Annotated in this window: 200 protein-coding genes, 1 tRNA gene, 4 pseudogenes and 3 riboswitches (2 of these 208 cut by a window edge); of the genes and pseudogenes, 101 read left to right on the top strand and 104 right to left on the bottom strand. The window is 59.6% G+C overall.

Features of this window, described 5'->3' with window-relative positions; all coding sequences use genetic code 11:
• From JOE29_RS10395 to JOE29_RS10385, 3 genes are all read left to right on the top strand, one after another.
• On the top strand, positions 1–745 hold the 3' portion of the coding sequence (locus tag JOE29_RS10395) for an alkene reductase (protein ID WP_074955432.1). The gene continues 359 nt to the left of window position 1, outside the view; only the last 745 of its 1,104 coding nucleotides appear in the window; the start codon falls outside the window, past its left edge; the stop codon is at positions 743–745.
• A 199-nt stretch (positions 746–944) separates the two neighbouring features.
• On the top strand, positions 945–1,331 hold the full coding sequence (locus JOE29_RS10390; protein ID WP_004404979.1) for a nuclear transport factor 2 family protein: 387 nt from the start codon (positions 945–947) through the stop codon (positions 1,329–1,331).
• 60 nt (positions 1,332–1,391) lie between these two features.
• A complete protein-coding gene (locus JOE29_RS10385; protein WP_046265585.1) occupies positions 1,392–2,048 on the top strand; it encodes an NAD(P)H-binding protein in 657 nt (218 codons plus the stop codon).
• Positions 2,049–2,064: 16 nt separating this feature from the next.
• Here JOE29_RS10385 and JOE29_RS10380 read toward each other — a convergent pair whose 3' ends face one another.
• Positions 2,065–3,162, bottom strand: coding sequence for an NADH:flavin oxidoreductase (locus JOE29_RS10380; RefSeq protein ID WP_210079465.1), 1,098 nt, complete (start codon positions 3,160–3,162; stop codon positions 2,065–2,067).
• Between the two features lie 139 nt (positions 3,163–3,301).
• Here JOE29_RS10380 and JOE29_RS10375 point away from each other — a divergent pair, with 139 nt between their 5' ends.
• Positions 3,302–4,204 (top strand): LysR family transcriptional regulator, encoded by a 903-nt coding sequence (locus JOE29_RS10375; protein ID WP_003422861.1) that lies wholly within the window; start codon positions 3,302–3,304, stop codon positions 4,202–4,204.
• 59 nt (positions 4,205–4,263) lie between these two features.
• Here JOE29_RS10375 and JOE29_RS10370 read toward each other — a convergent pair whose 3' ends face one another.
• Genes JOE29_RS10370 through JOE29_RS10355 form a run of 4 tightly spaced genes read right to left on the bottom strand, consistent with a single transcriptional unit; the run spans position 4,264 to position 7,196 of the window.
• Positions 4,264–5,088: a transporter substrate-binding domain-containing protein gene (locus JOE29_RS10370; RefSeq protein ID WP_044313164.1), complete on the bottom strand. Its 825-nt coding sequence runs from the start codon at positions 5,086–5,088 to the stop codon at positions 4,264–4,266.
• Positions 5,089–5,132: 44 nt separating this feature from the next.
• On the bottom strand, positions 5,133–5,894 hold the full coding sequence (locus JOE29_RS10365) for an amino acid ABC transporter ATP-binding protein (protein ID WP_003349498.1): 762 nt from the start codon (positions 5,892–5,894) through the stop codon (positions 5,133–5,135).
• Entirely contained in the window at positions 5,891–6,550 is a 660-nt protein-coding gene (locus tag JOE29_RS10360) for an amino acid ABC transporter permease (RefSeq protein WP_003318929.1), read from the bottom strand. The genes JOE29_RS10365 and JOE29_RS10360 overlap by 4 nt, the downstream gene beginning before the upstream one ends.
• On the bottom strand, positions 6,531–7,196 hold the full coding sequence (locus JOE29_RS10355) for an amino acid ABC transporter permease (protein ID WP_044313018.1): 666 nt from the start codon (positions 7,194–7,196) through the stop codon (positions 6,531–6,533). Before JOE29_RS10355 ends, JOE29_RS10360 begins: the two co-directional genes overlap by 20 nt.
• Before the next feature lie 542 nt (positions 7,197–7,738).
• Here JOE29_RS10355 and JOE29_RS10350 point away from each other — a divergent pair.
• From JOE29_RS10350 to JOE29_RS10315, 8 genes are all read left to right on the top strand, one after another.
• Positions 7,739–9,370, top strand: coding sequence for an ABC transporter substrate-binding protein (locus tag JOE29_RS10350; RefSeq protein WP_103693159.1), 1,632 nt, complete (start codon positions 7,739–7,741; stop codon positions 9,368–9,370).
• The gene (locus tag JOE29_RS10345; RefSeq protein ID WP_137983374.1) at positions 9,367–10,317 is read left to right on the top strand and encodes an ABC transporter permease; all 951 of its coding nucleotides are present in this window, start codon (positions 9,367–9,369) and stop codon (positions 10,315–10,317) included. Before JOE29_RS10350 ends, JOE29_RS10345 begins: the two co-directional genes overlap by 4 nt.
• A gap of 4 nt (positions 10,318–10,321) precedes the next feature.
• Entirely contained in the window at positions 10,322–11,254 is a 933-nt protein-coding gene (locus JOE29_RS10340; RefSeq protein ID WP_080391997.1) for an ABC transporter permease, read from the top strand.
• Entirely contained in the window at positions 11,251–12,894 is a 1,644-nt protein-coding gene (locus JOE29_RS10335; RefSeq protein WP_137983373.1) for an ABC transporter ATP-binding protein, read from the top strand. The genes JOE29_RS10340 and JOE29_RS10335 overlap by 4 nt, the downstream gene beginning before the upstream one ends.
• 248 nt (positions 12,895–13,142) lie before the next feature.
• Complete coding sequence (gene ehuB, locus JOE29_RS10330) at positions 13,143–14,015, top strand: ectoine/hydroxyectoine ABC transporter substrate-binding protein EhuB (protein ID WP_210079464.1); 873 nt, start codon at positions 13,143–13,145, stop codon at positions 14,013–14,015.
• A gap of 57 nt (positions 14,016–14,072) precedes the next feature.
• Positions 14,073–14,750, top strand: a complete 678-nt coding sequence (gene ehuC, locus JOE29_RS10325; protein ID WP_003383635.1) for an ectoine/hydroxyectoine ABC transporter permease subunit EhuC — start codon at positions 14,073–14,075, stop codon at positions 14,748–14,750.
• Positions 14,751–14,753: 3 nt separating this feature from the next.
• Entirely contained in the window at positions 14,754–15,404 is a 651-nt protein-coding gene (gene ehuD, locus JOE29_RS10320) for an ectoine/hydroxyectoine ABC transporter permease subunit EhuD (RefSeq protein ID WP_046265591.1), read from the top strand.
• The gene (locus JOE29_RS10315; protein WP_046265592.1) at positions 15,397–16,194 is read left to right on the top strand and encodes an amino acid ABC transporter ATP-binding protein; all 798 of its coding nucleotides are present in this window, start codon (positions 15,397–15,399) and stop codon (positions 16,192–16,194) included. Before ehuD ends, JOE29_RS10315 begins: the two co-directional genes overlap by 8 nt.
• A gap of 67 nt (positions 16,195–16,261) precedes the next feature.
• Here the strand turns inward: JOE29_RS10315 and JOE29_RS10310 are convergent, their stop codons facing one another.
• On the bottom strand, positions 16,262–18,190 hold the full coding sequence (locus JOE29_RS10310; RefSeq protein ID WP_210079463.1) for a methyl-accepting chemotaxis protein: 1,929 nt from the start codon (positions 18,188–18,190) through the stop codon (positions 16,262–16,264).
• 317 nt (positions 18,191–18,507) lie between these two features.
• Between JOE29_RS10310 and mexE the strand changes: the two genes are divergently transcribed.
• From mexE to JOE29_RS10285, 5 genes are all read left to right on the top strand, one after another.
• Positions 18,508–19,749: a multidrug efflux RND transporter periplasmic adaptor subunit MexE gene (gene mexE, locus JOE29_RS10305; protein WP_024684064.1), complete on the top strand. Its 1,242-nt coding sequence runs from the start codon at positions 18,508–18,510 to the stop codon at positions 19,747–19,749.
• A 12-nt stretch (positions 19,750–19,761) separates the two neighbouring features.
• On the top strand, positions 19,762–22,953 hold the full coding sequence (locus JOE29_RS10300; RefSeq protein WP_024665043.1) for an efflux RND transporter permease subunit: 3,192 nt from the start codon (positions 19,762–19,764) through the stop codon (positions 22,951–22,953).
• Positions 22,953–24,350 carry a TolC family protein gene (locus tag JOE29_RS10295; protein WP_057406930.1) on the top strand — a complete coding sequence of 466 codons (1,398 nt, stop codon included), beginning with the start codon at positions 22,953–22,955 and terminating at the stop codon, positions 24,348–24,350. Before JOE29_RS10300 ends, JOE29_RS10295 begins: the two co-directional genes overlap by 1 nt.
• 142 nt (positions 24,351–24,492) lie before the next feature.
• Entirely contained in the window at positions 24,493–25,587 is a 1,095-nt protein-coding gene (locus JOE29_RS10290) for a tetratricopeptide repeat protein (protein WP_003411233.1), read from the top strand.
• Positions 25,588–26,073: 486 nt separating this feature from the next.
• Entirely contained in the window at positions 26,074–26,436 is a 363-nt protein-coding gene (locus JOE29_RS10285; protein WP_002553302.1) for a histone-like nucleoid-structuring protein, MvaT/MvaU family, read from the top strand.
• A 473-nt stretch (positions 26,437–26,909) separates the two neighbouring features.
• Here JOE29_RS10285 and JOE29_RS10280 read toward each other — a convergent pair whose 3' ends face one another.
• Positions 26,910–27,518 carry a DUF4946 domain-containing protein gene (locus JOE29_RS10280; RefSeq protein ID WP_003422894.1) on the bottom strand — a complete coding sequence of 203 codons (609 nt, stop codon included), beginning with the start codon at positions 27,516–27,518 and terminating at the stop codon, positions 26,910–26,912.
• Between the two features lie 100 nt (positions 27,519–27,618).
• Between JOE29_RS10280 and gloA the strand changes: the two genes are divergently transcribed.
• Positions 27,619–28,140: a lactoylglutathione lyase gene (gene gloA, locus JOE29_RS10275; RefSeq protein ID WP_003315308.1), complete on the top strand. Its 522-nt coding sequence runs from the start codon at positions 27,619–27,621 to the stop codon at positions 28,138–28,140.
• A 92-nt stretch (positions 28,141–28,232) separates the two neighbouring features.
• On the opposite strand, the gene ahpF is transcribed toward gloA, so the two are convergent.
• The 3 genes from ahpF to JOE29_RS10260 all read right to left on the bottom strand — a co-directional run bounded on the left by ahpF (position 28,233) and on the right by JOE29_RS10260 (position 31,553).
• The gene (gene ahpF, locus JOE29_RS10270) at positions 28,233–29,795 is read right to left on the bottom strand and encodes an alkyl hydroperoxide reductase subunit F (protein ID WP_003315309.1); all 1,563 of its coding nucleotides are present in this window, start codon (positions 29,793–29,795) and stop codon (positions 28,233–28,235) included.
• A gap of 124 nt (positions 29,796–29,919) precedes the next feature.
• Complete coding sequence (ahpC, locus tag JOE29_RS10265; RefSeq protein WP_002553298.1) at positions 29,920–30,483, bottom strand: alkyl hydroperoxide reductase subunit C; 564 nt, start codon at positions 30,481–30,483, stop codon at positions 29,920–29,922.
• A 110-nt stretch (positions 30,484–30,593) separates the two neighbouring features.
• Positions 30,594–31,553, bottom strand: a complete 960-nt coding sequence (locus tag JOE29_RS10260) for a site-specific integrase (RefSeq protein ID WP_137983296.1) — start codon at positions 31,551–31,553, stop codon at positions 30,594–30,596.
• A gap of 176 nt (positions 31,554–31,729) precedes the next feature.
• Between JOE29_RS10260 and JOE29_RS10255 the strand changes: the two genes are divergently transcribed.
• The gene (locus tag JOE29_RS10255) at positions 31,730–32,740 is read left to right on the top strand and encodes a DNA-binding protein (protein ID WP_137983297.1); all 1,011 of its coding nucleotides are present in this window, start codon (positions 31,730–31,732) and stop codon (positions 32,738–32,740) included.
• Between the two features lie 9 nt (positions 32,741–32,749).
• On the opposite strand, the gene JOE29_RS10250 is transcribed toward JOE29_RS10255, so the two are convergent.
• From JOE29_RS10250 to galU, 3 genes are all read right to left on the bottom strand, one after another.
• Complete coding sequence (locus tag JOE29_RS10250; RefSeq protein ID WP_137983303.1) at positions 32,750–34,024, bottom strand: PAS domain-containing hybrid sensor histidine kinase/response regulator; 1,275 nt, start codon at positions 34,022–34,024, stop codon at positions 32,750–32,752.
• A gap of 92 nt (positions 34,025–34,116) precedes the next feature.
• Positions 34,117–35,475 (bottom strand): glutathione-disulfide reductase, encoded by a 1,359-nt coding sequence (gorA, locus tag JOE29_RS10245; RefSeq protein ID WP_046265999.1) that lies wholly within the window; start codon positions 35,473–35,475, stop codon positions 34,117–34,119.
• 101 nt (positions 35,476–35,576) lie between these two features.
• Positions 35,577–36,416 (bottom strand): UTP--glucose-1-phosphate uridylyltransferase GalU, encoded by an 840-nt coding sequence (gene galU / locus JOE29_RS10240; RefSeq protein ID WP_003315315.1) that lies wholly within the window; start codon positions 36,414–36,416, stop codon positions 35,577–35,579.
• A 373-nt stretch (positions 36,417–36,789) separates the two neighbouring features.
• Here galU and JOE29_RS10235 point away from each other — a divergent pair, with 373 nt between their 5' ends.
• On the top strand, positions 36,790–37,071 hold the full coding sequence (locus JOE29_RS10235) for a hypothetical protein (RefSeq protein WP_003400694.1): 282 nt from the start codon (positions 36,790–36,792) through the stop codon (positions 37,069–37,071).
• A 55-nt stretch (positions 37,072–37,126) separates the two neighbouring features.
• On the opposite strand, the gene JOE29_RS10230 is transcribed toward JOE29_RS10235, so the two are convergent.
• The gene (locus JOE29_RS10230; protein WP_003315317.1) at positions 37,127–37,480 is read right to left on the bottom strand and encodes a hypothetical protein; all 354 of its coding nucleotides are present in this window, start codon (positions 37,478–37,480) and stop codon (positions 37,127–37,129) included.
• A gap of 167 nt (positions 37,481–37,647) precedes the next feature.
• On the opposite strand from JOE29_RS10230, the gene JOE29_RS10225 reads away from it, so the two are divergent.
• Genes JOE29_RS10225 through alkB form a run of 3 tightly spaced genes read left to right on the top strand, consistent with a single transcriptional unit; the run spans position 37,648 to position 38,861 of the window.
• The gene (locus tag JOE29_RS10225; protein WP_003315318.1) at positions 37,648–37,953 is read left to right on the top strand and encodes a DUF1883 domain-containing protein; all 306 of its coding nucleotides are present in this window, start codon (positions 37,648–37,650) and stop codon (positions 37,951–37,953) included.
• 14 nt (positions 37,954–37,967) lie between these two features.
• Positions 37,968–38,150, top strand: coding sequence for a hypothetical protein (locus JOE29_RS10220; protein WP_074997298.1), 183 nt, complete (start codon positions 37,968–37,970; stop codon positions 38,148–38,150).
• 24 nt (positions 38,151–38,174) lie between these two features.
• Positions 38,175–38,861 carry a DNA oxidative demethylase AlkB gene (gene alkB / locus JOE29_RS10215; protein ID WP_003394795.1) on the top strand — a complete coding sequence of 229 codons (687 nt, stop codon included), beginning with the start codon at positions 38,175–38,177 and terminating at the stop codon, positions 38,859–38,861.
• On the opposite strand, the gene JOE29_RS10210 is transcribed toward alkB, so the two are convergent.
• From JOE29_RS10210 to gnd, 4 genes are read right to left on the bottom strand one after another with little or no spacing between them, the layout of a single operon-like run.
• Positions 38,862–40,679 carry a glycoside hydrolase family 15 protein gene (locus JOE29_RS10210; RefSeq protein WP_137983299.1) on the bottom strand — a complete coding sequence of 606 codons (1,818 nt, stop codon included), beginning with the start codon at positions 40,677–40,679 and terminating at the stop codon, positions 38,862–38,864.
• Between the two features lie 51 nt (positions 40,680–40,730).
• Positions 40,731–41,540 (bottom strand): HAD family hydrolase, encoded by an 810-nt coding sequence (locus JOE29_RS10205; protein WP_096134185.1) that lies wholly within the window; start codon positions 41,538–41,540, stop codon positions 40,731–40,733.
• A complete protein-coding gene (gene zwf / locus JOE29_RS10200) occupies positions 41,533–43,065 on the bottom strand; it encodes a glucose-6-phosphate dehydrogenase (protein WP_210079462.1) in 1,533 nt (510 codons plus the stop codon). Before zwf ends, JOE29_RS10205 begins: the two co-directional genes overlap by 8 nt.
• Positions 43,065–44,090, bottom strand: coding sequence for a phosphogluconate dehydrogenase (NAD(+)-dependent, decarboxylating) (gene gnd / locus JOE29_RS10195; RefSeq protein ID WP_074908386.1), 1,026 nt, complete (start codon positions 44,088–44,090; stop codon positions 43,065–43,067). The genes zwf and gnd overlap by 1 nt, the downstream gene beginning before the upstream one ends.
• Before the next feature lie 263 nt (positions 44,091–44,353).
• On the opposite strand from gnd, the gene JOE29_RS10190 reads away from it, so the two are divergent.
• Positions 44,354–44,527 carry a DUF6026 family protein gene (locus JOE29_RS10190; RefSeq protein WP_003342104.1) on the top strand — a complete coding sequence of 58 codons (174 nt, stop codon included), beginning with the start codon at positions 44,354–44,356 and terminating at the stop codon, positions 44,525–44,527.
• A 161-nt stretch (positions 44,528–44,688) separates the two neighbouring features.
• Here JOE29_RS10190 and JOE29_RS10185 read toward each other — a convergent pair whose 3' ends face one another.
• Positions 44,689–45,180 (bottom strand): GNAT family N-acetyltransferase, encoded by a 492-nt coding sequence (locus JOE29_RS10185; RefSeq protein ID WP_003315325.1) that lies wholly within the window; start codon positions 45,178–45,180, stop codon positions 44,689–44,691.
• A 615-nt stretch (positions 45,181–45,795) separates the two neighbouring features.
• Here JOE29_RS10185 and glgA point away from each other — a divergent pair.
• From glgA to JOE29_RS10135, 10 genes are all read left to right on the top strand, one after another.
• Entirely contained in the window at positions 45,796–47,394 is a 1,599-nt protein-coding gene (gene glgA / locus JOE29_RS10180; RefSeq protein ID WP_210079461.1) for a glycogen synthase GlgA, read from the top strand.
• Positions 47,395–47,410: 16 nt separating this feature from the next.
• On the top strand, positions 47,411–49,225 hold the full coding sequence (gene treZ / locus JOE29_RS10175; protein WP_057406936.1) for a malto-oligosyltrehalose trehalohydrolase: 1,815 nt from the start codon (positions 47,411–47,413) through the stop codon (positions 49,223–49,225).
• A complete protein-coding gene (malQ, locus tag JOE29_RS10170; protein WP_210079460.1) occupies positions 49,215–51,293 on the top strand; it encodes a 4-alpha-glucanotransferase in 2,079 nt (692 codons plus the stop codon). Before treZ ends, malQ begins: the two co-directional genes overlap by 11 nt.
• A complete protein-coding gene (locus tag JOE29_RS10165; RefSeq protein ID WP_210079459.1) occupies positions 51,290–54,073 on the top strand; it encodes a malto-oligosyltrehalose synthase in 2,784 nt (927 codons plus the stop codon). The genes malQ and JOE29_RS10165 overlap by 4 nt, the downstream gene beginning before the upstream one ends.
• Positions 54,074–54,090: 17 nt before the next feature.
• On the top strand, positions 54,091–54,477 hold the full coding sequence (locus JOE29_RS10160; protein WP_003342088.1) for a DUF2934 domain-containing protein: 387 nt from the start codon (positions 54,091–54,093) through the stop codon (positions 54,475–54,477).
• Positions 54,478–54,633: 156 nt separating this feature from the next.
• On the top strand, positions 54,634–56,817 hold the full coding sequence (glgX, locus tag JOE29_RS10155; RefSeq protein ID WP_004417444.1) for a glycogen debranching protein GlgX: 2,184 nt from the start codon (positions 54,634–54,636) through the stop codon (positions 56,815–56,817).
• Positions 56,814–57,827, top strand: coding sequence for an acyl-CoA dehydrogenase family protein (locus JOE29_RS10150; protein WP_044312998.1), 1,014 nt, complete (start codon positions 56,814–56,816; stop codon positions 57,825–57,827). Before glgX ends, JOE29_RS10150 begins: the two co-directional genes overlap by 4 nt.
• 13 nt (positions 57,828–57,840) lie before the next feature.
• Complete coding sequence (locus JOE29_RS10145) at positions 57,841–58,614, top strand: PIG-L family deacetylase (protein ID WP_198713584.1); 774 nt, start codon at positions 57,841–57,843, stop codon at positions 58,612–58,614.
• Entirely contained in the window at positions 58,611–59,237 is a 627-nt protein-coding gene (locus JOE29_RS10140; protein WP_122219913.1) for an SAM-dependent methyltransferase, read from the top strand. The genes JOE29_RS10145 and JOE29_RS10140 overlap by 4 nt, the downstream gene beginning before the upstream one ends.
• Positions 59,206–59,859: a glycosyltransferase family A protein gene (locus tag JOE29_RS10135; protein WP_058446485.1), complete on the top strand. Its 654-nt coding sequence runs from the start codon at positions 59,206–59,208 to the stop codon at positions 59,857–59,859. Before JOE29_RS10140 ends, JOE29_RS10135 begins: the two co-directional genes overlap by 32 nt.
• A 9-nt stretch (positions 59,860–59,868) precedes the next feature.
• Here the strand turns inward: JOE29_RS10135 and JOE29_RS10130 are convergent, their stop codons facing one another.
• From JOE29_RS10130 to pcaD, 4 genes are all read right to left on the bottom strand, one after another.
• A complete protein-coding gene (locus JOE29_RS10130) occupies positions 59,869–60,909 on the bottom strand; it encodes a dienelactone hydrolase (RefSeq protein ID WP_096113431.1) in 1,041 nt (346 codons plus the stop codon).
• A gap of 376 nt (positions 60,910–61,285) precedes the next feature.
• On the bottom strand, positions 61,286–61,894 hold the full coding sequence (locus tag JOE29_RS10125; RefSeq protein ID WP_017278542.1) for an FMN-dependent NADH-azoreductase: 609 nt from the start codon (positions 61,892–61,894) through the stop codon (positions 61,286–61,288).
• Between the two features lie 74 nt (positions 61,895–61,968).
• Entirely contained in the window at positions 61,969–62,928 is a 960-nt protein-coding gene (locus JOE29_RS10120; protein WP_010409175.1) for a LysR substrate-binding domain-containing protein, read from the bottom strand.
• An 80-nt stretch (positions 62,929–63,008) separates the two neighbouring features.
• Complete coding sequence (pcaD, locus tag JOE29_RS10115) at positions 63,009–63,800, bottom strand: 3-oxoadipate enol-lactonase (RefSeq protein ID WP_024650378.1); 792 nt, start codon at positions 63,798–63,800, stop codon at positions 63,009–63,011.
• 126 nt (positions 63,801–63,926) lie between these two features.
• Between pcaD and JOE29_RS10110 the strand changes: the two genes are divergently transcribed.
• A complete protein-coding gene (locus JOE29_RS10110) occupies positions 63,927–64,295 on the top strand; it encodes an MmcQ/YjbR family DNA-binding protein (protein ID WP_003342070.1) in 369 nt (122 codons plus the stop codon).
• Here the strand turns inward: JOE29_RS10110 and JOE29_RS10105 are convergent.
• Together JOE29_RS10105 and JOE29_RS10100 are read right to left on the bottom strand one after the other, a co-directional pair.
• The gene (locus tag JOE29_RS10105; RefSeq protein ID WP_210079458.1) at positions 64,290–64,724 is read right to left on the bottom strand and encodes a DUF1294 domain-containing protein; all 435 of its coding nucleotides are present in this window, start codon (positions 64,722–64,724) and stop codon (positions 64,290–64,292) included. The genes JOE29_RS10110 and JOE29_RS10105 overlap by 6 nt on opposite strands.
• Complete coding sequence (locus JOE29_RS10100) at positions 64,721–65,551, bottom strand: undecaprenyl-diphosphate phosphatase (protein ID WP_003394753.1); 831 nt, start codon at positions 65,549–65,551, stop codon at positions 64,721–64,723. The genes JOE29_RS10105 and JOE29_RS10100 overlap by 4 nt, the downstream gene beginning before the upstream one ends.
• Positions 65,552–65,802: 251 nt before the next feature.
• Here JOE29_RS10100 and pnuC point away from each other — a divergent pair, with 251 nt between their 5' ends.
• Together pnuC and JOE29_RS10090 are read left to right on the top strand one after the other, a co-directional pair.
• Positions 65,803–66,366, top strand: a complete 564-nt coding sequence (gene pnuC / locus JOE29_RS10095; RefSeq protein ID WP_003315346.1) for a nicotinamide riboside transporter PnuC — start codon at positions 65,803–65,805, stop codon at positions 66,364–66,366.
• Positions 66,363–66,908: an AAA family ATPase gene (locus JOE29_RS10090; RefSeq protein WP_057406944.1), complete on the top strand. Its 546-nt coding sequence runs from the start codon at positions 66,363–66,365 to the stop codon at positions 66,906–66,908. Before pnuC ends, JOE29_RS10090 begins: the two co-directional genes overlap by 4 nt.
• Here the strand turns inward: JOE29_RS10090 and JOE29_RS10085 are convergent.
• A complete protein-coding gene (locus JOE29_RS10085; protein ID WP_057406945.1) occupies positions 66,885–68,210 on the bottom strand; it encodes a sigma-54 dependent transcriptional regulator in 1,326 nt (441 codons plus the stop codon). The two genes, JOE29_RS10090 and JOE29_RS10085, sit on opposite strands and share 24 nt — an antisense overlap.
• A 329-nt stretch (positions 68,211–68,539) precedes the next feature.
• On the opposite strand from JOE29_RS10085, the gene JOE29_RS10080 reads away from it, so the two are divergent.
• The gene (locus tag JOE29_RS10080; RefSeq protein WP_003315350.1) at positions 68,540–68,806 is read left to right on the top strand and encodes a hypothetical protein; all 267 of its coding nucleotides are present in this window, start codon (positions 68,540–68,542) and stop codon (positions 68,804–68,806) included.
• A 159-nt stretch (positions 68,807–68,965) separates the two neighbouring features.
• Here JOE29_RS10080 and JOE29_RS10075 read toward each other — a convergent pair whose 3' ends face one another.
• From JOE29_RS10075 to cobW, 4 genes are read right to left on the bottom strand one after another with little or no spacing between them, the layout of a single operon-like run.
• The gene (locus JOE29_RS10075) at positions 68,966–69,577 is read right to left on the bottom strand and encodes a VWA domain-containing protein (protein ID WP_026175243.1); all 612 of its coding nucleotides are present in this window, start codon (positions 69,575–69,577) and stop codon (positions 68,966–68,968) included.
• 53 nt (positions 69,578–69,630) lie between these two features.
• Positions 69,631–70,662 (bottom strand): AAA family ATPase, encoded by a 1,032-nt coding sequence (locus tag JOE29_RS10070; protein ID WP_210079457.1) that lies wholly within the window; start codon positions 70,660–70,662, stop codon positions 69,631–69,633.
• On the bottom strand, positions 70,662–74,426 hold the full coding sequence (cobN, locus tag JOE29_RS10065) for a cobaltochelatase subunit CobN (protein ID WP_210079456.1): 3,765 nt from the start codon (positions 74,424–74,426) through the stop codon (positions 70,662–70,664). Before cobN ends, JOE29_RS10070 begins: the two co-directional genes overlap by 1 nt.
• Before the next feature lie 3 nt (positions 74,427–74,429).
• Complete coding sequence (gene cobW / locus JOE29_RS10060) at positions 74,430–75,494, bottom strand: cobalamin biosynthesis protein CobW (protein ID WP_026175242.1); 1,065 nt, start codon at positions 75,492–75,494, stop codon at positions 74,430–74,432.
• 118 nt (positions 75,495–75,612) lie between these two features.
• Positions 75,613–75,837: riboswitch (cobalamin riboswitch) on the bottom strand.
• Positions 75,838–76,039: 202 nt separating this feature from the next.
• Positions 76,040–76,255: riboswitch (cobalamin riboswitch) on the top strand.
• A gap of 98 nt (positions 76,256–76,353) precedes the next feature.
• Between cobW and JOE29_RS10055 the strand changes: the two genes are divergently transcribed.
• The 4 genes from JOE29_RS10055 to cobM are packed head-to-tail and all read left to right on the top strand — an operon-like array spanning position 76,354 to position 78,478.
• On the top strand, positions 76,354–76,536 hold the full coding sequence (locus tag JOE29_RS10055) for a CbtB domain-containing protein (RefSeq protein WP_003342053.1): 183 nt from the start codon (positions 76,354–76,356) through the stop codon (positions 76,534–76,536).
• Positions 76,537–76,546: 10 nt separating this feature from the next.
• On the top strand, positions 76,547–77,269 hold the full coding sequence (locus JOE29_RS10050; protein WP_058446475.1) for a CbtA family protein: 723 nt from the start codon (positions 76,547–76,549) through the stop codon (positions 77,267–77,269).
• Positions 77,247–77,696, top strand: a complete 450-nt coding sequence (locus JOE29_RS10045; RefSeq protein ID WP_003394736.1) for a cobalamin biosynthesis protein — start codon at positions 77,247–77,249, stop codon at positions 77,694–77,696. The genes JOE29_RS10050 and JOE29_RS10045 overlap by 23 nt, the downstream gene beginning before the upstream one ends.
• Positions 77,697–77,728: 32 nt before the next feature.
• Positions 77,729–78,478: a precorrin-4 C(11)-methyltransferase gene (gene cobM, locus JOE29_RS10040; RefSeq protein ID WP_003422960.1), complete on the top strand. Its 750-nt coding sequence runs from the start codon at positions 77,729–77,731 to the stop codon at positions 78,476–78,478.
• 98 nt (positions 78,479–78,576) lie between these two features.
• Here cobM and JOE29_RS10035 read toward each other — a convergent pair whose 3' ends face one another.
• Entirely contained in the window at positions 78,577–82,059 is a 3,483-nt protein-coding gene (locus tag JOE29_RS10035) for an indolepyruvate ferredoxin oxidoreductase family protein (RefSeq protein WP_210079455.1), read from the bottom strand.
• 173 nt (positions 82,060–82,232) lie between these two features.
• On the opposite strand from JOE29_RS10035, the gene JOE29_RS10030 reads away from it, so the two are divergent.
• The 3 genes from JOE29_RS10030 (at position 82,233) to JOE29_RS10020 (ending at position 84,983) form a co-directional block, all read left to right on the top strand.
• Entirely contained in the window at positions 82,233–82,700 is a 468-nt protein-coding gene (locus JOE29_RS10030) for an Lrp/AsnC family transcriptional regulator (protein ID WP_002553253.1), read from the top strand.
• 494 nt (positions 82,701–83,194) lie between these two features.
• A complete protein-coding gene (locus JOE29_RS10025) occupies positions 83,195–83,746 on the top strand; it encodes a sigma-70 region 4 domain-containing protein (protein ID WP_057406950.1) in 552 nt (183 codons plus the stop codon).
• 100 nt (positions 83,747–83,846) lie between these two features.
• Positions 83,847–84,983, top strand: a complete 1,137-nt coding sequence (locus JOE29_RS10020) for a M14-type cytosolic carboxypeptidase (RefSeq protein ID WP_024693734.1) — start codon at positions 83,847–83,849, stop codon at positions 84,981–84,983.
• Positions 84,984–85,019: 36 nt separating this feature from the next.
• On the opposite strand, the gene JOE29_RS10015 is transcribed toward JOE29_RS10020, so the two are convergent.
• Complete coding sequence (locus JOE29_RS10015) at positions 85,020–86,249, bottom strand: MFS transporter (protein ID WP_017278534.1); 1,230 nt, start codon at positions 86,247–86,249, stop codon at positions 85,020–85,022.
• Between the two features lie 106 nt (positions 86,250–86,355).
• Here JOE29_RS10015 and JOE29_RS10010 point away from each other — a divergent pair, with 106 nt between their 5' ends.
• Positions 86,356–86,901, top strand: a complete 546-nt coding sequence (locus JOE29_RS10010; protein ID WP_210079454.1) for a TetR/AcrR family transcriptional regulator — start codon at positions 86,356–86,358, stop codon at positions 86,899–86,901.
• A 78-nt stretch (positions 86,902–86,979) separates the two neighbouring features.
• On the top strand, positions 86,980–88,284 hold the full coding sequence (locus JOE29_RS10005; protein WP_074955382.1) for a leucine-rich repeat-containing protein kinase family protein: 1,305 nt from the start codon (positions 86,980–86,982) through the stop codon (positions 88,282–88,284).
• A gap of 20 nt (positions 88,285–88,304) precedes the next feature.
• On the opposite strand, the gene JOE29_RS10000 is transcribed toward JOE29_RS10005, so the two are convergent.
• Positions 88,305–89,009: a YebC/PmpR family DNA-binding transcriptional regulator gene (locus tag JOE29_RS10000; RefSeq protein WP_003364547.1), complete on the bottom strand. Its 705-nt coding sequence runs from the start codon at positions 89,007–89,009 to the stop codon at positions 88,305–88,307.
• 326 nt (positions 89,010–89,335) lie between these two features.
• On the opposite strand from JOE29_RS10000, the gene tssI reads away from it, so the two are divergent.
• Positions 89,336–90,943 (top strand): type VI secretion system tip protein TssI/VgrG, encoded by a 1,608-nt coding sequence (gene tssI / locus JOE29_RS09995; protein WP_210079453.1) that lies wholly within the window; start codon positions 89,336–89,338, stop codon positions 90,941–90,943.
• On the opposite strand, the gene JOE29_RS09990 is transcribed toward tssI, so the two are convergent.
• Both JOE29_RS09990 and JOE29_RS09985 read right to left on the bottom strand, forming a co-directional pair.
• The gene (locus JOE29_RS09990) at positions 90,883–91,656 is read right to left on the bottom strand and encodes an enoyl-CoA hydratase (protein ID WP_003315368.1); all 774 of its coding nucleotides are present in this window, start codon (positions 91,654–91,656) and stop codon (positions 90,883–90,885) included. The two genes, tssI and JOE29_RS09990, sit on opposite strands and share 61 nt — an antisense overlap.
• A gap of 91 nt (positions 91,657–91,747) precedes the next feature.
• On the bottom strand, positions 91,748–92,956 hold the full coding sequence (locus tag JOE29_RS09985; RefSeq protein WP_057406955.1) for an acetyl-CoA C-acyltransferase: 1,209 nt from the start codon (positions 92,954–92,956) through the stop codon (positions 91,748–91,750).
• 174 nt (positions 92,957–93,130) lie between these two features.
• Between JOE29_RS09985 and JOE29_RS09980 the strand changes: the two genes are divergently transcribed.
• A complete protein-coding gene (locus JOE29_RS09980) occupies positions 93,131–93,610 on the top strand; it encodes an LEA type 2 family protein (RefSeq protein ID WP_003411342.1) in 480 nt (159 codons plus the stop codon).
• Positions 93,611–93,739: 129 nt separating this feature from the next.
• Positions 93,740–94,618, top strand: coding sequence for a glycoside hydrolase family protein (locus tag JOE29_RS09975; RefSeq protein ID WP_074955375.1), 879 nt, complete (start codon positions 93,740–93,742; stop codon positions 94,616–94,618).
• A gap of 37 nt (positions 94,619–94,655) precedes the next feature.
• Here the strand turns inward: JOE29_RS09975 and JOE29_RS25650 are convergent.
• Positions 94,656–94,979, bottom strand: a pseudogene (locus tag JOE29_RS25650) (hypothetical protein); the annotation flags it as partial.
• A 554-nt stretch (positions 94,980–95,533) separates the two neighbouring features.
• On the opposite strand from JOE29_RS25650, the gene JOE29_RS09965 reads away from it, so the two are divergent.
• Both JOE29_RS09965 and JOE29_RS09960 read left to right on the top strand, forming a co-directional pair.
• Positions 95,534–95,776, top strand: a complete 243-nt coding sequence (locus JOE29_RS09965) for a hypothetical protein (protein ID WP_057406958.1) — start codon at positions 95,534–95,536, stop codon at positions 95,774–95,776.
• On the top strand, positions 95,773–98,514 hold the full coding sequence (locus JOE29_RS09960; RefSeq protein ID WP_074955372.1) for a glycoside hydrolase family 3 C-terminal domain-containing protein: 2,742 nt from the start codon (positions 95,773–95,775) through the stop codon (positions 98,512–98,514). The genes JOE29_RS09965 and JOE29_RS09960 overlap by 4 nt, the downstream gene beginning before the upstream one ends.
• Before the next feature lie 16 nt (positions 98,515–98,530).
• Here JOE29_RS09960 and JOE29_RS09955 read toward each other — a convergent pair whose 3' ends face one another.
• The 3 genes from JOE29_RS09955 to JOE29_RS09945 form a co-directional block, all read right to left on the bottom strand.
• Positions 98,531–99,181 carry a TetR/AcrR family transcriptional regulator gene (locus tag JOE29_RS09955; protein ID WP_003394712.1) on the bottom strand — a complete coding sequence of 217 codons (651 nt, stop codon included), beginning with the start codon at positions 99,179–99,181 and terminating at the stop codon, positions 98,531–98,533.
• A 22-nt stretch (positions 99,182–99,203) separates the two neighbouring features.
• Complete coding sequence (locus JOE29_RS09950; protein WP_122243158.1) at positions 99,204–100,565, bottom strand: MATE family efflux transporter; 1,362 nt, start codon at positions 100,563–100,565, stop codon at positions 99,204–99,206.
• Positions 100,566–100,683: 118 nt separating this feature from the next.
• Positions 100,684–100,938: a hypothetical protein gene (locus JOE29_RS09945; protein ID WP_003315380.1), complete on the bottom strand. Its 255-nt coding sequence runs from the start codon at positions 100,936–100,938 to the stop codon at positions 100,684–100,686.
• Between the two features lie 153 nt (positions 100,939–101,091).
• Between JOE29_RS09945 and JOE29_RS09940 the strand changes: the two genes are divergently transcribed.
• Positions 101,092–101,409, top strand: a complete 318-nt coding sequence (locus JOE29_RS09940) for a DUF883 family protein (RefSeq protein WP_003384070.1) — start codon at positions 101,092–101,094, stop codon at positions 101,407–101,409.
• Positions 101,410–101,501: 92 nt separating this feature from the next.
• Here JOE29_RS09940 and JOE29_RS09935 read toward each other — a convergent pair whose 3' ends face one another.
• Complete coding sequence (locus tag JOE29_RS09935; protein WP_003319121.1) at positions 101,502–101,843, bottom strand: hypothetical protein; 342 nt, start codon at positions 101,841–101,843, stop codon at positions 101,502–101,504.
• A gap of 267 nt (positions 101,844–102,110) precedes the next feature.
• On the opposite strand from JOE29_RS09935, the gene JOE29_RS09930 reads away from it, so the two are divergent.
• From JOE29_RS09930 to JOE29_RS09900, 7 genes are all read left to right on the top strand, one after another.
• A complete protein-coding gene (locus tag JOE29_RS09930) occupies positions 102,111–103,181 on the top strand; it encodes a M4 family metallopeptidase (RefSeq protein ID WP_003394709.1) in 1,071 nt (356 codons plus the stop codon).
• A gap of 30 nt (positions 103,182–103,211) precedes the next feature.
• On the top strand, positions 103,212–103,511 hold the full coding sequence (locus JOE29_RS09925; protein WP_003342005.1) for a protealysin inhibitor emfourin: 300 nt from the start codon (positions 103,212–103,214) through the stop codon (positions 103,509–103,511).
• A 268-nt stretch (positions 103,512–103,779) separates the two neighbouring features.
• On the top strand, positions 103,780–104,409 hold the full coding sequence (locus JOE29_RS09920) for a paraquat-inducible protein A (protein ID WP_003315384.1): 630 nt from the start codon (positions 103,780–103,782) through the stop codon (positions 104,407–104,409).
• Entirely contained in the window at positions 104,406–105,020 is a 615-nt protein-coding gene (locus tag JOE29_RS09915; RefSeq protein WP_003315385.1) for a paraquat-inducible protein A, read from the top strand. Before JOE29_RS09920 ends, JOE29_RS09915 begins: the two co-directional genes overlap by 4 nt.
• Positions 105,013–106,692, top strand: a complete 1,680-nt coding sequence (locus JOE29_RS09910; protein WP_003394706.1) for an MlaD family protein — start codon at positions 105,013–105,015, stop codon at positions 106,690–106,692. Before JOE29_RS09915 ends, JOE29_RS09910 begins: the two co-directional genes overlap by 8 nt.
• A complete protein-coding gene (locus JOE29_RS09905) occupies positions 106,689–107,312 on the top strand; it encodes a PqiC family protein (protein ID WP_096113634.1) in 624 nt (207 codons plus the stop codon). The genes JOE29_RS09910 and JOE29_RS09905 overlap by 4 nt, the downstream gene beginning before the upstream one ends.
• Positions 107,313–107,595: 283 nt before the next feature.
• The gene (locus JOE29_RS09900; protein ID WP_210079452.1) at positions 107,596–108,045 is read left to right on the top strand and encodes a helix-turn-helix transcriptional regulator; all 450 of its coding nucleotides are present in this window, start codon (positions 107,596–107,598) and stop codon (positions 108,043–108,045) included.
• A gap of 30 nt (positions 108,046–108,075) precedes the next feature.
• On the opposite strand, the gene JOE29_RS09895 is transcribed toward JOE29_RS09900, so the two are convergent.
• Entirely contained in the window at positions 108,076–108,987 is a 912-nt protein-coding gene (locus tag JOE29_RS09895) for a LysR family transcriptional regulator (RefSeq protein WP_057406964.1), read from the bottom strand.
• 112 nt (positions 108,988–109,099) lie between these two features.
• Between JOE29_RS09895 and JOE29_RS09890 the strand changes: the two genes are divergently transcribed.
• Together JOE29_RS09890 and JOE29_RS25415 are read left to right on the top strand one after the other, a co-directional pair.
• Positions 109,100–109,936 (top strand): pirin family protein, encoded by an 837-nt coding sequence (locus tag JOE29_RS09890; protein ID WP_044312975.1) that lies wholly within the window; start codon positions 109,100–109,102, stop codon positions 109,934–109,936.
• 15 nt (positions 109,937–109,951) lie between these two features.
• Positions 109,952–110,122 (top strand): annotated as a pseudogene (locus JOE29_RS25415) (LysR family transcriptional regulator); the annotation flags it as partial.
• Between the two features lie 14 nt (positions 110,123–110,136).
• On the opposite strand, the gene JOE29_RS09885 reads toward JOE29_RS25415, so the two are convergent.
• From JOE29_RS09885 to JOE29_RS09850, 8 genes are all read right to left on the bottom strand, one after another.
• Complete coding sequence (locus JOE29_RS09885; protein ID WP_017278523.1) at positions 110,137–111,666, bottom strand: sodium:solute symporter family protein; 1,530 nt, start codon at positions 111,664–111,666, stop codon at positions 110,137–110,139.
• Positions 111,663–111,923, bottom strand: a complete 261-nt coding sequence (locus JOE29_RS09880; RefSeq protein ID WP_044312974.1) for a hypothetical protein — start codon at positions 111,921–111,923, stop codon at positions 111,663–111,665. Before JOE29_RS09880 ends, JOE29_RS09885 begins: the two co-directional genes overlap by 4 nt.
• 146 nt (positions 111,924–112,069) lie before the next feature.
• Positions 112,070–113,005, bottom strand: coding sequence for a choline kinase family protein (locus JOE29_RS09875; RefSeq protein ID WP_099314526.1), 936 nt, complete (start codon positions 113,003–113,005; stop codon positions 112,070–112,072).
• A complete protein-coding gene (locus JOE29_RS09870; protein WP_210079451.1) occupies positions 113,002–113,955 on the bottom strand; it encodes an aminoglycoside phosphotransferase family protein in 954 nt (317 codons plus the stop codon). The genes JOE29_RS09875 and JOE29_RS09870 overlap by 4 nt, the downstream gene beginning before the upstream one ends.
• Before the next feature lie 10 nt (positions 113,956–113,965).
• Positions 113,966–115,246, bottom strand: coding sequence for a Zn-dependent hydrolase (locus JOE29_RS09865; protein ID WP_210079450.1), 1,281 nt, complete (start codon positions 115,244–115,246; stop codon positions 113,966–113,968).
• Positions 115,224–115,982, bottom strand: a complete 759-nt coding sequence (locus tag JOE29_RS09860; protein ID WP_003315397.1) for a DeoR/GlpR family DNA-binding transcription regulator — start codon at positions 115,980–115,982, stop codon at positions 115,224–115,226. The genes JOE29_RS09865 and JOE29_RS09860 overlap by 23 nt, the downstream gene beginning before the upstream one ends.
• 80 nt (positions 115,983–116,062) lie before the next feature.
• Positions 116,063–117,466 (bottom strand): amidase family protein, encoded by a 1,404-nt coding sequence (locus JOE29_RS09855; RefSeq protein ID WP_210079449.1) that lies wholly within the window; start codon positions 117,464–117,466, stop codon positions 116,063–116,065.
• Between the two features lie 311 nt (positions 117,467–117,777).
• Positions 117,778–119,385, bottom strand: a complete 1,608-nt coding sequence (locus tag JOE29_RS09850) for a M10 family metallopeptidase (protein ID WP_096113639.1) — start codon at positions 119,383–119,385, stop codon at positions 117,778–117,780.
• Between the two features lie 464 nt (positions 119,386–119,849).
• Between JOE29_RS09850 and JOE29_RS09845 the strand changes: the two genes are divergently transcribed.
• Positions 119,850–121,178, top strand: coding sequence for an ATP-binding protein (locus JOE29_RS09845; protein ID WP_044313162.1), 1,329 nt, complete (start codon positions 119,850–119,852; stop codon positions 121,176–121,178).
• A 118-nt stretch (positions 121,179–121,296) separates the two neighbouring features.
• On the opposite strand, the gene JOE29_RS09840 is transcribed toward JOE29_RS09845, so the two are convergent.
• Entirely contained in the window at positions 121,297–121,923 is a 627-nt protein-coding gene (locus JOE29_RS09840; RefSeq protein WP_210079448.1) for a glutathione S-transferase, read from the bottom strand.
• A gap of 42 nt (positions 121,924–121,965) precedes the next feature.
• Positions 121,966–122,862 (bottom strand): LysR substrate-binding domain-containing protein, encoded by an 897-nt coding sequence (locus JOE29_RS09835; protein ID WP_046266026.1) that lies wholly within the window; start codon positions 122,860–122,862, stop codon positions 121,966–121,968.
• 158 nt (positions 122,863–123,020) lie between these two features.
• Here JOE29_RS09835 and JOE29_RS09830 point away from each other — a divergent pair, with 158 nt between their 5' ends.
• The 3 genes from JOE29_RS09830 to JOE29_RS09820 all read left to right on the top strand — a co-directional run bounded on the left by JOE29_RS09830 (position 123,021) and on the right by JOE29_RS09820 (position 126,821).
• Complete coding sequence (locus JOE29_RS09830; protein ID WP_210079447.1) at positions 123,021–124,586, top strand: MFS transporter; 1,566 nt, start codon at positions 123,021–123,023, stop codon at positions 124,584–124,586.
• A complete protein-coding gene (locus JOE29_RS09825) occupies positions 124,583–125,560 on the top strand; it encodes an LLM class oxidoreductase (RefSeq protein ID WP_099314520.1) in 978 nt (325 codons plus the stop codon). Before JOE29_RS09830 ends, JOE29_RS09825 begins: the two co-directional genes overlap by 4 nt.
• Before the next feature lie 82 nt (positions 125,561–125,642).
• Positions 125,643–126,821 (top strand): LLM class flavin-dependent oxidoreductase, encoded by a 1,179-nt coding sequence (locus tag JOE29_RS09820; protein ID WP_210079446.1) that lies wholly within the window; start codon positions 125,643–125,645, stop codon positions 126,819–126,821.
• A gap of 50 nt (positions 126,822–126,871) precedes the next feature.
• On the opposite strand, the gene JOE29_RS09815 is transcribed toward JOE29_RS09820, so the two are convergent.
• The 17 genes from JOE29_RS09815 to JOE29_RS09735 form a co-directional block, all read right to left on the bottom strand.
• Entirely contained in the window at positions 126,872–127,729 is an 858-nt protein-coding gene (locus JOE29_RS09815; protein WP_003315404.1) for a DUF6282 family protein, read from the bottom strand.
• Positions 127,726–128,505 carry a hypothetical protein gene (locus tag JOE29_RS09810; RefSeq protein ID WP_122255407.1) on the bottom strand — a complete coding sequence of 260 codons (780 nt, stop codon included), beginning with the start codon at positions 128,503–128,505 and terminating at the stop codon, positions 127,726–127,728. The genes JOE29_RS09815 and JOE29_RS09810 overlap by 4 nt, the downstream gene beginning before the upstream one ends.
• A gap of 86 nt (positions 128,506–128,591) precedes the next feature.
• Complete coding sequence (locus tag JOE29_RS09805) at positions 128,592–129,563, bottom strand: nitronate monooxygenase (protein WP_210079445.1); 972 nt, start codon at positions 129,561–129,563, stop codon at positions 128,592–128,594.
• A gap of 76 nt (positions 129,564–129,639) precedes the next feature.
• A complete protein-coding gene (locus JOE29_RS09800) occupies positions 129,640–130,002 on the bottom strand; it encodes an antibiotic biosynthesis monooxygenase (protein WP_210079444.1) in 363 nt (120 codons plus the stop codon).
• A 34-nt stretch (positions 130,003–130,036) separates the two neighbouring features.
• Positions 130,037–130,756, bottom strand: a complete 720-nt coding sequence (locus JOE29_RS09795; protein WP_074997277.1) for an RraA family protein — start codon at positions 130,754–130,756, stop codon at positions 130,037–130,039.
• Positions 130,740–131,930 (bottom strand): isocitrate/isopropylmalate family dehydrogenase, encoded by a 1,191-nt coding sequence (locus JOE29_RS09790; RefSeq protein WP_210079443.1) that lies wholly within the window; start codon positions 131,928–131,930, stop codon positions 130,740–130,742. Before JOE29_RS09790 ends, JOE29_RS09795 begins: the two co-directional genes overlap by 17 nt.
• A complete protein-coding gene (locus tag JOE29_RS09785; protein ID WP_024662326.1) occupies positions 131,927–132,955 on the bottom strand; it encodes a nucleoid-structuring protein H-NS in 1,029 nt (342 codons plus the stop codon). The genes JOE29_RS09790 and JOE29_RS09785 overlap by 4 nt, the downstream gene beginning before the upstream one ends.
• A gap of 278 nt (positions 132,956–133,233) precedes the next feature.
• Positions 133,234–134,145 (bottom strand): LysR family transcriptional regulator, encoded by a 912-nt coding sequence (locus JOE29_RS09780; RefSeq protein ID WP_210079442.1) that lies wholly within the window; start codon positions 134,143–134,145, stop codon positions 133,234–133,236.
• A 322-nt stretch (positions 134,146–134,467) separates the two neighbouring features.
• Positions 134,468–137,035, bottom strand: coding sequence for a calcium-binding protein (locus JOE29_RS09775; protein ID WP_058446434.1), 2,568 nt, complete (start codon positions 137,033–137,035; stop codon positions 134,468–134,470).
• A 47-nt stretch (positions 137,036–137,082) separates the two neighbouring features.
• Positions 137,083–138,504 carry an HlyD family type I secretion periplasmic adaptor subunit gene (locus JOE29_RS09770; protein ID WP_210079441.1) on the bottom strand — a complete coding sequence of 474 codons (1,422 nt, stop codon included), beginning with the start codon at positions 138,502–138,504 and terminating at the stop codon, positions 137,083–137,085.
• Positions 138,497–140,659, bottom strand: a complete 2,163-nt coding sequence (locus JOE29_RS09765) for a type I secretion system permease/ATPase (protein ID WP_096113649.1) — start codon at positions 140,657–140,659, stop codon at positions 138,497–138,499. Before JOE29_RS09765 ends, JOE29_RS09770 begins: the two co-directional genes overlap by 8 nt.
• A gap of 142 nt (positions 140,660–140,801) precedes the next feature.
• Positions 140,802–142,277 (bottom strand): TolC family outer membrane protein, encoded by a 1,476-nt coding sequence (locus JOE29_RS09760; RefSeq protein ID WP_210079440.1) that lies wholly within the window; start codon positions 142,275–142,277, stop codon positions 140,802–140,804.
• Between the two features lie 464 nt (positions 142,278–142,741).
• A complete protein-coding gene (locus tag JOE29_RS09755; protein ID WP_004417368.1) occupies positions 142,742–143,983 on the bottom strand; it encodes a M20/M25/M40 family metallo-hydrolase in 1,242 nt (413 codons plus the stop codon).
• 73 nt (positions 143,984–144,056) lie between these two features.
• The gene (locus tag JOE29_RS09750; RefSeq protein WP_210079439.1) at positions 144,057–147,110 is read right to left on the bottom strand and encodes an efflux RND transporter permease subunit; all 3,054 of its coding nucleotides are present in this window, start codon (positions 147,108–147,110) and stop codon (positions 144,057–144,059) included.
• Complete coding sequence (locus tag JOE29_RS09745; protein WP_210079438.1) at positions 147,107–148,240, bottom strand: efflux RND transporter periplasmic adaptor subunit; 1,134 nt, start codon at positions 148,238–148,240, stop codon at positions 147,107–147,109. The genes JOE29_RS09750 and JOE29_RS09745 overlap by 4 nt, the downstream gene beginning before the upstream one ends.
• Positions 148,241–148,256: 16 nt before the next feature.
• Positions 148,257–149,105, bottom strand: coding sequence for a MipA/OmpV family protein (locus tag JOE29_RS09740; RefSeq protein WP_210079437.1), 849 nt, complete (start codon positions 149,103–149,105; stop codon positions 148,257–148,259).
• Between the two features lie 19 nt (positions 149,106–149,124).
• Entirely contained in the window at positions 149,125–150,597 is a 1,473-nt protein-coding gene (locus tag JOE29_RS09735) for an efflux transporter outer membrane subunit (protein WP_210079436.1), read from the bottom strand.
• Between the two features lie 98 nt (positions 150,598–150,695).
• Here JOE29_RS09735 and JOE29_RS09730 point away from each other — a divergent pair, with 98 nt between their 5' ends.
• Both JOE29_RS09730 and JOE29_RS09725 read left to right on the top strand, forming a co-directional pair.
• On the top strand, positions 150,696–151,385 hold the full coding sequence (locus JOE29_RS09730; protein ID WP_003315433.1) for a response regulator: 690 nt from the start codon (positions 150,696–150,698) through the stop codon (positions 151,383–151,385).
• Positions 151,386–151,390: 5 nt separating this feature from the next.
• Positions 151,391–152,566, top strand: a complete 1,176-nt coding sequence (locus JOE29_RS09725) for an ATP-binding protein (RefSeq protein ID WP_210079435.1) — start codon at positions 151,391–151,393, stop codon at positions 152,564–152,566.
• Positions 152,567–152,589: 23 nt separating this feature from the next.
• On the opposite strand, the gene JOE29_RS09720 is transcribed toward JOE29_RS09725, so the two are convergent.
• Positions 152,590–154,077: a SulP family inorganic anion transporter gene (locus JOE29_RS09720; RefSeq protein WP_024663830.1), complete on the bottom strand. Its 1,488-nt coding sequence runs from the start codon at positions 154,075–154,077 to the stop codon at positions 152,590–152,592.
• 427 nt (positions 154,078–154,504) lie between these two features.
• Between JOE29_RS09720 and mapR the strand changes: the two genes are divergently transcribed.
• The gene (gene mapR, locus JOE29_RS09715) at positions 154,505–155,914 is read left to right on the top strand and encodes a GntR family transcriptional regulator MpaR (protein WP_210079434.1); all 1,410 of its coding nucleotides are present in this window, start codon (positions 154,505–154,507) and stop codon (positions 155,912–155,914) included.
• 372 nt (positions 155,915–156,286) lie between these two features.
• Here mapR and JOE29_RS09710 read toward each other — a convergent pair.
• A tRNA-Asn gene (locus JOE29_RS09710) sits at positions 156,287–156,362 on the bottom strand.
• Between the two features lie 131 nt (positions 156,363–156,493).
• Positions 156,494–156,604: pseudogene (locus tag JOE29_RS09705) on the bottom strand (energy transducer TonB); the annotation flags it as partial.
• A 301-nt stretch (positions 156,605–156,905) separates the two neighbouring features.
• Between JOE29_RS09705 and JOE29_RS09700 the strand changes: the two are divergent.
• A complete protein-coding gene (locus JOE29_RS09700) occupies positions 156,906–157,820 on the top strand; it encodes a GGDEF domain-containing protein (protein WP_210079433.1) in 915 nt (304 codons plus the stop codon).
• Between the two features lie 52 nt (positions 157,821–157,872).
• Positions 157,873–158,103 (top strand): annotated as a pseudogene (locus JOE29_RS09695) (AraC family transcriptional regulator); the annotation flags it as partial.
• Between the two features lie 7 nt (positions 158,104–158,110).
• Here the strand turns inward: JOE29_RS09695 and JOE29_RS09690 are convergent.
• The 3 genes from JOE29_RS09690 to JOE29_RS09680 are packed head-to-tail and all read right to left on the bottom strand — an operon-like array spanning position 158,111 to position 160,370.
• Positions 158,111–158,785, bottom strand: coding sequence for a response regulator transcription factor (locus JOE29_RS09690; protein WP_003315442.1), 675 nt, complete (start codon positions 158,783–158,785; stop codon positions 158,111–158,113).
• Positions 158,786–158,805: 20 nt separating this feature from the next.
• A complete protein-coding gene (locus JOE29_RS09685; protein WP_044313403.1) occupies positions 158,806–159,708 on the bottom strand; it encodes a phosphatase PAP2 family protein in 903 nt (300 codons plus the stop codon).
• Positions 159,675–160,370, bottom strand: a complete 696-nt coding sequence (locus JOE29_RS09680; protein ID WP_003343312.1) for a histidine phosphatase family protein — start codon at positions 160,368–160,370, stop codon at positions 159,675–159,677. The genes JOE29_RS09685 and JOE29_RS09680 overlap by 34 nt, the downstream gene beginning before the upstream one ends.
• A 314-nt stretch (positions 160,371–160,684) precedes the next feature.
• A riboswitch (cobalamin riboswitch) is annotated at positions 160,685–160,885 on the top strand.
• A 129-nt stretch (positions 160,886–161,014) separates the two neighbouring features.
• On the opposite strand from JOE29_RS09680, the gene JOE29_RS09675 reads away from it, so the two are divergent.
• From JOE29_RS09675 to JOE29_RS09660, 4 genes are all read left to right on the top strand, one after another.
• Positions 161,015–162,028 carry an ABC transporter substrate-binding protein gene (locus JOE29_RS09675; RefSeq protein WP_057406118.1) on the top strand — a complete coding sequence of 338 codons (1,014 nt, stop codon included), beginning with the start codon at positions 161,015–161,017 and terminating at the stop codon, positions 162,026–162,028.
• Positions 162,025–163,047 carry an iron chelate uptake ABC transporter family permease subunit gene (locus JOE29_RS09670; RefSeq protein ID WP_004417354.1) on the top strand — a complete coding sequence of 341 codons (1,023 nt, stop codon included), beginning with the start codon at positions 162,025–162,027 and terminating at the stop codon, positions 163,045–163,047. Before JOE29_RS09675 ends, JOE29_RS09670 begins: the two co-directional genes overlap by 4 nt.
• On the top strand, positions 163,044–163,835 hold the full coding sequence (locus JOE29_RS09665) for an ABC transporter ATP-binding protein (protein ID WP_003396475.1): 792 nt from the start codon (positions 163,044–163,046) through the stop codon (positions 163,833–163,835). Before JOE29_RS09670 ends, JOE29_RS09665 begins: the two co-directional genes overlap by 4 nt.
• Positions 163,836–163,941: 106 nt before the next feature.
• The gene (locus JOE29_RS09660) at positions 163,942–165,948 is read left to right on the top strand and encodes a U32 family peptidase (protein WP_017279356.1); all 2,007 of its coding nucleotides are present in this window, start codon (positions 163,942–163,944) and stop codon (positions 165,946–165,948) included.
• Positions 165,949–166,002: 54 nt separating this feature from the next.
• Here the strand turns inward: JOE29_RS09660 and JOE29_RS09655 are convergent, their stop codons facing one another.
• The gene (locus tag JOE29_RS09655) at positions 166,003–166,497 is read right to left on the bottom strand and encodes a GNAT family N-acetyltransferase (RefSeq protein ID WP_010406923.1); all 495 of its coding nucleotides are present in this window, start codon (positions 166,495–166,497) and stop codon (positions 166,003–166,005) included.
• 529 nt (positions 166,498–167,026) lie between these two features.
• Between JOE29_RS09655 and nirB the strand changes: the two genes are divergently transcribed.
• Together nirB and nirD are read left to right on the top strand one after the other, a co-directional pair.
• On the top strand, positions 167,027–169,588 hold the full coding sequence (gene nirB, locus JOE29_RS09650; RefSeq protein ID WP_210079432.1) for a nitrite reductase large subunit NirB: 2,562 nt from the start codon (positions 167,027–167,029) through the stop codon (positions 169,586–169,588).
• Positions 169,588–169,974 (top strand): nitrite reductase small subunit NirD, encoded by a 387-nt coding sequence (nirD, locus tag JOE29_RS09645; RefSeq protein WP_003315451.1) that lies wholly within the window; start codon positions 169,588–169,590, stop codon positions 169,972–169,974. The genes nirB and nirD overlap by 1 nt, the downstream gene beginning before the upstream one ends.
• 68 nt (positions 169,975–170,042) lie before the next feature.
• Here nirD and JOE29_RS09640 read toward each other — a convergent pair whose 3' ends face one another.
• On the bottom strand, positions 170,043–171,041 hold the full coding sequence (locus JOE29_RS09640) for an alpha/beta hydrolase (RefSeq protein ID WP_210079431.1): 999 nt from the start codon (positions 171,039–171,041) through the stop codon (positions 170,043–170,045).
• Positions 171,042–171,280: 239 nt separating this feature from the next.
• Here JOE29_RS09640 and JOE29_RS09635 point away from each other — a divergent pair, with 239 nt between their 5' ends.
• Positions 171,281–172,210 carry a LysR family transcriptional regulator gene (locus JOE29_RS09635; RefSeq protein WP_210079430.1) on the top strand — a complete coding sequence of 310 codons (930 nt, stop codon included), beginning with the start codon at positions 171,281–171,283 and terminating at the stop codon, positions 172,208–172,210.
• Here JOE29_RS09635 and pstB read toward each other — a convergent pair whose 3' ends face one another.
• The 4 genes from pstB to pstS all read right to left on the bottom strand — a co-directional run bounded on the left by pstB (position 172,211) and on the right by pstS (position 175,973).
• Positions 172,211–172,990, bottom strand: a complete 780-nt coding sequence (pstB, locus tag JOE29_RS09630) for a phosphate ABC transporter ATP-binding protein PstB (protein WP_002553918.1) — start codon at positions 172,988–172,990, stop codon at positions 172,211–172,213. It abuts the gene before it with no gap.
• A complete protein-coding gene (pstA, locus tag JOE29_RS09625; protein WP_003396464.1) occupies positions 172,990–173,874 on the bottom strand; it encodes a phosphate ABC transporter permease PstA in 885 nt (294 codons plus the stop codon). Before pstA ends, pstB begins: the two co-directional genes overlap by 1 nt.
• Positions 173,871–174,866, bottom strand: coding sequence for a phosphate ABC transporter permease subunit PstC (gene pstC, locus JOE29_RS09620; protein WP_210079429.1), 996 nt, complete (start codon positions 174,864–174,866; stop codon positions 173,871–173,873). The genes pstA and pstC overlap by 4 nt, the downstream gene beginning before the upstream one ends.
• 81 nt (positions 174,867–174,947) lie before the next feature.
• Positions 174,948–175,973 (bottom strand): phosphate ABC transporter substrate-binding protein PstS, encoded by a 1,026-nt coding sequence (gene pstS, locus JOE29_RS09615; protein WP_003315457.1) that lies wholly within the window; start codon positions 175,971–175,973, stop codon positions 174,948–174,950.
• Between the two features lie 519 nt (positions 175,974–176,492).
• On the opposite strand from pstS, the gene JOE29_RS09610 reads away from it, so the two are divergent.
• Both JOE29_RS09610 and JOE29_RS09605 read left to right on the top strand, forming a co-directional pair.
• On the top strand, positions 176,493–176,777 hold the full coding sequence (locus JOE29_RS09610) for a hypothetical protein (protein WP_003315458.1): 285 nt from the start codon (positions 176,493–176,495) through the stop codon (positions 176,775–176,777).
• 108 nt (positions 176,778–176,885) lie between these two features.
• Positions 176,886–177,188, top strand: coding sequence for a hypothetical protein (locus tag JOE29_RS09605; protein ID WP_210079428.1), 303 nt, complete (start codon positions 176,886–176,888; stop codon positions 177,186–177,188).
• Here JOE29_RS09605 and JOE29_RS09600 read toward each other — a convergent pair.
• Positions 177,164–178,867, bottom strand: a complete 1,704-nt coding sequence (locus tag JOE29_RS09600) for a VRR-NUC domain-containing protein (protein ID WP_074956308.1) — start codon at positions 178,865–178,867, stop codon at positions 177,164–177,166. The genes JOE29_RS09605 and JOE29_RS09600 overlap by 25 nt on opposite strands.
• Before the next feature lie 169 nt (positions 178,868–179,036).
• On the opposite strand from JOE29_RS09600, the gene JOE29_RS09595 reads away from it, so the two are divergent.
• A complete protein-coding gene (locus JOE29_RS09595; RefSeq protein WP_003396457.1) occupies positions 179,037–179,555 on the top strand; it encodes a nucleoside 2-deoxyribosyltransferase in 519 nt (172 codons plus the stop codon).
• 10 nt (positions 179,556–179,565) lie between these two features.
• Here the strand turns inward: JOE29_RS09595 and JOE29_RS09590 are convergent, their stop codons facing one another.
• The gene (locus tag JOE29_RS09590) at positions 179,566–180,468 is read right to left on the bottom strand and encodes a LysR family transcriptional regulator (RefSeq protein ID WP_003417523.1); all 903 of its coding nucleotides are present in this window, start codon (positions 180,466–180,468) and stop codon (positions 179,566–179,568) included.
• 106 nt (positions 180,469–180,574) lie between these two features.
• Here JOE29_RS09590 and JOE29_RS09585 point away from each other — a divergent pair, with 106 nt between their 5' ends.
• Positions 180,575–181,663: an AbrB family transcriptional regulator gene (locus tag JOE29_RS09585; protein WP_003426246.1), complete on the top strand. Its 1,089-nt coding sequence runs from the start codon at positions 180,575–180,577 to the stop codon at positions 181,661–181,663.
• A 48-nt stretch (positions 181,664–181,711) separates the two neighbouring features.
• Here the strand turns inward: JOE29_RS09585 and JOE29_RS09580 are convergent, their stop codons facing one another.
• The 4 genes from JOE29_RS09580 to JOE29_RS09565 form a co-directional block, all read right to left on the bottom strand.
• Positions 181,712–182,956, bottom strand: a complete 1,245-nt coding sequence (locus tag JOE29_RS09580) for an AGE family epimerase/isomerase (RefSeq protein WP_210079427.1) — start codon at positions 182,954–182,956, stop codon at positions 181,712–181,714.
• Positions 182,957–183,081: 125 nt separating this feature from the next.
• Positions 183,082–184,707 carry a methyl-accepting chemotaxis protein gene (locus JOE29_RS09575; RefSeq protein WP_210079426.1) on the bottom strand — a complete coding sequence of 542 codons (1,626 nt, stop codon included), beginning with the start codon at positions 184,705–184,707 and terminating at the stop codon, positions 183,082–183,084.
• Positions 184,708–184,880: 173 nt separating this feature from the next.
• Positions 184,881–186,020 (bottom strand): glycerate kinase, encoded by a 1,140-nt coding sequence (locus JOE29_RS09570; RefSeq protein ID WP_044313390.1) that lies wholly within the window; start codon positions 186,018–186,020, stop codon positions 184,881–184,883.
• Between the two features lie 111 nt (positions 186,021–186,131).
• The gene (locus tag JOE29_RS09565) at positions 186,132–187,223 is read right to left on the bottom strand and encodes a sugar diacid recognition domain-containing protein (RefSeq protein ID WP_003411518.1); all 1,092 of its coding nucleotides are present in this window, start codon (positions 187,221–187,223) and stop codon (positions 186,132–186,134) included.
• A gap of 229 nt (positions 187,224–187,452) precedes the next feature.
• On the opposite strand from JOE29_RS09565, the gene JOE29_RS09560 reads away from it, so the two are divergent.
• The 3 genes from JOE29_RS09560 (at position 187,453) to JOE29_RS09550 (ending at position 191,867) form a co-directional block, all read left to right on the top strand.
• Positions 187,453–188,544 (top strand): alpha/beta fold hydrolase, encoded by a 1,092-nt coding sequence (locus JOE29_RS09560; RefSeq protein WP_177205385.1) that lies wholly within the window; start codon positions 187,453–187,455, stop codon positions 188,542–188,544.
• Positions 188,545–189,126: 582 nt separating this feature from the next.
• On the top strand, positions 189,127–190,074 hold the full coding sequence (locus JOE29_RS09555) for an IS110 family transposase (protein WP_024648092.1): 948 nt from the start codon (positions 189,127–189,129) through the stop codon (positions 190,072–190,074).
• Positions 190,075–190,919: 845 nt separating this feature from the next.
• Positions 190,920–191,867: an IS110 family transposase gene (locus JOE29_RS09550; protein WP_024648092.1), complete on the top strand. Its 948-nt coding sequence runs from the start codon at positions 190,920–190,922 to the stop codon at positions 191,865–191,867.
• 210 nt (positions 191,868–192,077) lie between these two features.
• Here JOE29_RS09550 and JOE29_RS09545 read toward each other — a convergent pair whose 3' ends face one another.
• A complete protein-coding gene (locus JOE29_RS09545; protein WP_003411521.1) occupies positions 192,078–192,791 on the bottom strand; it encodes a FadR/GntR family transcriptional regulator in 714 nt (237 codons plus the stop codon).
• Between the two features lie 459 nt (positions 192,792–193,250).
• Between JOE29_RS09545 and JOE29_RS09540 the strand changes: the two genes are divergently transcribed.
• The 5 genes from JOE29_RS09540 (at position 193,251) to JOE29_RS09520 (ending at position 199,362) form a co-directional block, all read left to right on the top strand.
• Entirely contained in the window at positions 193,251–194,576 is a 1,326-nt protein-coding gene (locus tag JOE29_RS09540) for an MFS transporter (protein WP_024648621.1), read from the top strand.
• A 64-nt stretch (positions 194,577–194,640) separates the two neighbouring features.
• A complete protein-coding gene (gene gudD, locus JOE29_RS09535; protein WP_024665343.1) occupies positions 194,641–195,993 on the top strand; it encodes a glucarate dehydratase in 1,353 nt (450 codons plus the stop codon).
• Positions 195,994–196,145: 152 nt separating this feature from the next.
• On the top strand, positions 196,146–196,799 hold the full coding sequence (locus JOE29_RS09530; protein WP_074997770.1) for a DUF1345 domain-containing protein: 654 nt from the start codon (positions 196,146–196,148) through the stop codon (positions 196,797–196,799).
• A gap of 42 nt (positions 196,800–196,841) precedes the next feature.
• Positions 196,842–197,798 (top strand): D-2-hydroxyacid dehydrogenase family protein, encoded by a 957-nt coding sequence (locus JOE29_RS09525; protein ID WP_058445177.1) that lies wholly within the window; start codon positions 196,842–196,844, stop codon positions 197,796–197,798.
• A gap of 421 nt (positions 197,799–198,219) precedes the next feature.
• A complete protein-coding gene (locus JOE29_RS09520) occupies positions 198,220–199,362 on the top strand; it encodes a cellulase family glycosylhydrolase (protein WP_210079425.1) in 1,143 nt (380 codons plus the stop codon).
• A 110-nt stretch (positions 199,363–199,472) separates the two neighbouring features.
• Here JOE29_RS09520 and JOE29_RS09515 read toward each other — a convergent pair whose 3' ends face one another.
• Positions 199,473–201,599 carry a TonB-dependent siderophore receptor gene (locus JOE29_RS09515; protein WP_181017023.1) on the bottom strand — a complete coding sequence of 709 codons (2,127 nt, stop codon included), beginning with the start codon at positions 201,597–201,599 and terminating at the stop codon, positions 199,473–199,475.
• Between the two features lie 190 nt (positions 201,600–201,789).
• On the opposite strand from JOE29_RS09515, the gene pncA reads away from it, so the two are divergent.
• The 8 genes from pncA to JOE29_RS09475 all read left to right on the top strand — a co-directional run bounded on the left by pncA (position 201,790) and on the right by JOE29_RS09475 (position 212,429).
• Complete coding sequence (gene pncA / locus JOE29_RS09510; protein ID WP_103694761.1) at positions 201,790–202,434, top strand: bifunctional nicotinamidase/pyrazinamidase; 645 nt, start codon at positions 201,790–201,792, stop codon at positions 202,432–202,434.
• A gap of 141 nt (positions 202,435–202,575) precedes the next feature.
• A complete protein-coding gene (locus JOE29_RS09505; RefSeq protein WP_003396430.1) occupies positions 202,576–203,511 on the top strand; it encodes a formate/nitrite transporter family protein in 936 nt (311 codons plus the stop codon).
• 86 nt (positions 203,512–203,597) lie between these two features.
• On the top strand, positions 203,598–204,281 hold the full coding sequence (locus JOE29_RS09500) for a winged helix-turn-helix domain-containing protein (protein WP_003343378.1): 684 nt from the start codon (positions 203,598–203,600) through the stop codon (positions 204,279–204,281).
• On the top strand, positions 204,259–205,656 hold the full coding sequence (locus JOE29_RS09495; RefSeq protein ID WP_044313385.1) for a HAMP domain-containing sensor histidine kinase: 1,398 nt from the start codon (positions 204,259–204,261) through the stop codon (positions 205,654–205,656). The genes JOE29_RS09500 and JOE29_RS09495 overlap by 23 nt, the downstream gene beginning before the upstream one ends.
• 498 nt (positions 205,657–206,154) lie before the next feature.
• Positions 206,155–207,018 (top strand): alpha/beta fold hydrolase, encoded by an 864-nt coding sequence (locus tag JOE29_RS09490; RefSeq protein ID WP_003426198.1) that lies wholly within the window; start codon positions 206,155–206,157, stop codon positions 207,016–207,018.
• A 64-nt stretch (positions 207,019–207,082) separates the two neighbouring features.
• Positions 207,083–208,306, top strand: coding sequence for an efflux RND transporter periplasmic adaptor subunit (locus JOE29_RS09485; protein ID WP_057407119.1), 1,224 nt, complete (start codon positions 207,083–207,085; stop codon positions 208,304–208,306).
• Positions 208,303–209,394 carry an efflux RND transporter periplasmic adaptor subunit gene (locus JOE29_RS09480; RefSeq protein WP_210079424.1) on the top strand — a complete coding sequence of 364 codons (1,092 nt, stop codon included), beginning with the start codon at positions 208,303–208,305 and terminating at the stop codon, positions 209,392–209,394. The genes JOE29_RS09485 and JOE29_RS09480 overlap by 4 nt, the downstream gene beginning before the upstream one ends.
• Entirely contained in the window at positions 209,391–212,429 is a 3,039-nt protein-coding gene (locus JOE29_RS09475) for an efflux RND transporter permease subunit (RefSeq protein WP_210079423.1), read from the top strand. Before JOE29_RS09480 ends, JOE29_RS09475 begins: the two co-directional genes overlap by 4 nt.
• Positions 212,430–212,433: 4 nt before the next feature.
• Here the strand turns inward: JOE29_RS09475 and JOE29_RS09470 are convergent, their stop codons facing one another.
• From JOE29_RS09470 to JOE29_RS09460, 3 genes are read right to left on the bottom strand one after another with little or no spacing between them, the layout of a single operon-like run.
• Entirely contained in the window at positions 212,434–213,279 is an 846-nt protein-coding gene (locus tag JOE29_RS09470) for an amidohydrolase family protein (protein ID WP_004417319.1), read from the bottom strand.
• Positions 213,280–213,333: 54 nt separating this feature from the next.
• Entirely contained in the window at positions 213,334–214,620 is a 1,287-nt protein-coding gene (locus JOE29_RS09465; protein ID WP_210079422.1) for an MFS transporter, read from the bottom strand.
• 49 nt (positions 214,621–214,669) lie between these two features.
• Positions 214,670–215,401 (bottom strand): GntR family transcriptional regulator, encoded by a 732-nt coding sequence (locus tag JOE29_RS09460; protein ID WP_210079421.1) that lies wholly within the window; start codon positions 215,399–215,401, stop codon positions 214,670–214,672.
• Between the two features lie 263 nt (positions 215,402–215,664).
• On the opposite strand from JOE29_RS09460, the gene JOE29_RS09455 reads away from it, so the two are divergent.
• Both JOE29_RS09455 and JOE29_RS09450 read left to right on the top strand, forming a co-directional pair.
• Positions 215,665–216,861, top strand: a complete 1,197-nt coding sequence (locus JOE29_RS09455; protein ID WP_004417315.1) for an MFS transporter — start codon at positions 215,665–215,667, stop codon at positions 216,859–216,861.
• 227 nt (positions 216,862–217,088) lie between these two features.
• Positions 217,089–217,835 carry a hypothetical protein gene (locus JOE29_RS09450; RefSeq protein ID WP_210079420.1) on the top strand — a complete coding sequence of 249 codons (747 nt, stop codon included), beginning with the start codon at positions 217,089–217,091 and terminating at the stop codon, positions 217,833–217,835.
• Between the two features lie 43 nt (positions 217,836–217,878).
• Here the strand turns inward: JOE29_RS09450 and JOE29_RS09445 are convergent, their stop codons facing one another.
• The 13 genes from JOE29_RS09445 to JOE29_RS09385 all read right to left on the bottom strand — a co-directional run bounded on the left by JOE29_RS09445 (position 217,879) and on the right by JOE29_RS09385 (position 229,071).
• Entirely contained in the window at positions 217,879–218,601 is a 723-nt protein-coding gene (locus tag JOE29_RS09445) for a dienelactone hydrolase family protein (RefSeq protein ID WP_024683618.1), read from the bottom strand.
• A gap of 73 nt (positions 218,602–218,674) precedes the next feature.
• Positions 218,675–221,002 carry a type II secretion system secretin GspD gene (gene gspD, locus JOE29_RS09440; protein ID WP_003426187.1) on the bottom strand — a complete coding sequence of 776 codons (2,328 nt, stop codon included), beginning with the start codon at positions 221,000–221,002 and terminating at the stop codon, positions 218,675–218,677.
• Positions 221,002–221,532: a general secretion pathway protein GspN gene (locus JOE29_RS09435; protein WP_044313380.1), complete on the bottom strand. Its 531-nt coding sequence runs from the start codon at positions 221,530–221,532 to the stop codon at positions 221,002–221,004. The genes gspD and JOE29_RS09435 overlap by 1 nt, the downstream gene beginning before the upstream one ends.
• Positions 221,529–222,140 carry a type II secretion system protein GspM gene (gspM, locus tag JOE29_RS09430; RefSeq protein ID WP_003343405.1) on the bottom strand — a complete coding sequence of 204 codons (612 nt, stop codon included), beginning with the start codon at positions 222,138–222,140 and terminating at the stop codon, positions 221,529–221,531. The genes JOE29_RS09435 and gspM overlap by 4 nt, the downstream gene beginning before the upstream one ends.
• Positions 222,115–223,209, bottom strand: a complete 1,095-nt coding sequence (locus tag JOE29_RS09425; protein ID WP_024961203.1) for a type II secretion system protein GspL — start codon at positions 223,207–223,209, stop codon at positions 222,115–222,117. Before JOE29_RS09425 ends, gspM begins: the two co-directional genes overlap by 26 nt.
• Entirely contained in the window at positions 223,206–223,940 is a 735-nt protein-coding gene (locus JOE29_RS09420; RefSeq protein ID WP_198709496.1) for a type II secretion system protein GspK, read from the bottom strand. The genes JOE29_RS09425 and JOE29_RS09420 overlap by 4 nt, the downstream gene beginning before the upstream one ends.
• Entirely contained in the window at positions 223,937–224,569 is a 633-nt protein-coding gene (locus JOE29_RS09415; protein ID WP_003426183.1) for a prepilin-type N-terminal cleavage/methylation domain-containing protein, read from the bottom strand. Before JOE29_RS09415 ends, JOE29_RS09420 begins: the two co-directional genes overlap by 4 nt.
• The gene (locus JOE29_RS09410) at positions 224,566–224,937 is read right to left on the bottom strand and encodes a type II secretion system protein (RefSeq protein WP_003343408.1); all 372 of its coding nucleotides are present in this window, start codon (positions 224,935–224,937) and stop codon (positions 224,566–224,568) included. Before JOE29_RS09410 ends, JOE29_RS09415 begins: the two co-directional genes overlap by 4 nt.
• Positions 224,937–225,371, bottom strand: coding sequence for a prepilin-type N-terminal cleavage/methylation domain-containing protein (locus tag JOE29_RS09405; RefSeq protein WP_003411575.1), 435 nt, complete (start codon positions 225,369–225,371; stop codon positions 224,937–224,939). Before JOE29_RS09405 ends, JOE29_RS09410 begins: the two co-directional genes overlap by 1 nt.
• 8 nt (positions 225,372–225,379) lie before the next feature.
• A complete protein-coding gene (gspG, locus tag JOE29_RS09400) occupies positions 225,380–225,811 on the bottom strand; it encodes a type II secretion system major pseudopilin GspG (RefSeq protein WP_003317918.1) in 432 nt (143 codons plus the stop codon).
• 25 nt (positions 225,812–225,836) lie between these two features.
• Positions 225,837–227,039: a type II secretion system inner membrane protein GspF gene (gene gspF, locus JOE29_RS09395; RefSeq protein WP_058445156.1), complete on the bottom strand. Its 1,203-nt coding sequence runs from the start codon at positions 227,037–227,039 to the stop codon at positions 225,837–225,839.
• A complete protein-coding gene (gene gspE / locus JOE29_RS09390) occupies positions 227,036–228,760 on the bottom strand; it encodes a type II secretion system ATPase GspE (protein ID WP_046266438.1) in 1,725 nt (574 codons plus the stop codon). The genes gspF and gspE overlap by 4 nt, the downstream gene beginning before the upstream one ends.
• Positions 228,761–228,843: 83 nt before the next feature.
• On the bottom strand, positions 228,844–229,071 hold the full coding sequence (locus JOE29_RS09385) for a hypothetical protein (RefSeq protein ID WP_017278752.1): 228 nt from the start codon (positions 229,069–229,071) through the stop codon (positions 228,844–228,846).
• Between the two features lie 494 nt (positions 229,072–229,565).
• Here JOE29_RS09385 and JOE29_RS09380 point away from each other — a divergent pair, with 494 nt between their 5' ends.
• Positions 229,566–230,686: the 5' end (the start) of a glycoside hydrolase family 3 C-terminal domain-containing protein gene (locus JOE29_RS09380; RefSeq protein ID WP_210079419.1), read on the top strand. The gene runs 1,621 nt beyond the window's last position; the window shows 1,121 of its 2,742 coding nt (coding positions 1–1,121); its start codon is at positions 229,566–229,568; its stop codon lies beyond the right edge, outside the window.

Here is a 230,686-nt window from a genome sequence, read left to right as displayed (position 1 = left end):
CGAGGCACCGGTAGCCCCGTCCGCCATCAAGGCCGAGGGCAATACCTACACCGTCGACGGTTTTGTACCAGTCTCCATGCCGCGCGCACTGGAAACCGGCGAAATCCCCGACATCATCGAGCAATACAAACACGCCGCAGAGAACGCCAAAAGGGCCGGTTTTGATGGCGTTGAAGTCCATTCGGCCAACAGCTACCTGCTGGACCAGTTTCTGCGCGACTCGACCAATCAGCGCACCGACCAGTATGGCGGCTCGATAGAAAACCGCGCCCGCCTGACGCTGGAAGTCACCCAGGCCATCGTGGATATCTGGGGCAGTGACCGCGTGGGTATTCGTTTGTCTCCGGTAACGCCCGATGCCGGTAATACCCCGCCCGACAGCAACGTCATGGGCCTTCATGGCTACCTGATCCAGCAACTGAACACATTCAATCTGGCCTATCTGCACTTTGTCGAAGGCGCCACTGCCACCTCCCGTGAAGTGCCGGAAGGTGTCGACATGGATGCACTGAGCGCCCGGTTCAACGGTCCGTTCATTGGCAATAACAACTATGACCTGGAGATGGCGATCGAGCGCCGGGCGCAGGGCAAGATCGATGCGGTGGCTTTCGGTCGCTTGTTCATATCCAACCCCGATCTCGTCGCCCGTCTGCGCCATGGTGCCGAGCTGACCATTGCACCGCGTGAGTCGTACTACGGCGGCGGTGCGAAAGGCTATATCGACTGGCCAATGGGTAACTACTAAGCCAGAGCCGGCCTCCTCCCGTCATCAACTCCCGGATGCCGGAAATACCGCGATAAAGGAAAAACACGACATGAATTATCTCGACAAGAAAACCGTAATCGTCACCGGTGCAGCAACAGCCAAAGCGCTTAACGAGATGGCCATTGAACCTGAAGATATCAGCCGCGCAGTGGTCAGTTCCTAATCCAGGAGTAAACCCATGAGCAATAACATCAAAGCCGTCCCGACCAACGACTACAACGCAGTTATCGCAACGGCCAGCAAGTACGTAGAAGGCTTGCGTACAGGCAGCGTTGCCACTATCGAGGAAGCATTCCACAAAGATGCAGTGATGTATGGTTTCACCAATGGTCAACTGCTGGGTGGACCGATCAGCAACCTGTACACCTTCGTCGAAACCAATGGTACCGCTCCAGACATAACAACGCGTCTGGACGTCCTTGCCATTACGCCCACCACGGCAGTGGTCCGGGTCGATATGGAAAAGGATGCCATTGGTGCGGACTACAACGACTACCTGACGCTGATCAAAATCGACGACAGCTGGAAAGTGATTGCCAAGGTCTACCATCAATTTGAAGGCTAACACCGCTGAATGCGCCGATAGTGCTGAGCGTCGGCGCACGACCCACCAGAGGAAGATTTCATGTCAAAAGTTTTTGTCATCGGCGCAGCCGGAAAGGTCGGCCAGCGCCTTCTGAAAAACCTTGGCGGCGGCGGTCATGAAGTGATCGCACTGCACCGAAAAGAAGAACAGTCGGCGGCAATCAAAGCGACTGGCGCCATACCATTGCTCGGCAACCTCACCGAGCTGGACGCTTCTCGTTTGTCCGCTGCGATGACAGGCAGCGATGTCGTGGTTTTCACCGCCGGGGCTGGCGGCGCAGGCATTGAGCTGACCAACGCCATTGATGGCAAGGGCCTGGAAACCGCTGTTGAGGCCGCCGTGCTTGCCGGGGTCAGTCGCTTCCTGCTGGTGTCGGCATTTCCTGAAGCTGCACGCGGTACAGACACCTCCGCTGGATTCGAGAATTACATGCGGGTGAAAAAACAAGCCGATGTGTATCTGGCCTCTTCCGCACTGGACTGGGTGATTCTAAGGCCAGGCACCCTGGTCGACAGCGCGGGTACCGGTGAGGTCAGCGCAGGTCCGGCTGTCGCGTATGGCGAAATACCGCGCGATGACGTAGCCGCTTTCCTGGCTGCACTGGTCGACCGAATCGAGATATCCCGGCAGATCATCGAACTGACCCAGGGCGCAACGCCTGTCGAGGTGGCGTTACGCACGCTCAGCCGGCGCTGATGCTTGTCAGCAACGCCTACACCAACTCACTGTCCTTGATATTGGCAATCGGCCCGAGAATGGCTGGATCGAAGTCGCGGAGTGCCGCGCCCTGACGCAACAACTCTGGCAGGTCCGGATTGGCCAGCGCCCCCTTGCCCACCGCGATGATGTCGGCACCGTCGCGAAGCACCTGTTCGGCTTTTTGCGGATCGTGCAGGCCGCCATTGGCGATCAGCGTGACATCCGGCGCGTAGCGACGGGCCAGTTCGACCAGGCTGGCTTCACCCTGAGCAAATGCCGGCTGCCATGCTTCGTGTTCGGTCACATGGATGTAATCGACGCCGGCATCGGCCAGCGCAGCGAAAATGACTTCGGCATCGCGTTCGCCCCCTGCCCATTTGTGCTGAAAGTCGTTGACCTTGCCTTGTGAAAGACGCACGCCCACCGGTGCCTGCCCGGCGACTTTTTTCACTGCGGCGATGACCTCGAGCGTCAGTCGCAGACGCTGTCCGACCTCACCGCCCCATTGATCGGTGCGTTGATTGCTGTAATCGGTCAAAAACTGATCCAGCAGGTAGCCGTTCGCACCATGTATCTCGACACCGTCAAAGCCTGCAGTGCCGATAGCCAGTTGCGCCACGTGGGCGAACCCGTCAATGGCCTCGGCAATATCCTTGTCACTCATCGCCCGCGGAATCCGGTAGCTGCCCGCGCCGTAATAGAACGCCATCTGTTCGCCCTTGGGACGAATGGACGAAGGACCCATCGACTCGCTGACGAAGCGATTAGCCTGACTGAGCGCACCGGCGTGCATGAGCTGCGCAATCATGACACTGCCATGCCGGTGCACAGCATCGGTCGTGGCACGCCAGGCCTGAGCTTGCTCGTCATCGGTGAGCCCGGGCTGGAAGCGGTAGCCTTGGGAAGAACTGCGATCGGTGTAGTTGCCCTCGGTGATGATCAGGCCAAAACCGCCCTTGGCGAACCGCTCGTAGTAGCGCGCCATGGTCTGCGTTGCACTGCCCTGCTCGTCCGCGCTCACACGTGTCATGGGCGCCACCGCAAACCTGTTCTTCAGTTTCAGATGACCTCTATCGAACGGAGCTGTAACGTGTTTGTTTGTCTCGCTCATACTTCAAATCCTCACTGTGCAGACCGGCTGCGAATTGCCCGCAGTCATTGACAGAACCTGCAGCAACGTTAAGGGCTGGCGCAGCCCATTGGAACCCGGCCGTGCAGATAAGGCGCTTTAACGAAAATGGATAGAATCCGTGCAAATATCTGATATAGAGGTGTTCGCCGCCATTGCCTCCAGCAGGAGCCTGTCGGAAGCGGCGCGTCGACTCGGGTTGTCGCCGATGGCAATCTCCAGACGTCTGGCTGCGCTGGAAAACGACCTGGGCGTCAGGCTGGTTCACCGCACCACCCGCTCGGTATCACTGACGCCGGAAGGCGAAGTGTTTCTGCCGCATGCCAAAACCATGCTCCACGCCAGCGAAACCGCCCGTGCAACGCTGAAAGCCGATGCGGGTACGGCCAGTGGCGTATTGCGGGTCACTGCCCCCAGCGTGTTTGGTCAGACCGTCATCATGCCGCTGCTGCCTGCGTTGATGCAGGAGAACCCGGCACTGAGTATCGACCTGACGCTGTCGGACAGCATCGTGGACATCGCCGGGCTGGGCATCGATGTCGCCATTCGGATCGCCACGATACGTGACTCCGCGCTGGTGGCCAGATCGCTGGCGCCCAACCCCCGGGTCGTGTGTGCAAGCCCCGACTACCTGGCACGGCACGGCCAGCCATCAATCCTTGACGAACTTCGTCAACACCCGTGCATAACCTTGCATGCGATGCCTTACTGGCCGTTCATCAGAGAAGGCGAGCCGGTGGCCATTCGCGCTCAGGGGGCGTTCTCGGCCAATAGCGTTGAAGCGGTGCGCACGGCGTGCAAACAGGGCCTGGGGCTGGCCATGCTGACCTATTGGGATGTTCAGCAGGAAATCCGTGAAGGCAGCCTTCTGCAGATACACTTCGAGGACGTCATCCCCGAGCAGTTGTCTGTCACGGCGGTATTGCCAACCCGACAGCGCGTCCCTCACCGGGTACGCTTGTTCGTCGATCGCCTCGAAGCAGAGCTTGAGAGCAAGGCAGTTGCAGGCGGTGCCACGCTGTAGACAAACGAACCGGCCTCTCGCCGGTTCGCGCTCCATCCGCGGCAATCAGATCATAGCCATCAAGGCTTCCAGCTTCCGCCTTCGACGATGACCGCATTGGGGTCTGTGCCCTCGGCCAGCTCTGGACGTACATACTGATCATAGAGCTTGAGCAGGTATTTCTCTTCGCCCAGTCTGGCCAGTTCGGTGTTCACCCAGTCGCGCAGTTCGATATTGCCTTTTTTGACGGCAGGAGCGATTGGTGCTTCGTCACCGAGTTTCTGCTCCAGCACGCGATAGCCGGGGTTTTTCTTCGCCCAGCTGAACAGCACCAGATTGTCCTGCGCATAAGCGTCGCCACGACCATTGGCCAGCGCTTGCAGCGACTCGGAGTTTTTCTCGAACTTCAGCACTTTCCAGTCAGGATGATTTTTCGTCAGCCAGAGATCAGCCGTGGTGCCGGTGGTGACGATGGTGGTCTTGCTCGCCAGATCGTCCAGCGTCTTGACCGGACTGGCTTGCGGCACCAGCGCCTGAACTGCAACACGCAGATTCGGGTTGGTGAAATCCACTGCCTCTCGACGTTCCGGCGTAACCGTCATGTTGGCCAGAATCAAATCTACCTTGTCGCTCTGCAGAAACGGTATGCGGCTGGCAGGTTCGACCACTACGAACTCGATCTTCTTCTCGTCGCCCAACAGGTCCTTGGCGAAACGCTTGCCCAGGTCAGTGTCGAAACCGACGTACTGGCCCTGCTCGTTGACGAAGCCAAAAGGCGGTTTATCGCTGAACACGCCGACAATCAGCTTGTCGCGAGCCTTGATGGTTTCCAGGTAACTGCTGGACGGTGAAGGGGCAGCCTTGGCCACGGGCTTCTGCTCGGCAGGCTTGTCGCAACCCGCCATCAGGGTGAAGGCAATCAACGGTAATACGAGGGCAGTTTTGAAGCTCACGATGCTTTCCTTTTTGGCATGTTTTCCACGTAGGAGAACCTCTCCAGGAACTGCTGCGCGCGTGCGGTCTGCGGGGCGCTGAAGAAAGTTTCGGGGTCGTTCTGTTCCGCGATCCGGCCGCGGTCCATGAACAGGATTCGGTCGGCCACCGCGCGCGCGAAGGCCATTTCGTGGGTGACGATGAGCATGGTCATCCCGCCCTGGGCGAGGTCGAGGATCACTTCCAGTACTTCCTTGACCATTTCCGGATCAAGGGCTGCGGTCACCTCATCGAACAGCATGACTTTGGGGTTCATGCACAGCGCACGCACGATAGCGATACGCTGCTGCTGGCCGCCGGACAGCTCGCGCGGATAGGCATCACGTTTTTCCGTCAGGCCCACCCGCTGCAGTAATGCCTCGGCCTGCTGACGAGCCTCGGCTGCACTACGTTTTTGCACGCGCAACGGGCCGAGCAGAATATTGTCGAGTACGGTCATGTGCGGAAACAGGTGATAGCTCTGAAAGACCATGCCGATTTGCTGCCTGACCAGCCGCCAGTCGGCGTTGGCGGGCAGCGCCTTGCCGGCAAAGCGCAGGCTGCCGGCATGACCGAGTTCGAGGCCGTTGAGGCAGCGCAGCAATGTGCTCTTGCCGCACCCGCTGGGGCCAAGAATCACCACGACTTCGCCCTCTTTCACGCTCAGGTCGATGTCTCGGAGCACCGGAGTGTCACCGAAGTTTTTGCTGAAACCGGACAGTTCGATCAATGTGCTCATGCGTGATTCCAGCGCCGTTCAAGCACACGCGAGGCGGCCGACAGCGGATAACAAACGATAAAAAAGAATAGAAACAGGAAGCCGTAGATCAGCACCGATTCGTACGTGCGCTCGATGATCTGCTGGCCGACCTTGGTCACGTCCACGACTCCGATCAGGACGGCTAGCGAGCTGGTCTTGATGAGCCGCGTATAGACATTGATCACCGGCGGCGTCAGCCGCTTGAGTGCCTGTGGCAGCAGCACGCGACCATACAACTGGCCCAGACCAAGACCGATTGCCAAGCCTGCTTCGCGTTGCCCGCGTGGAATCGAACGCAGCCCGCCGCGCACTACCTCACCGACCTCGCTGGCCCCCCACAAAGAAAGCACCAGGACCGCGCACCAGAACGCCGGAATGCTCAGGCCAAGGAAAATCGGTAACCCAAAGAAGAACAAGTACAGCCAGACCAGTACCGGAATCGCCCGGAACAGCTCCAGATAGATCCGCAACGGCACCTCCAGCCAGCGTTTGCCAAGGCTGCGCAGCACGCCGTAACACAGGCCGCCAAGACTGCTGAAAACGATTGCCAACAGTGAAATCCCTAATGTGCGCCCTGCCCCCGTGATCAACTGCGGCGCAGACACCCACAACAACTCAAGACCCGAACTGGCCATGCTGGAGCCTCCTTTCCAGAAGACCGAGTAACAAAGACAACGGCAGGAACAGCAACACGCACAGGCCGGTCATCACCGCGAGCATCTCGTAGGTTTTGTAATACAGGGCAATGTAGCTTTTGGTGGTGTAGAGAATTTCCGGCACCGCGACAGCCGAGACCACGGTGGTTTCCTTGAGCAGAAAGACGAAATTGGCGAACAGTGCCGGCAGGCTGAGGATGCCCGCCTGCGGCAGAATCACGTGGCGCAGTAACTGCCAGCGGGACAGTCCAATGGACAACCCCGACTCGATCTGAGCCTTGGGCACGGCCTCTATGCCGGCGCGAAGAATCTCGGTCAGGTAAGCACCGCCGAGAAAGGTCATCGCAATCACTGCCGACGCGAAACCCGACACGCGAATCCCCAGCGTCGGCAAGGCAAAATAGATGAAGAACAGTTGAATCAGCAATGGCGTGTTGCGTGCCAGCTCAACATAAACCGGCACCAGACGGTGCAGGACCGGCACCTTGAACATGGCAATCGCAGCGTTAACGACCGCTACAGTAAGCGAGGTCAGGATTGCAATCAGCCCCACCTGAAGGGTGACACCAACGGCTTTGAGGAAGGCGGGCAAGGTGGAAATGGCAAATGCGTAATCGAAGGTCATTGCTGGCCATCCACATTGAAGTACATGTACAGAACACACATCAGGCGGGGCCTTGAACTTATGTATTGATATATAGCTTAACCTTCTGTTTTTTATAAATTTAATATCTTTTTAGAATAAGCATAGAGCGCGAAAAATCACACACGCCTGAATTGTCATCTGACTGCGCCAGGAAAGTCTGAATACAGCTGGAAGCACTTCCTGCTTCCTATGCCATGACCTATCCAGAGCGGATGGGCTGCACGGTGACAAAGACAGAAAGCCCCTCAAATAGGGGGCTTTTCCGTTTTCGCCAACGCTGTTCGGTGCCCGAAACAGCAAGCAGCTGCAAAAATACCAATTAAGCATAATAAACCATCTTATAAATCATAAAATCCTATATTAGCTTAGAAGAAAAAAGACTTTTACAGCGTCCCCCTCATAAGAATACGGTCTTAAGAAATCAGTGCTGAAGCACTGTGCTCGACTTGAAGAGGACCTTCCATGCGCCGTACACCGCCTTCGACTTTCTCAAATGGATTCGCGACCCGGAGCACAGTGCGATGACTGGGCGCCCTTTCCTCTCGCGCCTGCTGTTCGCCGCCGTCACAGCCATGACCCTGCTCGGCTGCTCACCTTCCGGCCAGGACGGCCAGGCAGCCAAAACCCTCAAGGTGGCGTTCTTCAGAGACAACACCACGCTGGTCAGCCTTGACCCCTTTCAGGTTTACTGGCTGGAGCATCGGGTGGTGCTGCGCAATATTGCAGAGTCCCTGACCGATCAGGACCCGCAGACCGGCAAGATCATTCCGTGGCTGGCGGAGCGCTGGGAAATCAGTGACAACGCGCTGGAGTACACCTTTCACTTGCGCAAGGACGTGACCTTCAGCAACGGCACACGTTTCGACGCTCAAGCGGTGAAGACGGCCTACGACGCGGACAAGTCGTTCGCCGCACAATTGCCAGCCACCTTCGGCGCCACTTACCTCAAAGGTTACGACCACGCAGAGGTGCTGGACGACTTCACCATCAAACTGGTGCTGGCCCAACCCAATGCAGGCTTTCTGCAAGCCACCTCCACCACCAATCTCGCCATTCTTGCTCCAGAGTCCTACGCGCTCAGCGCCAAGCAGCGCTCGCTGGGTGCAATCATCGGCACCGGGCCATTCGTGCTGGAGCGCTACACCCCTGAAAGTGGTTTGCGCCTGACCAAACGCAAGGGCTATGCCTGGCCATCGGCCAATGCGCAGAACAAGGGCGAGGCGCATCTGGACGCGGTCGAGGTCAGCTACGTGCCGGAAGAAAGCGTACGTAACGGCCAGTTCGTTCAGGGGCAGGTCGATATCCTCTGGCCGCGCAATCCGTTCTCCGAGGTGGACCTCAGCCTGTTCAAGTCCAGGGGCGCGACCATTCAGAGCCGGTCGCTGCCAGGACCGGCCCTGAACCTGTATCCCAATACCCGCGGCAATCGCATCCTCGCCGATCGAAGCGTGCGTCTGGCGTTGCAAAAGGCAATCGACCGCAAGACCTACGCAGCCACCGTTTATAACCCGCAATTCCCGGTGGTCTCCGGCATCTACGACGTCACCACGCCGTTTTATAAAAGCCAGGCCGACAAACTGGCCTACGACCCTCAAGGTGCAGAGCGCCTGCTCGACGCTGCGGGCTGGCAGAAAAACGCCGACGGCTATCGTTATAAAGAAGGCAAGCGACTGAAGCTGGCCTACAACCTTTCCCCCGCTGAAACCGCTGGTGATGTGCTGATTCAGGATCAACTGCGCAAGGTGGGTATCGAGCTCAAGCTCAACGTGGTGACCACCGCCGAATGGGCTGCGGCCAACGCGGCAGGCAACTATGATCTGACGTCCACCTACATGACCCGCGCCGACCCGATCATCCTGCAGACCATCATCGACCCGCGCAGCGCCAACAGTTCGACACTGGCGACCAACCTTTACGCGCCGGAAACATTGCCCAAAGCCCTTGCGCTGTTCGACGCCGGGCTGACCGCCACGCAAAGCGAACAGCGCGCCCGGGCTTATGGCGAGTTGCAGGACCTGCTGGTCGACGAAGGCTCGGCGTTCCCGGTCTACGAGCGGGTCTGGCAAGCCGCCACAGCGAAAAACGTACGCAATTTCCACTGGACGGCGGAAGGCTTTGCGCTGTTCAACGACATCGAGCTGGCAACGCCATGAGCCGCTATATCCTCAGTCGCATCGCGCAAGCGCTGCTGGTACTTTGGGGTGCCTACAGCGTCACCTATTTCATTCTGTACCTGCTGCCCGGCGACACCCTGTCGATCATGCTCAGCGCCTCGGGTGTCGAAATCGACTCACTTTCAGCGCAGGACCTCGCTCAGGCCAAGCTCTATTACGGGCTGGACCGAGGACTCTTCGAGCAATACGTCGATTTGCTATGGGGAGCCATGCACGGTGACTTCGGCAACTCGCTGACGCTCAATCGCCCGGTGTCAGAGTTGCTGATCGAACGCCTGCCTCAAACCCTGAGCCTCGCGGGGCTTGCCATTGTTCTGTCACTAATCGGCGGGATCGGTCTGGCGTATCTCACAGCCTACGTACGCTGGCAGCCCTTGAAGGTCGCCTTGTCACGACTGCCGTCGCTGGGCTTCTCGGTGCCGGTCTTCTGGATGGGCCTGCTGTTCATTCAACTGTTCGCGTTCACTCTTGGCTGGTTCCCGGCGACCGGCAATCAGGGTTTCTCAAGCCTGATATTGCCAGCCGTCACGCTGGCGATCCCTAGCGCCGCGGTGTACGCCCAGGTCCTGCAACGCGGCTTTCAGGGCGCCTGGAAAGAGCCCTACATCATCACCGCTTATGCCAAGGGCCTGACCCGCGCGCAGGTTCAGGCCCGCCATGCGTTCAAGAACGCTGCCCTGCCGCTGCTGACACTGATCGGCCTGCAGGTTGGCAACACAGTGTCCGGCGCGGTGCTGGTGGAGACCATTTTTGCCCGCTCCGGGGTCGGTCGACTTGCCCAGGAAGCCGTACTGCGTCAGGACGTCCCGGTGGTACTGGCCATCGTTGCGGTCTCCGCAGCTGCGTTCGTCGTGGTCAATCTGATCGTTGACCTGCTGTATCCCGCGCTGGATCCGCGCATCGCCCATATGCCAAAGGTCTCCTGAAGACATGACTATCTTCGACAACCGCCTTGCGCGCCTGGCTCGCCTGGTCGCTTCCGGTGAAACCATTCCAGGTAAAACCGCACCTGCAGCGCTGTGGCGACGGCGCAGCAGCCTGAGCCGGATCGTGGAAGCCGCGCGCCCCCTGTTGCGGCGGCCTGGTTTTCTGCTGGCCGTGGCAATCGTCGCCTTTGCGCTGCTGGCCGCGCTGGCACCCCATCTCCTGAGCAGCTACGCACCTTATGCCACCTCGCCTGCCGACAAGCTCACCGCCCCCAATACTGCGCACTGGTTTGGCACCGACGAGCTGGGCCGTGATCTTTATACCCGCGTGGTGCATGGCGCCAGCCTCTCGGTACAGGCCGCACTGCTGGCGGTTGGCATCGCCATGGCCGGCGGCTTGAGTCTGGGGGTGATTTCCGGTTTTGCAGGCGGGCGCATCGATGCGGTGATCATGCGCCTGATCGATGTATTGCTGGCCCTGCCCGGCTTGCTACTGGCGCTGGCGATTGTCACAGCCATCGGGTTCGGCACCCTTCCGGTAGCCATAGCAGTAGGCGTAGGGATCATTCCCGGTTTCGCTCGTACCACCCGCGCAGAAGTGCTGCGGGTCAAGACGTTGCCCTACGTGGAAGCAGCACGTCTGGGCGGCGCGAGCTGGACCCGTACCCTGCTGCGACACATTCTGCCCAACGCCTGGGGCCCGGTGGCGGTGCTAGCCACACTGGACTTCGGCGCGGCGATTCTGGCGACGGCCGGGCTGAGCTTCCTCGGCTTTGGTGCTGAACCGCCAGCCGCCGAATGGGGCACGCTGATCGCCAACGGTCGGCACTTTCTGATGACTGCGCCTTGGGTTTCGCTACTGCCTGGCTTGTTCGTGGTCGCTATCGTGTTCAGCTTTAACCACATCGCACGCACTCTGGAAGAGATTCAACGATGACCGACACCCCGCAACTGATCGACATCCGACACCTGGGCGTTGCCTATCGTTTCGACGGGCAGGTCAATCAGGCCGTGCGCGACGTATCCTTTCAGGTCGCCAGAGGTGAAACCGTGGCGATTGTCGGCGAGTCGGGTTCCGGCAAGTCGACGATGGCCAACGCAATCCTCGGCCTGCTACCGGATAACGCAACCATCACCAGTGGCGAACTGCAGATTGATGGTCACGATCTGAGCCATGCGTCCGAGCGCGAGAAACGTCGGATTCGCGGCAGCGTGATCGGCTTGGTGCCGCAGGACCCGATGGTCAGCCTGAACCCGACTCTGCGCATCGGTCGGCAAATTGCCGAAGCACTGCTGCAGGCGCATGGCGGGCGTTATCCGACAGTCGATGCCGATGTGCTGGAACTGCTGCAGCAAGTCGGCCTGGACAAGCCCTTGTTACGCGCTCGTCAGTACCCGCACGAACTGTCCGGCGGCATGCGCCAGCGCGTGTTGATTGCCATCGCCCTGGCAGGCAATCCGCGCCTGATCATCGCCGACGAGCCCACCAGCGCTCTGGACGTGACGGTACAACGCAAGATCCTCGATCATCTGCAACGTCTGGTGGCCGAGCGTGGCATCTCCTTGCTGATCATTACCCATGACCTCGGTGTGGCGGCCGACCGCGCTGACCGGGTGCTGGTCATGAACAACGGCGAGCTGGTCGAACATGGCACACCCGAGCAGATTCTCGTCAACCCAGGCCATGCCTACACCCGAGCACTGATCGCCGCCGCTCCAGCATTCGGCCAGCGCAAAAGCCCGGTCGCTCCACGCCGGGTCCTGGCCAATGACACACCATTGCTGAACCTGAGCAACATCAGCAAGACCTACCGTTTGCCCTACGTAAAAGGCGAAGAGGCAGAGTTTCAGGCGTTGCAGGATGTCAGTTTCAAGGTCTTTCCCGGTCAGACACTGGCCATCGTCGGCGAGTCCGGTTCTGGCAAAAGCACTGCACTGCGCATTGCGTTGGGCCTGGAGAAGCCCACCCACGGACGAGTTTTACTGGACGACCAGGATGTCACCGACCTGGGCTGGCGCGAATTCAGACCACTGCGACGGCGTATCCAACTGGTGCAGCAAAACCCGTTCGCGGCCCTTGACCCACGCTTCACGTTATTCGAAAGCATCGTCGAACCCCTGGTCTCGTTCGGCCTGCTCAAAGGCCGCGAACTGGAGCAGGCCGCACGCCGGTTGATAGAGCGAGTGCAGTTGCCCGTGGGCTATCTGGACCGCCTGCCGCGTGAGCTTTCCGGTGGCCAGCGTCAGCGGGTTGCCATTGCCAGAGCGCTGGCCCTGCAGCCCGATCTGCTGCTGCTCGATGAGCCGGTCTCGGCACTGGACGTGTCAGTACAGGCGCAGATTCTCGACCTGCTGGTCGAGCTGCAAGCCGAATCGGGCATCGCCTACGTGCTGGTCTCTCACGACCTTGCAGTGGTCGCCAGCGTTGCCCACCAAGTACTGGTGCTCAAGCATGGCAAGACCGTCGAGCAGGGTCTGGCCGAGGAAGTTTTTGCCAGACCTGAAGCGGCCTACACCCAGGAGTTGATTGCCGCGATACCTGGCCGGCGTCTGGAGTTGCAAACAGGGACGCACTGACAAATACCTGGTCTTGCATCAATAGGTCGCACGACGCTTGGCATCCATAACGGCGGCGACTGCGTATATGCATATTCCTTATCGATATTTAAATTATTTTTTTAATAGCTATAGAGTTGCGTCTTATGCACTAAACGTTGCCGAAGCAGGATGCAGGCAAGACCAAGCTACCTTGCGCTTGCGCACCTGACCTGCATGTTCAGGCCGCATCAGCAAGAAGCCCTATTCCCCTACTTCGAGCACCCGCAATGAAAGGCATCACCCCCCTGTCGTTCCCAGCCCTGATGGGTTCAGCGCTGCTGCTGAATGCCGTCATTTCATTCCCTGCCCTGGCCGGACTGCTGGAAAAAGGTCGCGCTGACGGCCTGACCGCTGGTATCGCCAATGAACAGCCCTATGCCTACATCGGCACCGACGGCAAAGCCACCGGGGCCAATGTCGAGATATTGCGGGCGATTCTAGAACCGCTGGGCATCAAGCAGATCGAGACGCCTATCACTGACTTCGGTTCGCTGGTGCCGGGTCTGGCAGCCGGTCGTTTCGACTTGATCGGTGCGGGCCTGTTCATCAATCCGAATCGCTGCAAGGTCATCGCGTTCTCCAACCCGGTGACACGATCCGGCGGTGCGTTCATTGTCAAAACCGGTAACCCGCTGAACCTGCACAGCCTCAAGGACGTCGCCAGCAACGCCAAGGTGCGCCTGGCCACGCAACCTGGCAGCAATCAGGTTCAGGAAGCCAAAGACAGCGGTATCGCCAACGGCAACGTGGTGTTGTTCGACAAGGACACCGAGGCATTGGCCGCCTTGCAGGCGGGGCGCGTGGACGTGGTGTACTTTCCGGACGCCGAAGTCATCAGTCTGGTCAAAAAAGCCAACAGTCCGGACATCGAGCGCGCCTTGCCTTTCGAGCAGATTCCGGACGCCAGTGGCAAACCGGGCTGGAATTACCACGCCTACGGCCTGCCAAAAAACGATCCGGCTTTTGAACAGGCTTTCAACGAACAACTGGCCAAACTCCGGGCGTCGGGCGATCTGCTGAAAATCCTGCAGAAGTACGGCTACACCGAAAACGAACTGGCTGACCCGGCCATCACCGCCGCCCAACGCTGCAACCCATGACCTGCCCCGCCCCGCAAGGGCGCGCAGTAAACGGCCCTGACCCACACGAGTACGGCCATGCCTGTTGATGCTGCAACACTGGAAACCGCAGGTTTCATTGCCAGACAACTGGCCCACGGCGCCTGGATCACCCTGCAGATCACTGTGCTTGCCGAACTGTTGGTACTGGTGCTCTCGTTTGTAATCGCCCTGATGCGCCTGTCGCCATTTCGGGCGTTACGCTGGTTCGCCACGGTGTATGTCGAGGTGCTGCGTGGCATCTCGGCATTGGTGCTGCTGTTTTATCTGTTCTTCATTCTGCCGCTGTTCGGCATCCGCCTGTCCCCCATGACCACCGGCGTGCTGGGGCTGGGCCTGACGTTTTCGGCGTATGGCGCGGAAATCATTCGCTCGGCACTGATCAACGTCAGCCAGGGTCAACGTGACGCTGTGCGTGCGCTGGACTTCGGGCCGATAAGCGCGTTTCGGCGAATCATTCTGCCGCAGGCCCTGCCGTTCATGATCCCGCCGATGGGCAATCAGTTGGTGGAGCTGCTGAAAACCACATCGCTGGTCTCGCTCATCACCCTCACCGACCTGACCTTTACCGGCAGTCAATTGATCACCACGCTGGGCCAGCAAACGCTGATCTGGAGCATCGTGCTGGTCTGCTATTTCGTGATGGCCTGGCCATTGAGCTGGCTGGTCAAGCGTTATGAGCAGCACGCCACCGCGTGGCGCACGGCCAGGGGATGAACGATGGAGTTTGATATCGCATTCGCCTGGTCGATTCTGCCGGAGCTGTTTCAGGGCTTGCTGGTGACCGTGCAGGTCGTGGTGCTGGGGTTCCTGCTCGCGGTGTTGCTCGGTCTGGTCCTGGCCCTGACACTGCGCTCGCAGATAACCATCGTGCATCGTCTGAGCAAAGGCTACCTGAGCTTTTTCCGTAATACGCCGTTGATGGTCCAGTTGTATGTGCTGTTCTTCGCGCTGCCGCTGGCGGGCATCACCTTCCCGGCGATCACCACCGGTGTGATAGGTCTTGGCTGCTATTACGCGGCCTATATTGCCGAAGCGTATCGCGGTGCCATTGACGACATCCCGGCCGGACAGTGGGAAGCCGCACGCGCCCTTGACTTCAATCGTGGCGACACCTGGCGGCGCATCATCCTGCCGCAGGCGTTGAAACCCATGCTGCCGGTGCTCGGCAATTACCTGATCGGCATGTTCAAGGAAACGCCGCTTCTGGCGGTGATTACCATCCCTGAACTGTTTCAGGCTGCCAAACAGATCGCCGGCATGACCTATCGTTACAACGAACCGTACACAGTGATGGCGCTGATGTTTCTGGCGATCAGTGTGCCGACCTCGTTGCTGTTCAAATACCTGGAAAGGCGCAGCCATGTCTGATCTCGCACACACCGCAATTCCGTCCGTCACCACTGCGCAGATACAGCTGAAACACGTGGTCAAGGACTTCGGCCGCAACCGGATCATCGACCATCTGGACCTGAGCATTCCTCAAGGTCAGAAAGTCGCCTTGATCGGCCCCAGTGGCTCGGGCAAATCAACGGTATTGCGCCTTATCAAGGGCCTGGAAAACTACCAGCAAGGCAGCATAGAAGTCGCAGGCGAAACAGTGCCCGCGCGCGCATCCGGATGGCGCTGGCCTGGCGCATGCAAGGCTCCGGTGGAGCATCGGGTAGGCATGGTGTTCCAGCAGTTCAACCTGTTCCCGCACCTCACCGTGCAGGAAAATGTCACCGAAGCGCCGTTACGGGTGCTCAGACTGACTCGCGAAGAGGCCCTTGCGCGCGCGCATCAATACCTCGGGCTGGTCGGGCTTGCTCACAAGGCCGATGCCTATCCGAGCCAGCTTTCCGGTGGTCAGCAACAACGCGTAGCGATTGCCAGAGCGCTGGCCATGCGTCCGCAGGTCATGTTGTTCGATGAAGTCACGTCGGCGCTCGACCCCGAGCTGGTCGGCGAGGTACTGGCGGTGATTCGCTCGATTGCCCACGAATTTCAGATGACCATGCTACTGGTGACCCACGAGATGAAATTCGCTCAGGACATCGCTGACCGGGTGCTGTTCATGGAGGGAGGCCGCATCGTGGCGGACGGCACCCCGAGCGAAATTCTGCTGAATCCGCAAAACGAACGGACTCGAAGATTTCTGCAGCGGGTGGAGCAGCGCTGATTGCCAGCGCCGCTCTTCTTGCATTGTGAGACGTTTGAACGTCGCGACTTTTTGAAAGTGGCGACCATCAGATCCGGAAGCGCGCAACCATGTCCTGCAGGTTGCTGCCCAGGCGCGCCAGTTCCACGGTAGACGCCGCGCTTTGCTCGGTAGCCGTGGCAGACTGGTCGGCAATATCGCGTACGCTGATGACACTGCGATTGATTTCGTCGGTAACGGCGCTCTGCTCTTCAGCGGCAGCAGAGATCTGTTGACTCATCTGTTCGATGGTCACGATCGAATGAGTGATTTCAAGCAGCGATTCTTCGGCCTGCCGCGCCAGCGCCACTGTGCCTTCAGTACGTTGACGGCTGGCATTCATCAGCTCCGATGCCGCGCCAGTGCCGTCCTGCAAGGACTTTATCAGCGACTCGATTTCAGTCGTCGATGACTGTGTACGCTGAGCCAGCGAGCGCACCTCATCGGCCACCACGGCAAAGCCACGGCCCTGCTCACCGGCACGTGCAGCTTCGATCGCGGCATTAAGGGCCAGCAGGTTGGTTTGTTCTGCCACCGCCTTGATCACATCGATGACGCCGCCAATCTTGTCACTGTCCTGAATCAGGCGCTGCATGGCCTCGCCCAGTTGCCCCACTTCACCGGCAAGCTGGCTGATTTCACGCGTGGCGTGTTGCACCACGCTGCTGCCATGGGCTGCACGATCACTGGCCTGTCTGGCGGCCTGCGATGCATCTTCAGTGTTCTGCGCCACTTCCTGAACGGTGGAAGCCATCTGGTTCATGGCGGTCGCCACCTGGTCGACTTCCAGTTTCTGCTGAGTGACACCCGCACTGGTCTGCTCACTGACGGCTGAAAGCTCCTCGGCCGCCGTGGCAATTTGTGTCACGCCATTGCTGATACCGCCAATCAGGGTCCGCAGCGATACGGTCATGTGTTGCATGGTGTTTTGCAGCAGGCCCAGTTCATCCTGGCGAGTGGTACTGAGGTCGTTGGTCAGATCGCCGTCGGCAATCCGACGCGCCGCGATCACTGTCGAATCGAGCGGACGGGTGATCTGACGGGTAATCAGGATCGCCGCGAAGATACCCAGCAGCAATACGATCACCGCCACAGTGAGCAACTGGGTTACTGCACTGTCTTTTTCTTTATTGGCACTGACCACCTGACCCGCCATCAGCTTTTCCGCACTGGTGACGATGTCCATTGACTGCTGGCGAAGGCTGTCGCGAATCTGATCGTTCTGTTGCATCAGTTGCGAGATGGAGACCATCAACGACTTGTACTGTTGCAGCGCCGCGAGCGCCTCATCCACCGCCGGGCCGGCCTTATTAGGCAGTTGATTGCGCGCGCTGCCCACCTGAGCGATCAGCGAATCGGCAGCGTCGAAAGTAGTCTGCCTGTTTTCGGCAGTCGGGATACTGATATAACGGCGAAACACCAGGCGAAAGTTGGTCATGCCATTGCGCAGGTCGCCGGCAATCTTCACCTGATCGATACCGCTCTGGTCCAGCGAACGGGAAACGTCGTCAAAGGTCTTTTGCAGCAGTGTTTCGAAACTTCCGCTGACCTGTTCGGAAATGGTGATCAGCGGCTGCATGGCCTGATCAATTTGCCGATTGTTATCGACCAACTGGCTGAACGTTTGCTTCAAGACACCTGCCTGGTCGCGAATCCCTCTGAGCATATCGGCGTTGACCGGAACGGTCAGAATCTTCAGGCCGTCCTCGATGGTCTTGCCCAGATTGTCCAGAACCGACGTATAGCCCTGCGAATTGCCCGCGTCAGGCTTGGCGGTGTAGGTCTGCGCAGCGATCCTGAGGCTCAGCGCATCGGCCTTCACCTCAGAAACCTTGGCTGCCTTACCCAGCCGTTCGATCAGCAGGTTGGTGCTGAGGTAACCGATCGCGGTGACCGTCAGCACGCCCAGCAGTATCAGACCGAAGCCTACACTCAGCTTTTTGCTGACCTTCAAATTGTCCAGCCATGTCGACTTCATCAAATCTTTCCTCGGGATTTATCGTGATATCCAAGGATCGACTGTTCGCGGAACAACTTAATAGCCGCGGCGATTGCAAAGATTGATCGACGAGATAGCAATATGACATGAGCTTTTTTGGCGCTCTTTCAGGGCAGCACTTTCACCCCCAAATACCTGGCGAAAGTCCGCCGTCAGGGTCACTCGGTCAGGAAGTTTCACAGACCTATAGGTACTCATCATTGTCGGTGATAGTAACCTTCGGTTTATTCGATTCGTTAATAACACCCCGTGCGCAACAGAATCCGCCCCATTCTTCACTATTGGCGGAACTTCCCATGCACCAGACAATCAGCCATCTGCGCTACCCTCTCACCGCCCTCGCCTTGATCGCCATCAGTGCCTGCGGCCGTGCGCCGGAAGCCACCAGTGCGCCTGGCGCAGCCAAGGTCAGTGTGGCCAAGGTACTGGAGCAGCCAGTCAACGAGTGGGATGAATTCACCGGTCGTCTCGAAGCACCTGAAACCGTCGAAGTGCGCCCGAGGGTCTCCGGTCAGATCGATCAGGTAGCCTTCACCGACGGCGCGCTGGTCAAGAAAGGCGACCTGCTGTTCCAGATCGATCCGCGCCCTTTCCAGTCGGAAGTCCGCCGTCTCGAAGCCCAGTTGCAACAGGCCCGCGCAGTCGCTTCGCGCAGTGACAGCGAAGCCCAGCGTGGTGAGCGTCTGCGCAGCAACAATGCGATTTCCGCCGAGCTGGCCGAATCGCGGACCACCTCGGCGCAGGAAGCCAAGGCCGGTGTCGCGGCCATTCAGGCGCAACTGGACCTGGCTCGACTGAACCTCAGTTTCACCCGTGTCACCGCACCGATTTCAGGTCGCGTGAGCCGTGCCGAAATCACCGCTGGCAACATTGTCACCGCCGATGTCACCGCCCTGACCAGCGTGGTCTCCACCGACAAGGTCTACGCCTACTTCGACGCAGACGAACGCGTGTTCCTCAAGTACACCGAGCTGGCCCGCAAAGGCCAGCGCGGGCAGACCACGCCGGTGTACCTGGGGCTGTCCAACGAACCTGGCAACCCGCACCTGGGCCAGATGAACTTTGTCGACAACCAGGTCAACCCGAGGACCGGCACCATTCGTGGCCGCGCCGTGTTCGATAACGCCGACGGTGCGTTTACCCCCGGCCTGTATGCGCGCCTGAAACTGGTGGGCAGCGGCACTTACTCGGCCGTGCTGATCAACGACGAAGCGGTGGGCACCGACTTGGGCAAGAAGTTCGTGCTGGTCATGGACAAGGACAACAAGCCCGCCTACCGGGCTGTCGAGCTGGGGCCGAAAATCGAAGGCCTGCGCATTGTGCGCAATGGTCTGGCCAAGGATGACACCATCGTCGTCAAAGGCTTGCAGCGCGTTCGTCCCGGCCAGCCTGTGGACCCTGAAGTCACTCCGATGGCCAGCGCCGACACCCTCGCCGCACTGCTCAAACAACGCCAGGCCCTCGAAGCCAGCAACCTGCCACAAGTGGCGCCCAAAGCGGCCGTCAAAATCGCCAGCGCTGCCGCGCCGCGCGGCTAAGGGACTCGTCCGATGAACTTCTCCAAATTCTTTATTTCACGGCCGATCTTCGCCGCAGTGCTGTCGCTGCTGATCCTGATCGCCGGTGCCATCTCGCTGTTCCAGCTACCGATCAGTGAATATCCGGAAGTCGTGCCGCCAACCGTGGTGGTACGCGCCAACTTCCCCGGCGCCAACCCCAAGGTGATCGGCGAAACCGTGGCCTCGCCACTGGAACAGGCGATTACCGGTGTCGAAGGCATGCTCTACATGTCCTCGCAGGCCACCGCCGATGGCAAGCTGACCCTCACCATCACCTTCGCACTGGGTACCGACCTGGACAACGCGCAGGTGCAGGTGCAGAACCGTGTAACCCGCAGCGAGCCGAAGCTGCCTGAAGAAGTGACACGCATCGGCATCACCGTGGACAAGGCCTCCCCCGACCTGACCATGGTTGTGCACTTGACCTCGCCGGACAAACGCTACGACATGCTGTACCTGTCCAACTACGCCGTGCTCAACATCAAGGATGAGCTGGCGCGACTGGGCGGCGTCGGTGACGTGCAATTGTTCGGCATGGGCGATTATTCGCTGCGGGTCTGGCTCGATCCGAACAAGACCGCCTCACGCAACCTGACCGCCACTGACGTGGTCAATGCGATTCGCGAACAGAACCGTCAGGTCGCCGCTGGCCAGCTGGGTTCTCCGCCATCGCCGAATGCCACCAGCTTTCAGATGTCGATCAACACTCAGGGCCGCCTGGTCAGTGAGGAAGAGTTCGAAAACGTGGTCGTGCGAGCCGGTGCCGACGGTGAAATCACTCGCCTCAAGGACATTGCACGCATCGAACTGGGCTCCAGCCAGTACGCGCTGCGCTCGTTGCTCAATAATCAGCCTGCGGTAGCGATCCCGATCTTCCAGCGTCCCGGCTCTAACGCCATCGACATCTCCAACGATGTACGCGCACGGATGGCCGAGCTCAAGAAAAGCTTCCCGGAAGGCATGGACTACAGCATCGTCTATGACCCGACGATCTTCGTCCGCGGCTCCATCGAGGCAGTGATTCACACGCTGTTCGAAGCACTGATCCTGGTGGTGCTGGTGGTGATCCTGTTCCTGCAGACCTGGCGCGCATCGATCATCCCGTTGGTGGCCGTACCGGTCTCGTTGATCGGCACCTTTGCGGTCATGCATATGTTCGGTTTCTCGCTGAACGCGCTGTCGTTGTTCGGCCTGGTGCTGGCGATCGGTATCGTGGTCGACGATGCCATCGTGGTGGTGGAGAACGTCGAGCGTAACATCGAGCTGGGCCTGGAGCCGGTCGCCGCCACGCACAAGGCCATGGCCGAAGTCACGGGGCCGATCATTGCGACGGCGCTGGTGCTGTGCGCCGTGTTCGTGCCTGCGGCATTCATTTCCGGGCTCAGCGGGCAGTTCTATAAGCAGTTCGCGCTGACCATCGCCATTTCGACGGTCATTTCCGCCTTCAACTCGCTGACCCTGTCGCCTGCACTGGCGGCGGTATTGCTCAAAGGTCATGACGCGCCCAAGGATCGCTTCTCACGCTTCCTCGACAGGATGCTCGGCAGCTGGCTGTTCCGCCCGTTCAACCGCTTTTTCGAGAAAGCCAGCCATGGCTATGTCGGTACGGTTGCCAGGGTTATTCGCAGCAGCGGCATTGCCTTGCTGGTCTATGCGGGCCTGATGGTTTTGACCTGGATGGGTTTCGCCAGCACACCGACCGGTTTCGTCCCGAGCCAGGACAAGCAATACCTGGTTGCATTTGCTCAACTGCCGGACGCCGCGAGCCTGGACCGTACCGAAGATGTCATCAAACGCATGTCGGAGCTGGCCCTCAAGCAGCCTGGCGTGCAAGACGCCATTGCCTTCCCGGGTCTGTCGATCAACGGCTTCACCAACAGCCCGAATAACGGCGTGGTGTTCGTGACCCTCAAGCCGTTCGACGAGCGCAAGGACCCGAGCCTCTCGGCCAATGCAATTGCCGGCGCGCTGAACGGTCAGTTTGCCTCGATTCAGGAAGCCTACATGGCGATCTTCCCGCCACCACCGGTACAAGGCCTGGGCACCATCGGCGGCTTCCGCCTGCAAATCGAGGACCGTGGCAACCTCGGCTATGACGAGCTGTACAAGGAAACCCAGAACATCATCGCCAAAAGCCGCAGCGTGCCGGAACTGGCCGGGTTGTTTACCAGCTACACGGTGAACGTACCGCAAGTCGATGCTGCGATTGACCGCGAGAAAGCCAAGACCCACGGCGTTGCAGTCAGTGATATTTTCGACACGCTGCAGGTGTATCTGGGTTCGCTGTATGCCAACGACTTCAACCGGTTTGGCCGCACCTATCAGGTCAATGTCCAGGCTGAGCAGCAGTTCCGTCAGGATGCCGACCAGATCGGTCAGCTCAAGGTACGCAATAACCTGGGCGAGATGATCCCGCTGGCAACCTTCGTCAAGGTCAGCGACACCGCCGGCCCCGACCGCGTCATGCACTACAACGGCTTCATCACTGCTGAAATCAACGGTGCAGCGGCACCGGGTTACAGCTCTGGCCAGGCTCAGGCAGCGGTCGAGAAACTGCTTCGCGAGGAACTGCCGACCGGCATGATCTACGAATGGACCGACCTGACCTATCAGCAGATCCTTTCGGGCAATACCGCGCTGTTCGTGTTCCCGCTCTGTGTGCTGCTGGCGTTTCTGGTACTGGCAGCCCAATACGAAAGCTGGAGCCTGCCGCTGGCGGTGATCCTGATCGTACCGATGACCCTGCTCTCGGCGATTGCCGGGGTGATGATCGCCGGCAGCGACAACAACATCTTCACCCAGATCGGCCTGATCGTACTGGTAGGCCTGGCGTGCAAGAACGCGATTCTGATCGTCGAGTTCGCCAAGGACAAACAGGCTGAAGGGATGAGCCCGCTGGATGCGGTACTGGAGGCATGCCGCCTGCGTCTACGGCCGATCCTGATGACCTCGTTCGCCTTCATCATGGGGGTCGTGCCTCTGGTGCTGTCCAGCGGTGCGGGTGCCGAGATGCGCCATGCGATGGGTGTCGCAGTGTTCTCCGGGATGCTGGGTGTCACGTTCTTCGGCCTGCTGCTGACGCCGGTGTTCTACGTGCTTATCCGTAATTACGTCGAACGCCAGGAGGCCCGCAAGGCCGCCAGGGTAAACAGCCAGCAAAACCTGCCTGCGGAGATGCATTGATGAGCGCGTACAAAGTCTTCATCCCGAGCCTGCTGGTCATGGCACTGGCGGCCTGCGCCGTGGGCCCCGACTACCGGGCACCGGTTACGGCGCCAGCGAAACTGGCGTCCGCCGCCCAGAGCAGCTATGACCGCAGCAAAGTGGACAGAGCCTGGTGGCAGCAGTTCGAGGACCCGACCCTCAATAAACTGGTAGCCAGGTCACTGGACGGCAACCGCGATCTGCGCGTCGCCTTCGCCCGGCTCAAGTCGGCGCGAGCCATTCGCGATGACGTCGCCAACGATGTGATGCCAGTGGTGACCAGCCGCGCCAGCAGTGACATCGGCAAGGGTCAGCAACCCGGCATCACCGAGCGCCGAGTCAACAGCGAGCGCTACGACCTGGGCCTGGACATGGCCTGGGAAGTGGACTTGTTCGGGCGCATCCAGCGCCAGCTGGAAGCCAGCGACGCCGATCAGGAAGCTGCAGAGGCCAACCTCTATCAGCTTCAGGTCACCCTGATTGCCGAGGTGGTCGACGCCTACGGCCAACTGCGCGGCGCACAGCTACGAGAAGCCATTGCCCGCGACAACCTGAAAAATCAGCAGAGTTCTCAGGACGTGACCACGCAACTGCGGGATGCGGGTGTGGGCAATGAGCTGGATGTAGTGCGTGCAGAGGCACGACTGGCCGCTGTCGAAGCGACCGTTCCGCAGTTGCAGGCCGAGCAGGCTCGCCAACGCAACCGTATCGCCACGTTATTGGGTGAGCGTCCGGAAAACCTCAGCGTCGACTTGAGCCCTAGCAAACTGCCGGCCATCGCCAAGGCCTTGCCGATTGGCGACCCTACGCAAGTGTTGCGCAATCGGCCGGACATCCGTGCAGCCGAGCGACAACTCGCTGCATCGACCGCACGTATCGGCGTTGCGACTGCCGATCTGTTCCCAAGGGTCAGCCTGAGCGGTTTTCTGGGCTTTACCGCCGGACGCGGCTCGCAGATCGGTTCGTCAGCGGCCAGAGCCTGGTCGCTGGGCCCGAGCATCACCTGGGCAGCCTTCGATCTGGGCAGTGTCCGGGCGCAGATTCGCAGTGCCGACGCTGACGCCGAGGGCGCACTGGCCAACTATGAGCAGCAAGTGCTGCTCGCCTTGGAAGAGTCGGAGAACGCGTTCAGCGATTACGACAAACGCCAGCAGCGGCTGGTCTCGCTGATGCGCCAAAGCGATGCGAGTCGCTCGGCGGCCAGACTGGCCTCGGTGCAGTATCGCGAAGGCACGGCGGACTTCCTGGTCCTGCTGGATGCCGAGCGCGAGCGTCTGGCGGCCGAGGACGCTCAGGCGCAGGCAGAAATCGAGCTGTACCATGGCATTGTGGCTATCTACAAGGCACTGGGTGGTGGCTGGCAACCTCAGGCCTGAACCTGAAAAGCCGGTAAACCCGCCCCGCGTCCGATCAGGCCGCGGGGCTTTTTTTGCCTGAAACCCGGCTGCATCATGATTGCCGTTTGACAGCTGCCAGCCACTCCCCGAAGCTGCAACCCGTCAAGCATTGGAAATCGATATGCCCAGACTTTCTACCACGGGGTTATCGCCTCAACCCACTTCTCGACGTCGCTGGCTGATCGGCGCAGCGGCTGCAGCGCTTTTGGTGCTTTCGCTGGTTTTCTGGTGGTGGCGCATGCCCATCCAGACCGCTCCCGTGAAGCTGAGTCATACCTATGCGCAGGCGTTGGAGCAGGCACATGACGGCAAACCGGGTGCCGCGCGCGTGCTGTATCAACAACTGGCTCGCACTGACCTGTCTGACACGCAACGCATCAGCCTGCTCGCCGAACTGAGCGATTATCCCAGCCCCCAGGCCCTCAAGTTGCTCGACGCTGCGCTGAGCAACCCGTCCGCTCAAGTGCGCGAAGCGGCGATCGATGTCAGCGTCAGGCTGGTCTCCAACAGCCAGCGAAGTCTGTTGCTCGGACCGTTGCTGGATGACGCCGAACAATCCGTCAGGTTTCGCGCCACCAGCGCCCTGCTCGGCCTATCACCTGATGAGCTGGGCCTGTACTTTGCCGTTCTGCAGCAAAGTGCCGAGGCGTTTCAGGAATCACTCAAGAGCCAGCCGCAAAGCGCACAAAACCAGCTGCAACTGGCCAGGCTGTATCTGCAGACTGGCGATCTGGAGCCCGCGCTCACGGCACTGCAGCGGGCAACCGCGCTGGACCCGGGCAATATCGAAGCAGCGCTGGCGCACATTGAATTACTGGACCGCAAGGGCCAGGCCGAGCAGGCGCGCGGCCTTTTCGCACAGTTGCTGGAGCACAACCCTGGCTCGTCCATGCTCCAGCACGCACTGGGCATGTGGCTGCTGAACCACGGCCAGGCGGAATTCGCCGTGCTCAGCCTGGCCAAGGCCACGGAACTGGCACCCGATAACAACGACTATCGCTATGACCTGGCGGTTGCACTGCACTCGTTGAACGAGCTCGAAGCGGCACAGCGCCAGTTGACCCAGATCGTTCAGAACCAGCCCGCAAATCGCAAGGCCAGGGTGCTGCTGATCCAGTACTGGAAAGAGAACGGTCAGTTGCAGAACGTGCAGATTCTGCTGGCCGAGCTCGAGCAGCAGAACCCAGATGACCCTGTGCTGCAACAGGGGTTGTAGGGTCAAAAACGCAACGTGGATACGGGCGAAAGGCCATCTTTGAGTGGTCCACGCGCCTTTCAGCACGTGGCCTTCAGACATTCCCTCCATTTCCTCATCCGACACTCCTTTTGCCTGTCGGATATTTCTTTTTCCAAGCCATTCACTCTCTCATGGCACGTTTTCCATCCGTGGCTAATATCGGAAATAACTTACAACCCCCCTCTGCCTACAACACGGACATCATCCCCTATATCCAACATCGTCTCCCTGCGCCATTTAACGAATTTGTGAAAGGCTATTTTCTAACTGAAAAAAAAAGTGCATCATTTGCGGGCGACTGAGTTATAAATACCCTCTATCTGCACAACGACAAGCCGCAAAGGCCAAGTTTCAGCATAGAAACCGCAGGTATCGGGCACCCTCGAGTGAGCGAATCGACCTATCAGTTTTGTCTCATCGCTTTATAGGGCTGACAACAGCCATTACATTGTTGGAGTATATTAATTGTCCAGACTTGCCGAGTTTCGAGCAGCAGAGAAAGCCCTTCAGGAACAGCTTGCACAGCTGGAATCGTTGAAGAATGACGCCGGATTGAAGAAGGAGATCGAATTCGAGCAAAAGCTCCAGGACCTGATGGGCACCTACGGTAAAAGCCTGCGTGACATCATCGCAATCCTTGACCCTTCGAGTGCAACCTCGCTGGTTGCACCCGCAGGGCCAAAGCGTCGCCGTGCACGCGTGGTCAAGGTTTACCAGAACCCGCATACCGGCGAGCTGATTGAAACCAAGGGCGGCAACCATCGCGGCCTCAAGGCATGGAAAGAGCAATACGGTGTAGACACTGTTGATTCATGGCTGCGTGCCTGATTGCAAGTTGTCACTTGAAGCCCTGCCCTTGCAGGGCTTTTTTATCTTCGTCACTGCAGCTCTTCACCTGTGTACTGCAGGGCTGTGCTCAGGCGTCATCACACAGTACCTGTCGATCCGCAGCGGAAATTCATATACATGATTAGGTGGACTGCCCGGTTCGTATACTTCAATGCAGCGTGTAAATGCCGCGAGAATAATGACGTCAATAAATCCGGATTATGCGATTCAGCACACAGTTACAAACCTGAACAGTTCCTGAAGTGCGTAGAGTAATTATTCAGTTTGACCGCGTGATGAGATACATCACTATTTGTTTCTCAATGATTCGTCGCGCTGAAACGCATCGATTGCGCAACACAGCGCAGCTTCACACTTTTTTCACATGGACTCTCGGATGATGAAGACCGCTAAAGGAATAGCGCCCCATGCCCGCCTCGGCGGGCTTCTTTTTGTCTGCAAAAAGGCAGATGTCACTGCGTAACGTCCAGACGCAGACTCTCACGAATACGCAGTGCCTCATCCTTGTTGCTCGCATAGCCGTCTGCCGATCCCGCGTAGGACAATGACCAGGCCAATTCCTTGCTGGCGGCCGCGACCAGTGTCTGGGTCAACACGTGCACACCATTCTGAGTAATGGTGCAGGTGGTTTCGAGCGCGGGCACCACGCTAAGCCGACTTTCACGGACATGCGTGCAGACGCTCTGCAACCCACTGCGGGCAAAATTGACCTGAACCGACTTACGCATTTCCAGCAGAACGCCCTGGACATTGACGTCATGTCCCGGCGCCAGCCGCGTTTGGGTGAGCTCCATGACCATCAGCGGATTTCCACTTTGATCGTTTTTCACCGCGCGCTGTCTGACCTGCACGGACGGTTGAACGGGCTCGCCCGACTCGGTCGGTATCGACTCGACCTCCCAGCCTGCGGGCCAGACGATCATTGCATCGGCGGCATGGACCTGAGCAGTGCCCAGCAGCAGGAACAGGCACAGGCTTGGCACGGAGCGTCGGTAGTGCGAAAGGATCATGATCGGGTCGCCAAAACGGTTGACCGGAAATTCTGAGCCTGTTGTCGGCATCGAGCAAGGCCGACGCGACGTTATACGCGCCGGGTTTGGCACTGCCTGCCCTGCCCCGTATCATTTGGCATTATTTGTACATTCTGTTGGAGACACATCGATGAGCTTGCACGAACTCAACACACTACCGGGCGTCACAGCCAATCCTGAAGCGGCCACCCGGCAGTTTGTGTTCAACCACACCATGCTGCGCGTCAAGGACATCACCAAATCGCTGGATTTCTATACCCGCGTACTGGGCTTCAGCCTGGTAGAGAAACGTGACTTCCCGGAAGCCGAATTCAGCCTGTACTTTCTGGCGCTGGTCGACAAGGCACAGATCCCGGAAGACGACGCTGCCCGCAACGAATGGATGAAGTCGATCCCCGGCATTCTGGAGCTGACCCACAACCACGGTACCGAAAGCGATGCCACCGCGTCGTACCACAACGGTAACAGCGACCCGCGCGGCTTTGGCCATATCTGCGTGTCGGTGCCGGACGTGAAGGTCGCCTGCGAGCGATTCGAAAGCCTGGGCGTCGACTTTCAGAAGCGCTTGTCCGATGGGCGCATGAACAGCCTGGCCTTTATCAAGGACCCGGACGGCTACTGGGTGGAGATCATCCAGCCAACGCCGCTCTGAGACCTCGGTGATCGCTCCGGCAAGGAGCGACCCGCATAGAAAGCAAAAAGCCCCGTGATCGCTCACGGGGCTTTTTGTTTACCGCTGTCCGATCAGGCCGGTGCGGAGGTACGGATCAGATGGTCAAAGGCGCTCAGGGAGGCCTTGGCACCTTCGCCCAGGGCAATGATGATCTGCTTGTACGGTGCGACCGTTACGTCACCAGCAGCGAAGATACCCGGCACCGAGGTTTCACCACGGGAATCGACCACGATCTCGCCACGCGGCGACAGCTCAATGGCACCTTTGAGCCATTCACTGTTAGGCAGCAGGCCGATCTGCACGAAGATACCTTCGAGCGGCACGGTGATCTCTTCGCCTGTAGTGCGGTTCTTGTAGCGCAGGCCGTTGACCTTCTGCTCATCACCGGTCACTTCAGTGGTTTGCGCACTGGTGATCACAGTCACGTTCGGCAGGCTGTGCAACTTGCGCTGCAGCACCGCGTCTGCACGCAACTGCACGTCGAACTCCAGCAGTGTCACGTGAGACACGATACCCGCCAGGTCGATTGCAGCCTCGACGCCCGAGTTACCACCACCGATGACAGCGACGCGCTTGCCTTTGAACAGCGGGCCGTCGCAGTGCGGGCAATAAGCCACACCCTTGTTACGGTACTGCTGCTCGCCCGGCACGTTCATCTCCCTCCAGCGTGCGCCAGTGGCGAGGATCAGCGTCTTGGCCTTGAGGCTGGCACCGCTGGCAAACTTCACTTCGTGCAACTCGCCGGCTGCGCCAGGGATCAGCTTGTCGGCACGTTGCAGATTCATGATGTCGACTTCGTACTGCTTGACGTGCTCTTCAAGCGCCACGGCCAGTTTCGGCCCCTCGGTATGCTGTACCGAGATGAAGTTCTCGATAGCCATAGTGTCCAGCACCTGACCGCCGAAACGCTCGGCGGCAACACCGGTGCGGATGCCTTTGCGGGCAGCGTAGACGGCCGCCGCAGAACCTGCGGGACCACCGCCTACGACCAGCACATCGAAGGCCTGCTTGGCGTTGAGTTTTTCCGCCTGACGCGCACCGGCGCCAGTGTCGATCTTGGCCAGAATCTCTTCCAGCCCCATGCGACCCTGACCGAACAACTCACCGTTCAGATAGATGCTCGGCACCGACATGATCTTGCGATCGGTCACTTCGTCCTGGAACAGCGCACCGTCGATAGCGACGTGCTTGATACCAGGGTTCAACACTGCCATCAGGTTCAATGCCTGGACGACGTCCGGGCAGTTCTGGCAGGACTGCGAGAAATAGGTTTCGAAATGGAATTCGCCCTCAAGCGCGCGAACCTGTTCGATGGTTTCCGCACTGACCTTGGGTGGATAGCCGCCGACTTGCAGCAGCGCCAGGACCAGCGAGGTGAATTCGTGACCCATGGGGATACCGGCAAAACGCAGGCTGATATCGTGGCCAGGGCTGCTCAGCGAGAACGACGGGGTACGTGCGTCGGTACCGCTGTCATTCAGGGTAACGTCCTTGGAAACGCTGATCACATCATTGAGCAGTGCAAGCATTTCCTGAGACTTCGCGCCGTCATCAAGGGACGCGACGATCTCGATGGGGCGAGTAACCCGCTCCAGATAGGATTTCAACTGGGCTTTAAGATTGGCGTCCAACATGTGGCGGCTTCCTGTTTACAAAGGGTAGAAATAACAACGCCCAGGCGATTACCGCCCGGGCGTTTTTTGGGGCGATGCGGTTTACTTGCTCAAGAGCTCAACGCCCCTAGCCGATTCATGCGACTCAGATCTTGCCAACCAGATCCAGGGACGGAGCCAGAGTAGCTTCGCCTTCCTTCCACTTGGCTGGGCAGACTTCGCCCGGGTGAGCGGCAACGTACTGGGCAGCCTTGATCTTGCGCAGCAGCTCGGAAGCGTCACGGCCAACACCGCCATCGTTCAGCTCGACGATTTTGATCTGACCTTCAGGGTTGATCACGAAAGTACCGCGATCTGCCAGACCGGCTTCTTCGATCAGCACGTCGAAGTTGCGGGAGATGGTCAGGGTCGGGTCACCGATCATGGTGTACTGGATCTTGCCGATCGCTGGCGAGGTGTTGTGCCATGCAGCGTGGGCGAAGTGGGTGTCAGTCGAAACGCTGTAGATTTCAACGCCCAGCTTCTTGAACTCTTCGTAGTTGTCAGCCAGGTCTTCCAGCTCGGTCGGGCATACGAAGGTGAAGTCGGCCGGGTAGAAGAATACGACAGACCACTTGCCTTTGAAGTCAGCGTCCGAGACGTCAACGAAAGCGCCGTTCTTGAATGCGGTAGCCTTGAACGGTTTTACCTGGCTGTTGATGATAGGCATCGGTATATCTCCTGATGGGTTGGATGGGTTGTGAATTCGATGGAGTGAAGCTTACGCATGATCGATGACAATCGCTCATTGGCAAACCTGATGTCACTGATTGCTTTTCACTATGAAGGCAGCTTATTGATAGAAGAAACCTTCGGACCGCTCCCCGCCTCCGGTGGACTCAGGAACGGAGCGGCATCAATGTAGCGCATCGCCGACTTGATGTCCCTCCAGCCTACGTAGGACATCAGTGACTTGAGGTCCCAGCCGTTACTGTGCGCCCAACTGGCGAAGCCCCGGCGCAGCGAGTGGCTGGTGTAGTGCTCTGCGGCGATGCCTGCACGCTGGAGCGCCTTACGCAGCAACGGGATGACGCTGTTGGCGTGCAGCCCCTCCTCTTTAAGGTTACCCCAACGATCTACTGCCCGAAAGACCGGACCGCGTACCAGCGCGGCACAGTTGATCCACTCTATATAGGCTTGCACCGGGCACAGCCGCTGCAAGGCCGGGGTCTGGTAGGTCCTGCCGAGGTTGTCGCGATCGCCTTTGCTGCGCGGCAGATAAAGGCTGATTCCCGAGTCGGCGATGGCCTTGACATCCTGTACTTGCAGGCGGCAAAGCTCGTCGCTGCGAAACCCGCGCCAGAATCCCAGCAGGATCAGCGCCGAATCACGTCGACCGCGCAACAGACGCGGCTGATCGTGTTGTGCGCTCGCTTCACGTATTTCAATCTCCAGCCAGGCGATGACTTTTTCCAGATCCTGCAACTGCAAAGGCTCGGCCTGCTTTTCCTGCGCCGGGTGCAGCGCGCGAATGCCCTTGATGACCTTGCGCACCATGGGTGCCTTGGTGGGATCGACAAAGCCCTGGCTGATATGCCACTGGGCCAGCGCTGACAAGCGTAACTTCAGGGTATTCACCGACAGCGTCCCGGCATGGCTCGCCAGGTAGCGCGCCACGCTTTCGCTGGTCGCCGGCAGAAACCCGCCCCATGTCACCTCGAAATGCTCGATTGCAGCCCGATAGCTGCGGCGCGTGTTGTCGCGGGTCGCCGCCTCGATATAGCGATCAACGTCGTTCATGGCTAAAACCTGCTGGGTGTACCGGTAAAGGTGCCGTAAAGGTAGCTGACAGCGCCTGACACGGGATAATACGCCAATATCCCGTGTTAATTAATTCAAAAAATAGCTAATTATTTCAAAACAGATAGTATGTAATTACAGAGTACATACCACAGTACGAAATCGTAGGAGACAGCATGGCTCGCGGCGGTGTAAACAAGGCTTTAGTACAGAAAGCAAGGGCGTCCCTGCTGTCCCGAGGCGAAAACCCCAGCATCGATGCGGTACGTATCGAAATGGGTAATACGGGGTCGAAAACCACCATTCACCGCTATCTGAAGGAGCTCGAATCCACGCAAGCCCCGGCACCGGATATCAACGAGGAGTTGAGCGATCTGGTGGCTCATCTCGTCCAGCGGCTTCAGGAGCAAGCACAGGAACGTATCGATCAGGCGCACGATCAGTATCAGGCCGAGCGCGACATTCTCCAGCGGCGGCTTGCGGCGACTCAGGAGCAGATCAGCCAACTGGAAAAACACGCACAGCAGCGCGCAGAGACACTGGAACAACAAGCTGCCGCCCTGCGCCACACGCAAGGCACACTGCAGGATGTGCAGACAGAACACGCCCGGTTGCTACAGGCCAATCAGGATCTGGAGGCCCGTCTGCACGACAAGGACGGGCAGATCCACTCTCTGGAAGAAAAGCACCAGCATGCCCGCGAGGCGCTGGAGCACTATCGCAACTCGATCAGAGAACAACGCGAACAGGAGCAACGACGCCACGAAAGCCAGGTTCAGCAGTTGCAAATGGAACTGCGACAGGCGCAGCAAGGCATGGCTATGCACCAGGAAAACATCACACAGCTCAATCGAGACAACGAAAGACTGCTGGCTGAAAATCGCACCACCCTGCGCGAACTGCACAGCCAGACCGACCAGTTGAAGCAAGCCAACACGCAGAATGTCGCCTTCGCAGAACAACAGCAGCACGCCCACACCCAATGCGCACTACTGGAAGAAAGGTTACGCAGCGCGCAGGACGAAAACGCCGCGCTCAAACAAGGCATGACCGATGCGCAGCAACAGAGCCGCATGCTGGAACTGTTGCTGACCAAGAAGGAAGCGGCACTGGAAAACCTGCAGATCAGGCTCGATCAGCCGGACAAACCCAAAGCCGCCAAGAAGAAGCCGTCAGACCAGACATGACCAGAAGATTCAGGCAAGCGCGACCTCGCCGCACGGCAGATGCAAATCAACCCGCGTCCCCTGACCTTCAGTGCTGTCTATATGCACGTGCCCACCAGTCTGCCGGGTAAAGCCATAGACCATCGACAAACCCAGCCCGGTCCCCTGACCTACCGGCTTGGTGGTGAAAAACGGATCGAACACCTGATCGATGACATCCTGAGCAATGCCGCAGCCGTTATCTTCGACACTCAGCAGTACATAGTCGCCAGGCAGCAGACCGTCTTTTTGCGTCGCAAGCGTTAGCGAGCGACTGCGCACGCACAGCTTCCCTCCGACAGGCACAGCGTCGCGAGCGTTGATGACCAGATTCAACAGGGCATTTTCCAGTTGATGCTCATCAGTGCGTATCGCACTCAGCCCCTCCTCCAGTTCGATCTGCAGATGCGCATGAGCGCCGACCGTACCTCGCAACAACTCTTCCATCGAGCGGACCATGCAATTGACATCCACCGCGGTGACGTTGAGCGACTGCCGGCGGGCAAATGTCAGCAGCCTGCGGGTCAGTGCAGCAGCCCGATTTGCCGAGCTTGCTGCGGCATCCAGGTAGCGCTCGACCTCACCGATCCGCCCGGCTTCCACACGCAGCCTGATCATGTCCAGTGCGCCAATCACGCCGGAAAGTACATTGTTGAAGTCATGGGCGATGCCCCCGGTCAACTGACCAATCGCATCCATTTTTTGCGCGTGACGCAGGACCTCTTCAGCCATCGCTCGCTCGGCAATTTCGGCCTGCAACAACTCATTGGTGGCTTTCAGCTCGCGCGTGCGCTCGGCAACGCGCAACTCAAGACTCTCGTTGAGTTCGCGTAACGCTTCTTCTGCATTGACCTGGGCGGTGATATCGGTGTGAGTACCCAGCCAGTGAGTGATGTGGCCCCGTGCATCGCGCAGGGGTAGCGCGCGTGACAGGAACCAGTTGAATGCGCCGTCCTTGCCACGTATCGGGAAGGTATCTTCCCAGATCGAGCCGGTGGAAAAGCAGTATTGCAAACGCGTCATCACGCGTTCGCGATGTTCGGGATGCAGGACCGAGCGCCAACCCAAGGCAGTCATGGCCTCGAGCGAGGCGCCGGTGTACGCATACCAACGCTCGTTGTACCAGTGGACCTGCCCTCGGGGGCTGGCAGTCCAGGCCAGTTGACTCATGTTGTCAGCCAATGTCCTGAACTGACGCTCGCTTTCACGCAAGGCATCGATGTACTGCGCGACTTCGCGGTCCTGCTCAGCCGAATGCAATGGCATTCTGGCCGGCGGTTGTTCTCTATTCACGTCGGGATCCATCCTCTTCAAGCTTTTACCCCGGAGCTCTTCCTGAACTCCGGGCGCTGCGTGACTTAACGTTTGACAGGCGTACGCATGGTGACGAACTCTTCTGCCGCAGTCGGGTGCACCCCAATAGTATCGTCGAATACCTGCTTGGTCGCGCCAGCCTTGATGGCAATGGCCAGGCTCTGGACGATTTCGCCAGCATCCGGCCCCACCATATGGCAGCCCAGCACGCGGTCGGTTTTAGCATCGACGACCAGCTTCATCAATGTGCGCTCCTGATCATCGGTCAAGGTCAGCTTCATCGGCCTGAAACGGCTTTCGAAAATCTGTACATCGTGACCGGCCTTGATTGCATCTTCTTCGGTCAGGCCGACCGTACCAATGTTAGGCAGACTGAAAACTGCCGTCGGGATGTGATTGTAGTCTACCGGGCGATACTGCTCGGGCTTGAAAAGTCGACGCGCGACCGCCATGCCTTCAGCCAGCGCGACAGGGGTCAGTTGCACACCCCCAATGACATCGCCGATGGCCAGGATGGAAGGCTCGCTGCTCTGGTAATGCTCATCGACTTTGATGTAACCGTGCTCATCCAGTTTGACGTCGACACTGTCCAGACCAAGATTGTCGAGCATCGGCCGACGCCCCGTCGCGTAGAACACGCAATCGGTCTCGAGTGTACCGCCGCCTTTCATGGACAACAGCAAACTGCCGTTGGCCTGCTTATCGATGCGCTCGATATCGCTGTTGAAGCGAATCGTCATGTCGCGCTTGAGCAGCTCTTCGTGGAGATGGGTACGAACACTGCCATCAAAACCACGCAGAAAAAGTTCGCGACGGTAGACCAGCGTGGTATCGGCGCCCAGGCCGTTGAAGATCGAAGCGAACTCCACGGCAATATAGCCACCGCCCACAACCACAACGCGCTTTGGCAGCGTCTTGAGGTGAAACGCCTCGTTGGACGTAATGGCATGCTCGCGCCCTGGCACGTCAGGCACCTGCGGCCAGCCGCCGGTAGCAATCAGAATACGCTCGACGCTATAAGTCTGGCCGTTGATTTCGACCTGCTGCGGCCCGACGATCTTTGCGTGGCCTTCGAGCAAGGTAACACCGCTGTCGACCAGCAATTTGCGATAGATGCCGTTGAGGCGACTGATCTCACTGTCCTTGTTGGCAATCAGCGTGGACCAGTCAAAACTGGCCTCACCCAATGACCAGCCAAACCCTTTGGCGTGGTCGAAATCTTCGGAAAAATGCGCCCCGTATACCAGCAGCTTCTTGGGTACGCAGCCCACGTTGACGCAGGTCCCACCCAGATAGCGGCTTTCGGCCACAGCGACCTTCGCACCAAAACCGGCAGCAAAACGTGCCGCCCGAACGCCGCCTGAACCGGCGCCAATTACAAAAAGATCAAAATCAAAAGCCATCGATATCTCCTGAGCAGGGTCACAGCATAACCGCCTGACGGTCATTCAGAAATGAAAAAGCCACCCGAAGGTGGCGTTCTCACAGCAGCGTCATTCAAAAATCAATGAGCTTTGCCGGCTTTGTAGAAATGCTCGAAGCAGAAGTTTGTCGCCTCGATATAGCCTTCAGCGCCACCGCAGTCGAAACGCGTGCCCTTGAATTTATAGGCAAGCACGTTGCCTTCTGCAGCCTGCTTCATCAAGGCGTCGGTAATCTGGATCTCACCACCCTTGCCTGGCTCGGTCTGCTCGATTTTCTCGAAAATGTCCGGCGTCAGAATGTAGCGGCCGATAATCGCCAGGTTGGACGGTGCATCTTCAGGCTTAGGTTTTTCAACCATGTCGGTCACGCGGAACAGACCAGGCTTGATCTCTTCACCCGCGATCACGCCATACTTGTTGGTTTCCGACGGATCAACTTCCTGAATGGCGATGATCGAGCAGCCGTAGTGCTTATGCAGCTTGACCATCTGCGCCAGCACGCCGTCGCCTTCGAGGTTGACGCACAAGTCATCCGCCAGAACCACGGCGAACGCTTCGTTGCCGATCAGCGGGCGACCGCTGAGAATGGCGTGACCCAAGCCTTTCATTTCGGTCTGACGGGTGTAGGAAAAACTGCACTCATCGATCAGCTTGCGGATGCCGACCAGGTATTTCTCTTTGTCGGTGCCCTTGATCTGGTGCTCCAGCTCGTAGCTGATGTCAAAATGGTCTTCGAGCGAGCGCTTGCCGCGGCCGGTCACGATGGAAATTTCAGTCAAGCCAGCCGCGAGTGCTTCTTCAACACCGTATTGGATCAGTGGCTTGTTGACCACCGGCAGCATTTCCTTGGGCATGGCCTTGGTCGCTGGCAGGAAGCGAGTGCCGTAACCGGCTGCTGGGAACAAGCATTTCTTGATCATAAAAGTCCTTGGTAAGGGCTGTTGGTGTTAACGGCGCAGTCTAATGATGGGGCAGTCACCTTACAATGCTGCCTTTGGCCGTCCGATGCCATCATAGAGGAATACTCGTACAGATAGTTCCGCAGTTTCTGGATATTGCCTGTACACAAATGCCGCGCAGTACACCCTCAAACTACCGTTAGACCCAGCGCAGCCCGCCTGGAATGGCCTTTGCCGACGGCTGCAGCCTTTACATCAGGGTTCGGGAATGGCCAGGCCGCGACAAACGAGAAGCCGGCAGTTTATGATGCAAAACATGGCGGAACGATGGCACCTGTTACCAGTCCAACGCTCGCATTTATTAATTCACTGGCCTTATCTCGAAGCGAAAAACATGATCAGAATTTTGTCCATTATTGCTGTGCTGGGCCTTACCGGCTGCGCGACCGCCTCCAATACTTACCTGAAAAACGGCAAACAGGGCTTGAGCATCGACTGCTCCGGCGAGGCAATGTCCTGGGCAAGCTGCTACGAAAAGGCGGACGCGTCCTGTGCAGGCACAGGCTATGAAATTGTCGGCACAGATGGTACCCCCCAGCCTGCCGAAAGCGACAAGACGCTGGGCGTGGACGTTGGCAACTACAAAAGTCGCAGCGTGCTGGTGGTCTGCAAATAATCGGGTCTGCCGCCCTGCCCACCATAGGCAGGGCCAGCTGACCGAGCCTGACCTATCAGCCTGAAATGCACGCTTCGGCAGCGTTCTGCACATCCCTGAAACGGATAGGCACATTGGAAAGTCGTTCGTAGACCTTGATCGTACTACCGCCCGAGCGGCTCTCGATATCGACCAATGCTGCGGGTGCCTTGCTGAGTTTCTGCGCGACGATGACCCGCAAGCCGTCATGACGAGGCTCGATCAAAGGCGGCTTGCGACTGCTGCTGATCTTGCCAGCGAAGCAATCAGCGTATTCCTGAGGATTCTTGCCCGACATCACGTTCATGGTGGGGGGTGTATGCTCAATGTCATTTACTGTGGCACAGCCAGTCATTGCCAGAGCCAGGACTACTACAGCAGCCAGTTTCATACAAAGCCTCCAAATAAAGGTCCTACGACAAGCCCTGGGGCAATTAAATCCCGGCTGAGGCATTTTTTCCTGGAAACACGGCAAATTAATGCTCACCGACGTCAAATTGCGGGCGTCGCATGCTATCGTTTTGATTTTTCAGAAAAACCCCCATTTCGGAGCCCGTCATGAAATTCGTACACCAGCGTGAGCATCTCAACGAGGACGACCTTGTCGTCATCGAGTGCTCTCAGACCTGCAATATTCGCCTGATGAACGATGCGAATTTTCGCAGCTTCAAAAATGGTGGTCGGCACACCTATCATGGCGGCGCGTTTGACAGATTTCCGGCCAAGATCGCCGCACCAAGCACCGGTTTCTGGAACATCACCATCGATACCGCAGGCCGCAAGGCAGATACCAACGCCGGACGCAAACTGCCCTTCACTCACAAGATCAAGATCGTCCGGCGCTCGACCACTCGCCTGGGATGATGCAAGGAGTCACCGTGAACAATCCAGTCCCGCGCAAGACCAAATTCGCTGTCAGCTACAAGCTCAATGGCGAACGCCGCTTTGAATTCGCTCAATTGCAATCGGCATCCACCGAGGAAGCCGAGGCCGCCTTGAAAAAAATGCACGGCGAGAGCGACGACCTTATTACCGACGTCAAGGTCAGCAAGGCTCTCTGATACTCACCGGAGCTCGATCCGATCATGCAACGCAAAGGTGACACTCCCGCCACTCTTGACCTGTTCGCAGACCAGACGGCCCAGCCTCGAAGCGATGAGCGGATCGGGCCTGGGTCATGGCTGTTCAGAGGCTTTGCGCTGAGCGCCATGCCGCAGCTGCTGTCCGCCCTTGAGGCAACACTGGGACTCTCCCCGTTCCGGCACATGCAGACCCCCAGCGGTCTGAGCATGTCGGCAGCGCTGAGCAGTTGCGGACAACTGGGCTGGATAACCGACCGTCACGGTTACCGATACAGCGCAACCGACCCACAAACAGGACAGGCCTGGCCGGCGATGCCGGACGTCTTCATGCAACTGGCGCAGGATGCCGCACTGGCAGCAGGCTATGCCGGGTTCGTCCCTGACGCCTGCTTGATCAATCGCTATATTCCGGGCGCCAGGATGTCCCTGCATCAGGACCGGAACGAACACGACCATCGCTGGCCAGTGGTGTCGGTATCACTGGGCATACCGGCCATCTTCCAGTTCGGAGGCCAGCTGCGCAGCGACAAGACCCAACGCATCTCCCTGTTTCATGGGGACGTTGTGGTTTGGGGTGACGAGGACAGGTTGCGCTTCCACGGCATTTTGCCAATCAAGCAGGCCGAGCATCCGCAACTGGGTGAGCAACGAATCAACCTGACCTTTCGCAAGGCTGGCCGCGACAGCTGATCAGGCCTCTTCAAGCGCGCCGGAAGTCCTGGCCAACGCCGGACATACCGCCCGGTGCAGGCTGAGTGCCGTATTGATGATGCCGATGTGGCTGAATGCCTGAGGGAAATTGCCCAGCATGCGCCCGCCCTTCGGATCGTACTGCTCGGCCAGCAGGCCGACGTCGTTGCACAGACCCACCAACCGTTCGAACAGCCGCGCGGCATCATCAGCCCGGCCCAGCAAGACATAGGCATCGGCCAGCCAGAACGAACAGACCAGAAACGTCCCTTCACGGCCGGCGACGCCATCGACACTGCGCTCGTTGTCGTAGCGCAGCAGCAGACCATCCTGCATCAGCGTGCGCTCGATCTGCGCGACAGTACCGATAACACGCGGATCTTCCGGCGCAAGAAAACCGGTCAGCACAATCTGCAGCAGGCTGGCGTCCACCTCTGTCGAGCCATAAGTCTGCACGAAGCTGCCAAGCTCGGCATCGAAACCGTGGCGACAGACATCGGCATGGATCTCGTCCGCCACCTTCCGATAATGCACTGCCAGCGCACGATCCTCATCGCTCTCGGCAGCCTGGGCAATCTGCGTGGCGTTACGGTCAAAGGCCACCCAGGCCATGACTTTCGAATGCGTAAAGTGGCGCGGCTCGGAGCGTATCTCCCAGATGCCCGCATCCGGCAGGTGCCAGATCTTCTCCAGATAAGGCATGACCACCTTGGAAATCGCCAGACTGCGCGGATGCTGCGTCATACCGCCGCGCAGTGCCTGAATCATCGCATCGGCCACTTCGCCGTAGACGTCCAGCTGAACCTGCGTTGCCGCACCGTTGCCTACACGCACCGGCAGCGAGTTCTCATAGCCACTCAGCCAGGGCAGCTCGTACTCCTGCAAACGTCGCTCGCCGCCTACGCCGTACATGATCTGGATCTGCTCCGGATTACCGGCAACCGAGCGCAACAGCCAGTCCCGCCAGGCCTGGGCTTCCTCGAAGTAACCCAGATTCATGAATGCCAGAAGGGTCATGGTGGCGTCACGCAACCAGCAATAGCGATAATCCCAATTGCGCTCGCCGCCCAACTGCTCGGGCAATGAGGTGGTCACGGCGGCAACGATGCCACCGGTGGGCGCATAAGTCATGGCTTTGAGCGTAATCAGCGAGCGCTTTACCTGCGCCGTCCACGGCCCGACGTCAGGGCAGCGATCAGAAAACTCGCGCCAATAGGCTGCGGTGGTCTCCAAGGCCCGATCGGCATCGATCTGGTCGAGCAAGGGTGCAAAGGATGCCTGATAGGCCAGTGTGAAAACCTTGCGCTCGCCTTCATCCACGTGAAAAAGGCTGGCGGTGTGATGATCCTGTGGGTGCAGGGCCACAGGGCTGCGCAAAACCAGCATTTCCGGCCCGGCGACTGCCGTCAGTGTATGAGCATCCTTTCGCTCGACCCAAGGGACGCTGCTGCCGTAATCGAAACGGATGGCGAGGTCCACAGCGAACTCGACCCGACCGGATAGCCCGACCACCATGCGCACCACGTGGCCGGAGGTCTTCATGGGCATGAAATCGATCAGCATCGCGCGACCGTCACGGGTTTCGAAAACCGTTTCGAGAATCAGGGTGCCGTCGCGATAACGGCGCTCGACAGCGATAACCTCGGCGGTTGGCGCGATCTTCCAGCGGCCATGCTCATCACCGCCCAGCAGTGCGGCGAAACAGGCCGTCGAGTCGAAGCGGGGGAAACACAACCAGTCCAGCGAACCATCACGGGCGACCAGCGCCGCCGTCTCGCAGTTGCCCAGCAATGCGTAGTCTTCGATCAGTGCAGCCATTCAGAAATGCCCGTCGTGATGATGATTCGTTAACGTGGGTATGCAGCTCGATCAGACGTTCAGGATGTAACGCTCGATGGCGTTGGCCACTCCGTCCTGCTCATTGCTATCAGTAACATGATCAGCCTGTCCCTTGACTGTCTGCTCGCCCTGCCCCATGGCGATCGACAAGCCGGCCTTGTGGAACATTGCCACGTCGTTACCGCCGTCGCCTATGGCCGCCGTACGCGACAGGTCGACGCCCAGATAGTCCGCCAGCGCGACCAGAGCGGAACCCTTGTTGGCCTCCAGCGCAGTCACATCCAGATAGTATTTTTGCGAACGGGCCGCCAGCGCAAGCCCTTCGATCTGAGGGTTGAGGCGCGCCTCAAGGGTCTTGAGCAACTCGAAATCACCGCTGGCCGCGACGATCTTGTCGACGCGATCCAGATACGGCTCGAAACTCTCGACCTGAACATAGTCATAGCCCAGCGCATCGAGCTCATGATCGACGTAAGCGGCGTCGGGATCGATCAGCAGCCACTGATCATCGGCAAACACCCAGATGGCAACGTTCTGCCCGGCAAACAGCTCCAGACAGATGCGAACGGCGCGCGGGTCAATGCGATGAGCCACCAGCAAGCTGCCATCGGGATGGGTGATGGTGCCGCCATTGAATGCCACGGTGGGCAGGTCGACATCCAGCGCCTCGATCACCTGGCGCATGGCCCTGGGCGGCCGACTGCTGGCCAGCGTGAAGTGAACGCCGGCAGTACGCAGGCGCTTGATGGCGTCGATATTGGCTTGGCTAAGGCTGTGATCACGGCGCAGTAACGTGCCGTCGATGTCAGATAACAGGAACTGTACAGGCAGTTCAGACATTCAATTCTCTCCATTCCCGACCATCACGACTCAGCAACTCTTCACCCGCTTGCGGGCCATCCTTGCCAGCTTCGTAAAGCTGCACTTGCGGCTGTGCGGCCCAGGCGTCGAGGAACGGCTGCACTGCACGCCAGCCGTTCTCGATATTGTCGGCACGCTGAAAGAGCGTCTGATCACCGGTCAGGCAGTCATAAATGAGGGTTTCGTACCCCGTAGAGGGCTGCATCTCGAAGAAGTCCTTGTAGGCGAAGCCCAGCGCAATATCCTCCATTTTCAATTCCGGGCCCGGACGCTTGGCAAACAGGTCGAACCACATGCCTTCGTTGGGCTGGATCTGGATCCGCAGGTAGTTGGGCTTGAGCCGGTCGACTTCGGTATCGCGGAACTGCGCATAAGGAGCAGGCTTGAAGCAGATGACGATTTCCGTGCTGCGAGCGCTCATGCGCTTGCCGGTACGCAGGTAGAAAGGCACACCCACCCAGCGCCAGTTGTCGACCATGACCTTGAGCGCAACGTAGGTCTCGGTGCTGCTGTCCGGCTCCACGCGATCTTCCTGACGATAGCCGACGACCTCCTTGTCGCCCATCACGCCCTTGGCGTACTGACCACGCACCGAATTGGCCAGGGCTTCCTCCTGACTCCAGGGCCGGATCGCGCCGACCACCTTGGCCTTTTCACCGCGAACGGCATCGGCACCGAAAGCGGCAGGTGGCTCCATCGCCACCATCGCCAGCAGTTGGAACAGGTGATTGGGCACCATGTCGCGCAAGGCACCGGTATGCTCGTAAAAGCTGCCACGGGTTTCCACGCCCACGGTTTCCGCAGCCGTGATCTGTACGTGATCGATATAATGATTGTTCCAGAACGACTCGAACAGGCCATTGGAGAAACGGCTGACCAGAATGTTCTGCACCGTCTCCTTGCCCAGGTAATGGTCGATCCGGTAAATCTGCTTCTCGCTCATGACCTTGAGCAGACAGCCATTGAGCTCCACCGCACTGGCCAGATCGGAGCCGAACGGCTTTTCGATCACGACGCGACGGAAGCCTTCTTCGGTTTCCTGCAGCAAACCTGACGAGCCCAGCCGCTGGGCAACCTCACTGAAAAATCGCGGCGCGGTGGCCAGATAGAACACCGCGTTCGCGGTACCGGTGCTCTCGATCTTGCTGGCGATGTCCTGATAGGTGGAATCATCGAGGAAGTCGCCCTGCACATAGCTGATGCGCTCGGCCAGCTTGCCCCAGAGCGCAGGATCGAGCGGATCCTTGCCGCCGCCGGCAACCTTGCCGGCGGCTTCATCACGAATGAAGTTCTCGAGCTTTTTCGCAAAGTCGGCATCGCTGATCGCATTGTGATCGACGCCGACGATATGCAGCCCTTCATCCACCAGACCGTCGCGTGACAGGTTGTAAAGCGCCGGCATCAACAGGCGCTTGACCAGGTCTCCATGGGCACCGAACAGAAACAGGGTCGTGGGTGGGGCTACCTCGGCTTTTTGCTCGGCACTGCCACGCGACAGGCCCATTACTTGGGTTCCTTGTGGCCACCAAATCCAAAGCGCATGGCGGACAGCATCTTGTCTGCATACGAGCTTGTCTGGCGGGAACGGAATCGCGCAAACAGAGCACTGGACAGCACAGGAACCGGAACCGCCTGCTCGATGGCCGCTTCGATGGTCCAGCGACCTTCGCCGCTGTCGGCAACCGAACCGGAGAACGCATCCAGGTGAGGGTCGGTGGCCAGGGCGTCGGCGGTCAGGTCCAGCAGCCAGGACGACACCACACTGCCACGACGCCAGACTTCGGCAATGTCAGCCGTGTTCAGGTCGAAACGCTGTTCAGGCGGCAGGAGTTCGGAGTTTTTCTGCTTGAGAAGATCAAAGCCCTCGGCGAAGGCCTGCATCATTCCGTATTCGATGCCGTTATGGATCATCTTCACGAAATGCCCGGAGCCCGCAGGGCCGGAGTGGATATAACCACGTTCGGCGCGATCATCGGTCGAGGTGCGGTCACGGGTGCGCTCGATCGAGCCAAGGCCCGGAGCCAGTGTCGCGAACAGCGGATCGAGGCGCTCGACAACGGCGGCCTCGCCTCCGATCATCATGCAGTAGCCGCGCTCGAGGCCCCAAACGCCGCCTGACGTGCCGACATCGACATAATGCAGGCCCTTCTCGGTCAGTTCCTGAGCGCGACGGATATCGTCCTTGTAGAACGTATTACCGCCGTCGATGATCACGTCATCGGCGTCAAGCAACTCGCTGAGGGTCTGGATGGTGTCTTCGGTCGGCGCACCAGCCGGGAGCATTACCCAGACAGCACGGGGTTTGGCGAGCGTGCCGACCAGTTCCTTCAGATCTGCGACCGCAGTCGAACCGTCATTGGCCAGGGCGTTGCGCGATGCTTCATCACGGTCGTACACCACAGTCGTATGACCATTCAGCATCAGACGGCGTGCGATGTTGCCGCCCATGCGGCCCAGTCCAATAATCCCAAGTTGCATGAAGGTGCTCCTTAAATCGTAAAAAGGTGCGTCGCTTGCCGTCCAGCGCATCGACAGATTGCGAGCATGCTGTTTAGTCAAGCGAGGCGGAACGTCGGTTCCCTTGCGAGAAGATGAAGACGCGAGCGCCCTCCTGTGGTGCATTTTGTCGCGATTAAGAGACATTCGCGACAATTAAAAATAAAAAAGTTCCAAAATCATGCAAAAGAAATCAAAATCGGTGCCGATAGAGAGGGTAAGCAGCGGCGCTCAGGGATTGAAAGTCATTGCCATGGACCTCTCTGAGGTTGAATCCGCCATTTGCGAGGTGAGCAATGGGCACTGTACTACCAGCAATTGCACCACAAACCCTGTATGTCACTATCCGTCGTGACGAACTGCGCACATTAAAAGAAGAGCGCGAGCAGTTGCAGAAAAAAGTGGCTCATTTGAGCTCGATGCTGCAGCAATCGCAGTTATCCGCCCCTGGCAAGATGCTTCAGGCCTGACCGCAACTGTATCATTCTCAAAACGCCTCAGGGCAAGCCCGATCATCTGGCTTGCCCACCTGACCTGCCCCCCCCCTGTTGATCCCCGCAGCCTGCTTAATCTTCCGAGCCGCCCGGTCTGCAACTGAACGATCAAAAAAGACCCTTGGCGAATAAGCTCTCTACAGCGCTTTCTGCCAGAACATGGCACGCCCCATTTCAGGGCTCAATTGATAATTGTCGAAACCGAGCTTTCTGTAAGCCCCTTGCGCAACCTCGTTGCCTTCCAGAACTTCAAGCGTCAGCTTGCAGCAGCCACGCTGGCGTGCAATTTCTTCGACCTTGAGCAACATTTTCTGACTGATACCGAGGCCACGATATTGTGAGAGCACCGCGACGTCATGAATATTGACCAACGGACGACAGGCAAAGGTTGAAAACCCTTCGAAGCAATTGACCAACCCCACCGGTTCACCCGATATGAATGCCAGCACGCTGAACGCATAGGGACGCTTTGCGAGTTCGATTGCCAACTGGCGACGGGTGTCGCTCGACAGAGGCCGCCCGGTCCCCATGGCATCCATCGCATATTCATTCAAAACGAACCCGATCGCATCCGCGTGCACAGGATTTGTATAGCTCGCTTGCAGTACCAGTACCTCGGGGGCTTCCATTTCCATCCTCGTCAATTCAATCAGAGTGATTCAGTGAAATCAGTCAAAGGGTGATGCCTCAGGCCATTGTCAAGGCCGGGGCTTGTGGCCCGATTCTATCCTGCCCTGCGCCAAAATGTTCCAACGTAGATGTAAGGATTTTCTCGTCGCGCCCGCAGATTGACCAATACACGCACCCGGAAAAGGCGTTACGCACCATTGCTGCTCATCACAGCCGGACCCCTACGGTATAAGTGATGAAAACCAAGTGCCTGGACGGGATTGTCCAACGATCCGACGACCGGTAACGGGCTCTCCGGACGCAGAAAAGAGCCTTGAAAAAGCGCAGCGACAACCCGGCTGCCACCTGCAGCCTGCCATCATGCGGGGCGTCGAAGCCTGTGCCAGACATTCGCAAATAAAAAAGTCGAAACTTCTCCAAAACCGCCGGGTCAGGTGATTAGAGCATCTATGCTATTGGCTGACATCCGGTAATGGCGACATCACACCGCTTTGTCACTATGCATGGTCAAAACGGGTATCGATCTTGCGTAGTGCACGTATGTGTACCCGGCCATAGGAAATGGCCAATAAAAATCAAGTGATGCACCAAGACTGTTTTAAGGGGAAAAATTGATGATTAGCGCCGCTGTGAAAACCCAGAAGGGAGAGAGTTTTAACCAGCCTGTCGGCGAGCTGACTCATCTGCCGGTGTTCTCTAACAAGAGCGTTCCTGTGTTGCAAATGCCAACGTCGACTGTTCAGCCTCAGCCGACCATGTCCCAGGTCAACAGACGCAAAGTGTTGTTCGTGACCTCCGAACTGGCCGATCTGGTGAAAACCGGTGGGCTGGGCGATGTGTCTGCCGCACTGCCGCGAGCCATGCGCCACCTGCATGACGTTCGCGTACTGATTCCAGGTTATCCGCAGGTCATCAACAGCGGTAATCCTATCCATATCATCAGCCAGTTGGGCGGGCATGCAGCGCTGCCGCCTTGCAAGGTCGGTCGTATGGACATGAAAGACGGTCTGGTGATCTACGTACTGATCTGCCCGGAGCTTTACGAGCGCGAAGGCACCCCTTACGCCGACAGCACTGGCCGCGACTGGTCCGATAACCATATTCGCTTCGCCCGTCTGGGCCTGGCAGCTGCCGAGTTCGCGGCTGGCGAAGTCAAGAGCCAGTGGTGCCCCGAGCTGGTTCATGCCCACGACTGGCCCGCCGGCCTGGCGCCTGCTTACATGCGCTGGCGCGGGCAGTCCACGCCAAGTATCTTCACTGTTCACAACCTCGCCTATCAAGGCACCGTAAGCACTGCCTCGAGCCGTGAGCTGGGCATCCCGGACTCCGCCATCACCCCTGAAGGCATGGAGTTTTACGGTCAGCTGTCGTTCATCAAGGCAGGCATGGCCTTCGCCAGCCACATCACCACCGTGAGCGCCACCTACGCACGGGAAATCACCACCCCGGAGTTCGGCTGCGGCCTTGAGGGCTTTCTGCAGAGCAAGGCCAACAAGGGCCAGCTCAGCGGCATTCCCAACGGTATCGACGAAAGCTGGGATGCCGCCACCGACGAGCATCTGATCTGCCACTTTGCGCCCAACGAATGGACGCGCAAGGAAATCAACGCTGACTACGTACGTGAACTGTTCGAGCTGGATGCCTCTACCGGGCCGCTGTTCGCCGTGGTGTCACGTCTCGTGTACCAGAAAGGCCTGGACCTGACGATCGGCGTTGCCGAACACATCGTCAATAATGGCGGGCAGATCGCAATCATCGGACGCGGTGAACCCGAAGAAGAAGATGCCATGCGCGAGTTGGCTGCACACTTCCCCGGGCGTGTTGGCGTGCGCATTGGCTTCAACGAAACCGACGCACGACGCATGTTCGCCGGCAGCGATTTCCTGCTGATGCCGTCCCGCTATGAGCCATGCGGGCTGAGCCAGATGTATGCGCAACGCTTCGGCTCGCTGCCTGTCGCACGCAATACAGGTGGCTTGGCCGATACGATCGAAGACGGTGTCACTGGCTTTCTGTTCAATGAATCGACAGTCGAAAGTTACACCGAGGCCCTGAATCGCGCCCTCCAGGTCTTCGCCCATCCGGAGCTGCTCAACGCCATGCGCTGCCGTGCCATGGCGGCTCCCTTCAACTGGCATCAGGCGGTAGAGCCCTACGCAGATCTCTATCGCGATCTGTTGAAGAAAAACGTGAGTATTTCCAGCAACTACTAGGTTAAGGATTGAATGGATGCCCCTGCGTACAGACGATAACTGGCGCCACGGCGCCGTTTTGTTGGACCCTGAACACACCCGGTTTGCCCTCTGGGCACCGGATGCCTCCTTCGTAAATGTCGAACTGCAGGATGGCCAGTCACTGGCCATGCTGCCTCAGTCAGACGGCTGGTTCGTCCTGGAGGCTCGCTGCAAGGCGGGTACTCGCTACCGCTTCAGGATTGACCACGAGCTGGACGTTCCTGACCCCGCCTCCCGCGCGCAGGTCGATGACGTTCATTCTGAAAGCCTCGTCGTTGACCCTGACGCCTATTCATGGCAAAACACTGCATGGAACGGGCGTCCCTGGCACGAAGCTGTCATCTATGAACTGCACGTGGGCACCATGGGTGGCTACGCTGGCGTGGAAAAGCACCTGCCACGACTTGCCAAACTGGGCGTTACCGCAATCGAACTGATGCCGCTTGCGCAGTTCCCCGGTGATCGCAACTGGGGCTATGACGGCGTTCTGCACTACGCTCCGCAGTCTTCTTATGGCACGCCGGAACAGCTCAAGCACCTGATCGACACCGCCCACGGTCTTGGCCTTATGGTGATTCTGGACGTGGTGTACAACCACTTCGGGCCGGATGGCAACTACCTGGGCAGCTACGCCAAAGAATTTTTCCGTACAGACCTGCACACCCCGTGGGGCGATGCGATCGATTTCAGACGCCCGCAGGTGCGCGACTTTTTCGTTGACAACGCCCTGATGTGGCTGCTCGAGTATCGCTTCGACGGACTGCGTATGGACGCTGTACACGCCATTCGCGACGAGACCTTCCTGCCCGAGTTCGCAGAGCGGGTTCGTGGCCGCATTGAACCAGGCCGCCACGTGTGGCTGAACCTTGAGAACGAGTTCAACCAGGCCGGTCTTCTGGAAAAGGGCTTCGATGCTCAATGGGACGACGACGGGCACAACACCCTCCACGTGCTGTTGACCGGTGAAACCGACGCTTATTATTCAGACTTCGCCAAAGAGCCCACGCAAAAGCTTGCGCGTCTGCTCAGCGAAGGGTTTGTCTACCAAGGCGAACCGACGCGTCACGGGCATACGCGAGGCGAGCCCAGTGCACACCTGTCGCCGTCGGCTTTTGTGTTGTTTCTGCAGAACCACGATCAGATCGGCAACCGCGCACTCGGTGAACGCCTGCCGCAGCTCTGCGCGCCTGCGGCATTGAAAGCCGCCACTGCCCTGCTGCTGCTTTCACCGATGATCCCGTTGATGTTCATGGGCGATGAATGGGCGGCCAGCGAACCGTTTCTGTTCTTCACCAGCCACCACGGCGAACTGGCCGATGCGGTACGTGAAGGACGTCGCAAGGAGTTCGCTGATTTCGCCGCGTTCGCCGATCCGGAAAAGCGCGAGCACATTCCTGATCCAAACGACATCAAGACATTCGAAGCGTCACGCCCGGCATTTTCCGCGGTCGATCTCGACACCGACATAGGCCTGGATCATCGCAGCTGGCTGGAGTTCTACACGCAGTTGCTGGCCTTGCGGCACCAGGAAATCATGCCCCGCCTGCAGGGCGCACGCTTCCTGAAGACCGATATTCTCGGTGACAAGGCGGTCAGTGCGCGCTGGACACTGGGTGATGGCAGCGAACTGCGTATTGACCTCAATCTCAGCGAGCACGCGGTTGACGCACCGCCACAAGCGGGAGCCCGCGAGATATTCTCCAGCGCAGAGAAATCGTCCGAACTTTCCCCACGCGGCATCCTCAATGCTTACACGGCCATTGTCAGCCTGAAAGCAAGTGATGTTCTGGAGGAACAGGATGAACAATGAGCAATTGGAGAGGCTTGCGACCGAGGCAGGATTGTCGGTGCATTGGGTCGATGCCAACGCTCGGCCGCAGACCGTCAGCCCGGATGTACTGCGCAAGGTTCTGGAAGCGCTGGGCTATCCTGCTGAAAGCGGCGAGGCTATCGATGCCAGCCTGCTGCGCCTGCAAAAAGCCAGTCACGGCACCAGCGCCCCGCCACTGCTGACGGTCGATGTGGAAAGCAATCTGGACCTGTCCCAGTGGTTCGCGCCACAAACGCCGTTCACGCTACACCTCGAGGACGGCTCTTCACTGGATGCCAGACTGACCTCGAACGCAGAGCTTCCGGCGCTGGCTCCGCCGGGCTACCAGCAGCTGGAAATTGCCGGCCAGTACCTGACCATCGCGGTCGCGCCGAAAACCTGCTTCAGCATGGCAATGGCCACCGAGACCTCGAAGCCGCACGGCTGGGGCCTGACCGCCCAGCTTTACAGCTTGCGGCGTGAAGGTGATGGCGGTTTTGGTGACACCGAGGCGCTGGAGAAAGTCTTGCGCTCTGCTGGCGAGCGAGGGGCCGATGCGCTGGGCATCAGCCCGATCCACGCCATGTTCGCCAACGACCCTCACCGTTACAGCCCTTATTCACCTTCCAGCAGGCTGTTCCTCAACAGCCTTTACGCGTCGCCGGGTGCGATTCTCGGTGAAAGTGCGTGGCGTCAGGCCATCGAAGACGCGCGCGTCGGCGACGAGATGAAGCGCCTTGAAACACAAACGCTGATCGACTGGCCAGCCGCGGCCAATGCCAAATGGAAAGCGCTGCACGCGCTTTATGAAGGCTTCAGTTCAGGTGATCACCCGCTGCACGAAGACTTCAACAGCTTCCGCCACAGCGGTGGCGAAGCGCTGGAAAATCACTGCCGCTTCGAAGCACTGTGTGCAGAGTCCGAAACGCTGAACATCAGTAATAACTGGCATGAATGGCCTGAGCAGTTCAAGGACCCTCGCGGCGACGCCGTCGCAGAATTTGCCAAAAGCCATAGCGAGCAAATCAGCTTTCATGCGTTCGCCCAATGGCTGATAGCCCGTGGTCTGGAGCGTGCACAGGTTGCAGCACGCAGCAGCGGCATGCGCGTCGGCCTGATCGCCGACCTGGCAGTGGGCGCGGATGGCGCAGGAAGCCAGGCGTGGAGCCGCCAGGACGAGCTGCTGTCGGCTCTGACCGTCGGCGCTCCCCCAGACATTCTCAACCGTGCCGGCCAGAGCTGGGGGATTTCCGCGTTTTCGCCGGACGGCCTCAAACGTAATGGCTTTCGCGCGTTCATCGAGATGCTGCGGGCCAACTTCGCCCATGCTGGCGGGTTGCGTATCGACCATGTCATGGGCTTGCAGCGCCTATGGGTCATCCCGCAAGGGGCGCCTCCCAGCGAAGGCGCGTATCTGAACTTCCCGCTGGACGACATGCTTCGCTTGCTGAGTCTGGAATCCTGGCGGCACAAGGCGATCGTGCTGGGTGAAGACCTCGGTACGGTGCCTGAAGGCCTGAGCGAAAAACTCAGTGCCAGGGCAATTCTTGGCATGCGTGTACTGCTGTTCGAACAGAACAATGGTCAGTTCAAGCCGATTCTCGACTGGTCGGATCAAGCATTGGCGACCACCAGTACCCACGACCTGCCGACCCTGGCAGGCTGGCTCAGCGAGTTGGATATCGAGTGGAACGCGCGCCTCGGTCATATTGACGATCAGCACGAATCGCAGTGGCGCGAAGAGCGCACGCGGGAATATGAAAGCCTGCGGCGTGCCTTGAGTCAGAACATCGACAGTATGCCCTCCGATACTGAAGATCCGGCCCAGATCATCGACGCGAGCATCAGCTACCTGGGTCATACACGTGCGCCATTGGTATTGCTGCCGATAGAAGACGCGCTGGGTGTCGAAGAGCAGGCCAACCTGCCCGGCACCATTGACAGCCACCCCAACTGGCGCAGGCGTCTTCCCGGCGATGCGGCCTCTCTGCTAGATAACCCGAATGCTGCTCGACGACTGGAATTGCTTTCCCGATCCCGGCTGCAGGCTACGGAGCGTGATCAATGACCCGTCCATTACAGCCTTTGCGCGCCACCCAGCGCCTGCAATTCCATAAGGATTTCACCCTCGACGACGCCGTGCCACTGGTGCCCTACTTCGCCAGCCTGGGTATCAGCCACATCTACGCATCGCCGCTGCTCAAAGCCCGTGCCGGCTCGATGCACGGCTATGACGTGGTCGACCCGACGGTCATCAATCCGGAACTGGGCGGCGAACCTGCCCTGCTGCGCCTGGTCGAGACCTTGCGCGAGCACGGTATGGGCCTGATTCTCGATATCGTGTCCAACCACATGGCGGTCGGCGGCGCCGACAACCCGTGGTGGCTGGACCTGCTGGAATGGGGCCGTCGCAGCCCGTATGCAGAGTTCTTCGACATTCAGTGGAATTCGCCGGACCCACTGCTGGAAGGCCAACTGTTGCTGCCGTTCCTGAGCAGCGATTACGGCACGGTATTGCAGGCCGGCGAAATCCCGCTGCGCTTCGACGCAGAGCATGGTGCGTTCTACATCGAGCACTATCAGCATCACTTTCCGATCTGCCCACTGACTTACGACTCGCTGTTGCAGGCCGTGGATCACCCCCAACTAAAGGAAATGGCCCAGCGTTTCACCGCACTGGCGCAGTTCCCGCAGGCCTATGAGCGTGCACGCCAGGCCAAGGCCGAGTTAGCCGAGCCGGCCAAGGACCCGCAGGTGCTCAAGGGTGTCGAGCAGATCCTCGCGCATTTCGATTCGAGCAAGCCTCAAGGCTTTCAGCGCCTGCACCAGTTGCTGGAGCGTCAGCACTACCGTCTGGCCAGTTGGCGCACCGCTGGCGATGACATCAACTGGCGGCGTTTCTTCGACATCAACGAGCTGGGCGGCCTGCGTGTCGAGCGGCCACAGGTGTTCGAAGCCACCCACGGCAAGATATTCCAGCTGATTGCCGATGGCCTGGTCGATGGGCTGCGTATCGACCACATCGATGGCTTGGCTGATCCGCGCGGCTACGGTCGCAAGCTGCATCGTCGGGTCAAAAGTCTGCTCAAACTGCGCCCCGAGCACGCGCAGATTGATCATCTGCCGATCTTCGTCGAGAAAATCCTCGGCCCCGACGAGCCGCTGCGTGAAGACTGGAGCGTTGACGGCACGACCGGTTACGAGTTCATGAACCAGGTGTCACTGCTGCAACACGACCCCAAGGGCGAAGAGCCTCTGGGTGAGCTGTGGAGCCGCCTGACAGAACGTACCGCTGACTTCGATCAGGAAGTACTGGTGGCCCGTGATCTGGTCCTGCATGGCACGCTGGCGGGCGATTTCGAGAACGTTGCTCAATCGTTGCTGCAGGTTGCACGCAGCGACCTGATGAGCCGTGACCTGACCCTGGGTGCGATTCGCCGTGCCCTGCTCGCGCTGATCGTCAATTTTCCGATTTATCGCACGTACATCTCGGTGTGCGGCCGCTCTGCGCAAGACGACAAGTATTTCCAGCAGGCCATGGAAGGCGCGCGTGCAACGCTGAACGAAGGCGACTGGCCGGTGCTGGATTACCTGGCACGCTGGCTGGGTGGCGAACCGTGGCGAAAACTGCCACGCGGCCCGCTGCGCAAGGCCTACAAGAATGCCTGTGTACGCTTCCAGCAGCTGACCTCCCCGGTTGCCGCCAAGTCGGTCGAAGACACCTCGTTCTACCGCTCTGCCGTGCTGCTCTCGCGCAACGATGTGGGTTTCCATCCGCAGCACTTCAGTGCGCCGGTAGAAGACTTCCATCAGGTTTGCCTGCAACGTCTGGAGAAGTTTCCAGACAATTTGCTGACCACTGCAACCCACGATCACAAGCGTGGCGAAGATACGCGTACACGCCTTGCGGTGCTGAGTGAATGCGCCCCGTGGTACGCCGAACAGGTGGAGCGCTGGAGACAGCTGGCGATGCCGCTCAAGGGTGACGAGCCGACGATCAGTGCCGGCGACGAGCTGATGCTTTATCAGGCCTTGCTGGGCAGCTGGCCGCTAAGCCTGGAGGGCGAAGAAGCTCACCAGGAATACGCGAAGCGCATGGTCCAGTGGCAGGAGAAAGCCCTGCGCGAAGCCAAGCTGCAAAGTAGCTGGAGTGCACCGAATCAGCCCTACGAAACCGCTTGCCGCGAATTTCTGGAGCGTTTGCTGCTGGCACCGGAAGCCTTGGCGTTGCGTCAATCCCTCAGTGCGACAGCCAACCGTATTGCCACCGCCGGCGCGCTCAACAGTCTGGCGCAAACCTTGCTACGCTTGAGCGTACCCGGTGTTCCCGATTTGTATCAGGGCACCGAGTTCTGGGATTTCAGCCTGGTGGACCCGGACAACCGCCGCCCGGTTGACTACGCTGCACGGAAACAGGCTCTGGCCGAAGACGCAAGCGTTACCGAGCTGCTGACTGACTGGAAGGACGGGCGCATCAAGCAGGCGCTGATCGCGAAGGTCTTGAACCTGCGTGCCGAACATCCGGGACTGTTCAGCGAGGGCAGTTATCAACCGCTGGAAGTAAAGGGCAGCCACGCCGAGCAGGTGATGGCCTTTGCCCGGGAGACGCAAGGAGTGCGCGCTGTCATCGTAGTACCACGCACATGCAGTGAACTATTGGGTACTGCGCAAACTCCATTGATTAATGCTGCCAATTGGGGCGACACACGGATCATGTTGCCGTTTGCCGACTCCGGTTCTGACTGGAAGGGACTCTTTTCTGACGTTGTCGTGACGAGTGATCGGGAAGTACCGCTCAGTGCAGCGCTTGAAAGATTTTCCGTCAATCTGCTTATTCAAACTATGTAATAGCTGGGAGTCTCAAGATGAGTGCCGACGAAAAAAGAATTCGCGACTTTGCTTACCAAATCTGGGAATCGGAGGGTAAACCTTCCGGTCACGACGAGCGTCACTGGGAAATGGCGCGCAAGCTGGCCGAGGCCGAAGCGCTGGCGCCGAACAAGTCCAGTGTGCGCAAATCGACCAAGCCCAAGCTGCCTGAGGTAGACAGCGCCAAGGCGCCTGCCAAGGGCGCGGCCAAGCCCGCCGCAAAATCGGCGCCTGCGCCAAAGCCTGCTGGCGAAGCCAAGCCCAAGCCTGCTCCCAAGGCGGCTGCCAAACCTGCTCCCAAGGCCAAGCCCCCTGCAGCTGCTGCAACCGACGCGCCTGCCAAACCTGCTCCGAAGAAGCCGCGCAAGCCGTCGAATTCTTGAAACTCTTCTGGCCGCGCACCGGTCAATTATTGCAGGTCTCGCTCTGACCAGAGATGAGGCCTGCTACACCCCCTTAGATTATCGTCAGTATCGAAGCCAGCGGCTTCGGTAGCGGCCTTGGCCGCTCAGAAAATCATTCGACGTCAGGAAGTCACCATGAATACGAAGTCCACTACACCGGCAGAAGATAATTCAGCCCCGCTAGACAACCCTGGCAGTACCCCGTCTCGCATTCGTGAAGGACTTCCCTTTCCTCTCGGTGCAAGCTGGGATGGCCTGGGCGTCAACTTCGCCCTGTTCTCGGCAAACGCCACCAAGGTAGAGCTTTGCCTGTTCGACTCCACTGGCGAAATCGAACTGGAACGCATCGAGCTTCCGGAATACACCGACGAGATTTACCATGGCTACCTGCCGGACGCTCACCCGGGCCAGATCTACGGCTATCGCGTGTACGGTCCGTACGATCCAAAGAATGGTCATCGTTTCAACCATAACAAGCTGCTGATCGACCCGTACGCCAAGCAATTGGTCGGCGAACTGAAATGGTCGGAAGCGCTGTTCGGTTACACCATCGGCCATCCTGACGGCGATCTGAGCTTCGACGAACGCGACAGCGCTCCTTTCGTACCGAAAAGCAAGGTGATCGACGAGGCCTACACATGGGGCCGTGATCAGCGCGTCGGTACGCCTTGGGACAAGACGATTTTCTACGAAACCCACGTACGCGGCATCACCATGCGTCACCCTGAGGTGGCCGAAGAGCTGCGCGGCACGTTCGCCGGTCTCGGATCAGCGCCGGTCGTCGAGCACATTCGCAAGCTGGGTGTGACCTCCGTCGAGCTGCTGCCGATTCATGCCTTCGTCAACGACCAGCATTTGCTGCAAAAGGGCATGACCAACTATTGGGGCTACAACAGCATCGCGTTCTTCGCCCCGGACCCGCGTTACCTGGCGAGTGGCAAGATTGCCGAATTCAAGGAAATGGTTGCGCACCTGCACCACGCCGGCCTCGAGGTCATCCTCGATGTGGTCTACAACCACACCGCCGAAGGCAACGAGCTGGGCCCTACCCTGTCGATGCGCGGTATCGACAACGCTTCGTACTACCGCCTGATGCCGGACGACAAGCGCTACTACATCAACGACTCGGGCACCGGCAACACCCTCGACCTGAGCCACCCTTGCGTATTGCAAATGGTCACCGACTCCCTGCGCTACTGGGCTTCGGAAATGCACGTCGACGGCTTCCGCTTCGACCTGGCGACCATTCTGGGCCGCTACCACGACGGTTTCGACGAGCGCCACAGTTTCCTGGTCGCCTGTCGTCAGGACCCGGTGCTGCGTCAGGTCAAACTGGTCGCCGAGCCATGGGACTGCGGCCCGGGCGGCTATCAGGTGGGCGGTTTCCCACCAGGCTGGATGGAATGGAACGACAAGTTCCGCGACACGGTTCGTGCCTTCTGGAAAGGCGACGAAGCTCAACTGGCTGACTTCGCTGCGCGCATGACCGCGTCCGGCAACATGTTCAACCAGCGCGGCCGTCGTCCACAGGCGTCCGTGAACTTCATCACCGCGCACGATGGTTTTACGCTGCATGACCTGGTGTCGTACAACGACAAGCACAACGAAGCCAACGACGAAAACAACCAGGACGGCAGCAACAATAATCTGTCCTGGAACCACGGCGTTGAAGGTCCGACCGAAGATCCGGAAATCAATACCCTGCGTCTGCGCCAGATGCGCAACTTGTTCGCCACCCTGCTGCTGGCACAAGGTACGCCGATGATTGTGGCGGGCGATGAATTCGCGCGTACTCAGCACGGCAACAACAATGCCTACTGCCAGGACAGCGAGATTGGCTGGATCAACTGGGATCTGGACGAAGATGGCGAAGCGCTGCTCAAGTTCGTCACCCGCGTGATCAAGCTGCGTCAAACCTACCCGATCCTGCGTCGCAGCCGCTTCCTGGTAGGCGACTATAACGAAGAGATCGGCGTCAAGGACGTCACCTGGCTTGCTCCGGATGGCAACGAGATGAGCGTCGAGCAGTGGCACGATGCCAATGGCCGTTGCCTGGGCATGCTGATGGACGGTCGCGCACAGGAAACCGGTATCCGCCGCGCGGGTGCCGACGCCACGCTGCTGCTGGTGGTCAATGCGCATCATGACGGCGTCAACTTCACCCTGCCGGAAGTGCCTGAAGGTACCCATTACGAGTGCCTGATCGACACCAATCAGGATGATGCACGCAGCAAGGAGCACTTCGCGTTCGGATCGCAATACACCGTAACGCCGCGTTCGCTGCTGCTGTTCGAACTGAAGCGTGAAGACCAGCAATGATTGATGCCTTGAGCGAGTTTCTCGACTGGCGCAAGCACGGTTATGCCGATACGCGTGCGCTGGGCGAGTGCTTGCAGGCATTGGTCAACGAAGGTCTGGATCAGCTTCCCCTGCCTGCCCGCGGTCAGACACTTGAGCGCTGGCGGGCGCTGGCCTGCGTTGCAGGCCACGACCTGGGGTTGTGCAAGTTGTACGAGGGGCACACAGACGCCTTGGCGATTATGGCGGAACTGGGTGCCCCGCCCCCCGAACAATTCAGCACCTGGGGCATGTGGGCGGCAGAGCCGCCGCAGGCACGGGTGAATATCAGCGGCGCAGGCGATGCACTTCGCCTGCACGGCCGCAAGGCATGGTGCTCAGGCGCTTCGGCGTTGAGCCATGCATTGATCACGGCATGGGATGCCGAACATCGGCAGCAGCTGGTCGCGGTACGCCTTGACCAGCCCGGCGTACACATGACCGGCGACGGCTGGCGCGCAGTGGGCATGGGTGCTACCGGCAGTATCGACGTGGTCTTCGACAACGCCATCGGTCAGGCGATCGGGAAGCCGGGCGGCTATCTCGACAGACCAGGCTTCTGGCAAGGCGGCATCGGCATTGCGGCCTGCTGGTACGGCGCATCACGCGCCATCGCGCAGCGCCTGCTGGCCCATGTCGGCAAGCGCGAAGAGCCGCACGCCCTTGCGCACCTTGGCGCTGCGGACGTAGCGCTGCATGCCGCAATCGATGTGCTGCGCGCTGCTGCCGCGCACCTCGATCAGGCGCCAGCCGACAATGCCGAGATGCTTGCCAGACGTTGCCGTGCTTATGTCGAACAAGCCGCTGACCTGGTGATTCAGCATGTGGGCCGTGCTGTCGGGGCTGGTCCCTATTGCAAGGACCCGCACTTCGCCCGGCTGATCACCGACCTGCCGGTTTTCCTGCGTCAGAGCCACGCCGAACAGGACCTTGCGGCATTGGGCCAGTTGTCCGGCAAGGCGTTGCCCGCTGCACGCACGTGGTCACTATGAGAGCGTATAGAGCATGAGTGAAGGGTTCGTAGTGAGTGATGACGAGTCCGGCCAGGGTACTTCCCTCGCCGCCTGGAACGCTTCGACCAAGCTGCACGGCCTGCCTGTGATTACCGCTGACTTGCTGGTGCCGACCAATTGCCGAGCCGTGATCATCGCCCCGCACCCGGATGATGAAATACTGGCCTGTGGCGGTCTGATGAGCCAACTGGCGCAACTGGAACGCAACCTGTTACTGATCTCGGTCACCGATGGTACGGCCAGCCATCCGGGCTCCACGCTCTGGCCCGTCGATCGTCTGTGCAAAGTCCGACCTGAGGAAAGTGCCGAAGCCTTGAATCGCCTCGTTATACCTGCCGAGCGCCTTGAGTGGTTGCGCTGCGGCCTTCAGGACGGCGCCGTGGCCGACGCGGAAGATCAACTGGTGGCCTTTCTTGAACAGCATCTGGGCCCTGCCGACGTGGTATTCGCCACCTGGGCAGAAGATGGCCACAGCGACCATGAGGCGGTCGGTAGAGCCAGTGCCAAGGCCTGCAAGACCACCGGAGCACAGTTCCACGAAGTGCCGGTCTGGGCCTGGCACTGGGCTGACCCGGAAGACCAACGCCTGCCATGGGACAGAGCGCGCAAGCTGCTGCTCGATCCGGTCACGCTGGCCCATAAACGCAATGCTGCCCAAGCGTTCACCAGCCAGTTGCAGGGTGATCCGGCCATCGGTCTTTCCCCGGTTTTGCCGGACGCAGTGCTGGAAAGGCTGCTGCAGCCCTTTGAAGTGGTGTTCACATGAGCGTCGAGGACAGTTATTTCAATGAGCTGTTTCTCAACAACGAGGACCCGTGGGCATTCAAGCAACGCTGGTACGAACGGCGTAAGCGCGCCCTGACCCTGGCCGCTCTGCCCCGCGAACGCTACCGCTCGATATTCGAGCCTGGCTGTGCCAACGGTGAACTCAGTGCCGATCTTGCCGGGCGCTGCGATTCGCTGGTGTGCTGCGACACCTCGAATCTGGCTGTGGATCTGGCACGCAAGCGTCTGGCCGGCCTGCCCCATGCCAAAGTGTTGCAGGCGCGTTTGCCGCAGCAATGGCCACAGGGCGAATTTGACCTGATCGTCTTCAGTGAGGTGGGTTATTACCTGGACGCCGACGACCTGCACGGCCTGATCGACCGTGCACTGGCGGCCCTCGCACCAGATGGCCAGTTGCTCGCCTGTCACTGGCGGCCCGATATCGAAGGCTGCCCGCTAAACGCCCAGGCTGTTCACGACATCCTTGCTGCACGCTTGTCCATGCACCGACTTTTCAGTCATCACGAACAGGATTTCCTGCTGGACCTGTGGAGTCGTGATGGAACCTCCGTAGCAGAACAGGAATTCTCCGATGATCGGCATACTGATCCCGGTGCACAATGAAGAGCAGTTACTCGACTTGTGTCTCGAAACGATAAAGCAAGCGGCTGCACACCCCGACCTCAAGGGCGAATGCGTAGAGGTGCTGGTGGTTCTCGACAGCTGCACTGATCGCTCGGCGGAGATCGCGCGTGCCCATGGCGTGATGATTCTCGAAGTGTCGGCGCGCAACGTGGGGCAGGCTCGAGCACAGGGCGCGGAGTTTCTTCTCGACCGGGGTGCACGCTGGCTGGCGTGTACCGATGGCGACAGCACCGTGGCCAATGACTGGCTTGCCGAACAGCTGGCGCTGGATGCCGACGCGGTGTGCGGAACGGTCACGCCCGGCGACTGGAGCAAGGACATCTCGGCGGCCGCGCAAGCCGCTTACCTGCAGCATTACCAGCACCGTGAAGGTCACAGACACATTCATGGTGCCAATCTGGGCGTCAGCTCGATTGCGTACATCAGCGCAGGTGGTTTTCCGGCACTGCCCTGCCACGAAGACGTGCACCTGATTCAGCAGCTGGAGTTGATCGGTGCGCGTATCGCCTGGAGTTGCCGCCCCAAGGTCACAACCAGCACCCGCCTCGACTCGAAAGCCAGGGGCGGGTTTGGTGATTTTCTAAGTTCGCTGAATGCCTGAACGGCGTGCTTACTGATGATGCGCCGTTTGCATGCCTGAACGGTCATCGTCGGCGGAATTGAGCGCCGCACTGAAAAACCGCACCGCTTCGGCACTCAGGTTGCGGTGAATATCCTCGCGGTCCACGCCGTCAGGGTCGTTGCACAGCAACGGCGCACTGGCGCGTTGCTCATCACTGCACGGTGCCATGAAGACAAAATGCCCTGCCCCGGCCAGTAGCTTGTAGTCGGGCGGCTGCGGCAGCTTGCGCGCCAGTGCCTCTGCGTTTCGGTCGATCGCCAGCAACTGATCGTCATCTCCCGCGTACATCAAAACCGGCACGTGCACATCACCCAACGTGTGACGGCCGAACATCAGGCTCAATGGTGCCATCAACATCAACGCGCCAACCCGCGGGTCAGCTTGAGCATGAAGGTCATCACGGTCCGCGACCAGTTCGCCCTGCGTCTTGCAGGCGTCGCGGTCTGTCGGACGTTCGACGCAGTACTGACGCAGACGCTGCAGATCAGGCTGCGCGCCAGCGAGAATCAGCGCGGTTTCGCCACCGGCCGAATAACCGATCACGCCCACTTGCCGGGCATTGAGATAGGGGGCCAGCAAGGGGTCGAGCAAGGCCGTACTGATCGCTTCGGAAATCTGCAGCGGCCGACCGTACAGGTTGCTCAGGCTGCCGAGACGGCTGTGATCGCGATCATTGTCGCCAGGATGGACCACGGCAACCACCACAAACCCCTGCCGCGCCAGCGAAGTGGCCAGGTCATGCAGCGCCAGCGGGGTGCCGGTATTGCCGTGCGACAGCAACAGCAAGGGGAAACGGCCCATTGCGATAGGCGCCTCTTCACCGGCCTCGACGCGATAGCCATGCAGGATGCTCACTTGCTCGGCGGCGGTCGAGGGGTAAAAGGCGATGGCCTCGACCGGCTGGGAATCCAGTGGATCAGGGAAACTCAACGCGTGATAGCCCGCGCTCCAGGACTCGTCCGCCAGAACGTGCACCGAAACAAGGCTATCGAGCAGGAAAACCAGCATCACTGCACAAAGACGTACCATGGCAAGGCCCAACCTTTGCAAATCCGGAACCTCGTCCGGACAATCCATCAAGCGCTTGTGTCGAGCATCATGCTCCAGCGCGCCGTTCCCACCCAGATATGAGTGTTGAAAACAGAAATAGTGCACAAGCCGGGCCATAAACTGCCCGTTGTTTTTTCGCGAGGGCGACTATTTTCGCCAGCCTGACAAGGCATTGCTCGAAAAGGCTAGTCTAGTCCCGAAAGATCGCCATTACCTGTAAGGAAGCTGTCAAGGTTGTCTCCCGTCAACGAGCAGCTTACCGGCAACCCATCGCCGTGCATCAGAAACAAAAAAACTCCACAACCCGGCAGGAACCCCTGCGCAGGTTGTAGAGTTTCGTGTACAGCGCTCTGGATCAGGCCGCGAACAACTCGTTCTGAATGTATTGCTGAGCAGCGCTCATGGCGCTGGCACGCGGCTCTTCGCCATACGCCAGGCCGTGGGCGCGAACGAATTGCAGGTCGGTGATACCGATGAAGGCGAACAGCGTCTTGAGCAGCTCTTCGTGACCGGTGCCCGTGGGTTGCCCGGCGTGCAGCCCGCCCGAGGTGGAAACGATAATGACTTTCTTGCCGCCACACAGGCCTTCAGGGCCCGCTTCGGAATAACGGAACGTGCGACCCGCGATCAGAATCCGGTCAAACCAGGCTTTCAGCTGGGTCGGGATGGTGAAGTTGTACATGGGTGCGCCGATGACCAGCACGTCCGAATCGAGAAACTGCTGCAAGGTGGCTTCGTTGCCTGCCACTTCTTGCTGCTGGGCGGCGTCACGAACGTCTACAGGCGTGCCCGCTGCGGCGAGGCTGGCGGCAGAGAAATGCCCAAGCGCATCGCTGGCCAGATCTCGGTAGGTGACCTGGCTGTCGGCGTGCGCATTCAGGTAGGCGTGGACAACCTCACGGGTCAGCTGACGCGAAGCAGAGTGATCGCCGAGGATGCTGGAGTCGAGGTGCAATAGATTCATAACGTAGCTCCCATAAGAAAATCGCCACAGGGCGATGAAGTGGCGAGCATCCTATCCTTGATCGCAATAGCTGATTAGTGGTCTTGAATGCGACTGTTCGTTCTATTAAGAGAACAATAAAGCGAATCAGGACTCAGGCTGAGCTCTTTGAACGAGGTCTCGAACACATCCAGCAGGCCCCTGACCGCTGGAAGCAGGCCTCGGCGCGAGGCGAACACGGCATGCACGATGCCGCACTTGGGTCGGTGCTCGCTGAACAGCTCGATCAGACGTCCGTCCTGCAACGCTTCCCTGACAATCAGCTCGGGAAGCTGGGCCACACCGACACCCTGCAAGGCGGCCTGCAGCATCATGTCCAGGTCCGAGCTGATGAGCCGCGGCGTATGGCGTATTTCGGCATACTGGCCGGGCTGCGTCTCCAGCAACCAGCGGTGCTCGTGATTCGAGGAAGGCATGTCGAGGCTGGGCAGTGTCGACAGCGCGTCGAGAGAAGGCGTCGCCGATAGCCTGGCCGCCAGGTCCGCGCGCGCCACCAGACGCTGGGCACTGTGCCCGAGTTTCTTGACCACCAGGCCGTCGTCCTCCAGCGGTGGAAAGCGCACACGCAGCGCAATGTCGATGTTCTCGGTCAGCGGGTCGACGCGTCGGTTGGTACTTTCGACCTGGATCTGAACCTTGGGGTGTTCGGCCGCGAAACGGGCGATGGTCTCGTTGAAGCCCATCGCTGCCAACGCCGGAGGACAACTGATCACCACCCTGCCCTGCGGTTCGGATTTGGAACGCAGGATGGCCTCTTCGGCCGCCTCGGCCTCGACCAGCATGGCCACGCAGTGCGCGTAATAGTCACGCCCGCTTTCGGTCACCGCGAAGGTGCGGGTCGAGCGGTGAATCAGGCGCACACCCAGACGCTCCTCAAGCCCGGCAATGCGCCGGCTGAGCTTGGACTTGGGGATCCCCAGCTTGCGACTTGCCGGCGCAAAGCCGAGGCACTCGACCACCTGGACGAAATAAAACAGATCGTTGAGATCAAACACCCGGCCACCTCGTTTTCAGAGCCGGGAGTATGCAGCGCCGTGCCCCGTGCCTCAAGGCCGCGACTGAGGATCGCGCCGGGTCATTCGGCAGTCAGAAATGCCAGCACAGGGCCGGTAAATGCCTCACCCGCCTCGACGCTGGACAGGTGGGCCGCGTGCAGCTCGATGATCTGCGAACCCTGAATCCGTTCGACCATGAAACGCCCGTCCGCCGGGGTTGTTACAGCGTCCTCCGTGCCACAGACCACCAGCACCGGCAGTTCGATGGACGCGATCTGCTCACGGAAATCCGCATCGCGCACAGCCGCGCAATTGGCTGCGTAGCCCTGTGGCGAGGTACGTGCCAGCATGCCGACGACCGTGTCGACCGCAGCGGGCTCGGCGTGCGCGAAGGAAGGCGTGAACCAGCGTGCGATCGAGGCATCGCGCAACGCGACCATGGCCGACTGGCCGTCACGCAGAACGGTTTCGATACGAGGATTCCAGACATCAGGGTTGCCGATTTTGGCGGCCGTATTGCACAGCACGACCTTGTGCAGGCGCTGCGGCGCATTGATTGCCAGCCATTGGCCGATCAGCCCGCCCATGGACAGACCGCAGAAAAAAGCCTTGTCGATGTCCAGCGCATCGAGCAGCGCCAACACATCGCGACCGTTTTGCTCGATGCTGTAACTGCCCTCAGTGACCAGCGATTTGCCATGGCCGCGCGTGTCGTAACGCAATACCTGAAAGTGGCGTGTGAACGCAGGCACCTGGTTGTCCCACATGTGCAGATCAGTGCCCAGGGAATTGGACAACACCAGCACGGGCGCGCCCGCCGGACCTTCGAGCAGGTAGTTCAGTTGACCATCAGCGAGTTGCACGGCAGACATTCGAAACTCCGGAGAAAGGCAAAGCTGCACACTAATCAGTGTCGCAGCAGCATACAATCGGCGGATCGAATATCCGTGCGGCTATCGAACAGCTTACCGTGCGCCGTCAGAACCCAGGGAGCATCCATGCCAAAGAGCCCGCAAAAGACCCTGCACAAGGAAGACATCGCCAGATTCTGTCTCGACCTGCCAGGCGCGCGTGAAGACTACAAGTGGGGCGGCATACGGGTTTTTTCCGTCGCCGAAAAGAAAATGTTCGCGGTCATGGATCTGGTCGGCGAGGACCTTGCGTTCAAGGTCCACCCGGAATTGTTTCTGGGTTACGTGGATCGACCCGGCATACGACCTGCACCCTACCTGGCGCGTGCGCACTGGATCAGCGTGGCCGACCTGAAGACGCTGAGCGCCGATGAGGTGCGCGACCTGCTGACCCGCTCGCACCAGTTGGTGGTCGGCAAGCTGCCGAAACGGCAACAGATTGGTCTCAAGCTATAACGGCAACAGTTGCACAAGCCGCTTGCCCAAAAACAGCCAGTCAATCCACAACGCTTGATGCACCAGCACGATCAGCCAGAATACGACCTGAAACGACACCTTGCGGGTCTTGTGCCGGTACACCTGCTGCGCCAGCAGCGCGCCGGGCCAACCGCCGAGCAGCTCGACGCCATGCAGGACGTTCTCCGGGGTGCGCTGGCCCGCGTTGCCGGCCTGTCGCTTGTCATGCCGGTAAAGCACGAACGCCAGCAGGCTCATGACGATCAAGACCAGCGCCGGGATCGGCGTGACTTGCCTCAGCCACAGCGACACCGTGCCGTAAACCGGTAACGCACAAAGCAGCAACAACACCAGTACCTTCAAGCGCAGTTGCCGGACCGGCGGCCTGCCACCGCTGGCTGGCCGTGACGACTCGCGGTTCGCTGTCATGCCTTGGCCGATGCCCAGTCGATCCAGCCAAACTGCCAGGTCGCCAGAATCAGCAGGCCGAAGGCGATGCGATACCAGGCGAACACCGCATAACTGTGAGTGGCGATGAACTTGAGCAAACCGCGCACTGCGATCATCGCGAAGATGAACGAGGTGATGAAGCCGATGGCAAATACCGCGAAGTCGTCCGGGCGAAACATGTCACGGTACTTGTAGCCCGAATACACCGCTGCACCGACCATGGTGGGCATGGCCAGGAAGAACGAGAATTCGGTCGCCGCCTTGCGGGACAGGCCGAACAGCAGGCCGCCAATGATCGTCGAACCCGAACGCGAGGTTCCGGGGATCATCGCCAGGCACTGTACCAAGCCTATTTTGAGCGCATCGCTCCAGCTCATATCATCGACGGTTTCGGTGCGCACGGTGTGCTCGCGGCGCTCGGCCCAAAGCATGATCACCCCTCCGATGACCAGCGCCGTGGCCACGGTAATGGCATTGAACAGGTAGTGGTGAATGGTATCGGCGAAAATCACGCCCAGCACCACGGCAGGCATGAAGGCGATCAGCAGGTTGAGGGTGAAACGCTGCGCTTGTTGCTGTTTGGGCAAACCCACGACGACGTCGAGGATCTTGCGCCGAAACTCCCAGACTACTGCCAGAATCGCCCCCAACTGAATGATGATGTTGAAGGCCATGGCGCGCTCGCCGCCAAAATCGATCAGGTCGGCGACGATGATCTGATGCCCGGTACTGGAGATCGGCAAGAACTCCGTCAACCCTTCTACAACACCCAATATCAACGCCTGAGCAGCGGTCCAAAGATCCATCATTCCCCCATGAAGCGATGCCGCAGGCTCGCTGTTTAATGTTGTCGTGTAAAAAATGCTTGCCACTATGCCGCCACATGCCTGAACGAAGCTTGAAGAAACTCGCGCAAATGCAAGGCGCGGAATGCTAGCAGACCTGCACGCACAACGCCTGCTGACGTAAGCTCCGGCGCAACACAAGCTGCACGCCGCGCGCAGAAGCGCATACAATCGCCGGCCCCGCCCCTCACCACCCTCACCAAGGAGCCGCCATGTCCGGGCTTGAACTCTTCGCTGCCGCCATCGGCGTTATCGCAGTCTGGCTGACAGTGAAGCAGAATCCCTGGTGCTGGCCAATTGGCCTGGTCATGGTTGTGATTTACATCTGGATATTCTTCGACGTGAAGTTGTATTCGGACATGCTCCTGCAGGTCATCTACGCAGGCCTGCAGGTCTACGGCTGGCTGCAATGGACCCGGCACGGTGACGGCCTGCCGGTCAAAGCCGTAACCACGTTGCAGAACAGTTCGGTGCTCAAGGGGCTGGCGGTCGGCGTACTCATCAGCGTTGCACTGGGTGCCGGCATGGCGCATTTCACCGATGCGGCACAACCCTGGCTGGACGCCGCATTGACCGGGTTCAGTCTGGTGGCGCAGGTCTGGATGGCGCAAAAGCGCGTTCAGTGCTGGCCGCTGTGGATTCTGCTCGATGTGATTTTCGTCGGCCTGTTCATCTACAAGGACCTTTACCTGACGGCTGCGCTGTATGGCCTGTTCACCCTGCTGGCGGTGCAGGGCTGGCGCGAGTGGCGCAACGATCTGGCGCTGGCGCGATGAAAGTTCTGGTCCTCACCGGCCCCGAGTCCAGTGGCAAGAGCTGGCTGTCGGCGGAGATACAGCATAGGTTCGGCGGCCTGCTGGTCGGCGAATATGTGCGGTATTTCATCGATCAGCAGGGCCGCGACACAGATTACCCCGATATCCCGGCCATCGCTCAGGGCCAAATGGCCTGGGAGGACGCCGCGCGCGGCGCAGAGCCAAACTTGCTGATACTCGACACGCACCTGTTGAGCAACATGCTCTGGAGCCGCACGCTGTTCGGCGACTGCCCTGCGTGGATCGAACAGCAACTGCTGAGCCGTTCCTATGACCTGCACCTGCTGCTGTCGCCCGAGGGCGTTGACTGGATCAGCGACGGCCAGCGCTGCCAGCCGCAGCTGGGTGAACGCCAGGCCTTTTTCAACGCCAGCCGGGAATGGCTGGAACACCACCAGCAGGCTTACCGGATAGTGGGCGGTAGCTGGGAGCAGCGCCGCGAGCAGGCGCTGAGCGCTGTCTCGCAGTTGCTGGACGACTCAGCGGATCTGGTGCTTGTGTAACAGCCGATAAAACGTCGGTCGCGAAATACCCAGCACTCTGGCCGCCACACTCAGATTGTCACTGTGGCGCGTCAACACATCGCACAACGCCTGGCGCTCGGCCCGGGACTTGTAATCCTCCAGCGTGCCCATGTTGCCAACACTGTCCTCTTCGCCCAGCAGGCCCAGATTTGCCGCTTCTATCTGCCTGCCTTCGGCCAGCACCAGCCCGCGCCGAACGCGACCGGCCAGCTCGCGCACATTGCCCGGCCAATCGTGCTTGCCCAGCGCCACCAGCGCATCCTGACTGAAACTGCGCGCCCGCCTGCCGGTTTCCTGACTGTACACATGGGCGAAATGGTTAGCCAGCAACGCCAGATCGCCATGGCGCTCGCGCAGCGGCGCTACACCGACCTGCAGCACATTGAGTTGGTAATAAAGGTCCTCACGAAAGCGCTTTTTGCGCACGGCCGTTTCAAGATCCTCGCGAGTGGCGGCCAGCACCCGCACATCCACTGCAATCGGCTCGCCGCCGTCCGCGCGCTCGATCTGCCGGTCTTCGAGAAAGCGCAGCAGGCTCGCCTGGGTATCCAGCGGAAGCTCACCGACCTCGTCGAGCAACAGCGTGCCGCCGTCTGCGGCTTCAAGCAGTCCGACCCTACGTGCCTGAGCATCGTCAAACCCGCCGTCCTCATGACCGAACAGCACGGTGTGGATCGACTGCCCGTCAGGCGCTGCGCAATCAACCACGATAAAGGGTTTGTCACGTCGCAAGGACTGAGCATGCAGACTGCGGGCGATCAGTTCCTTGCCCGTGCCCCGCTCGCCCCTGATCAGTACCGGCGAATCGGTGGGCGCCAGTTTGCTCAGCAGCCTGCGCAGTTCACGGACAGGCCGACTGTCGCCGAGCAACTCGGGGTCCGCGCTGCATTGCGATGGCGAGCCCTGCACTGGCGGCGGCCCGGCCGTAAACGCTCTGTCCAGCGAGGCGTGCAGCCGACCGGCATCGAAAGGCAGCGTATGAAAGTCGAAAAACCAGCGGCAGACGAAATCGCCGATTTTCTCGCGGCGCAAATCACTGGCTGACAGCACTGCAATCCAGCGCACCGGGCTGTTAACGAACAGCGCCTCAAGCCTGGGCAAGTGTTCAAAATGATCGGACGTCAGGTGAATCAGGCCTACATCACAATCAGAAATGATTGCCGAACCCGATGGGCTTTCCTGCACCGTCCAGCCGGCTTCGATCAGAACAGGGATCAATGGATGACAGTCGTCACCGCCATCGAGCATTAACAGACGTCGTGTTGGGGCCGATCCATGCATGAAGTTTCCTTGGCGCCCGGCGTATGGAGGGATTTTGAAAAGCTTTTTATAAACAGTCTGTTGGCGAGCCCAATCATCACCCTAGCAAATATTTGACGCGGCGTTGTACCGTTTGGGTCTAACGCTCATAACCTGAAGTCATTAACGCGCTACATGCCCGACCCTTTTTGCCCGGGACATCCATGCGCGCGCCCGTCGAAAATAATTCGCAACTATTTTCATTGAACAGTGTGACTCATGCCCCCTTGTCGTTCATCAACACAAGTAACCAGCCGGACGGTTAGCCCGCCGCCGTGACTGAATTGATATGGGCACTTGAGGAAACGACCATGAACGCCCCACTGCGCTTCAACGATGCACTTCTGATCGCTGGACACGCTTTTGAACCCTTCCAGTGTGTTGCCTGGGCACCACAGGACGGTAACGGCGAACTGAGCCTGACGGTGATCGACCGCACCAGCAACCGTATCGGTCGCAAGCAGATCCCGAGCAGCACCTATTCCGACAAGCGCCAGCTGGCCAGCGCTCTGGAACAGGCCCGTGCAGAAATCAGCAACGAAGGCTACGACCTTGAGCCGTGGACCATGCCGGCTTGATGGCTGACTGAGCCGGCTCCCCGCTTGGCGTAATGGAAAACCTGTGGGATCGCCGCACTCGCAGCGCCCACAGGAATTTGTTCTCAGTGCCATGCTCTGCGCGCGCCAACCCCGCAGAGCATCGGCAAGAGAGCACAGGGCCTGACGGGTTCCCCACCCTCAGACCCGCTTCAACTCATCAATGTGCCGGTACTCGGCCCCCAGACTCGATGCCAGTTCCCGCGCCCTTCCCAGGCGAATCGGGCCTTTCTCGATATCGATCAGCAAACTGGCGCAGTCGAACGCAGGCAGTGCCGGTAACGACTTGATCCGACCATCGGTCAGCACCAAAACCCGCTGCTGTTCGGCCGGATAGCGTTTTTGCCGTTGCGCCAGCCATTCAGCCGCCTGTTGCAGCGCTTCCGGCAACGGCGTACCACCACCAGCCCCCAATGCATCCAGCCAAGGTGTCAACGCCGATGAGGCTTTCAGCCCCTGATGTTGCCAGCGTGGCGCAGTGCCGCTGGCGGTCAGCAAGGCCAGCCGAGCCCGGCGTCGATAGGCATCGTCGAACATCTGCGACAGCAGGCCCTTGGCCTGACTCAACGCCTGATGGCGGCGGGTAGACGCCGAAGCATCGACAATCACCAGCAATAACTCGCTGGGCCGGCTGCTACGCGGCTGACGCACCAGGTCCTTGTGGCTCTTCGGCTGACCGCGCAAAAAGGTCGGCAACCATTGCACCGGTCCATCAGCCCCGACACGCACAGCGCCCTGCCTGCCGCTGGCCAGTCGGCCGGGACGGGGAATGGCATCCGCCCCCTGTATGGCGCGGGGACGGATGCCTAGGGCTTTTTTGGCCAGCTCGGCACTTCGCGGCGTGATCCGGTCGTGACTGCCTGGGCGGGCAACTCACCCCAACTGCCCTGCCCGCTTTCAGGCTCGGCCTGTTTGCTGGACGATCCTGGTGGCGGCGGTGCCTCGGAATTCTGCGGCGGTGGCGAGGGCTCGCGGCGCCGGTGACGCAAGGCAAATTCGGCAACGGCCTCGATGTCCTGCTCTTCAATGTGCCCCGCACCCCGCCACGCCGCATGAGCACGCGCAGCCCGCAGCCAGACCAGATCGGCGCGCATGCCGTCGACGCCTGCGGCAAAGCAGCGCTCGGTGATCATTGCCAGGGACTGGTCATCCAGCTCGATGCCCGACAACAACTGACGTGCCTGTTCACAACGCCGCTTCAAGGCATCCTGCTGCGTTTGCCAGTGCTGGCAGAAGCTCTGCGGATCGCTGTCGAAATCCAGACGGCGACGGATGATCTGACTGCGCTCGGCAGGCAGCGTATGGCCGCTCAGGGCCACATTGAGGCCAAAGCGATCCAGCAACTGCGGGCGCAATTCGCCCTCTTCGGGGTTCATGGTGCCGATCAGCACGAAACGCGCAGCATGACGATGGGAGATACCGTCGCGCTCGACCAGGTTGACGCCGCTGGCCGCGACGTCCAGCAGCAGATCGACCAGATGGTCGGCAAGCAGGTTGACCTCATCGACATACAGCACGCCACCGTCGGCCTTGGCCAGCACACCTGGAGAGAAGCGCGCGCGGCCTTCGCTCAGCGCGGCGTCGAGATCCAGCGTGCCGACCAGACGCTCTTCGGTAGCACCCAGCGGCAAGGTGACGAACTGACCGCTGGCCAGCACATCGGCCAGCCCGCGGGCCAGCGTCGATTTGGCCATGCCCCGCGGCCCTTCGATCAACACGCCGCCGATGCGCGGGTCGATGGCAGTCAGGCATAACGCCAGTTTCAGGTCATCAGCACCAACCACAGCGGCCAGCGGAAAATGCGGAGTTTCACTCATCGTTGAATCAGACACGGTCATCAGTTCTCTTCTATGTCCAGGAGCAGGTCTTCCAGCGCCTGCTGATACTCGCCAGGCTCCTGCCAGAGGCCGCGCTGCTGGGCTTCGAGCATGCGCTCGGTCATGTCGCGCAGCGCATCGGGGTTGTGCTGGGCGATGAAATCGCGAGTCGCCGGGTCCAGCAGATAGGCGTCGGCGAGCAGCGCGTACTGGTGATCATCGATCAGCTCGGTGGTCGCGTCGAACGCGAACAGGAAATCCACGGTCGCGGCCATCTCGAAAGCACCTTTGTAACCATGGCGCTTGGCCCCTTCGATCCATTTCGGATTCGCTGCGCGCGAGCGTATCACCCGGTTCAGCTCTTCCTTGAGGGTGCGGATTTTCGGCAGGTCTGGTTGGCTGTGATCGCCATGGTAACTGGCGGTCTTCTGCCCGCTGAGGGTTTCAGAAGCGGCGAGCATGCCGCCCTGAAACTGGTAGTAGTCATTTGAGTCGAGCAGGTCGTGCTCGCGATTGTCCTGATTCTGCAGCACCGCCTGCACCTGAGAAAGCCGCTGGGCAAAGCGCTGGCGCGCGGGCGTACCTTCATCGGCAGCGCCATAGGCGTACCCCCCCCAATTGAGGTAAACCTCGGCAAGGTCGTCGCGGCTCTGCCACAGACGGCCATCGATCGCGCCCTGCACGCCAGCGCCGTAGGCACCGGGTTTGGCACCAAATATTCGCCAACCAGCCTGACGCGCCGCCTCGTCTTCATTCAGGCCTTCTGCGATGAAGCCTTGCCGTTCTTCACGGACCCTGGCCGCCAGCGGGTTCATGTCGTCGGGCTCGTCAAGCGCCGCGACGGCCTGCACCGCAGCGTCGAACAGCTTGATAAGGTTGGCGAAAGCGTCGCGGAAGAAACCGGAGACTCGCAGTGTCACGTCCACTCGCGGGCGGTCGAGCAGGCTGATCGGCAGAATCTCGAAGTCATCGACCCGCTGACTGCCAGTCGCCCACACCGGACGCACGCCCATCAGCGCCATGGCCTGGGCGATGTCGTCACCGCCGGTACGCATGGTCGCCGTGCCCCACACCGACAGGCCCAACTGGCGCAGGTGATCGCCATGGTCCTGCAGGTGTCGTTCCAGCAACAGGTTGGCGGACTGGAAGCCGATTCGCCAGGCCGTGGTGGTCGGCAGGTTGCGCACATCCACGGTAAAAAAGTTGCGGCCAGTGGGCAGCACATCCAGGCGCCCCCGGCTCGGCGCGCCGCTGGGGCCTGCCGGCACGAAACGACCACTCAGCGCGTCAAGCATGCCCTGCATTTCGCCGGGGCCGCAGGCATCCAGACGCGGCGCGACGACGTCACGCAGGCTGTCGAGAATCTGGGCGAGATCATCGTGCGCCGGCAAGTCGGTCAACGCTTCGCCCTGCGTGACGCGTTCGATAAGGATGGCGGCGTAAAGCTCCAGCCGCTCGCGCGCGTCGCCCGCACTGCGCCAAGGGTCGCTGCTCAAGGCCTGCAACGCAGCAGGGCGCGGGCCATTCCAGGGTTCGGCCAGCTCGCAGTTAAGCGGATCGAAGTCCAGCTCGAACGCCTTGCTCAACGCGCGCAACAGACTGGACTGCGCGCCACGCCCGTCACCACGCGGAATACGCAGCAGCGCCAGCAAAGTGTCGATGCGCAGACGGCCTTGTGGCGACTTACCGAAGATATGCAGGCCATCGCGAATCTGCGATTCCTTCAGATCACACAGGTAAGTGTCCAGACGTGGCAGCCAGAGCGCCGCGTCGGCATCGCTGTCGAGGTTCTCGCCCAGCGCCAGTTCGCGGTCGATATGGGTTTCACGGACCAGTTCGAGAATGTCACGCTGCAGCTCGCGCGCGCGGCGCGGATCGAGCATTTGCGCTTCGTAGAATTCGTCGGCGAGCAGCTCCAGATTGCGCAACGGGCCGTAGGTCTCCGCGCGGGTCAGCGGCGGCATCAAGTGATCGATGATGACCGCCTGAGTGCGCCGTTTGGCCTGTGCGCCCTCGCCCGGGTCGTTGACGATGAACGGATAGATGTTCGGCATGGCGCCCAGCACCGCGTCCGGCCAGCAGGTTCGCGACAACCCCACGCCTTTGCCCGGCAGCCACTCGAGGTTGCCGTGCTTGCCGACATGCACCACCGCATGCGCGCCGTAGGCCTTGCGCAGCCAGAAGTAGAACGCCAGGTAGCCATGGGGTGGAACCAGATCCGGGTCGTGATACACCGCGCTCGGGTCGACCTGATAACCCCGTGCCGGTTGAATGCCGATGAACGTGAGGCCAAAGCGCAGTCCGGCGATCATCATCCGGCCGCTGCGAAACATCGGATCGGTGTCCGGCGTGCCCCAACGGGCGTTCACCGCATCGCGATTTTCCTGCGGCAGTTCGTTGAACGCCGCCAGGTATTCCTCCAGCGCCATGCTCTGGTGACACGGGCGCTGGTCGATACTGTCCAGATCATTGGTCACGCCGCCCAGCAGTTGCTGGATCAGTTCGGTGCCAGTGTCCGGCAACGGCGCCAGCGGATAGCCCTCGGCCTGCATGGCGCGCAGGATATTCAGCGCCGCAGCAGGCGTATCGAGCCCCACACCATTGCCGATCCGCCCGTCGCGAGTCGGGTAGTTGGCGAGGATCAGCGCCACACGCTTTTCGCCATTGGGCAGGCGCGCAAGCTCGATCCAGCGCCGCGCCAGTTCTGCGACGAAATCCATCCGGTCCGGCTGGGCACGGTAGCAGACCACGTCCGACTGGCTGCGCTCACTGCGCCAGGCCAGGTCCTTGAAGCTGATCGGCCGGCTGATGATCCGTCCGTCCAGCTCCGGCAAGGCAATGTGCATCGCCAGATCACGAGCGCCAAGGCCCTGTTCGCTGGCCTGCCAGGCAGGCTCGTTGTCCTGCGCGCAGATGGCCTGAATGACCGGTACGTTGCGCCGGAACGGACGCAGATGCGGCGCTTCCGGACTCGACTGTGCAAAACCGGTGGTATTGAGGATCAGCTCGGTTTCAGCCTCATCCAGCCAGTCCTCCACCTGGGTGAAACAGCCGGGTTCCTTGAGGCTGGCCACGGCAATGGGCAGCGGGTTGATGCCTTGCGCCTGTAAGCGCACACAGAACTCGTCGATGAAACCGGTATTGGCGGCCTGCAGGTGCGAGCGGTAGAACAGCAGCGCGACTACCGGCTGCTCGACGAGCCAGTCTGCCTGCCAATCGGCAAGCTGCGCGCTTGCCAACCGTGGATGGTAGATGGCCGTGCGCGGCAAGGGCGCGGGCTCGACCCAGGAATAATCGCGGTCCAACCAGCGACTGGCCATGCAGTTGTACAACTGCAGCGCGTTCTGCAGGCCGCCCTGACGCAGAAACTGCCAGAGTCGGTCGCGTTCTACGCCAGGCACGGTGCTCAGATCACTCAGCTCTGGATCAGGGCGATCATCACCGGGCACCAGAATGACTTGAACGCCGCGCGCCGCGAGCTCCATCAGCCGCTCGACGCCGTAGCGCCAGTAGCCAATACCGCCGTGCAGAGAAATCAGAATGACCTTTGCGTGACGCAGCACTTCATCGACGTACAGGTCGACAGAGGCGTGATTCTGGACCTGCATCGGGTTGGCCAGACGCAGGCTGGGGTAGTCTTCGGGGAGCTGCCGGGCGGCCTCGGCCAGCAGCGCCAGGCTGGAGTCGCCGCTGCAGAGAATCACCAGCTCGGCCGGGGTCTGGCCCAGATCGGCAATATTGTCGTCAGGTACGAAACCGCCGGGCTGGGTTCTCAGTAAATGCATGGGTCAGCCGACAATCGCAGCATTGAGTTGCGCTTGCAGGGCTGCGGCATCCAGCTCCTGACCAATCAGCACCAGGTGCGTGGCACGCTCTTCATCGGCACGCCAGGCGCGGTCGAAGTGCTTGTCGAAACGAGTCCCGACACCTTGAATCAGCAGGCGCATCGGCTTGCCGGGAATGGCCGCGAAGCCCTTCACACGCAGAATGCCGTGCTGCACCACCAGCTGATTCAGTGCATCGAGCAGGACTTTCTCATCGGCTTGCGGCAGTGTCAGGGAAATCGAATCGAACGCGTCGTGATCGTGGTCATCATGATCGTCATCGTCGTGGTGATCATGGTGGGTCTTGCGAGCGTCGATATGCAGCTCGGACTCGGCACCGACACCCAGCAGCACGCTGATCGGCAGACGACCACTGCTGGCTTCGATCACCTTGACCGCAGGCGGCAGCTCCTCGGCGACTTCGGCACGCACCGTCGCCAGACCTTCGGCGTCGATCATGTCGGCCTTGTTGAGGATCACCAGATCGGCGCTGGCCAGTTGATCGGCAAACAGTTCGTGCAGGGGCGACTCGTGGTCCAGGTTGGGATCGAGTTTGCGCTGCGCATCGACCTGATCAGGGAAGGCAGCAAAGGTGCCGGCCAGTACCGCCGGGCTGTCGACCACCGTGATCACCGCATCGACCGTGCAGGCGTTGCGGATTTCCGGCCATTGAAAAGCCTGGACCAGCGGCTTGGGCAGCGCCAGCCCCGAGGTTTCGATCAGGATATGGTCCAGATCACCACGGCGCGCGACCAGTTCGCGCATGACCGGGAAGAACTCTTCCTGCACGGTGCAGCACAGGCAGCCATTGGCCAGTTCGTACACCCGGCCGTTGGCTTCTTCTTCGGTGCAGCCGATCGTGCACTGCTTGAGGATTTCTCCGTCGATGCCCAGCTCGCCGAACTCATTGACGATGACCGCAATGCGCCGCCCTTCGGCGTTGTCGAGCATGTGCCGCAACAGGGTGGTCTTGCCCGAGCCGAGGAAGCCGGTGACGATGGTGACGGGAAGCTTGGCCAGTGTTTTCATCAGGTGCCCTTTGGCAATGCGGCGGGCAAACAGGACGAGAGCCGCATGCAGGACATGCAGATCGGATCGCCACCGGATCACCCCGCCCGGTTGTAGTGAGAATTCTCCAGGGCCGCAGCATGTGTGGCCCGTTCGAGGCAGGTCTCCTGGCTCACGGCGGCGTGCGGCAGGCAGTGAATAATGTGCCGACACGCATTCATCGCGCCTTCCCGCCGCAGCAGTGGCTGTGCAATGAACATGACCGTTTACAGTTGCGGGGGCAGCTGCGGCATGTACCGCATTCCCGTCTTAGCTCCACTGGGTGATGTTTTACCCGGGGAGAACCTCGAACCAGGGTGTGTAAAAACGTCACGAGCGAAGGCAAGACAAGGCAAAAACAGGCGAAAAAGCGGAGTCTAGGTGTTCTAAATGAGCATTTTTCGCCTGTTTTTAACGCAGTATTGCCAAGCGCAGTAGTTTTTACACAGCTTGGAACCGGCAAGGCTACGCAGTGACTGCAGACAGGTCAATCGTTCAGATTGACGCTGCCCCGCCGCCCATGGTCTCCTGTGCGCCTTGTTTCGGGTGCCCCTCACGGGGTGAAACGGGAAACCGGTGCGCTCGCGTTGTCGAGCAAGTCCGGTGCTGCCCCCGCAACGGTAAGCGAGAGTAGGTCTGATCCACTGTGCCGCTGGCATGGGAAGGTGACCTTGCAGGCTTTGACGCACTGACGTCCTGGTCCCTCGCGAGCCCGGAGACCGGCCCGATATGCTTGCAATGACAAACCCGCGGTGGGCGGGCGCAGTTGAAACCTCCGGCGTCTGCCGGCAGGTTCTTTTGCGCGTGGCCCACTTGCCGATTACCAACAAGAGGGAACGCCATGTCGACCATCAGCAGCCACGCCGCCGCGCCCAGCTCCACACGCACTCAACGCCTGACAGCCGCCATCAGCGCTGCGCTTCTCGGCGCCTGTCTGGTGTACTTCGCCGGTTTCTCGCACATCGCGGCCGTGCACAACGCGGCACACGACACCCGTCACAGCGCTGCCTTTCCTTGCCATTGAGGGCCTCACAATGTTCAAGCGAATCGCCTACACCGCAGGTTTCACCGGCCTGCTCGCCGCCCTGCTGCTGACGCTGCTGCAAAGCCTGTGGGTGGTGCCGCTGATCCAGCAGGCCGAGACCTACGAAAACGCACCTGCCGAGCAACTGCATCAGCACGCGGACGGCGCGATGGCCGAACACAGCCATGCCCATGACGAAGCGGCCTGGGAGCCCGAAAACGGCTGGCAGCGTGTGCTGTCCACCACTGGCGGTAACCTGGTGGTCGCGGTGGGCTTCGCCTTGATGCTTGCCGGGCTTTACACCCTGCGGGCGCCGGGTCGCACCGTGCAAGGCGCATGGTGGGGGTTAGCCGGTTTTGCCGTGTTCGTGCTGGCCCCCACCCTTGGCCTGCCACCCGAACTGCCAGGCACAGCGGCCGCCGAGCTGAGTCAGCGGCAACTGTGGTGGCTCGGCGCTGCCGCGTCGACTGCAGCCGGGCTGGCCTTGCTGGTGTTCGGTCAGAACTGGCTGCTCAAAGCACTGGGTGTGGCGATTCTGCTGGTCCCGCATGTGCTTGGCGCGCCACAGCCGCTGGTCCGTGAAAGCCTGGCTCCCGAGGCTCTGGAATCGCAGTTCATGATTGCCTCGCTGCTGACCAACGCGCTGTTCTGGGTCGCGCTGGGGTTGATCAGTGCCTGGCTGTTCCGCAGAAACGACGTGCATACCGACAATGTCGACCTGCATCAGGCCTGATCCAGCGACCCTTCAACCCGGCGCACCTCTGGTTGCCGGGCTGGGCTGTCGGCGCGGCTGCTCGGCTGCGCTGTTGCGCGATCTGCTCGAGCAGAGCCTGCAGGCACTTGAGCTGGACATTGGCCGGGTGACCGCGCTGGCGTCCATCGACCTGAAAGAAACCGAGCCCGGCCTGCTTGAGCTGGCCGGGCAACTGGCTGTGCCACTGGTGTGCTTCAACGCCGCGCAACTGGTAGCGTGGGAACTGCACCTCACGCACCGTTCTGCGCAGGTGTTCCAGAACACGGGCTGTCATGGCGTCGCCGAGGGCTCGGCGCTGGCACTGGCGGCGCAACTGGGCGACGGTACGGCCACCCTGCTGATCGAACGGCAGAAAAGCGCGCAGGCCACATTTGCCTTGGCAATCAGCCCTGCGCACAGCGGATAATCTCCCCGCGCTCACTCACCCCGGAGAATTCATTGACTGTCTATTTCATCGGCGCAGGCCCTGGCGATCCGGAGCTGATCACCGTCAAGGGCCAACGCCTGATTCGCAGCTGCCCGGTCATTATCTACGCAGGCTCGCTGGTGCCCCTCGCCGTGCTGGAAGGTCATCAGGCCGTGCAGGTGACCAACAGCGCCGAACTGCATCTGGAGCAGATCATCGAGCTGATCAAGCGCGCGCACGCACAGGGCCAGGATGTGGCGCGCGTGCATTCCGGAGACCCGAGCCTGTATGGCGCTATCGGCGAGCAGATCCGCCATCTGCGCGAATTGGGCATTCCGTTCGAAATCATTCCGGGGGTGACCGCAACCGCTGCCTGCGCTGCGCTTCTGGGCGTCGAGCTGACTCTGCCGGACGTTTCGCAGAGCGTTATTCTGACCCGCTATGCCGACAAGACCTCAATGCCCAGCGGCGAGGAACTGGCCAGTCTGGCCAGCCATCGGGCAACCATGGCGATTCATCTGGGGGTGAACAACCTGCAGCGGATCGTCGAGGAGCTCATGCCACATTACGGTGCCGACTGCCCGATTGCCGTGGTGCATCGCGCCAGCTGGCCGGATCAGGACTGGGCCGTTGGCACGCTGGCAGATATTCAGGAAAAGGTACAGGCCAAGGGCTTTCGCCGCACGGCACTGATTCTGGTCGGACGTGTACTTGCCGATGACACCTTCAGCGAGTCCTCGCTGTACCGCGCCGGGCATGCCCATCTGTTCAGGCCGGTGTAGTCAGTACCGCCATGATGATCACTGTAATGAGCGGCGACGCGTGGCGTGATGAACAGCGTGCCAACGCTGGGCTGGCACGCTGATCGGTATTGCCCTCCTCAGGCAGCCGCCTCATACAGCTTCGGTGCGGCCACTTCGCCGCTTTCCAGGCTCTTGCGCAGAATATCGGCCTGCACGGCAGCCGCTTTCATGGCGTTTTCCTTGATGTAGCCATAGCCGCGAATGCGTTCCGGCAGGCGTGCCAGACTCAAGGCGGTGTGACGATTCTGCGCCTGAAGGTGCTGCAGGATCAGTTCGACATCGCTGACATAGCGGTCAATCAGCGCCCTCTCCTGCTGACGTTCGAGACTGCGACCGAACGGATCGAGCGCCGTGCCACGGAGGAATTTGAACGTCGCCAGCACATCGAACGCGCGCAGCATCCACGGGCCAAAACTACGTTTGCGCGGCAGGCCATTGTGCGGATCGCGCTTGGCCAGCCACGACGGTGCCAAGTGAAACTCCAGTCGATAGTCACCCTCGAACTGCGCTTGCAACTGGCGGGTAAACTCGCCGTTGCTGTAAAGCCGCGCCACTTCGTATTCGTCTTTATAGGCCAGCAATTTGAAGTAATTGAATGCCACGGCCTCGGTCAGCGTCGGCTGCTGGCCAGGGAACGCGCGCGATTCGCTGTCGCGTACGCGTTGCACCAATGCCAGATAGCGCTTGGCGTAGGCGGCGCTCTGATACTGCTTCAAGGTATCGACATTGCTCTGGATGCGCTGATCAAGGTCCATTGGCTGCGGCTCGCTGACCTTGTTTTGCGGGTTGACGAAGGCCTCCACGGCGGCAGGATCATGCGCAGTACGACGCCCCCAGAGAAACGCCTGCTGATTCAGATTGACCGCTACGCCGTTGAGTTCGATGGCCTTCTCGATGGCCGCCGAGGTCAATGGAATCAGGCCCAGCTGAAACGCATAGCCGAGCATGAACAGGTTGCTGGCGATGCTGTCGCCCATCAGTCGAGTAGCCAGTGATGTGGCTTCGACAAAGTGGGTCTTCGCCGCGCCGACCGCCTCGATGATGGTCTGCTTCATGGCTTCGGCCGGAAACACGGCATCCGGATTGCGCGTGAACTCGGCGGTCGGTGTTTGCTGGCTGTTGACCACCGCATGGGAAATCTTGCTATCGAGCTTGGCGATCGCGTCCGGGCCGGCAGCCACCAGCAAGTCACAGCCGAGCAGCAGGTGCGCTTCACCGGCGGCGATACGCACGGCAAACAGATCCTCTTGGCGCGCGGCAATGCGGATATGGCTGACCACCGGACCGAATTTCTGTGCCAGACCGGCCTGATCGAGCACGCTGCAGCCCTTGCCTTCCAGATTCGCGGCATAGCCCAGCATCGCGCCGACGGTGGTCACCCCTGTGCCGCCGACACCCGGCAGGAGAATATTGAACGGCCTGTCGAGCGACGGCAGCACCGGTTCCGGCAGACGCGCGAATGCTTCGACCTGCTTGGGCAACGCAGGCTTGCGCAGTTTGCCGCCATGCACGGTGACGAAGCTCGGGCAGAAACCCTCGACGCAACTGAAATCCTTGTTGCACGCGCTCTGATCGATTTCGCGCTTGCGCCCCTGCGCCGTTTCCTTGGGCAGCACAGACAGGCACCCGGATTTGACCCCGCAATCGCCGCAGCCCTCGCACACCGCCGGGTTGATCAACGCGCGCTTTTCCAGGTCAGGCATGGTGCCGCGCTTGCGACGGCGGCGCTTTTCAGTGGCGCAGGTCTGGTCGTAGATGATGACCGACGCGCCTTTGAACTCGCGCAACTCGCGCTGCACGCTGTCCAGATCGCGCCGATGATGAAAGGTGGTAATCGGTGCGAAGTCTTCACGATTCGGGTACTTGTCCGGCTCGTCGGAAACCAGCGCGATGCGCTGCACGCCTTCGTTGAATACCTGACGACTCAGTTGATCGACGCGCAGCACGCCGTCGATCGGCTGGCCACCCGTCATGGCCACCGCATCGTTGTAGAGAATCTTGTAAGTAATGTTGACCTTGGACGCCACTGCCGCACGCAGCGCCAGGTGCCCCGAGTGAAAATAGGTGCCGTCGCCCAGGTTCTGGAAAACGTGCGGGGTTTCGGTGAACGGTGCCTGACCGATCCAGGTCACGCCCTCGCCGCCCATCTGGGTGAAGGTATCGGTTTCGCGGTCCATCCAGATGGTCATGTAATGGCAGCCGATCCCGGCCAGGGCGCGACTGCCCTCCGGAACCCGTGTCGAGGTGTTGTGCGGGCAGCCGGAGCAGAAATGCGGGGTGCGCTGGGTGGTGAACAGCGGCGCCTGCAGCGCTTGCTCCTTGTCGCTGAGAAACTGCAGGCGCGCTTCGATCTGCGGGCTGCTGTAGAACGGCGCAAGGCGTTTGGCGATCACCCTGGCAATCATTGCCGGGGTCAGCTCGCTGAGGTTCGGCAGCAGTGAGCGGCCCTGCTCATCGAACTCGCCGACCACCACTGGCCGGCGCTCAACAGGCCAGTTGTAAAGCTGACCGGTCAACTGGTCTTCAATGACACTGCGTTTTTCCTCGACCACCAGAATCTCGTCCAGCCCTTCGGCAAAGTCGTGAACCGACACCGGCTCCAGCGGCCAGCTCATGCCGACCTTGAGGACGCGAATCCCGACCTTCTCGCACAGCTCCTGATCGATACCCAGCTCTTCGAGGGCCTGACGCACGTCCAGATAGGACTTGCCGGTGGTGATGATGCCCAGTCGGGGTTGCGCAGAATCGATCACCACCTTGTTGAGCTGGTTGGCACGAGCGAAGGCCCTGGCCGCGTAGATTTTGTAGGTATTGAGTCGCGCCTCCTGGGCCAGCGGCGGGTCCGGCCAGCGGATATGCAAACCGCCTTCAGGCAGGTCGAAATCGTCCGGGATACGGGTTTTGATCCGCAATGGATCGACCTCGACCACCGCGGAAGAATCGACGTTCTCGGCGATGGTCTTCATCGCCACCCAGCAACCGCTGTAGCGCGACAGCTCCCAGCCAATGATGCCGTAGTCGAGAATCTCCTGAACATTACTGGGGTTGAGCACGGGGATCATCGAGGCGATGAACGCATGCTCACTCTGGTGAGCGATGGTCGATGATTTGCAGCCGTGGTCGTCGCCCGCCAGGATCAGCACACCGCCGTTGGCCGCAACACCGGCAGAGTTGCCGTGCTTGAAGACATCACCGCAGCGGTCCACACCCGGCCCCTTGCCGTACCAGAGGGCGAACACCCCATCGTACTTGCCATGCGGGAACAGGTTGACCTGTTGACTGCCCCAGACCGCCGTGGCGGCCAGTTCTTCGTTGATGCCCGGCTGAAAATGGATGGCGTTTTGTTGCAGGTAGTCCTTGGCGTCCCAAAGGCTCTTGTCCAGATTGCCCAGCGGCGAACCGCGGTAGCCCGAGATAAACCCGGCAGTGTTCAGGCCCTGCGCCTCATCGCGCTGCTTTTGCAGCATCGGCAGGCGGGTCAGGGCCTGCGTGCCGGTCAGGTACAGATTGCCGGTGGCAAGCCGGTATTTATCATCCAGACGAATATCAGCCAAGGACATGCGAATACCTCTCTTGTTCTTATAAGGTCAGGTCTTGTACGCCGGGACGGTCCTGCCCGGCAGCCTTGCAACTAGACTGCCAGCAGCAAAGAGGCTTTTTCTTTCTAAATGCGCGCAAATCTGCTGATATTCAGCATGCTTTTTTCGGCCAGAACAAAAAACAAGGTCAATTCATGCAGCCAAAATTGAGCCCCATCGATCGCAAGATTCTTCGTCTGCTGCAACATGACGCCAGCCTGTCGGCCGCGGAAATCGCCGAACGGGTCGAGCTGTCGCAATCGCCCTGCTGGAGGCGCATTCACCGGCTTCAGGAAGACGGGGTGATCGAACGCACGGTCGCCCTGCTCAGTACCCAGAAGCTGGGACTGAGTATGACCGTGTTCGTCGAGGTCAAGCTGTCAGGCCACGGCCGCCGCTATCTGGCCGAATTCGAGGAGGCAATCATCGGCCACCCCGAGGTGCTGGAGTGCTACACGATGGCCGGGGGGATGGACTTCATGCTCAAGGTGGTGGCTCAGGACATCGCCAGCTACGAACGCTTTCTGCGCGATCATTTGCTGCAATTGCCCCACGTCCATGAGGCCCATTCGAACATCGCCATGAGCACGGTGAAGCGCACCACGGAGCTGCCGCTAGACTAGGAATAGAATCGGGGAAAATCGAGAAAAGAAAATCCGCCGAGCGGGCGCTGGCGGATTATCGGTATCAATGAGGGCAATAAAAACATTTGACTTGCAAATGATAATGATTATTATTGCATCAGCGGGTCGCGAGACTCGCTGGATAACCCGGAAGTCTTAGGTCGGCTTCCTGATTATCTCCTCATCAGGCTAATCACGGTTTTTGACCCGGCTTTTTGCCGGGTCTTTTTTTGGTTCTTTCTTTATGGTTTCGCTGCTTCAGGCTAATGAAGTCTGGGTGTTGCGCGGTGTGTTGCAATGACGCGGATGATAGCAAAGGCGCCTCGATCAAGGCCATGCTTTTAAGGCGAAAACGCCTGGATGCGGCAGATAAAACGTAAATGCTGCACCTTTTCACTTGAGAATGATTCTCGTATTCACTAGTCTACGCTTGTCACGGACGCTATCCGACATCGCAAGGAAGATTCCCATGGACGACCAGCGAGCGATACATCATGAGTAATCAGCTCTCGTCTCTACTGCACCTCCCCGCCCGCCTGCCCGAGCCGCAACCCACGCTGCAGGCCATCGAACTCGGCCACCGACTGGGCAAGCTCTCGCGCCGGACCCGGCAGATATTCCTGCTCAGCCGACTCGACGGCCTGGCCTATGCCGACATTGCAGCCTTCATGAGCGTCGACATCGCGCGGGTAGAGCGCGCGATGCTTCGCGCGCTGGGCAAGGCCTATGTGCCAGGCGCGGCAGACACCACAAGCGCTGCCATTCAGGCCACCCTTCAGGATCGCGCCAGCCGCTGGTATGTGCACTTGCAGAGCCCTGCGGCAACCGCCAGCGAACGCATCGAATTTCGCCATTGGCTGGACGCCGATGCCGCGCACCTTTCGGCCTTCCAGAACAGCGAGCGTTTGTGGCGTCAGTTGCAGGCACCCGCCTCGTTGCTCGGCGCATCCGGCTGGCATAGACGCAAGCGCCGCGTGTATCTGGTCTGGTGCCTGCTGACCGCCTTCATCTGCAGCCTGATGGTCACCGCCGAGGCCATGTCCTGACGCGCAGATGACCGTTGCAGTGAAGTTTACGTCGCAGGGCGCGATGTTGATCGGTGTACAGTAGCCGCTTGAAAAGGCATCTACGCAGCAGGCACCTATCTTGACTCTCACTATCGGTTCAGATTTCGACAGCGGCAACATTCTGGTTCTCGACGCAAGCGACCCGGCGCATATCCGGCTGGCGATTCGGCCCGACACGCAAAGTGCGCATTTCCAGTGGTTTCATTTCAAGGCAGACGGCCTGAACGTCGGCCAGACCTATGGCTTCAGCCTCACCAATGCCAGCGAATCCACCTTCAACAACGCCTGGACCGGCTACAACGCTGTAGCGTCTTACGACCATCAGAACTGGTTTCGGGTAGCGTCGGATTTCGACGGCACGGCGCTGAATTTCAGCCTGGCCGCGGAGCAGCCGCAGGTCTGGTTTGCGTACTTTGAACCCTACAGCCGTGAACGCCATGACTGGCTGATCGAACAGGCGCAGGAAAAAGCCGGTGCACAGTTGCTGGCTGTCGGCAAAAGCGTCGAAGGTCGGGATATTCAGCTGCTGCGCAAAGGTGACGGTGCCGAGGGCAAACGCAAGATCTGGATGATTGCCCAGCAGCACCCTGGCGAACACATGGCCGAATGGTTCATGGAGGGCGTGATCGAACGCCTCCAGCAAAAGGATGACGCCCCACTGCAGCAATTGCTGGCGGAAGCGGATGTGTATCTGGTGCCCAACGTCAACCCGGACGGAGCCTTTCATGGCCACTTGCGCACCAACGCCAGCGGCAAGGACCTTAACCGCGCTTGGCAGGACAGTACCGAAGCGCTAAGCCCGGAAGTGTCCTTCATCAGGCAGCAGATGGAAAAATACGGCGTGGACATGTTCCTCGACGTGCACGGTGACGAGAAAATCCCTTACGTATTCACCGCCGCCTGCGAAGGTAATCCGGGGTATACCGCGCAACAACGCCAGCTTGAAGAGCGCTTTCGCAGCCGCCTGTGCGAGGTCAGCGACAACTTTCAGACGGTTCATGGCTACCCACGCGGCGCACCCGGTCAGGCCAACATGAACCTGGCCGCCAATGCCGTTGGCGAACGCTACAAGTGCCTGTCACTGACCCTGGAAATGCCGTTCAAGGATCACGACAACGCGCCAGACCCGGTCACCGGCTGGTCAGGCAAGCGCTCTGCGCAACTGGCCGGAGAAATACTGACCGTGCTGTCCGAGATGGTAAAAGAGCTTCGCTAAGAGCGCTGCTACCTTCAGGCAAACCGAAATGCCCACCTACGCGTGGGCATTTTTGTTTGCGTTGGCGACCCGTCGTACGATCAGACTGGCCAGTGCGATCAGCGCCAGGGTGATCACCACTGCCCCGTAGACATTACTGGTCATCACCAGGCCCGCCGAGTGAGCGAAGAATCCGGCGACCAGTGCCGGTATGCAGAAGGCCAGGTAGCTGAGCACCAGAAAAGCCGACATCAGCCCGCCCCGCTCGTGGGCATGCGCCAGGGGCATGAGCATGCGCAGGGCGCCCAGAAAGCTCGATCCGAAACCAATACCTGCGACCACTGCGCCGACGAAAAACAGCCACAGCAAACCGAGGTTGATCGAAAGCAGTATCACCGCGACACCCAGCGGCAAAAAGCTCGCACCGACCCACAAGCCGAGCACCGGCTCGCGCTGACGCAGCGTCAGAATCGCCGCCGCACCGCTGAGGGTCAGCGCCGCAACCGCCAGGCCGCCATTGAGCGGTGAGGTGGAACCGGTCGCCGCCACCAGCAAGGACGGGCTCAACGACAGAAAGAAACCACCCAGTGCCCATGCGGCGATGTCCACCGGCAGAACCAGCCACAGCATGCGCCGTGCCTGCTGCGGTACATGCAATGAGGGCTTGAGGGATTGCCAGACACCGGGCTGGCGACTGACGGTTTCCTCGACGCGTCCCAGGTACAGGGCCTGACTCAGGAATGCGGCCAGCAACAAGCAGTAACCCAGCATAAGCGGCATCGGCGCGAACTGCGCCAGCAGTGCCGTGCCCAGAGCGCCAACGGCCATGCCGAGCATCGGCGAAATACTGTTGATCAACGGCCCTTTGACCGAATCATTGTCCAGCAAGGCTGCGCCCAGTGCGCTGGCAGCCAGCCCCGTCGCAAAACCCTGCAGCAGACGCGCGGCCACCAGCCAGCTGACATCACTGGCCAGAATGAACAGCAGCATCGAGACGCTTTGCAGCAGCAACGCGCCGAAAATCACCGGGCGCCGCCCCAGATAGTCAGACAGCGACCCACCCATCAGCAAGGCGGCCAGCAGGCTGAATGCATACACTGCAAAAATCAGGGTAAGCACGCCCGCCGAGAATCCCCATGCCTCCTGGTACAGGTGATAGAGCGGCGTGGGCGTGCTGGACGCGGCAAAAAAGCATAACGTGGTAAACGCCAGAAACCCGAGATGGTTTGGTGCCCGACCGTCAGACTTCACGTCTGGCGACGTCGAATCGTTTGAAGAAAGGGACATGGATACGCTCTCCGCCAATGCAACCTGTTAAAGCCATAAATTAGCTTTTGCGGAGTGTGCGACGTGGTAGCGCTTAAAGCAAATACTTTGTGTTAAGGTCCGCCGTATGGCTATTAAAGAAGCAATTCGCACCGGAGGCCGCAGTGCCCGGGTGCAGGAATCCATCCATCGCGCGGTCCGCGACCTGTTGCAGGAGCACGATCGCTCAGTACTCAGCGTGCCGATGATCGCGACCCGTGCAGGCGTTACGCCGTCGACCATTTATCGCCGCTGGGGTGATCTGACCACGTTGCTGGCGGACGCTGCCCTGGAGCGCCTGCGCCCTGACGTGCCGATCGATCAGGGCAGTCTGCATCAGGACCTGCTGACCTGGAGTGAAATGTATCTGGACGAAATGTCCTCGGCACCTGGCCGGGCATTGATGCGCGATGTGGCCGCCAGCACGTCTGGCTGTGTGGGCAAGTGTGCGGCGATGGTTCGCGAGCAACTGCAGGTCATGATCGATCGCGCCATGGCTCGCGGCGAGGCTTCCCCCAGTGCCGACGACATGATCGATGCCGTCATTGCGCCCATGATTTACCGGATTCTGTATGCCGAATCGGCGCCGACGCCCGAACGCGTGCGTCAATGGGTCGACCGCTGCCTGAGCTGAGCCGCTTTGCAGGGAGTCAGAGACGGCAACTCCCGTTATCATGCGCGCCTCGTCCGACACCAATGACCGAACCTATTCATGCACACCCTCGCAGATCTACGCGCCGGCAAGCTGGCAGGCATCAAACGGCTTGACCTCTCCTGTGGCCTGAGCGAATTCCCGGTCGAAATCTTCGACCTGGCCGACACGCTGGAAGTCTTGAATCTCAGCGGCAACAGGCTGACCTCGCTGCCCGACGACCTGTGTCGCCTGACCCGCCTGCGCGTCCTGTTCGTATCAGACAACGCCTTTACGCACCTGCCGGAAAGCATTGGCCAATGCCCGCAGTTGCAGATTGTCGGCCTCAAGGCCAATCGCATAGAGCAGGTCAGCGCCGCGGCACTGCCGCCGCGCCTGCGCTGGCTGATCCTCACCGACAACCGCATCGAGTCACTGCCCGACGAACTGGGCCGCCGCCCGGACCTGCAAAAGCTGATGCTCGCCGGCAACCGCTTGCGCACCCTGCCCGCGACCCTCGCGCAGTGTCACAAGCTGGAGCTGATACGCATTGCGGCCAATCGTCTGACCGAGTTGCCGGACTGGCTGCTGAGCCTGCCTGCGCTGGCATGGCTCGCCTTCGCCGACAACCCGCTGTGCGCCGAACGTCCCACCGCGCCGATCCGGGAAATCCCCTGGCAGCACCTCAGCCTTCACCAGCGCCTGGGCGAAGGTGCGTCGGGAATCATCCAGCAGGCGGTCTGGCACGACGCCGGCGCTGAGCGCATGGCAGCGGTCAAGCTGTACAAGGGCGCGGTCACCAGCGATGGCTCGCCGCTCAATGAAATGGCCGCCTGCATCGCCGCAGGCCGCCACGCACAGCTGATCGAGGTGCTTGGACAGATCAGCGGGCATCCCGAGCAGCAGCGCGGCCTGGTCATGGCGCTGATAGCCCCCGATTTCGGCAATCTTGCCGGCCCGCCGAGCCTGGAATCCTGTAGCCGCGATGTCTACGCCAACGACAGGCGCTTTTCCCTGCCGGTGCTGCTGCGCCTCGCTGAAGGCATTGCTTCGGTCACCGCGCACCTGCACGCCCGCGGGATCACGCATGGCGACCTTTATGGTCACAACATTCTTGTGCAGGAGGATGGCAATTGCCTGCTGAGCGACTTCGGCGCGGCGTCCTTTCACCCCTCAGCCGGGCTGGGTGAGGCGCTGGAGCGCATCGAAACGCGGGCATTCGGTATCTTGCTGGGGGAATTGCTGGAGCGTTGCGAGGCAGATCCGCAGGATCAGAACGTCGTGGCGGGTCTACAGGCGCTGCAGGCGAGTTGCGTGCAGCCTGATTGCCAGCAACGACCGTCGCTGGCAGAGATTCTTCTACAGATCAAAACATGGAGCGCGTAAAGCGCTCCATTGCGCAGTGATCAGCCTGCCAGGCCCACGTAAACGTTCTGCACGTCATCATGGTTGTCGATGGCTTCGAGAAACGCTTCGACTTCGGCCATCTGCTCATCGGTCAGGCCGTCCACGGTGCTTTTCGGGCGGTAGCCCAGTTGCGCGGACTGAACGGTGAAACCGAATTCCGGGAGCGCCTTGCAGACCGCGTCCATGTCGGTGGATTCGGTCAGGAACAGCGTCGCGCCCTCTTCACCGGGCTCGAAATCCTGGGCGCCGGCCTCGATTGCCGCCAGCTCCGGGTCGGCATCCGCTGCTGCAGGAACAGCCTCGATCATGCCCTGATACAAAAAGTCCCACGAAACCGAACCCGCAGCACCCAACTGGCCTTTGCGGAACAGCACGCGAATTTCCGAGACCGTCCGATTGATGTTGTCGGTCAGGCACTCGACGATCACCGGCACGCGGTGTGGCGCAAAACCTTCGTAGGTCAGACGCTCGAAGTTGACGCTCTCACCCAGCAGGCCTGCGCCTTTCTTGATGGCACGCTCCAGGGTCTCGCGCGGCATCGAAGCCTTCTTGGCCTGCTCGACCACCAGCCGCAGACGCGAGTTCATGTCCGGGTCTGCGCCAGCACGAGCCGCGATCATGATCTCCTTGGACAGCTTGCCAAACGTACGTCCCTTGGCATTGGCTGCCGCTTCTTTATGCTTGACCTTCCACTGTGCGCCCATGTCTGCTCTCTTGATTCGCTAGGCACCTCGCCGTCTGCGCCTGCATAACTGACAGAACGCGACGCTGGCAAGGCGCTGAAAAAGGGTCACCGGCAAATACCCTGTCCGGCGCGGCGCATTTTATACGCGATCACGGCAGATGAAACCCCCGACAGGCAGATTGCCCTTATGAACTCGCCAGGATTGCTGCCAATCCGGCCAACGGCAATCATCGTCTTTCCATCAACGCTTGTAGGCTCTTTCCGAAAAACCTTGCAGCAATGCTTTTGTAACCCCGTATTCCGTAACCTGCGCGGCCCCGTTTTTGAAGCTAGAGAGCCCCGCGGATGCGCAAGGACCTGCAAGTGCCCTTCATGCTGGCGATCACCGACTGCCAGCCGGATCTGCATATCATCAGCTTCGCCGGCCATGAAGCCCTCAATGAAACGTATCGCTTCGACATCTGGATGATAGGCAGCGACCCGCAGCTGGACGTGCGCAGCCTGCTGCATCGAGAAGCGTTTCTAAGCTTCGGCGAATCCGGCAGCGGCAGGCATGGCCTTATCGACCATGCGGCGCGGCTCCACCGCGGGGCTCGCGTGAGTCTCTACCACCTGATTCTGGTGCCTGATCTGCACCGGCTGGTGCAACATCGACAACGCCGCACCTATCAGGACCTTGCGATTCCTCAACTGATCGTGCAGTTGCTTGAAGCCCACAATATCGGCGCGAACGCATACCGATTCGAACACGTGAATGGTCTTTATCCTGCCAGGCCGCTGCATATCCAGTACGACGAAAGCGATCTGCACCTGTTGCAGCGCCTGTGCGAGGAAGAAGGCATGCATTTTCGTTTTGAGCATCGCCAGAGCGGCCATCGGCTGGTGTTCTCGGACGACCCTGCGAGCTTTCCGGCGCAGCCATTGCCGGTGCGCTTCAAGCACCCGCAAACGTCAGGCACGCCGCGAGAGACGCTGGAGCACCTGGCCGAACGACTGGGTTTTCCGCCCGTTTCAAGGCAACCCACCGACCACCCGCAACCTGCGCGCGCACCCGAGCACCCTCTGACCATAGCGGCCAATCATGCCTTTCAACCGCCAGGCTTTCGTGGAGCAATCAGCCCCCAGGAGGCGCAGAGCCGGCAGCGTGGCAGTCGCAGGCTGGAGCGCCTGCGCTGCGAACGGCGCGATGTCAGAGGGCGAAGCACAGACACCGCCTTGCAATGTGGTGAAGTCATCCAGGTGCTCGATCATCCGGAGCCCATGCTCAACGACCAATGGCTAGTGACCGAAACCGCTCATGCGGGCAGGCAATTACAGGTGCTGAAAGGTGCCGCCGCCCATGATGCACTGGCAATCCTGCGCATCCTCGTCGAAGCGCAACGTTCGTCACCCGAGGCTGAACAGCTGCAAGGCAACGGTTACTGCAACAGCTTCAGGGTCATTCCGTGGGCGACGCCGTTTCGACCGTCGGTCAACCACCCGAGACCCGCGGCCACCGGTGAGCATTTCGCCACATTGCAGCGCAACGACACCCAGCCGGTTCAACCCGGATATCGTTCAATCCGCTTCGACTGGCACGTGCAAAGCCCGCAAGACGAACCCGTACAACGCTGGCCGATGGCCGAGGTCGCCTGCCCGGAGGTTGATCGGCTAGCGCCGGGCGCACGAGTGCGGGTCCGCTTTCTCGACAATCATCCCGAACGGCCTGTGATTTGTGCAGTACTGTCACCGGGCCATGAGCTGGACGGGATAACCGCACAACCGGCTGGCTGTATTCGAGTGGCCAGCGGTGAGCACTTGCACGTCAATGCCCACGACGGATTGCTGGTGCGCGGGCAAGCCGCGGCGCTGCACGTTGACGCGCAACGTATCCTGATCGTGGGCCATAAAGATCAGCAGTCCTTGAAATCGGGCTGGCGCTTGTCGATAAAGGCGCGCATGCCCTCCTTCTGATCCTGGCTGGCGAACGCGGCGTGAAACACCCGGCGTTCGAAGCGGATGCCTTCGGCCAGGCTGACCTCGAATGCGCGGTTGACGCTCTCCTTGACCATCATCGCCACTGGCAGGGATTTACTGGCGATGACCGCTGCCACTGCCAGCGCTTCCGGCAGCAACTGATCGAGCGGCAGCACGCGGGCCACCAGACCGGCGCGCTCGGCCTCGTGAGCATCGATCAACCGGCCGGTCAGGCACATTTCCATGGCCTTGGCCTTGCCCACCGCGCGGGTCAGACGCTGCGTACCGCCCATGCCCGGCAACACGCCGAGATTGATCTCGGGCTGTCCAAACCTGGCGTTTTCAGCGGCCAGAATGAAATCGCACATCAATGCCAGTTCACAGCCGCCACCCAAGGCAAAACCGGCTACCGCAGCCACCAGGGGTTTGCGTCGGGCGGCGACCCGGTCGCTTTCACGAAACAGGTCATCGAGGTAGATCTGTGGGTAGGACAGGTCGACCATTTCCTTGATGTCCGCACCGGCGGCAAAGGCTTTTTCCGAACCAGTCAGTACGATGCAGCCGATCGCACCGTCCGCCTCGAACTGGTCGAGGGCATGGTTCAGTTCGTTGATCAGGCGCGCATTCAAGGCGTTCAACGCATTGGGCCGGTTCAGCTTGATCAGACCTACACTATCTATAACCTCTATGAGAAGTGTCTCGTAAAGCATTGATAAATATCCTTTTTGTTTAATTATGCAATAAGCAGATTTTTATAGAATCAACATTCGATTATTAGATCAAACCATTGATTAATAATGGTTAATTAAAAAACTCGACAGCTATTGCGGTAGCTTCACCGCCGCCGATGCAGATCGCCGCAATGCCACGCTTGAGTTGTCGATGCTGCAAGGCCGCCAGCAGCGTCACGATGATTCGCGCACCCGAGGCACCGATCGGATGGCCGAGCGCGCAGGCACCGCCGTTGACATTGACCTTCTCGTGTTCAAGCCCCAGCTCGTGCATCGCCACCAGCGGCACCACGGCAAACGCCTCGTTGATCTCGAACAAATCGACGTCGCCCAGAGTCCAGCCTGTCTTGCCCAAAAGGCGCTGAATGGCCCCTATCGGCGCCGTTGGAAACAGGCCCGGCTGATCGGCAAACGCCGCGTGTGCATGAAACACCGCCAGAGGCCTCAGGCCACGCCGCTGAGCCTCGGACTGACGCATCAACAGCAGCGCTGCTGCGCCATCGGAGATAGAACTGGAGTTGGCCGCGGTGACCGTGCCGCCCTCGCGAAAAGCGGGTTTGAGCGTGGGAATCTTGTCCGGACGCGCCTTGGGTGGCTGCTCATCGTGAGTGATTTGCCTCGACTCTTTGCCCACGGTGACTTGCACTGGCACGATCTCGGCGTCGAAATGGCCTCCGGCAATGGCCTGTTGCGCGCGAGCCAGTGAGGCCAGGGCAAACGCATCCTGTGCCTCGCGACTGAAACCGTTGAGCCCGGCGCAGTCCTCGGCGAAGGTGCCCATCAGCCGGCCTGGCTCATAGGCATCCTCAAGGCCGTCGAGAAACATGTGATCAAGCACCTTGCCGTGCCCCATGCGATAACCGCTGCGCGCGCGGTCCAGCAGATAGGGCGCATTGGACATGCTCTCCATACCGCCAGCCACCACCACCGCAGTACTGTCTGCCAGCAACAGGTCATGGGCCATGATTGCGGTCTGCATGCCGGAACCGCACATCTTGTTGACCGTGCTGCACAGCGTCGCATGGCTCAGCCCGGCACCCAGTGCCGCCTGCCGAGCGGGTGCCTGACCGAGGCCTGCCGGCAGTACACAGCCAAACAGTACATGCTCCACGTCTTCAGGCTCGATGCCTGCGCGCTCGACAGCGGCACGGATGGCGATCGATCCCAGCGCTGTGGCACTGAGGCTCTGCAGGTCGCCCTGAAAACCGCCCATGGGCGTGCGCACGGCACTGACAATGACCACAGGATCTTGATGAGGGGGTGTCCTTTCGATGGACATGGCTATCTCCAGTCTTGTTTTTATAGGTACGGTGGAATCATCAACCTGCTGCCTTGCAGACGCAATGGTTGAGGCAGGCAGATTAGCCGCTATCCCGGCATCGTGCCCGGCGCGCCGAATCTCTCATCACTGGCGAGGTCTGAAGATCACTGAACCTGACGCTGGAGCACACTAATGTCGCTACGCCTGATCCGCGCCCTGCTCTCCGGGCTGCTCATCCTCGGCTTGAGCGCCTGTGCGCTGATTCCCCATCGAGACCCGCTGACAATCAGCGTCGTGGGTATCGAACCCATCCCCGGTCAGGGTCTGGAGCTGCGCATGGCGGTAACGTTGCGGGTGCAGAATCCAAACGAAACCGAGATCAACTACAACGGCGTGGCGCTGGACCTCGACGTGAACGACAGGCTGCTGGCCTCCGGGGTCAGCAACCAGAAAGGCACTGTAGGACGCTTTTCCGAGGCAGTGCTGGTGGTGCCGGTCAGCGTGTCGGCATTCGCGGCCCTACGCCAGGCACTGGGGCTCAGTCAGAGCCAGCGTCTGGACAATCTGCCCTATACGCTTCGCGGCAAGCTGGCTGGCGGCCTGTTCGGTACGATGCGCTTCAGTGACAGCGGCACGCTGGATTTGCGCCAGGCAGAGGGAGATCCCTGGTAACAAGTCATTACAGGTGGTAATGCCTGTCGGGGTTTGGCAGGGTAAACGGGACGATACAGGTGGCATGCTTTCTGCTGGCTGACTGCAGCGCATGCTCTGCACCTCCCCACCCTCAAGGAAGATTTGCCAATGACCCCACAGACCGCGTCAGCACGTTTTTTCCCGACTTTTCTGGCCCTTGTGACGCTGATGCTCAGCCTGTGCATGGCACCGGCATGGGCTGCAGAAAAAAGCGCCAAGCGCGGCATCGCCTACGACATCGCCTTGCCCGCCGACCTGAGTGCGTTATCTTCGGGCTTGAGCTGGTGGTACAACTGGAGCCCCAGGCCCCATGACCGTCTGGCGTCTTACGATTACGCCTCGATGTACGGTGTGGATTTCATCCCGATGGTGTGGAACGGCAACGTTGACGACGGGCAGTTGAAGCAATACCTGCTGGCTCACTCAGCCATCCGCTATCTGCTGGTGATCAATGAGCCGAATTTGCTCGATCAGGCCAACATGACACCCGAAGCGGCGGCCAGCTTCTGGCCTAGGCTGGAACAGATCGCCGCCCAGACCGGTGTAAAGCTGGTGGGGCCAGCGATGAACTGGGGAACCATGCCAGGCTACGGCGACCCGGTCGTGTGGCTCGATGCCTTCTACACGGCCTATCGGTCGATGAATCAGAATCGGGACCCGCGCATCGATTACCTGGCTTTTCACTGGTACGACTATGGCTTGCCGGGGATGCTCGACCGACTGGCAAAGTACGGAAAACCCTTCTGGGTCACCGAGTTCGCCAATTGGCACGCCCCGGATGACGGAGCGCAGATTGATTCAGTCGACAAGCAGAAACGGCAGATGGCGGAGATGGTCGCTACCCTTGAGCAGCGCCAGGACGTGTTCAGATACGCCTGGTTCACGGGCCGGATGAACCCTGACCCGCACTTTTCAAGCTTGCTGGACGCTGAAGGCAAGCTGACCGAACTGGGCCAGTATTACCTGTCGCTGCCACACAGCGAGTAACACCGCGCGGCTCGGTCAACGCATCTTCGCAGCCTCTCAGCGAGGCTGCGCCGATCTCGGTCAGGCCGCTGATGATGTGCTGGGTGTAGGGAAATGACTGATCGGGTTCCAGGACTCTTGTCGAGATCAACAGCCCTTCCCTGACCAGCGTGTCGACCGTCGCCACACAGACATGGATCGCCGGGGCGCTTGAATACGCGCGCACCAGCTCCCTGTAGATCTGACCGAAGGTCAGTTTTTGCGGTTTGCTGAAGCACAGGCGACCGACGATGCTCAACACCGCGAGGTCCACCCGCTGTTTTCCGTCACTCACCACTATTGCCTTTAACGAAATAAAAATGACGCACCATCGGCTGATTATTCCTATCGCCCTTGTGCCATCTGTACAGGGCAACGGTTGATCGATACTGCACAATTTCACGTCCAGTTTTAATGGAATAAATAGTAAGGGCGTCGTTGATTAATGTTCACTCCACGCGGTGAAAACCCCTTTAAGCGTTCATTAATTCATGTGGACATCTCGATACTTTCTCTTAAAGAGCCAGCCTTTAAAACGCGCACGAACCACGAGGATGCGAAGCTTACCAGCTCGCTAAACCTAACGACAATTAGGTTTATTAAAAAACAATAAAACCCCATATAAATGTAATATCTTGGCTATTAATTGCTTTTAAATTGTAAATTTAACGATTTTATTCTTAAAATTCTGTCTAGATCATCTGGATTCATCTGAGAAAACCACGTGATAGCCATGTGGCATCATTTATTAAAATCTCCATTGCTCATACTTTAGTGGCCTGTGAACTGTTTACTGTCGCGCTGGACTGAGTGTTCAGCCGAGCCCTGCGCCATTGCAACAGCCGTCCGTTTTTATCCTGCAAACCATCAATCGAGATTCAATCGATGAATAGATCAATGCTGTCTGTTTTCAGTGCAGTACTTCTGTGCGCGCAAAGTGCCTTAACTTTCGCCGCAGACTCAACTTCCAGCACACCTGCCACCGGGTCCGATCAACAGATCCGGACGCAGGTGGAAGCCAAGCGCGACCAGTTGTCAGGCGCCGACAAGATCAAACCAGCCCAACAACAGAGCTCGTCGTCCATGCTCGACGCGCCGGTGGACACCGACGACGCCCCTGCCCAGGCACAACGACCATGAACAACCTCAATCAACCGATCACATCGACCGGAAGGACACTTGCCTTGTCGGCCTTCAAACAGACGCTGGGCCTGAGCCTGCTGACGTTCAGCGTCATGCAGGCCAACCTTGCACTCGCCGCCGTGACCCCGGCGACCGGCAACGAAGTCGAGGCGCGTGTCAGCTCGATTCTCGACAACATGAGCCAGTCGGAAAAGATCAACTTCACCCGCGTCAACGACGGTCACATGATCCCGTCCCTGCTCAAGTGGGGCATCAAGGGCACCGTGGCGTATGACTCGTCCATGGGCGTGCACGTCAACAACGCCACATTCGGCGCTCAATACCCGTCGCAGTCTGCACTGGCAGCGACCTGGAGTATCAACCGGGCCAAGGAATTCGGCCTGGCCATCGCTTATGAAACGCGCATTTCCGGCGGTCAGCAGATGCTCTCGCCGGGCGCGAACCTGTACCGGACGCCCTACAACGGCCGCTCGGCAGAATACGTCAGCGGTGAAGACCCGTTCCTCGGCGCCGTGCTGGCACCCGCTATCGTCAACGGCATCCAGGCCCAAGGTATCCAGGCGAGCGGCAAGCACTACCTGGCCAACGAGCAGGAAGCCAATCGTCAGGCGATCGACGTCAAGGTCGATGAGCGCACCCTGCGCGAGCTGTACCTGCCAGGCTTCGAATCGATGGTGAAGAACGCCAATGTCGCCTCGATCATGTGCGGCTTCAACAAAGTCAACGGCGACTACGCCTGCGAAAACCATCACCTGATCACCGAAGTGCTCAAGGGCGAATGGGGCTATCAGGGCATGGTCATCAGTGACTTCAATGCCATTCATGATGCCTTCAAGGGCGCGTGGGCCGGTACGGACATCGACATGCCCTCCGGCCTGCAGTTTACCGAAGCCAATCTCCTGCCGTACCTGTGGAGCGGGCAACTGACTCAGAACGTGATCGACGACAAGGTCAAACGCAACCTGCGCGGCATCGTCAGCTATGACCTGCAGAACAACCTCAACACCGCCAAGACCCTGGAGCATCCGGAATACGGCATGCGTGCCGCGCTGAATACCGCGCGCGAATCCATCGTGTTGCTGCGCAACGAGAACACCGCTGCCGGCAAACCGCTGCTGCCGCTGGACCGTTCGGCAAAAATCGCCGTGATCGGCAACTGGGCGCACGACGTACCGGCATCGCCTTTCGGCACCGCTAACTCACCACCCAACAGCTACGTGACCGAGCTGAGCGGTTTGCAGCAACTGGCATCCAGCAGCAGCGATGTCACGTATCTGCCAGAGATGAGCCTGAATCCGGCGAGCTCGGTGTGGTATCAGCCAGCAACCGGCGACAACGGGATCAGCAACGCCGGGGTAAAAGCCGAATACTTCTCCAACACCAGCTTTTCCGGTGACCCGGTGCTGACGCGTGTCGAGCCCGGCGTGAACCTGAACTGGACAACCGGCAGCAACGTGACCAACGCAGGCAGCACTGCGGTGTCTGGCTTCAGCCCGACAGCCGGTGCTTTCTCGGCACGTTTCACCACCACCATCAAGCCCACCATCTCGGGTGCTCAGGCGTTCAAGGTGCGGGCAGATGGCCCCTACAAGCTCTGGGTCAACGATGAACTCATCGTGCAGAGCGACGGCGTGCCTTACTCGGGCGATGTGGTGAATGCGCTGACAACGTCGGGTAAAACTGCTGCATTGTCGGCCGGCAAGACCTATACCGTGAAACTGGAATACCAGCGCGTACAGGGCAATTTCATTCCCGCACTGGGCGGCCTGACCGGCGTACAGATGAGCTGGGCTGCGTTGCGTCCGCCAAAGGACCTGTCGAAATACGATGCGGTGGTGGTTGCGACCGGCACCACGTCTGAAAACGAAGGCGAAGGTTCCGACCACGGCTTCGATCTGCCGGACCAACAGGCGGAACTGATCAGCTTCGTCGCCAAGGCCAACCCCAATACCATCGTGGTCATGCACGGCGGCGGCGTGGCCAACATGCAGCCATGGGCGAACAAGGTCGGCGCTGCACTGCAAGCCTGGTTCCCGGGCCAGCAAGGCGGTCAGGCACTGGCCGAGATTCTCTACGGCAAGGTCAACCCGTCGGGCAAGTTGCCGGTCACGATCGACAAGAACATCGAGGACAACCCGAGCTATGCCTCTTATCCGGACCCGGCGGCCTACCGCGGCAGCAACCCGCTGACCGAGATGACCTACAGCGAAGGCCTGTACATGGGTTATCGCGGGTATGACAAGAAACACGCCAAGCCGCTCTATCCATTCGGTTATGGCCTGTCCTACACCACGTTCAGCTACAGCAACCTGAAATTGTCGACCAACGTGCTGACCCCAGGCTCGACGGTTGACGTGAAATTCACGGTGACCAACACCGGCGACAAGGCAGGCTTTGAAGTGGCGCAGCTGTACGTGCAGCCGGTCAAACCTGCTGTTGACCGCCCGGAGAAAGAGCTTAAGGGCTTCACCAAGGTGTACCTGCAGCCTGGCGAGAGCAAGACCGTCAGCGTACCGATAGACTCGCGCTCCCTGGCTTACTACGTCGACAAGACGGCAAGCTGGGACGTCGATGCCGGGAAATTCAAGATCCTCGTCGGCGCGGATTCTGAGAACCTCACGCTCAACAGGACGCTGATCACCCTGTACCCGGAAAAACTGACCACGCGTGACAGCAACCCGCTGCCATTGCCACTGCGCAAGGCAGTCCAGGTCAGCGCTGCACAGACCTACTGATGCACCCCGTCAAGGCTCATGGATGAGCCTTGATATCCCTTCCCAATCGCTGCACGTAGATATCGAAAACCGCCATGACATCCACGTCCTGGGGGCTTCGCAGCCACTGAATCTGCAAGCCGTCCATGACCGAGAAGATCTCCTGGGCCAGGGCTTTGACATTGATATCGCCGCGCACTTCCCCCGCTTCTATCAACGCCTGCAAATGCCCGCGTGCGTGTTCGTGGGTCAGATGGAATCGTTCAAGGTGCCAGGCCCATGCCGGGTGCGCCTTCGACAAGCTCTCGGTATTCATCAGCAACGCGGCCTGACACTCCTCGGCGCTCTCGATACTGAAACTCATGCTCAGCTTGAGAAACTTCAGAAACCCTTCAAGCGTCGGCTCGGTGACCAGATCCTGAAAACGCGAGGTGACCCGCTGGTCCCTGCGTTCCAGCAGGGCGGCGAGCAGTGCTTCCTTGTTGGGGAAATGGTGCAGCAACCCTACCGTGGTGATACCGGCAAGCAGTGCAACCTCGCGCATCGACGCGCTCGAATAGCCGTCTCTGGCAAAAACAACGGTAGCGGCGTCCAGCAAGGCCTTTCTGCGCATGTCTCCCTTGGGCGCGCGGCGACGCTTGGGTGGGGCCGTTTCTGCGGATTCATTCCCTGATTCTTCGATGACCATAAAAACCTGATAACGCCTTGATTCAATGTGCCCCGACGCTCATGACCGGGGCCCTGCTGGTAAAAAACCGTTTCGCCGTCAGCGACGCCGTGGTGATGGAGACCAGCGCGATGAGCGCATTGCCGGTAAACATGCCGGGCAAGGCACCACTGCTGCCAAACCAATGAGTCCCGGCGAAGACGAACGGCACCGTACCCGCCGTTGCCCTCAGCCAGGCAAACACCGCGACCCACCACGACCTGTTCATGGTCAGGAATACCGCGATGGCGACAAAATCCAGACCAATCAGAACCCAGAGGCCACCGCCCCACAGGCAAAAGGCCATGAACACAGCGCGAGCTTCGTCCCCCAATTGGTAGAGGTCGGCAATCATGCCACCACAGAGCAGGAGCACCAGCCACACCACCAGCCCGTAGCAGACCACCAGCCGCCGGGTAAAAATGACCGCAGAACGCACGCGATCATCGCGGCTCGCACCAATGTTCTGACCCAGCACCGGAGCCAGCGCGCCAGGCAGGGCAAAAAAAGCGCAGTACGAAAACTGTATGACCCGATCCAGCACCGTCATCGCGGCCAGAGCGGAAGTGCCAAAGGCCGATAGCGAGGCGACAAGATAAGCCAAACCGACCGGCGTCGCCAGATTTGCCGCCATCGCCGGGAGCGCCAGCCTGAAAGTATGCCGCGCATGCAGACGCAACAGTTTCAGATGGCGGGTAAACACCATGCCTATTCGGCTGCGCACCCAATACAGCCCGATGGATGCTGAAACTGCTGCGGATACGGCAAACGCGATCCCTGCACCGTCGAGCCCCAGGCCGAGCCCGAAGATGAAAAACGGGTCTGCCACTGCCAGCGTGGCGGCAGCGGACAGCACAACGCCCATCGCCCGGCGGTTGTCACCAATGGTTCTGAGCATCTGCGCCGACATCTGCATCACCGCCTGCAACGCGGTAAAAGGCAGGGTCAGCCAGATAAAACTGCGCGCTGCTTCGTAAGTGGCCGCCTCGGCACCCAGCCATCGCATGATCGGCACGATGAACGTCAACTGCGCGGCGGCGGCCAGACCGCTGACCGTGATCACCATGAGCATCAGGCTGCCAGTGAGCCTGGGTATCGATCTGGCCGCACGATGGCCGATGCGCGCGGAAAGCACCGACGCCCCGGCGATGATCAGGCCGGTTGCCAGCGCGCCGTTGAAAAACATAAGGACCTTGGCAATGCCGACCGCCGCCAGAAGCACGGGGTCATGCAGCATCGATACGTAGACCAGCGTGAGAATGTCGACCAGAAAGACGGCGAACAGGCTCAAGGCGCTGGCACTGGCGGTGACGACGATATGACGCGCTACGCTGCCTTGGGTAAATCTTGCACTGGCTTGGGCCATCAACGTTCTCAAAAGGCCTTACGGATCAGGAAGGCAAGACACCCTCACCAAGACGCCCTCACGCTGTACCGTGAAGAACGATCAGCGCCGGATTGTCGGGTCGCTGTCGGATGTGCTGCTACCTGCTCGCCGCCATCAGACGATTCACTTCACTGCGGACCATGTTGGCGTATTCCGGCGGACTCATGGTATCCAGCTCGGAACGAACCCACTCAGACCACTTGCCCTTGCGCTTGGCGCGCTCGCCCATCAGGCGTGCCGCCTCGCCTTTTGCCTTGCCCAGATTGCTCTGCCACAGTTCGAACAGCCGGGATTTTTCGTCTTCGAGAGCGGTACGCTCAGGGAGCGGCCGATTGGCCAGATTGAAACTCATCACAGTCACCTACGGCTAAAAACGGCTGCATCTTACACCCGTAAGGGGCATTGTTTGCAGAGTCTTGCGTCGGGTCATTCAAGCAATTGCAACTTTTCAGGATGCGCGAGACTCCATTGAACACTGTTGCCACCACTTGAAAGGAATACACCCATGGCTCGTAAGACCCCTGCTCAACAAGCTGCCGATCAAATCAAGGATCAGGCATTCAGTGACCTGCAGGCACTGATCGAAGAATCCGACAAACTGCTCAAGGAAAGTGCTGCTCTGGTGGGTGAAGAAGCAGAGACACTGCGCGCACAGTTGAGCGCCAAACTCAAGCAGGCACTGGACTCGATGGCCAGCGTTCGCGACCGCACCAAGCCGGTTGTCGAAGCGACCGAAACTTACATCGGTGGTCACCCATGGCAGACCGTGGCTATTTCTGCGGGCTTTGGCCTGGTAGTAGGCCTGCTGCTGGGTCGTCGTTGATCGACTGATGAACGGCATCGCGGGCCAGGTTGCTGGCCCGCGATGCTGATGCAGTAACGCGTGATGAAGCAGATGTAAACCTGGCGAATGCCTTAGCGGGTGTGCTGTACCACAGACGGCTCGGCAAAACGGTGCGATTTGGTCACCTTCGCCTGTAACGCCACGCGCTCTTCCTCGGCCTTGGCCTGGCTTTCATAAGGCCCTATCAATACCTGCTGTTTCCCGTCCACGTCCACGATGATCGGGGCATAACTGCGCTCGAGCAACCAGGCGCTGGAATCGCTGACCGCCTCCCGCGAGTTCATCTGAATGAACCACTGCGGCGTAGAGACCGGAGCAGTCGCTGCCGTCCCCTGGACTTTATCCCTGGCGGGCCCGCCTCCATCGCATCCGGCCAGAGCCAGTACCGCTATCATCATTACCGTCTTGCGCACGTAGGTTTGCTCCTCGTCTGAAGTGGCGCGAGTCTACCATCGCGGCGCGGCCCGTTGATCACCTGTGTCGAGGTGTCGCACTGCCTCTGGAATGACGTGAAGTACCTGCAATACGGGGCTATCACCACATCGGGCCGGTTTGGCGGCAACCGCCGATCATGTAATCAGATATTTCTTTGCATATAAACGCCACACGAAGTGTCACACGACTGCGACCATGTTGATCGGTGGCTTGCCGCCATCGATGCATTAGAACAGGAGTTCATCATGTGCGACGACCGAAATCCCCTGCATTGTTTCATTCCGCCTTACATGCTCGAGCGTATGGCGCAGTCCCCCAAGAACCTGGTCAGCGCCCGGGCCATTGCCAACCTGACGAGCAGCTCGGCATTCCTCGCTTCCCGCCTCTCTGCGCGAACCATGCCATCCATGCACGCGATCAAATCGCCTGACGGACGAAAGCACCGTGTGATTCATGATGCCAAAGGCACTGACGACCTCCCCGGCGCGGTAGTGCGCAAGGAAGGCCAGGCAGCGACGGGCGACAAGGCGACCGATGAAGCCTACGATGGCTCAGGCGACGTCTATGATTTCTATGCGCAGCTGTTCGAACGCAACTCGCTGGACGACAGTGGCATGTCGCTGGTCTCGACCGTGCACGTCGCCGAAGTGGATTTCAACGGCGAGCATGTACCGCTGAGCAACGCTTACTGGAATGGCAGCCAGATGGCTTACGGCGATGGGGATGACCTGGTCTTCAAGCGCTTTACCGGCAGCCTTGAAGTGATCGGTCATGAACTGACCCACGGCGTGCAGAGTTTCACCTCGAACCTTGACTACCGCGGGCAATCCGGGGCCTTGAACGAGCACTTTGCCGATGTATTCGGCATGCTGGTGCGCCAGTGGAAGCAAGGCACCAGCGCCGCCGAGTCGGACTGGGTGGTGGGCAAGGAGTTACTGGTGCCCGCGCCGACGCGACGAGGCATTCGCGATATGGAAAAACCCGGCACTGCGTATTCCAACGATCCGGATCTGGGTGATGATCCGCAACCGGCGACGATGGCCGACCTGTATACCGGAGCCAAGGATCGCGGCGGCGTGCACATCAACTCGGGCATTCCCAACCGGGCATTCGTGCTGGTGGCCAAGGCGCTGGGCGGAAATGCCTGGGAAGTGGCGGGCAGAATCTGGTATGAAACGATGCTGGAGCTGGCCTCGGACAGTCAATTCATCGACTGTGCCAAGGCCAGCGTAAAAATAGCCTCGGACCCGCGCTTCGGCCCCAAAGCCAAAAAAGCCGTGCAGGCGGCCTGGAAAGAGGTCGGTCTCAAGGTATAGCCAAAGCGTAACCACCTAAAGGTGCTTGAAATGAAGGTCTGTCTAGTGCAATCCGGCGGTTTTGCAGGTGCAGTCAAACGCTGTGAAGTCGATACAGCCACCCTTGAGCAGCCCGAAGCCGAGCAGTTGCAGAGGCTGGTGAGCGATAGCGGCCTGAATCAGTCCAGCAGTGCTTTCAATGACGAAGCGCGGGACCTGAATCAGTACGAAATCACCATCGAGGATGACGCCAAGGCAATCTGCTTGACGTTCGACGAACACAACGTGCCTGCATCTGCCCGCCAGTTGCTCGGCTTTCTCAAGCAACGCGTCAAACCGGGCAAGCTCTGAGACAGGCCCTTTGCCAAAGGACTCTGGCCGCAGCGATGCCCTTTCGTCGACAGATGGGGGGCATCGCTGCTACCGGATTCGCCACCATGACTCCGCGCATGGAATAATGGCGCAGTGACATGTGAACCACCCGACACCCTGGCGGTCAATGATTTGTACCGATCTGCTAGCGTTGACCGTACAAAAAAAAACGCTTCACACTGCCATTAACGAGGTATCTTTTCGTGCTGCGCGTTCTTACCTCCTTACCTCTGCACCAATGGCGTCGATGAGCACTGTGCATCCTATCGAACACTCTTCCGGCCTGATTATCTGCGAGCACTGCGACTCGCTCTACGAAGCCCATCCTCTGCAGCCCGGCGAGGCAGCATTCTGCCTTCGCTGCGAAGCACTGCTCGGTCGCGGCCATCGGGTGACCATAGAACAGTTGCTGGCGTTGACCATCGCTGCAGCGATACTGTTCGTATTCGCCAATCTGTTCCCGGTCATCAGCATCAATATGAAGGGCCTCTCCAACGAGGTGACGCTGTGGCAATCGGTTGAAGCCCTTGCTCAAGGACGTATCACGATCATTGCCTTGGTGGCCGGTCTTTCGATCATTTTTGCGCCGCTATTGCAGATCGTCCTGCTGTTCTGGGTGCTGGTACACGCGCACAAGGGCATCGTGGCGCCCGGCTTCAGAACCTGCATGCGCGCCCTGGAGCACTTGCGCCCATGGAGCATGCTCGAAGTGTGCATGCTTGGCATTCTGGTGGCGATCATCAAACTGTCCGGGATGCTCGACGTACACCCCGGCGTCGGGCTCTGGGCCATGGCAATGTTGATGGTGCTGATCCTGCTGATTGCCAACAAGGATATCCGCCGGTTGTGGGACGAACTGGGAGTGCAGCCGCAATGAACGGCATCCCTTTCGCCCATGAACACAAGCTGTGCCTGTGCCATACCTGCGGTTATGCCTGCCAGGAGGACGCTACACGCTGTCCGCGTTGTGATTCACCTGTGCACAAACGCAAACCCAACAGCATCAGCCGCACCTGGGCCTATCTGATCGCCGCGCTGATTTTCTATATCCCGGCCAACGTACTGCCGGTGATGTACACCAACCTGCTGGGCAACCGCAGCGAAAGCACGATCATGAGCGGCGTCATCGAGTTTTTCGAAAGCGGCTCCTGGGACATCGCCATCCTGATTTTCGTCGCCAGTGTTCTGGTGCCATGCATCAAGTTTCTGGTGCTGGGCATGCTGCTGATCACCTGCCAGCGTCGCAGCACCTGGGCGATGCGCGAGCGCGCGCGCCTGTATCGCTTCATCGAACTGATCGGCTACTGGTCGATGCTCGATGTGCTGGTTGTAGCCCTTGTGGCGTCTCTTGTTCAGTTTCGCGAGCTCAGTACTATCGAGCCGCGAATCGGTATTCTGTTTTTTGGCTTGGTAGTGGTGATGACGATGTTCGCCGCCATGAGTTTCGATCCCCGGCTTATCTGGGACGCAGAGGTTGAAGATGTCTGACAGTACCCTCCCCCCGCCTGCTTCAGTGCCACGCCCTGAAGTCAAACGTCGTCGCCTGCGTGTCTCGCTGATCTGGCTGGTGCCAATCGTTGCCGCGATCATTGGCATATCCATGGCCTTGCATGACTGGATGAACATCGGTCCCAGAATCACTGTCAGCTTCCTGACAGCCGAAGGTCTGGAAGCCAACAAGACCCAGGTCAAATACAAGAACGTGGTGATCGGCATGGTCACGGATATCAGCCTCAGTGACGACCGCACGCATGTGCTGGCCACCATCGAGCTGAACACCAGCGCTACTCCGTTCACGCGGGTCGACAGCCAGTTCTGGGTGGTGCGCCCGCGCATCGGCGCACATGGGGTTTCGGGTGTAGACACGCTGCTTTCGGGTGCTTTCATCGGTGCCGACGCAGGCAGCGCCGAGGAAACCAAGGCCAGCTTCACCGGCCTGGAAACGCCGCCGCCGGTGACCTTCGGCGAAAAAGGCAAGCGCTTCACGCTGCACACTGACGATCTGGGCTCGCTGGACATCGGCTCACCGATCTACTTCCGCCGCATTCAGGTCGGTCAGGTAGTGGCCTATGACCTGTCCAAGGACGGCCGCGGCGTCGACATCCAGATTTTCATCAACGCTCCGAACGACCAGTACATCACTACTGACACACGCTTCTGGAACGCCAGCGGTGTCGACATCACCGTCGGCGCCTCAGGGGTCAAGGTCAATACGCAGTCCCTGACCTCGATCATTTCCGGCGGTATCGCCTTTCGCGAGCCGAACTGGAGCCCGGATTCGAAGCCGGCGGACGAGAACGCAGAATTCAAGATATTCGATGACCAGGCCACGGCGATGGCACCTCCCGACGGCGAGCCACGCTACATCCGCATGCGCTTCAATCAATCGCTTCGCGGCCTGACGGTCAACGCGGCGGTTGACTTCCTCGGGGTCAACATCGGCAAGGTGGTTTCGGTGGATCTGGACTACGATCCGGCCACCAAGACCTTCCCCGGCATCGTTGGCGCAGTGATCTATCCCAAGCGCCTGGGCGCAGCCGAGTCCAAGCTCAAGGAACTCGGCGGCTCGGGCGATGAAGAAGAACAATCTGCCCGCGTACTGGGTGCCTTTGTGGCCAATGGTCTGCGCGCGCAGGTGCGTAACGGCAACCTGCTGACTGGCCAGCTGTACATTGCCATGGAGTTCGATCCAAAGGCGCCGAAGGTGGCGTTCAACGCCAAGGCCCGACCGCTGGAGATTCCGACCGTGCCGGGCAGCTTCGACAAGCTGCAGGAGCAGTTGCAGGCATTCGTCGAGAAGCTCAGCAACTTGCCGATCGACCAGCTGGCGGGCAACCTCAACGGCACCCTCAGCGAATTGCAGAAAACCCTCAAACAGGTCAACAGCAGCGTGTTGCCGCAGATGCGTGGCACCTTGCAGCAGGCCGAGAAAACCCTGGGGACTGCCAACGACTCGTTCGCCGAAGATTCACCTGCGCGTCAGCAACTGGGCCAGGCCATGGATGAAGTGCAACGTACCGCGCGTTCGGTGCGGGTCCTGACCGACTTCCTCAGCCGCCACCCGGAATCGCTGATTCGCGGCCGTACGGGCGACGCAGCGCCACGTTCGTTCAACGCCCCGTCCTCGTCCCGAGCCATTGATCCGGAGCCAAAACAATGACCTTGCGCCTGAAACTGATGGTACTTGCCGCAGCAGTGGGCCTGGGTGCCTGCACCTCGACACAGACCCACTACTACACGCTGATCGCGCCGATGAGCGCGACCAGCACGGCCGCCAGCAAACCCATGCCGTTCCAGTTCGAGATGCTGCCGGTGATCATGCCGGTGCAGGTCGACCAGCCGCCGCTGGTGGTTCGTCAGGGTAACGGCAGCCTGGCCATTCTGGACACCGAACGCTGGGGATCACCCCTGGGCGACGAGTTTCACGATGCGCTGACCCCGCAACTGGAACGTCGCTTCGGCAGCCGCGACATGGCCGGCTTGCCGAAAAACAATGACCAGCCAACGCTGTCGATCCGTACCGACGTGCGGCGTTTCGAGTCGATGCCCGGCAACTACGCCCTGATTGATGTGGTGTGGACACTCGGGCTTCGCGAGGCTGGCGCCACGGCGGGCAGCAAACGGCAAAGCCTGACCTGCAGCAGCGTGATCCGCGAGGAGGCCGGTGAAGGCATGGAAAATCTCATCATTGCCCACCAGAAAGCGGTTGCGCATCTGGCAGACAAGATCGCCGCCACGGCTGCGAGCTGGACCGCACAGCGCGCATCGCGCTGCCTCTAACTCTATCGGGAGGTCTGCGCAAAAGACCTCCTGTTTTCGCCGAACTCAGCCTGGAACCCTCCGGCCAGACGCCTGGGCATCGCGGCTCAAAGCGTTCAATTCGGTACAAAAATGTATCACCCTGGCGGATTCCTACGTACACTCTGCCACCTGTCTGGTACGTTAGTACCTGATTGGACCAAACACTCAACTCCTCGCCCTTGCAGGGATGTCTGATCAGTCGACGCCAGAAACGCTTGTTAACCCTGACTGTAGCGGTGCACAGTTTATCGAGGACAAACGGATGACAGGGATCGGACCGCGGCTTAAAAAGGAACGTTTGCGCCTCAAGCTTTCGCAAAGTGCACTGGGCGCGATAGGTGGCGTGGAAACCAATGCCCAGGGTAACTACGAAAATGGCGTCCGCTCTCCCCGTGCGGATTATCTGTCCAGCATTTCGGATGCCGGAGTGGATGTTGCCTATGTGGTCACCGGCCTTAGTGCTACGCGTAATGTCCCCGCTGTCATAACGTCGGACAGCCACAGCTGTGGCCCGCTCAACCGCGTCGTCGATCGCTTGCACGGCAACCTGCACGACGTGACCCAGAACCTGTATCACTTCACCCGCCTGATCGAATCGAACGCAGGCGTTGGCAATGTGGACAGCAATCAGCTGGAAAACATCAAGAATGACGCCGAAGCGATCACCGTCGCCACCGTGCGGCTGATCTACATGACGTCACGAATCAAGTAACGCGCAAGTATCGCGTGCCGCCAAGGTTGCTCATTGCGCCGCAAACGCCTTGTCCCTGAGTTTGTCCAGCACCAACGCAATGAATGCCGACACCGCTGGCGGCAGATGCTGTCGGCTGGGATAAAGCACATGCAAACCATGGCTGGTGCGCTGGTACCGGGGCAGTACCGGCACCAGCCGGCCATCCCGCAGATCCGAGCGGATCAGCGTCGCAGGCAACAACGCGATACCAAGCCCGGCGAGGGTTGCCTTGCGCAGCGCCTGCGCGGTGTTGGCATTAAACCGGCTGGCAATGTGTACCTCATGCATCTTCGTGTCCGGACCGAGTAACCGCCATGCCGTGACGCCGCCGCGATGCGCGGCACTGACACAGCAATGACTGTGCAGGCTCTGCAGGGAATCAGGCATGCCATGAACGGCAATATAAGCAGGACTGGCGACCATCGTGTCATGGCCTTCATCAATCAGTTGCCGCCCTACGTACCCAGAGTCCTGCAAAGGGCCACCCCGAAAGGCGATGTCCAGCCGGTCAGCGATCAGGTCGGCGTGATCATCACTGAGCACGAACTCCAGTTGAACACGCGGGTAACGGGCAAGAAAACCGGCCACCCAGTCCATCGAGAAAAAGTCGAAGAAATCAGCCATCGCTGCGATACGCACCAGGCCACTTGGCTCATCGCGCCCGGATGCAAGCTGCTCTGCGGCTTCCATCACCCCGTCGACCGCGCCCACGCATCGGTCGTAGAACTCCTCTCCAGCCTGAGTGAGCACCAGCTTGCGCGTCGATCGCTGCAACAGTCGCGTGTCCAGTTGCATTTCCAGTTGCTGAACCCTGCGGCTGATCGTATTGGACGGCATGCCCAACTGCCTTGCTGCCTGGGCAAAACTGCCGCTGCGCACCACCTGCACGAACAGCGCAACATCGTTGAGATCGAACGCCACGCCCGGATTCCTCGTATTTATGGATCAGTCCAAGCCAACTATACCGACTAATCAAGCAATCCATTGAAGCTTATCATTTGCGCTCAGGCATCAAGGCCCAGAGGAGAACGCCATGAACAGCATCGTCAGCATTCAGCCACGCGCCATCGTCCATCGCACTACCGGCAGAACTCGCGGGCCGATCACCCGACTGGTGAGCCCGGGCGATCTGGGTCAATTGTTGAAGCCTTTCGTGTTTCTCGATCGAATCTGCTTCACGTCAGAGCCGGGGAAAACGGGATTCGGCATGCACCCGCATTCGGGTATCGCTACGCTGACCTACATGATCGAAGGCGAACTCGCCTATGAAGACACCACCGGAAAATCCGGAGTACTGCTCAGCGGCGGTGTGGAATGGATGAGCGCCGGCAATGGCGTCTGGCATGACGCCCAGCCAGTAAACGGTTCGGCTGTGAGGGGCTTTCAGCTATGGGTCGCACTGCCCGCCGCGCAGGAAAATGGCCCGGCACAAAGTGTGTACCTGTCGGCAGCGCAGGTTGCGCAACAAGGCCCGGCAAACGTGCTGCTGGGACGCTATGGCAGCGCAAAAAGCAGCCTGCCAGCACCGGAAGGCATGAATTATCTGGCAGTACAGCTCAAGGATGGCGAGCACTGGCGCTACACACCACCCGCAGGCCATAGCGTGGGCTGGCTGGCAGTCAACACCGGACAGCTCGACGCAGGCGGTCCGGTCGGCGCGGGTGAACTGGTGATTTTCGAGGAATCGGATCGCCCCATCGACATCGTCGCCAAGGGTGATACCCACTTCGTACTGGGATCGGCAGTCAAGCACCCGCACGACCTGGTCACAGGCTACTACTCGGTACACACCAGCAAAGCCGCGCTGACTCAGGGCGAGCTGGAGATAGACCGCATCGGCGCACTGTTGCGCGAGGAAGGCAGGCTCTGATTGAGCAGCAGCCTCCTGGTCGAAGACTGGTTACGCCCTCATCTGGACAGCGGCGCACTGGAACCGATACCTGAGCCTTGGTGACAGCGCTTTACCGGGTCGCATCTGTACTGCCCAGGGCGCCGCTACCTGCCCTCGCCGCTGAAGACTTTCCTCGACTTTATCAATGCGCGCTGGGACACATCAGCACACAGGCAGCATCAGCTCATCGCCACAACCGGACCCACGCCACGACGCGCTGGCGCGGCCATGGCGAACAGCTCATCGACGCGTCTGACTTCATCCGCACTCGGTTTAATGGCAACGGCACAGGCAACGAAGATGCACGCATTGAAAATCAGACCGACGATGCCACTGGTCAACGAGCCCAACGCCGGAATGTCATCCGGGTAGATCGTGGTCAGCACGATGGCGATCACGATCCCCACCAGCATGCCGGCAATCGCGCCCTGCTTGTTGCCATGACGACTGAACACGCCGAAGAACAGCGGCACGGCCAACTGGATGATGCCCTGATAGGAAATCTGCGCCAGCAATTGCAGACGGGCGTAGTCGAAGGTCAGGTACGCCAGCAATGAGGCCGCCGCAATGAACACCACCATGCCGACCTTGGCGAGAATGGTCTTCTCGCGATCACTGCGTGGCTTGCTCCAGGTCGCCAGGTCATTGGCAAACTGCGTTCCGCACACCTGCACGCAGCCGTCGACATGGCCGATACTGGCCGCCAGTACGATCATGATTGCTACGCCAAGCAGCCATGGCCCGCCGATATCGAACAACGACAGGAACCAGCCGTGTTGCGGATGAGCCGCGACGTTCGGGTCCTGGCTGATTGCTGCGGCGAAGAGCATCAGAATGCCGTAGAAGCCGCCGACCAGCAGGATGGTCAGCAGCGTGCCCTTTTTCACCGAGCGCACGCCGCTGGCGGTATAGATGCGCTGAAAGCTCATCGGCCAGCACATCGAGCCGATCACGCCGGTGAAGATCAGGCTGAACATGTACATCGGCCCGTAGGTACTGCCTGTTCCGCCGGGGATTACCAGCATGCTGGCGGGCAACTGCGACAGGTTGCTGAACGAGGCCTGTGCACCGAACAGCAGAAAGATGCACAGCGCGGCGCACAGTACATAGGCAATCAGTCCCTGATACATGTCAGTCATGATCAGGCCGCGCATGCCCATGCTCACCGTCCAGTACTGACGAATCAGGATCACCGCCACGCCGACCAACAGGCAGGTGGTCACGCCCCAACGACCGAAGCTGGCGAACTGGAAAAGCGTCGCGAGGGCCTGAATTCCCATCACCACCCAGGGGAATACCGAGATGATGCCGATGATCGAAGCAATGCGTTTGACCACGGGACTGTTGAAGCGCATGCCCAACAAATCCGGTTGGGTAGTCAGGTTGAAGCGCTTGCCCCAGGTCCAGGCACGATTGGCCATCAGGTACATCGCGGTCACGCCCAGCGTAGCGTAAACCATGCCGTAAAAGCCCAGCGCGCCACCGACCGACAAGGCGAAGAACGCCGTGAACGTTGCGCCCGGCCACCAGGAGTTGGTGTAGCACATGGCGATGAACCATGGCCCGTAAGAGCGGCCACCCACCGCGTAATCGGAAAAGCTCTCGCTCTTGCGGTTCGTCGCGTACAGCACTGCAATCATGCCCGCCAGAAATACACCGATCAGGCCGAAGGTGATGTAAAGATCCGAAACCATAGTCGTACTGATCATTGCCCGTCCCCCTCTTGTGGAATTTCACCCAGCAGCGACTCGACCACGTACAGCATCCACAGGCCCAGCCCCATGAGCACCGCGATCAGAATCCAGTAGAAGATCGGCAGCGGAATGCCCAACACCAGCAAGGCGCTGCCGCTGACCTTTAGGTAAAACGGCGGAAACAGCGCCATCATCAACAGCGCGAAGAAGTACAGGCCAAACACCAGATTCTTCAGGTGGCCGGGGGTAGAAAGGGACGGAACGTTACTCATGGAGTGCTCCTTGAATTTCAGGATCTGGCTATGGATAAGTGATCGGATAAAACTCAAGCAGTGAAAGAAACACGCGGTTACCCGCTACTTTTTTATTATTGAAATACGTGTCTTACGTGTTCGAAGGCGCGCCGGAAGAGATCGACTCAGACCTGCCGCAGCCAGGTTTCCCATTGCGAATCATTGATGATGCTGCGCGCGCGCATGTGCTTCCAGGTGCCGTACTTGTAGAAGTCGAAGTCCAGTTGCGACACCGCGTGCTGCACCATCGCCCAGGTCGACCATTTGATGTCGGCCAAGGCTTTGTTGAGCTTGATCCGCGCTACGGTTTGCGCGCTGACCTGGCCGAAGTAATCCTCGATCAGCGCCAGCTCCATGTCGTCGCTGAAAAACATCTCGCCAAACCACAGCGCCAATTCGTAATGGCGGTCGTTGTTGGAGGCATACTCGAAATCCACCAGACGAATCTGGCGATCCGCGTTGAGCATGAAGTTGCCTGCCAGCGTGTCGTTCATGCACGGCGCAAGATCGATCCCGGAAGCTTGCAGCGCCGCTTTCGCGCGCTGGTATTGCAGGCACAACCAATCGTCATCCTGAGGCTTGATGCCCTTCAGTTCAGCCACCTGGCTCTGATGCTCGGCGATCATGTCGAATACGGTCTTGGTCTGTTGCAGCAACGGTTGATCGTTGAATGCCTTGAGCCCGTGCAGGGCACTGTGGCGTATGTCGCGCTGCAGAAAGTCATGGTTGGACGACGCCCGCCAGCCCTCCATGAACTCGAACACCTCGACACCAAAGGCTTCGAGGAAGGCGAAAACCGGTGCGCCATAACCGGTTTGCGCAGCCTTCACACTGGCCTCGTGGGCGGTGTGACGGTCGATGAACATCTCTGTGCCGACGCCTGGCACCTTGAAGAAGTACGCCGTGTCGGCGCCCTCGACCTCGACCCGCCAGTTGGTGTTGGAGATGCCCCCACTGACAGGCTCGTAGCCAACGCGGCGGCCATGCCAGCTGTCGATGCTGCGCACGGCGGCTTCCAGTTGTCGCTCCTGGGTACTGACCGACTGCCCTAACGTTTTCATGCTCTACCCTCCTGAACCTGACGCATCCAGCCTTCCAGCCGCGGGTCCTGAACGCATTGTCGGCAACGTAACAGCGTCCATTGCCCGACCTTGGAAAACTCCAGTGGCCGCGAGGACGTAGTACCGGCCCAAAGCCCCCACAGTGTCCAGTACCAGTCGTTGATCAGCGCATACAGGCGGCACACGGCGTAGTCGTTTTCCAGGCATTGCCCGGCCCACGCGCTGATCCCTTCGCGCCACTGGCGCTCGAACGAATAAAGCTCATTGAGGGTAATCGCCACGTCGTACCACGGATCCATGCAGCCACCGTAGTCAAAATCCACCAGACGCAACTGGCCTTCGCTGGACACCATGACGTTGCTGGACACACCGTCGCCGTGCAGCGGAGCCGCTTGCACGGATCGGCTCTGCAGCGCCTGCCAGGCCATGTCGACGCAACGGTCGATCCATTGATGCTCGGCAGGCAGCGCAACGTTATCGTGCTCGCACAGTGTGCGCAGGCGCTGGATATCCGCCATCGGTGAACGCACGACATCAGGCACAGGTCCGGCATGCACCTGCCGCTTGAGTGCCCACAGCGCTTGAAGCCGGCCGGGTGCGAGCAGATCGTCGAGCCGCGCAGCTCGCCAGTCGACACCCAGGTCCTCGAAGATCAGCACGCCATTGGCCTGGTCTGCGCCAAGCAGGCGCGGTGCCGCCGCGCTACGGCCGGCAGATTCGCTGGCCTGGGCTACGTTATCGAAATCGATCAGTGGCGCCATGTCGGCATGCAGAACCTTGGCGTAGCAACCGCCTTGCACGCTGCTGACCCGAAAGCCGGCCCACTCGGTCGACAATCTCGAAGGCGAGGCCACGCCCTGGGTAACGTTCTCGATCTCGGCGTCTGCCGCGAACCCGCAAGATGTCAATGCGCTGCGCAGGCGCTTGGTCAAGTCGTCGGCATATGACATGGTCAGCCCCTCAACCAAATGACGCGGATGAGGTACAAGCCCGATGCAACAGACCGGTCAGCATGCGCAAACCGTTGTGCATGTCCTGATCGCTGGTGTATTCGGCTTCGTTATGAGAAACGCCATTGCTGCTGGGGATGAACAGCAGGCACACGGGATAGCGCCTGTTCAGACTGATGGCGTCGTGACCGGCAACGGTCATGCTGTCGGTGGTCGACAAACCCAGCTCGGCGCCTACGACATGCGCCAGTGCAGCGAACCCGTCATGCAGCCTGGCAGGTGAGCGCAACACGCTGCTTTCCACTTCAAACGATGTCATGGTCTTGTCGGCGATCGCGCGCAGCGTTGCATCCAGGCGTTCCGAGGCAGCACTCAGCAGATCGACATCGCGGGAGCGGTATTCGATCAGCAGCGAAACGCGCGAAGGCACCACGTTGGGCGAATTGGGGTAGACCTCGATACGGCCTACAGAACTGTGCATCTGCACGCCGTGCTGCAAGGCTTCGTCATGCACCGCAGTGATGGTATGTGCGGCGGCCAGCAACGCATCTCGACGGGCAGCCATGGGTGTAGGGCCCGTGTGATTCTGCTCACCGTCGAAACGTACCCGCCTTTTCAGGGCGGCCCAGGTCTCGCGCACCACGCCGATGGCGGTCTGGCTGCTTTCCAGGCCTGCGCCCTGCTCGACATGAATTTCGACATACCCGGCAATGTTCAAATCAACCCGGTCGTTGCCAAGATAACCGATAGCCTGCAGGGCGTCCTTGAGACGGATGCCGTCGCCATCGCGGCTTTCCCAGGCGTCGTCCAGCGTCAAGGCACCGGTGAACACACTACTGCCGATCAGGCTCGGCTGAAAGCGCGCGCCCTCTTCGTTGGTCCAATTGACCACTGCCAGATTGCAGCGCGGGACTTCGCCACGCTCAAGCAATTGCCGCACCAGGCTGGACACCGCCACGGCACCGGCAAGCACGCCGTATACGCCATCGAAACGCCCGGCACTCGGCTGGCTGTCCAGGTGTGAACCGCAGAGCAGATAAGGCGCGTCGGGATCAAAGATCATGAGGCCGAACAGGTTGCCCACCGCGTCGATGCGTACTTCGAAGCCGTGCGCTTCGAGCCAGTCCCGAAACAGGTCACGTACCTGTCCGTCTTCAGCCGAGGCCGCCAGCCGATGCAGGCCTCCGGCCGGAGTCGCACCGATGGCCGAGCTTTGCCGAAACACTGCTTCGAACGCTGCCTGATCAGTTGCGCTCGGCTCGATCAGCTCAGGAATAGAGGGTGTCGACATGATCTTTCTCCAGGCGTGTCGCAAACTCGTCGGATAGCGCGCGATTGGTGACCAACGTCGTGATCGCGGCAAATGGCAGGGTATTGATAAAGGTGCGATGACCGAACTTGCCATCGTCGGCCAGCACCACACTGCGCGTGCAATGCCTGACCAGCGTCCTGCGCAACATGGCTTCCGGCTCCTGGTAATCCATCAGGCCGAAGTCCAGATCAATGCCGCCGATGCCCATGAAGGCAATGTCGTAGTGAAACTGCCGGGCGAACTCCAGTGTATGGGGGCCGATCAAGGCGTTGTCGGTGCGCCGCACATCGCCGGGCGCAACCAGAACCTGATTGTCGCTCTGGTGCGATATCAGTTGGGCGATGTCCAGCGAATTGGTGATGATCTTCAGCTGACTGAATCGGGTCAGTTGCTGGGCCAGCGCCAGCGTCGAGGTACCGGTGTCGAGGAAGATCGCCATGCCTTCGCTGACCAGTTGCGCAGCGCGCACAGCGATGCCCGCCTTGGCGCGAGGCTTGAGTCTGCTGCGCTCCTGCAACGGCAATTCTTCGCTGGACCTGGGCAGAATGGCACCGCCGTGAATGCGCCTTAACCTGCCCTCTTCCTCCAGATGCTTGAAGTCGCGGCGGATAGTCTCTTCGGAGACGAACAGCAATTGTGCAAGGTCCGACGCCTTGACCCGCTGCTGTTGAACGAGCAGGCGCATGATTTCGTCCAGGCGCGGCTGATTGAGCATAGGGGTAACATTCCGTTGCAAAGTGATGACTCCAGTGTCCGGCCCCTTGGGCCGCTGATCCGTGTGCGAGAGCGACATGTCTATTGCCCCGAAACCGGTGGCAGGTGCTGATCCCAGGGCGCAATGGCCTCTACCGCGGCACAGAACTGCAGCACCTGGGCATCGGCAAAGCGTGGGCCGACGACCTGCAGACCGATCGGCAGTCCTGCGTCGCTCCGCCCACAAGGCAAATTGGCGGCCGGGTTGCCAGTGATGTTGAAAGGGTAAGTGAACGGTGTCCAGCGCGCCCACGGCACAGCGCCGTCCTGCCCGGCATAGCCCACATGGGCTACATCGTCTGCGGCAAACGGCAGAATCGGCAGGGTGGGCATGAGCAGCAGATCGTAATCGTCAAACAATGCGTGCACCTGATTGGCGAACGCCGCACGCTGTTGCAGGGCCTGCAGATAATCACTCAGGCTGTACTGGGCAGAGCGCCTGATCAGATCGGCAAAGCCCGGATCGAGCTGGTCCAGCTTATGCGCAAGCGCCTTGCCATAGGCGATACCGCGCCCGGCGACCCACAAGGTTTCGAAGGTCGCCAGCGGGTCCTGCCAATCCGGCTTGAGCGTGCTGACCGTAACGGGTAGCGACCTGGCGATATTACCCACGGCGGCGTCAACCGCTGCGGCGACTTGCGCATCGACCGGGGTGTCGAACAGCGTCGGGCAGAAGCCGATGCGTAAGGGTTGCAGCGGCTGGTCGCAACGGGCCAGAAAGGACTCGTCGGGGGCTGGCAGCGCCTGATGATCGAGTGGATCGGGGCCCGACAGAATGTCGAACAACAACGCGCTGTCGCGCACGCTTCGGGTGATCGGCCCGGCATGACTGAGCATTTCGGTGGCCGACCAGGGCCAGGTGGGAATACGCCCCAATGTGCCCTTGAGGGCAAATGCGCCACAGAACGAGCCCGGTATGCGTACCGAGCCGCCGCCGTCCGAGCCCAAGGCCGCAGGAACCATGCGCGCCGACACGGCAATGGCCGAACCGGAGCTGGAGCCGCCGCTGGTGAGGCTCGGGTCCCACGGGTTGCGCCCGTTGCCGAACACCCGCGACGTACTGGCGCCCGTCCAGCCGAACTCGGTGGTCGCGGTCTTGCCGAGAATGATCGCGCCAGCGTTTTTGAGGCGACGGATGATGGGTGCGTCCTGAACCGGCACCGACTCCAACGCAGTCAACGACCCCCGCGTGGTGCGCAGCCCGGCAGTGGAAAAGAGATCCTTGATGCCAAAGGGTATGCCGTGCAGCGGCCCGCGTACCTCACCGCGTTGCAGTTCGGCTGTCATGCTTGCGGCCTGTTCAAACGCGGCCTCGGCATACACATCACCGAATGCATTCAGTGTGGAATTGTGGGTTTCAATCGCTGCAAGGCATAACTCGGTCAAGTGTATCGGCGTCAGGCCCCCTTCGCGGACACGCGTGGCAGCCTCGATCACGGTAGGCATGGAAGATGGCTTGGACTCAATCAAAGCAGATACCTCTCAGACACTTATGCGCAACGCACGGCACCAACGACTGTCGGCGCATTACATTCAGCAGGCTCTGATGAGTCAAGTGGGTTTTGTTGGATATATTGAATTTGTGGTTTTAAATTTTGTAACAGCACCGTCGCGGTGCCAAAAAACGCGCAAAACGCCGCATCGCACAATTGCGGTGCGTGATTAAAACCAGAAAAGAGAGGGGGAAGTCGGCCAGAAAAGACTGCGCCTGTCAGCGGCGCAGTCCTGTCATTGTGATCGGTCTTTCAGGTCAGCGATCAGACCGCCAGATCGTGAGCATGGAACTCGGTGACGCCAACCAGCTGGATTTCAAAGTCCGCATGCAGGTCAGCGTTGACGTTGCCGGACAGCACATGATCAGCAAAACGCAGCTGGCCAGCGCCGGTGAACTCGCCGCTGCCGATGAAGCTGAAAGCATCAAGCGCTTTGGTGTCCACGTTGGCATCCATCTTCAGGAAGCTCAGTTTGTCGCCTTGCTGGCTATTGAAGTCGGTGATCACGTCGCTGTTGTGGCCTTTGCCCATTTCCGACAGGTTATTGAACACGAAACGGTCAGCGCCGCTACCGCCAGTCATGATATCGGCGCCCTGACCGCCCACCAGTTTGTCATTGCCCGCGCCGCCGAACAGAACGTTGTCCGCATCATTGCCAGTCAGGGTGTTGTCGCGATCATTGCCCAATACGGTGAACGCGCCCTCGCCTTTGAGGTGAACATTCTCGAAGTTCGCCAACGTCCCGGCATTGAGGTTGATGACCTGTGCGATAGCGGAGGTATTGTCGTAGGTGATCTTCAGCGTATCGACGCCCTGATCGGCCTTTTCCTGAACCAGGTCCAGTTCGCCTGCCTGATCGATGACGTAGGTATCGTTGCCCAGCCCGCCGATCATGGTATCCAGACCGCCGCGACCATTGAGCACGTTATCCAGTTCGTTGCCGATCAGCGTGTCATTGAAAGCGGAACCTATGGCGTTTTCGATGTGCGCCCCGTAGGCGATCGCCAGACCGGAATTCATCGACGTCGGTGCATCAGGGTTCGCGTTGTAATCGAGAAACGCCTTGCCGATGGTGCTGAACTCACCCTCGTTGAGGTTGATTTTCACCGATGCTTCCTGATTGCTGGCATCAATGGTGTCTTTGCCGCCAGCGTCCCAGATGGTCTCGAATACCGACTGCCCAGGTGCCCATTTGTAGACGTCGTCGCCAGTGTGATAGTGGGTGTTGGCACCGTATATAAACTGCATGGCCGCAACATCGAGCAACATCGGTGTGGTGGGCTTGAAGCTGTAATTGTTGGTGTAGCTCATGATGGTGTAACGCGCATCTTCGAATTTGGCATCGAGCAGAACGTCGTTGTACTGCGAGGCTTCGAACGAATGCTTCAAGCCCAGTGCATGACCGGTTTCATGCATGAACGTGAGGTAATCATCCGTGCCCTTGGCAGGATCGGCCGCGTTGACGTTCGGCCCGATCCAGACATCGCCGGAGCGGCCCAGTGTACCCGGCGCATAAGCCTGGCCAAACTCGGTGCCTTGCAGACCCTTGAAGCCGCCGAAACGGATGTCTCCGACATTATCGGGTGTGTCCTGAACCTCGGTGAACTTGATATCAGCCACCGCACTCCAGGCATCCAGTGCGCTTTTTGCGGCTGCCGCCTGGGCGTCGGTCAGCGAATAGGCATCACCAGGCTCCTGCGAGCGACTGTAGTCAGTGGCGTAGACGGAGTCGGCCCGATGAAAACTGTAAGTCAGATGGGTACCGGACGAGTCCCCGAGCCAGAATGGCCCCCATAACAGGCTGGTGACTCGGTCGTCAGTAGCTCCGTCGGGCAGAAGTTCGGCAGGGCTTGATTCATTTGGGCCGGGCATTGGCGTTGCTCCAGAAGAATACGGGACGTTATTAATGGGCTCACGATCTTTGCCAAGGCAAAAACCGGACGGCAGTTTATTACACAGCACGCATAATATGGACACAATAAGTTACAAATACAGCACTAAAAAGGGCCAGTTCGTTACTCTCGGCACCTACCAACTTCTTATGTCGAGCGAACTTTAACTTTTATTACAGGCGTCATTTAATGGTGCGCCGTTATATAGATTGTTCGAATCGGCGACGGCAGTAAGAAGTGAATGTTCCGAGGGTGTTCAAACACGGCCTTGACGCCCTTCCACTGCGCAGGATTTCTTCACTGCGAGTCGAGCGAGCAGGCTGAATAAAGGGGACATCGTGCAAACCTGTGCACGCCGAGCTGATTTATGCGGCGTATACCTTGCTGCACTCTATGGATCATAGGCATCATAAGACCCAATTTCATCCGATCGCGGTGCGCCCCATGACCCACCACCCTGCGCCACTTCCCGCCAGCGAGGAAGAACGAGTCCTGTCTCTCGAGCATCTCAGGATCCTGGACAGCGCTCCCGAGCAAGACTTCGACGATATTGTGCTGCTCGCCACCACATTGTGCGACGCACCCATCGCGCTGGTCTCGCTGGTTGACCGAGAGCGCCAGTGGTTCAAGGCCTGCATCGGCCTGGACGTGCAGGAGACGCACCGCGACCTGGCATTCTGCGCCCACGCCATCCTGCAGCCTTCCGATGTGCTGGTGGTTGAAGACGCGACCACTGATCCTCGCTTCAGAGAAAGCCCGCTGGTGCTCGGGCCTCCTTACATCCGCTTTTATGCAGGTGCGCCGATTCGTACCGAGGCCGGTCATGCAATGGGCACCGTCTGCGTGATCGATATCTGGCCGCGTGTACTGAGCGAACAGCAACGTCGTGCCCTGCTGGCACTGGCGCGGCAAACCGCAGCCCTGATGCAATACCGCCTGGTCTCGGAACAACGTGACCAGCACGCCGCCGAGCTGGCGCTGGGGCTCGAAAGCTCCCAGAGCCAAAGCCTGGCGCTGGAGCGCAATTTGCGTCAGTCGCAACGGGTGTCCTCACTGGGCATGCTCACCGCTAGCATCGCTCATGACTTCAACAACCTGCTTCAGGCTCTGAGCGCCAGCTTGCAACTGATCCGCATGCGCTCACGCCGCCCGACCGACGTCGAGACGCTCAGCGATACCGGACTGCGAGCGGTGGATCACGGTCGCCAACTGGTGACTCGCCTGCTCAACAGCGTTCGCCAGGACGGTTCCGAACTGATCTGCATCGATGTCAGCGAACGGATCGATGCCGCGCGTGATCTTCTGTTGCGTTCGGCGGGCGACACGCTGGAGCTGTCATTCGACCTATCCGCCCGAGGCTGGGGCGTGTTGTGCGCCGAAGCGCAATTGCATACCACCTTGTTGAATCTGCTGAGCAATGCGCGTGATGCAATTTCAGGCCCCGGCAAGGTGCATATCTCGACCCGGCTGGAGTCCGTCAAGGACGACCCGCAATTCCCGGAAGGCGATTATCTGGTACTCAGTGTGAAAGATAACGGTCCTGGCATGACCGCCGAGCTCAAGGAGCAGATGTTCGAACCCTTCTTCACAACCCGAAGTTCGGACCCGGGTGCCGGGCTTGGCCTTGTTCAGGTGCAGGAGTTTGCGGTAAATGCCGGCGGAGGCGCACGCGTCGAAACAGCACCGGGGAGTGGCACTACCGTGCATCTCTACTTGAGAATACTGGGCCCGATCAGTGCAACGAACGCACCAGCCCATATAACCGAACAATAACAACGGCTCATCGCCGGCGAGGCGTGGTGACTTCAGATACCCGTTAAATAAAAATGGCCGAACATTCACTGTTCGGCTTTTTTATTTTCTAACCCGCTTCATCCTGTCGCCGGGTGCCTCAAGGCCAATGGCGTCGAATGACCGCGTTGACCACTGGCTCAGCGTCAACCTTTAGCAACAGCGCATGAAAATCCGCCCGGGTGTTACGCAGGTGCTCGCGCGCGCCACTCCATCGCGTCACGACAGAGGCCAGAATCTCCACTGCGCCGGGCCCATCGCAACACCAGATCCCGGCATCACCAAACAGGTCGGCAAACGTCTCCCAGTGTTCATGCAACCGCGTCCGGGCGCCCGCTTCGAGCAGCCTCTCCAGACCATCGTCGGAACCTGCCAGCCAGCGCTGCGGGTAATCAATGATCCCGATGGCGGCGTAGCAATTGGCTGCAATGTAAACCAGCGCGCGTAGCGCTTGAGCACGCTGCGCGGACTTGCCAGGCAGAAGTCCGGAGTCGGGGTGCTCCAGGCCCAGATGAATCAGGATCGCAGCACTTTCAGTGAGCACCGCGCCATCGGCCAGCACCAGTGTGGGGACTTGCATCATCGGGTTGACCCGCCTCAATGCCTCCTTCCCAGGCCCCTCTTCCCACCCACAGGCTTCGCTCAGGGTAAAAGGCACCGAGCAACGCCGAAGCGCTATCTCGATCGCAGCCGAACCCGAACCTTGCGTGCCGAAAAGCGTATACATAGCAGTGCTCCTTGCCAGGTGCTGCAGGCTCGCTCCGCGCAGTCATACTGACGGAGGAGCGAACAAATGGGCGTGCATGAAATCAATGAAGACTCGCAGGCGCAGCGAAAGATGCTTGCTGGACGGCCAGAGCAATCTGAACGTTCCGGTATGCACCGTGTAGTCATCCAGGACAGGTATCAGCTCGCCGTTGCGAATGGCCGATAAAATCATGAAGTCCGGCAGACAGGCAATTCCCAACCCGGCCCGCGCGACGTCCACCAGAATCTCGGTGGTATTACACACCATGGCCTGGGGTAACTCGAGATCGTCGACGCCCGCCTCGCGACGCAGCGGCCAGTGTTCAAACCTTCCAGTGGAGGGAAACTTGTGCAACAGGCAGGCGTGCTGACTCAGGTCCCCAGGATGCCGGGGTATACCGTGCCGGGCAAAATAGTCCGGAGCGCCGACGATGCGCAACTGGAAACTGCCCATCCGCTTCGACATCAGCCCCGAGTCACCGGGATCGCCGGTGCGTAACACGATATCGAAGCCCTCCTCGATGATATCGACCATGCGATCCGAGAAATCGATGTCCAGTTCGATATCGGGATAGGTACGCATGAAGTCGATGATCACCGGCATCACCAGTCCGCTGACCAATGGCAAACTGATCCGCAACCTGCCCTTGGGCAAGTCTCTGGCATTGCTCAACTCCATTTCCGCCGCTTCCAGCTCCGACAGAATCCGGCGGCAACGCTCCAGGAATATCGAGCCTTCCAGCGTCAGGGCGATACTGCGCGTACTGCGATGAAAAAGGCGGACGCCGAGGCTCTCCTCCAGACGGCCAATACTCTTGCCGATTCCCGACGAAGAAATACCCAGGCGTTTTCCGGCCTGGGTAAAACTCCGCGTTTCAGCAACCAGAACGAACACGGCGATGCTTCCGAGCGATTCCAATACCCACTCCTATTCAGGACAACCCTGTCCTATACGTTCGGAACATAAGCCTGTTTTTGTTTGCGGGCGCAACCCCTAATCTCGCGGCAGGGCGATCGCTCTTGGATAAACGCGTGCACCACGGCAAAACCCGAGCACGCTTCACAGGGACATTGCACATGACCACAGCACACAGGGTTCAAACACAGCCCACTGCGGGACGATGGGGGCAACTGCTCGCCGCTTGCCTGACCGGCATTCTGATCCCGTTATGCTTCACGGGCCCTGCCGTGGTTCTGCCGTCGATAAACCAGGCACTGGGCGGATCAGCCGTCGAGCTGACCTGGGTCATCAACGCCTACATCCTGACCTACGGCAGCGCGATGATGGCCGCCGGGAGCCTGACGGATATCTACGGCAGAAAACGCGTCTGGTTGATCGGGCTGACGATCTTCGTGCTCTCCACCTTCGCCATTCCGGCAGCCTCCTCCGTCGTCCAGATCGACCTGCTCAGACTGGTGCAAGGCCTGGGTGGCGCGGCAGCGTTCGCCGGGGCGATGTCGTCGCTTGCCCAGACCTTTCATGGCGCCGACCGCACCCGAGTTTTCAGCCTGCTGGGCACCACGTTCGGTATAGGTCTGGCCTTCGGCCCTCTTGCAGCCGGCTCGCTTGTGGATTCGGCAGGCTGGAAATGGTCATTCCATGCAACAGCACTCATCGGCGTCGCGGGGTTCCTGCTGGTGCTGTTCAGCGCCACCGAGTCAAAGGATCCCGACGCCACAGGTATGGACTGGCCGGGCGCAATCAGTTTTACCGCAGCATTGACCCTGTTCACTTATGCCATTCTGCTCGCCCCTGAAGAGGGCTGGACCGATCCATTGGTGATGGGTGGCATCATCGGCTCACTGCTGCTGTTCTGGGTATTCATTGCGGTGGAGCGGCGCGTCGCCCGCCCCATGCTGGATCTCTCGTTGTTCAAGAGCGCGCGGTTTGTCGGCGTGCAGATTCTTGCAGCCACTCCCGCATTTTTCTTCGTCGTGCTGATCATCATGCTGCCAGCGCGCTTCATTGGTATCGACGGCCTCAGCGCCCTTGAAACCGGGCAGATGATGACAGCCCTGGCGGCGCCCCTGCTGATCGTGCCCCTGCTTGCCGCGCAGCTGGCACGTCGTTTCACGTCAGGACTGCTGTCCGGCGTCGGGCTGCTGCTGGTGGCGGCCGGCCTGTTATGGCTGGCGCTGGCACTGGACAGTGGCGCGATCAGGACAGCGTTGCTGCCGATGGCCTTGATCGGTATCGGTATCGGCCTGCCCTGGGGGCTGATGGACGGCATGGCGATCAGTGTCGTTGAAAAAGAACGCGCCGGCATGGCCACCGGCATCTTCAACGCGGTGCGCGTTTCGGCAGACGGGATCGCTATCGCAATCGCGGGTGCCCTGCTTGCAACGTTTATTCAATGGGGGCTTTTCGACGCACTCAAGGATGTCTCACCTGAGGTGGTCACCGAAGCGGCCAACCGCGCTGCCCTGGGCGATCTGCACAATGCGACAAGTCTTCTGTCCGGTCAGGCAGCGTTGCTGCACCAACAGTACGTCAGTGCCTTCCGCAATCTGCTGTTCATTCTAAGCGGCGCCACCGTGCTGACGGCCGTGGCGGTCTTTGCGCTGCTTGGTCGCGTACGCGCTCATGAAGAACCGCCCATAGAGCCCTCCGACACGCTTGAACTGGCGGGTGAAACCAAGTGAGTCCCTATGAAATACCAGGCGCAAAGCGGCATCCAGCCTTTGCAAAGGTGTTCGCGCCGGGTCATCTCACGTTCGGGTTGATTGCGCCACTGGAGGGCTACCCCGACTCCGCAGCGCCGACCATGAAAGACCATCTGGCCCTCGCCATTCAGGCCGACAAGGCCGGTTTCGCCGCGCTGTGGCTGCGCGACGTACCGCTTCTCGATCCGGGGTTCGGCGACGCCGGTCAGGTGTTCGATCCTTTTGTCTACGCCGCGCTGCTGTCTGCCGTCACCCGGCAAATCTGCATCGGCACGGCAGGTATCATATTGACGTTGCGCAATCCGCTGATGGTTGCCAAACAGGCGTGCAGCGTCGACGTGTTGCTTGAGGGGCGCTTCCTGCTGGGTTTGTCTACCGGGGACAGGCCCGGCGAATACCCCGCGTTCGGCGAGCAGTTCGACACCCGAGCAGAACGCTTCAGAGACGGCGTCGAACTGCTGCACGCGGTGACCGAGCAGTCTTTTCCAGTGTTCAGATCGCGCCATTACGGACAACTCAATGGCGCGCTGGACCTACTGCCGAAACCGCTTTTCGGGCGGCTGCCGATGCTTGCCATCGGCCGCTGTCAGCAGGACATCAAATGGCTGGCCAATCACATGGATGGCTGGATATGGCATCAGAGCGGCTTCGACACCTTGCCTGAAGTGATCAATCATTGGCGCAGTGCCAATGAGCAAAGGCACTTCAAGCCCTACGGCTATGCGACGTTCTTCGATCTGGACGAGAACAAGGACGCGCCAATGAAAGTCGGCCGCGGAATCAGTACCGGGCGCAACGCCCTCATCGCCTTGTGGCAGCGTCAGCGCGAACAGGGTGTTTCGCATGTTGCGCTGAACCTCAAGCCCCTGAGGCGTCCGGCCACAGAAGTGTTGCAAGAGCTGGAAGAGTATGTGCTGCCGTACTTCCCGACCCGCCGGGGTGATCATGCCTGACCGACTACTTGGTCGGCACGGCCACCGCAGGTTCAGGACTTAGCAAGGACGAATGATCCAACTACCGACCTGGGAGGTCACGATGCGCGCTGAAAAATCCTATCCGATAAAAACCAACCCGATGCGCAGCAGCCCGAACAAGATACATCTGGGTGTTTTCTCCACCAATACCGAGGGTGGCTGCACCGTCACCAATGCGCCTGAACGCCTGCGCGGAGACGATTGGGCTGGCAATCTGGAAATCGCCCGGATTGCCGACGATGCGGGGTTTGAGGCCTTCATACCGGTAGGCCGCTGGAAAGGTTTCGGCGGTACCAACAATACCGGCGGTGTCTGTTTCGAAACCTATACCTGGGCTGCCGGGATTGCAGCGCTGACCAGTCAGATCGCGGTCTTCACCACCTCGCACTTGCCCACCGTACACCCGCTGTTCGCGGCCAAACAAGCGGTGACCATCGACCACATCAGCGGCGGGCGCTTCGGGCTGAATATCCTCTGCGGCTGGTATGGCGCGGAAATGCGCATGTTCAGCGGCCACATGATGGAGCACGACAAACGCTACGACTATGCAGAAGAGTGGTTGCACATTGCAAAAAATGCCTGGGAGCAGCAGACCCCGTTCGACTTCAAAGGCGAGTATTTCAACATCTGCGGCGCAATCTCGCAGCCACAACCCTTGAATAAACCCTACCTGATCAATGCCGGAGGGTCGCCGCGCGGCAAACTATTCTGTGCAGAACATTGCGACGCCGCGTTCCTGATCGTCAAACATCTGGACGGCGAACAAGCGGTGCGTGAGCAGATTGCATCCTACAAGGACCTGGCGAAACAGAAGTTCGGCCGTGACATAAAGATATGGTGTTATGGCTACGTGGTGCAGAAGGACACGCAAGAGGAAGCAGACGCTTACCTGGACTATTACGCCAATCAGGTGGGTGACGATGAGGGCTGCGACATCATCACCGGCGAGCTGGGTATCCAGACCGGCATTTTCACCCCCGAAGACGCCGTGCGTTTCCGTTTCCACTTCAAGGCCGGATTCGCCGGGGTGCCACTGGTGGGCACACCCGAGAAGATCGTGGAGCTGTTCAGGAAATACTCTGACTGGGGGATCGACGGCATTGCCCTGACGTGGCTCGATTACCACGAGGGTATAAAGGACTTCGTGAGAGAAACACTGCCACTGATGGAAGACGCGGGCCTGCGTGAATCCAGAGTGGTGGAGGCGATTACTTCGAAGGTGTCCGCAGAAGTAGCCTGATGGCCAGGCCGCCCTGGCAGTGCTGGCCAGGGCGGCCTTATCCGAACAGCTTAAAGGGCCAACATGCGTTGCGGATTCAACAGAGTCACCTCGGTGCGGCGCTCGCCGCTCAAGCCGAACGCGTCGAACCACTGCCCGCTCAGCGACAGCCACTCGTGGACATCGACCTGACTGGTCTGCCCCAGGTCCGAGCTGTAGACCACATTGCCGACATGACTCAACACATCGCTGAAATCCTGCCGGTCCTGATAGCCCAGCAAGTACGTCAGTGCGGTCTGCTCGATGTAGACCGATGGCTCTGTGCCGATCAGCGCAAGCTCGGCCGCGTCTAGACCGGTCAACGGATTGGCAGGCTGGTTGAGCATCAACCTCGGCACACCGATCCGCAGCGCTTCGTCGATCAGCGTCCTGACTTCATCGGCATCGGCATGCCCGGTCGAGATCACCAGCGGATAGTCACGCGCCATTCTCAGAATATCCAGCGCCTGTGGCGTCAGACGGCCGTTCTCCGATGTCACTCTGGCAGGCTTGATGGGCTTGTCCCGCAACAACGGATGGCTCAGGTTGCGGGCCAGCGTGCTGGCATGCGTTCTGCCGGTCACGGTTGGCAAATGAACCATGAAACGCCCCGGCTCATCGCCACGCACACAGAGGCTGCGCTCGACCACCCGATAGTCGATGCCGCCGGCAATCTCGTTCAGGACCACTGAGCCGCTGACCGGAAAACCCTGATCGCGCGCTTCCCACGCCTGGGCTGCCGTACACCCCAGATGATTCTTCAGCACCACCCTGCCCTGTGCCCGCGCGTAGCACCTGCCCGCCTCGATCGCACCATGACGACGAATGAACGCGTCAGGATTGGCGTGGTAATGCACATCGATGAAGTTCAGCGCGTCGACCTGGCTCATTGCACACACTCCTGGCGGGTCATCAGGAACGCGTCGATGCTGTCCAGCACCTGCTTCAGGTCATCCGCCAGAGGACGCATCCCGCCCCCCTCCACGCACAGCGAGCGTTGCTTCCGGCCACGGGTACGCAGCACATTGCGCACGCCCACCAACTGCGACTTTTCGCCGAACACGCTCAACACACGCCCCTGGTAATCGAGCAGGCATTCACTGAGATCCACACCAGCCAGCAACCGGAAACCCACTGTCAGGCGCTGCCCCTGCATCGAAAGCGTCGCGTCACTCTCGTGGCCGGCTGGGTCCGCTCGTTCATGGACCTGCCCGTCAGGCAATACCAGGTTGTCCAACAGATGCCTGGCTTGCTCGACATGCCCCTGTTCGGCCAGGTCTGCCATATGTCCCAGCCTGGAATCGAGTAACCCGTCGGCCTTGGCCGGGGAAGACAGCAGCAGCAAAGCAGGTGTCGACTGCAGAAATGAAGTGCCTGCCAGTGCCTGCACCAATGCACCACCCAGGGCAACGCCGACCAGTACATCCGGCACACCCCACTGCTCGAGCGCGCAGGCCCAGCGCTCGGTAAAGGCACCAAAGTCCTCGTCTGGTACGACAGGTAGCGACAGGGAATCAAAGACCGTGACCTGAAAACCGGCCGCGGTGAAATGCTCGATCAGCGGTTGGGCAAAACCACCCTCGTCCCAGACCGGCATCACCGGTGACAAAATAAAGACGCGCGAATGCCCGACACCAAAGGTCCGGAAGGTCATGCAATGACTCATGGCTTTTGCTCCTGCAAAAAGAACAAGACCCGCCTAGTCGAGCGGGTCCGGTCGTTGCTCCATCGTGAGGGCTCAATCGTGAAGGCTCAGCGGGGCGTGCGAAGGCGTTCGACACTGGCGGCATACCCGCGCAAGGTCGACTCGACAATCAGTTGTGCGGGAAGCACCTCCTTGATCAGGTCCGCGACTTCGCCTGCCCAGATGGCCCGGATACTGACATCGTCGGCCGCCAGCGCGGCTTCATAGTCCAGGCGCAGTTGACCGGCTGGCGCAGCGAAAGCCTGCTCCTCACCCACCCAGCTAGCGGAAAAGTCATTGCCGATCACACGTCCGCTGTAGCCCTCGGGCCAATCGATGCCGCGCACCTGATCGAAGATCCGGGTTCGCACCGTATCGCTCGCGACCGCCTGCAGCAGTCTCTGTTTTACCCGTTCGGAAGGCAGTGCCTCCTGTGAAGCCAGAAAGCGCGTACCCATCATCACGCCGTCCATGCCGAGCGCCAGCGCAGCAGCCATGCCACGCCCGTCGGCGATCCCGCCGGCACCGATCAGCACGACATGCTCACCCACAGCGTCGCGGACCGCCGGAAACAGCGGCAATGAAGCGCGGCGCAAACTGTGACCACCCGCCTCGGCACCTTGCACGATCAGCGCATCGGCACCGGCGTCCAGCGCTTCAAGCGCCTGGTCGACGTCATGCACCTGAACGATGACTTTGGCATTGGCCTGATGGATGGGCCTGACGAAAGGACGTACATCACCAAACGACAGGGCAACCACCGCCGGACGATACTCCAGCGCCAGAAGAAGCAATTCGAACTGTTTGGCCACGGTAAACATGACCAGGCCTACGCCCCAAGGCTGCTGCACCTCTCGCATCATCTCCAGTTCACGCGCCATCCATTGCGGGTCGCCGTAACTGGCACCCACCAGACCAAGGCCACCGGCACGGGAAACCGCAGCCGCCAGACGCCCACCGGAAGCGCCGCCCATGGGCGCCAGAATCAGCGGGTGGTCAATGCCCAGAAGTGAGGTCAGTGCTGTATTGATCGTGGTCATCGCATAATCCCTGTGCAATCCGAGTGAATATCAGACGAAGGCGGCCTGTGCGCCGCCCTCTTCTGCCGGTCGTGGCTCAGCCGGCCTTTTGTAAGGCAATTTCAGGGGTGATGTACTCGGCTATGTTGTACAGGTGATATTCCCAGGTACCGGTTTCTTTCAACCGGGAATAGCGCGACAGAAACTCTGCGTCGGTAAACAGCGACTCGAACTGGCTGCGATCGCTCCATTGCGCCTGATTGATAACGGTCTTGCCGTCGATGCTTCTCATCAATCGGCTCCATTTGAAGGCACTGTAAGTGCGTGCCACGTAACTGACCGTCTCTTCAAGAATCTGAATGGCCAGATCCTGAGCCCCCTCATTTACCTGTACGACATTGATCAGATAAACCGCGTTGTCATCGCTGACGGATTGGGCGTCGAACAATTCCATTTTCATCATCATTTCCATTCAAGTGGGAAGGCAGATCAGTTCACGCCTGCGAAGGCATCGCGACGCTGATTTTTTCAGCGTCAGTCAGCCAGGGCTGGTCGTAGCGATAGGTGCTGCGGGCTTTTTCCAGCGTCCAGCCAGCCGATATGGCTTCGATGATGCGGCGTTCTGTCTGCTCGACTGCCTGGGCACGGCGTACAACCTCGACAGCCAGTTGCTGGGGAATCACAACACAGCCGCTGCCATCACACACCAGAAGGTCGCCGGGCCGGACTGTTACGCCATTGATGAGCAGAGGCACTTGTACAGCCTGGAGTTGAGCGCGGTTCTTTGCCGACTGCATGAAACGCCCGCGACTGAACAATGGGTAACGGCACTCGATGACCGTATCGATATCGCGTGCCACGCCATCGATCACAGTGCCCTTGATACCATTGGCCAACGCGAAGTGGGTCATGATGTCGCCCCATACCGTGCAGTCCTGGCGTCCGTTGTTTGAGGAAACAATCACCGCACCGGCCGGTACATGATCGATATAGTTGGCAGCCCCCTTGAATAGCGCAGAGGCATCGACCGGCTCGTACTGCACGGTAAATGCGATGCCTACGCAACGAGTGCCAGGTACTTGCGAGGCAATACCCGAAAGCCCGCCGTCGACCCCCAGGCTGTCCAGCGCGTCAGACAAGGACGCAGTGTCGAGATGTTCACATGCCTCCAGCACGGCTTGCGCAATGGGTACAGCTTCAAAGTGCGCTGACATGACGTTCTCCCTGTGCTACAACCTGTTCGTTGCCATACCCGAACGTGCGGGACTGCAACTCGATGCACTGCGTAACGATCGCTTCGCCCACTTGAGCCGTGGTATGGGAACCGCCGAGGTCATATGTGCGTGTGGATGTGCGAGAAACCAGGCTGACGGCCTGGCTGATACACGCCGACTCGGCCGGGAACCCTAAATGGTCCAGCATCAGCGCGATGGCCATGAACATCGCGCCGGGGTTGGCCTTGTTCAACCCCGCATGGGCAGGCGCGCTGCCGTGTACCGGTTCGAAATAAGCCCCTGAATTGCCGAAGTTGCCACTGGGCGCAAACCCCAGACCTCCCATGACTCCGGCGCCGAGATCGGAAAGAATATCGCCGAACATGTTCTCGGCAACGATCACCCCGAAGCGCTCGGGACGCTGCACCATCCACAGGGCAACCGCATCGACATTCTCGATGACCCCGGTCACGTCCGGATACCGCTGAGCTGTTGCTTCGAAGATGCCCCGTGCAAAGGCGCTGCTGTGCCGCAGGACCATGGGTTTGTCGACAAACGTGACCCGCGTGAAGTGGTTCTTGCGGGCGTACTCGAAGGCGTATTCGAAAATACGCGTCAGGCCACTTCGCGTCTGCAGGCGCAACGTCACCGTCGCATCATCCTGCCCTTCTCGCTGCCACGCCGCGCCAAGGGCTTCCCGCTCTTCGAGCAGGGGCACCAGTGCATCCGGGATACAACCGAAGTCCAGCCCCGCATAAAGCCCTTCGGTGTTTTCCCTGATCACGACAAAGCGAAATCTGTTTTCGCCGGTCATGTCAGTGACCGGGCGTACATTGGCGTACAGGTCAAGATTCTGCCTGAGCTGAATGACCGGGCTGACATAGCGGCGGTTCTGGCCCTGAAGCGCCAGTGGCAACTCTGCTTCGGCCTCTGCCAGAGGTTTGCTGGTGATTGCGCCAAGCAATGTCGCGTCGCAACCGGCCATGATCTCCCAGGTCCGGGCCGGAACGGTTTCCCCCTCGGCCCTCCAGCATTCCCAACCGATGTCCGCCGCAATCAGATCGAATGGCAGGTTCAACGCCGCAATCACCGGCAGTGCCGCCTCCATGACCTCAATGCCGATCCCGTCACCGGGCAAGACACATATGCGCTTTCGGAGCATTTGAGTGGTCATAGCGCGACTCCCTTCGCGCCGTTCGGCAAGCCGGTGGCGATGGTCGACAACACCGCTCGCGGCGCGAGGCGCGCCACCTTGTCCTGCTGATACATGACCTCGATCGCTCGGTACTCGGAGGTCAACTGAAAGCGCTCGAGGGTGTCCCGCACGCGTTGACTGCTGTCATAGGGGAAGTTGTAAGTGCCCAGAATGACATCCATCAGCGGGCTGGGCATATTGTTGTGCGGTACCGCGCGGGCCGTGGCTTCCGACAGCTCCATCAGTTTCACCAGGTCATAACCATGACTGACGCCCGTACGCTCCAGGTAGGCAACCAGCATACTCAGGTGAAGATTACCGGCCCCTTTGCCCATGCCGCATATGGACGTGTCAATGTATTCAGCGCCGGCTTCTATGGCAGCCGCTGCATTCGCCAGCGCCAACGACAGATTGTTATGCGCGTGAAAGCCCAGCGGCACCAACAGCCGGCTTGAGAGACGACTGAACAGTCGGTCTACATCGGCTGGCAACATGTGGCCATTGGAATCCGCACAGCAAACGATATCTGCGCCGGCCCCCTCCGCGCGCACTGCCGTATCAAGCACGCTGCCTGGCGTCTGCGAGGTGACATGCGTCACATTGGCGCTGACACTGAAGCCGTGATCGCGAGCCAGCGACAAGGTCACAAGCCCCTCATCCAGTTGATCGCGCCTCAAACAGACGCGGATCATCGAAACGCCCTGCTCCTTGAGCATGGCGAAGTCATCCTTGGTGATGTTTCTGGGGTGAACCATGACGGCCAGTTCGATACGGCCGTTGGCCGCCTGCGCAATCTTTTCAATGAAGCCTGCGCCTACATCACTGGTCAGACCGTGCTCGCCTTTCGGGGCGAAGGATCCTTTGCAATAACCAATTTCGCAGAGGTCGACACCCGCACTGGCCAAGCCAGCGACCACTATCTGCGCCTGATCTTCTGTGAAGTTGAAGTTGTTACGATAACCACCGTCACGCAAGGTAACGTCGAGAATTTTTACGTCGGCCATGAGAATCTCCGGCTGTCCTTAGGGTGTCATCAGGGTGCTTGAGATGGTCTTGCCACTGCTTGAGTTTTTATAATTATCCAACAGCGCGCCATCTAACAAACCTTGCCGAGCCGACACCTTAACGTCTCGGAGTTTCGAGTCATGAACTGCTCCACTCGATATTGATCCTCGTCAAAACAGCCGAACTTGTAAACTGTCGATATTTGATGAGGGGATGGGAATTTTTTCACCGCAAGACTGTTTTACCGCCAACATGACCAGCGCGAACTCAGGCCTGCCTAGAGATAACAGCTTTCCACATAATTCATGGCAGCCTGGATGGAAGCCACCGCGCGCAAGTCTTCATGCACGCCGAGCCAGACATCGACTTCCAGCGGAGCCGACAACTCCACCCGGCACAGGCGATTATTGTCCTCTACGGCAAAACTGGGCAGTAACGCGATGCCCACACCGGTTTCCGCAGCACGAATTTGCAACTCCACCGTTTTGGCCTCCAGCACAAAGGGTCGATCACCGACGATATCCCTCAGCCATCCGTTCTGACTGTCACTCATCAGTTCATTGTCATAAGCAATAAACTCATAATGCTCCGGAGGGCGTTGCTCCAGATAAAAACGTGCGCAATAAAATGAAAAGGAAGCCGTGCCAATACGCCGCGCGACAATGCCGCTTTCAACAGGTTTGGAAAACCGTATACACAGGTCAGACTGGCAACTGGATAACGACGAATACTGGTGATCGCCCAACAAGCGCAACATAATGCCGGGATGCATCGCCCGAAACGCCCCCAATTGTGGCACCAGCTTCTCGACCGCCACCGACGGCGGCGCACTGATGGTCACCTCCACACCCTGCACCACCTGAGCCGCAACCGCGAGACGACCAACAGCCTGGGTCTGCGCCTCGATCTGTCGCCCGATCGCCGCCACACGTCGTCCCTCATCAGTCAGTTCATACAAACGCTTGCGACGGTCGACAAGCTTTACATTGAGAGACCTTTCCAGCGAAGCGATACGGCGCGAAACAGTGGCGTGCTCCACACCCAGTATCCTTGCAGCACCACTCAGGGAACTGACCGTGGAAAACATCACGAAGTAACGCAGGTCCTCCCAGTCAAAACAGATCCTGGGTTTTCTGAACAGGTTGTTAACCTCGAAGGTAGCCGATCCGTCCACTGGAGTCATTGTCATCCAAGCCTTATCCTTATGCGGTTCGTGCGAATAGGTAGTTCTGTTATGTTTTAAACCGAGCATTGACAGGTGCGTAGAACGATAAGGATAAGGCTGACAACTTCCTCAGGCCCGGACAGCGAGCGGGTGCCGCTGGGTAGTTTAGTTTATTGAGGGGTGGGTATTGCGGAGTGGGGTTCGGATGATTTGGGACGGGGGTGTCCGGAGTCGTTTCTTTAGGTTATAACTAGCTGTATGAGTGTTTAGCTCACTCGCGCAACGTATTAATGATAGAAAACGCTTCAGGCTGCCGCACCTCCGGGTACGACAGCCTGAATTACTGTTATTGCCAGTTGCTCGCAATCACCACGTTCAACGAAGCCTGGTAACTCTCAGACAGCTTAAGTTCACCGGCAGCAGGCGGTGCGAAAGCCGCCATGGCCTCTACCAGTTGATCAACCTGCCCTCCCAGCAGGACCTTGCCATCATCAGTGCGAAACTGCTCGATCTGCTGAGCCTTCTCCCAACTGCCAGCGCCCCAGAATGACCAGTTGGATACCGTCACTTTATCAGCCGTGCCGATGACACCGACTTCCAGATCCCAACCGTTTTTGCTGAACCACAGTTGATCAGCAGCGATACCGGCACCGAATTGCAGCACGTCGGTGTTTGCATCAGGATCAAAATCATTGATTACATCCTGACCGTCGCCCCGCTCGAATTGGTAGAGATCATTACCCCGACCGCCATCAAGCTGATCATTGCCGGTTCCACCTGTCAGAGTGTCGTTGCCTGCATCACCGTAAAGCCGGTCATTACCAGCCCCTCCCGACAGGATGTCGTTGCCGCCCAGCCCGTTGATTTCATCGTCGCCATCAAGACCGCTCAACGAATCCGCCAGCGCATCATTGCCGTAAAGAACATCGTTGCCCTGACTGGCCGTACCACTGCTCATCGCCCTGATCGCATCAATGCCCCAAGTTGTTCCATCGGAGAACTGAATCTGTTCGACCTGGGTCGACGTATTTGAGAACCATCCAGACACTGTAAGCTTGTCGGCTGACCCAGCGATGCCTACATACAGGTCGTACGCACTGCGGCTGAGCTGGATATCGGCAGGCGTGAGACTGTCGGAGACCCTGATGACATCCAGATTGCCTGCAGAACTATCGTAATCACTGATCCAGTCCTGCCCGGCCCCACGATAGAAAAGATAGGTGTCATTGCCAGCATCACCATAAAGGTTGTCATTGCCGACGCCACCATCAAGGGTGTCCGCACCTGCACCACCATAAAGCGTGTCGTTGCCGGCGCCACCATCAAGGGTATCCGCACCTGCACCACCGTAAAGCGTGTCGTTGCCGGCACCGCCATTGAGCGTGTCATTACCCGACAGACCGTAAAGTGTATCGTCCCCCCCCAATCCGTTCAGGGTATCTGCGACAGATTCCTCCCCTTGCAGGACGTCGTTGCCTTCAGTTGCAACGCCTTTGACCATCGCGTTCAGGGTGGCTACATCCCAGAGTGTGCCATCCGCAAACTGAACCTGTTCGACCTGCGAATCGGCAGAATAAAACCAGTCACGAACCGTTATCTTGTCCGATGTACCGATAATCGCCAGCTCAAGATTGTTTCCTGCGCGCGAAACCTTGATATCGGTTGAAACAATACCTGGTGCCAGTTTGAGCGTGTCGATATTGCCAGCGGTCCAGTCGCGATCATCGATCACATCCTGACCGCCGCCACGCTGAAACAGATACGTGTCATTGCCGGAGCCGCCATAAAGCATGTCATTACCAGCGCCACCATCCAGCGTATCTAACCCCATTCCGCCATCAAGCAAGTCATCGCCTGCGCCGCCCAGAAGCACGTCGTTGCCAGCAAGACCATAGATCTGATCGTTACCACCCAACCCATCGAGCTGCTCACTGGTCTCGTCTCCATAGATTGTTTCTGCTCCTTCACTGGCCACGACCCGCGAAAGACGCTTGAGATCGCTAACCGACCAGACTGTCCCGTCAGCAAATTCGACTCGTTCAACCTGATAACCGGAATCGGTATAACTGTAGATCTTCATCCAGTCAGTGGTGCCCTTTATGGAGAGATAAAGATCTGTGTTCTCTCTCCTCACGACGACATCGTCAGGAATAATGTCGGCAGCCACTTTAATGGTATCTGCATTACCAGCGGTCGTATCAAACTCGCTGATCGTGTCCTGCCCCATCCCTCTGTAAAACAGATAAGTGTCATTGCCACGAGATCCCGACAAGTAATCATTACCGGCACCACCGTCCAGGGTGTCATCGCCATCATCACCATAGAGGAAATCGTTGCCTGCACCACCATTCAAAGTGTCGTTGCCTGCGCCTCCATACAAGGTGTCGTTACCCTCACCTCCACTCAACACATCGTTGCCTTCTTCACCATACAACTTGTCGTTGCCATTGAGGCCATCGAGCACATCAGCCCCGACATCGCCATACAAGGTATCCGCCGCATCACTGGCCACGCCACGAGTCATGGTTTTCAGGGTATCGATATCCCATACCGTCCCATCGGCAAACTCGACACGCTCCACCTGATAGTTGATGTTATTGAAGAACGTGACCGACATTTTGTCAGTCGTTCCCTTTATCGAAAGATACAGGTAGGTACCATCGCGACTAACCGTCACATCGGCGGGCGCAATATCGGCTGCTACCTTGATCGTATCGATATTGCCAACGGTCCAGTCGAAATCAGTGACCGTGTCCTGCCCCATGCCTCGGTAAAAAAGATAGGTGTCATTGCCAAGGCCGCCAGACAGCCTGTCGTTGCCCGCACCGCCATCCAGTATGTCATTGGCCGACGTGCCATAAAGCCAATCATCGCCACTCTGCCCGTTGATAATAGTTGCCGTTGTATCGCCCATGAGTCAGTACCGATTGAGTTACTGTTATTAATCCAGATTTCCACTTACTACCGCTCCCTGAAACTCTCCGACGCATGCTGCTGCAACGGACTCAGGAAATACTCGATTACCCGCCGCTTGTTGGTCTTCACTTCCGCCGTCACCGCCATACCCGGCGACAGCTTGATGTCCACACCATTCACGTTCAGCGTGTCGCTGTTGAGGCGGATCTTGCTGCTGTAGATCAACCCGCGCTTTTCATCTTCGATGGCGTCGTTGGAAACGCTAATGACTTCGCCATCTATCGTGCCGTACTTGGTGAAGGTGAAGGTTTCGACCTTGACGGTAACGGGCTGACCGGCGCGGACGAAGCCGACGTCTTTGTTCTCCAGCATGGCTTCCACTTCCACGGGCTGGCCGTCGGGGACCAGGACCATCAGTGGTTGTGCAGGGGTGACGACGCCGCCGACGGTGTGCACGGCCAGTTGCTGGACGGTGCCGTCTACCGGCGCTTCAAGGGTGGTGAGGTCTTCCTGATAGCGGGCCTTGGTCAGGTCCTGATTGAAAGATGCGATCTTTTGATCGGCTTGCTGCAACAGGTCAAGCATGGCGCGGCGGGTCTGGGCGACCACGCCTTCGCGGCGGCGCTCTGCTTCCTGGCGGGCGGCGGTGGACTGCAGGACGCTGGCTTGCTGCACGCTCAGTTGGCGTTCGAGGTCCAGGCGGGCTTGTTCCTTTTCCAGGTAAGCATGGCGGGCGATGTACTGCTTTTTCAGAAGGTTTTCGTAGTCACTGGCCAGTTTTGCAGCGATAGGCAAGGTCTTCTGCAGGCTCATTACCTGGATGCGTGCCGCCTGGATATCAGCCTGGCGTTGCTGAATCTCGGCGTCGACCAGGTCAAGGCTGCTGCGATACTCCTGATACTGGCCCTGCAACCAGCGCTCCGCGGCCAGAACATGTATCGGATCGGCATCCAGTATGGTGCCGGTCAGATCCCGAGGTGGCTTGCGCTGATTGATTGCGTCGAGCATGGCATACGCGCGAGCGCTGTCGATTCGCGCAGCCAGCAAGTCACTGCGAACACGTCCGACATCGGCATCGGCTGATGTGGAATCCAGCTCCAGAAGCAATTGGCCTGCCTTGACGGATTGCCCGTCACGCACATGAATCGCTTTGACCACCGCCGTTTCACTGGACTGAATGGTTTTGGTCTTGCCGCTGGGGATGATCTTGCCGCTGGCCGTGGCCACCACATCAATTTTGCCCAGGCAGGCCCATAACAGAGCCAGCGCGGCAAATGCCATGATCGCCCACATGAAGATGCGCGGGGCTGGATGGCTGGGCTTGTCCTGCAACTCCAGTGCTGCGGGCAGAAACTGCACTTCATGCGCCAGGCGCTTGGGCGCATCCATTTCACGACGGTGACGCCACGATTGGCGCCACACACGGCGGTAGCGCTGCAACAGTCCGGTCGATTCGGCGTTAGACATGGCTGCCTCCCTGCTGAAGGCGATGAAGACGCGAGTAATGACCGGCTTGATGCGTCAGCAATTCGGCATGAGTGCCCTGCTCTACAATTTGCCCGCGATCGACTACAACGATGCGGTTGGCATCGCGAACGGCAGACAGCCGATGCGCGATGATGATCACGGTGCGCCCCTTGCAGATTGCCTGCATGTTCTGCTGAACAATGCGCTCGGACTCATAGTCCAGCGCACTGGTGGCCTCATCGAAAATCAGGATGCGCGGGTTGCCCATCAGGGCGCGGGCGATAGCGATACGTTGGCGCTGACCGCCAGATAACGACGCACCGTGCTCGCCGACCATCGTGTCGTAGCCCTCCGGCAGCTCAAGGATGAAGTCGTGGGCGCCAGCCAGTTTGGCCATTTGCATGACGGCCTCCAAAGGCGCTCCGGCATCACTCAATGCGATATTTTCGCGGATGCTGCGGTTGAACAGCATGTTGTCTTGCAGCACCACGCCGATCTGGCGGCGCAGGGAAGAGACGTCTGCCAGGGCCAGGTCCATACCGTCGACCAACACCCGACCGCGCTCCGGTACATAGAGGCGTTGTAACAGACGCGTCAGTGTGCTTTTGCCAGAACCGGAACGCCCCACCACACCGATGACTTGGCCCGGAGTGATAACAAGATTGATGCCCCGCAGGATCTCCGAGCCATCGGGACGATAGCGAAAGTGCACCTGATCGAACTCAATGCGCCCCTTGATCGGCGGTAGCGCACTGCGGTTGACTTGCGAGAGTTCGTTACGGGTATTAAGGATGTCGCCCAGGCGCTGCACTGATACGCCGGTCTGCTGGAAGTTGGTCCACAGTTGGGCAAGGCGCATAATCGGTTGGGCAACACGCCCGGCCAGCATGTTGAACGCAATCAACTGGCCGACCGAAAGTTGGCCGTCGATGACCAGGCGCGCACCGAACCACAAAGTTGCGACAGTCACCAACTTGCCTATTAGAGAGACACTTTCGTTGGCAATGGTCGACAGGTTCTGAGTTTTGAATCCGGCAGCGACATAGCCCGCCAACTGGTTATCCCACTTGCGAATGGCTTGAGGCTCCACTGCCATTGATTTAAGGGTGTCGATGCCGTTAACCGTTTCGACCAGAAACGCTTGGTTCTCAGCGCCTCGGGCAAAACTGTCGTTAAGGCGTTTGCGCAACACAGGAGTGATGAGCACCGACACCAGAATGTAGAGCGGCAGGGACAACAGCACGATCAACGTCAGCCAACCGCTGTAGTAAAACATCACCGCAATGAACACCACCGAGAACAGCACATCCAGCAACAGGGTGATGGCATTGCCGGTCAGGAAGTTGCGGATGTTTTCCAGTTCTCTCACCCGTGCTACCGAATCGCCCACGCGGCGTGCCTGGAAGTACGAGAGCGGCAACGTGATCAAGTGACGAAACAGCTTCGAACCCAGCTCTACGTCGATGCGGCTGGCGGTGTGTGCAAATACGTAGGTGCGCAAGCCAGACAAGGCCGACTCGAACAGCATCACACCGGCAAGGCCGATGGCGATAACGTCGAGGGTGGTCAATCCGTGATGGACAAGTACCTTGTCCATCACTACCTGGAAGAACAGCGGTGTGATTAGCGAGAAAATTTGCAGGACGAAGGAAACCAGCATCACTTCGCCCAGCAACTTCCGGTACTTGACGATGGCAGGAATGAACCAGGTGAAATCGAAACTTGAGGACTCGCCCGGCGTCCCGGCTTCCGAGCGAATGAGCAGTAACTGGCCTGTCCAACGCTCCTGCAAGGCCTCGAAAGTAACAACCTCGGGGCGTTGAGAAAGAGGGTCGTGGATGAGCGCCTTGCCTTGATCAAGACGCGCGATGATGAAGAAACCACCGTTATTGTCCGCTGCTATCGCGGGAAGTGGTGTACGGTCCAAACGCTCGGTGGTGGTCCTCGCAGCCTTGGCTTTCAAGCCGAGTTTACGGGCCGCCAGTAACAGGCTGTCCTGCGACAGATACTGGTCAGGGCTGCCAAACTCATGGGCAAGTTGCTCTGGCGAAGCCGCCACCTGATGAAAGCGCGCAAGCATGACCAGCGAGGCAAGGCCGGTGTCCAGGCGAGGGGCATTGTCAGGCATTTGAGTGCCCATTTCCGAATCATTCATAGCGCGTCCCTGCTGACATGCCACTGATGGGCAAATCTGATCAATTTACTAATTAGCTGTAAGCATTCACTTTATTGGATATGCGATTTGCATAACCGACGGGTTCAGTTCGCTACTGCGTTAACTACCGATGTGACGAATATCAGACTCCTGGCGGCAGAAAATCGCGAGCAGGGTCATAGTCTTGCTTGAGATATAACGCAAGTGCTTTCAGGTCATCAGGACTGAGGATGCCAGCAGACTGTTTGAGCTTGAGGTTATCGAGAATGTAGTCATACCGGGCATCGTTATAATCGCGCACGGCAGCGTACAACTGACGCTGAGCATTGAGTACATCGGCAATATTGCGAGAGCCAACGTCCACGCCCACCTGATTGGCTTCCACGGATTTCTGACCGGAAATGATGCTTTGGCGTCGGGCTGCAATCTGCTCTATGCCCGTATTGATGCCGCGAAACGCATTGCGTGTATTGAGCACCACTTCGCGTTGGCGGTCTTCCTGTTCGTCCTGGCTCTGATACAGACGCTCGGTGGACTCCTTGATCTGGGAGTTGGTCATTCCGCCCGAGTAAAGAGGGATATTGAGCTCAATGCCAATGCTGCTTTGCGCGACTTGGTCGCGATAACCGTTACTGCCGAAGTCAGTCGGGTTACTGTAGCCAAAGCTGTCGTTATCACCTTTGCGATAAGAAGCAACAGCGTCAACAGTGGGGGCATGCCCGGCTTTACGCTGATTAAGCGTTTGCTCGGCAGCACTGACTGCACGCTCGCTGGCTTGCAGCTCAAGATTTTGCCGCAGGGCAATATCGACCCAGGCACGGGCATCATTGGGTATGGGCGCCTCTACCGGCATCTGGTGTCTTATGCCTGCAATTGACGTGTAGCTGTGCTTGGTCAGGCGCTCCAGCGCTTCATAGGCATCATCTACTTTTCGCTGCACCAGTTGCCGGTTGGCCCGGGCATTGTCATAGGCCGCCTGGGCGTCATACACGTCCGTGATGCTTGAAGCACCATCCTCCAGACGCCCTTGAGCCTGGTCGCGCTGACGCAATAGCGCAGCTTCTTCAGCCTGGGCGGCTGCGAACGCGTCCAGTTGGCGCAGTGTTTCAAAGTAGGCCTGGGCAGCGGTCAGCAGCAAGTTTTGCTCTTTGGCCGACAGCTCAAGCCCGGCTTGATCCAGGCTCGATTGCGCAGCCTTCAATTGAAACCAGCGATCAATGCGGAACAACGGCTGACTGAGGTTGGCACGAAACGTTGTGCCATTTCGCTCTCGGCTTAGGGAAGGCTCGTCTCGCTCCAGACGGGTTACTTCTGACGTTGCCCCGGCGGTCAGATTCGGCAGCAGGCCTGCACGCGCCTGAGGCACGCCTTCGCGTTGTGCCCTGTAAGCATGACGTGCTGCGGACAATCGCGCATCGTTGAAGAAGGCGGCTTTATAAACATCTAAAAGATCCGCGTGGCGCTTGAGCAGATCCCGACGGTCATGAACAACGCCCTGATCGCCTGGCAAATTGACGGTGGCAGGCGCTGCAAACGAGGGAGCCAACGCGATGGTGAGCAGGAACAGCAAAGCCAGTTTGAGGGCATGAGGATACACGGCGCGTCCTTGCGGTAGCATATTGATATCAAAAAGGTGAGCAATACTAGAGCGCCATCATAACGGCGTCAATTATTTGTATCGACCTTGTATCCGATTTGTTGAACTTTTTTTGAGTTTAATTTTGGGGCTACTGACCTCTAGCCCGTGCCCAAGGCTCATCTGCTTAGTATTGATAGGGGGCAGCGTATCTTTTCGATATAGCATTAAGGTCATAATTAAATATATGCAGAAATGCTAATCGGCTATTACGCAAAACCCGGCTCGGCTCAAGGCCGCAGACACACTAATAAAATGACTATGGGTTAAGGAAACAGGCGAAATCATGCTGACCTTCCAGGGCTCTGGATCCGCGACGACGGTCCTTTTTGCATGGCCAGGGTGTAAAACAGAGGCAGCAGGTTCGGGGGGGCAGCCCTGTATTTGTTTAAAAGCGAGTCATCGACTCTACAGCCTCCCGCGCCACGCACGGGAGGCCTGTCGAATCACTGTTGCCCGGACAACTTCATGATCATTCGCGACAGCAAGTAGATCCGCGGCGCCACGCTGCCCACTTCGGCATACTCTTCGGGTGTATGAATATTGCCGCCGACAATCCCGAAACCGTCCAGCGTCGGTGTACCCACGCTGGCAGACAGGCTTGAATCCGCCGCCCCGCCGCTGCCCTCGATGGTCAGGGTGCGACCCAGTTCACCGTAGATGCCTTGTGCCATCGCGACCAATGCATCGGACTGCGCGGTTTGTGGCATCGGTGGCAGGCCACGGACCAGGCTGGTCTTGACCTCGGTATCAGGCACCAGCTTGTTGGCCGACACCTTGGCCAGATCCTGCTCGACGCGGTCAAACTCCTCCGGTACGGCAGCACGCACGTCGGCCTTGGCGCTGGCCTGATCGGGAATCACGTTGGTGCGATCCCCCGCCTTGAGCACGGTGAAGTTGATGGTGGTTTTCTTCTCCTCGTCACCCAGCTTGCCGAGTTGCAGGATCTGATGGGCAACTTCGGTCGCGGCGTTACGTCCCAGCTCAGGCGCAACGCCTGCATGCGAGGCCTTGCCTTTGACTTCGACCAGCGCGGTGGCCGAGCCTTTGCGCCACACCACCAGACCGTCGGCCGGACGCCCCGGCTCGAGGTTGAGGGTGACGTCATGCTCCTTCGCGGTTTTCTTGATCAGCTCGGTAGCGACGCCTGAGCCGGTCTCTTCGCTGGCGTCGAGCAACACCGTGATCTGCGCGTAGTCGGTGAACTTCAGGTTGTGCAAGACCTTCAGCGCATAAATAGCGGCAACGATGCCGCCCTTGTCATCCATCACCCCTGGGCCGTAGGCACGCCCGTCCTTGATATGAAACGGTCGCTCGGCCGCAGAACCTTCCTTGAACACGGTGTCCATGTGCGCCATCAGCAGAATCTTCGCCTTGCCGGTGCCTTTCAGGGTGGCGATGACGTGGTTACTGGCCTCTGGCGTATTTGGAACGAGCTCGATGGTGGCACCGAGCTTTTTCAGTTCTTCGATCGCTATATCACTGACTTTGGTCAGGCCCGGGACATACCCGGAACCCGAGTCGATGTTCACCAGACGCTCCAGCAGCTTCAAGGCTTCGTCCTTGTATTGCTCGGCATCGGCCTGGATGGCCTTGTGCGGTTCGGCCATGGCCGCCGGTGCCAGGGCTGTCAGCGCAAGCGCCAGGGCGAGATGAGCAGCCAGTGGCGAGCGGGTAAATGAGCGCATGTGTTTCATCCTTGTGTTCGATCATCGAGGTTTTTTCAGGACCATACCCTACACACGTACCGGCCGTCATGGTTCAGCTCGCCTTGCGCCAGCGCTCGAAGCGGTCGAACAGCAACGCGTAGAGGATCGGAATCAGGCCCAGTGTCACCAGCGTACCCAACGCAAGGCCACCCATGATGGTGATCGCCATGCCCTCCCAGAGCGGGCCGGCAAACAGCATCAGCGGCACCAGCCCGATGATGCAGGTCAGTTTGGTCATCACGATCGGCCGCAAGCGCTTGATCGCGGCATTGACCACTGCGTCACGCACCGCCAGGCCGTGCTCGCGCTCAGCCTCGATACGTTCGAGCAGCAGCACGGCATTGTTGACGATGATGCCGGCCAGCGACAGCAACCCGAAGGTGGCCATGAAGCCGAACGGATAGCCGGTGAGCACCAATGCCAACGCCACGCCGATCAGCACGAAGGGCACGCTGGAGACGACGATCAGCAGCTTGCGGAACGAATTGAACTGCCAGACGAACAACAACAGCATCGCAACCAGTGCGTGTGGCATGTACTGCAGCAGCGCCTGATTGGCCTCGGCCGAGTCTTCTATTTCGCCACCCGGTTCGATGTGGTAACCCGCCGGCAGGCTGATTGAAGCTATCTGCGGTGCCAACTGCTCGACGATCGAGGTCGCTGTCATTGACGGATTGTGGCCGACCACCGTGATCGCGCGTTGCAGATTACGCCGCTGGAGGGTCGATGCCTCGGCCCTGGGCTCGACAGTGGCAATGGCCGACAACATCAACGGCGCACCCCCGGAAGCCGGGTAAATCAATGTGCTGTCCAGATCATTGCCCGGTTTGCTCAGCGTGCTCTGCTCGCGCGCCACAATCGCGACAGCTGTATCGCCATCCTGCAGCGACGACACGGACAGCCCGCTGTTTCTCAGTTGCAGGGCCTGGGCGATGTCCTGAGTGGCAACACCGGCCTGCAGGGCCTTGTACGGGTCGACGACAACGTCGTAACGCAGCAATCGGGTCCGCCAGTCATCGTGCACGTCCAGGGTTCCGGGCAACGCCGACAACGCCTGCTCGATCTGTCGGGCAATACCGCGCAACACTTCCTCATCAGGACCGATGACCCGGTAGACCGCAATCCCTGCCTCGGTGGTGCCCATCGAAAAACGTTTGGGCTGCGCTTCGATTTCAGGGTGCTGCGTGAGGACAAATTGCCGTGCGCGCTCGATCACCGCATCGAGGTTGGCGCCTTCACGCACGCTGACAGTGAAGTACGCGATATTCGGCGCCGGCAACGGGGGATTGAGGCCAAGCACGATCCGCGGCCCGCCACTGGCGACATAACCAATACTGTGTTCCACATCCTGATCGCTGCTCAGCCACTGGCTGATATCACGCACCGCTCGCGATGTGTCTCGCGAGCTGCTGCCGGGCTCCAGCACCAGCGGAATCTGGAACTGCATGCGGTCCGACTTCGGCAGAAAATCGTACGGCACCCGGGTCAGCACCACGACCGCCAACACCAGCAACCCCATCATGCAGGCGATGAAGAGCAACGAGTGATTCAGCAAGCCCTCGATGACCTTGCGATAGCCACGGTAGAACACCGAGGCATACTCATCGGCCTCCTCCGCCGACGCTTTGACGGCCGGCATCCTGGCGAAGTAAAAGCACAACAGGGGCGTCACCGTGACGCTGAGCAACCACGAGCTGATCAGCGTCGTGGCGAGCACAACCGCCAGCGAACGCAGGTATTCGTTGGTGCTGGTCTGCCCTAGAAAGAAGGGCGAAAACGCCAGCACGATGACCAGTGAAGAGGTCAGCAGAGGGATCATCAAGGTGCGCCCTGCCTCCTCACAGGCACTTCGTCGATCCTCGCCCGCATGCAGGCGTCGCTCGATGTCTTCGGCGATGACAATGCCGTTGTCCACCAGCAAGCCCAGCGCCAGGATGATCGCGGCAATCGACACCGTCTGCAGTTCGATCCCCAGTGCGCGCATGACCAGCAGCGTACTGAGGATGGTCAAGGGCACAATCACCCCGACCACCAGGCCAGTGCGCCAGCCCAGAAACAGCATGACCACGCACATCACGATCACCACCGTCTCGGCCATGACGTGATACATCTTGCTCATCTCGTGCTCGACCACGCTGGACTGGAAGGTCACCACGTGCAAGGTAAAGCCCGTCGGAAGTTGCTGCTCCAGCTCACCGAGTCGCTTGCGCAAGGCATCACCGAACGTTTGCACATTGAGGCCTGGCTGCATCGAAACGGCCAGCACGACAGCATCCTGTCCCTGGTAGATCGCTTCGGTTTCCGGCGGGTCGACAGGGCTCACCGATACCCGACTCAGGTTCTGCAACGCGACCTTCTGCCCATTGGGCAACTGCACCGGGAACTGCCGAAGCTGCTCCAGCGAAAGCACCTCGCCACTGATCGAAAGCGTGGTGCTCTGCTGGCCGATGACCGGGTTGCCTCCTGTCGCTATCAGGTTGCGGGCTTGCAGTTGCTGAAGCAGCTGTTGCGGGGAAAGTCCGGCGGCGGCCAGCGTCTGGTGCTCGACATCGAGGTAGATGCGTTCATCCTGCAGACCATATAGCTGGACCTGATCGACGCCCTTGAGCGCATAAAGCTGATTGCGCAAGCGTTTGATCGGGCCGCGCATCTCGCTCATGGTGAAACCCGGTGCGGTCAGCGCGACCGAAGCCACGGCCACGCGACCGAAATCATCATCGACAAACGGCCCTTGGGTGCCAGGCGGAAAACCACCGCTCGTTTCGCTCACCTTCGCCCGGAGCCGCTGCCACAGCAGCCCAAGATCCTTGACGTTGTCATACGCTGTGACCTGCACGATCACTCGGCCAGGCTGGACCGTAGTGAGCACGTTCTTGATCTCGGCCAGTTCACGGATACGCTCTTCGAGCGGCCTGGCGAGCAGTTCCTCGGTGCGCCCTGCGGACAGCCCTTCCAGAGACACACTGACCAGTGCGTCGCGAACGGTCACCGACGGCTCTTCCTGAGAAGGAAAGCTCAAAAAAGTCGCGACACCGGCCAGCAAAATCAGCAAGGCGGCAAACAGGGTCAGGCGGCTTGCGCCCATGGCGCGGGAGGTAAGATTCATTGCGCATCACCGGTCAGGCGAGTGTCTGAATGAAACAGCGTGACGGGCTGACCGTCCTGCAGAAAAGCAGCGCCGGCAGTGACCAATTGCTCACCTGCGACCAGTCCGCTGACGACCATTGCCCGGCCCTCTCTGACCGTACCCAGCGTGACGGAGCGGACGGCGACTGTTCCTCCCGGCTGGTAGACGAAGACTTCGGCAACGTGGCTGCTGGTCCCCATCCATAATGCTTGCACCGGAACCGACAGTGCTTGTGCGTCGGCAGCGGGATGCATTTGCACAAGCAGCGTGATACCACTCGGCAGCCTGCCGGCAGGCCGCAGCACTCGGAACACTGCCATTCTGACCAGCCCGTCATCGGCTCGGGGCGAAATGCCTTCCAGGGCGAGATCAAACCCTACCGTACCGTCTGCGCTGCTGGAGGCGCTGGCGAGGTCGCCCGGCTCAAGCGACTCGGCGAGAGCCAACGGAACAGCCGCCACCACTTGTTGCTCTGCGGCGGATTCGACATCCAGCAGCACCTGCCCGGCGGACAACAAGCTCTGCGGTTGTGCATGGCGGGCCACCACGCGCCCTGCAAAGGGTGCGATCAAGCGGGTGCGATCCAGTTCGCGACGGGCCAGGTCCAGCTCGGCTTGCGTGCGGATCAGCTCGGCGCTGGCTTGTTCACTGGACGACTGGGCCGACTCGACCACGCTCTGAGCGACACTGCCCGCTGCGAGCAGGTTTTGCTGACGCTGGTAGTTACGCTGGCGCTCCAGCGCCTGAGCCCGAGCCAGCCGCAAAGCGGCCTGCGCCTCCTGCAGACGCAATTGCGCAGGCTGCGGATCAAGGCGGGCGAGCACCTGGCCCGGCTTGACGCTATCGCCAATGTCGACCCGCAGCTCTGTCAGGGTGCCCGCCGATTCAAACGCCAGACTGGCGCGCTCCTGCTGTCGAACGGTGCCGATGAAGCGCAGCGCAGCGCCCTCTCCCGCCCGCACCGTCTCAACCTTGACTGCCCGGACAGGCGGAGCACTGGCCGTCTGTTTATCACCGCAGCCACTGATCATCACGGTGATCAGCACGACGCCGCAAGCGCGTGACACACATCGCCGTAGAGCCAGAAACGCATCAGGATTCAATCGCATGGCAGGCTTCAACCCTTCAGAAAGCGTAATTCAAGGCAATCAGGCCACTGCCTTCGGCATCGGTCTCGACCAGCGGGCTGCCACGGGTCTGATCGGTGTAATGCGTCACCCCGACGCTGGCGACGGTTGACCAGTGGGCGTCGAAGGTATGCTGCCAGGCGAGCGCCGCCGAGTACGCGTAAATGCCGCTGTCTGCGTTGAAACGGGAGAAGCCGGTGCGCTGACTCTGGATCGGGCTCACGCCGAAATAGGTCTGGTTGTAACGGCCGTCCCCGGCGTGCGCATCGATGTCGAGGGTCACCGTATCGGACTGGCTGTGGTAAGCGATGCCCTCGAAACCCAACCGATAGCGATTGCCACGTTGTTCGCCAGCCACCCGCAGTTCGGCCTCGGCACTGACGGACAGCCACGGCATGAGTTGCTGAGAAACCATGAAGTCGCCAACGGTCGCGCCCTTGACGGTGCCCATCCCTCTCAGCTCGTTGGAACCAGGCCGATTCGTGCTGTTTTTCTCGGTCCGACCGAAATCGTAATTGAGTGCAGCGCTGGCACCGAACCCGGAATCTGACTGCCATTGCAGCCCCAGACCGCGCGTGGTGTCGGCGAAGAAGATGCCACGCTGGACCGTCAGCATGGGCACCACCTGACTGCGGTATTCATCGGCCCCCATGTAGCGCGGCAGCACGGCCATGCCGAGCCCGAAATTGACGTTGAACCTGTCACCCAGGATCGACTGGCTTTGAGCAGTACTGTCCTGGGCAAGGGCCTGACCGGCCAGGGTCATGGCCGCAGAGGTGATCAACACGGTCAGCACAGGTTTAAGCAGCGCAGACCGCAGGTGAGTACGAGAGATTGCAGGGCTCATGGGGATACTCCGGTTTCATTCAGGATTGGGGTGGGGTTGTCGGTTCTGCTCCGTGCAGCACTCGAAACAGATCGATGCGGTTTTGCTGCAGCGCATCGAGGGACTTGCGAGCGGCTGCGTCGGCTTCGGCAATACGGAGAGTGGAAACCAGCAATGCAGTACGCTCGACAGCGCCCGCATTGAGTTCAAAGGACAGGCGCCGCACTTTTTCCTGGACCAGCGCAACCCGCTCGACCTCGTTGCGGACATGGTTCAGGGCCTGCTGACGGCGGGTCAGCACGGCGGACATTTCACGGAAAGCGTTCTGCACGGCCTTTTCATACTCGGCCACTGCGATCTGCTGACGCACCTTGGCAAGATCCAGGTTGGCCTGATTGCGCCCGCCGTCGAACAGCGGCAGATTCAATTGCGGGGTGAACAGCCAGGCACCGCTGCCGTTGCTGAACAAGGTGCGCAGGCTGTCGCTCTGCAAGCCCACGCCGGTACTGAGTTTTATCGACGGAAAGAACGCCGCACGGGCAGCACCGATGTTGGCATTGCTGGCCTTGAGGGCTTCTTCGCGCTGACGGACGTCAAAACGCTCCAGCAGGCGCTGAGACGGCAGATTAGACAGCCAGGCCGGCGTCTCGACCAGCGCGGCGCTCAGCGCAGGGGTATCTGGCTTAGTCGCGGGCAACGCTGTCGAATAGCCGGTGAGCAACAACAAGGCCTGCGACGCGTTGGCGTGATCGCTTGCCGCATCCTGTACCTGCTGTTGCGCGCTCAGGGTGTCGAGGCGCTGTACCATCAGATCGTCCAGCGAAAGTGCACCTTGACGCTGCTGCTCTTCGCCCGCCTTGATCAGCATCAGCCGGGCCTCGTGAACCGCCTGCGCATCCTGCTGCACGGCAGCGGCCAGACGCTCGGCCAGCCAGGCGCGGGCGACTTCCGCGATCAGCGCACTGCGTGCCGCCAACTGGCCGTAGGTGCTGGCCAGATAATCGTGCCGCGCCGCCTCCGACAGGCTGCGCACGCGCCCGAAGAAGTCCAGTTCAAAGTCAGAGACGCCCACCGACGCGATGGAAATGTCCTGGCCATAACGCTCGTCGGCGGCCGCATTATCGAAGTGCTGACGATCGCGCTCGACACCTGCGGCAAGGGTCGGAAAGCGATCGGCGCGGGTAATGCCGCGCATTGCTCTGGCCTCCTCCACACGCAGCACCGCCACACGCAAATCGCGATTGAACGCCAGCGCCGATTGCAGCAGACCGCGCAGCTCGCCCTTCGGCGATAACTCGCCAGCCAGCGCTTCTTCGTCGGCACTGAGCACGACGACTGTGGAGGTATTCGCAGCCGCGACCACAGCAGACACCTGATCGACAGGGACCGGCAACGCCGGACGCTGATAGGCCGGTATCAACGAGCAGCCCGAAAGAACCAGGCTCGCCAGCATGGCCAGGCAATACCGGCGGCGGTTGCGGATACGCTTGGACAGCGGTGTACTCATCGGCATAGGATCTGTCCGCGACAGTGGGCTCTGGGCAGCATCCTGAACGTCGACTTTCAACAAACCGTTCGTGAATTATCAAGATTTGATCAAGAGGCGCTCTCGTGTCAGGAAAACGCATTCTTATCGTTGAAGACGATGCCGACAGTGCCAGCATTCTCGAGGCTTACCTGCGTCGTGACGGTTTCAACGTCGGGCTGGCCGAAAACGGTCAGCGCGGTATCGATATGCACCGTCAGTGGAAACCCGACCTGATTCTGCTGGACGTCATGCTGCCGCTTGTCAGTGGCACGGACGTGCTGTCGGCAGTCCGGCGCTGCAGCGACACGCCGGTGATCATGGTCACCGCCATGGGCGACGAACCGGAAAAACTCGGCGCCTTGCGCTATGGGGCCGACGATTATGTGGTCAAGCCCTACAACCCGCGGGAAGTAGTGGCCCGTGTGCATGCGGTTCTGCGGCGCTCCCAGCAGAACGGCAGCAACGAGCGTCATTTGCGCTACCAGAACCTGCTGGTGGAGCTGGACGCCGTCACCGCAATCATTGAAGGTCAGGATGGCGCAGAGACCGTGCTCGACCTGACACCTACCGAGTTCAAGATCCTTTCCACGTTGCTGAAAACGCCGTCCAAGGCCTTCACTCGCGAAGAACTGCTGGAAATCTGCCTTCCCGACAGCGAGGCGCTGGCCAGGGTTGTCGATGCGCATGTGCATAACCTGCGGCGCAAACTGGAGATCCATGGCGTGGACAACGTGCTGGTCACCGTCCGTTCGGTTGGCTATCGGTTCAGGTGATCCTCATGCGACATTTTTTCAGGCACAGACAAAAACCGTTGTGGCACTGGGTCGGCATGCGCATGAGCATGCTCGCCGTCGGTGCGGTCATCGTCATCGCGTTTTGCATGTGGCTGCACGTCACGGTCTCTGACTGGCTCACTCTGCAGGCCATGCCGGCCGACGTGCGCATGGAGTTCCTGCGGCTGCAGGCCGAGCCCAACCTGGACATGGTCAAGCTACGCGAACTGTTCTTCGAGTATTACCCGATCGAAAACCTGCTGCCGGGCATTGCCAACAAGGAATGGTGGGTGCTGGCAGCACTGGTATTGGTGGCGATCCCGATCATCCTATTCTTCGGCTTTCTGTTTTCCCGTCCGCTTTCCAGCCAGTTCTCTTCGATTGCCAGAGGCGCACGTCAAGTCGCCCAGGGCGACTTCAAGACGCGCCTGCCGATGAGCGCCAACGGCCCGGACGAATTGCAGGCGCTGGTCAGCGACTTCAATACCATGACCACCCAGCTCGGCCGTTACGAACTGGAAGTCAGCGAATCCAGCGCCATGATTGCCCATGAGTTGCGCACGCCACTGAATGCCGCCATGGGACGCATACAAGGCATGATCGACGAAGTGTTCCCGCGTGACCTGGCACAACTGGAAATGGTCCATCGCCAGCTCGGCCAGTTGAACAAACTGGTGAGTGATCTGCACCTGCTCTCGCTCGCCAGCGCGGGTCAGCTGACCCTGGACAAGACGGAGTTTTCCCTTGAGAAACTGGTGGTCGAACGTCTGAGCTGGTTTGCCACGCCGCTCGATGAGGCAGGTGTCGCCGTGACGATCGATATCCCGCGGAAATTGATCGTCAACGCCGACCGTGACCGGATCGGTCAGGTGGTGAATATTCTCGTCGATAACGCGCTGCGCTATTCGGCGATGGGCAGAGAGCTGCTGATTGTCGGCAAAGCCAGCGCTGGGCGCATGGAACTGACCGTCTCGGACCGCGGGCCCGGCTTTGACTCGGAGAACCTCGAACAGGTATTCGACCGCTTCTGGCGTGCCGAACGTTCGCGGGCGCGTTATTCGGGAGGCAGCGGCCTTGGCCTGTCCATCGCCAGAGCCATTTGCCTCGAGCATGACGGCACTATCGAGGTCCGCAACAGGCCAGGCGGAGGATCCGTCATCCGCCTGGAGATTCCGGGCTGAGCCTGCCTGCCCGGCCCCGCAGATCAGTGCCCCATCAACGAGTCGATGCCGTCCGGCTTGTCGTGCACACCAAACCGGTCCACCAGCGTGGCGGTGGCCCGGTTCATGCCGATAACGTCGACGCTGATGCCTGCCTTTCTCAGTTTCAAAACCACCTTGTCCAGTGCGGCCACAGCGGTGATGTCCCAGAAATGCGCCTCGCGCAGATCGATGACCAGTGTCTCGAGGCTTTCACGCAGGTCGAATGAGTCCATGAAACGGTCAGCGGAGGCGAAGAATACCTGGCCGGTCACGTAGTAGGTGCGATGGCTGTGGAAGGGATCACGATGCGACGTGACGTCAAGGAAGTGAGCGATCTTGCTGGCAAAGAACATCGAGGCAAGCAGAGAACCGACCAGCACACCGTAGGCAAGGTTGTGGGTCGCCACGACCACCACCACGGTGACCACCATCACGATGTTGGTCGAGAGCGGGTATTCCTTGAGGTTGCGGATTGATCCCCAACTGAAGGTGCTGATCGACACCATGATCATCACCGCCACCAGCGCCGCCATTGGGATACGCGCCAGCCATTCGCCCAGAAACAGCATCATGATCAACAGCAGCACACCTGCGCTGAGGGTTGAAAGACGTGTTCTGCCGCCAGACTTCACGTTGATCATCGACTGGCCGATCATGGCGCAGCCGGCCATGCCCCCTATCAGTCCGGTGGCGATATTGGCAATGCCCTGCCCTTTGCACTCACGGTTTTTGTCACTGGAGGTATCGGTCAGGTCATCGACGATGGTCGCGGTCATCATCGACTCCAGCAGGCCCACCACGGCCAGCGCGGCGGAATACGGCAGAATGATCAGCAGCGTGTCGAGATTGAGCGCGACGTCCGGCCACATGAAGGTCGGCAGGCTGTCGGGCATTGCGCCCATGTCACCCACGGTTCGTACATCAAGCCCCATGTAAATGGACATTGCGGTGAGCACCAGAATGCACACCAGCGGCGAAGGCAGCAGCTTGCCCAGCACCGGCACACGCGGGAACAGGTAGATGATTGCCAGGCCCGCTGCGGTCATCGCGTAAACCGGCCAGGTCACATGGGTCAATTCCGGCAACTGGGCCATGAAGATCAGAATCGCCAGTGCATTCACGAACCCGGTAACCACCGAGCGTGAAACGAAGCGCATCAACTCACCCAGGCGCAGATAGCCGGCGATGATCTGCAGTACGCCGCAGAGCAAGGTGGCGGCCAGCAAATACTGAAGCCCGTGCTCTTTGACCAGATTCACCATCAGCAAGGCCATCGCACCTGTAGCTGCAGAAATCATCGCCGGGCGTCCGCCCACGAAAGCGATGACCACGCAGATACAGAATGACGCGTAAAGCCCGACTTTCGGGTCTACCCCGGTAATGATGGAGAACGCGATGGCCTCTGGAATCAGGGCCAATGCAACAACCAGCCCGGCCAATACATCGGCACGAACGTTGGAAAACCACGTAGCTTTGATTTTTTCGAGCATGGAAATACCTGTGACAGACGCAGCAAGACGCACGGCAGCAGTTGCCGGACGAGCAGGAGCATCGGTTTTCGATTGAGTAGTCAGAGTGGGAGTGGCGGCGACCAAAAAACGGGCGCAGCAACGGGCGACTGCAGCAAGAAGGCAGTCAGGTGTTGCGAGGGGGGCGTAGCGCTAAGGCGGCGTAGGCAGCCAGTTGGAACGGGACACGTCTATTTCCTTCGATGGGTCGTAAGGCGCTGGCATCATAGACCTATCCGTTTGAGTGATTCAAGGGCAAGTCATCTCCCCAAACGACCTGAGTGACGGATGGCGCAACACCCTGAAACACGTAAAAAAGCCATCTGATACTGTTTTTTACAGCTGTTGTGTCTCTGTTCGTTATGACCGGTTTCGCTCATGATGCAACCTTGCTCATTCGAAGCCGCTTATGAAACGCTACGAAAAATTCGCCGCCGACATCTCGGAAATGATTCGCAGCGGCGTCCTGCCCGCAGGGGAAAAAGTCCCGTCCGTACGCGTCGCGAGTCGCACATGGTCCGTCAGCCCCGCGACGGTCTTCAAGGCCTATTACCTGCTGGAAGACAAGGGACTGATTCAGGCCCGCGCACGCTCCGGGTATTACGTGCGCGAGCATGCCGCCAATGCACTGACCGAGCCTGAACTGATCAGACACACCAGCGAAGGCACCGAACTGGGCGTCAGCGACCTGATCTTTTCAGTGCTCGGCTCGCTCAAAGACCCGGACACCGTGCCGTTCGGCTCGGCGTTTCCCAGCCCGCACCTGTATCCGCTGGCGAGCCTGGCGAAGTCCATGGCGTCAGCTGTGCGTGCGCTGACGCCTGCGGGCATCGTCAGCGACATGACCACCGGGAATCCCGAACTGCGCCGACAGATCGCCCTGCGCTACATGATCAGTGGCGTGCGCTTGCCGGCTGACGAACTGGTCATTACCAATGGCGCGATGGAAGCCCTGAACCTGTGCCTGCAGTGCGTCACCGAGCCCGGCGACCTGGTCGCCATTGAAGCCCCGGCGTTCTATGCCTGCCTTCAAGTGCTGGAGCGTCTGAAGCTGAAAGCCGTCGAAATCTCAGTGCATCCGCGTGACGGCGTGGACCTCGACTCGCTGCAAGACAGCCTGACACGCCTGCCAATCAAGGCTTGCTGGTTCATGAGCAGCTTTCAGAACCCATTGGGCGCGAGCATGACTCAGGAAAACAGGATCAGGCTCTACGACCTGCTGGAACAGCATCAAATCCCGTTGATCGAGGACGATGTGTACGCCGAATTGTATTACGGCGCCAAGGCGCCTCACCCGGTGAAAAGCCTGGATCGCAGCGGACTGGTGATGCACTGCAGCTCGTTCTCCAAGACCCTCGCGCCCGGCTATCGGGTCGGCTGGGTGGCAGGCGGGCGTTACACCGAGCAGATTGACCGCCTCAAGCTCATGACCACCCTCTCCCCTTCGGTCCCCGCCCAGGCCGCGCTCGCCGACTACCTCAAGCATGGCGGCTATGACCGCCATCTGCGTAAACTGCGTGACACTCTCGAACTGCAACAAGGCGCGATGCTCGCCGCTGCCGCCCGCTATTTCCCGGCGGCGACACGCGTCACCCGCCCCGTCGGCGGCTACTTTCTGTGGTTCGAATTCCCCGAGCAGGTTGATTCACTGCAGCTCTTTCAACTCGCGCTAGCGCAAGGCATCAGCCTGGCACCCGGCCCGATATTTTCCGCATCACGGCGCTTCCAGAATTGCGCGCGCCTCAACTACGGCACGCCCTGGGACGAACGCAGCGAGCAGGCCATGGCGATGCTGGGGCGTATCCTCGCGTCGTTCTGAGCGTTTTCATGCCTTGCATAAAGGCAACTGATCCGTATTTTTAAGCCGTTTCTGAATCTGTACCAGAATCTGTATGAGCACGATAATGGCAGCGCTTTCAAACGCGCAGGCCAACCGCCAGAAGCGATACCTGCGGCTCGTTACAGACAGATCGATCAGCAGGAGACGCTCATGGGCAAGCTCGGACTTTCTTTGATAGGTTTTTTATTGTTGGCAATCGCGGTGGGTTTGTTGGGGACTATTTCGCCGTATTGAGGCGCCGCGAGCCAAGAATGCTGAAGCCGCGTCGCATTAGCGCCAAAACGAAAAAACCCGCCATTAGGCAGGTTTTTTCTTGTTCAAAGGCCTACACATCGCCTTTGAAATATATTCTGGCTCCACGACCTGGACTCGAACCAGGGACCCAGTGATTAACAGTCACTTGCTCTACCAACTGAGCTATCGCGGAATGAGCGCTATGTTACTGATTCGGAAAAGGAAGTCAAGCAGAGCAGAAAAAAATCCTGCTCGTTCATCCGGATGCCATTTCCGGCCAGACAGGGGCACAGGTCAGAGGACTGCCCGCAGTACACGGTAGTCCTACTTGATCCGGTAGTGAAAGGTATTCTTCACCCCGGACACTGTCACCGCCCTGCCCTCGACGGTCCTTGGCTGATAACGAAAGGTCTGCGCTGCGGTCAGTGACGGGCGCTGGCCAGAATCAAACGCCGACATATATGTGACTCTGATGCGACAGAGCCTCACGCGTTGCCCGCAGCGACCGCCAATGCAGTGCTGTTCAACCGCGATGGTACTGACGACGCAGAGTGCGACGTAAGTGACGGCTGAGTCCTGGCGCTGATCCGGGGTGGCGTACACGTCAGATGCGAAGCAAAAACCTGCAACACACGTGAGCTGATTCGACCTTTCGCGGTCCGCGTGACCCGTCACCGAAGTGTCATGTGCATCTGTTCTGCTGGCCGATAATCAGCACCTCAGGAGCCGTCTGTTCATGTTCAGGATTATCCAACCTCATCGCTGGAAACTCGCCGTGCTGATGGTCGCCTCCAATCTCGGCCTGCTGACGTTTCTGGCATTCGGCACCGTCAAACCTGTCAGCGAATGGCAATGGCTGGACATCGTCGGTGAAGGTGGCTCTGCCCTGCTGTCGCTGGTCTGGCTGTTTCTGGTGTTCAAGAGCAGACCGGCCGGCCGAGTGACCAATTACCTGTCGATCGGCCTGAGCTGCGTGTTCTTCTCGTGGTGGATCGACGCGCTCGACGAATTTATCCGCCTGCCCACCGAAATCGAATGGGACCACTGGCTGGAATCCGGCCCGATGCCGGTCGGCCTGATCCTGCTGACTTTGGGCATCTACCACTGGCATCGCGAACAACTGGCAATCAGTGCGCAAATGGAAAAGCGCGAGGGCGGCTTCCGGGAGCACCGGCTTTACGACAAGCTCACCCCGCTGGGCAGCGCCGACTATCTGAAGCGCCAACTGGTGATCAGCCTGGAACAGAGTGTCTGCCAACAGCAGCCGCTGTCGCTGCTGGCGCTGGACCTGGATGGTTTCAGCGCGATCAACAATGCCTTCGGGCATGCCGAAGGCGACGAGGTGCTGTCAGCGCTCAACCACTTGCTGGTACTCAATCTGCGCCGCCAGGACCTGCTCTGCCGCCTGGCCGGCGACCGCTTCGTGGTGTTGCTACCCAACACCGGAGAAAGCCAGGCAAAACTGCTGGCGCTGGAGTTGCAGCAGGCGGTCGCCAGCCTGGCGCACAAGACCCGGCAACAGGGCGAGCGCATTCATCTTTCGGCCAGCGTGGCGGTCGTCATGGCACTCAATGAAACGCCGGACAACCTGCTACGCCGCCTCAATCTGTCGATGGCCCGCGCCCGACACCCTCTGACCCGCACTGCCTGAGCGCCTGACATGACGCTTAAAAGTGACTGGTACGAAGTCGACAGCCGCTTCATCCCCAGCCACGCTGAAGCGCAAGCTGCACAAGCACTGCACGCACTTTCAGGCGCAACACGATCTGGCGCGCAAACACGTCGCGTTGTACCTGTATCAGATCAAGGGGATGAGCAATGAAGCCGTGGCGGACTATTTGAACTTCAACGACCCGGCCAATTTCCGCCGTTCATTCAAACGCTGTACAGGCAGCACGCCGCCCCTGATCCAGCGCCTGTTCAACTTAGAGTGAGCGCGCCTCAGCGCTGCACGCACAGCTTGTAGCCCAGGCCATGGGCGGTGTGCAGCAACGGCGTGTCGTGGCCACCATCGAGTACCCGCCTGAGCACATGGATGTTGCTGCGCAAGCTGCTGCTGTTCGGGGCATCACGGCCCCAAAGCGCCTCCTCCAGTTCGGATCGCTTGACGATGTGCGGGCTTTTGCGCATCAACAGTTCCAGCAGTTTCATGTTGGTCGGGTTGAGCTTCAAAGGCACGCCTTTGCGGGTGACCTCCAGGGTGTCCAGATCGAACTGCAGGTCGGCAACCACCATCATCCGGTTGTCCTGGCGCTGCCGTCGGCTGACAATCGCTTCGACCCTGGCGAGCACCTCGGACATTGCAAACGGCTTGGTGATGTAGTCGTCGGCTCCCACCTTGAAACCGGTGAGCCGATCATCCAGTTCATCGCGCGCGCTGAGCATCACAATCGCGACTTCCGACTTCGAGTACTGGCGCAGGCTGTGGCAGATCTGATTGCCGTCGATACCGGGCAGCATGATGTCGAGAATGATCGCGTCGAAGCGTTTCGAGGCGGCCAGATGCAGCCCGCTCAGACCGTCCAGCGCCCCTTCTACCGCATGCCCCCTGAGCTCGAAGAACTCCAGCAGGTTGTCGTGGATATCACGATGGTCTTCAATAACCAGAATGTTCATTGCCGTGCCTTGTTATTTTTCTACCCGGCCGACCGGGCATCTGCCGCCAATGCGTCTGCAGGACGAGTGCCGAATGCATCAGGTTTGTTGACGGCCACTGCCTGGCTAATCGGCTGTTGCAACCTAGATCGGCCATAGAAGCACAAGGCAACCAGCAGCGTGCTCAGCCACACCACGATACCCGCCCAGAAGGTGTGCGACATGAAGTGCCAGCCTTGCAGTACCCGCGTGGTGCCGTAAATCATCCCGAGCAGGAGAATGCCCGCCAGCAAGACTTTCGAGTGCCGCCAGCAATAGCGACGAGCCACGAAGTACAGGGCCAGCAGACTGAACGCGCTTGACGCATGACCGCCCGGCCAGCATCGCCCGGCGCCAGCCTCGTGGAGCAGGTTGAAGTTCCTGAACCACTCGATGTGCGCCTGGCTGCCACCGTACAGGGTGGTCTCGACAGGGCAGTAAACGCTGGTGTGGCTTTTCAGGTAATGGATCATGCCGGTGCTCAGCGCAAAGGCAACGATGACGAAAAAGAAGTCCAGCCGGTGCCTGCGCGCAAAGCGCAGAAAGGTGCCCAACCGAGAACCCGTCAGCCGCCTAGCGAGGCGCGAATCATCATATTTTTCCAGCAACGGCCAAACGAAGGACAGCATCGCACCGATGATCGCCAGTTCCCCGGTCCAGTTCGGAAGGATCCTCGCCCATCTGTGCGTGATGTTCTCGAACAGATGGCTCTGGCCGATGGGGAACACCCCCGCCGTCGAATCAAAAAACAGGTCAGTCAGTTGCCGGTCGATCGTGGTCAGGTCGAAAGTAACGAAGACCAGTAGAGCGAAAAACACCGGTAAACCCAGGTTTATGCCGTAAAACCGCAGCCTGGCGCTGGAAGATGTCGTCAATTGAATTGCTCGCTGTTGAGGTTTGCCCATTGCCCGGCATTCAGGGAGCCGAGAATTTTGGGTGGGTGGCTGCCGTCTACTTGTACGAAAAACGCCTGGGTGTACTCACTGGAGCGCTCGCCGCCACGTACGCCGGCCTTGCGTTCGAACTGGTCGATGCAGCCACTGTGAGTGACCAGTACCATGTTCTCGCCGCTGACCTTGTGGGCCTGCACAGCCTTCATGAAGCCGCTGTCACAGTCGTTGATCCAGTCCTCAGCGACCACCGTGTGTCCTGCCAGCAGTTGCGCAGTCTGTTGCGTGCGGGTCTTGGGGCTGGCGATCATGCGCGCGTGGTCCATGCCCATCTTCTGCAACCCGGCACCCACCGCCAGCGCGGTATCGCGGCCGTTGGAGGTAATGCCGTCGGCGTCGCCCATGCACGGGTTGCTCGAGCGGTCACAGCGTTCGGCATGGCGAATCATCACCACCACATTGCCTTGTCGCCAGTGCTCGCGAAGGCCGGAAACGCTCAGGTTTCTACCGACTCCCAGGTCCACTACATGCACACCGGAGAACGACGAGTAGAACCACGCGCAGATAGCCATCAGCACGACGGCAACGGACATCGATACGATATTCCGATGCAATTTGTAGCGCTGACTGATGCCCGAACGGGGAAGTACATTCTTGTTGATTATCGTGTTGGTCAAGGGACCACTCCTGCCATGAACCTATGTGTGGCGTTGACCCAGGGAACGCCCGAGGTCTTCGCCGCTCCCATGCAGGCAAGATAGGTTCAGCATCGTCCCGATGCAGTGAAGAAGATGTGAAAAACGTGTTGTGGCCCAGCGCCATGTTTTTCAAGCGAGCGCTCTGGAATGGGGGTTTGCGGTTTTACGGGCGTGAACATGAAGATAATTTAAGCGTTTTTGCCGAAAGTTCCGTGCTCATCAGGACGATTTTGAACTGGCCGACCGTCTGCTGCAGCGGCGCTGCAAAGGATTAGCCACTAAAACGCTTATCGTTTACCATGCCGCGCGTCGGTTTCCGAGAGGAACTAACAGGGAATTCGCCCGCCTTTTTCCACCAGGCGAAAAACGAAACTGCCCCCGCAACTGTAGGCACCGAGCCTGCTCCATGACTGCCACTGGATCGTGATCCGGGAAGGCCGGAGCCTGGCGATGACGTGTCAGTCAGGAGACCTGCCGACCCGATTCAACCAACTAACCGGCGGGGTGTCCGGGAAGGACATCCGCACGCGTCGGCATTTCCTGCCGTGCCCGGTTATCTTCCGGGGATGTGTTTCCTGATGTGCATTGCGCCCTGGCACCTGCTCCAAAGGAGACCGCATTCCATGTCGCTGCCCCGCCTCGCCGCACTCGCTGCCAGCCTGACGCTGTCCACCCTGGCCCTCGCCGCCCCCACTCCGTACCCGCTGACCCTTGAAAACTGTGGTGCGACCCTGACCTTCACGCATGCGCCAACCAAGGCTGTAACCATTGGCCAGGCCGGCACCGAAATGCTTTACGAACTGGGTCTGGGCGACAGACTGGTCGGCACCTCGCTGTGGTTCAACAACGTATTGCCACGCTTCAAGGCGCAGAACGACAAGGTCGAACGCCTGGCCGACAACGAGCCCAGTTTCGAAGCGGTAATCGGCAAGCGACCGGAACTGGTGGCCGTGCAGCTGGAGTGGATGGTCGGCAAACAGGGCGTGGTCGGCACCCGCGAGCAGTTCCATGACCTGAAGATACCTACTTACATCCTGCCGTCCGACTGCGAAGGCAAGGACAATCTGGTCGGTGCCGATGGCACACGACTGGAGCCATTCCGCATCGAGACCATCTACAAGAGCATCGAGCAACTGGCGCAGATTTTCGATGTGCAGGATCGCGGCGACGCGCTGGTCACCGACCTCAAGGCCCGCCTGAGCGCAGCGATTGCCAACGTCAGGCAGAACAAGGCCAACGACGTCTCGGCGCTGTTCTGGTTCTCCAGCTCTGACCTTGCCAGCGACCCTTTCGTGGCAGGCCGCAAAGGCATTCCAGACTTCATGCTCAACAGCCTGGGCATGCGCAATATCGTCCAGTCCGACGAAGAGTGGCCAACCGTGGGCTGGGAAACCATCGCCAAGGCCAACCCGAGCATTCTGGTCATCGCGCGCATGGATCGCCGCCGCTTCCCGGCCGACGATTACCTGAAAAAAATCGAATTCCTCAAGACCGACCCGGTGACTCGCAACATGGACGCAGTCAAGCATGACCGGATCGTGATCATAGACGCCGAGGGCATGCAGGCTGGCCTGCGTCTGTTCACCGGGTTCGAGGAACTGGCTGACGCCGCCAACCGTTTCAACGCTGCCAAATGAGATTGCCGATAGCGTTGGTTCATGTGCTCTGGGTTTCGGCGGTGCTGGTGCTGGCGATCATGATCGGGGCCGCGATCGGAGAAACCTCGATCAGCCTGCAGGTGGTTTTTCAGGTGCTGGCCAACAAACTCTGGGCCGCCGGCTATGTGCTCGACCCTATCGACGAAGGTATCGTCTGGAACTACCGGCTGACCCGCGCCATTGTCGCAGCGGCCTGCGGGGCCGGGCTGGCGATCTGTGGCGTGGTGTTGCAGTCGCTATTGCGCAACCCGCTGGCAGACCCGTATCTGCTGGGGATCTCCGCAGGGGCCTCGACCGGTGCAGTACTGGTCGCCATTCTGGGCTTCGGTGCAGGTGCGATCTCGATGTCGGCGGGCGCCTTTGTCGGGGCCGTGGCGGCATTTTCGCTGGTCGCCCTGCTGGCGCACTCTTCACGCGGCACCACGGCAGCCGGGCAGATCATTCTGGCCGGGATCGCCGGTTCGCAACTGTTTAATGCCCTGACCTCGTTTCTGATCACCAAATCGGCAAGCTCCGAGCAGGCACGCGGCATCATGTTCTGGCTGCTGGGTAACCTCAGTGGCGTGCGCTGGCACTCGGTCTGGCTGGCTGTGCCGACGGTGCTGGTCGGTCTGCTGGTGTGCCTCTGGCACCGGCGAGCGCTGGACGCGTTCACCTTCGGCAGCGACTCGGCGGCATCACTGGGGATCGCGGTACGGCGCGTGCAGATCATATTGATCGCTACCGCCGCGCTGGTCACCGCAGTGATGGTCTCGATTGTCGGCTCCATCGGTTTCGTCGGGCTGGTGATCCCGCACGCGGTGCGCATGCTGGTCGGTGTCCGGCACGCGCGGCTGGTGCCGCTGAGTGCCTTGAGCGGTGCACTGTTTCTGATCGCTGCCGATATCCTTTCGCGCACACTGATCAAGGGCCAGGCGCTGCCGATCGGGGTGATTACCGCACTGATCGGCGCACCGGTCTTCGCTTTGATTCTTATCCGGGGCAACAGCACGCGATGAACGCCTTACCTCATCCGCCCAGTGCACCGGTGCTCGGTTGTTCCGGTCTGGGTTATTCGGTTCGTGGCGCGGCGCTGCTGCGCGATGTCGACCTGAGCATTGCCGCGGGTGAAACCCTGGCCGTGGTCGGTCCCAACGGCTCGGGCAAATCCACCCTGCTCAAGCTGTTGGCCGGCATTCAGAAGCCGGTCAGCGGCTCGGTCAGCCTGGGCGGGCAAGCACTTGAGGCGTTGAGCCGCAGGGACGTGGCGCGCCTGCTGGCGGTGGTCGAGCAGCAAGCTGAAACCAGCGACGCCGTGACCGTACTGGATGCTGTCGAACTGGGCCGCACGCCATGGCTGTCGGCACTCGAGCCGTGGAGCGCCGAGGACGACGCGATCGTTCGCCAGGCGTTGCAGGATGTGGACATGCTGCACCTGCAAAAACGCGCCTGGCACACCTTGTCCGGTGGCGAGCGGCAGCGCGTTCACATCGCCCGGGCGCTGGCGCAACGGCCGCAGATCCTTCTGCTGGACGAACCGACCAATCATCTGGACATCCAGCACCAACTGACCATCCTCGGTCTGGTCAGGGCGTTGCCGGTGACCACCGTGATTGCCCTGCACGATCTGAATCAGGCACTGGACTGCGACCGTGTGGCGGTCATGGAAAAGGGTCGGCTGGTCGCGCTGGGTGCGCCGCTCGAGGTGCTGACCCCGGAACGCCTGCTGAGCACCTTCGGCGTCGTGGCGCACTGGCTGACCGACCCCAGTGACGGGGCGAAGATTCTGCGCCTGCGCTCGCGCTGAAACCGCGCCGATGGTCAGTCCGGCACCTGCTGTAATCTGCAACAGGTGCACCGAGCGGTCTGTGGCACTACAATGCGCGCTTTGCCCGCAGCCGGATCCCGTTGCCATGTCGTTACCCAAGCACCACCTGGAATTGCTCAGCCCTGCACGGGATGTGACCATCGCCCGTGAAGCCATCCTGCATGGTGCCGATGCGGTCTATATCGGCGGGCCGAGCTTTGGTGCGCGGCACAACGCCTGCAACGAGGTCAGTGACATTGCCGAGCTGGTCAAATTCGCGCACCGCTATCACGCGCGGATCTTTACCACCATCAACACCATCCTCCATGACGACGAACTGGAGCCTGCGCGCAAGCTGATTCACCAGCTCTACGACGCCGGCGTGGACGCGTTGATCGTGCAGGACCTCGGGGTGATGGAGATGGACATTCCGCCCATCGAGCTGCACGCCAGTACGCAAACCGATATTCGCACCCTGAGCCGGGCGAAGTTTCTCGATCAGGCCGGTTTCTCGCAACTGGTGCTGGCCCGGGAACTGAATCTGCAGGAAATCCGCGCAATCGCTGACGAAACCGACGCGGCCATCGAATTCTTCATCCACGGCGCACTGTGCGTGGCGTTCTCCGGGCAGTGCAATATTTCCCACGCGCAAAACGGCCGCAGCGCCAACCGTGGTGACTGCTCGCAAGCCTGCCGCCTGCCATACACCCTCAAGGATGATCAGGGTCGCGTTGTGGCCTTCGAAAAGCATCTGTTGTCGATGAAAGACAACAACCAGAGTGCCAACCTGCGTGCACTGGTGGACGCCGGCGTGCGCTCGTTCAAGATCGAAGGACGCTACAAGGATGCGGGCTACGTAAAAAACATCACCGCTTATTATCGCCAGCGTCTGGACGAGATTCTCGAAGACCGCACGGACCTGGCACGTGCTTCCAGCGGCCGTACCGCGCACTTTTTCGTGCCGGACCCGGAAAAGACCTTTCATCGCGGCAGCACCGATTATTTCGTCAGCGACCGCAAGATCGACATCGGCGCGTTCGACACGCCGACCTTCACTGGTCTGGCGGTGGGCACCGTTGAAAAACTCGGCAAGCGCGATCTGATCGCTGTGACCCATGAGCCGCTGTCCAACGGCGATGGCCTCAATGTGCAGATCAAGCGTGAAGTGGTGGGCTTCCGTGCCAACATCGCGGAGCTCAAGGGCGAGTTCGAAGAAGACGGCCAGAAACGCTGGCGCTATCGCGTGGAGCCCAACGAGATGCCAGCGGCCCTTTCCGGCCTACGCCCCAATCATCCGCTGAACCGCAACCTGGACCACAACTGGCAACAAGCGCTGCTCAAGACCTCGGCCGAGCGTCGTATCGGCGTTCAGTGGCAGGTCACGCTGCGCGAAGATCACTTGAGCCTGAAAGCCACCAGCGAAGAAGGCGTGAGCGTCACGGTCGGTCTTGATGGGCCATTCGGAACGGCCAACAAGCCCGAGCAGGCGCTGGATCAACTGCGTGACCTGCTCACCCAATTGGGCACCACGATCTATCATGCCCAGGATGTCAGGCTTGACGCGCCACAGGCGTTCTTCGTGCCCAACTCGCAGCTCAAGACCCTGCGCCGCGACGCCATCGAGGCGTTGACCGAAGCCCGCATCAAGGCCCATCCGCGCGGCGGACGCAAGGCCGAGACCACTCCGCCACCGGTGTACCCGGAGTCGCACTTGTCTTTTCTGGCCAACGTCTACAACCAGAAGGCTCGCGACTTCTATCATCGCCACGGCGTGCAGTTGATCGACGCGGCCTACGAGGCCCACGAAGAGACCGGCGAAGTGCCGGTGATGATCACCAAGCATTGCCTGCGTTTCTCGTTCAACCTGTGCCCGAAACAGGCCAAAGGTGTGACAGGCGTGCGCACCAAGGTCGCGCCTATGCAACTGGTGCACGGTGATGAAGTGCTGACCCTCAAGTTCGATTGCAAGCCTTGCGAAATGCACGTGATCGGCAAGATGAAAGGTCACATTCTCGACTTGCCGCTACCTGGCAGCGCTGCGGCCAAATCGGTGGTCGGCCACATCACGCCGGAAGACCTGCTCAAGACTGCGCGTCAGCGTTCTCCGCATTGATCGGTACAAGGGGTTGGCATCCTGCCAACCCCTTACGTCTCTGATAAAGCCCTCTTAAAGAACGCGCTCCATGTGGGTGGTGTTCCACACCGGATCGCTTTCTACATCGGTTACGGCAAAGCCCTGTTTCTCCCAGAAACGAATCGCGCCTGGCAGAAACGGATGGGTATGCAGGTACAAAACCTCTATGCCGCCTGCCTCGGCATGAGCCCAGAGCGCCTGACATAAGCGGCTGGCCAGCCCGTCGCCGCGAAACTCCGGCGTGACGAACAGACGTACGATCTCGACAGTTCTGCGCCCGCGGTAATCGAACTGCGGGAAACGATGATCGTAAGGCAGGTAGCCCACAGCCGCGATGATCTGCCCTTCACAGCGGGCGATCAGGAACTTGCCGTCCTCACCGTTCAGATACACCTGCTCGAAACCGGCCAGATCGGGCGGAACGGTGACGGTGTCGAGCAAGGGAAAGATCGCGGCACGCGCGCGCATGACGAAATCGACGGTGTGCGGAATCTCGGAGGGGTGCACTTCAGTGATAGTGATGTTCATGAGCACGGACTTATTGGGAGAATTGCAGGGTGATACACATGTTACGCCAGCCTTGGGCTTCTGGACGCACGGCTTAACTATAGAACAAGCGGTGCGGCGCAGAATTGCGACGCAGAGCGTCACGACAGGCATTCCCACACGGAGCGCTCAGCGCACAGCTTTACAGCGCAGCCCCCTTGATGCGCACCAATGCAAGGCAGGAAAAATCCTGCGCCAGATGCGGCTGTAAACGCTGCGCGGCCGTGCGGGCATTGCCCATTCGGGCTTGAAGCGCTGCCGGCGCAAGCTGGCACAACCTCTGCATAATCCTCAACAACCCCACCATGATGTGGTCGGGCCGCCCCGGTTGATCGACGTGGATCGCCAGTCTCGCAAAGACCAGAGGGCTACTCGGGTGCTTCCGGCAACGTGGCTCGATGACACCCCCGAATACCCAATAAGACAACAGGCAAAGGCGCCTGGAACCGAACGGTTCCGGGCGCTTTTTTTTTGCTTTGAAAAACCTGATTGGCCTCGGCCGGGACTCGCTATGAACACCACAGTCTTCCCCCCCAACGATGTAAAAACCCTGATCGTCGTCGGTAATGGCATGGTCGGGCATCATTGCGTCGAGCAGTTGATCGCAGGCGGCGCACTCGAGCGTTATCGCATCCACGTCTTTGGCGAGGAAACACAGCGTGCCTACGACCGCGTGCATCTGTCCGAATACTTCACTGGCCGCGACGCCGAATCACTGGCCATGAGCGAGATGTCCGTTTACGAACAACCCGGCCTGACGCTGCACCTCGGCGTACCGGTGCTGGAGATCGATCGTGATCGTCACGAAATCATCACCGCTGAAGGCTGCTTCGGTTACGACAAGCTGATTCTGGCCACCGGCTCCTACCCGTTCGTACCGCCTATCGAAGGCGCGCGGGGCAATTCCCGACTGGTCTATCGCACACTGGAGGACCTGGACAGCATTCGCTATGCCGCGTCGAAAGCCCGCCGTGGCGTCGTGGTCGGCGGCGGACTGCTGGGGCTGGAAGCGGCCAATGCGCTTAAATCGCTGGGGCTGGAAGCCCATGTCGTCGAGTTCGCGCCGCGTCTCATGCCGGTGCAATTGGATGAGCTCGGTGGCGCTGCGTTGAAAGCGCGTATCGAAGCGCTGGGCGTTGGCGTGCATTTGTCCCGCGCCACGCAGTCGATCAGCGACGGCAAGCAGTACCGCTATCGCATGAACTTTGCCAATGACGAGTTTCTCGAAACCGACCTGATCGTGTTCTCCGCAGGTATTCGTCCGCAAGACGCCCTGGCCCGTCAGTGTGAACTGGCGCTCGGCCCACGCGGCGGCATCGCAATCGACAAGCATTGCCGCACCAGCGACGCCGATATTTATGCCATCGGCGAATGCGCAGCCTGGAACGGCAGTGTGTTCGGCCTGGTTGCGCCCGGTTATCAAATGGCCCGTGGCGTGGCAGCGCAGTTGTGCGAACAGGATACTGACGCTTTCTTCGGCGCCGACATGTCCACCAAGCTCAAACTGCTGGGCGTGGACGTCGGCTCCATCGGTGATGCACACGGCGCGCTGGCCGGGGCGGTCAGTTATCGCTTCATTGACGAAGCCACCGCCAGCTACCGTCGCCTGGTGGTGTCGGCCGATGGCAAACAGGTGCTCGGCGCGGTGCTGGTCGGCGATAACAGCTACTACGACACGCTGCTGCAATATGCGCAGAACGGCATCCCGCTGCCCGCCGATCCATCGAGCCTGATTCTGCCGCGTGACGAAGGCGCACCGACGCTGGGCGCCGATGCCCTGCCCGCCACAGCGACCATCTGCTCCTGCCATAACGTCAGCAAAGGCGCCGTGTGCTCGGCCATCGACAATGGCTGCACCGATCTGGCCGCAATCAAGTCCTGCACCAAGGCGGCCACCGGTTGCGGCGGTTGCACCGCACTGCTCAAACAGGTTTTCGAGCATGAACTGATGGCCCGCGGTGTGGCGGTCGACAAAAGCCTCTGCGAACACTTCGCTTATACCCGCCAGGAGTTGTACTCGATGGTGCGCGTCGAAGGCATCGAGACCTTTGACGAACTGCTGACTCGCCATGGCAAAGGCGCGCATGGCTGCGACATCTGCAAGCCCGCAGTCGGCTCGATCCTGGCGTCGTGCTGGAACCGCCCCATCACCGAGCCTTCGCTGGTGCGACTGCAGGACACCAACGACACCTTCATGGCCAACATGCAGAAAAACGGCACCTACTCGGTGGTGCCACGTATTCCGGGTGGTGAAATTACCCCGGACGGCCTGATTGCGATTGGCGCGGTGGCGAAAAAATACGACTTGTACACCAAGATCACCGGCGGCCAGCGCATCGACCTGTTCGGCGCGCAGCTGCACGAGTTGCCGGATATCTGGAGCGAGCTGATCGAGGCAGGCTTCGAGACCGGCCATGCCTACGGCAAGTCGACCCGTACGGTTAAATCCTGTGTTGGCAGCACCTGGTGTCGCTACGGCGTGCAGGACAGCGTCGCCATGGCGCTGCGCATTGAGGACCGTTACAAGGGCCTGCGCTCGCCGCACAAACTCAAGTTCGCCGTGTCCGGCTGCACCCGCGAATGCGCCGAAGCGCAGAGCAAGGACGTCGGCGTAATTGCCACCGAGAACGGCTGGAACCTGTACCTGTGCGGTAACGGCGGCATGCGTCCGCGTCACGCCGAGTTGTTCGCCACCGACCTGGATGACGAAACCCTGATTCGTTACATCGACCGCTTTCTGATGCTCTACATCCGCACCGCCGACAAGCTGCAACGTACCTCGGTCTGGCGTGAAACGCTGGAAGGCGGCCTCGAGTATCTTAAGGCGGTCATCATCGACGACAGCCTGGGCCTGGCCGCAGAGCTGGAGTCGCAGATGCAACTGGTGGTCGACCGCTACGAATGCGAATGGGCCAACGCCCTCAAGGACCCGGAAAAGCTCAAGCGTTTCCGCACTTTCGTCAACGACGGGCGTGCTGACCCCGACGTGCAGTTCGTCAAGGAACGCGCCCAGCGCCGTCCGGCAAAACCCGAAGAGCTGGCCCTTATTCCGTTGTTCAAGGAGGTGGTTTGATGAACGCGTCTCAGACAATACTTGCCGGCGACAATGCGCCCACGGCAGCGCAGCCGCACTGGCAGACGCTGTGTGGGCGCGCGGATCTGGTCGCCAATTCAGGCGTCGTGGCATGGCTGGACGGCGCGCAGGTCGCGCTGTTCTACCTGCCCGAAACCGCACAGGGCGAGCAGCTCTTTGCTATCGACAACCGCGATCCCAAATCCGGGGCGAACGTGATCGGGCGTGGTCTGATCGGGCAGATCGCGGGCGAGCTGGTCATCGCTTCGCCGCTGTACAAGCAGCACTTTCGTCTGCACGACGGCAGTTGCATCGAATACCCGGAACAGCGGCTCGACGTCTGGCCGGTAAGGCTCAAGGGTGATCAGGTAGAGATTGCCGTTTAATCGACAATGCCGATCGCAGACAACCTGGTCGCTGTCGAACCAGGTTGCTGCGGGGCATTTCTTGCAGCTTATTGAAGCTCGGAGACCAACGCCTTGTTGAAGCCCTGCGGGTCTTCCATCTGCGGGGCATGGCCCTTGCCCTTGAACTCCACCAGCCTGGCGCCCGGGATCATATGCGCCACCTGCTTGCCCAATACCTTGTAATTGCCGATCTTCGCCTTGACCTCAGGCGGCGCGATGTCGCTGCCGATGGCAGTGGTATCGGCATCGCCAATCATCAGCACCGTCGGCACCTGCAATTTGGGAAACTCGTAGAACACCGGCTGGGTGAAAATCATGTCGTAGATCAACGCCGAGTTCCAGGCCACGATCTTGTGCCCCGGCCCTTTGTTCAGACCGGCCAGCATGTCGACCCACTTGTCATACTCAGGCTTCCAGCGACCATCGTAGTAGGTCTTCTGCTCGTAGGCGCGAATGCCTTCGGCGGTGGTCTTCAGCTCTCGTTCATACCACTGATCGACGCTGCGGTACGGCACGCCGAGTGCTTTCCAGTCCTCGAGGCCGATAGGGTTGACCATCACCAGCTTCTCGGTCTGTTTCGGGTACATCAACACGTAACGCGTAGCGAGCATGCCGCCCGTGGAGTGACCGATCACAGAGGCCTTGTCGATACCCAGCTTTTCCAGCAGCGCATGGGTATTCATCGACAACTGCTGGAAGCTGTACTGATAGTGCTCCGGCTTGGTTGAGGTGCAGAAACCGATCTGATCCGGTGCGACAACGCGATAGCCCGCGGCACTCAGTCCCTTGATGGTGTCTTCCCAGGTCGCAGCGCAAAAATTCTTGCCATGCAGCAGCACTGCGGTGCGGCCATTCGCCTTGCCGCTGGGCGCGACGTCCATGTAACCCATTTCCAGCGTCTGGCCCTGGGACTGGAAACTGAATTTGTGCAGCGCATGGGGGTACGTGAAACCTTCCAGTTGCTGGCCATAACCGGGCGTCTCAGCCAGTGCTACGCCTGACAGCGTCAACGACATCAACATGCCGGCAATCTTTGCAGCCCGCATAAGGGGCACCTCCTGTAGCTAGGGATCGGGAATCTACGGCGGTTTTTACGTTAAACCGCAGGCCCGCCAGTAGACCCTGTTTCCCCCTACAGATTCGCCCTTTTCCTGCCTGAAGAAGCGTAAGCAGACGTTTCATCATGTTGGGGCAAAATGCTGGACGCCTTCTGTGCGGACTGCCTAGACTTAGCCACCCGTTATCGGCCGTTGTGGCCATCCGGGTCTGATGCCAAGGAACAGCAATGAATCGAAATGAACTGCGCAAGGCCGACATCAACCTGATGGTGGTATTCGAAACATTGATGCAGGAGCGTAACGTCACCCGTGCAGCCGAAAAACTGTTTCTCGGCCAGCCCACGATAAGCGCTGCCTTGAATCGCCTGCGCAGTCTGCTCAACGACCCGCTGTTCATCCGCGTCGGCCACCGCATGGAACCCACTGCACGCGCCCACGAGATTCTCAAGCACCTGACGCCCGCGCTGGACGCCATGTCCACGGCGCTCAGCCTGACCACCGACTTCGATCCATCAGTCAGCAAAATGACCTTTCGCATCGGCCTGACCGATGACGTCGAATTCGGCCTGCTGCCGGCGATGCTCAAGGCCATCCGCCTGGAAGCGCCCGGCGTGGTGATCGTGGTCAAGCATGTCGACTACCTGAATATCTCCGAAGTGCTGATGTCCGGCGATATCACCGTTGGCGTCTGCCTGACCCGTGAACTACCGGCCAACGCCAAGCGCAAGACCCTGCGTAACGTGCAGCCGAGGCTGGTGCGCGCCGACAAGCCTGCCAGCCCCATGAGCCTGGACGAATACTGCTCACGCCCGCACGTGGTGGTGTCGCACGTTGCGAGCGTCAATAGTTTCTCCGATGAGTGGCTGACCGCGCTGGGGCGCAAGCGGCAGGTGGTGTTGTCGGTGCCGCAGTTCGCCACCCTGCCCGCCTTGATGGCCGGCACCGACATGATTTCGGGGCTATCCGACTACGCGGCAAAGGCCATGAGCGCCTTGGGTTTGCTGTATGACGAGCCACTGCCCTTCCCCACGCCGGGGCTGGACCTGTCAATGACGTGGCTGAGTGTGATGGACAGCGACCCTGCCGAGCGTTGGCTGCGCAGCAGGATCGAGGAGTTCATGGGCGAGGGCCAGGAAGCGCCCGCCCTGGCCGGATGATCAGCCGAAACGACCGGTGATGTAATCTTCGGTCTGGGTCTTGGAGGGCTTGGTGAAGATGGTATCGGTGTCGCCGTGCTCGATCAGCTCACCCATGAACATGAAGGCCGTGTAGTCGGAGCAACGCGCCGCTTGCTGCATGTTGTGAGTCACGATGATCACGGTGAACTGCTCTTTAAGCTCGGTGATCAGCTGTTCGATACGTCCTGTGGAAATCGGGTCAAGTGCCGAGGTCGGCTCGTCGAGCAGCAATACCTGGGGACGCAGCGCGATGGTACGGGCGATGCACAGACGCTGCTGCTGACCACCGGACAGACCGGTTGCGCTCTGCTTGAGCTTGTCCTTGACCTCGTCCCACAAGGCCGCGCCACGCAGGGCCTGCTCGACGCGATCTTCCATTTCCCGACGCGACAGTTTTTCGTGGTGCTTGATGGCGTAGGAAATGTTGTCGTAAATCGACATCGGGAACGGCACCGGCTTCTGGAACACCATGCCCACATGACTGCGCAGGCGGTTCATCGAATAGCCTGGCGCCAGGATGTTCTCGCCATTGAGCAGCACTTCACCGCGCGCTTCCTGCTTCGGGTACATCGCGTAGATGCGGTTGAAGACGCGCAGCAGGGTCGATTTACCGCAACCCGACGGGCCGATGATCGCAGTGATGCGCTTCTCGGGGATAGTCATGTCGATGGACTTCAACGACTTCTGGTTGTTGTAGAAAAACTCCAGACCGCGTACTTGGATCTTGGTTTTTTCGTTGGCCAGGGAAAGGTTGTTCATCAGGACGCCCTATTGCGCAGAAGAATTAAGCGAGACAGCAGACTCAGTATCAGTACGAACAACGTCATGACCAGCGCACCGGCCCATGCCAGGGAGTGCCAGTCATCGAACGGGCTCATGGCGTACTGGAAAACCACCACCGGAACGCTGGCGATGGGTTTGAGCAGATCGCTGCTCCAGAACTGGTTGCCGAAAGCGGTGAACAGCAGCGGCGCGGTTTCGCCGGTGATGCGTGCCAATGCGAGCAATACGCCGGTTACCACACCAGCCTTGGCCGCGCGAAGGACGATTTGCAGGGTCAGCTTCCATTGCGGTACACCCAGCGCCAGCGCAGCTTCACGCATGGTCGAGGGTTGCAGTTGCATCATTTCGTCAGTGGTACGCACCACCACCGGGATCACCAGCAATGCCAGGGCCAGCGCACCGGCAATCGCCGAAAAGCCCACCTGATGGCCTGTCACCGCGTTGAGTGGCAGTACCACGACGGTGTAGACGAACAGACCGAGCACAATGGAAGGTGCCGACAGCAGGATGTCGTTGATGAAGCGAACCGTGTTGCCCAGTTTGGTGTAGCGGGCAAATTCGGCCAGCCAGATGCCGGCCATCAGGCCGATCGGCGTACCGATCAGCAGGCCGATGCCGGACATCAGCACGCTGCCGTAGAACGCGTTGGCCAGGCCACCCTCGGTACCAGGCGGCGGAGTCATGCCGGTAAACAGTTGCAGGTTGAGCGCGTCGATGCCCTTGATGATGGTGGTCAGCAGAATCCACACCAGCCACAGCAGGCCGAAGGCAGTGGCACCACAGCTGAGTACCATTGCAATCTTGTTCTTGAAACTGCGAACCCGATACAGGTGCTCGCTGCCGGTCACATCCTTACTCATAACCCCTCCTTACGCGAAAGGCGCGACAGCATCAGGCGTGCAAGGGCCAGCACGATGAAGGTGACGACGAACAACAGGAAGCCGAGGGCGATCAGTGCGGAACGGTGCAAGTCGGTATAGGCCTCGTTGAACTCGTTGGCGATCACCGAAGCGATCGAACTGCTCGGCATCATTAGCGAAGCCGAGAACTGATGCGCGTTGCCCAGTACGAAGGTTACCGCCATGGTTTCGCCGAGCGCGCGTCCCAGACCGAGGAACACACCGCCGACAACGGCCGAACGGGTGTAAGGCAGTACGATGTCCCAGACCACTTCCCAGGTTGTACCGCCCAGTGCATAGGCCGATTCTTTAAGGGCCACGGGCACGGTGCGGAAGACTTCCTGCATCACCGAGGTAATGAACGGCGTGATCATGATCGCCAGCACGATACCGGCGGTCAGCATGCCGATACCCAACGGTGGCCCCTGGAACATTGGACCGATCAGCGGCAGTGCGCCAAGGTTTTCGGTGATCCACGGCGACAGGTGTTCAGCCATGAACGGGCCGAAGACAAACAGCCCCCACATGCCGTAGATGATCGAAGGGATACCGGCCAACAGCTCGATGGCCGAGGCGATCGGCATGCGCAACCAAGGCGGCGCTACTTCGGTAAGAAAGATTGCAATGCCGAAACTCACCGGTACGGCGATCAGCAAAGCCAGAAAAGAGGTAACCAGGGTGCCGTAGATTGGAACAAGGGCGCCGAACTTGCCGGCGTTCACGTCCCACTCGGTGCTGGTCAGAAAGCTAAACCCGAAAGTCTGGAATGCCAGACTGCCGCCCCACAGGGTCGACAAGGCAATACAACCCAGCAAAGCAAGCACCAGCATCGCTGCAGCCTGCAATGAACGCTTGAACCACAGGTCATGACGATGATCCAGTTTGGCGCGCTTCTCGCCCTCGGACTCACCAGCGGAGACGTTAGCGGACAGGTATTGGGTGTTTTCAGTCATGTTGAGGCCACTCGCAAGGAAAAGCCCCTGTCACCGAGCCGATATCGCGGCTGATGACAGGGGTGGTACGGGTTGAATCACTTACTTGGTGAATTCCGTTTTCCAGTAGCTTTCCACGCGATCAACCAGCGATTTTGGCAGTGCTACATATTCCAGTTTCTCGGCCTGCTTCTGGCCGTTTTCCAGGGACCATTTGAAGAAGTCGAAAGCAGCCGTGCTTTTCTCTTCGTTCTTGGCTTTCTTGTACATGATGATCCAGGTGGTCGCGGTGATCGGCCATGCAGCCTCACCCGGCGCGTTGGTCATGATCAGGTTGAAGTCTTTGGCGCTTGCCCAGTCGGCAGTGTCAGCGGCGGCGGCAAATGCCTTGGCATCAGGCTTGATGAATTTGCCGGCAGCGTTTTTCAGCTGAGTGTAGGACAGCTTGTTGGTGGTCGCGTAGGAGTACTCGACGTAGCCGATCGAACCCTTGATCTGCTTCACGTAGGCCGAAACACCTTCGTTACCCTTGCCGCCCACGCCTGCTGGCCACTGCACGGTCGAACCGAACTTCAGCTTCTCGTTCCACTCCGGGCTGACTTTGCTCAGGTAGTTGGTGAAGTTGTACGTGGTGCCCGAACCGTCCGAACGGTGAACGACGGTGATCGCCACATCTTTCAGGTGATCTTTCAAATCAGGGTTCAGGGCAACGATTGCAGGGTCGTTCCACTTCTTGATGTCGCCCATGAAGATCTTGGCGATGGTTGGGCCGTCCAGCTTCAGTGCGCCACTTTCGACGCCTTCGACGTTGACGATCGGCACGATACCGCCGATCACGCTCGGGAACTGACCCAGACCGCCAGCCTGCAGATCTTCTGCGGACATCGGGGCGTCGGATGCGCCGAAGTCAACGGTCGCAGCCTTGATCTGGGCAATACCACCACCCGAACCGATGGACTGATAGTTGATACGGTTATCCTTGCTCTTGCTGTAGTCCTGGGACCACGCCGAAATAACCGGGTAGACGAAACTCGAACCAGCGCCTGTTACATCAGTCGCGTGAGCCACACCGCTAAGGCACAGCGATGCGATCAGAAGCGACAAGCGTTTTTTAGTCAGCAGAATCACGGTAATACCTCAGTCCAGGAGATTGTGTGGTGGTCCACTTAAGGAGGCCCGAGGCGGATTTAAAACCTCAAATGTTGCTGTTTAATGACAATCCAACGAATCGTGTCGGGCGCGGAACGTTTTTGTAAGTAATTTCTTACGTCGCTGGTGGTGACAAACCTTTTGAAAGCCAATGTTTACGGGCTATTTGCGTGGCGCCAAGCCAAATAGCGTTCTGCCACCACTCATCAGATAGCGGAATGCCAGCTGCGTTATAAAAATGTAAGAAAGTGTGATTTTAAGAATCGTTGTAAATGACCAAGCGGTCACGTTATAGCTAAATCAACTTAAAAACTCGCTTTCGACGGTGTTGAGGGGGTGCATGAAGGACCGAAAAGAGCGCGCGATCGCTCTCACGGTGGAACGCAACGACGTAAGCCGTCATGTATCGAACATATCTACCGTTCGTCGGGTTCGACGGCACCTATGGCCACTGGCCAATGACCAATGTGAGTACTTTAAAATAACGGAGTAACCACCATGATCAAGACCAAACTGACTGCCCTGACTCTTGCTGGCCTGATGGCTGTAGCTTCAGGTGCCGCCTTCGCCGAGTCGACCACCACCCCTGAAACCCCGATCAACAAGAATGCGACCAAGCTGCCGGGCACCAATACCCAGCCGATGGACCGCACCTCGTCCGAGACTCCAGGCGTGCAGACTGAAAGCAAAGAAGCGGCAGCCGAGCGTTCGATGAAGCACGACAAGGCTACACACGGCACGCACGACAAGAGCACCGTCACTGAAAAGACCAAGACTCAATAATCAGGCGTCTTACGCGGGCAGGACCATGCCCTGCCCGCGGGTCTACCCTTCTCGCGTCACCGTTTCAATCAAGTACTGTTTCAATCAGGTAGTCACGGAGTTTGCATAATGATCAGGAATAGATTGGGGGCGATAAGCCTCGCGGCATTTTTGGCCCTGTCGGGCACCAGTGCATTTGCAGGTTCGACCGGCCCGACCAACCCGGGCAGCGACAGCCCAAAAGTACCGGGCACCGAAGCGGAAAAGAACGTCGATGGAACCAGCCCCGGCGCACCAGGCACAAGCCCCGGCACCAAAGGTATTGACCCCTTGCCCGGAAAGAACGGCAGTGCGGATGACAAGCCTCACGACTCGAAACAGCCCCACGATGCAGACCACAAGGGCAGTCAGGATGGGCACAAGGCCCCTTGAAGGTCTGACCGGTCGCTACTGACACAGACACTGTTGTCAGTCGCCCATTGCACGTAACACACCTCCACCGGCATGCCATGCTCGGCACAGAAGTCCAGCCAGCGCAGTTGGTTGTCCTGGAGGCGGTCACCCGGCCCTTTGACCTCAATCATTCGATAACGACGCTGTTCCGGAAAAAACTGGATCAGGTCGGGCATCCCTGTACGGTTGGCTTTTATGTCCTGCAACAGCCGACGAAACCAGCGAAGCAAGTGTTCTGCCGGCAAACAGTAAAGCGCCTGTTCAAGAAGCTCCGGCGTCAGTGCACCCCAGAATACAAAGGGTGATTGCAGGCCGTATTTGCTTTCAAAATGCTCACGAATGGTCGCCAGGTATTCACCCGATTCAAGTTGCAGCAGACAGGCATCGAACAGCGCCGCCCTGCGCTGATAGAAGTCAGGGCTGTAGAGATCACTCGGCGCGCTGTGAAACGGGTGGAAAAACGCACCCGGTAAGGGCGCGAAGATTGCCCGCCAACACAGCAGTCCAAAGAGTGAATTGATCAGCGCATTTTCGACGTAATGCACCTCCCCACCCTGCTCTTCTTCAAGGTGCAGGCGTATCAGACGCTCGACACTCATCCCTGACACCGGCGTGACCTGTACGTCCAGCCGCGCAATGGCGCGCACCGTGCGCTTGCGCGCTGCCGTCAGGCCGAGCTTGCGTTGCAGGCGTGGCAAGACGCGTGACAGGTGCTGGACCTCCGCATCACTTTCCGGCGCAAGACGGGCCTGTTCCGCCAGCGACAGCGCCGCTGCGTACTCGGCGTTGCGCTCCAGTACGCGGATATGCCTTGAGCGCGCGCCGGGGTAACCCGACTGACAATACACCGCAATCGCCAGAGGCCAGTCCTGCACGCGTTCGGCCTGTTGCCCGATACGAAACAGCAGTTTGCCGCGCCGCATGAGCAACCACGGGTTACCGCACTCGATGGCAATGACACGCTCGGCCAGCACACGCAGTTCCAGGCAGGTTTCCAGCGCTTCCCGACAGGCATGCAATTGCAGGCACACATCGATGTCGGCACGCTGATTGATGCCGCGCGACTCCAGCGAAAACTCGACTTTCTCGTAGCGGTAGATACCCAGGTCAGCCAGCACGAATTCTGACCATTCCTGGTAGAGATTGCCGAAGTACAGCAAGCGCAGGCGATCGCACAGCGGCATGATCTTCAGGCCGAATACGGCGTCGGGCAAGGTCGGGTGCCATTGTTCGAGGGACTGCGGCGACGGGTACATCGGCTGCAGGCGCTCGAGCCATTCCTGTTTGCGCTCAGGGCCCTTGACCGCATGGTCTTTGAAGCACCGGCTCAACTCATCCCGACGCAGCAGCTGGAACAGCTCGCTCAGGCCCAGCGGCGGAGCGCTGTCGACCCACTCCCGCGCCAGCAGCGGCAATACCGCGTCATGAGGGTCGCCAATCTCGACATAACCGAGTTTGCTGGCCCGAAACAACACGCCTTTGCGCATCACCATGCGCACCAGCAAACCCTGGGAGGGCACCGGCAGCTCGGCAAACTCGCTGATGAAGCGGCGCTCGCTCGCATCGAGCAGGTCATCATAGCGCCGGGCAATCCAGCCAAGGACCTGACGGAAGTTTTCCAGGTAATAAAACGGGTTGTCGACGGGCGAAGTATTCAAGGCCAGCGTTCACATGACAAATGAGCAGACTGAACAAGGATACTGGTTATCCGTACAGATTCCAGCGTAAACGCCTGCTGTTCGTGTTCCAGCCGATCAATGGCATGTATCGCGAGCAGACGGTCCGCCTTAGAATCGGCGCGATAATATCTGCAGCCGAGAGACGAATATGCACGCGCCACTGGTTTATCTCGCAGGCTTCGACGTGTTCAGGACCGACGCCGTGGAACATGGACGCTATCTCAAGGCATTGTGCGCGGCACACGGGCTTGAGGGTTTGTACCCGTTCGACAATGAGGTCACACACGGACGGACAGCACATGAGACCGCGCAGCAGATTTACTCGATGAATGTCGCGATGATCCACCGCTGCACTGCCATGCTGGTCAACCTCAACGTGTTCCGTGGTCTGGAGCCGGATTCAGGCACCGCATTCGAAGTCGGGATGGCGGTCGCACTGAACAAACCGGTGTGGGCGTACTTTGAACCAGTGGCGTCGCTGCGCGAGCTGGTTCCCCACGATGAAAACGGTCTCGACGCCAATGGTTTTATGGTTGAGGACTTCGACTTGCCGCGCAACCTGATGCTCGCCTGCAGTTGGGCGGGTACCAGCTCAACCGTGGAGCTGGGCGCAGAGGCGCTGGCAAAGTACCTGAGCGGCTTTCAGGCCCTGCCGGCAAGCGGCTGAGCGCAGGCTGTCAGCCCCAACCCAGAAAGTCTCCGCCATTATCGCGCAGCATCTGCAACATACCTTCTGCCGCAGGTGACAGGTAACCGCCCTTGCGCAGTGTCACGCCGATGGTGCGTTTGAGGGTGGTTTGCTCCAGCGGCACTTCACGCAGGTGCTGCATGGTCTTGCCGAACTCCAGCGACTCACGGGCAATGAAGCTCAACAGGTTGCTGCGGGCAATCAGCCCCGGCAGCAGCGAGATCGAGTTCGCTTCGATCTGCACCGTGGGCAGTGGCAGGCCGTGAGCGGCGAAGGTCGCGTCCAGCCATTTGCGCGATGAAACACTCACCGGCGGCAGTACCCAGCGATACGCGCACAGGTCACTCATTTTCAATGCCGGCTTGAAAATCGGATGATTCTTGCTGGCCACCACCACAGCTTCGTCCTGCAGTATGGCAAAGCTGGTGACGTCTTCACTGTCGGGCGCCAGCGCGCAGATGATCATATCCAGCTGCCCCGAGCGCAACGATTCACGCAGCAGGTCATCCTGGCCTATCACCAGCTTCAAGGTGACGTCCGGGGTACGCTGCAACAAGGCCGAAGTCAGTTTCGGCATCAAATATTCCGCCATGGTCGCGGCGCAGCCGACACGAATGTTACCCACCATGCCACTGGCGAAATCCCGGATCTCGCGCTGGGTCTGGGCGATGCTTTGCTGCAATTCCTTGCCACGCGCCTGGAGCAGCTCGCCTACGGGGGTCAGCTTGATGCGTCGGCCGTCACGTTGAAACAGTCGCGTGCCGAATGATTCCTCGAGGCGCTGAATGCTTTTGGTCAGCGCTGGCTGACTGCGATTGAGCTTCTCCGCAGCGCGTCCGAGGTGCCCCAACTCTGCAATGGTTTCGAAATAGGTGAGATCGCGCAAGTCCATATCTATCAACCAAAGTTATCAATTCATGATTATTAGAAAATAGACTTGATGGGTTGCGAAGTCGATACTGTGTGTATGTGATTTACCCCAATCAAGGAGAACGTCCTTGTCAAACGCTTCACGCTTTTCGCTTACCTCCCTTTCCCCGCTGGCTCAATGGGCGGGTCTGATCCTGATGGCCGGCATTGCCGGGCAACTGCTCAAACTGTTCGATATGCCTGCTGCGATGTTTCTCGGGCCCATGCTGGTCGCCATCGGCTTTGGCGTATCAGGTGCCAGCATCCGCATGCCCAAGCGGGCCTTTCAACTCGGTCAGGGCACGGTTGGCGTGCTGATCGCGCATGCCATGTCAGTCAGCGTGCTGCTCACCGCCCTTCATTCATGGCATGTCATGCTTCTGGCGACCATTCTCACGGTGGTGCTTAGCGCGGCGGTTGGGCTGGTGCTGGTGCGCTTTGCCGGTATCCCGAGCAACACCGCAGCCTGGGGCACGTCACCGGGCGCGGCTTCGGCAATGGTCGCGATGTCCGAGGATTACGGTGCCGATTCGCGCATCGTCGCCACCATGCAATATGTGCGCGTCGTCTGCGTGGTCACTATCGGCGCGCTGGTCAGCCATTTCATCGGCGCCCCGGATTCCGCTGCGGCCCTGCACACCAGTGCAGCGGTACTGCCCAGCCTGAACCTTGTCGACCTTGCGCTGAGCCTGGCAGTGATTGCCGCAGGCGTGACCCTCGGCTCGCGCCTCCCGGCAGGTGCCCTGCTGGTGCCACTGATGCTGGGCGGCGCGCTGCAACTGAGTGGCGTGATGCAGATCACCGTTCCGGCCTGGTTGCTGCCCATCGCTTACGGTGCCATAGGCTGCTACGTCGGCCTGCGTTTCGACCGGCCGACGGTCCAGTACGTCTGGAGACGGCTGCCGATGATGATTCTGGCCTCATTGCTGTTGATCGTGCTCTGCGCCGTGTCGGCCTGGCTGATTGCCGTGATGCTGGGCAAGGATTATCTCTCTGTGTACCTGGCGACCAGCCCGGGCGGCCTGGACACCATGGCCATTATTGCCATCGATACGCATGCCGACGTCGGTTTCGTGTTGGCGATGCAGACCCTGCGCCTGTTCGGCGTGATCCTGACCGGCAGCTTCCTGGCCCGGCAGATCATCCGCCTGACCGACAAACGCATCCCTGCGCTTTGAGTTGCAGATTTCAGGCTTGAGGCGACAGCCCAGGCTTGACCCAGTGGTTTATTCCAGTCCCGCCAGAGCGCTGGCCAGGCTTGGCGCCAGCGGCAACACCGGCAATAACGTGGCCTGATAGGCGTGATAAAGGTCCGGCTTGCCGGGCCATATGTCTGCGCTGGGCTCGTTGCGCTCGTTCAGCTCATGGCGCCAGCTGCCATGTTCGTGATCGATGAACAGGGTCTCGTTGAACTCCCAGAAACAGCGATACCAGTCTTCATACTGCTGCTCGCCGGTACGTTGCAGCAATGCGGCAGCAGCAGCGGCCGCCTCGCAGTGAGTCCAGTGCAGGCGATGACGGACCACCGGCTGGTTCTGCCAGTCGAGGGTGTAGACAATACCCGGTGCTCCATCGACATCCCAACCGTACTGGCAGGCATTGGCAAACAGTTGGCGGGCGTCGTCCAGCAACCATTCGGGGTTGGTGCGTCCGGCCTGACGGCGCGCGGCCTCCAGATGCAACACCAGCCGCGCCCACTCGAAGGCATGCCCCGGCGTAGTGCCGAAGGGCCGGAAACCGTCAGCCGGGTTTTCCCGGTTGTAATCGGGCAGCGGCTGCCAGTCCTGGGTGAAATGCTCGATGACCTGAAAGTTGTTGGCACCGGCATGCTCATGGATAACCCGCTCGACAATGCTCAGCGCCCGGTCGAGCCACTGCGCGTCACCCGTCACATCGGCGAGTGCAAGGAAGGCTTCGGTGCTGTGCATGTTGCTGTTGGCGCCGCGATACGATTCCTCATTGCTCCAGTCCCGCGCGAACGACTCACGCATGGCGCCTTCCTGCTCGCTCCAGAAATGCGTCTGGATCACCTGGATGGCGTCGGACAGCAATGCCTGCGCGCCAGGCCGCCCCGCCACCACGGCAGAACTGGCCGCCAGTGCGACGAACGCATGCAGATAAGCCTGTTTTTCGGTCTTGCCGCCGTCTTCGAGCGCGGCACTGAACCAGCCGCCGTGTTCGGCATCGTGCAACGGTCCGCGCAGTGCGGCGATACCGTGATCGACCAGCGCAGCACAGCCGGGAATGCCCTGCGCATGCGCCATGGCAAAACAGTGGGTCATGCGCGCCGTGTTCATGGTTCCTGCGGTGGCACCGACCATCAGCCGACCGTAGTCATCAAGACTGCCGAAGCCGTTGTCCAGCCTGGAAGCCTTGGCGAAGGTCAACAGACGATTGCCTTCCAGTGCCAGCCACTGGTGATGGGCTGGCGAGCGCAGCCAACTGCTGAAGGTTTGATTATTGTTATTCATGAAGCGATGCCGCCCCCTTCGATAAGGTTGTGCCCAGACTGTACCGGAGGTCATTTCGACCGAGGGCATAATGCGCGTCCGGTCGATCGTCGGCAAGCGGACACAATCTGTATCAATGTAGGGTTTTACACCTTGAAGCGTGAGACCACCTGGCTCAGATCGGCCGCCAGACGCGACAATTCGTGGCTCGACGCACTGATCTGGTTGGCACCCTGAGTCGACTGCATGGACAGATCGCGAATGTTGACGATATTGCGATCGACCTCACGCGAGACTTGCGCCTGCTCTTCCGCCGCGCTGGCAATCACCAGATTGCGCTCGGAAATCTGATTGATCGACGAGGTGATTTCGCTCAAGGACTCGCCCGCGCCCTTGGCCAGCGCCAGCGTCGAGTCGGCCCGATCGCGGCTGGTGTTCATCGATTCGAGTGCCTGCGCCGAACCGCTGCGCATGGCACTGACCATCGAATCGATTTCCAGGGTCGACTGCTGGGTGCGATGCGCCAACGCCCGGACTTCGTCCGCCACCACCGCGAAACCACGGCCCGACTCGCCTGCACGTGCCGCTTCGATGGCGGCGTTGAGTGCCAACAGGTTGGTCTGCTCGGCAATCGAGCGGATCACGTCCAGCACTTTACCGATGTCCTGCGACTGATTGGCAAGGTTTTGCACCAGCATCGAGGTGGCCTGCACGTTGTCGGTCAGCGTCTGGATCGACTGCACCGTCTCGATCACCCGCGTCTGGCCCGCCAATGCCGAGGTACTGGACTGGTTGGAGGCGTCCGACGTGGACACGGCATTACGCGCAACTTCTTCTACTGCCGAGGTCATTTCGTTGATCGCTGTAGCGGCCTGATCGATCTCTGCATTCTGCTGGTTCAAGCCGCGGTAGCTGTCTTCGGTGACCGAGTTGAGCTCGGTAGCGGCCGATGCCAGTTGGGTGGCCGAACTGCCGATGTGGCGCATGGCTTCACGCAGATTGACCTGCATCATCGCCAGCGCACGCAACAGTCGGGTGACTTCGTCTTCGCCATCGACTTCGATGGTATGGGTCAGGTCGCCGTTGGCAACCTGCTCGGCAGCGGTTACCGCACGCTGCAGCGGACCGACGATGCTGCGGGTCAGCCAGAGCGCCAGGCCGATGGTGCACAGCGCAGCAATCACCACGAAGATAATGACGATGTCGCGCGACTTGTCGTACTGGGCCTCGGCCGACTTGCCTTCCGCATCGACCTTGGTGACATAAAAGTCCGCCAGGTCACCGAGTTGCTTGCCGGAGCCGTCGACGATCTGCTTCATGTCGACCAGCAGCAGCTTGTTCAGCCCGACGCTGTCGCTCTGGCCGGCCAGTACAAAGGAGCGGTCCAGCGCACTGCGGTATTGGCCCATGGTCACCATGAACTGGTCGGTCAGCGTCTTCTCTTCGGGCGTGTCGACAAAGGTCTTGAGGACAGACAGCTTCTTGTCCAGATCGCCCAGGCGTACGTCCAGCTGGCCACGGTAGGTCGGAATGCTCGCAGGATCGGTGTCCAGCGCCATGCGCAAGGAAATGGTCCGAATGCGCAGCATGATTTCGCGGATATCGTTGACCACTCGCATGCTGGGCAGCCAGTTGGTCTCCACCGCCACTTCACTCTGGCGAATGGTCGACATCTGCGCCAGCGCAAACCACCCCAGCAAAGCCACCAACAGGGAAATGAGGGTAAAACCCAGACCGGCACGACGAGCGATAGTGAGTTTGCGTAAATTCATGACCAGGGCTCTTTATATTTTTTGGAGGGCAGTATCCGACGCGAAGTTGTCAGACAACCGACAGCGTATCGCCCTGGTCAGGCAATTCTTTAGGACGGCCTGCGATCATTTGCAGGGTTGCTTAAAGTAACGGCCAATAGCTGGGCCGGTGTTCGCTGATCACAGTGCTGTCATCAGCCGCCCGAAGCCATCTGCCAGAGCCGCGCCACATCGCGCGCGCGCTCGTGCAACAGGCGGCGGGTATCGCGGCAGGCCTGCTCGAGACTCATTGGTCCGCTGACCAGAGCAAATGCTGCGCCGATGCCATGCGCGTACAGCTGCTCGTAGCCTTCGCTCAGAGTTCCCGCCAGCACAATCACCGGCACTTGCCGACGCTGGGCGACCCGCGCAACGCCAAGCGGGGTCTTGCCACGCAGGGTTTGCGCGTCGAAACGGCCTTCGCCGGTAATGACCAGATCGGCACCGATCAACGCCTGTTCCAGCCCAGTCAGATCGGCCACCACTTCCACGCCGGCACGAAACGAGGCCTTCAGGTAGGCCTTGGCGGCAAAGCCCATGCCCCCGGCCGCACCGCTGCCAGGACTATTGCGCAAGTCCTCGCCGAGGACCTGAGCCGTTTGGTCAGCAAAACAGCCGAGCGCGGCGTCCAGCGCCATGACCTGCTCGGGCGATGCGCCTTTTTGCGGGCCGAAGATAGATGAGGCGCCATTCGGTCCGCAGAGTGGATTATCGACGTCGGCGGCGATCTCGATGCACACGTCAGACAAGCGTGGATCAAAACCGCTCAGATCGATACGCGCCAGCTCGGCAAGCGCGAGCCCACCGGGCGCCAGCGGCTGATCATCGGCATCCAGAAAGCGCGCCCCCAAGGCCGTAAGCATGCCGCTGCCGCCATCGTTGGTTGCGCTGCCGCCGATGGCCAGAATCACCCGACGGGCCCCCGCATCCAGTGCCGCCGAGATCAATTGGCCGGTGCCTTCCGTGCTGGTCACACAGGCGTCGCGTTGTGCCAGGGTCAGCAGTTGCAAGCCACTGGCCATGGCCATTTCGATGATTGCGGTCCCGCTCTCCGCCAGCCAGCCCCAATGGGCAGTGACCGGGGCGCCCAGCGGGCCGCTGACGCTGGCGCTCATCAGCTCGCCATTGCAGGCAGCCAGCAGCGCCTCGATGGTGCCCTCACCGCCGTCTGCCATCGGGCATTTGATCAACTCGGCATGCGGCCAGACTTCTGCCAGACCACTGGCGATCGCGTCGGCAACTGCCTGGGCGCTGAGGCTGTCTTTGAACGAGTCGGGGGCGATGACTATTTTCATTGTTGTTCTCCAGATCCGGTACTCGAATGCTCTCATTCAAAACCGTGCTTTCCGCCTGTCGACTGCACAATGATCCGTCGCCATTCTCGGGCGTTTGAACAAAACCCGGCTTCAGGTCTGGCGAGTGATCATCTGCGCCCCCAGGTACAGCCGCAGCAGGTCGTCGGTCTTGTAGGGATCGCAGCCCGTCAACTCGCCAATCTTCTCCAGCCGGTAGCGCAGGCTGTTGCGATGGATACCCAGCGCTTCGGCGCAGGCCTGACTTTCGCCGCTGTACTCGAACCATTTGCACAAGGTGTCGAGCAGTTGAGTATGCGTGTGCAGACGCTCCAACGGCTCGGCGACGTGTTCCGCCAGCCAGTCATGCCGGTAGCGCCAGAACAGCACCGGCAACCGATACGCTTCAAGACGCAGCAGACGCTGCGCCGGCCTTGCCTGGCTGGCGTAGTCGAGCAGATCCCGCGCTGCGGCGCAGGCCTGGCGCAGGGTGGGCAGGTCTGCCGATTGCGCCACGGTGGCCATACGCTGCACTGGCCAGTGGTGTTCATCGAACTGCTTGAGCAGCAGCGCATCGTCACGCTCCTTGCCCGTCGCGCGGCACCAGTACAGCAAGGTGGGCTCGCGCAGCACGCACCAGCTGTCGGCGTAGCGCGTGCCAAGCCATTTGGCAGCCTGGCTGGCAGCCAGCCCCTCCTCGCCAAACTGCAGCAGCACCACCTGACGCGCCATGTGCGGCTGCAAACCCAGCTGGCGCGCTTCATCCACCAGGCTGTCGGGACACTCCGGCAACAGCAGGCGAGCGAGCAGGTCTTCGCTGCGCTGCGCCCGCCATTGAAGATCAGCCTGCTGACGACGCTGTTCCATGAGCATCTCGGCAGTCATCTTCACCAATTCGCCATACACCCGCACCTCGTCCGGCTCGCCAGTGATGCCGAGCACGCCCACCAGTTGATGGTCGAGCATCAGCGGCAGGTTGACGCCGGGCTTGACACCCCCGAGTTGCGACGCCGCCAGGGAATCGATTTCCACCACCTGCCGGTTGGCCAGCACTCGCTGCGCGCCTTCATGACGGGTACACAATCGCTCGGCATCACCGCTGCCGATGATGATGCCCAGGTAGTCCATGACATTGACGTTGTACGGCAGGATGGCCATGGCCCGGTCGACGATGTCCTGAGCCAGCGCTCGATCAAGGGCGAACATGAACGACTCCGGACGCGTGGCGAGGCTTGCAATGGTTGGGCATATGGATACATTTTGTTGAAGTTATAGAACGCCCGAGTGTGCCTGAAAGTAGGCACGGGCGCGACGTACATGGCAGAGTGCCCGCGTCGACCTTTTGAACCCTCGAATATGTGTGCACAGGCCCCCTTTGATCAAATTCCGACTCGCCAGCCTGCTGTCGCTGCTGACCCTGCAAGCCTGCACGTCAATGGCAGAAAGCGAAGAGCCAAAGCAACGCTTTGAAGACTACCGTCAGCAGACCCTCGAGCTGATCCGCAACCAGCGCAACTTCCAGACCGCCGACCACCAGGCCGAACTGGACTGGAACGCGCCGCGCCAGTGGACCCCGAGCGGGACACCCAAGGGCGGCGTGCTGCTGGTGCACGGCCTGGGGGATTCGGCGTGGTCGTTTCATGACGTTGCACAGACGCTCGCCGCTCAGGGCTATCTGGTCCGAACCGTGCTGTTGCCGGGGCATGGCACCAAGCCCGAAGACATGCTCGACGTGCGCCTCGAACAGTGGCAGCAAGTGGTGCGCGAACAGGCGCAGTTGCTCGGTCGCGAAGTGCCGAAGGTTTATCTGGGCGGTTTTTCGACCGGTGCCAATCTGGTCCTCGATTACGCCTATGGTCATGACGAAATCGCCGGTCTGCTCTTGTTCTCGCCAGCATTTCGCTCCAACAGCGGCTATGCCTGGCTGACCCCGTGGATCGGCTGGGCACGACCCTGGCTTGCCGCGCCGAACGAAGGCCTGCGCCCAATGCAGACGCCGGTTCGCTACATGAACATGCCCACCAATGGTTTTGCCCAGTTCTATCGCAGCAGCGCGCTGGCCCAGGACCGTTTGCATCAGCGGCGCTATGACAAGCCGGTGTTCATCGCCATCGCCGAGCACGACTCGGTACTCGACACTGATTACGTGCTGGATAATTTCAACCAGCGCTTCAGCAATCCCGCCAGTCGCCTGATCTGGTACGGCGACCTGCCCGCCCGGGCTGCCAATACGCCGCGCGTCGAGGCGCGCAAGGACTACCTGCCGGAATACCGCATCAGCCGCTTCTCACACATGGGCCTGCTTTTTTCAGCGGACAATCCGCTTTACGGCCTATCGGGCAGCCAGCGTATCTGCTGGAACGGCCAGAGCACGGCAGACACCGCCAAGTGCATGGCAGGCGAGCCGGTGTGGTATTCGGATTGGGGCTATACCGAGCCGGGCAAGATCCATGCGCGGCTGACCTTTAACCCGTATTTCGAGTGGCAGACACACGTGATGCTCGGCGTGCTGAACGCAACGCCGTAGTACGCAACCACCGCCCTTGTATTGTTGATACCGGGGGCCACGCCTATTTAGGAGCGAACTTGTTCGCGAAGGCGGCGTGTTGAACACAAAATCTTCTGCGGCTGTGCGGGCCCTTTCGCGAACAAGTTCGCTCCTACATTTTGCCGTACGCTCAAGCATGGGGGCTTTTGTAGGAGCGAACTTGTTCGCGAAGGCGTTGTGTTGAACGCCAAATCTTCTGCGTCTGTACGGGCCCTTTCGCGAACAAGTTCGCTCCTACTTTTTTGCCATACGCTCAAGCATGGGGGCTTTTGTAGGAGCGAACTTGTTCGCAAAGGCGGTGTTTTGAACACCAAATCTTCTGCGGCCGTACGGGCCCTTTCGCGAACAAGTTCGCTTGTATGGTAAGACTTGAAGGGAGGAGGAGGGACTTAGTTCGCTTCTGACTGTTCGCGCAGTACAGACCCGTAGGAGATTTCACCCCTCCTCCTTTCACCCAAGCGCCGATAAAGAATGCTTAAGGCTCACAACCTACGATAGAAACAAGCCTGCGCCTCTGGGTGGCCCCTTCAAGTCTGTAAACCTTATCCCCGAGGAGGCGTTATGGCAATGCGGGTTACTCTGGAAAAACCGATCATCGGTGTAGATGTCGCCAAGAATGAGCTGGTGATCTACCACGATCAATATGATCGACTTGAGGCAATCCCCAATACCAAAGTCGCCATCACCCAATGGCTGAAGGCCTTGGCGAGCAGCTGCGCCATCGCCATCGAAGCCACTAACGTCTATCACGTCCTGTTCGCGGATGCGGCCCACGAAGCAGGCTGTGACGTTTATATGGTGGATGGCTATCAGCTCAGTCATTACCGTAAAGGCGTCAACATACGCGCCAAAACCGATGCCCAAGATGCTCGTTTGTTGGCCCGATACCTGAAAAACGAGCTTGATGAGTTGCGGCCCTGGATACCTGCGAGCCCGCTTTATCGGCAGCTTCTGAGCCTGTTCCGACGTCGTGCAGCCTTGGTTCAGGCTCGTACTGGCCTGGTACAAAGCTGGACCAACGAGCCTTTTCTGAGAACAGCGTTCGCCAATCAGGTCAACTCGATGAAACGATTTGAGGCGCTCGTTGAAAAGAAGATTCGCGATGTACTGCAGGAAGCCGGGCTGATGAGGCAGGTCAACCGCTGTATGAAAGTAGAAGGGATCGGCTTTCTGACTGCAGCTCGTTTGGTCACTTCTTTTCAGCGAGGCGAGTTCAGCGCAGCGAACGCCTTTATCGCGTTTCTTGGGCTGGACCTGAGAGTATCCAAATCAGGGCAAAGTGATGGACCTCGTCGATTGACCAAACGCGGCGATCCAGAAGCCCGACGGTTGCTGCACAACGCGGCTATGTCCGGGAGCCGTACGCCGGCCTGGAAGCCTTTTTATGAAGAGCAGAGAAAGCGTGGCTTTAGTACAACTCAAGCGCTGGTCATGCTCTCCCGAAAGTTGGCTCGAGTAGTCTTCGCTCTGTTAAAGAACCAGAGCGAATATCAAACAAAAGTGGCTTGAGGGCTTTCCCAAAACCATAGAATCTCCTACATTTCTGCCATACGCTTGAGCATGGGGTGCTTTTGTAGGAGCGAACTTGTTCGCGAAGGCGTTGTGTTGAACGCCAAATCTTCTGCGGCTGTAAGAGTACTTTCGCGAACACGTTAGCTCCTACATTTTTGCCGTACGCTCAAGCATAGAGTGCTTTTGTAGGAGCGAACTTGTTCGCGAAGGCGTTGTGTTGAACGCAAAATCTTCTGCGGCTGTAAGGGTACTTTAGCGAACAAGTTCGCTCCTACATTTTTGCCGCACGCTCAAGCATGGAGGGCTTCTGTGGGAGCGAACTTGTTCGCGAAGGCGTTGTGTTGAACGCCAAATCTTCTGCGGCTGCAAGGGCCCTTTCGCGAACACGTTCGCTCCTACATTTTGCCGTACGCTCAAGCATGGGCTTTTGTAGGAACGAACTTGTTCGCGAAGGCGGTGTTTTGAACACCAAATCTTCTGCGGCTGTAAGGGCCCTTTCGCGAACAAGTTCGCTCCTACATTTTGCCGTACGCTCAAGCATAGAGTGCTTTTGTAGGAGCGAACTTGTTCGCGAAGGCGGTGTTTTGAACGCCAAATCTTCTGCGGCTGTAAGGGCCCTTTCGCGAACAAGTTCGCTTGTATGGTAAGACTTGAAGGGAGGAGGAGGGACTTAGTTCGCTTCTGACTGTTCGCGCAGTACAGACCCGTAGGAGATTTCACCCCTCCTCCTTTCACCCAAGCGCCGATAAAGAATGCTTAAGGCTCACAACCTACGATAGAAACAAGCCTGCGCCTCTGGGTGGCCCCTTCAAGTCTGTAAACCTTATCCCCGAGGAGGCGTTATGGCAATGCGGGTTACTCTGGAAAAACCGATCATCGGTGTAGATGTCGCCAAGAATGAGCTGGTGATCTACCACGATCAATATGATCGACTTGAGGCAATCCCCAATACCAAAGTCGCCATCACCCAATGGCTGAAGGCCTTGGCGAGCAGCTGCGCCATCGCCATCGAAGCCACTAACGTCTATCACGTCCTGTTCGCGGATGCGGCCCACGAAGCAGGCTGTGACGTTTATATGGTGGATGGCTATCAGCTCAGTCATTACCGTAAAGGCGTCAACATACGCGCCAAAACCGATGCCCAAGATGCTCGTTTGTTGGCCCGATACCTGAAAAACGAGCTTGATGAGTTGCGGCCCTGGATACCTGCGAGCCCGCTTTATCGGCAGCTTCTGAGCCTGTTCCGACGTCGTGCAGCCTTGGTTCAGGCTCGTACTGGCCTGGTACAAAGCTGGACCAACGAGCCTTTTCTGAGAACAGCGTTCGCCAATCAGGTCAACTCGATGAAACGATTTGAGGCGCTCGTTGAAAAGAAGATTCGCGATGTACTGCAGGAAGCCGGGCTGATGAGGCAGGTCAACCGCTGTATGAAAGTAGAAGGGATCGGCTTTCTGACTGCAGCTCGTTTGGTCACTTCTTTTCAGCGAGGCGAGTTCAGCGCAGCGAACGCCTTTATCGCGTTTCTTGGGCTGGACCTGAGAGTATCCAAATCAGGGCAAAGTGATGGACCTCGTCGATTGACCAAACGCGGCGATCCAGAAGCCCGACGGTTGCTGCACAACGCGGCTATGTCCGGGAGCCGTACGCCGGCCTGGAAGCCTTTTTATGAAGAGCAGAGAAAGCGTGGCTTTAGTACAACTCAAGCGCTGGTCATGCTCTCCCGAAAGTTGGCTCGAGTAGTCTTCGCTCTGTTAAAGAACCAGAGCGAATATCAAACAAAAGTGGCTTGAGGGCTTTCCCAAAACCATAGAATCTCCTACATTTTTGCCGTACGCTCAAGCATGGAGGGCTTCTGTGGGAGCGAACTTGTTCGCGAAGGCGGTGTTTTGAACGCCAAATCTTCTGCGGCTGTACGGGCCCTTTCGCGAACACGTTAGCTCCTACATTTTTGCCGTACGCTCAAGCATGAGGGGCTCTTGTGGGAGCAAACACGTTCGCGCCTACTCCAGCGGGACCAGCCGCTCTCGGCTGTTGCTCAGGTGCGTCCACATCGCCGCGCGCGCGGCATCCGGGTCTTTGCGGCGAATGGCGCTGAGCAGTGCTTCGTGTTCGAGGTTGGCCAGGTAGCCCTGATGCGCAAGGTTGTTGCCTGCCCGCTCGCTCGATGCAATGCGGCTGCGCGGAATGACCGCGCTGCCCAAGTGTTGCATGATCTCCAGAAAATATGGGTTGCCGGTGGCTTCTGCGATCAGCATGTGGAAGCGTTTGTCAGCCTCGACACAGCTGTCGTCGTTGGCCAGCAGGTCCTGATAATCATCCAGCGCCTGACGCATGGCTGCCAGTTGCTCATCGGTACGGCGCACAGCCGCCAGCGCCACGGCCTGGGTTTCCAGGCCGATACGCAGTTCGATGATATCGCGCACTCTGGAAACGGTCTCGACCTTGAGCCGCAGCCCCGTCTGGTCACTGCGCTCGAGCACGAATGTGCCGATGCCGTGATGGGTCACCACCAGCCCGGACGCCTGCAATTTGGAGATCGCTTCACGCACCACAGTTCGACTGACGCCGTGCTCGCGAACGATCTGGTTCTCGGACGGCAGCTTCTGTCCGGGTGCGATCTTGCCGAGCAGAATTCGCTGGCTCAGTTCGGTGACCAGATCAGTGGCCAGGCTGTGCTGACGGCGTTTGGGCGCTGTGCTGGCAGGCTCTTGCATAATGAATGAATCCTGACTTGTCTGTTTAAGCTGCCGTATCACGGCCGTGGCAGCGCGAATACTGGGCTGGGAGCGGCCAGAAGCCGGGTTTAACAGCCCTGCGCAGTTGTCTTACTTGTATTACAAGCATTCCCCGCCTGTCAAAGCGCCTGTTTCCGCGCATCTTGCCTTCCGTCAGCCATTGCGCTCAATTGCACCCACCAAGCCCAGCTAATGCATACAAGCAAAACCCCTGTATTTATTGGTCTAAACTTCAATTCAACGCGGTCGTATATGCCGGGCACACCTGCACAACGGCGAATGCCTCCGGTTTAATAATCTCGCAGATCATCACTGCCAAGGGATTGCAGAACGGCTTTTTACTTGTATGATGACCGACAATGCGAAGGACACACTTCGCACATACCCGCATAAAAACAACGAGTGGGAGATTCAATTGTGAGCACATCCAATTCCAGGATGGCCGACGGCACAGATTCGGTTCTGAATTCAGCCGTATCCAAGGTCAAACGTCACGTCCTGCCGCTTTTCGTCATCATGTTCATCGTCAACTACATCGACCGGGTCAACATCGGCTTCGTGCGTTCGCACATGGAGCATGACCTGGGTATCGGCGCTGCAGCCTATGGCCTGGGTGCCGGACTGTTCTTCATCGGCTATGCCCTCTTCGAAGTCCCTTCCAACATCCTGCTGCAGAAAGTCGGCGCGCGTATCTGGCTGACGCGAATCATGCTCACCTGGGGCATCGTCGCCGCCTGCATGGCCTTCATCCAGACCGAAACCCACTTCTACATCCTGCGCTTTCTGCTCGGCGTGGCCGAGGCCGGTTTCTTTCCAGGTGTGATCTACTACTTCACCCGCTGGCTGCCCGGCGTCGAGCGTGGCAAGGCGATTGCCATCTTTCTCAGCGGCTCGGCCATCGCCTCGCTGATCTCGGGCCCGTTGTCCGGCCTGCTGTTGCAAATCACCGGTTTCGGCCTGAAAGGCTGGCAGTGGATGTACTTCATCGAAGGCATGTTCTCGGTCGGCCTGTGCTTCTTCGTCTGGTTCTGGCTGGACTCCAAGCCACACGATGCCAAGTGGCTGACCCGCGAAGAACAGGATGCGCTGGTCAACGCCATCGATGCCGAACAGGCTGCCCGTGAAGCGGCGACGCCGGTCAAGGCCTCCATCGGCAAGCTGCTCAAGGACGGTCAGATCATTCTGTTCTGCCTGATCTACTTCTTCATCCAGCTGACGATTTACGCAGCGACGTTCTGGCTGCCGAGCATTATCCGCAAAATGGGCAGTCTGACTGACTTCGAAGTCGGCATGTTCAACTCGATTCCGTGGCTGCTGTCGATCATCGGCATGTACGTGTTCGCCACGCTGTCAGCCAAATGGAAACGCCAGCAGGCCTGGGTAGCCATTGCGCTGCTGATTGCTGCTGCCGGGATGTTCATGTCGACCACCGGCAGTCCGATCTTCGCCTTCGTTGCCATCTGCTTTGCAGCGCTGGGTTTCAAGTCGGCTTCTTCGTTGTTCTGGCCGATCCCACAGGCTTATCTGGACGCACGGATCGCCGCTGCGGTCATCGCGCTGATCAATTCGGTGGGCAACCTCGGCGGCTTCGTGGCACCGACCACCTTCGGCCTGCTGGAAGAACACACCGGCTCGATCCAGGGCGGACTGTATGGCCTGACCGCCACTTCGATCATCGCCGCGATCATTGTTTTCGCCGCGCGCAATAACCCCAAGCCTGGCGCGACGCCGGTCGCCGCCATTCAGACGCCGGCAACCCACTGATGCACGTGCGCAGCCGCTTTTTCATCGGTCATATTTTCAAGGCCTTACGTTTAAAGGACCCGTCATGAACATTCAGCAATCCAATATCACCAGCAAGGCCCCCGTCATTACCGAGATGCAGGTAGTGCCCGTGGCGGGCCATGACGACATGCTGCTCAACCTGAGCGGCGCACATGGCCCCTACTTCACCCGCAACGTGATCATTCTCAAGGACAACGCAGGGCATGTCGGTGTGGGCGAAGTGCCTGGCGGCGAGCTGATTCGCCAGACGCTGGAAGACGCGCGATCGCTGGTCGTCGGCAGCAGCATTGGCACTTACCAGAAGATTCTTAACGAGGCACGCAAGGCGTTTGCCGATCGGGACTCCGGTGGCCGTGGCTTGCAGACGTTCGACTTGCGCATTGCCATTCATGCGGTCACCGCGCTGGAAGCGGCGCTCCTCGACCTGCTCGGCCAGCATCTGGAAGTACCGGTTGCGGCGCTGCTGGGCGAAGGTCAGCAGCGCGATCAGGTCGAAATGCTCGGTTACCTGTTTTATGTTGGCGACCAGCGCAAGACCGATCTGGCCTACCGCAGCGAACCGGAGGCCGACAACGACTGGTTCCGTATCCGCCATGAAGAAGCACTGACGCCGGAGGCTGTGGTGCGCCTGGCCGAAGCCGCGCATCAGCGTTACGGCTTTCAGGACTTCAAGCTCAAGGGCGGCGTGCTGAGCGGCGACCAGGAAATCGAAGCAGTGACGGCGCTCGCCGAACGCTTCCCCGACGCGCGCATTACGCTGGACCCCAATGGTGCCTGGTCGCTCAAGGAAGCGATCCGCCTGTGCCGCGATCAGCATCATGTGCTGGCCTACGCCGAAGATCCGTGCGGCGCAGAAAACGGTTATTCCGGTCGCGAAGTGATGGCCGAATTCCGCCGCGCTACCGGACTCAAGACAGCCACCAACATGATCGCCACCGACTGGCGGGAAATGGGTCACGCCATACAGTTACAGTCAGTGGACATTCCACTGGCCGACCCGCACTTCTGGACCATGCAGGGCTCGGTACGGGTGGCGCAGATGTGCAACGAGTGGGGCCTGACCTGGGGCTCGCACTCCAACAACCATTTTGATATTTCCCTGGCGATGTTCACCCACGTGGCCGCTGCAGCGCCGGGCACTATCACCGCGATCGATACACACTGGATCTGGCAGGACGGTCAGCGTCTGACCAAGGCGCCGCTGCAAATCGTCGGTGGCAAGGTCGAGGTTCCGAAGAAACCGGGGCTCGGTGTCGAGCTGGACATGGACCAGTTGGCCAAGGCTCACGAACTCTATAAAGGCATGGGCCTGGGCGCGCGTAACGACGCCGTGGCCATGCAGTTTCTGATCCCGGACTGGAAATTCAACAACAAGCAGCCTTGTCTGGTGCGTTGAATCGGTCTGACATTCGCCGTTGACTCGCCGCCTGTTCAACCTCTGGCTGGCACACGGCGCGCAACCCCCTTGCGCGCCGTTTTTTTTAATCGAATTTGGCTTGCCGAAGCGGCATGCTACTGTCTGGTAATGTCCAGTAACGATTAGACCGCATGCGCCATCTCGCCCGCACCCGCCCTCGCCTCACCCTTGCCGCTCTGGTCGGCCTGACCGCAGGCATCGCTTGGTCCTGGCTCATCCCTGACTCGACACTGACCCAGAGCCTGCTGACTGGCTGGGACACGGGGGTTTGGCTTTATCTGATCATGATTTTCATCCGCACGCTGCGCAGCGACGCTGACGATGTGCGGCGGGTCGCGATGAGAGAAGACGAAAACGCGGGGGTCATTCTGGTGACGGTCTGCGTTGCGGCGCTGGCCAGCCTGGCCGCAATCATTTTTGAAATCGCCAACAGCAAAGGCCTTTCCAACGACGCCAAGATGCTTCACCACGCGTTCACCGGCCTGACGGTCATAGGATCATGGCTGATGATCGGCGTGATCTTCAGCCTGCATTACGCACGCATGTTCTACACCTGGAAAGGCAAAGAGCCCGCACTGGCATTTGTAGGCGGTGAAAAGAACCCCGATTACTGGGACTTTCTGTACTTTTCGTTCACCCTCAGCGTCGCAGTGCAAACCTCCGATGTGGGCGTAGCGACGCGTGAAATGCGCAAGGTCGTGCTCGGCCAGTCGTTGATCTGCTTTGTGTTCAACACCGCGATTCTGGGTTTTTCGATCAACATCGCCGCCAGCCTGTTCAATTAGCGTTTGCCTTGAAAAACAATCCCATCAAGAGGCCTTCAGACAATGACCCCATTGAAAATAGCGGTACTCGATGACTGGCAAAACGTCGCCAGCACTGTAGTGGACTGGTCCGTGCTCGGCTCAATGGGCGAGATCAGTTTTCTGCATGACTACCCTGCCGATACATCGACCATGGCGCAGCGCCTGCGAGACTTCGACATCATTTGCGTGATGCGCGAGCGAACCCTGTTCGATGCGACATTGCTCAGCCAGCTGCCGGCGCTGAAACTGCTGGTCACCGGCGGCATGCGCAATGCGGCGATTGATACCGCTGCGGCCAAGCGTCAGGGCATTGTCGTGTGTGGAACAGAAAGCTATAAGCATGCGGCACCGGAGCTGACCTGGGCGCTGATCATGGGCATCACCCGCAACCTGGTGGCCGAGGCCAACTCGTTGCGTGCCGGCAACTGGCAGGCAGGACTGGGCAGCGACCTGCATGGCAAAACCCTGGGCATTCTCGGCCTGGGCAGTATCGGTAAGTGGATTGCCCGCTACGGGCAGGCATTCGGCATGAAGGTCATTGCCTGGAGCCAGAACCTGACGCCAGAGGCTGCTGCCGAGTCCGGCGTCACCTATGTCAGCAAACAGCAACTGTTCGAACAGGCCGATGTGCTGTCGGTACACCTGGTGCTCAGCGATCGCAGCCGTGGCCTGGTGGACGCAGAAGCACTGAACTGGATGAAGCCCGGCGCTTATCTGATCAACTCGTCACGCGGCCCGATCATCGATCAGGCCGCGCTGATCGAAACACTGCAGCAGCGCAGAATCGCCGGCGCAGCGCTGGACGTCTTCGACATCGAACCGCTGCCGGCCGACCACCCGTTCCGTACCCTGGACAACGTGCTGGCGACCCCGCATATCGGGTACGTCACCGAGAACAACTACCGGACTTTCTACGGGCAGATGATCGAAGACATCCAGGCGTGGCATGCGGGGTCGCCCATTCGGGTGTTTGGCTGACGAGCCCTGCAACATCAGGCTGTAACCTATGGATGCCACGCTGCTCCTGGGCGTTGCGTATCAGCCGCTTTAAAGCCTGATCACGGGCCGCGATGTCGGCCTTCGCTTCCAGGCCAGTAAACGACCAGCGCTTCGGACAGAAAAAGGCCATAACCGAATTAACCGGCCAGACTTTTGCTGCACGGAAAATGAGTTCTATACGAACCTGCTCGTCCAGTGGACAATGTGCGAGATACCGTTGCACCCTGAGCCCGAGCATCAATAAACAACAGAAACATGGAAACAGTCGCACAATCGTTCAATCAAGTTTCCGACGTGTTTATATGGACACTGTCATTTTAGAAGTTATCGCCTGCCTCGAGCTTCATTCTGCTGCTTCACCAGGCGCAGTCACTTTTCGCATAGACCACAGAGACATCCGATGAATATCCGCCCAGTCGGGCCACATGACAGCCTCATGGCAGCTAACGAAAAATCTGTCATGGCAGACAGGACCCCACAGCCGGCGAGCGCTGGCACGACGGCTGCAACTTCGGATACGCAGACGAAACTTGATACCTACACCCCCTCCGACAGGCGCTCCGCTGAAGCAGCGGAAACGTCGCCGGTCTATACCAAGGCCATGCTTAATGACGCGGCCCCTGTCAAAGACAACACGACCTCTGCCGAGCCAGATACAAAAATCAAAGACAAAGACAAGGTTTCCGCTTCAGACCCCGTCAAAACCCCCGAGCCCGTCTTGCGCGGGGGAGCCAACGTCAATCCTGATGATATCGCCACACCTGCCGCTGCCACGAAGATGATTCAGGACCTGAAAGCGATTGGAGGCGGAACCTTGCGCTTTCAGATGACGCACGATCAGATCAAGGACAGCAGGCAGTTGGATAAGCTCAGAGCATTGCTCAGTGAAGGGGGCAAACAGGGTGTAAAAGTTCAGTTCACGTTCCGCGACGATGCGAACCAGGGTAGCGGAAACGTGCTGACAGGGGACAAATTGAAGGAGGCCGCGGCCGACATCAGTACCATTGTCAAAAGGTTTGGCAGTCGTACAGGCTTTGTACTGGATACCTTCCATCAGGGCGGTAAAAGCGCAAGTCAGGAATGGGCTGACATGCAGACCACATTAATTAAATCCGCGCGCGATGCCGGTTATAGAGGAAGTATTGTTGTCGAGGACAGCAATTGGGGGGGTGGCCTGACCGCAGGTCCGCAAAGCGGCCTGGTCAAGTTTGCCGTTCAATTAAAGGCTGCCAATGGCGACGACAACCCAGCCCTGATTGGAAGCTTTCATGTGTATGCCAGAGAAAGCGAAGCCTCTTCGCGACTCGCCAGCCAGATCAAGGCATTGAAAGAGGCTGGCTATAAATTCCAGATTGGCGAAGTGGGTAATGCCAACCTGACAGCAAACAATACCTTCCAGCAAAAGGACGCCGCCACCAACGCCTTGCGGGATAATATGAGCGCTCTCAAAGCAGCCGGAGCGGATATTTTGCCCGGCAAGGAACAGTTCCAAGGGGGCAAACTTCGCCATCGTGCCGGTTTTTCAACGGCCGATCAGTACTGATGATGCACGGCCGCGTGTGCGCAAGGGCCGGTGCCCATGACACACGCTGCTGAACCTGCCCTTGAAAGGGTCAGGCTTTCTCCATCAGAACCCGATACCGGCACACGGCATCACAACGTATAGGCAATCCCCACCTGCACTGTCCGTGGAGCCCCCGGATAGGCATAGACATTGCCGAAAGAGCCTTCCTCATAGTCTGTGTCGAACACATTCTTCAGGTCCAGATTGAGCTTCACGTGCGGGTTGACCTTGTAATAGGCCAGCAGGTCAAACACCGTATAGCTGTCCATCGAGAAAGAGGTGTTGGCTGTCCGCCCGGCGCGCTGGTCGACATAGCGACCGCCGCCGCCCAGGCCCAGACCACGCAGGGCGCCGTCCTGAAACTCGTAGACGTTGAGCAGGCTGAACGTTTGCTCGGGAATGTTCATCAACCGTGTACCGGAGCGTAGCGTGTTGTCCTTGGTGACCTCGGCGTCCACGTAGGCGTAGCTGCCCATTACCCGCCATTGCGGCGTCAGGTTGCCGACCACGTTCAGGTCCAGGCCGCGACTGCGCACCTCGCCCGCCGCCACACTGAACGTTGAATCGAGCGGATCGGTGGTCAGCACGTTACGCTTTTCGATCTGATAGATCGCCGTGTCGACACTCAGTTGCCCGTCCAGCGCTTCCCACTTGGTTCCGACTTCATAGGACTTGCCCTCCTCCGGCTTGAACCCGCCACCCAGTCGGCTGGCACCGCTGTTGGGCTTGAACGAGCGAGCGGTGGTGGCGTAGACGGCAAGGTCGTCGGTCAGGTCGTAGCTCAGGCCGAGGCGCGGTGTGACCGCGTTATCGCTGGCAGTCCAGCTGCTGGTGCCGGGCAGGAAAGAATCGTAATCGTGTTCGAAACGCTCCAGACGCACACCGCCCAGCAGCTTCAGGCGCTCGGTCAGGGCCACCTGATCCTGCACGAAGGCAGCCCAGGTCTTGAGGTTCTCCTTGTCGTGGGTTGTCGTTCGGGTCAGTGCCGGACGAGCCTGGCCGTAGACCGGATTGAAGAGGTCGATCGGGTAGGCACTGACTGCACCGCTGGAGCGTTGAATGATCGACTTGTAGTCATAATCTTCGTACTCGACACCGGTCAGCAGCGTGTGCTCGAAACCGCCCGCCGAAAAATGCCCGGTCAGATTCAGCTGCACATCGCGATCGGTCCATTCCAGCTTGCGATAGTTGAAGTTGCGCCCGAGGGTGCGACCGTCCGTCGCCAGCCCGTTGGCCTCGATGGCATCGCCTTGCAGGGAACCATCAAGGATCTGCACGCCACCGCCCAGCGTCCAGTCCGGGTTGAGGTCATGCTCGAAGCGCAGCTGTGCCATGTTGTTATCGTTATGCAGCTTGCCCACACTCTTCTCGCCGAAGAACGTGTCGCGGGAAGCGGTGCCCGTCTGGTTGGCATAACGCGTCAAGCCACGATCCAGCGGCGCGTTATTGCGCATGAAGTCACCTTCGAAGGTGATGCGCGTGGCGTCGTTGACCTGCCAGCTCAATACCGGCGCCACACCATAGCGCTCGGTTTCGACGTGGTCACGGAACGTATCGCCGCCCTCACCCACCACATTCAGGCGATAGGCAAAACGGCCTTCATCATCCAGTGGCCCGGAGGCATCCAGCGTCCCGCGCTTCATACCCTGATCATTGAGCTGACTGCCCAAGGTAACGGAAGGCTCGGCCAACGGCTGTTTGGAAACCACATTGAAGGTGCCGCCCGGATCGCCGCGACCGTAGAGCGTGGTGGCCGGACCACGCAGCACCTCAAGGCGCTCGATGGTGTTGGCGTCCGGCATGTTCGGATAACCACGATTGATCGGGAAGCCGTTGCGATAGAACTCGCCGGTGGTGAAGCCGCGCACCGTAAAGGTGGTCAGCCCCTGGCCGCCGAAGTTGTTGGCTCGCCCGACGCCACCCGCGTAGTCGAGAGCATCCTGCAAACGTGTGGAACCGATGTCCTCAACCGCCTCGCGGGTCACGACGCTGACCGATTGCGGGGTCTCGTGCAACGAGGTATCAGTACGCGTGGCGCTGGCAGACCGCGTGGCCCGATAACCATCGACCGGCCCTTGTGCCGTTTCGGCATTGGCGGCGCCCTGAATATCGATATTCTGCAACTCCATGGCAGGCTGGACGCCAGCCACCTGATCCGCCCAGGCCGCTTGAGAGATAGCCTGGATAACGCAAAGTGAAACGAGAGTACGACGCATCGACATGCAGCCCTTGGCAAGAAACCAGACCTCTTGGGACCTGGCAGGATTTTTTGCGAATAGTACAGATTCGTATTAACACCTGATACAAATTCCCAAAAATACTCTTGCTCGGTCACGGTATGACGCTTAGCCAATGTGGCGATAAACAGGCAAACTGCGCTCATTGCTCCTTACCAGAGAACCCACGATGCCCCTTTCCCACAAGCCTGCCGATCCTCGATGCGCCTTGCTGGTGATCGACATGCAGTACGACTTCATGCCCGGCGGGCAACTGGCGGTGACTGAAGGTGATGCGCTGCTGCCGTTGATCAATCGCCTGGGTGCGCGCTTTTCCCATGTGGTCATCACTCAGGACTGGCACCCTGCCGGGCACATTTCCTTTGCTTCCAGCCATGCGCAGCGCCTGCCGTTCGAGAGCATTACCCTGCCCTACGGCCCGCAGACGCTGTGGCCGGATCATTGCGTACAAGGCAGTCACGGTGCGCAGTTGCATGCCGACCTCGACCTGCCGCACGCGCAACTGGTCCTGCGCAAGGGCTGCAATGCGCACATCGACAGTTACTCGGCATTTCTGGAGGCAGACCGCACGACCGGCACAGGGCTGGCCGGGTATCTGACAGAGCGCGGCATCGACACGCTGTTCGTGGTCGGTCTGGCGCTGGACTTCTGTGTCGCCTGGTCGGCGCAGGATGCACGCAGTGCGGGTTTCAATACTTTTGTGGTCGAAGACGCCTGTCGCGCCATCGACATGAACGGCTCGCTGGAGCACGCTTGGAGGACCATGCTGGGCATGGGTATCGAACGCGTGCAGAGCGCTGATCTGCTGGGCTAGACCGACACATTCTGCCAACCGACTCAAACATTTCTCGATACGCCCCGCCGCTGGCGAACGACAGCGCGCGGCGCCTGTCTGAACCATCGGCCCGACATTGCCCCGGTCGGTCCATTTCATCACTGGCGCTGAGGACGTTGTATGGATCACGAAGTAGATGGCAAGACCCCCGGCCTGTCAGCCGAGGAAGAGCGCGAGATCGATGAGAACCAGCCGCCCCGCGCGGCGGTGTTGCACGAAACCATTCGCATGCAGGGCGACCACGAACTGGAGCGCAGCGTAGCCGCGCTGTGGTGGTCGGCACTGGCTGCAGGGCTGACCATGGGCCTGTCGCTGATGGCCATGGGGTTGTTGAACTCGCGCCTCGAAGGCATCCCCGGCAGTCATGTGATCAGCAGCCTCGGCTATTCTGCAGGGTTTCTGGCGGTCATCCTGGCGCGCCAGCAACTGTTCACGGAAAACACCATCACGGCTGTGCTACCCGTCATGAGCAAGCTGAACCTTGCCAACATCGGGCGGCTGCTGCGTTTGTGGGGTGTGGTTCTGACCGGCAACCTGGTCGGTACGCTGACGGTGGCCTATGTCATGCTCAATCTGCCGATTTTCGACACCAGCACAGACAAGGCGTTTCTGGAAATTGGCCACAAGGTCATGGAAAACGACATGGCCCAGATGTTTTCCAAGGGCATCGTCTCGGGCTGGATGATTGCGACCATGGTCTGGATGATCGCGTCGATGGAGAACGCCAAGATAGCGATCATTGTGCTTATCACTTACCTGATGGCGCTTGGCGACTTCACGCACATCGTGGTGGGTTCGGCCGAAGTATCCTATCTTGTATTCGCGGGTGAACTGGGCTGGAAGGATTTCTGGTTTGCCTTCGCAGGCCCCACGCTGGCAGGCAACATCATCGGTGGCAGTTTTATTTTCGCTTTGATCAGCCATGCGCAGATCCGCAGTGAAAAAGACACCACAGAGAAAATGGAGCGCGATCGCAAAAACAAGGAAGAAAAACTTCGCCTGGAGAAGGCGCAGAAGCTCAAGGAAGCGGATTTCACGGCAAAGCGAGAAATATGATCCCTATCATTAAACTTTCTTTCAGGAAACGCGGCGGATTTTAAAGGCAGAATGACTCTTTGAACGCATCTATTCAGGCAGGGACCATGACCCGAATTCTGGCAATCGAAGATGATGCCATCACTGCAAAGGAAATCGTGACCGAACTCAGCAGCCACGGGCTGGAAGTGGACTGGGTCGACAATGGCCGTGACGGTCTGGCGCGTGCAGTGAGTGGTGATTATGACCTTATTACCCTGGACCGCATGTTGCCGGAGATGGATGGTCTGACCATCGTCACCCACTTGCGCGCCCAAGGCATTTCCACGCCGATCCTGATGATCAGCGCCCTCTCCGACGTGGACGAGCGCGTTCGCGGTCTGCGTGCCGGAGGGGACGACTATCTGCCAAAGCCCTTCGCGTCGGATGAGATGGCTGCGCGCGTCGAGGTGCTGTTGCGGCGCAGCAACCCGGTCAGTGCCGCCAAGACGGTATTGCAGGTTGCCGACCTGGAACTGAACCTGATTACCCGGGAAGCGTGTCGCGGCGGCGAGCCGCTGATCCTGCTGCCCACCGAATTCAAGCTGCTTGAGTTTCTGATGCGCAACAGCGGACAGATCATCACGCGAATGATGATTTTTCAGGAAGTCTGGGGCTACCACTTCGATCCGGGCACCAACCTGATCGACGTACACATCGGCCGTCTGCGCAAGAAGATCGACCAACCCGGCACCGCACAGCTCATTCAGACCGTGCGAGGATCCGGCTATGTCATTGCCGAACCCGTCTGACGGCTGGCGATCATCAACGAGTCGATTACTGGCGCTGTACAGCTCGCTGTTCGTAGCCTGGAGCGTGATTCTGCTTGGCGTCCTGTACTGGGAGGTTACGTCCTATCTGGACACCCTTGCCCGCCAGTCACTTACCCATCGCCAGCAACTGTTTTCGCGCTTCGAGGGGCAAGGACTGGTGGACGCTCTGGCCACCAGCATGACCTTCGATACCCGGTCCGTGGATGCCTACGGTCTGTTCGACGAGAACTTCCGGCCGGTTGCCGGGCCTATCAACAGCGTCCCGAAAAACCTGCCGATAGACGGCCAGATTCATGTGCTGAACGATTGCATCGAGTCGGACGATCCAGGCATGCCGCAAGGCAGTTGCGATGCGATCGTCAACCGCACCTCGGACGGCCGCTGGCTGGTGCTGGTTCGCGAGAACGGCTCGCTGTTTGCGGTGAGCACGCTGATCCTGCATGCCTTGCTGTGGGGCATCTCGCTGACCATTATTCCCGGTGTTGCCGGCTGGCACTTGCTGCGCCGTCGACCGTTGCGGCGTATCCGTGCGATCCAGGCCAGCGCCGAATCGATCATCGCCGGCGACATGGCCGGCCGTCTGCCGGTCTCCAACAGGCGCGATGAGCTAGACATGCTGGCGGTGATCGTCAACGCCATGCTGGACCGCATCGAAAAGCTCATGAACGAGGTCAAGGGCGTCTGCGACAACATCGCCCATGACCTGCGCACACCGCTGACGCGCTTACGTGCGCAGCTTTACCGTATTCAACAGCAGTCAGCCCACGATTCGACCCATGCCACGCAGATTGCCCAGGTCATCAGCGAAGCTGACACGCTGATGGCACGCTTTCGTGGACTGCTGCGCATCTCCGAGCTGGAAGACCGCCAGCGGCGCTCGGCATTCGTTGAACTGGAACTGCGCCCATTGCTGCAGGAGCTGCACGACTTCCACCTGCCGCTGGCTGAAGAAGACCAGATCACCCTGATACTTGACCTGCACGAAACGTTACCCACCCTAGTGGGCGACCGCGCCCTGCTGTTCGAGGCACTGACCAACCTGCTGGGCAACGCAATCAAGTTCACCCCTACCGGTGGAGTCGTCAAAGTCAGCGCCTACCCTGCCCCAGGCGGTACCACACCGTGCATCGAGGTAGAGGATTCCGGCCCTGGCATCCCCGTCGCCGAGCGCGCCGCTGTCTTCCAGCGCTTTTATCGCAGTGAGGCCGGAACCGAGCAAAGCGGCTTCGGCCTCGGTCTCTCGGTAGTGGCGGCAATCGTCAATCTGCACGGTTTTACGCTGCAGATAGGCACCAGCGAATACGGCGGCGCAAGTTTGCTGCTGGAATGCCGCACAGTGAATACGCTGGCCTGATATTCAGGCACTTTTCAAGCTCACGATTGCACGATCGCGCCTGCTTTTTGACGAGATTAACGCGTCTGGCCCAAGGGTTTCAGCGACTTAGATATTAATCTGGCGCGTTCTGCCAAGCATAAAGTTGTAACTAGATGTTACAAAATCATACCCTGCTTGACCGTTTCAGCCTGCGCAAGTTCCTCTCAATAAATACGCTTTTACGGCTGGATACGGCGTTTTTCCCCGATTAAATCCTTCTCTTTCGCAAAACATGATGGCCAAACGCCAAGGTGAAACGTGAGCGACTAGACATTTTTATGACGTCAGTGACTTGTCGCAATGCTGGCACTGCGTTATCTATGTCCGGGCAGACACAGTTCCTGCGGTAACGTTTCCGCTGCACCCAGAATAATAACTCACCGGATTTCGCCACTTACCAGGCGAGGCTTTGGCATGGCTGCCAAAGCAGAGAACGCTGCACTAATTGCTGGATAAAATTTTAGCTGGGAGGCTGTTATGGGCGCACAATCGAAGATTCTAACGATCGGTAAGTACAAGGTTTACGCCGAGACTTACTGGAAAGGCAGCGACGCCAAGACCATTCTGCTGGTCAACGGTGCACTGTCGACCACTGGCTCTTTCGGGCAGACGGTCAAGTACTTGCAACCGCACTACAACCTGGTGCTGTTCGATCTGCCGTTTTCGGGACAATCCCGAGCGCATAACCCGGACGACATGATTGTCAGCAAGGAAGATGAAGTAAACATTCTCCTCCAACTGATTGATCTCTATCAGGTAAACCACCTGCTGTCGGTCTCCTGGGGCGGTGTATCGGCCCTGCTGGCCCTCTCTGCATGCCCTCCATCCGTAGAAAAAGCCATCATCAGCTCGTTCTCGCCGGTGCTCAACGAGGCCATGCTCGACTATATCGACAACGCCCAGGTCTACCTCGCCGCGCGAGAAAAACGCAAGATCGGCTCACTGCTCAACGACACCGTGGGCAAGTACCTGCCGCGCCTGTTCAAACTCTATAACTACAAGCACCTGATCAGTCTTGCCGAGCACGAATATCGCCAGATCGACTTTCACATCAGCCAGATTCGCCAACTAAGCGCCAGTAATTACGTCGAGCGTTTTTCCTCGATCAACATTCCGGTGCTGTTCATCAACGGTGAAAAAGATGAATACACCACCGTTGAAGATGCCCGCATGTTTTCCAACTATATTGCCAAAAGCAGTTTCAACGTAGTTCCGGACACCGGGCACTTTCTGGACCTGGAAAGCAAGGCGGCGTGGCACCACTCGCAAAGAAACGTACTGACATTTTTGGGCACTGAAGCTAACCAGGAGGTTTGGCCCAGCGTCACCGCGATGGCCTGAAGCTCGCTCGCCTGGCCCGGGAAGCCCTTGCGCTTTTCCGGTCTGACGCTGTGACTCATGGATGATGTTGGCTTCTTTGATCGGGCAGTGCTATTCGTTGATGACTTTTCCCTTTGCAACGCTCCGGCGTTCGTGCTGCCGTGTTTCCGGAAATATCCGGCCGTTGCACTCTCTGTACACTCAGCCCGGCGTGGTACTGGGTTTCATCTCGCTACTCTCGCTCAGCGCCTGTTCTGCAGGAAAACCCGCAGAAAAGGCGCTGGTGCGAGTCACCGCGCAACCGGTTGCCTTACTGAACGTCGCCAGCAGTGTGACGCTGACGGGCGACATCCAGGCACGCAAGGTGACCGAGCAATCGTTTCGTGTCTCCGGCAAGCTGATCAAGCGCTATGTTGATGTCGGGGATCGAGTGCGGGTCGGGCAAGTTCTGGCCAGACTCGACGCGCGCGAGCAAAAGACCGAGCTGGCGTCAGCCAGTGCCGAAGTCGCCGTACGACAGTCGCGGCTGCACCTCGCCGAACAAAACTACCAGCGTCAGCAAGTGCTGCTGCCCAAGGGTTATACCAACCTCAGCGAATACCAGAGGGCCCGCTCCGGGCTCGACAGTGCGCGGGGGGATCTGGCCGCGCTGCAGGCGCAGCAGGCCAACGCGCGTGATCAGGTCGCTTACACCGAACTGTTCGCGGCAGCCAATGGCGTCGTGACGGCGCGCTATGCCGAAGAAGGTCAGGTGGTTCAGGCCGCCACTGCGATTTTCAGCGTCGCTCATGATGGCGAGCGCGAAGCGGTGTTTTCCGCGTACGAATCACTGCTGCGAGCCGATCAGACCGGTGCTGCAGTGACTGTCAACCCCTTGGGCCAGCCGGAGATTCAGCTGAGCGGCATCATCAGGGAAATCACCCCTATCGTCTCCGCCGCGAACGGCACGTTGCGGGTGCGCGTTGCACTGCAGGGCGCCGCTGCGTCGCTCGCACTGGGCTCCGTGGTCAGCGCTCGCTTGCAGACGCAGTCGCAATCGGCGTTCGCCCTGCCCTGGTCCGCCTTGAGCCGTACACAAGGACAACCGGCAGTCTGGCGGGTGGACGCTCAGGCCAGGGTCAGGCTGACGCCTGTGAAAGTGCTGCGTTATGAACAGGGCCAGGTCATCGTTTCAGAGGGCTTGTCCGAAGGTGATCGGGTGGTTTCCCGAGGGCTGCAGTTTCTCTACCCGGGACAACGGGTAGAGGTCGCAGAGCAAGCACCAGCCGAACAAAGCGTCTCGCTGGCGTCGTCGGGAGCTGCGCGATGAGCACCTCGTGCGTAGAACCACGAACGAGATCCCGCTGCTGGCTGATCTGCATTCTGATCGTGGCACTGCCGGGATGCCGCGACAAACCGCTTCGCGAGGTTGTCGAACGCCCGGTGCTGTTCACCGAAATAGTCGATCAGCACAGCGCCTCTTATGGCCGCTTCGCCGGCGTCATCCAGCCGCAGTATGAAGCGGCATTGGCGTTTCGCGTCGCTGGCCGACTGGCGACCCGGCACGCGGAGATCGGCGATCAAGTGCGCAAGGGCGATCTGCTCGCCACCCTGGAACCCGGCGACCAGCAACACCGTTTGCGTGCCCGCCAGGCGGAACTCGGCAAAGCCCAGTCCGCCTGGCAACAGGCGCGCGACGAGTTGACGCGCTACCAGCAGCTCTATCAACGCGCTATCGGCTCGCGAGCACGAATGGATCAGCTGGACAACGACCTGCGCACTCAGGACGCGCTGCGCAACCAGGCCCGCGTCGCGGTGCAACAAGCGAGTGATCATGTGTCCTACACACGCTTGTCAGCCGAGTTCGATGGTCTGATCACAGGATGGCAAGCCGAAGTCGGCCAGGTCATGGCGACCGGTCAGGCAGTGGTCAGCCTTGCGCGCCCGGACAGCCGTGAAGCGCTCGTCGACTTGCCACTCGGTTCGCTGAATGACCGCCACCGCATCAGAGTGATTTCGCAACTGAACGAACAGCTCTCAGTGGCCGCGAACGTCCGCCAGCTTGCGCCGCAAATCAATGCCGAGACCCGCACTCAGCGCGTCCGCCTGGCCTTGCAGAACCCTGCGGACAGCTTTCGCCTGGGCTCGACCGTCACCGTAGAGATCAGTGGCGACGCGCCGGCGTTTCATGAGCTGCCCGGCAGCGCAGTGCTGCAGCGTGACGGCGCCTCTCAGGTATGGGTGATCGACCCAACGACATCGACACTGGTCCCGCGCGCGGTGCAGGTACTGGCGCGTTCGGGCTCGACGGTAAGGGTCAGTGGTGCGCTGCACAAGGGCGAAAAAGTAGTGACTGCCGGCGTCAACGGCATGCAGTCCGGTCAGAAGATCCGTGTGCAGCGAGAGGTCGGTTTGTGAAGGAGCGCTTCAATCTATCGGCCTGGGGGCTCAGGCATCGCACGCTGGTCTGGTACATGATGTTCGTTTCACTGCTGATGGGCAGCTGGTCATTCCTGAATCTGGGGCGTGAGGAAGACCCTTCATTCGCCATCAAGACCATGGTCATTCAGGCACGCTGGCCGGGTGCGACGCTGCCCGACACTCTGCAGCAGGTGACTGATCGTCTGGAGAAGAAGCTCGAAGAAATCGACGCGCTGGATTACGTGAAAAGCTACACGCTGGCGGGCGAATCGACGCTTTTTGTCTTCCTCAAAAGTGAAACCCGAAGCGTTGATATCCCGGCAGCGTGGTATCAGGTACGCAAGAAGATCAGCGATGTGCGCAGCGAACTCCCCAGCGGTATTCAGGGCCCTGCGTTCAATGACGAGTTTGGCGATGTGTTCGGCAGCATCTATGCGTTCACCGCCGATGGCCTGTCTTTCCGCCAACTGCGCGACTATGTCGAGCAAGTGCGCGCCGACATCCGCAGCGTGCCCAACCTGGGCAAGATCGAGTTGCTCGGCGCCCAGCGCGAAGTCATTTATCTGAATTTCTCGATCCGCAAGCTCGCCGCGCTGGGCATCGATCAGCGCCAGGTGCTGCAAAGCCTGCAAGCGCAAAACTCGGTCACGCCTGCCGGGGTGATGGAGGCCGGTCCCGAACGCATTGCGGTGCGGGCCAGCGGGCAGTTCAGCAATGAACAAGACCTCGAGGCTGTCAATCTGCGCGTCGGCGACCGGTTCTTTCGCCTCAGCGATCTGGCGACCATCGAGCGCCGTTATGCAGATCCGCCCTCCTCACTGTTCCGCTTCAATGGCCAGCCAGCCATTGGCCTTGCGGTGGCCATGAAGCAAGGTGGCAACATCCAGGCATTCGGCAACCAGTTGCAGCAGCGCATCGACGATCTGACCACTGAACTGCCGCTGGGCATCGACGTGCACCTGGTCTCAAGCCAGGCCGATGTGGTCGAAAAAGCCATCGGCGGCTTCACCCATGCACTCTTTGAAGCGATCCTGATTGTGCTGGTCGTCAGCTTCATCAGCCTCGGCATCCGTGCCGGTCTGGTGGTGGCCTGTTCGATTCCGCTGGTGCTGGCGCTGGTCTTCGTGTTCATGGAGTACAGCGGCATCACCATGCAACGTATCTCGCTGGGCGCGCTGATCATCGCCCTGGGGCTGTTGGTGGATGACGCGATGATCACCGTCGAGATGATGGTCACTCGCCTTGAAAGCGGCGATTCGTTACCGCAGGCCGCTACCTTCGCTTACACCTCGACCGCGTTCCCGATGCTGACCGGCACATTGGTCACGGTCGCCGGTTTCGTGCCCATCGGCCTGAACTCCAGCTCCGCAGGCGAATACGTGTTCACCATGTTCGCCGTCATTGCCGTAGCGTTGCTGCTGTCCTGGCTGGTGGCGGTACTGTTCGCGCCACTGATTGGCGTGCACATCCTCAAGGCGTCCGCGCAACACGCAGCGCCGGGGCGCTGGATGCGTGGTTTCAGCCGACTGCTGGTCAAGGCGCTCGAACACCGGGGGTGGGTCATCGGCATCACTCTGCTGATGTTCATCGGGTCGCTGTTTGCAGGCAGGTTGCTGCAGAACCAGTTCTTCCCGGACTCCGACCGGCCGGAAATTCTGGTGGATATCTACATGCCGCAAAACGGCTCCATCGAAGGTACCCGCCAAACCATGGACCGCTTTGAAGCAGCGCTCAAAGGGGATGCCGATGTGCTGCGCTGGAGCTCTTACGTGGGCAAGGGCGCGGTGCGTTTTTACCTGCCGCTGGATCAGCAATTGAGCAACCCGTTCTACGGACAACTGGTGATCGTCAGCCAGGGTGGCGAAGCGCGTGACCGGCTGATCGAACGCTTGCGTCAGCGCTTTCGCGACGATTACGTCGGCGTGGGTGGCTACGTTCAGCCGCTGAACATGGGGCCGCCAGTGGGCTGGCCGGTGCAATACCGGGTCAGCGGGCCGGACATCGAACAGGTGCGCAGCCAGGCCATGGCGCTGGCGGCGATTCTCGATGCCAACCCCAATATCGGCCAGGTCATCTATGACTGGAACGAACCGGGCAAGGTGCTGAAGATCGACATCGCGCAGGACAAGGTGCGCCAGTTCGGTCTGTCCTCCGAGGACGTGGCGCAAATCCTCAACAGCCTCGTCAGCGGCACCACCATCACTCAGGTGCGTGACAGCACCTATCTGATCGACCTGGTCGGACGTGCGGACAGCGACGAACGCAGCTCGGTGCAGACCCTTGCCAACCTGCAGATTCCCACACCCGGCGGTGCGAGTGTGCCGCTGCTGGCGTTCGCCACGCTCAGTTACGAGCAGGAACAGCCGCTGGTGTGGCGGCGTGACAGACTGCCGACCATCACCCTGAAAGCCAACGTGCTCGGCACTTTGCAACCAGCAGCGCTGGTCAGGCAATTGAAGCCCGACGTCGATGCGTTCAGCGCCGACCTGCCGTTACGTTACTCGGTCGCCACTGGCGGCGCGGTCGAGGCCAGCGCTCGCTCACAGGGGCCGATCCTGAAGGTCGTGCCGTTGATGCTGCTGTTGGTTGTCAGCTTTTTGATGATCCAGTTGCACAGCGTGAAAAAACTGCTGCTGGTGGTCAGCGTAGTGCCGCTGGGCCTGATCGGCGTGGTCGCGGCCTTGTTGATTTCCGGCTATCCGCTGGGGTTCGTGGCGATTCTGGGCGTGCTGGCGCTGATCGGCATCATCATCCGCAACTCGGTGATTCTGGTCACGCAGATCGATGAATTCATTGCCGCTGGGGAAAGCGCCTGGACATCGGTGGTCAAGGCCACCGAACATCGCTGCCGACCGATTATGCTCACTGCTGCGGCCGCGAGCCTGGGCATGATCCCGATTGCCCGCGAGGTGTTCTGGGGGCCGATGGCCATCGCTATGATCGGCGGCATCGCCATCGCCACCCTGCTGACCCTGTTTTTCCTGCCGGCGCTGTATATGGTCAGCTACCGGATCAAGCCACCAGCTGTTTAGCAGGTCAGATTTCCACCGGCAGGAAATCGAACAGCGCCTGTGGGGCCTCGACCAACATAATGCGCTTGAGCGGGTCCGGGCATTCAAGCGCGCGAAACTGCTCGACCACACCGGTGTAGCTGACCACGTGCTCATGCTGGGTGTGCGGCCAGTCGCTGCCCCATACCAGTCGGCGCGGGCCAAAGCTTTGCAGCAGCAACGGCCATGCGGCGCGAGCAAACGTCGCGTTCTGCTCGACACTGCCGCCCAGACGATAGATCGCCGAAATCTTCATCCACATCTGCCCGCTAAGGCCCAACTCCAGCAAGGCCTGGAACGCCGGATCATCAACACCAAGGCGCGCATCGGGCCGCCCGAAATGGTCAATCACCAGCTTGCAACCGAACGGCAACAACTGCCGAATCAGCCCCGGAAGGTCAGCGACCTCGCGGTGCAGTTCGACATGCCAGCCTAGCGTCCAGATGTGTTTGAACAGCGTCTTCCATTCCGGCGCGGCAAAGTCTGGCAGCGGCCTGCCGATCAGGTTCAGGCGGATGCCGACGATGCCCAGCCGGGCCATATGCTGCAACGCACCGCGACTGATGTCCGTGTCGACCACCGCCACACCGCGCAAGCGGTCCGGAGCCTGCGCCAGGGCATCGAGCAGAAACCGGTTATCGGTGCCCAGAAAACTGGGCTGGATCAAAACACCGTGGCTCAGACCATGTTCGCTGAGGTTGGCCAGATAGGCGTGCACCGTTGCGTCGTAGTCCGGGCTGTAACGCCGTCCTGACGCCAGGCTCAAATCCTTGCTGAAGACATGTGCGTGGGCATCGATGCCCAGTATTGGCGTGGTACAAGAATCAGTCATGGGTTCGTCTATAAAGAGTCAGCGCGGCGCCGCAACACCGCGAATGAAAGGTTTTCAAGCCCGCTGCGCGGCGCCCTTGTCCAGTGGTTCGGCAACGGGCAGCGTAGCCTCGAGGTTGCGTCCACGGGTTTCCGGCAGGCAGAAAGCGGCAATCATTGCCACGCCGTAGGCAATGCCGGCGTCGATTCCGATGGCGCTGCCGAGCGACATTGACTGGCTCATATGCCCCACCAGAAACGGAAACACCGCCGACAGCACGCGCCCGAAGTTGTAGCAGAAGCCCACCCCGGCACCCCGCACCTCTGCCGGGTACAGCTCGTTGAAAAACGAGCCGAGGCTGGCCGGAATGCCTGCGGCGAAGAAGCCCAGCGGAAAGCCGAGAAACAGCATCTGTGTGTTGCTCAACGGCAGCATCAGGTAACACTGAACGGTGACCACGCAGCACAAGGCGAACAGCATAATGTTCTTGCGTCGACCTATGCGGTCGATCAACAGACCGCTGCACACACAACCGCACCAGAACGCAACGATAATGACCGCCAGATAGCCGCCTGAACTGAGCACGGACAGGTTGCGCTCGGTTTTGAGAAAGGTCGGCAACCAGGTCATGACCGCGTGATAACCGCCGTGCGCACCGAGCCCCAGCAAGCCACCGAGCAAGGTAACGCGCAGCAGTTCGGGGCGAAAAATCCCGGCCATCGACTTGAAGAAGTTGACCTTCGGCGCGGCGCTTTTCTGCATGCGCAGGAAGCTCTCCGGTTCTTCGACATTGCGTCGCACCCAGATGATCATCAGGGCGGGCAGCAGGCCGACAAAGAACATGACCCGCCAGGCAATATCCTCCGGTACAAACGAATAAATCAGAGTAAACAGCACCACTGCCAGGCCCCAGCCGACGGCCCACGCACCTTGCACGGTGGCCATGACCTTGCCGCGGTAGCGGGACTGAATCGTCTCGGCCATCAGCACCGCGCCTGCTGCCCACTCACCACCGATGCCAAAGCCCTGCAGCGCCTTGACGATCAGCAACTGGTTGAAACCGGTCACGAACGCAGACAAAAAGGTAAAGAAGGAAAACCACAGAATCATCCACTGCAGCGTGCGCACCCGGCCATAGCGGTCGGACAGCGTCCCGCCCACCCAGCCACCCAACGCGGATGTTACCAGCGTCACCGCGCTGATCAGCCCGGCATCGCCCTTGGTCAGGGCAAACGCAGCAATCAGGGCCGGAATGGCCAGACCGAACATCTGCACTTCCAGAGCGTCCAGCGACCAGCCGCCAAAACAGGCCCAGAAGGTCTTGCGTTCTTTGGGAGTGACGTCGCGATACCAATTGAACATGGCGCTTATCCTTATGGGCGTTGCACGGTTCGGGCAGACTGCAGCGCTGTCAGCGAATGTCCACGCTGTAGCGGAAATGGCTGGCGTGCCCTCGCGAGCGGCGCCACTCCAGAGGCTCACCGGCGTAGTTGCGCGCCAGGCGTTCGATGACCACCACCGAACTGCCGACCGGAATCTGCAGCAACCGGCCATATACGTCGTTAACCGTCTCGGCCGTCAGGCTTTCTTGCGCACAGGCGACCACCTGACCGCAGACATCTTCGTAGATCGGATAAAGCAATGGCCCCTGCGTATCGAGGTCAAGCTCCAGCAATGCCTGAAACCGCGCACGTGGCAGCCAGATTTCTTCGGCCAGCACCGGCTGGCCATCCAGCAACCGCAAGCGGACCATACGAATCACCGGCGCACCTGCGCCCATCCCCAGCGCCTGAGCGACCGACGAAGGCGCATCCACAGGCTCGACGGACAAGATCCGGCTTTCCGGCACCCGGCGTTCACCCGCTTCGGTTTGAAAACGGAAAAAACGAAACAGCGAGGACTGAAACTGCGCACGACGAATGAACGTGCCACGCCCCTGCTGGCGCTCCAGAATGTTGTCGCTGACCAGCAGATCAATGGCCTTGCGCACCGTACCTGTGGACAGGCCATACTCTGCAGACAACGCCGCTTCGGTAGGAATCGCCTCACCCGGACGCCAGCGATTATTGGCAATCTGCTCCGCCAGGCTGTCGCGCAGGCGTTGATAAAGCGGTAGGCGTTCGTCGCTGGAAAGCTTGTTCATTGTTTTATTCATCCAGTCATCTATATGAATTTTCTGAAAAGAGTATTCATCCGTGGCAAGCGAAGGTCAATAGTTCGCGAGCGTGCGTGACTATACCGACACATCGCTGCGCTTCGCTGATCATCATTCCCGGAAATATCCTGTATCAACTCGCCGCACCTACTTAATGGCCGATAAAACCGTTAGCCTGCGCTGCATCGATCAAAAACCGTCTGACAGACACGCTTCCAGCGTCTGACAGTCCATGCTCAAGCGAGACTTTCATGCCCCACTCGTCCCAATCCGCGCATAACGCTGTGACCATGACCCCGGCCATGGTCATGCTGTTTGCCTTCTGCTGTGGCGCGATCGTCGCCAACATCTACTACGCCCAGCCGATCATCGAGCTGATTGCGCCGGACATCGGGCTGTCGAGCACGGCGGCCAGTCTGATCGTTTCATTGACGCAGATCGGTTATGCGCTGGGGCTGTTTTTTCTGGTGCCGCTGGGCGATTTGCTGGAGAACCGCAGGCTGATGCTGGTGACGACTGTCGTCGCGATTCTCAGCCTGCTGGGTGCCGCCTTCGCCGAGCAGCCGAATGTGTTTTTGCTGGTCTCGCTGCTGGTGGGCTTCAGTTCAGTATCGGTGCAGATGCTCATTCCGTTGGCGGCGCATCTGGCTCCGGAGGAGTCGCGTGGTCGGGTCGTTGGCGGGATCATGGGCGGACTGCTGCTGGGGATTCTGCTGGCGCGGCCGATTGCCAGTCTGGTGGCCGACCATTTCGGCTGGCGGGCGGTGTTCGGCTCGGCGGCCGTGGTGATGATCGGCATCAGCGTGGTACTGGCGACCACCATGCCAAAACGCCTCCCGGATCATCGTGCGTCCTACGGCCAGTTGCTGTTCTCGCTCTGGACGCTCTTGCGTACCCAGCCGGTGCTGCGCCAGCGTGCCTTTTATCAGGCTTGCATGTTTGCGACCTTCAGCCTGTTCTGGACCGCCGTCCCGCTGGAGCTGTCGCGCAATCACGGGCTGTCGCAAACCCAGATCGCGCTCTTTGCCCTGATCGGCGCGATCGGTGCCATTGCGGCGCCCATCAGCGGCCGCCTGGCAGACGCCGGCTACACCCGCATCGCCTCACTGGGCGCACTGCTGTTCGGCGCACTCAGCTTTCTTCCAGGCCTGGTTCATCCAGCCTACAGCGTGATAGGCCTGGCCATAACCGGCGTAGTGCTGGATTTCTGTGTGCAGACCAGCATGGTCCTGGGCCAGCGCACGGTCTACGCGCTGGATGCCGCCAGCCGCAGCCGGCTCAACGCGCTGTACATGACCAGTATTTTTATCGGTGGCGCCATTGGCTCGGCAGTCGCCAGCCCGCTGTTTGATCACGGTGGCTGGACCTGGGTGCTGATCGCTGGCACGGCACTGCCACTGATTGCATTGCTCGCGCTGCTCAGGGACCGATCCAGGCAGAATGCGTAAACCCTGCACTTTGTAACTGAATTGCAGGATAATGCCGCGGCGATGGCATAGCCCATCGCCCTTCTGGCTCTCTCTCGCACCTAAAGGCTCGCGTATCCGGCACCTCTGGATCTGCGCGATTGAACACGGATTGTACAGACGCCTCATCCCAAGGCCCCGAATCCGTCGATACTGCTTTTCAAGCGCATCGGCACGCACTTGCGCAACCCGAACAAGGCATAACAGCAATGGACGCAGCACCACGAACAAGCAAGATTTCCGCGATTTTCGCCAAGATATCGCTCGGCATCAGCGGTATGATCGGGGCTATCTGGAGCATCTTCACCTACCTTTTCCCGGACCCGGCCGTTCTTGGCCTCAGTATTGACTTCATAAACTGGAAGACACTGGTCATTATCGTCGGCACCGGCATGGTGATAAGCGGGCTGTACATCGCAATCATGGCCAGAAAGCTTCCATCGCCGCTCAAGCTCGGCGTCTGGCTGGCACTGTCACTATTTCTCTGCGCGGTGTTCTTCAAACTGGGCGGCGAATACGCTAAACCTTCGGTCGATTTCGCCCGCGCTCAGACACTGTTCACCGAGAACGAAAGCGCCAACCTGTTCGGCAAGCGCTCCGAGACCGTCGACAACGTAAGTATGGAGTTGCTGGGTTGTGACCAGAACGGCCAGTCGCCTACCTGCACGCTTGAGCTGATCAATAAAAGCGCCGATCGCGACTTCAGGTTTCTCAACCCGATCAGCCTGTTCGAAGAAACCGGCGGCGCGCTGGGGCTTTCGCAACTGCGTGTCGGCGATGCAAAGTTCGATCGCTGGGACAGCTTCCAGTTGATCCGCAACGTGCCTACCCGCGTGACACTGATCTTTGAAGCGACCAAGGGCCGTGTGAAGCAGTCACCTGCCTTGAAGCTGACCTTCCGCGATCGCGAGAACAAGGACAACGTGCTCAAGTTCAACGAGGTCAAGGTCAACTAGTTGAACGAAGAATGAGCGTCGCCCCCTCGGACGACGCACGTATTCACTGGCGGTTTGACTGCTTCAACCAAGCCGCCAGATCCATCACTTCAGCCTCGTTGATGCTGTGCCCCATGCCTTCATAGGCATGCAACTGCGGCGTCAGGCCGAGCGATTTCAACGTCGCTTCGGCTTGCGGGGCGCTGGCATAGGCCACCTGGCGATCCTGCGTGCCGTGACCGATGAATACGCTCAGTGCCTTGAGATCGTCGGAGGCCTTGACCTCGGACTTCACAACCGGCAACAGCCGTCCGCTCAACGCCGCGAAGCCGCCGACCAGCTTTGGCTGTCGCAGCGCGACTTCGTAACTCATCATGGCGCCCTGGCTGAAACCGATCAGGAAGACTTTGCCTGGCTGAGTATGAAACTTCTCGGTGGCTTTGCCGATGAACGCAGCCAACCGGGTACCGCTGCTTTTCAGGTCTTCAGTCACACCATCGTAATCCGCGACGCCGGGCTTCTGGGTGAACCACTTGTAGCTGTCGGCGCGCAACTCCATCGGCGCCTGTACCGACACGTAGTTGTAGTCGGCCGGAAGCTCTTCCTTGAGCCCGAACAGGTCGGCGGCATTGCTGCCGTAGCCGTGGATGAAAATCACCAGTGGCTGGTCAGGCTTGTCGACATTGGTCTGCGCCAGGTAATCGAGTGGCAGGTCCGTATGCAAGGTGTCCTGCGCCTGTGCCATTCCGACAAAAGCAAACAGCAAGGCAGCGAAGAATTTCAGCATGTTCATGACCTCTGTTTGACGCTGCCAGCGGGCAGCGTCGTGAGTGGGCGTGGTGGCAGAAACTAACACAGCCTCAGTTCTGCATGCTGGTCCGCGAAACTTCCGGCTTGATCAACTGCATCTGCTGACGGTAATCATCCGTTACCTGACGCGCCTGGCTGCTGCTGGTGATCACCCGCGGTGTAATAAGCACGATCAACTCGGTACGGCCCTTGGATTTGCTGGTATTGCCGAACAGCCATCTCAAGCCCGGAATGCGTCCCAGGTAAGGTACGGCGCTGACCGTCTCGGCATTGTCCTGCTTGATCAAACCGCCCAGCAGCACGGTCTGACCGCTCTGTGCGGCCACTTGCGTGGCCACCGAACGGGTGGAAATACGCGGATTGCCGTTGGCATCGCTGTTGTTGGCATTGGTGTCGGCACTGCTGACCTGCTGCTGAATGTCCATGTACACCAGGCCGCCCGGATTGATGCGTGGCACGACATCGAGAATCACACCGGTCTGCACATATTCGACGCTGCTCAATGTGGTGCCGGCATTGGTGTTGGTGTTGATCGAGGTCTGGCTGATCGGGATGTTGTCGCCGACCTGAATCTGCGCCTGCTGGTTGTTCATGACCACCAGCGAAGGCGCCGACAGGACCTGCGTGCGGCCATTGGTTTCCAGCGCCCGCAAGGCGACTTGCAGGTTGTTGCTGACAAAGGAGTAGAAGAACGCGTCAGTAGAGGCCAGCGCAGCACCGCCAGTACCAATCGCACCCTGGCTGCCCGCAGTATTGGTCACGTTGCCGGTGGTACCCGAGTTGCCCGCCAGACGCCCGAGGTACCACTGCACGCCCATGTCCAGCTCGCCGGTGAGCTGGACTTCCAGAATGCGCGTCTCGATCTGCACTTGCAGCGGCGGATTATCGAGGCGCTTGATGGCCGACTCGATCTCCTTCCACTGCGCCGGACGGGTGCGAACCAGCAACTGGTTGCTGCTCTTCTGCGCCGTGATGCGTGTGCTGGCGTCCAGAGACTTGTTATTGCCGCCAGACTCGCTGCCTTCCTGGCTGGCCGAATCCGAATCACCGCCACTCTGATCGTCGCCTTCGGATTCGCTGTCGCCATTGTTCTGGCTGTTGTTCATGCCCTGACTGTTGCCAAACCCCCCGCCATTGCTCAGGCCGCTGCCGGTACCGCCCAGCCCGTTGGAGCTGCTCATGCCGCCGACACCGTTGCCGCCACTGGAGTTGAGCGACGACAAGGTGGTGGTGCGCAAGCCTGGTGCAACTTTGGCCGCAGCGTCTTCCTTGATGGCGCCGGTGCCGTAAATCTGCCGCAGGTATTTGGCCAGATCGGTGGCCTTCATGTTGCGCACGTCATACACGTACATCTGCGGTTCGTTGCCACCGCCTTCGTCGATGGTGTGAATCCATTCGCCGACTTCGTGCAGGTACTCGGGCTGCGAGGAAATCGCCACCACCGAATTGGTCCGTTCGATTGGCAGGAAACGCACCATGCCCGCCAGCGGCATGCCGCTTTCCGGGCCGAACATTTTCTGCAGTTCTGGCATCAGTTCGCCAACCGAGGCGCGTTGCAGGCCGAAGACGCCGACAGACATGCCTTTGAGCCAGTCCACATCGAAGGTGTCGATGGTGTCCTGATAGTTGGCCAGCTCTTCGGGCGTACCCGCCAGGCTGAGCACATTGCGCGCCGGGTCTACCAGCAGGAAAGCGTTTTCGCGAGCGAACGGCTTGAGCAGCTTCTGCATCTCGGTCGCCGAGATGTAGCGCAGCGGAAACAGCCGCGCCGACATGCCGGCCGAAGGTTGCGCCACGCGCATTTCGGGGACCAGCTTGCCCGCCACCGCCTGGTTCGATGGCAGGATCACGTAGCGGTTGCCCTGTTTGATCATGGCGTTGTCGGTCCAGGACAGCAGCGTCTCGAGAATCGATAGCGCCTGCTGCTTGTTGACCGGCTTGGACGTCGAGAAGCTCACATCGCCCTTCACACCCTGGGCAATGCTGTAATTCTCGTGCAGCAGATCGCCCATGATGCTGTTGATCACCGCCTGAATCGGCTGATTGGTGAAGTTGAAGACGATGTCACCCGTCTCGGCCTGACGCGCTGCGGGAGCGGCGGCAGGCTGACGGATGAAACGCTGGTTGCCTTTGATGATCTGCCGCTGCGGCGAGCTGGTCGTCTGCTGGGAAGGTGGCTCGACGGGCGGTCTTTCGCTGCGCGGGTCTACCGGCGGGCGTTGTGAACCGGTTCCCTGGAGCGCTTCCTGCAGCATGCCATTGTCGGGATCGAGTGTGTCTGACTGTGACGCGCAGCCGCCAAGGGCGACGGCGGTGGCCAGGCAAAGCAAGGGTGTGCGCAAGGTAGCGATGGCAGGAACTCCAGAAAAGGTACCCATCACAGGGTGGAATCGTTGGTTAAGGTAATCGGCGGTGTATTCGACGGCGGCGGCAGACGCAGCGCGGGCAGGCGCAGGACTTGCGTGCGGTCATCGAGTTTGAACGTGGCCTGGGTGGGCTCCAGACGGTCCAGCGTCCAGCCGTTGGGCAAGCGATCGCCCTGACGGACTTTCAATGCCGGGCCGCTGGCCTGCTTGAGCAATGCCACACGCAGCGAGCCGTCCATGATCACCCCGGTCAGGGTCAGGCCAGCCAGATTGGTGGCTTGCGCATCGGCTTTGCGAACGGCCACGTCAGGGCTGCGATCAGGACTGAACAGCGGGGTTTTCCAGGTATTGGCGAGGCTGTCGAGGGTCGCCGACGGCGCACTGTGGACCTGCGCCCTCTGATCGACCGGGTTGCGCGGCGCCTGCTCGGGCAGCCAGTCCGGTGAGTGCGCAGCGCCGCTGAAGACCAGTGCGATCAAAGCTACCAACACTGCGGCGAAAGCCAGCAGTGCCCACTCCAGCGGACGCAGTGAACCGATCATTGCTCGCCCTCCCCGGCACTGGCCGGTTGCAGGTAGCCGCGCACCAGCAGGTGCACCACCAGTTTGCCGGCAGCACCGCTGGCCGGAGCGTTGGCGTCGCGACGCATACTCATCTCATCAATAAACAAAAACGGGCGCTGATACTCCAGCGCATGCAGGATGGCGGTCAGTGGTTCGATGGCGCAGTTCAGGGTCAGGCTGACCTTGACCTGCCGATACGGCTCGGCACTGTCCTGCTCAGGGGTGATCGGCATGCGCTGAGTCAACTCGCAGCCGCCGCCAGTGCTGGCCTGGCTGCTGATCAGGTCGGCAATGCGCTGCATCAGATCAGCGGCCACGGCACTGGGATCTTCGCCCGGCAGCAAGCTGGTGCTGCTGGCCGGATCACGGCGGGCCTGCTCCAGTTGCTCGCGCAACGAATCACCCTGCTGCAGAAGGCCCGCGTAGCGCTGCTGCTGTTCGCGCAACTGGTCGGTCTGTTCATTGATGTCGCGCAAGGGTCCGGCGAACCAGCTGTCGATCAACAACCAGTAAGCCAGGCACAACACCAGGGCCAGAATCATCAGGGCAGCGCCCCGCCGCTCACGGCTTGTCAGTGGACGGCGCATCGGCGTTCTCCTGCTGCTGGTTCTGGTGCAAATGCGCGCGCAGGGAATATTGATCCTTGCCGGTTTTGGTGTCGGGCTGGATCACCCCCTGAAACTGCGCATTATCCAGACTTCGGCAGTCCTTGACGCGGCCGATCAGCGCACTGGCCTTGGCGCTCTGCCCGGAAAAGGCCACCTCGGCACTGTCGCTGATTTCCATATGCTCGATCCAGGTGTCCGAAGGCAGGCAGGCGGTCAGCTCACTGAGCAGCGCCGAGAGCGGCGGCTGCGCAGCCTTGCGGCGCAACAGGTAGTTGGCAGCGCCCAGAGTGTTAGTCAATTGCTGGCGCAGTTGTTGGACCTCGCCAACCTGAGCCTTCTGCGCCTTGACGCTGGCCTGCATGTCATCGAGCAGGCTCTGGCGGTCGTTCAGCCACAGCAACATGGCGCTCAGCAGCAGGCCGGCACACAGCCAGATCAGCCCGCGCTGCAAGCGATGGCCGGAGCGCGACTGTTGCGGGCGCAACGGCATCGGCAGCAGATCGACACCCATGCGCTGCCCTGTAGTCAGGTTGTCAGCGCCCACGTCCGTGCCCACATCGACAGCATCGGGACGCAAGCCACGCTCGGCGCACTCACGGAGTATCGCGTCCAGCCGCTCGCGCAGGATTGCCACCAGCGTGACCTGCACAAAGCTGGCGCTGCGGCTGTCCTGACGGGCCACGAAGTACAACTGGCCCGCGTCAAATGGCGTGAAACGATCCAGCTCGTAGCCGACCACGGTCGACAGATTGCGTGCCGCAGCCGCAGGAAGCTGCAAGGTCTGCAACAGCACAGCCGAGGGCGGCAGCAGCAGGACCCGCCGTACCTGAGGCGATGCATCGGGCAGCGGCTCGACCAATGGCCAGACAAGCGCCTGCTCCACGGTCTCGCGGCCCAGCCATCGACGCACACGCGGAGGAAGGCAGGCGCGAAGCTCCGCTACCCACCATTGCCAGGCGTGTTGCGCCGGACTGCCACGCCACTGCCGGGCGACCTGTTCGCGTAACGCGTAAACAGGCGCCAGACGTGCAGAAACTGATGAATTCATTCTTGCCAACGCAACACCCTGTAGGGCTGTGCGCCTCCCTCCGATGGGCTCAATAAAACAGTGGTCTGTAACAGGGCGGTCACACCGCCCGGTCGTTCTGCGCGCGTGTCGATGGCCAGTACCTCACCGGCGTCGGCCCCGACCGCGCTCTGGTTCGGCAGGTTCAAGGCCCGACGCAGCAACGCCGAAGCGAACGCCGGGTCGGGCCGATCCAGACCGCTCCATAATGTTATTTCCGGCAACAGCCGGGTATACAGCGCCTGGTTCATGCCCGGCAGCTGGCGAACTTCCTCTACCACCCGCAGCGGTGACTGACCGCCATTGCGCTGCGACTCCAATACCTGGGCGATACCGCTGGCCTGATTTTTAGCCGCGCCGCAGGCCTGCAGCAGACGCGATATATCAGCAACCGGTGCGCTGTTGAGGTCCAGCTTGCCGCGCTCGCTTCTGATGCTCACCAACAGTTGCGTGTCATCCATCCGTAACGAGACCACACGCCCGTCAGCAATCCAGCGTTTGCGCTGTTCAGGATCGAGCAAGCCCTGTACAGCCATATTCATGCCAGCTTCGGCGGCCATCAGCGCCTGGGTGTTTTGCCGTAACCAGAGCGACTGCCGACTCTCCAGTTGCACCCACCCGGCCAGCCCGCCGAGCAACAGGCTCAGCAGTGCCAGCACCCAGAGCACCACCAGCAGCGCAACACCGCGCTGCGATTGGCTAGTCACGTTCATTCGCCGCCCGCCCCGCCGGACAGGTCCAGACGCAAGGCCACCACTTCCGAGACCCATTTCACCGCGCCATGGGTCTGCATATCGATGCGCACTGCACCCGGCAAGCGATTCGGCCAGGGCCATTCGGCCATCCAGCCGGTCGGCTTGCCCTTGGGCGTCAGCCCGCGATAACTGAACGTCAACGACTCGACGTTTTGCAGCAATACCTGAGGCTCACCCCAGGGCTTGAGAGCGATGCCATCCGCACTGGACAGAACCTGAGCGAACGACACCTGCAAAGACCGATGCTCTTGCGGCCCCTTGAGCTCCAGGCTGTGAACCTGGATACCGCCGCCTAGCTCGCCCGGCAGCGTTGCGACAAACCGCAACTGCTGCGCCGAGCCTTCAAAAAAACCGCTGTTGACGTCATCCTCACCAGACGTGTCCAGCGGCAGCGCCTGAGCGATCGAGCTGCGCAGAAACGCTTGCGCGGCGCGGATCTCGTCCAGGTTAACGGTGTAGCGCTCAGCCTTGAGCACCGCACGATTGGCACCCAGTAACGCCCCGGCAACCAGCACCAGCAGCACGCCGAGCAGGCTGATCACCAGCAACACTTCCAGCAGCGTGAAGCCACGCTGAGTGCCCCTCATGACCCCGCCCCGCTGACAGCGCCACGCAATTTAAACGTACTGAACTGGGCCTTGCGCTGATGCTCACTGAGCATCAGGTCGAGACGGAACATCCTCGCCTGACCATTGGCACCCGGCAGCTGACGGATATCCAGTGTCCAGTCGATGCCTGCGAGTTCGCCCTTTCGCGTACCGTTTTCCAGCGGACCGGCGCTTTCCTGATCCATTATCGTGCGTGCCGCATGGCTCAGCCGGTCACTGCGCGACACCTGCTGCAAGGAGCGCGCACTTTGCCCGAACGCCACCAGCAGAACACCGCTGCACACCGCCATGACGGTCAATGCAGCAAGCATTTCCAGCAGGGTGAACCCCGACTGCGATGTTTTCATTAAAGCGTCCGGACCTGGACGCTGCCGGTCAGCCAGCCAATATCAATACGCCAGCGCCGGTCGCCGTCAGCGACCACCACGTTGCCACCACTGGAGCCGCCGTCCGGGTAGAACTCCACAGCGGAACCAAGATCGGACGCGGTCTGCATGGTCACGCGCAGACTTTCCGGCCAGTGCATCTCGCGCTTGCCGGGCGCCTTGAAGGTCGCCTTGCGCAGATTGAATTCGGTGCGCGCCGGCTGACCGGTGACAATCGCGCGCACTCTGGTGGCCCGCAACGCTTCGACCATGTCGCCGACCGCGCGCCGTTCACTGGCGGTGCTCAAACCCTGTTGCAGACCGAAACCCACCAGACCGACGGCGATGCTCATCAACACCAGCACCACCAGCATTTCCATGAGGGTAAAACCCCGGCTTGCGACAGGCGTTCTCATGCCGAACGTTACTCCCAGTTGCCCAGGTCGGCGCTGTACCCTTCGCCGCCCGGCTGACCGTCCTGGCCGTAGAAGATCAGGTCGAAGCTGCCGTGCTGACCAGGGAAGCGGTAGCCGAATGCATGGCCGAACGGATCCTTGAGGTCCGAAGGCTTGGCGTAAGGGCCGTTCCAGTTCGATGCATTACCCGGCTTCTCGGTCAATTGCTGCAAGGTCTTGGGTGGCGAACCGACGTCCAGCGCGTAGCTTTCAATCTTCATGCCCAGGCTGGCCAGTTGAGCCTTGCCTGCCCCGTACTTGCCCTTGTCGACGTTGCCGCCCACCTGACGCACGACGATGGTCGCAACGATGCCCAGCAATACGATAACGGCGAGCATTTCCAGCAATGTGAAGCCGCCCTGTCGACGTGCGGGTTTGAAACGTGTACGGCTAAAAGTCATCGGAATGGTTTCCTGTTTCATGAATTCAGATATTGCTGGTCAGGCTCATCAGCGGCAGCATGATGGCCAGCATGATCACCGCGACCATGCCCGCCATCACCACCGTCAGCGCCGGTACGAGTGCGGCCAGCATGCGGTCGATACCGCGCTTGGCCTCGACGTCGAACACATCGGCGACCTTCATCAGCATGGTGTCCAGTTCGCCAGCCTGTTCGCCGACCTCGATCATTTGCAGCGCCAGATCCGGCAACAACGGCTGCGCGCCGAACGCGCTGGCCAGCGTACCGCCACCCTTGACCGACTCGGCCGCCTGCTCGACCTGCGCCTGCAGGGCACGATTGGTACAGACCTGGCGAGCGATCACCAGCGCCTGCAACAACGCCACTCCATTGGTCAAAAGCGTCCCGAGGGTTCGAGTCAGACGTGCTGCCTCAATGCGCTGCAATAAAGGACCGATCACCCGGATGCCCAGCAAACGGCGATCGCGGCGCTCGCGACGCTGCGGGTCGCGCATGCGAATGGACATGCCCCAGATCAACGCGATCAGGCCCGCCAGCACCGCCAGCCCGTAGTCGCTCAAAAACTCTCCGAGGTTGAGAATAACCTCGGTGATCAACGGAATCGGCACGCCGAGATCCTTGAAGATCGGTACGAATTGCGGCACGACGTAGGCCAGCAACAGCGCCAGGGAACCCAACACGCCCACCACCAGGAAGGCCGGATAGATCAGCGCGTTGATCACCTCGCCACGCAGCAACTGGCTGCGCTCCAGGTAATCGCTCAGCTGGCGCAGCGTACTTTCCAGTGCGCCACCGGCTTCACCGGCGCGGACCATGCTTATATAGAGGGGCGAAAACTGGCTGCCCTCTTCTTCAAGTGCCACGGACAACGGCTTGCCAGCCTTGACCTGTTCGCGGATACGCTCGATCAACGCTTTGGTCTGCGGTTGTCCAGGCTGTTTGAGCAGAATTCCAAGCGATCGTTCCAACGGTTGGCCTGCGCCGAGCAACGTTGCGAGCTGCTGGGTGAAGCTGACCAGCGCCGCGCCATTGAGCAAACCGCTGCCCAGCGCACGACGCAAACCGCCCAGACCGGCAGCATCGACCTGCAAAACCATTAGGCCACGCTTCTGCAACGCGGCAATGGCGGCGTCCTGATCGCGGGCCTCCAGCGTGCCATTCTGCGGCGCACCCTGAGCATCCAGCGCGCGGTACTTGAACAGACTCATGTGCCTTCACCACGGGTGACGCGCAGCACTTCTTCCAGCGAAGTCACCCCGGCCACAGCCTGACGCAGGCCTTCTTCATGCAGTGTGCGCAAGCCGCCACGTCGGGCAGCCTCTTCCAGCGTCGAGGCGTCGGCGTGACGCATCAAAAGACTGCGCAGCTCTTCGTTCATCACCAGCAGTTCGGTGATTGCACTGCGCCCGCGATAGCCGCCGCCGGGCGCATCGGCACGCGGACGATACAGACGGATGGGCCGCTCGTCAGTGAAACGCTCCAGCCCGTGTTCGGCGATCAGCTCCGGTGGCGCATCGAAGGCTTCACGGGTTGCCGGATCGAGACGGCGCACCAGACGCTGAGCCAGAATTCCGTTGACCGTCGACGCGATCAGATAGCTTTCGACGCCCATGTCCAGCAAGCGGGTAATACTCGCCGCCGCGCTGTTGGTGTGCAGGGTCGAGAGCACCAGGTGACCGGTCAACGAGGACTGGATGGCAATACGGCAGGTTTCCAGGTCTCGCATCTCACCGATCATGATGACATCCGGGTCCTGACGCACGATGGAGCGCAGCGCTCCGGCGAAATCCAGGCCGATGGATGGCTTGACCTGAATCTGGTTGATGCCTTCGAGCTGATACTCGACCGGGTCTTCAACGGTGATGATCTTGCGCTCGGCCGTATTGAGCCGTGACAGCGCGGTATACAGCGTGGTGGTCTTGCCGGAACCGGTCGGCCCGGTGACCAGCAGAATGCCGTGCGGACGCTCCAGCACGTCGAGAAATTCGTCCAGCCGTTCGCCATCGAAACCCAGGCTCGGGAAATCGAAGTTGATGGTCTGTCGGTCCAGCAGACGCATGACCACCGATTCGCCAAAGCTGGTGGGCACTGTCGATACCCGCAGGTCCAGCTCCTTGCCCTGGATGCGCAGCATGATCCGGCCATCCTGCGGCAGACGACGCTCGGCGATGTCCAGCCGCGCCATGATCTTCACCCTGGAAATCACCGCCGCCGAAGAGCTGGACGGCGGTGCTTCGGCTTCGTGCAAGACACCGTCGATGCGATAGCGCACCTTCAACTGGCTCTCGAAGGGCTCGATATGAATGTCTGACGCACGCTGTTCGACCGCGCGCTGCAGGATCAGGTTGACCAGACGAATGACCGGCGCTTCGGAGGCCAGGTCCTTAAGATGCTCGATGTCTTCCAGCGAGCCGCCCTCCTCATCCAGGTTCTCGATCAGGGTGCCCATTGCAGAGCGGCCCTGACCATAATAACGCTCGATAAGGGTCTCAACCTCGTTGCGTGGGCCGATGGACAGTCGCACCGGTACCGCGCAGGCATAGGCGATGGCCTGAAACGGATACGCCGTGGCGGGGTTGGCGCTGAGCACCTGCAGGCCTTGATCGCTCCAGCCTACCGGCACGACTTGATAGTGACGCATGAAGCGTTCGGTCAGTGGCGGCAAAGGATCCAGCAGCGGTGGCACAGCGTCGGCGAGCAACAAAGGTGCCTGCAGCAAGGCCGCCCATGCGCGGGCCAGTTCGAATTCGGAAACCAGTCCCAGACGCGTCAGCAGCCCGAGCAACTCAGTGCCTTCCGACTCCTGCTGCAAGCGCTGCGCGCGCTCCAGATCGGCCGTTTTCAGACCGGCATTTTCGATCAGCCAGGCGCAAACCTGCTGGGCATCCGGAATGAGCAGACGGGAAACTTCGACGGGAGCTGACGGCATGAATGAGGGCATTTTGCTACTTCGGAGGGACATATTACAGCACTCTCCGACCGGAGAGTGCTGCGCTCAAAGGCTTCAAACGATCAGTTTGACTGCTTTTGAGGGGTTGCGTTCTGCGGGCGACCGCCTTTTGTCGTTTCGGTCTTCTGGTTTTGCGCTTTCTGAGCCGCCTTGGCGTCCTGAGTCTGGGTCATCACGGTCTCGTCGCTGGCGCCGGAAGTTGCATCTGCATCCGTCGCGTCGTCGGCAAAGGCTGCACCACTCAGGGCAAGACCTAACACCACACCGGCACTCATCATGGAAAATTTCATCGTAGTAACTCCTCAAAAAACAAAAAGAGCCCCGCAAAAAAGCGGGGCAGTTGTAGAAACCGGTCAAGCACTAGCGCACCGCATATGTCGCAACTTGCGAGCCGTCTTTCTTCATCCTGAAAAATCTTAAACCCATCGACCAGTAGGTTTAACAAGAGTTCCTCAGATGTAAAGAAAAATTACCAAATCAAAGAAAAATACGCTTTTATTTGACATTTATGCCTTGTTTTATACTTAATTGTATCGTTTTGTAGATTCAAAACGCCATCACATGATGCCAAGGTGATGGCTCTAGACAAGTAAAAAAAGAAACGCCAAACAAAACTAATATGGCAACTAAGGAGTCCTACCTCGCGCCCTTTAAACAGGGAATAAACGCGACGACGAGAAACTGTTGCCCACAGAAAAGTTGGCCGAAAGCAGTAAATAAGAACGCATTTATCCTGCGCACGTGCGCAGGCAGACAGTTATTTGAAACGCAGTTGGAGAGCAATATGAACAAGCGAAAGATGATAGGCGCGCACTCGGCGCTGGCCTTGCTGGCATTGGCAGTATCCCAGGTGCACGCCGCTGACCCTACCGTGCAACAAGGGCGTGAAGATCGCGCCGAAAAAGCCGCACAGAAAACCCTGGCCAAGATGACCATGGAAGAAAAACTGGCCTACATTGGCGGCACCGGCGGCTGGGACGTCAAGCCGCTGACCAACTACGGCGTCCCGCAGATCCACGGCGCTGACGGCGGTGTGGGCGTGCGCTACACCAGCGAAGGCAACGATCAGGGTGTTGTCTACCCGTCCGGCCCTAACCTGGCCGCCACCTTCAACCCGCGTCGTGCCATCGACCTCGGCCGCGCGCTGGGTTATGACACTGCCGTCGGCGGCTACCAGTTCATCACTGGCCCCGGCGTCAACCTGTACCGCATGCCGTACGGCGGCCGTGCGTTCGAATACCTCTCCGGTGAAGACCCGTTCCTCGGCGCCAGCCTGGCACCAGGTGTCATCAACGGTATCCAGTCTCGTGGTGTATGGGCCAACGCCAAGCACTACGCGGCTAACGATCAGGAAAGCAACCGCTTCAATCTGAACCAGACAATGCCAGAGCGCGTGCTGCGCGAAATGTCGCTGCCTGCGTTCGAATCGTCGTCGAAAAACGGCAACGTGGCGATGATGATGTGCGCTTTCCAGAAAGTGAACGGTGAGTTCGCCTGCGAAAGCGAGCACCTGATCGCCCAGATCCTGAAGAAGGAATGGGGCTTCAAAGGCTTCGTACAGAGCGACTACAACGCTGTCGTTCACGGTTTCAACGCTGCCCGCGCCGGTACCGATCTGGACATGATGGGCTACCAGATGAACAGCTCCGTGCTGAAGCCGCATCTGGACGCCGGCGACCTGAGCGCTGCGACCATCGACGACAAGGTCCGTCGTATTCTCAAGCAGATCTACCTGTACAAGTTCGACAGCAAGACGCCGCTGACCACGCACAACATGAACAGCTCGACCAGCAACAAGGTTGCTCTGAACGCTGCGCGTGAAGGTATCGTACTGCTGAAAAACCAGGACAACCTGCTGCCGCTGGACAAGCAGAAAGTCAAGAAAATCGCCGTTGTCGGCACCCT

Origin of the sequence: Pseudomonas sp. PvP009 (genome assembly GCF_017832995.1) — a bacterium.
Classification (GTDB): Bacteria; Pseudomonadota; Gammaproteobacteria; order Pseudomonadales; family Pseudomonadaceae; genus Aquipseudomonas; species Aquipseudomonas syringae.
Note: the sequence above shows the minus strand (reverse complement) of the source record. Positions and strands in the feature narration are given on the sequence as shown.

What these genes read in the sequence shown, in the direction of transcription:
- JOE29_RS09800 (WP_210079444.1), bottom strand. Translation starts at nt 130,002, where the DNA reads ATGAAAATGGAATTGTTCGACGCCCAATCCGTCAGCGATGACAACGCG.
- JOE29_RS10130 (WP_096113431.1), bottom strand. Translation starts at nt 60,909, where the DNA reads ATGGTACGTCTTTGTGCAGTGATGCTGGTTTTCCTGCTCGATAGCCTT.
- JOE29_RS10035 (WP_210079455.1), bottom strand. Translation starts at nt 82,059, where the DNA reads ATGTCCTTGGCTGATATTCGTCTGGATGATAAATACCGGCTTGCCACC.
- pstC (WP_210079429.1), bottom strand. Translation starts at nt 174,866, where the DNA reads ATGACTGAAAACACCCAATACCTGTCCGCTAACGTCTCCGCTGGTGAG.
- JOE29_RS09450 (WP_210079420.1), top strand. Translation starts at nt 217,089, where the DNA reads ATGGACGCAGCACCACGAACAAGCAAGATTTCCGCGATTTTCGCCAAG.
- gspE (WP_046266438.1), bottom strand. Translation starts at nt 228,760, where the DNA reads ATGCCGTCAGCTCCCGTCGAAGTTTCCCGTCTGCTCATTCCGGATGCC.
- JOE29_RS10370 (WP_044313164.1), bottom strand. Translation starts at nt 5,088, where the DNA reads ATGGCGGGTTGCGACAAGCCTGCCGAGCAGAAGCCCGTGGCCAAGGCT.
- JOE29_RS09830 (WP_210079447.1), top strand. Translation starts at nt 123,021, where the DNA reads ATGACCACAGCACACAGGGTTCAAACACAGCCCACTGCGGGACGATGG.
- JOE29_RS09465 (WP_210079422.1), bottom strand. Translation starts at nt 214,620, where the DNA reads ATGTTCAATTGGTATCGCGACGTCACTCCCAAAGAACGCAAGACCTTC.
- JOE29_RS10105 (WP_210079458.1), bottom strand. Translation starts at nt 64,724, where the DNA reads ATGACAGCGAACCGCGAGTCGTCACGGCCAGCCAGCGGTGGCAGGCCG.
- JOE29_RS10045 (WP_003394736.1), top strand. Translation starts at nt 77,247, where the DNA reads ATGTCGACCTGCATCAGGCCTGATCCAGCGACCCTTCAACCCGGCGCA.
- JOE29_RS09765 (WP_096113649.1), bottom strand. Translation starts at nt 140,659, where the DNA reads ATGAATGATTCGGAAATGGGCACTCAAATGCCTGACAATGCCCCTCGC.
- JOE29_RS09670 (WP_004417354.1), top strand. Translation starts at nt 162,025, where the DNA reads ATGAGATTGCCGATAGCGTTGGTTCATGTGCTCTGGGTTTCGGCGGTG.
- JOE29_RS09580 (WP_210079427.1), bottom strand. Translation starts at nt 182,956, where the DNA reads ATGAATAACAATAATCAAACCTTCAGCAGTTGGCTGCGCTCGCCAGCC.
- ehuD (WP_046265591.1), top strand. Translation starts at nt 14,754, where the DNA reads ATGGAGTTTGATATCGCATTCGCCTGGTCGATTCTGCCGGAGCTGTTT.
- JOE29_RS09820 (WP_210079446.1), top strand. Translation starts at nt 125,643, where the DNA reads ATGCGCGCTGAAAAATCCTATCCGATAAAAACCAACCCGATGCGCAGC.
- JOE29_RS09445 (WP_024683618.1), bottom strand. Translation starts at nt 218,601, where the DNA reads ATGCTGAAATTCTTCGCTGCCTTGCTGTTTGCTTTTGTCGGAATGGCA.
- pstA (WP_003396464.1), bottom strand. Translation starts at nt 173,874, where the DNA reads ATGAGTAAGGATGTGACCGGCAGCGAGCACCTGTATCGGGTTCGCAGT.
- JOE29_RS09840 (WP_210079448.1), bottom strand. Translation starts at nt 121,923, where the DNA reads ATGTATACGCTTTTCGGCACGCAAGGTTCGGGTTCGGCTGCGATCGAG.
- treZ (WP_057406936.1), top strand. Translation starts at nt 47,411, where the DNA reads ATGCCCCTGCGTACAGACGATAACTGGCGCCACGGCGCCGTTTTGTTG.
- JOE29_RS09555 (WP_024648092.1), top strand. Translation starts at nt 189,127, where the DNA reads ATGGCAATGCGGGTTACTCTGGAAAAACCGATCATCGGTGTAGATGTC.
- JOE29_RS09385 (WP_017278752.1), bottom strand. Translation starts at nt 229,071, where the DNA reads ATGAAATTTTCCATGATGAGTGCCGGTGTGGTGTTAGGTCTTGCCCTG.
- JOE29_RS10030 (WP_002553253.1), top strand. Translation starts at nt 82,233, where the DNA reads ATGCAGCCAAAATTGAGCCCCATCGATCGCAAGATTCTTCGTCTGCTG.
- JOE29_RS10165 (WP_210079459.1), top strand. Translation starts at nt 51,290, where the DNA reads ATGACCCGTCCATTACAGCCTTTGCGCGCCACCCAGCGCCTGCAATTC.
- JOE29_RS10385 (WP_046265585.1), top strand. Translation starts at nt 1,392, where the DNA reads ATGTCAAAAGTTTTTGTCATCGGCGCAGCCGGAAAGGTCGGCCAGCGC.
- JOE29_RS09485 (WP_057407119.1), top strand. Translation starts at nt 207,083, where the DNA reads ATGTTGGCTTCTTTGATCGGGCAGTGCTATTCGTTGATGACTTTTCCC.
- JOE29_RS09635 (WP_210079430.1), top strand. Translation starts at nt 171,281, where the DNA reads ATGAATCGAAATGAACTGCGCAAGGCCGACATCAACCTGATGGTGGTA.
- JOE29_RS09810 (WP_122255407.1), bottom strand. Translation starts at nt 128,505, where the DNA reads ATGAGTCATTGCATGACCTTCCGGACCTTTGGTGTCGGGCATTCGCGC.
- JOE29_RS09405 (WP_003411575.1), bottom strand. Translation starts at nt 225,371, where the DNA reads ATGAGAACGCCTGTCGCAAGCCGGGGTTTTACCCTCATGGAAATGCTG.
- JOE29_RS09685 (WP_044313403.1), bottom strand. Translation starts at nt 159,708, where the DNA reads ATGGGCAAACCTCAACAGCGAGCAATTCAATTGACGACATCTTCCAGC.
- pcaD (WP_024650378.1), bottom strand. Translation starts at nt 63,800, where the DNA reads ATGTCTGCCGTGCAACTCGCTGATGGTCAACTGAACTACCTGCTCGAA.
- JOE29_RS09990 (WP_003315368.1), bottom strand. Translation starts at nt 91,656, where the DNA reads ATGCTTTACGAGACACTTCTCATAGAGGTTATAGATAGTGTAGGTCTG.
- JOE29_RS10310 (WP_210079463.1), bottom strand. Translation starts at nt 18,190, where the DNA reads ATGAAGTCGACATGGCTGGACAATTTGAAGGTCAGCAAAAAGCTGAGT.
- JOE29_RS09865 (WP_210079450.1), bottom strand. Translation starts at nt 115,246, where the DNA reads ATGTCGACACCCTCTATTCCTGAGCTGATCGAGCCGAGCGCAACTGAT.
- JOE29_RS10090 (WP_057406944.1), top strand. Translation starts at nt 66,363, where the DNA reads ATGAAAGTTCTGGTCCTCACCGGCCCCGAGTCCAGTGGCAAGAGCTGG.
- JOE29_RS10335 (WP_137983373.1), top strand. Translation starts at nt 11,251, where the DNA reads ATGACCGACACCCCGCAACTGATCGACATCCGACACCTGGGCGTTGCC.
- JOE29_RS09455 (WP_004417315.1), top strand. Translation starts at nt 215,665, where the DNA reads ATGCCCCACTCGTCCCAATCCGCGCATAACGCTGTGACCATGACCCCG.
- JOE29_RS09795 (WP_074997277.1), bottom strand. Translation starts at nt 130,756, where the DNA reads ATGTCAGCGCACTTTGAAGCTGTACCCATTGCGCAAGCCGTGCTGGAG.
- tssI (WP_210079453.1), top strand. Translation starts at nt 89,336, where the DNA reads ATGCGCAAGGACCTGCAAGTGCCCTTCATGCTGGCGATCACCGACTGC.
- JOE29_RS09420 (WP_198709496.1), bottom strand. Translation starts at nt 223,940, where the DNA reads ATGAACGTGACTAGCCAATCGCAGCGCGGTGTTGCGCTGCTGGTGGTG.
- ehuC (WP_003383635.1), top strand. Translation starts at nt 14,073, where the DNA reads ATGCCTGTTGATGCTGCAACACTGGAAACCGCAGGTTTCATTGCCAGA.
- JOE29_RS10140 (WP_122219913.1), top strand. Translation starts at nt 58,611, where the DNA reads ATGAGCGTCGAGGACAGTTATTTCAATGAGCTGTTTCTCAACAACGAG.
- JOE29_RS10150 (WP_044312998.1), top strand. Translation starts at nt 56,814, where the DNA reads ATGATTGATGCCTTGAGCGAGTTTCTCGACTGGCGCAAGCACGGTTAT.
- JOE29_RS10390 (WP_004404979.1), top strand. Translation starts at nt 945, where the DNA reads ATGAGCAATAACATCAAAGCCGTCCCGACCAACGACTACAACGCAGTT.
- JOE29_RS10225 (WP_003315318.1), top strand. Translation starts at nt 37,648, where the DNA reads ATGAAATTCGTACACCAGCGTGAGCATCTCAACGAGGACGACCTTGTC.
- JOE29_RS09785 (WP_024662326.1), bottom strand. Translation starts at nt 132,955, where the DNA reads ATGGCCGACGTAAAAATTCTCGACGTTACCTTGCGTGACGGTGGTTAT.
- JOE29_RS10000 (WP_003364547.1), bottom strand. Translation starts at nt 89,009, where the DNA reads ATGGGCGCACAGTGGAAGGTCAAGCATAAAGAAGCGGCAGCCAATGCC.
- JOE29_RS09805 (WP_210079445.1), bottom strand. Translation starts at nt 129,563, where the DNA reads ATGACCACGATCAATACAGCACTGACCTCACTTCTGGGCATTGACCAC.
- JOE29_RS09690 (WP_003315442.1), bottom strand. Translation starts at nt 158,785, where the DNA reads ATGAACATTCTGGTTATTGAAGACCATCGTGATATCCACGACAACCTG.
- gspM (WP_003343405.1), bottom strand. Translation starts at nt 222,140, where the DNA reads ATGCGCCGTCCACTGACAAGCCGTGAGCGGCGGGGCGCTGCCCTGATG.
- JOE29_RS09565 (WP_003411518.1), bottom strand. Translation starts at nt 187,223, where the DNA reads ATGTTCGCCCTTGATCGAGCGCTGGCTCAGGACATCGTCGACCGGGCC.
- JOE29_RS10205 (WP_096134185.1), bottom strand. Translation starts at nt 41,540, where the DNA reads ATGTCTGAACTGCCTGTACAGTTCCTGTTATCTGACATCGACGGCACG.
- JOE29_RS10190 (WP_003342104.1), top strand. Translation starts at nt 44,354, where the DNA reads ATGGGCACTGTACTACCAGCAATTGCACCACAAACCCTGTATGTCACT.
- pnuC (WP_003315346.1), top strand. Translation starts at nt 65,803, where the DNA reads ATGTCCGGGCTTGAACTCTTCGCTGCCGCCATCGGCGTTATCGCAGTC.
- JOE29_RS09975 (WP_074955375.1), top strand. Translation starts at nt 93,740, where the DNA reads ATGACCCCACAGACCGCGTCAGCACGTTTTTTCCCGACTTTTCTGGCC.
- ahpF (WP_003315309.1), bottom strand. Translation starts at nt 29,795, where the DNA reads ATGTTGGACGCCAATCTTAAAGCCCAGTTGAAATCCTATCTGGAGCGG.
- JOE29_RS10360 (WP_003318929.1), bottom strand. Translation starts at nt 6,550, where the DNA reads ATGGCCAGTTCGGGTCTTGAGTTGTTGTGGGTGTCTGCGCCGCAGTTG.
- JOE29_RS10025 (WP_057406950.1), top strand. Translation starts at nt 83,195, where the DNA reads ATGAGTAATCAGCTCTCGTCTCTACTGCACCTCCCCGCCCGCCTGCCC.
- glgA (WP_210079461.1), top strand. Translation starts at nt 45,796, where the DNA reads ATGATTAGCGCCGCTGTGAAAACCCAGAAGGGAGAGAGTTTTAACCAG.
- gudD (WP_024665343.1), top strand. Translation starts at nt 194,641, where the DNA reads ATGAACATTCAGCAATCCAATATCACCAGCAAGGCCCCCGTCATTACC.
- JOE29_RS09915 (WP_003315385.1), top strand. Translation starts at nt 104,406, where the DNA reads ATGAACGGCATCCCTTTCGCCCATGAACACAAGCTGTGCCTGTGCCAT.
- JOE29_RS09790 (WP_210079443.1), bottom strand. Translation starts at nt 131,930, where the DNA reads ATGACCACTCAAATGCTCCGAAAGCGCATATGTGTCTTGCCCGGTGAC.
- cobW (WP_026175242.1), bottom strand. Translation starts at nt 75,494, where the DNA reads ATGAAAACACTGGCCAAGCTTCCCGTCACCATCGTCACCGGCTTCCTC.
- JOE29_RS09720 (WP_024663830.1), bottom strand. Translation starts at nt 154,077, where the DNA reads ATGCTCGAAAAAATCAAAGCTACGTGGTTTTCCAACGTTCGTGCCGAT.
- JOE29_RS10135 (WP_058446485.1), top strand. Translation starts at nt 59,206, where the DNA reads ATGATCGGCATACTGATCCCGGTGCACAATGAAGAGCAGTTACTCGAC.
- JOE29_RS10365 (WP_003349498.1), bottom strand. Translation starts at nt 5,894, where the DNA reads ATGAGCACATTGATCGAACTGTCCGGTTTCAGCAAAAACTTCGGTGAC.
- ahpC (WP_002553298.1), bottom strand. Translation starts at nt 30,483, where the DNA reads ATGCCTATCATCAACAGCCAGGTAAAACCGTTCAAGGCTACCGCATTC.
- JOE29_RS09660 (WP_017279356.1), top strand. Translation starts at nt 163,942, where the DNA reads ATGTCGTTACCCAAGCACCACCTGGAATTGCTCAGCCCTGCACGGGAT.
- JOE29_RS09575 (WP_210079426.1), bottom strand. Translation starts at nt 184,707, where the DNA reads ATGAATTTACGCAAACTCACTATCGCTCGTCGTGCCGGTCTGGGTTTT.
- JOE29_RS10255 (WP_137983297.1), top strand. Translation starts at nt 31,730, where the DNA reads ATGGCTCGCGGCGGTGTAAACAAGGCTTTAGTACAGAAAGCAAGGGCG.
- JOE29_RS09595 (WP_003396457.1), top strand. Translation starts at nt 179,037, where the DNA reads ATGCACGCGCCACTGGTTTATCTCGCAGGCTTCGACGTGTTCAGGACC.
- JOE29_RS09435 (WP_044313380.1), bottom strand. Translation starts at nt 221,532, where the DNA reads ATGATCGGTTCACTGCGTCCGCTGGAGTGGGCACTGCTGGCTTTCGCC.
- JOE29_RS10005 (WP_074955382.1), top strand. Translation starts at nt 86,980, where the DNA reads ATGCACACCCTCGCAGATCTACGCGCCGGCAAGCTGGCAGGCATCAAA.
- JOE29_RS10110 (WP_003342070.1), top strand. Translation starts at nt 63,927, where the DNA reads ATGCCAAAGAGCCCGCAAAAGACCCTGCACAAGGAAGACATCGCCAGA.
- JOE29_RS10250 (WP_137983303.1), bottom strand. Translation starts at nt 34,024, where the DNA reads ATGCCATTGCATTCGGCTGAGCAGGACCGCGAAGTCGCGCAGTACATC.
- JOE29_RS09880 (WP_044312974.1), bottom strand. Translation starts at nt 111,923, where the DNA reads ATGAGTAACGTTCCGTCCCTTTCTACCCCCGGCCACCTGAAGAATCTG.
- JOE29_RS09500 (WP_003343378.1), top strand. Translation starts at nt 203,598, where the DNA reads ATGACCCGAATTCTGGCAATCGAAGATGATGCCATCACTGCAAAGGAA.
- JOE29_RS09415 (WP_003426183.1), bottom strand. Translation starts at nt 224,569, where the DNA reads ATGAGGGGCACTCAGCGTGGCTTCACGCTGCTGGAAGTGTTGCTGGTG.
- JOE29_RS09910 (WP_003394706.1), top strand. Translation starts at nt 105,013, where the DNA reads ATGTCTGACAGTACCCTCCCCCCGCCTGCTTCAGTGCCACGCCCTGAA.
- pstB (WP_002553918.1), bottom strand. Translation starts at nt 172,990, where the DNA reads ATGAACAACCTTTCCCTGGCCAACGAAAAAACCAAGATCCAAGTACGC.
- JOE29_RS09755 (WP_004417368.1), bottom strand. Translation starts at nt 143,983, where the DNA reads ATGCGCTCATTTACCCGCTCGCCACTGGCTGCTCATCTCGCCCTGGCG.
- pncA (WP_103694761.1), top strand. Translation starts at nt 201,790, where the DNA reads ATGCCCCTTTCCCACAAGCCTGCCGATCCTCGATGCGCCTTGCTGGTG.
- JOE29_RS10340 (WP_080391997.1), top strand. Translation starts at nt 10,322, where the DNA reads ATGACTATCTTCGACAACCGCCTTGCGCGCCTGGCTCGCCTGGTCGCT.
- JOE29_RS10185 (WP_003315325.1), bottom strand. Translation starts at nt 45,180, where the DNA reads ATGGAAGCCCCCGAGGTACTGGTACTGCAAGCGAGCTATACAAATCCT.
- JOE29_RS09855 (WP_210079449.1), bottom strand. Translation starts at nt 117,466, where the DNA reads ATGCCTACCGTGATCGAGGCTGCCACGCGTGTCCGCGAAGGGGGCCTG.
- JOE29_RS09515 (WP_181017023.1), bottom strand. Translation starts at nt 201,599, where the DNA reads ATGCGTCGTACTCTCGTTTCACTTTGCGTTATCCAGGCTATCTCTCAA.
- JOE29_RS09530 (WP_074997770.1), top strand. Translation starts at nt 196,146, where the DNA reads ATGCGCCATCTCGCCCGCACCCGCCCTCGCCTCACCCTTGCCGCTCTG.
- JOE29_RS09885 (WP_017278523.1), bottom strand. Translation starts at nt 111,666, where the DNA reads ATGATCAGTACGACTATGGTTTCGGATCTTTACATCACCTTCGGCCTG.
- gnd (WP_074908386.1), bottom strand. Translation starts at nt 44,090, where the DNA reads ATGCGCTGGACGGCAAGCGACGCACCTTTTTACGATTTAAGGAGCACC.
- JOE29_RS10260 (WP_137983296.1), bottom strand. Translation starts at nt 31,553, where the DNA reads ATGAACGACGTTGATCGCTATATCGAGGCGGCGACCCGCGACAACACG.
- JOE29_RS09845 (WP_044313162.1), top strand. Translation starts at nt 119,850, where the DNA reads ATGACCCACCACCCTGCGCCACTTCCCGCCAGCGAGGAAGAACGAGTC.
- JOE29_RS10235 (WP_003400694.1), top strand. Translation starts at nt 36,790, where the DNA reads ATGATCAGAATTTTGTCCATTATTGCTGTGCTGGGCCTTACCGGCTGC.
- JOE29_RS09560 (WP_177205385.1), top strand. Translation starts at nt 187,453, where the DNA reads ATGGCAGAAAGCGAAGAGCCAAAGCAACGCTTTGAAGACTACCGTCAG.
- JOE29_RS10100 (WP_003394753.1), bottom strand. Translation starts at nt 65,551, where the DNA reads ATGGATCTTTGGACCGCTGCTCAGGCGTTGATATTGGGTGTTGTAGAA.
- JOE29_RS10085 (WP_057406945.1), bottom strand. Translation starts at nt 68,210, where the DNA reads ATGCATGGATCGGCCCCAACACGACGTCTGTTAATGCTCGATGGCGGT.
- nirB (WP_210079432.1), top strand. Translation starts at nt 167,027, where the DNA reads ATGAACACCACAGTCTTCCCCCCCAACGATGTAAAAACCCTGATCGTC.
- JOE29_RS09950 (WP_122243158.1), bottom strand. Translation starts at nt 100,565, where the DNA reads ATGGCCCAAGCCAGTGCAAGATTTACCCAAGGCAGCGTAGCGCGTCAT.
- JOE29_RS10295 (WP_057406930.1), top strand. Translation starts at nt 22,953, where the DNA reads ATGAGCGCGTACAAAGTCTTCATCCCGAGCCTGCTGGTCATGGCACTG.
- JOE29_RS09760 (WP_210079440.1), bottom strand. Translation starts at nt 142,277, where the DNA reads ATGCTACCGCAAGGACGCGCCGTGTATCCTCATGCCCTCAAACTGGCT.
- alkB (WP_003394795.1), top strand. Translation starts at nt 38,175, where the DNA reads ATGCAACGCAAAGGTGACACTCCCGCCACTCTTGACCTGTTCGCAGAC.
- JOE29_RS09480 (WP_210079424.1), top strand. Translation starts at nt 208,303, where the DNA reads ATGAGCACCTCGTGCGTAGAACCACGAACGAGATCCCGCTGCTGGCTG.
- JOE29_RS09525 (WP_058445177.1), top strand. Translation starts at nt 196,842, where the DNA reads ATGACCCCATTGAAAATAGCGGTACTCGATGACTGGCAAAACGTCGCC.
- JOE29_RS10290 (WP_003411233.1), top strand. Translation starts at nt 24,493, where the DNA reads ATGCCCAGACTTTCTACCACGGGGTTATCGCCTCAACCCACTTCTCGA.
- JOE29_RS10380 (WP_210079465.1), bottom strand. Translation starts at nt 3,162, where the DNA reads ATGAGCGAGACAAACAAACACGTTACAGCTCCGTTCGATAGAGGTCAT.
- JOE29_RS09725 (WP_210079435.1), top strand. Translation starts at nt 151,391, where the DNA reads ATGCGACATTTTTTCAGGCACAGACAAAAACCGTTGTGGCACTGGGTC.
- JOE29_RS10050 (WP_058446475.1), top strand. Translation starts at nt 76,547, where the DNA reads ATGTTCAAGCGAATCGCCTACACCGCAGGTTTCACCGGCCTGCTCGCC.
- JOE29_RS10280 (WP_003422894.1), bottom strand. Translation starts at nt 27,518, where the DNA reads ATGCCGACAACAGGCTCAGAATTTCCGGTCAACCGTTTTGGCGACCCG.
- JOE29_RS09590 (WP_003417523.1), bottom strand. Translation starts at nt 180,468, where the DNA reads ATGGACTTGCGCGATCTCACCTATTTCGAAACCATTGCAGAGTTGGGG.
- JOE29_RS10070 (WP_210079457.1), bottom strand. Translation starts at nt 70,662, where the DNA reads ATGACCGTGTCTGATTCAACGATGAGTGAAACTCCGCATTTTCCGCTG.
- JOE29_RS09545 (WP_003411521.1), bottom strand. Translation starts at nt 192,791, where the DNA reads ATGCAAGAGCCTGCCAGCACAGCGCCCAAACGCCGTCAGCACAGCCTG.
- glgX (WP_004417444.1), top strand. Translation starts at nt 54,634, where the DNA reads ATGAATACGAAGTCCACTACACCGGCAGAAGATAATTCAGCCCCGCTA.
- JOE29_RS09735 (WP_210079436.1), bottom strand. Translation starts at nt 150,597, where the DNA reads ATGCCGATGAGTACACCGCTGTCCAAGCGTATCCGCAACCGCCGCCGG.
- gorA (WP_046265999.1), bottom strand. Translation starts at nt 35,475, where the DNA reads ATGGCTTTTGATTTTGATCTTTTTGTAATTGGCGCCGGTTCAGGCGGC.
- JOE29_RS10350 (WP_103693159.1), top strand. Translation starts at nt 7,739, where the DNA reads ATGACTGGGCGCCCTTTCCTCTCGCGCCTGCTGTTCGCCGCCGTCACA.
- JOE29_RS09540 (WP_024648621.1), top strand. Translation starts at nt 193,251, where the DNA reads ATGGCCGACGGCACAGATTCGGTTCTGAATTCAGCCGTATCCAAGGTC.
- JOE29_RS09640 (WP_210079431.1), bottom strand. Translation starts at nt 171,041, where the DNA reads ATGCGGGCTGCAAAGATTGCCGGCATGTTGATGTCGTTGACGCTGTCA.
- JOE29_RS09775 (WP_058446434.1), bottom strand. Translation starts at nt 137,035, where the DNA reads ATGGGCGATACAACGGCAACTATTATCAACGGGCAGAGTGGCGATGAT.
- JOE29_RS10010 (WP_210079454.1), top strand. Translation starts at nt 86,356, where the DNA reads ATGGCTATTAAAGAAGCAATTCGCACCGGAGGCCGCAGTGCCCGGGTG.
- mapR (WP_210079434.1), top strand. Translation starts at nt 154,505, where the DNA reads ATGAAACGCTACGAAAAATTCGCCGCCGACATCTCGGAAATGATTCGC.
- JOE29_RS10055 (WP_003342053.1), top strand. Translation starts at nt 76,354, where the DNA reads ATGTCGACCATCAGCAGCCACGCCGCCGCGCCCAGCTCCACACGCACT.
- JOE29_RS09505 (WP_003396430.1), top strand. Translation starts at nt 202,576, where the DNA reads ATGGATCACGAAGTAGATGGCAAGACCCCCGGCCTGTCAGCCGAGGAA.
- JOE29_RS09550 (WP_024648092.1), top strand. Translation starts at nt 190,920, where the DNA reads ATGGCAATGCGGGTTACTCTGGAAAAACCGATCATCGGTGTAGATGTC.
- JOE29_RS09655 (WP_010406923.1), bottom strand. Translation starts at nt 166,497, where the DNA reads ATGAACATCACTATCACTGAAGTGCACCCCTCCGAGATTCCGCACACC.
- JOE29_RS09985 (WP_057406955.1), bottom strand. Translation starts at nt 92,956, where the DNA reads ATGTCCATCGAAAGGACACCCCCTCATCAAGATCCTGTGGTCATTGTC.
- JOE29_RS09460 (WP_210079421.1), bottom strand. Translation starts at nt 215,401, where the DNA reads ATGAACAAGCTTTCCAGCGACGAACGCCTACCGCTTTATCAACGCCTG.
- gspD (WP_003426187.1), bottom strand. Translation starts at nt 221,002, where the DNA reads ATGGGTACCTTTTCTGGAGTTCCTGCCATCGCTACCTTGCGCACACCC.
- JOE29_RS10315 (WP_046265592.1), top strand. Translation starts at nt 15,397, where the DNA reads ATGTCTGATCTCGCACACACCGCAATTCCGTCCGTCACCACTGCGCAG.
- JOE29_RS09605 (WP_210079428.1), top strand. Translation starts at nt 176,886, where the DNA reads ATGATCAGGAATAGATTGGGGGCGATAAGCCTCGCGGCATTTTTGGCC.
- JOE29_RS09425 (WP_024961203.1), bottom strand. Translation starts at nt 223,209, where the DNA reads ATGAATTCATCAGTTTCTGCACGTCTGGCGCCTGTTTACGCGTTACGC.
- JOE29_RS09940 (WP_003384070.1), top strand. Translation starts at nt 101,092, where the DNA reads ATGGCTCGTAAGACCCCTGCTCAACAAGCTGCCGATCAAATCAAGGAT.
- JOE29_RS09980 (WP_003411342.1), top strand. Translation starts at nt 93,131, where the DNA reads ATGTCGCTACGCCTGATCCGCGCCCTGCTCTCCGGGCTGCTCATCCTC.
- JOE29_RS09965 (WP_057406958.1), top strand. Translation starts at nt 95,534, where the DNA reads ATGCTGTCTGTTTTCAGTGCAGTACTTCTGTGCGCGCAAAGTGCCTTA.
- JOE29_RS09665 (WP_003396475.1), top strand. Translation starts at nt 163,044, where the DNA reads ATGAACGCCTTACCTCATCCGCCCAGTGCACCGGTGCTCGGTTGTTCC.
- JOE29_RS09495 (WP_044313385.1), top strand. Translation starts at nt 204,259, where the DNA reads ATGTCATTGCCGAACCCGTCTGACGGCTGGCGATCATCAACGAGTCGA.
- JOE29_RS09520 (WP_210079425.1), top strand. Translation starts at nt 198,220, where the DNA reads ATGAATATCCGCCCAGTCGGGCCACATGACAGCCTCATGGCAGCTAAC.
- JOE29_RS09860 (WP_003315397.1), bottom strand. Translation starts at nt 115,982, where the DNA reads ATGCTCAATCAGCCGCGCCTGGACGAAATCATGCGCCTGCTCGTTCAA.
- gloA (WP_003315308.1), top strand. Translation starts at nt 27,619, where the DNA reads ATGAGCTTGCACGAACTCAACACACTACCGGGCGTCACAGCCAATCCT.
- JOE29_RS09780 (WP_210079442.1), bottom strand. Translation starts at nt 134,145, where the DNA reads ATGACAATGACTCCAGTGGACGGATCGGCTACCTTCGAGGTTAACAAC.
- ehuB (WP_210079464.1), top strand. Translation starts at nt 13,143, where the DNA reads ATGAAAGGCATCACCCCCCTGTCGTTCCCAGCCCTGATGGGTTCAGCG.
- JOE29_RS09960 (WP_074955372.1), top strand. Translation starts at nt 95,773, where the DNA reads ATGAACAACCTCAATCAACCGATCACATCGACCGGAAGGACACTTGCC.
- JOE29_RS09745 (WP_210079438.1), bottom strand. Translation starts at nt 148,240, where the DNA reads ATGCGATTGAATCCTGATGCGTTTCTGGCTCTACGGCGATGTGTGTCA.
- JOE29_RS10125 (WP_017278542.1), bottom strand. Translation starts at nt 61,894, where the DNA reads ATGAATCTATTGCACCTCGACTCCAGCATCCTCGGCGATCACTCTGCT.
- JOE29_RS10210 (WP_137983299.1), bottom strand. Translation starts at nt 40,679, where the DNA reads ATGGCTGCACTGATCGAAGACTACGCATTGCTGGGCAACTGCGAGACG.
- JOE29_RS09920 (WP_003315384.1), top strand. Translation starts at nt 103,780, where the DNA reads ATGAGCACTGTGCATCCTATCGAACACTCTTCCGGCCTGATTATCTGC.
- nirD (WP_003315451.1), top strand. Translation starts at nt 169,588, where the DNA reads ATGAACGCGTCTCAGACAATACTTGCCGGCGACAATGCGCCCACGGCA.
- JOE29_RS09875 (WP_099314526.1), bottom strand. Translation starts at nt 113,005, where the DNA reads ATGAAAACGTTAGGGCAGTCGGTCAGTACCCAGGAGCGACAACTGGAA.
- JOE29_RS09900 (WP_210079452.1), top strand. Translation starts at nt 107,596, where the DNA reads ATGACAGGGATCGGACCGCGGCTTAAAAAGGAACGTTTGCGCCTCAAG.
- JOE29_RS10160 (WP_003342088.1), top strand. Translation starts at nt 54,091, where the DNA reads ATGAGTGCCGACGAAAAAAGAATTCGCGACTTTGCTTACCAAATCTGG.
- zwf (WP_210079462.1), bottom strand. Translation starts at nt 43,065, where the DNA reads ATGGGCCTGTCGCGTGGCAGTGCCGAGCAAAAAGCCGAGGTAGCCCCA.
- JOE29_RS09815 (WP_003315404.1), bottom strand. Translation starts at nt 127,729, where the DNA reads ATGAGCCAGGTCGACGCGCTGAACTTCATCGATGTGCATTACCACGCC.
- JOE29_RS09945 (WP_003315380.1), bottom strand. Translation starts at nt 100,938, where the DNA reads ATGAGTTTCAATCTGGCCAATCGGCCGCTCCCTGAGCGTACCGCTCTC.
- JOE29_RS10355 (WP_044313018.1), bottom strand. Translation starts at nt 7,196, where the DNA reads ATGACCTTCGATTACGCATTTGCCATTTCCACCTTGCCCGCCTTCCTC.
- JOE29_RS09955 (WP_003394712.1), bottom strand. Translation starts at nt 99,181, where the DNA reads ATGGTCATCGAAGAATCAGGGAATGAATCCGCAGAAACGGCCCCACCC.
- JOE29_RS10230 (WP_003315317.1), bottom strand. Translation starts at nt 37,480, where the DNA reads ATGAAACTGGCTGCTGTAGTAGTCCTGGCTCTGGCAATGACTGGCTGT.
- JOE29_RS09490 (WP_003426198.1), top strand. Translation starts at nt 206,155, where the DNA reads ATGGGCGCACAATCGAAGATTCTAACGATCGGTAAGTACAAGGTTTAC.
- JOE29_RS10080 (WP_003315350.1), top strand. Translation starts at nt 68,540, where the DNA reads ATGAACGCCCCACTGCGCTTCAACGATGCACTTCTGATCGCTGGACAC.
- malQ (WP_210079460.1), top strand. Translation starts at nt 49,215, where the DNA reads ATGAACAATGAGCAATTGGAGAGGCTTGCGACCGAGGCAGGATTGTCG.
- JOE29_RS09470 (WP_004417319.1), bottom strand. Translation starts at nt 213,279, where the DNA reads ATGACTGATTCTTGTACCACGCCAATACTGGGCATCGATGCCCACGCA.
- JOE29_RS09675 (WP_057406118.1), top strand. Translation starts at nt 161,015, where the DNA reads ATGTCGCTGCCCCGCCTCGCCGCACTCGCTGCCAGCCTGACGCTGTCC.
- mexE (WP_024684064.1), top strand. Translation starts at nt 18,508, where the DNA reads ATGCACCAGACAATCAGCCATCTGCGCTACCCTCTCACCGCCCTCGCC.
- JOE29_RS10345 (WP_137983374.1), top strand. Translation starts at nt 9,367, where the DNA reads ATGAGCCGCTATATCCTCAGTCGCATCGCGCAAGCGCTGCTGGTACTT.
- JOE29_RS10300 (WP_024665043.1), top strand. Translation starts at nt 19,762, where the DNA reads ATGAACTTCTCCAAATTCTTTATTTCACGGCCGATCTTCGCCGCAGTG.
- JOE29_RS09770 (WP_210079441.1), bottom strand. Translation starts at nt 138,504, where the DNA reads ATGTCTAACGCCGAATCGACCGGACTGTTGCAGCGCTACCGCCGTGTG.
- cobN (WP_210079456.1), bottom strand. Translation starts at nt 74,426, where the DNA reads ATGCATTTACTGAGAACCCAGCCCGGCGGTTTCGTACCTGACGACAAT.
- JOE29_RS09850 (WP_096113639.1), bottom strand. Translation starts at nt 119,385, where the DNA reads ATGCCCGGCCCAAATGAATCAAGCCCTGCCGAACTTCTGCCCGACGGA.
- JOE29_RS09930 (WP_003394709.1), top strand. Translation starts at nt 102,111, where the DNA reads ATGTGCGACGACCGAAATCCCCTGCATTGTTTCATTCCGCCTTACATG.
- JOE29_RS09870 (WP_210079451.1), bottom strand. Translation starts at nt 113,955, where the DNA reads ATGTCATATGCCGACGACTTGACCAAGCGCCTGCGCAGCGCATTGACA.
- JOE29_RS09700 (WP_210079433.1), top strand. Translation starts at nt 156,906, where the DNA reads ATGTTCAGGATTATCCAACCTCATCGCTGGAAACTCGCCGTGCTGATG.
- gspG (WP_003317918.1), bottom strand. Translation starts at nt 225,811, where the DNA reads ATGACTTTTAGCCGTACACGTTTCAAACCCGCACGTCGACAGGGCGGC.
- JOE29_RS09740 (WP_210079437.1), bottom strand. Translation starts at nt 149,105, where the DNA reads ATGAGCCCTGCAATCTCTCGTACTCACCTGCGGTCTGCGCTGCTTAAA.
- JOE29_RS09570 (WP_044313390.1), bottom strand. Translation starts at nt 186,020, where the DNA reads ATGAAAATAGTCATCGCCCCCGACTCGTTCAAAGACAGCCTCAGCGCC.
- JOE29_RS09925 (WP_003342005.1), top strand. Translation starts at nt 103,212, where the DNA reads ATGAAGGTCTGTCTAGTGCAATCCGGCGGTTTTGCAGGTGCAGTCAAA.
- JOE29_RS09410 (WP_003343408.1), bottom strand. Translation starts at nt 224,937, where the DNA reads ATGAAAACATCGCAGTCGGGGTTCACCCTGCTGGAAATGCTTGCTGCA.
- JOE29_RS09750 (WP_210079439.1), bottom strand. Translation starts at nt 147,110, where the DNA reads ATGAATCTTACCTCCCGCGCCATGGGCGCAAGCCGCCTGACCCTGTTT.
- JOE29_RS09610 (WP_003315458.1), top strand. Translation starts at nt 176,493, where the DNA reads ATGATCAAGACCAAACTGACTGCCCTGACTCTTGCTGGCCTGATGGCT.
- JOE29_RS10145 (WP_198713584.1), top strand. Translation starts at nt 57,841, where the DNA reads ATGAGTGAAGGGTTCGTAGTGAGTGATGACGAGTCCGGCCAGGGTACT.
- galU (WP_003315315.1), bottom strand. Translation starts at nt 36,416, where the DNA reads ATGATCAAGAAATGCTTGTTCCCAGCAGCCGGTTACGGCACTCGCTTC.
- JOE29_RS09905 (WP_096113634.1), top strand. Translation starts at nt 106,689, where the DNA reads ATGACCTTGCGCCTGAAACTGATGGTACTTGCCGCAGCAGTGGGCCTG.
- JOE29_RS10015 (WP_017278534.1), bottom strand. Translation starts at nt 86,249, where the DNA reads ATGTCCCTTTCTTCAAACGATTCGACGTCGCCAGACGTGAAGTCTGAC.
- JOE29_RS09890 (WP_044312975.1), top strand. Translation starts at nt 109,100, where the DNA reads ATGAACAGCATCGTCAGCATTCAGCCACGCGCCATCGTCCATCGCACT.
- gspF (WP_058445156.1), bottom strand. Translation starts at nt 227,039, where the DNA reads ATGAGTCTGTTCAAGTACCGCGCGCTGGATGCTCAGGGTGCGCCGCAG.